The sequence below is a fragment of the Leptospira koniambonensis genome, assembly GCF_004769555.1.
Classification (GTDB): domain Bacteria; phylum Spirochaetota; class Leptospiria; order Leptospirales; family Leptospiraceae; genus Leptospira_B; species Leptospira_B koniambonensis.
In genome coordinates, this window is sequence record NZ_RQFY01000004.1 from 1,268,485 (window position 1) to 1,499,170 (window position 230,686).

230 protein-coding genes and 4 tRNA genes (2 of these 234 running past the window's edge) are annotated in these 230,686 nt (G+C 39.5%); 143 read left to right on the forward strand and 91 right to left on the reverse strand.

Going from position 1 to position 230,686, the window contains the following annotated elements:
• From glmM to EHQ52_RS09955, 8 genes are all read left to right on the forward strand, one after another.
• On the forward strand, window positions 1–12 hold the 3' end of the coding sequence (gene glmM, locus EHQ52_RS09920) for a phosphoglucosamine mutase (protein WP_135615031.1). Its footprint begins 1,380 nt before the window's first position; 12 of the gene's 1,392 nt are visible here — the last part of the coding sequence; its start codon lies beyond the left edge, outside the window; the stop codon is at window positions 10–12.
• Between the two features lie 3 nt (window positions 13–15).
• Window positions 16–1,848, forward strand: coding sequence for a glutamine--fructose-6-phosphate transaminase (isomerizing) (gene glmS / locus EHQ52_RS09925; RefSeq protein ID WP_135615032.1), 1,833 nt, complete (start codon window positions 16–18; stop codon window positions 1,846–1,848).
• Window positions 1,849–1,853: 5 nt separating this feature from the next.
• Window positions 1,854–2,897 carry a GlmU family protein gene (locus EHQ52_RS09930; RefSeq protein ID WP_135615033.1) on the forward strand — a complete coding sequence of 348 codons (1,044 nt, stop codon included), beginning with the start codon at window positions 1,854–1,856 and terminating at the stop codon, window positions 2,895–2,897.
• A gap of 18 nt (window positions 2,898–2,915) precedes the next feature.
• The gene (locus tag EHQ52_RS09935; RefSeq protein ID WP_135615034.1) at window positions 2,916–4,523 is read left to right on the forward strand and encodes a carboxyl transferase domain-containing protein; all 1,608 of its coding nucleotides are present in this window, start codon (window positions 2,916–2,918) and stop codon (window positions 4,521–4,523) included.
• 306 nt (window positions 4,524–4,829) lie between these two features.
• On the forward strand, window positions 4,830–6,131 hold the full coding sequence (locus tag EHQ52_RS09940; RefSeq protein ID WP_135615035.1) for an ammonium transporter: 1,302 nt from the start codon (window positions 4,830–4,832) through the stop codon (window positions 6,129–6,131).
• 35 nt (window positions 6,132–6,166) lie between these two features.
• Entirely contained in the window at window positions 6,167–6,511 is a 345-nt protein-coding gene (locus EHQ52_RS09945; RefSeq protein WP_008595143.1) for a P-II family nitrogen regulator, read from the forward strand.
• Window positions 6,512–6,646: 135 nt separating this feature from the next.
• Window positions 6,647–7,438: an SH3 domain-containing protein gene (locus tag EHQ52_RS09950; protein ID WP_135615036.1), complete on the forward strand. Its 792-nt coding sequence runs from the start codon at window positions 6,647–6,649 to the stop codon at window positions 7,436–7,438.
• 758 nt (window positions 7,439–8,196) lie between these two features.
• Window positions 8,197–8,670, forward strand: coding sequence for a hypothetical protein (locus EHQ52_RS09955; protein WP_135615037.1), 474 nt, complete (start codon window positions 8,197–8,199; stop codon window positions 8,668–8,670).
• A 79-nt stretch (window positions 8,671–8,749) separates the two neighbouring features.
• Here EHQ52_RS09955 and prmC read toward each other — a convergent pair whose 3' ends face one another.
• From prmC to fusA, 7 genes are all read right to left on the reverse strand, one after another.
• Window positions 8,750–9,613 (reverse strand): peptide chain release factor N(5)-glutamine methyltransferase, encoded by an 864-nt coding sequence (gene prmC, locus EHQ52_RS09960; protein WP_135615038.1) that lies wholly within the window; start codon window positions 9,611–9,613, stop codon window positions 8,750–8,752.
• A gap of 7 nt (window positions 9,614–9,620) precedes the next feature.
• A tRNA-Arg gene (locus tag EHQ52_RS09965) sits at window positions 9,621–9,697 on the reverse strand.
• Between the two features lie 22 nt (window positions 9,698–9,719).
• Complete coding sequence (locus tag EHQ52_RS09970) at window positions 9,720–10,361, reverse strand: Crp/Fnr family transcriptional regulator (RefSeq protein WP_008594423.1); 642 nt, start codon at window positions 10,359–10,361, stop codon at window positions 9,720–9,722.
• Complete coding sequence (locus EHQ52_RS09975; protein WP_135615039.1) at window positions 10,362–11,423, reverse strand: tetratricopeptide repeat protein; 1,062 nt, start codon at window positions 11,421–11,423, stop codon at window positions 10,362–10,364. It lies immediately after the preceding gene.
• 24 nt (window positions 11,424–11,447) lie between these two features.
• On the reverse strand, window positions 11,448–12,677 hold the full coding sequence (locus tag EHQ52_RS09980) for an amidohydrolase family protein (RefSeq protein ID WP_135615040.1): 1,230 nt from the start codon (window positions 12,675–12,677) through the stop codon (window positions 11,448–11,450).
• Window positions 12,678–12,712: 35 nt separating this feature from the next.
• Window positions 12,713–13,366, reverse strand: a complete 654-nt coding sequence (locus tag EHQ52_RS09985) for an LIC_10271 family cell wall hydrolase (RefSeq protein WP_425269386.1) — start codon at window positions 13,364–13,366, stop codon at window positions 12,713–12,715.
• 92 nt (window positions 13,367–13,458) lie between these two features.
• Complete coding sequence (gene fusA, locus EHQ52_RS09990; protein WP_135615041.1) at window positions 13,459–15,579, reverse strand: elongation factor G; 2,121 nt, start codon at window positions 15,577–15,579, stop codon at window positions 13,459–13,461.
• 331 nt (window positions 15,580–15,910) lie between these two features.
• On the opposite strand from fusA, the gene EHQ52_RS09995 reads away from it, so the two are divergent.
• Window positions 15,911–17,479 carry a TrkH family potassium uptake protein gene (locus EHQ52_RS09995; RefSeq protein WP_135615706.1) on the forward strand — a complete coding sequence of 523 codons (1,569 nt, stop codon included), beginning with the start codon at window positions 15,911–15,913 and terminating at the stop codon, window positions 17,477–17,479.
• 7 nt (window positions 17,480–17,486) lie between these two features.
• On the opposite strand, the gene EHQ52_RS20075 is transcribed toward EHQ52_RS09995, so the two are convergent.
• Window positions 17,487–17,660 (reverse strand): hypothetical protein, encoded by a 174-nt coding sequence (locus tag EHQ52_RS20075; RefSeq protein ID WP_167492200.1) that lies wholly within the window; start codon window positions 17,658–17,660, stop codon window positions 17,487–17,489.
• A gap of 224 nt (window positions 17,661–17,884) precedes the next feature.
• Here EHQ52_RS20075 and EHQ52_RS10000 point away from each other — a divergent pair, with 224 nt between their 5' ends.
• The 3 genes from EHQ52_RS10000 (at window position 17,885) to EHQ52_RS10010 (ending at window position 20,169) form a co-directional block, all read left to right on the forward strand.
• The gene (locus tag EHQ52_RS10000; RefSeq protein WP_135615042.1) at window positions 17,885–18,784 is read left to right on the forward strand and encodes a decaprenyl-phosphate phosphoribosyltransferase; all 900 of its coding nucleotides are present in this window, start codon (window positions 17,885–17,887) and stop codon (window positions 18,782–18,784) included.
• Between the two features lie 18 nt (window positions 18,785–18,802).
• Complete coding sequence (locus tag EHQ52_RS10005) at window positions 18,803–19,318, forward strand: TlpA family protein disulfide reductase (RefSeq protein WP_135615043.1); 516 nt, start codon at window positions 18,803–18,805, stop codon at window positions 19,316–19,318.
• A 71-nt stretch (window positions 19,319–19,389) separates the two neighbouring features.
• A complete protein-coding gene (locus EHQ52_RS10010; RefSeq protein WP_135615044.1) occupies window positions 19,390–20,169 on the forward strand; it encodes a hypothetical protein in 780 nt (259 codons plus the stop codon).
• Here EHQ52_RS10010 and EHQ52_RS10015 read toward each other — a convergent pair.
• Window positions 20,166–21,422: an SH3 domain-containing protein gene (locus EHQ52_RS10015; RefSeq protein WP_135615045.1), complete on the reverse strand. Its 1,257-nt coding sequence runs from the start codon at window positions 21,420–21,422 to the stop codon at window positions 20,166–20,168. The two genes, EHQ52_RS10010 and EHQ52_RS10015, sit on opposite strands and share 4 nt — an antisense overlap.
• A gap of 175 nt (window positions 21,423–21,597) precedes the next feature.
• On the opposite strand from EHQ52_RS10015, the gene EHQ52_RS10020 reads away from it, so the two are divergent.
• The gene (locus tag EHQ52_RS10020) at window positions 21,598–22,251 is read left to right on the forward strand and encodes a DsbA family oxidoreductase (protein ID WP_135615046.1); all 654 of its coding nucleotides are present in this window, start codon (window positions 21,598–21,600) and stop codon (window positions 22,249–22,251) included.
• On the opposite strand, the gene EHQ52_RS10025 is transcribed toward EHQ52_RS10020, so the two are convergent.
• Window positions 22,248–23,135: a hypothetical protein gene (locus EHQ52_RS10025; protein WP_135615047.1), complete on the reverse strand. Its 888-nt coding sequence runs from the start codon at window positions 23,133–23,135 to the stop codon at window positions 22,248–22,250. The genes EHQ52_RS10020 and EHQ52_RS10025 overlap by 4 nt on opposite strands.
• A 158-nt stretch (window positions 23,136–23,293) precedes the next feature.
• On the opposite strand from EHQ52_RS10025, the gene EHQ52_RS10030 reads away from it, so the two are divergent.
• The gene (locus EHQ52_RS10030; RefSeq protein ID WP_135615048.1) at window positions 23,294–23,857 is read left to right on the forward strand and encodes a polyhydroxyalkanoate synthesis regulator DNA-binding domain-containing protein; all 564 of its coding nucleotides are present in this window, start codon (window positions 23,294–23,296) and stop codon (window positions 23,855–23,857) included.
• 67 nt (window positions 23,858–23,924) lie between these two features.
• The gene (locus EHQ52_RS10035; protein WP_135615049.1) at window positions 23,925–24,803 is read left to right on the forward strand and encodes a HEAT repeat domain-containing protein; all 879 of its coding nucleotides are present in this window, start codon (window positions 23,925–23,927) and stop codon (window positions 24,801–24,803) included.
• Window positions 24,804–24,896: 93 nt separating this feature from the next.
• Here EHQ52_RS10035 and EHQ52_RS10040 read toward each other — a convergent pair.
• A tRNA-Val gene (locus EHQ52_RS10040) sits at window positions 24,897–24,970 on the reverse strand.
• Between the two features lie 325 nt (window positions 24,971–25,295).
• Between EHQ52_RS10040 and EHQ52_RS10045 the strand changes: the two genes are divergently transcribed.
• Both EHQ52_RS10045 and EHQ52_RS10050 read left to right on the forward strand, forming a co-directional pair.
• Window positions 25,296–26,147 carry a metal-dependent hydrolase gene (locus EHQ52_RS10045; RefSeq protein WP_135615050.1) on the forward strand — a complete coding sequence of 284 codons (852 nt, stop codon included), beginning with the start codon at window positions 25,296–25,298 and terminating at the stop codon, window positions 26,145–26,147.
• A 12-nt stretch (window positions 26,148–26,159) separates the two neighbouring features.
• On the forward strand, window positions 26,160–27,005 hold the full coding sequence (locus EHQ52_RS10050) for a metal-dependent hydrolase (protein WP_135615051.1): 846 nt from the start codon (window positions 26,160–26,162) through the stop codon (window positions 27,003–27,005).
• 67 nt (window positions 27,006–27,072) lie between these two features.
• Here the strand turns inward: EHQ52_RS10050 and EHQ52_RS10055 are convergent, their stop codons facing one another.
• From EHQ52_RS10055 to EHQ52_RS10070, 4 genes are all read right to left on the reverse strand, one after another.
• Entirely contained in the window at window positions 27,073–27,369 is a 297-nt protein-coding gene (locus tag EHQ52_RS10055) for a YciI family protein (RefSeq protein ID WP_135615052.1), read from the reverse strand.
• A 64-nt stretch (window positions 27,370–27,433) separates the two neighbouring features.
• Window positions 27,434–28,516 (reverse strand): fatty acid desaturase, encoded by a 1,083-nt coding sequence (locus EHQ52_RS10060; RefSeq protein WP_135615053.1) that lies wholly within the window; start codon window positions 28,514–28,516, stop codon window positions 27,434–27,436.
• A 112-nt stretch (window positions 28,517–28,628) separates the two neighbouring features.
• The gene (locus tag EHQ52_RS10065; RefSeq protein ID WP_135615054.1) at window positions 28,629–29,912 is read right to left on the reverse strand and encodes a UvrD-helicase domain-containing protein; all 1,284 of its coding nucleotides are present in this window, start codon (window positions 29,910–29,912) and stop codon (window positions 28,629–28,631) included.
• A 61-nt stretch (window positions 29,913–29,973) separates the two neighbouring features.
• Complete coding sequence (locus EHQ52_RS10070) at window positions 29,974–30,876, reverse strand: prohibitin family protein (protein ID WP_135615055.1); 903 nt, start codon at window positions 30,874–30,876, stop codon at window positions 29,974–29,976.
• 145 nt (window positions 30,877–31,021) lie between these two features.
• Here EHQ52_RS10070 and EHQ52_RS10075 point away from each other — a divergent pair, with 145 nt between their 5' ends.
• Window positions 31,022–31,366: a hypothetical protein gene (locus EHQ52_RS10075; RefSeq protein ID WP_135615056.1), complete on the forward strand. Its 345-nt coding sequence runs from the start codon at window positions 31,022–31,024 to the stop codon at window positions 31,364–31,366.
• Between the two features lie 41 nt (window positions 31,367–31,407).
• Entirely contained in the window at window positions 31,408–32,061 is a 654-nt protein-coding gene (locus EHQ52_RS10080) for a DedA family protein (protein WP_135615057.1), read from the forward strand.
• 6 nt (window positions 32,062–32,067) lie between these two features.
• Here EHQ52_RS10080 and EHQ52_RS10085 read toward each other — a convergent pair whose 3' ends face one another.
• Together EHQ52_RS10085 and EHQ52_RS10090 are read right to left on the reverse strand one after the other, a co-directional pair.
• Window positions 32,068–32,961: a hypothetical protein gene (locus EHQ52_RS10085; RefSeq protein ID WP_135615058.1), complete on the reverse strand. Its 894-nt coding sequence runs from the start codon at window positions 32,959–32,961 to the stop codon at window positions 32,068–32,070.
• Window positions 32,962–33,005: 44 nt separating this feature from the next.
• A complete protein-coding gene (locus tag EHQ52_RS10090; RefSeq protein WP_135615059.1) occupies window positions 33,006–33,824 on the reverse strand; it encodes a hypothetical protein in 819 nt (272 codons plus the stop codon).
• A gap of 419 nt (window positions 33,825–34,243) precedes the next feature.
• On the opposite strand from EHQ52_RS10090, the gene EHQ52_RS10095 reads away from it, so the two are divergent.
• The 4 genes from EHQ52_RS10095 to EHQ52_RS10110 all read left to right on the forward strand — a co-directional run bounded on the left by EHQ52_RS10095 (window position 34,244) and on the right by EHQ52_RS10110 (window position 37,127).
• Window positions 34,244–35,452, forward strand: a complete 1,209-nt coding sequence (locus EHQ52_RS10095; RefSeq protein ID WP_135615060.1) for a hypothetical protein — start codon at window positions 34,244–34,246, stop codon at window positions 35,450–35,452.
• Window positions 35,453–35,464: 12 nt separating this feature from the next.
• The gene (locus EHQ52_RS10100; protein ID WP_135615061.1) at window positions 35,465–36,034 is read left to right on the forward strand and encodes a dihydrofolate reductase family protein; all 570 of its coding nucleotides are present in this window, start codon (window positions 35,465–35,467) and stop codon (window positions 36,032–36,034) included.
• 240 nt (window positions 36,035–36,274) lie between these two features.
• Window positions 36,275–36,613 carry an ArsR/SmtB family transcription factor gene (locus EHQ52_RS10105; protein WP_135615707.1) on the forward strand — a complete coding sequence of 113 codons (339 nt, stop codon included), beginning with the start codon at window positions 36,275–36,277 and terminating at the stop codon, window positions 36,611–36,613.
• 1 nt (window position 36,614) lies between these two features.
• On the forward strand, window positions 36,615–37,127 hold the full coding sequence (locus tag EHQ52_RS10110) for an SRPBCC domain-containing protein (RefSeq protein ID WP_135615062.1): 513 nt from the start codon (window positions 36,615–36,617) through the stop codon (window positions 37,125–37,127).
• Between the two features lie 79 nt (window positions 37,128–37,206).
• On the opposite strand, the gene EHQ52_RS10115 is transcribed toward EHQ52_RS10110, so the two are convergent.
• Window positions 37,207–37,563 (reverse strand): DUF2200 domain-containing protein, encoded by a 357-nt coding sequence (locus EHQ52_RS10115; RefSeq protein ID WP_135615063.1) that lies wholly within the window; start codon window positions 37,561–37,563, stop codon window positions 37,207–37,209.
• Between the two features lie 51 nt (window positions 37,564–37,614).
• Complete coding sequence (locus EHQ52_RS10120) at window positions 37,615–38,055, reverse strand: VOC family protein (RefSeq protein ID WP_135615064.1); 441 nt, start codon at window positions 38,053–38,055, stop codon at window positions 37,615–37,617.
• A gap of 148 nt (window positions 38,056–38,203) precedes the next feature.
• On the opposite strand from EHQ52_RS10120, the gene EHQ52_RS10125 reads away from it, so the two are divergent.
• The 3 genes from EHQ52_RS10125 to EHQ52_RS10135 are packed head-to-tail and all read left to right on the forward strand — an operon-like array spanning window position 38,204 to window position 39,412.
• The gene (locus EHQ52_RS10125; RefSeq protein WP_135615065.1) at window positions 38,204–38,527 is read left to right on the forward strand and encodes an ArsR/SmtB family transcription factor; all 324 of its coding nucleotides are present in this window, start codon (window positions 38,204–38,206) and stop codon (window positions 38,525–38,527) included.
• Window positions 38,520–38,999: an SRPBCC family protein gene (locus EHQ52_RS10130; protein WP_135615066.1), complete on the forward strand. Its 480-nt coding sequence runs from the start codon at window positions 38,520–38,522 to the stop codon at window positions 38,997–38,999. The genes EHQ52_RS10125 and EHQ52_RS10130 overlap by 8 nt, the downstream gene beginning before the upstream one ends.
• Window positions 38,996–39,412 (forward strand): GFA family protein, encoded by a 417-nt coding sequence (locus EHQ52_RS10135; RefSeq protein WP_135615067.1) that lies wholly within the window; start codon window positions 38,996–38,998, stop codon window positions 39,410–39,412. Before EHQ52_RS10130 ends, EHQ52_RS10135 begins: the two co-directional genes overlap by 4 nt.
• Before the next feature lie 70 nt (window positions 39,413–39,482).
• Here the strand turns inward: EHQ52_RS10135 and EHQ52_RS10140 are convergent, their stop codons facing one another.
• The 8 genes from EHQ52_RS10140 to EHQ52_RS10175 all read right to left on the reverse strand — a co-directional run bounded on the left by EHQ52_RS10140 (window position 39,483) and on the right by EHQ52_RS10175 (window position 48,972).
• Window positions 39,483–39,884: a hypothetical protein gene (locus tag EHQ52_RS10140; protein WP_135615068.1), complete on the reverse strand. Its 402-nt coding sequence runs from the start codon at window positions 39,882–39,884 to the stop codon at window positions 39,483–39,485.
• 162 nt (window positions 39,885–40,046) lie between these two features.
• Window positions 40,047–40,955: an ADP-ribosylglycohydrolase family protein gene (locus tag EHQ52_RS10145; protein WP_135615069.1), complete on the reverse strand. Its 909-nt coding sequence runs from the start codon at window positions 40,953–40,955 to the stop codon at window positions 40,047–40,049.
• 75 nt (window positions 40,956–41,030) lie between these two features.
• A complete protein-coding gene (locus EHQ52_RS10150; RefSeq protein ID WP_135615070.1) occupies window positions 41,031–42,398 on the reverse strand; it encodes an ApeA N-terminal domain 1-containing protein in 1,368 nt (455 codons plus the stop codon).
• Between the two features lie 148 nt (window positions 42,399–42,546).
• Entirely contained in the window at window positions 42,547–44,244 is a 1,698-nt protein-coding gene (locus EHQ52_RS10155; protein WP_135615071.1) for a GmrSD restriction endonuclease domain-containing protein, read from the reverse strand.
• Window positions 44,245–44,353: 109 nt separating this feature from the next.
• On the reverse strand, window positions 44,354–45,133 hold the full coding sequence (locus EHQ52_RS10160) for an aminoglycoside 6-adenylyltransferase (protein WP_135615072.1): 780 nt from the start codon (window positions 45,131–45,133) through the stop codon (window positions 44,354–44,356).
• Between the two features lie 32 nt (window positions 45,134–45,165).
• Window positions 45,166–46,512 (reverse strand): hypothetical protein, encoded by a 1,347-nt coding sequence (locus tag EHQ52_RS10165; RefSeq protein WP_135615073.1) that lies wholly within the window; start codon window positions 46,510–46,512, stop codon window positions 45,166–45,168.
• Window positions 46,513–46,681: 169 nt separating this feature from the next.
• Window positions 46,682–47,548, reverse strand: coding sequence for an alpha/beta hydrolase (locus EHQ52_RS10170; RefSeq protein WP_135615074.1), 867 nt, complete (start codon window positions 47,546–47,548; stop codon window positions 46,682–46,684).
• A 347-nt stretch (window positions 47,549–47,895) separates the two neighbouring features.
• Window positions 47,896–48,972: a PA0069 family radical SAM protein gene (locus EHQ52_RS10175; protein WP_135615075.1), complete on the reverse strand. Its 1,077-nt coding sequence runs from the start codon at window positions 48,970–48,972 to the stop codon at window positions 47,896–47,898.
• A 637-nt stretch (window positions 48,973–49,609) separates the two neighbouring features.
• On the opposite strand from EHQ52_RS10175, the gene EHQ52_RS10180 reads away from it, so the two are divergent.
• On the forward strand, window positions 49,610–50,368 hold the full coding sequence (locus tag EHQ52_RS10180) for an MBOAT family O-acyltransferase (protein ID WP_135615076.1): 759 nt from the start codon (window positions 49,610–49,612) through the stop codon (window positions 50,366–50,368).
• On the opposite strand, the gene EHQ52_RS10185 is transcribed toward EHQ52_RS10180, so the two are convergent.
• Entirely contained in the window at window positions 50,365–50,994 is a 630-nt protein-coding gene (locus EHQ52_RS10185; protein WP_208653472.1) for a glutathione S-transferase family protein, read from the reverse strand. The two genes, EHQ52_RS10180 and EHQ52_RS10185, sit on opposite strands and share 4 nt — an antisense overlap.
• Window positions 50,995–51,300: 306 nt before the next feature.
• Between EHQ52_RS10185 and EHQ52_RS10190 the strand changes: the two genes are divergently transcribed.
• Window positions 51,301–52,362, forward strand: a complete 1,062-nt coding sequence (locus tag EHQ52_RS10190) for a PAS domain-containing protein (RefSeq protein WP_244244833.1) — start codon at window positions 51,301–51,303, stop codon at window positions 52,360–52,362.
• Between the two features lies 1 nt (window position 52,363).
• On the opposite strand, the gene msrA is transcribed toward EHQ52_RS10190, so the two are convergent.
• Window positions 52,364–52,993, reverse strand: a complete 630-nt coding sequence (gene msrA, locus EHQ52_RS10195; protein WP_135615078.1) for a peptide-methionine (S)-S-oxide reductase MsrA — start codon at window positions 52,991–52,993, stop codon at window positions 52,364–52,366.
• A gap of 232 nt (window positions 52,994–53,225) precedes the next feature.
• Here msrA and EHQ52_RS10200 point away from each other — a divergent pair, with 232 nt between their 5' ends.
• Entirely contained in the window at window positions 53,226–55,457 is a 2,232-nt protein-coding gene (locus EHQ52_RS10200; protein WP_135615079.1) for a SulP family inorganic anion transporter, read from the forward strand.
• Here EHQ52_RS10200 and EHQ52_RS10205 read toward each other — a convergent pair.
• Window positions 55,450–55,857, reverse strand: a complete 408-nt coding sequence (locus EHQ52_RS10205) for a GreA/GreB family elongation factor (protein ID WP_135615080.1) — start codon at window positions 55,855–55,857, stop codon at window positions 55,450–55,452. The genes EHQ52_RS10200 and EHQ52_RS10205 overlap by 8 nt on opposite strands.
• Before the next feature lie 179 nt (window positions 55,858–56,036).
• On the opposite strand from EHQ52_RS10205, the gene EHQ52_RS10210 reads away from it, so the two are divergent.
• On the forward strand, window positions 56,037–56,618 hold the full coding sequence (locus EHQ52_RS10210; RefSeq protein WP_135615081.1) for a hypothetical protein: 582 nt from the start codon (window positions 56,037–56,039) through the stop codon (window positions 56,616–56,618).
• Between the two features lie 158 nt (window positions 56,619–56,776).
• The gene (locus EHQ52_RS10215; protein WP_100709096.1) at window positions 56,777–57,307 is read left to right on the forward strand and encodes an SET domain-containing protein; all 531 of its coding nucleotides are present in this window, start codon (window positions 56,777–56,779) and stop codon (window positions 57,305–57,307) included.
• A 27-nt stretch (window positions 57,308–57,334) separates the two neighbouring features.
• Here EHQ52_RS10215 and EHQ52_RS10220 read toward each other — a convergent pair whose 3' ends face one another.
• From EHQ52_RS10220 to EHQ52_RS10280, 13 genes are all read right to left on the reverse strand, one after another.
• On the reverse strand, window positions 57,335–57,925 hold the full coding sequence (locus EHQ52_RS10220) for a DUF2179 domain-containing protein (RefSeq protein ID WP_135615082.1): 591 nt from the start codon (window positions 57,923–57,925) through the stop codon (window positions 57,335–57,337).
• 39 nt (window positions 57,926–57,964) lie between these two features.
• Window positions 57,965–58,279 (reverse strand): LIC_10461 domain-containing protein, encoded by a 315-nt coding sequence (locus EHQ52_RS10225; protein WP_135615083.1) that lies wholly within the window; start codon window positions 58,277–58,279, stop codon window positions 57,965–57,967.
• Window positions 58,267–58,647, reverse strand: coding sequence for a Bor/Iss family lipoprotein (locus EHQ52_RS10230; RefSeq protein ID WP_135615084.1), 381 nt, complete (start codon window positions 58,645–58,647; stop codon window positions 58,267–58,269). Before EHQ52_RS10230 ends, EHQ52_RS10225 begins: the two co-directional genes overlap by 13 nt.
• On the reverse strand, window positions 58,634–59,119 hold the full coding sequence (locus EHQ52_RS10235) for an LIC_10463 family lipoprotein (RefSeq protein ID WP_135615085.1): 486 nt from the start codon (window positions 59,117–59,119) through the stop codon (window positions 58,634–58,636). The genes EHQ52_RS10230 and EHQ52_RS10235 overlap by 14 nt, the downstream gene beginning before the upstream one ends.
• Window positions 59,116–64,911 (reverse strand): beta strand repeat-containing protein, encoded by a 5,796-nt coding sequence (locus EHQ52_RS10240; RefSeq protein WP_135615086.1) that lies wholly within the window; start codon window positions 64,909–64,911, stop codon window positions 59,116–59,118. The genes EHQ52_RS10235 and EHQ52_RS10240 overlap by 4 nt, the downstream gene beginning before the upstream one ends.
• 511 nt (window positions 64,912–65,422) lie before the next feature.
• On the reverse strand, window positions 65,423–65,776 hold the full coding sequence (locus EHQ52_RS10245; protein ID WP_135615087.1) for an LIC_10461 domain-containing protein: 354 nt from the start codon (window positions 65,774–65,776) through the stop codon (window positions 65,423–65,425).
• A complete protein-coding gene (locus EHQ52_RS10250) occupies window positions 65,761–66,135 on the reverse strand; it encodes a Bor/Iss family lipoprotein (protein ID WP_135615088.1) in 375 nt (124 codons plus the stop codon). The genes EHQ52_RS10245 and EHQ52_RS10250 overlap by 16 nt, the downstream gene beginning before the upstream one ends.
• Complete coding sequence (locus EHQ52_RS10255) at window positions 66,122–66,595, reverse strand: LIC_10463 family lipoprotein (RefSeq protein ID WP_135615089.1); 474 nt, start codon at window positions 66,593–66,595, stop codon at window positions 66,122–66,124. The genes EHQ52_RS10250 and EHQ52_RS10255 overlap by 14 nt, the downstream gene beginning before the upstream one ends.
• Window positions 66,595–74,058: a beta strand repeat-containing protein gene (locus tag EHQ52_RS10260; protein ID WP_135615090.1), complete on the reverse strand. Its 7,464-nt coding sequence runs from the start codon at window positions 74,056–74,058 to the stop codon at window positions 66,595–66,597. The genes EHQ52_RS10255 and EHQ52_RS10260 overlap by 1 nt, the downstream gene beginning before the upstream one ends.
• Window positions 74,059–74,453: 395 nt before the next feature.
• Window positions 74,454–75,938 carry an HTTM domain-containing protein gene (locus tag EHQ52_RS10265; protein WP_425269391.1) on the reverse strand — a complete coding sequence of 495 codons (1,485 nt, stop codon included), beginning with the start codon at window positions 75,936–75,938 and terminating at the stop codon, window positions 74,454–74,456.
• A gap of 25 nt (window positions 75,939–75,963) precedes the next feature.
• Window positions 75,964–76,920 carry a DNA-processing protein DprA gene (locus EHQ52_RS10270; protein WP_135615092.1) on the reverse strand — a complete coding sequence of 319 codons (957 nt, stop codon included), beginning with the start codon at window positions 76,918–76,920 and terminating at the stop codon, window positions 75,964–75,966.
• 13 nt (window positions 76,921–76,933) lie between these two features.
• Window positions 76,934–77,788 carry a tetratricopeptide repeat protein gene (locus EHQ52_RS10275; protein WP_135615093.1) on the reverse strand — a complete coding sequence of 285 codons (855 nt, stop codon included), beginning with the start codon at window positions 77,786–77,788 and terminating at the stop codon, window positions 76,934–76,936.
• Between the two features lie 158 nt (window positions 77,789–77,946).
• On the reverse strand, window positions 77,947–78,294 hold the full coding sequence (locus EHQ52_RS10280) for a DoxX family protein (protein ID WP_135615094.1): 348 nt from the start codon (window positions 78,292–78,294) through the stop codon (window positions 77,947–77,949).
• A 94-nt stretch (window positions 78,295–78,388) separates the two neighbouring features.
• On the opposite strand from EHQ52_RS10280, the gene EHQ52_RS10285 reads away from it, so the two are divergent.
• Complete coding sequence (locus EHQ52_RS10285) at window positions 78,389–78,820, forward strand: GNAT family protein (RefSeq protein WP_135615095.1); 432 nt, start codon at window positions 78,389–78,391, stop codon at window positions 78,818–78,820.
• On the opposite strand, the gene EHQ52_RS10290 is transcribed toward EHQ52_RS10285, so the two are convergent.
• Genes EHQ52_RS10290 through nadA form a run of 3 tightly spaced genes read right to left on the reverse strand, consistent with a single transcriptional unit; the run spans window position 78,817 to window position 80,740 of the window.
• A complete protein-coding gene (locus EHQ52_RS10290) occupies window positions 78,817–79,308 on the reverse strand; it encodes a hypothetical protein (protein WP_135615096.1) in 492 nt (163 codons plus the stop codon). The two genes, EHQ52_RS10285 and EHQ52_RS10290, sit on opposite strands and share 4 nt — an antisense overlap.
• On the reverse strand, window positions 79,281–79,763 hold the full coding sequence (gene ispF / locus EHQ52_RS10295) for a 2-C-methyl-D-erythritol 2,4-cyclodiphosphate synthase (RefSeq protein ID WP_135615097.1): 483 nt from the start codon (window positions 79,761–79,763) through the stop codon (window positions 79,281–79,283). Before ispF ends, EHQ52_RS10290 begins: the two co-directional genes overlap by 28 nt.
• 5 nt (window positions 79,764–79,768) lie before the next feature.
• Window positions 79,769–80,740: a quinolinate synthase NadA gene (gene nadA, locus EHQ52_RS10300; RefSeq protein WP_135615098.1), complete on the reverse strand. Its 972-nt coding sequence runs from the start codon at window positions 80,738–80,740 to the stop codon at window positions 79,769–79,771.
• 353 nt (window positions 80,741–81,093) lie between these two features.
• Here nadA and EHQ52_RS10305 point away from each other — a divergent pair, with 353 nt between their 5' ends.
• From EHQ52_RS10305 to EHQ52_RS10315, 3 genes are all read left to right on the forward strand, one after another.
• Complete coding sequence (locus EHQ52_RS10305) at window positions 81,094–82,158, forward strand: lipoprotein LipL41 (RefSeq protein WP_135615099.1); 1,065 nt, start codon at window positions 81,094–81,096, stop codon at window positions 82,156–82,158.
• The gene (gene lep / locus EHQ52_RS10310) at window positions 82,142–82,513 is read left to right on the forward strand and encodes a LipL41-expression chaperone Lep (RefSeq protein WP_135615100.1); all 372 of its coding nucleotides are present in this window, start codon (window positions 82,142–82,144) and stop codon (window positions 82,511–82,513) included. The genes EHQ52_RS10305 and lep overlap by 17 nt, the downstream gene beginning before the upstream one ends.
• 77 nt (window positions 82,514–82,590) lie before the next feature.
• Window positions 82,591–83,205, forward strand: coding sequence for a hypothetical protein (locus EHQ52_RS10315; protein WP_135615101.1), 615 nt, complete (start codon window positions 82,591–82,593; stop codon window positions 83,203–83,205).
• Between the two features lie 110 nt (window positions 83,206–83,315).
• Here the strand turns inward: EHQ52_RS10315 and EHQ52_RS10320 are convergent, their stop codons facing one another.
• On the reverse strand, window positions 83,316–84,944 hold the full coding sequence (locus EHQ52_RS10320; RefSeq protein WP_135615102.1) for a hypothetical protein: 1,629 nt from the start codon (window positions 84,942–84,944) through the stop codon (window positions 83,316–83,318).
• Window positions 84,945–85,226: 282 nt separating this feature from the next.
• On the opposite strand from EHQ52_RS10320, the gene EHQ52_RS10325 reads away from it, so the two are divergent.
• From EHQ52_RS10325 to EHQ52_RS10340, 4 genes are all read left to right on the forward strand, one after another.
• Window positions 85,227–87,140 carry a B12-binding domain-containing radical SAM protein gene (locus EHQ52_RS10325; protein WP_135615103.1) on the forward strand — a complete coding sequence of 638 codons (1,914 nt, stop codon included), beginning with the start codon at window positions 85,227–85,229 and terminating at the stop codon, window positions 87,138–87,140.
• A 112-nt stretch (window positions 87,141–87,252) separates the two neighbouring features.
• Entirely contained in the window at window positions 87,253–87,828 is a 576-nt protein-coding gene (locus tag EHQ52_RS10330) for a hemerythrin domain-containing protein (protein ID WP_135615104.1), read from the forward strand.
• A gap of 72 nt (window positions 87,829–87,900) precedes the next feature.
• On the forward strand, window positions 87,901–88,182 hold the full coding sequence (locus EHQ52_RS10335; protein ID WP_135615105.1) for a helix-hairpin-helix domain-containing protein: 282 nt from the start codon (window positions 87,901–87,903) through the stop codon (window positions 88,180–88,182).
• Complete coding sequence (locus tag EHQ52_RS10340; RefSeq protein ID WP_135615106.1) at window positions 88,175–88,933, forward strand: helix-turn-helix domain-containing protein; 759 nt, start codon at window positions 88,175–88,177, stop codon at window positions 88,931–88,933. Before EHQ52_RS10335 ends, EHQ52_RS10340 begins: the two co-directional genes overlap by 8 nt.
• Here EHQ52_RS10340 and EHQ52_RS10345 read toward each other — a convergent pair.
• The 3 genes from EHQ52_RS10345 to galK all read right to left on the reverse strand — a co-directional run bounded on the left by EHQ52_RS10345 (window position 88,923) and on the right by galK (window position 91,223).
• Window positions 88,923–89,543 (reverse strand): uracil-DNA glycosylase family protein, encoded by a 621-nt coding sequence (locus tag EHQ52_RS10345; RefSeq protein WP_135615107.1) that lies wholly within the window; start codon window positions 89,541–89,543, stop codon window positions 88,923–88,925. The genes EHQ52_RS10340 and EHQ52_RS10345 overlap by 11 nt on opposite strands.
• A gap of 10 nt (window positions 89,544–89,553) precedes the next feature.
• Entirely contained in the window at window positions 89,554–89,973 is a 420-nt protein-coding gene (locus EHQ52_RS10350) for an STAS domain-containing protein (RefSeq protein ID WP_135615108.1), read from the reverse strand.
• Window positions 89,974–90,059: 86 nt separating this feature from the next.
• Window positions 90,060–91,223: a galactokinase gene (galK, locus tag EHQ52_RS10355; protein WP_135615109.1), complete on the reverse strand. Its 1,164-nt coding sequence runs from the start codon at window positions 91,221–91,223 to the stop codon at window positions 90,060–90,062.
• Between the two features lie 136 nt (window positions 91,224–91,359).
• Between galK and EHQ52_RS10360 the strand changes: the two genes are divergently transcribed.
• From EHQ52_RS10360 to EHQ52_RS10375, 3 genes are all read left to right on the forward strand, one after another.
• Window positions 91,360–92,700 (forward strand): glucose-6-phosphate isomerase, encoded by a 1,341-nt coding sequence (locus EHQ52_RS10360; RefSeq protein WP_135615110.1) that lies wholly within the window; start codon window positions 91,360–91,362, stop codon window positions 92,698–92,700.
• Window positions 92,701–93,411: 711 nt separating this feature from the next.
• Window positions 93,412–94,311, forward strand: coding sequence for a hypothetical protein (locus EHQ52_RS10370; RefSeq protein WP_135615111.1), 900 nt, complete (start codon window positions 93,412–93,414; stop codon window positions 94,309–94,311).
• Window positions 94,312–94,345: 34 nt separating this feature from the next.
• Window positions 94,346–94,957, forward strand: a complete 612-nt coding sequence (locus tag EHQ52_RS10375; RefSeq protein ID WP_135615112.1) for a GNAT family N-acetyltransferase — start codon at window positions 94,346–94,348, stop codon at window positions 94,955–94,957.
• A gap of 12 nt (window positions 94,958–94,969) precedes the next feature.
• On the opposite strand, the gene EHQ52_RS10380 is transcribed toward EHQ52_RS10375, so the two are convergent.
• Entirely contained in the window at window positions 94,970–95,548 is a 579-nt protein-coding gene (locus EHQ52_RS10380; RefSeq protein WP_135615113.1) for an ATP-dependent Clp protease proteolytic subunit, read from the reverse strand.
• A gap of 12 nt (window positions 95,549–95,560) precedes the next feature.
• A complete protein-coding gene (locus EHQ52_RS10385) occupies window positions 95,561–96,127 on the reverse strand; it encodes an RNA polymerase sigma factor (RefSeq protein WP_135615114.1) in 567 nt (188 codons plus the stop codon).
• Between the two features lie 222 nt (window positions 96,128–96,349).
• Here EHQ52_RS10385 and EHQ52_RS10390 point away from each other — a divergent pair, with 222 nt between their 5' ends.
• Entirely contained in the window at window positions 96,350–97,078 is a 729-nt protein-coding gene (locus EHQ52_RS10390) for a YqjF family protein (RefSeq protein ID WP_167492201.1), read from the forward strand.
• Here the strand turns inward: EHQ52_RS10390 and EHQ52_RS10395 are convergent.
• From EHQ52_RS10395 to EHQ52_RS10410, 4 genes are read right to left on the reverse strand one after another with little or no spacing between them, the layout of a single operon-like run.
• Complete coding sequence (locus tag EHQ52_RS10395) at window positions 97,075–97,800, reverse strand: NTP transferase domain-containing protein (protein ID WP_135615115.1); 726 nt, start codon at window positions 97,798–97,800, stop codon at window positions 97,075–97,077. The two genes, EHQ52_RS10390 and EHQ52_RS10395, sit on opposite strands and share 4 nt — an antisense overlap.
• Before the next feature lies 1 nt (window position 97,801).
• Window positions 97,802–98,791 carry a phosphotransferase gene (locus EHQ52_RS10400; protein WP_135615116.1) on the reverse strand — a complete coding sequence of 330 codons (990 nt, stop codon included), beginning with the start codon at window positions 98,789–98,791 and terminating at the stop codon, window positions 97,802–97,804.
• Between the two features lie 18 nt (window positions 98,792–98,809).
• A complete protein-coding gene (locus EHQ52_RS10405) occupies window positions 98,810–100,321 on the reverse strand; it encodes a hybrid sensor histidine kinase/response regulator (protein WP_135615117.1) in 1,512 nt (503 codons plus the stop codon).
• Between the two features lie 22 nt (window positions 100,322–100,343).
• Window positions 100,344–102,686: an ATP-binding protein gene (locus EHQ52_RS10410; protein WP_135615118.1), complete on the reverse strand. Its 2,343-nt coding sequence runs from the start codon at window positions 102,684–102,686 to the stop codon at window positions 100,344–100,346.
• A 90-nt stretch (window positions 102,687–102,776) separates the two neighbouring features.
• Here EHQ52_RS10410 and EHQ52_RS10415 point away from each other — a divergent pair, with 90 nt between their 5' ends.
• The 3 genes from EHQ52_RS10415 to EHQ52_RS10425 all read left to right on the forward strand — a co-directional run bounded on the left by EHQ52_RS10415 (window position 102,777) and on the right by EHQ52_RS10425 (window position 105,413).
• Entirely contained in the window at window positions 102,777–103,649 is an 873-nt protein-coding gene (locus EHQ52_RS10415; protein ID WP_135615119.1) for an alpha/beta fold hydrolase, read from the forward strand.
• 350 nt (window positions 103,650–103,999) lie between these two features.
• A complete protein-coding gene (locus tag EHQ52_RS10420; protein WP_135615120.1) occupies window positions 104,000–104,617 on the forward strand; it encodes a response regulator in 618 nt (205 codons plus the stop codon).
• 163 nt (window positions 104,618–104,780) lie between these two features.
• Window positions 104,781–105,413 (forward strand): hypothetical protein, encoded by a 633-nt coding sequence (locus EHQ52_RS10425; RefSeq protein ID WP_135615121.1) that lies wholly within the window; start codon window positions 104,781–104,783, stop codon window positions 105,411–105,413.
• Between the two features lie 16 nt (window positions 105,414–105,429).
• Here EHQ52_RS10425 and EHQ52_RS10430 read toward each other — a convergent pair whose 3' ends face one another.
• The 6 genes from EHQ52_RS10430 to EHQ52_RS10455 form a co-directional block, all read right to left on the reverse strand.
• A complete protein-coding gene (locus EHQ52_RS10430) occupies window positions 105,430–106,140 on the reverse strand; it encodes a lysophospholipid acyltransferase family protein (protein WP_135615122.1) in 711 nt (236 codons plus the stop codon).
• Window positions 106,137–106,493 (reverse strand): hypothetical protein, encoded by a 357-nt coding sequence (locus EHQ52_RS10435; protein ID WP_135615123.1) that lies wholly within the window; start codon window positions 106,491–106,493, stop codon window positions 106,137–106,139. The genes EHQ52_RS10430 and EHQ52_RS10435 overlap by 4 nt, the downstream gene beginning before the upstream one ends.
• A gap of 4 nt (window positions 106,494–106,497) precedes the next feature.
• The gene (locus tag EHQ52_RS10440) at window positions 106,498–107,916 is read right to left on the reverse strand and encodes an FAD-binding oxidoreductase (RefSeq protein WP_135615124.1); all 1,419 of its coding nucleotides are present in this window, start codon (window positions 107,914–107,916) and stop codon (window positions 106,498–106,500) included.
• Window positions 107,917–107,918: 2 nt separating this feature from the next.
• Window positions 107,919–110,036, reverse strand: coding sequence for a polyphosphate kinase 1 (ppk1, locus tag EHQ52_RS10445; protein ID WP_244244885.1), 2,118 nt, complete (start codon window positions 110,034–110,036; stop codon window positions 107,919–107,921).
• A gap of 125 nt (window positions 110,037–110,161) precedes the next feature.
• Window positions 110,162–110,599, reverse strand: a complete 438-nt coding sequence (locus tag EHQ52_RS10450) for an LIC13259/LIC11441 family protein (protein WP_135615126.1) — start codon at window positions 110,597–110,599, stop codon at window positions 110,162–110,164.
• 45 nt (window positions 110,600–110,644) lie between these two features.
• Window positions 110,645–110,965 carry a hypothetical protein gene (locus EHQ52_RS10455; RefSeq protein WP_135615127.1) on the reverse strand — a complete coding sequence of 107 codons (321 nt, stop codon included), beginning with the start codon at window positions 110,963–110,965 and terminating at the stop codon, window positions 110,645–110,647.
• 115 nt (window positions 110,966–111,080) lie between these two features.
• On the opposite strand from EHQ52_RS10455, the gene EHQ52_RS10460 reads away from it, so the two are divergent.
• The 8 genes from EHQ52_RS10460 (at window position 111,081) to EHQ52_RS10495 (ending at window position 121,775) form a co-directional block, all read left to right on the forward strand.
• Window positions 111,081–111,590 carry a DinB family protein gene (locus EHQ52_RS10460; RefSeq protein WP_135615128.1) on the forward strand — a complete coding sequence of 170 codons (510 nt, stop codon included), beginning with the start codon at window positions 111,081–111,083 and terminating at the stop codon, window positions 111,588–111,590.
• A gap of 17 nt (window positions 111,591–111,607) precedes the next feature.
• Window positions 111,608–111,928, forward strand: a complete 321-nt coding sequence (locus EHQ52_RS10465) for an SH3 domain-containing protein (RefSeq protein WP_135615129.1) — start codon at window positions 111,608–111,610, stop codon at window positions 111,926–111,928.
• Window positions 111,929–111,969: 41 nt separating this feature from the next.
• Window positions 111,970–112,767 carry a hypothetical protein gene (locus tag EHQ52_RS10470; protein WP_135615130.1) on the forward strand — a complete coding sequence of 266 codons (798 nt, stop codon included), beginning with the start codon at window positions 111,970–111,972 and terminating at the stop codon, window positions 112,765–112,767.
• Between the two features lie 166 nt (window positions 112,768–112,933).
• On the forward strand, window positions 112,934–116,443 hold the full coding sequence (locus tag EHQ52_RS10475) for a PAS domain-containing protein (RefSeq protein WP_135615131.1): 3,510 nt from the start codon (window positions 112,934–112,936) through the stop codon (window positions 116,441–116,443).
• Window positions 116,433–116,840 (forward strand): response regulator, encoded by a 408-nt coding sequence (locus EHQ52_RS10480; RefSeq protein ID WP_135615132.1) that lies wholly within the window; start codon window positions 116,433–116,435, stop codon window positions 116,838–116,840. Before EHQ52_RS10475 ends, EHQ52_RS10480 begins: the two co-directional genes overlap by 11 nt.
• 161 nt (window positions 116,841–117,001) lie before the next feature.
• On the forward strand, window positions 117,002–118,762 hold the full coding sequence (locus EHQ52_RS10485) for an acyl-CoA dehydrogenase family protein (RefSeq protein ID WP_135615133.1): 1,761 nt from the start codon (window positions 117,002–117,004) through the stop codon (window positions 118,760–118,762).
• Between the two features lie 70 nt (window positions 118,763–118,832).
• Window positions 118,833–120,776, forward strand: coding sequence for a flagellar filament capping protein FliD (fliD, locus tag EHQ52_RS10490; protein WP_135615134.1), 1,944 nt, complete (start codon window positions 118,833–118,835; stop codon window positions 120,774–120,776).
• Window positions 120,777–120,806: 30 nt separating this feature from the next.
• Entirely contained in the window at window positions 120,807–121,775 is a 969-nt protein-coding gene (locus EHQ52_RS10495; protein WP_135615135.1) for a hypothetical protein, read from the forward strand.
• Here the strand turns inward: EHQ52_RS10495 and EHQ52_RS10500 are convergent.
• Both EHQ52_RS10500 and EHQ52_RS10505 read right to left on the reverse strand, forming a co-directional pair.
• Window positions 121,772–123,562 (reverse strand): SpoIIE family protein phosphatase, encoded by a 1,791-nt coding sequence (locus tag EHQ52_RS10500; RefSeq protein WP_135615136.1) that lies wholly within the window; start codon window positions 123,560–123,562, stop codon window positions 121,772–121,774. The two genes, EHQ52_RS10495 and EHQ52_RS10500, sit on opposite strands and share 4 nt — an antisense overlap.
• Window positions 123,559–125,304, reverse strand: coding sequence for a SpoIIE family protein phosphatase (locus tag EHQ52_RS10505; RefSeq protein ID WP_135615137.1), 1,746 nt, complete (start codon window positions 125,302–125,304; stop codon window positions 123,559–123,561). The genes EHQ52_RS10500 and EHQ52_RS10505 overlap by 4 nt, the downstream gene beginning before the upstream one ends.
• A 218-nt stretch (window positions 125,305–125,522) precedes the next feature.
• Here EHQ52_RS10505 and EHQ52_RS10510 point away from each other — a divergent pair, with 218 nt between their 5' ends.
• Window positions 125,523–126,080 carry a hypothetical protein gene (locus tag EHQ52_RS10510; protein WP_135615138.1) on the forward strand — a complete coding sequence of 186 codons (558 nt, stop codon included), beginning with the start codon at window positions 125,523–125,525 and terminating at the stop codon, window positions 126,078–126,080.
• Between the two features lie 90 nt (window positions 126,081–126,170).
• On the opposite strand, the gene EHQ52_RS10515 is transcribed toward EHQ52_RS10510, so the two are convergent.
• Window positions 126,171–127,103, reverse strand: a complete 933-nt coding sequence (locus EHQ52_RS10515) for a bifunctional riboflavin kinase/FAD synthetase (protein WP_135615139.1) — start codon at window positions 127,101–127,103, stop codon at window positions 126,171–126,173.
• 35 nt (window positions 127,104–127,138) lie between these two features.
• Here EHQ52_RS10515 and EHQ52_RS10520 point away from each other — a divergent pair, with 35 nt between their 5' ends.
• The gene (locus EHQ52_RS10520) at window positions 127,139–127,762 is read left to right on the forward strand and encodes an LIC10729 family protein (RefSeq protein WP_135615140.1); all 624 of its coding nucleotides are present in this window, start codon (window positions 127,139–127,141) and stop codon (window positions 127,760–127,762) included.
• Window positions 127,763–127,765: 3 nt separating this feature from the next.
• Here EHQ52_RS10520 and EHQ52_RS10525 read toward each other — a convergent pair whose 3' ends face one another.
• Window positions 127,766–128,098 carry an STAS domain-containing protein gene (locus tag EHQ52_RS10525; RefSeq protein ID WP_135615141.1) on the reverse strand — a complete coding sequence of 111 codons (333 nt, stop codon included), beginning with the start codon at window positions 128,096–128,098 and terminating at the stop codon, window positions 127,766–127,768.
• Window positions 128,099–128,216: 118 nt separating this feature from the next.
• Here EHQ52_RS10525 and EHQ52_RS10530 point away from each other — a divergent pair, with 118 nt between their 5' ends.
• Genes EHQ52_RS10530 through EHQ52_RS10545 form a run of 4 tightly spaced genes read left to right on the forward strand, consistent with a single transcriptional unit; the run spans window position 128,217 to window position 130,891 of the window.
• Window positions 128,217–128,909, forward strand: coding sequence for an LIC_12936 family protein (locus EHQ52_RS10530; RefSeq protein WP_135615142.1), 693 nt, complete (start codon window positions 128,217–128,219; stop codon window positions 128,907–128,909).
• Between the two features lie 27 nt (window positions 128,910–128,936).
• Window positions 128,937–129,605 carry a J domain-containing protein gene (locus EHQ52_RS10535; RefSeq protein ID WP_135615143.1) on the forward strand — a complete coding sequence of 223 codons (669 nt, stop codon included), beginning with the start codon at window positions 128,937–128,939 and terminating at the stop codon, window positions 129,603–129,605.
• A 6-nt stretch (window positions 129,606–129,611) separates the two neighbouring features.
• A complete protein-coding gene (locus tag EHQ52_RS10540) occupies window positions 129,612–130,598 on the forward strand; it encodes a type I phosphomannose isomerase catalytic subunit (protein WP_135615144.1) in 987 nt (328 codons plus the stop codon).
• Window positions 130,599–130,600: 2 nt separating this feature from the next.
• Window positions 130,601–130,891: an HNH endonuclease gene (locus EHQ52_RS10545; RefSeq protein ID WP_100721849.1), complete on the forward strand. Its 291-nt coding sequence runs from the start codon at window positions 130,601–130,603 to the stop codon at window positions 130,889–130,891.
• Window positions 130,892–131,123: 232 nt separating this feature from the next.
• Here EHQ52_RS10545 and EHQ52_RS10550 read toward each other — a convergent pair whose 3' ends face one another.
• Complete coding sequence (locus tag EHQ52_RS10550; RefSeq protein WP_135615145.1) at window positions 131,124–133,613, reverse strand: ATP-binding protein; 2,490 nt, start codon at window positions 133,611–133,613, stop codon at window positions 131,124–131,126.
• A 108-nt stretch (window positions 133,614–133,721) separates the two neighbouring features.
• Here EHQ52_RS10550 and EHQ52_RS10555 point away from each other — a divergent pair, with 108 nt between their 5' ends.
• The 3 genes from EHQ52_RS10555 to EHQ52_RS10565 all read left to right on the forward strand — a co-directional run bounded on the left by EHQ52_RS10555 (window position 133,722) and on the right by EHQ52_RS10565 (window position 137,282).
• Window positions 133,722–134,060 (forward strand): DUF1292 domain-containing protein, encoded by a 339-nt coding sequence (locus EHQ52_RS10555; protein ID WP_100705628.1) that lies wholly within the window; start codon window positions 133,722–133,724, stop codon window positions 134,058–134,060.
• 93 nt (window positions 134,061–134,153) lie between these two features.
• Entirely contained in the window at window positions 134,154–135,641 is a 1,488-nt protein-coding gene (locus EHQ52_RS10560) for a potassium/proton antiporter (protein ID WP_244244834.1), read from the forward strand.
• Between the two features lie 15 nt (window positions 135,642–135,656).
• Window positions 135,657–137,282 (forward strand): hypothetical protein, encoded by a 1,626-nt coding sequence (locus EHQ52_RS10565; RefSeq protein ID WP_135615147.1) that lies wholly within the window; start codon window positions 135,657–135,659, stop codon window positions 137,280–137,282.
• A 32-nt stretch (window positions 137,283–137,314) separates the two neighbouring features.
• Here the strand turns inward: EHQ52_RS10565 and EHQ52_RS10570 are convergent, their stop codons facing one another.
• Complete coding sequence (locus EHQ52_RS10570; protein ID WP_100721844.1) at window positions 137,315–138,046, reverse strand: motility protein A; 732 nt, start codon at window positions 138,044–138,046, stop codon at window positions 137,315–137,317.
• Window positions 138,047–138,338: 292 nt separating this feature from the next.
• Here EHQ52_RS10570 and EHQ52_RS10575 point away from each other — a divergent pair, with 292 nt between their 5' ends.
• From EHQ52_RS10575 to EHQ52_RS10615, 9 genes are all read left to right on the forward strand, one after another.
• Window positions 138,339–139,883 carry a cellulose synthase family protein gene (locus EHQ52_RS10575; protein ID WP_135615710.1) on the forward strand — a complete coding sequence of 515 codons (1,545 nt, stop codon included), beginning with the start codon at window positions 138,339–138,341 and terminating at the stop codon, window positions 139,881–139,883.
• Window positions 139,884–139,974: 91 nt separating this feature from the next.
• Window positions 139,975–140,256, forward strand: coding sequence for a hypothetical protein (locus EHQ52_RS10580; protein WP_100705623.1), 282 nt, complete (start codon window positions 139,975–139,977; stop codon window positions 140,254–140,256).
• Window positions 140,257–140,264: 8 nt separating this feature from the next.
• Complete coding sequence (locus EHQ52_RS10585) at window positions 140,265–141,416, forward strand: 4Fe-4S dicluster domain-containing protein (RefSeq protein WP_135615148.1); 1,152 nt, start codon at window positions 140,265–140,267, stop codon at window positions 141,414–141,416.
• Entirely contained in the window at window positions 141,406–142,314 is a 909-nt protein-coding gene (locus tag EHQ52_RS10590) for a hypothetical protein (RefSeq protein ID WP_135615149.1), read from the forward strand. The genes EHQ52_RS10585 and EHQ52_RS10590 overlap by 11 nt, the downstream gene beginning before the upstream one ends.
• Entirely contained in the window at window positions 142,289–142,744 is a 456-nt protein-coding gene (locus EHQ52_RS10595; protein ID WP_100769568.1) for a PTS sugar transporter subunit IIA, read from the forward strand. Before EHQ52_RS10590 ends, EHQ52_RS10595 begins: the two co-directional genes overlap by 26 nt.
• Window positions 142,745–142,756: 12 nt before the next feature.
• On the forward strand, window positions 142,757–143,659 hold the full coding sequence (locus EHQ52_RS10600) for an ABC transporter permease subunit (protein ID WP_135615150.1): 903 nt from the start codon (window positions 142,757–142,759) through the stop codon (window positions 143,657–143,659).
• Window positions 143,656–144,426 carry an ABC transporter permease gene (locus EHQ52_RS10605; protein WP_135615151.1) on the forward strand — a complete coding sequence of 257 codons (771 nt, stop codon included), beginning with the start codon at window positions 143,656–143,658 and terminating at the stop codon, window positions 144,424–144,426. The genes EHQ52_RS10600 and EHQ52_RS10605 overlap by 4 nt, the downstream gene beginning before the upstream one ends.
• Window positions 144,423–146,051 carry a PEGA domain-containing protein gene (locus tag EHQ52_RS10610; RefSeq protein WP_135615152.1) on the forward strand — a complete coding sequence of 543 codons (1,629 nt, stop codon included), beginning with the start codon at window positions 144,423–144,425 and terminating at the stop codon, window positions 146,049–146,051. The genes EHQ52_RS10605 and EHQ52_RS10610 overlap by 4 nt, the downstream gene beginning before the upstream one ends.
• A 94-nt stretch (window positions 146,052–146,145) precedes the next feature.
• Window positions 146,146–146,517, forward strand: coding sequence for a VOC family protein (locus EHQ52_RS10615; RefSeq protein WP_135615153.1), 372 nt, complete (start codon window positions 146,146–146,148; stop codon window positions 146,515–146,517).
• Between the two features lie 166 nt (window positions 146,518–146,683).
• Here the strand turns inward: EHQ52_RS10615 and EHQ52_RS10620 are convergent, their stop codons facing one another.
• Both EHQ52_RS10620 and aroE read right to left on the reverse strand, forming a co-directional pair.
• Window positions 146,684–147,889 (reverse strand): bifunctional folylpolyglutamate synthase/dihydrofolate synthase, encoded by a 1,206-nt coding sequence (locus EHQ52_RS10620; RefSeq protein ID WP_135615154.1) that lies wholly within the window; start codon window positions 147,887–147,889, stop codon window positions 146,684–146,686.
• Window positions 147,890–147,911: 22 nt separating this feature from the next.
• Window positions 147,912–148,778: a shikimate dehydrogenase gene (gene aroE / locus EHQ52_RS10625; protein ID WP_135615155.1), complete on the reverse strand. Its 867-nt coding sequence runs from the start codon at window positions 148,776–148,778 to the stop codon at window positions 147,912–147,914.
• Window positions 148,779–148,845: 67 nt separating this feature from the next.
• On the opposite strand from aroE, the gene EHQ52_RS10630 reads away from it, so the two are divergent.
• Window positions 148,846–149,238: a hypothetical protein gene (locus EHQ52_RS10630; protein WP_036090145.1), complete on the forward strand. Its 393-nt coding sequence runs from the start codon at window positions 148,846–148,848 to the stop codon at window positions 149,236–149,238.
• 127 nt (window positions 149,239–149,365) lie between these two features.
• Here EHQ52_RS10630 and EHQ52_RS10635 read toward each other — a convergent pair whose 3' ends face one another.
• Window positions 149,366–150,139: a glycosyltransferase family 2 protein gene (locus EHQ52_RS10635; protein ID WP_167492202.1), complete on the reverse strand. Its 774-nt coding sequence runs from the start codon at window positions 150,137–150,139 to the stop codon at window positions 149,366–149,368.
• The gene (locus EHQ52_RS10640; RefSeq protein ID WP_135615157.1) at window positions 150,136–150,828 is read right to left on the reverse strand and encodes an ATP-binding protein; all 693 of its coding nucleotides are present in this window, start codon (window positions 150,826–150,828) and stop codon (window positions 150,136–150,138) included. Before EHQ52_RS10640 ends, EHQ52_RS10635 begins: the two co-directional genes overlap by 4 nt.
• A 26-nt stretch (window positions 150,829–150,854) precedes the next feature.
• On the opposite strand from EHQ52_RS10640, the gene EHQ52_RS10645 reads away from it, so the two are divergent.
• The 6 genes from EHQ52_RS10645 to EHQ52_RS10670 all read left to right on the forward strand — a co-directional run bounded on the left by EHQ52_RS10645 (window position 150,855) and on the right by EHQ52_RS10670 (window position 157,221).
• Window positions 150,855–152,210 carry an amidohydrolase family protein gene (locus tag EHQ52_RS10645; protein WP_135615158.1) on the forward strand — a complete coding sequence of 452 codons (1,356 nt, stop codon included), beginning with the start codon at window positions 150,855–150,857 and terminating at the stop codon, window positions 152,208–152,210.
• On the forward strand, window positions 152,207–153,358 hold the full coding sequence (locus tag EHQ52_RS10650; protein ID WP_135615159.1) for a S1 RNA-binding domain-containing protein: 1,152 nt from the start codon (window positions 152,207–152,209) through the stop codon (window positions 153,356–153,358). The genes EHQ52_RS10645 and EHQ52_RS10650 overlap by 4 nt, the downstream gene beginning before the upstream one ends.
• Window positions 153,359–153,820: a tRNA (cytidine(34)-2'-O)-methyltransferase gene (locus EHQ52_RS10655; RefSeq protein ID WP_135615160.1), complete on the forward strand. Its 462-nt coding sequence runs from the start codon at window positions 153,359–153,361 to the stop codon at window positions 153,818–153,820.
• A 74-nt stretch (window positions 153,821–153,894) separates the two neighbouring features.
• Window positions 153,895–154,560 carry an ATP-binding protein gene (locus EHQ52_RS10660; protein WP_135615161.1) on the forward strand — a complete coding sequence of 222 codons (666 nt, stop codon included), beginning with the start codon at window positions 153,895–153,897 and terminating at the stop codon, window positions 154,558–154,560.
• 58 nt (window positions 154,561–154,618) lie between these two features.
• A complete protein-coding gene (uvrB, locus tag EHQ52_RS10665) occupies window positions 154,619–156,616 on the forward strand; it encodes an excinuclease ABC subunit UvrB (RefSeq protein ID WP_135615162.1) in 1,998 nt (665 codons plus the stop codon).
• Window positions 156,613–157,221 carry a rhomboid family intramembrane serine protease gene (locus EHQ52_RS10670; protein ID WP_135615163.1) on the forward strand — a complete coding sequence of 203 codons (609 nt, stop codon included), beginning with the start codon at window positions 156,613–156,615 and terminating at the stop codon, window positions 157,219–157,221. Before uvrB ends, EHQ52_RS10670 begins: the two co-directional genes overlap by 4 nt.
• 15 nt (window positions 157,222–157,236) lie before the next feature.
• On the opposite strand, the gene cutA is transcribed toward EHQ52_RS10670, so the two are convergent.
• The gene (gene cutA / locus EHQ52_RS10675) at window positions 157,237–157,569 is read right to left on the reverse strand and encodes a divalent-cation tolerance protein CutA (protein WP_008593982.1); all 333 of its coding nucleotides are present in this window, start codon (window positions 157,567–157,569) and stop codon (window positions 157,237–157,239) included.
• A 69-nt stretch (window positions 157,570–157,638) separates the two neighbouring features.
• On the reverse strand, window positions 157,639–158,115 hold the full coding sequence (locus EHQ52_RS10680; protein WP_135615164.1) for an LIC_10730 family protein: 477 nt from the start codon (window positions 158,113–158,115) through the stop codon (window positions 157,639–157,641).
• A gap of 199 nt (window positions 158,116–158,314) precedes the next feature.
• Between EHQ52_RS10680 and EHQ52_RS10685 the strand changes: the two genes are divergently transcribed.
• From EHQ52_RS10685 to EHQ52_RS10725, 9 genes are all read left to right on the forward strand, one after another.
• Window positions 158,315–159,586, forward strand: coding sequence for a serine hydrolase domain-containing protein (locus tag EHQ52_RS10685; RefSeq protein ID WP_135615165.1), 1,272 nt, complete (start codon window positions 158,315–158,317; stop codon window positions 159,584–159,586).
• Complete coding sequence (locus EHQ52_RS10690) at window positions 159,587–160,336, forward strand: type 1 glutamine amidotransferase domain-containing protein (RefSeq protein ID WP_135615166.1); 750 nt, start codon at window positions 159,587–159,589, stop codon at window positions 160,334–160,336.
• 84 nt (window positions 160,337–160,420) lie between these two features.
• Entirely contained in the window at window positions 160,421–161,122 is a 702-nt protein-coding gene (locus EHQ52_RS10695) for an HAD-IA family hydrolase (protein WP_135615167.1), read from the forward strand.
• A 76-nt stretch (window positions 161,123–161,198) separates the two neighbouring features.
• Window positions 161,199–161,738 carry an NADPH-dependent FMN reductase gene (locus EHQ52_RS10700; protein ID WP_135615168.1) on the forward strand — a complete coding sequence of 180 codons (540 nt, stop codon included), beginning with the start codon at window positions 161,199–161,201 and terminating at the stop codon, window positions 161,736–161,738.
• Window positions 161,739–161,801: 63 nt separating this feature from the next.
• Window positions 161,802–163,205, forward strand: coding sequence for a discoidin domain-containing protein (locus EHQ52_RS10705; RefSeq protein ID WP_135615169.1), 1,404 nt, complete (start codon window positions 161,802–161,804; stop codon window positions 163,203–163,205).
• A gap of 25 nt (window positions 163,206–163,230) precedes the next feature.
• Window positions 163,231–164,637 (forward strand): hypothetical protein, encoded by a 1,407-nt coding sequence (locus tag EHQ52_RS10710; protein ID WP_135615170.1) that lies wholly within the window; start codon window positions 163,231–163,233, stop codon window positions 164,635–164,637.
• On the forward strand, window positions 164,634–165,452 hold the full coding sequence (locus tag EHQ52_RS10715; protein WP_135615171.1) for a VanW family protein: 819 nt from the start codon (window positions 164,634–164,636) through the stop codon (window positions 165,450–165,452). Before EHQ52_RS10710 ends, EHQ52_RS10715 begins: the two co-directional genes overlap by 4 nt.
• Before the next feature lie 178 nt (window positions 165,453–165,630).
• A complete protein-coding gene (locus EHQ52_RS10720; protein ID WP_135615172.1) occupies window positions 165,631–166,266 on the forward strand; it encodes a peroxiredoxin in 636 nt (211 codons plus the stop codon).
• A gap of 197 nt (window positions 166,267–166,463) precedes the next feature.
• Window positions 166,464–166,772, forward strand: a complete 309-nt coding sequence (locus EHQ52_RS10725) for an LA_3696 family protein (RefSeq protein ID WP_135615173.1) — start codon at window positions 166,464–166,466, stop codon at window positions 166,770–166,772.
• A gap of 15 nt (window positions 166,773–166,787) precedes the next feature.
• Here EHQ52_RS10725 and EHQ52_RS10730 read toward each other — a convergent pair whose 3' ends face one another.
• Window positions 166,788–167,483 (reverse strand): DJ-1/PfpI family protein, encoded by a 696-nt coding sequence (locus tag EHQ52_RS10730; RefSeq protein WP_135615174.1) that lies wholly within the window; start codon window positions 167,481–167,483, stop codon window positions 166,788–166,790.
• Window positions 167,484–167,685: 202 nt separating this feature from the next.
• On the opposite strand from EHQ52_RS10730, the gene EHQ52_RS10735 reads away from it, so the two are divergent.
• The 8 genes from EHQ52_RS10735 (at window position 167,686) to EHQ52_RS10770 (ending at window position 172,377) form a co-directional block, all read left to right on the forward strand.
• Window positions 167,686–167,982: a helix-turn-helix domain-containing protein gene (locus EHQ52_RS10735; protein ID WP_135615175.1), complete on the forward strand. Its 297-nt coding sequence runs from the start codon at window positions 167,686–167,688 to the stop codon at window positions 167,980–167,982.
• A 114-nt stretch (window positions 167,983–168,096) separates the two neighbouring features.
• Window positions 168,097–169,101 carry a hypothetical protein gene (locus EHQ52_RS10740; protein ID WP_135615176.1) on the forward strand — a complete coding sequence of 335 codons (1,005 nt, stop codon included), beginning with the start codon at window positions 168,097–168,099 and terminating at the stop codon, window positions 169,099–169,101.
• A 96-nt stretch (window positions 169,102–169,197) separates the two neighbouring features.
• The gene (locus EHQ52_RS10745) at window positions 169,198–169,704 is read left to right on the forward strand and encodes an ankyrin repeat domain-containing protein (RefSeq protein WP_135615178.1); all 507 of its coding nucleotides are present in this window, start codon (window positions 169,198–169,200) and stop codon (window positions 169,702–169,704) included.
• Window positions 169,701–170,036 carry a hypothetical protein gene (locus tag EHQ52_RS20175; protein ID WP_244244835.1) on the forward strand — a complete coding sequence of 112 codons (336 nt, stop codon included), beginning with the start codon at window positions 169,701–169,703 and terminating at the stop codon, window positions 170,034–170,036. Before EHQ52_RS10745 ends, EHQ52_RS20175 begins: the two co-directional genes overlap by 4 nt.
• Before the next feature lie 75 nt (window positions 170,037–170,111).
• Window positions 170,112–170,492, forward strand: coding sequence for a DoxX-like family protein (locus EHQ52_RS10755; RefSeq protein ID WP_135615179.1), 381 nt, complete (start codon window positions 170,112–170,114; stop codon window positions 170,490–170,492).
• A 7-nt stretch (window positions 170,493–170,499) separates the two neighbouring features.
• Window positions 170,500–171,240, forward strand: a complete 741-nt coding sequence (locus EHQ52_RS10760; protein WP_135615180.1) for a DUF2071 domain-containing protein — start codon at window positions 170,500–170,502, stop codon at window positions 171,238–171,240.
• Complete coding sequence (locus EHQ52_RS10765) at window positions 171,204–171,989, forward strand: class I SAM-dependent methyltransferase (protein ID WP_208653474.1); 786 nt, start codon at window positions 171,204–171,206, stop codon at window positions 171,987–171,989. The genes EHQ52_RS10760 and EHQ52_RS10765 overlap by 37 nt, the downstream gene beginning before the upstream one ends.
• Complete coding sequence (locus EHQ52_RS10770; RefSeq protein WP_135615182.1) at window positions 171,973–172,377, forward strand: hypothetical protein; 405 nt, start codon at window positions 171,973–171,975, stop codon at window positions 172,375–172,377. The genes EHQ52_RS10765 and EHQ52_RS10770 overlap by 17 nt, the downstream gene beginning before the upstream one ends.
• Window positions 172,378–172,458: 81 nt before the next feature.
• Here the strand turns inward: EHQ52_RS10770 and EHQ52_RS10775 are convergent, their stop codons facing one another.
• The 4 genes from EHQ52_RS10775 to EHQ52_RS10790 form a co-directional block, all read right to left on the reverse strand.
• Window positions 172,459–173,298 (reverse strand): sterol desaturase family protein, encoded by an 840-nt coding sequence (locus tag EHQ52_RS10775; RefSeq protein ID WP_135615183.1) that lies wholly within the window; start codon window positions 173,296–173,298, stop codon window positions 172,459–172,461.
• A gap of 102 nt (window positions 173,299–173,400) precedes the next feature.
• A complete protein-coding gene (locus EHQ52_RS10780) occupies window positions 173,401–174,516 on the reverse strand; it encodes a helix-turn-helix domain-containing protein (protein WP_135615184.1) in 1,116 nt (371 codons plus the stop codon).
• Window positions 174,513–174,884 carry a twitching motility protein PilT gene (locus EHQ52_RS10785; RefSeq protein WP_135615186.1) on the reverse strand — a complete coding sequence of 124 codons (372 nt, stop codon included), beginning with the start codon at window positions 174,882–174,884 and terminating at the stop codon, window positions 174,513–174,515. Before EHQ52_RS10785 ends, EHQ52_RS10780 begins: the two co-directional genes overlap by 4 nt.
• The gene (locus tag EHQ52_RS10790; protein WP_100705593.1) at window positions 174,881–175,084 is read right to left on the reverse strand and encodes a type II toxin-antitoxin system VapB family antitoxin; all 204 of its coding nucleotides are present in this window, start codon (window positions 175,082–175,084) and stop codon (window positions 174,881–174,883) included. The genes EHQ52_RS10785 and EHQ52_RS10790 overlap by 4 nt, the downstream gene beginning before the upstream one ends.
• Window positions 175,085–175,417: 333 nt before the next feature.
• On the opposite strand from EHQ52_RS10790, the gene EHQ52_RS10795 reads away from it, so the two are divergent.
• From EHQ52_RS10795 to EHQ52_RS10855, 13 genes are all read left to right on the forward strand, one after another.
• A tRNA-Thr gene (locus EHQ52_RS10795) sits at window positions 175,418–175,489 on the forward strand.
• 10 nt (window positions 175,490–175,499) lie between these two features.
• Window positions 175,500–175,570, forward strand: a tRNA-Trp gene (locus EHQ52_RS10800).
• A gap of 44 nt (window positions 175,571–175,614) precedes the next feature.
• Window positions 175,615–175,797: a preprotein translocase subunit SecE gene (gene secE / locus EHQ52_RS10805; RefSeq protein WP_086448612.1), complete on the forward strand. Its 183-nt coding sequence runs from the start codon at window positions 175,615–175,617 to the stop codon at window positions 175,795–175,797.
• 25 nt (window positions 175,798–175,822) lie between these two features.
• The gene (nusG, locus tag EHQ52_RS10810) at window positions 175,823–176,368 is read left to right on the forward strand and encodes a transcription termination/antitermination protein NusG (protein ID WP_020770487.1); all 546 of its coding nucleotides are present in this window, start codon (window positions 175,823–175,825) and stop codon (window positions 176,366–176,368) included.
• Between the two features lie 41 nt (window positions 176,369–176,409).
• Window positions 176,410–176,838 (forward strand): 50S ribosomal protein L11, encoded by a 429-nt coding sequence (rplK, locus tag EHQ52_RS10815; RefSeq protein ID WP_100709196.1) that lies wholly within the window; start codon window positions 176,410–176,412, stop codon window positions 176,836–176,838.
• A gap of 3 nt (window positions 176,839–176,841) precedes the next feature.
• On the forward strand, window positions 176,842–177,534 hold the full coding sequence (gene rplA / locus EHQ52_RS10820) for a 50S ribosomal protein L1 (RefSeq protein WP_086448167.1): 693 nt from the start codon (window positions 176,842–176,844) through the stop codon (window positions 177,532–177,534).
• 26 nt (window positions 177,535–177,560) lie between these two features.
• Window positions 177,561–178,094, forward strand: coding sequence for a 50S ribosomal protein L10 (rplJ, locus tag EHQ52_RS10825; RefSeq protein ID WP_135615188.1), 534 nt, complete (start codon window positions 177,561–177,563; stop codon window positions 178,092–178,094).
• Between the two features lie 54 nt (window positions 178,095–178,148).
• Entirely contained in the window at window positions 178,149–178,532 is a 384-nt protein-coding gene (gene rplL, locus EHQ52_RS10830) for a 50S ribosomal protein L7/L12 (protein ID WP_086448169.1), read from the forward strand.
• A gap of 135 nt (window positions 178,533–178,667) precedes the next feature.
• Entirely contained in the window at window positions 178,668–182,348 is a 3,681-nt protein-coding gene (gene rpoB / locus EHQ52_RS10835) for a DNA-directed RNA polymerase subunit beta (RefSeq protein ID WP_135615189.1), read from the forward strand.
• A 15-nt stretch (window positions 182,349–182,363) separates the two neighbouring features.
• Entirely contained in the window at window positions 182,364–186,569 is a 4,206-nt protein-coding gene (rpoC, locus tag EHQ52_RS10840) for a DNA-directed RNA polymerase subunit beta' (protein WP_135615190.1), read from the forward strand.
• Window positions 186,570–186,644: 75 nt separating this feature from the next.
• Window positions 186,645–187,019, forward strand: a complete 375-nt coding sequence (gene rpsL / locus EHQ52_RS10845) for a 30S ribosomal protein S12 (protein ID WP_008596375.1) — start codon at window positions 186,645–186,647, stop codon at window positions 187,017–187,019.
• An 11-nt stretch (window positions 187,020–187,030) separates the two neighbouring features.
• Entirely contained in the window at window positions 187,031–187,504 is a 474-nt protein-coding gene (rpsG, locus tag EHQ52_RS10850; protein WP_008594381.1) for a 30S ribosomal protein S7, read from the forward strand.
• Window positions 187,505–187,657: 153 nt separating this feature from the next.
• Complete coding sequence (locus EHQ52_RS10855; RefSeq protein ID WP_135615191.1) at window positions 187,658–188,785, forward strand: catalase family protein; 1,128 nt, start codon at window positions 187,658–187,660, stop codon at window positions 188,783–188,785.
• 92 nt (window positions 188,786–188,877) lie between these two features.
• On the opposite strand, the gene EHQ52_RS10860 is transcribed toward EHQ52_RS10855, so the two are convergent.
• A complete protein-coding gene (locus EHQ52_RS10860; RefSeq protein WP_135615192.1) occupies window positions 188,878–189,498 on the reverse strand; it encodes an adenylate/guanylate cyclase domain-containing protein in 621 nt (206 codons plus the stop codon).
• A 98-nt stretch (window positions 189,499–189,596) separates the two neighbouring features.
• Between EHQ52_RS10860 and EHQ52_RS10865 the strand changes: the two genes are divergently transcribed.
• Window positions 189,597–190,436 carry a sterol desaturase family protein gene (locus tag EHQ52_RS10865; protein ID WP_135615193.1) on the forward strand — a complete coding sequence of 280 codons (840 nt, stop codon included), beginning with the start codon at window positions 189,597–189,599 and terminating at the stop codon, window positions 190,434–190,436.
• 1 nt (window position 190,437) lies between these two features.
• Here the strand turns inward: EHQ52_RS10865 and EHQ52_RS10870 are convergent, their stop codons facing one another.
• Window positions 190,438–191,967 carry a metallophosphoesterase gene (locus EHQ52_RS10870; RefSeq protein WP_135615194.1) on the reverse strand — a complete coding sequence of 510 codons (1,530 nt, stop codon included), beginning with the start codon at window positions 191,965–191,967 and terminating at the stop codon, window positions 190,438–190,440.
• Between the two features lie 104 nt (window positions 191,968–192,071).
• Here EHQ52_RS10870 and EHQ52_RS10875 point away from each other — a divergent pair, with 104 nt between their 5' ends.
• Genes EHQ52_RS10875 through EHQ52_RS10885 form a run of 3 tightly spaced genes read left to right on the forward strand, consistent with a single transcriptional unit; the run spans window position 192,072 to window position 196,468 of the window.
• The gene (locus EHQ52_RS10875) at window positions 192,072–193,799 is read left to right on the forward strand and encodes a GMC oxidoreductase (protein WP_135615195.1); all 1,728 of its coding nucleotides are present in this window, start codon (window positions 192,072–192,074) and stop codon (window positions 193,797–193,799) included.
• Between the two features lie 9 nt (window positions 193,800–193,808).
• A complete protein-coding gene (locus EHQ52_RS10880) occupies window positions 193,809–195,641 on the forward strand; it encodes an alpha/beta hydrolase (RefSeq protein WP_135615196.1) in 1,833 nt (610 codons plus the stop codon).
• Window positions 195,642–195,643: 2 nt separating this feature from the next.
• Window positions 195,644–196,468 carry an SDR family NAD(P)-dependent oxidoreductase gene (locus EHQ52_RS10885; protein ID WP_135615197.1) on the forward strand — a complete coding sequence of 275 codons (825 nt, stop codon included), beginning with the start codon at window positions 195,644–195,646 and terminating at the stop codon, window positions 196,466–196,468.
• Between the two features lie 7 nt (window positions 196,469–196,475).
• Here EHQ52_RS10885 and EHQ52_RS10890 read toward each other — a convergent pair whose 3' ends face one another.
• A complete protein-coding gene (locus EHQ52_RS10890) occupies window positions 196,476–196,925 on the reverse strand; it encodes an SRPBCC domain-containing protein (protein ID WP_135615198.1) in 450 nt (149 codons plus the stop codon).
• A 66-nt stretch (window positions 196,926–196,991) separates the two neighbouring features.
• On the opposite strand from EHQ52_RS10890, the gene EHQ52_RS10895 reads away from it, so the two are divergent.
• The 4 genes from EHQ52_RS10895 (at window position 196,992) to EHQ52_RS10910 (ending at window position 204,024) form a co-directional block, all read left to right on the forward strand.
• Entirely contained in the window at window positions 196,992–199,076 is a 2,085-nt protein-coding gene (locus tag EHQ52_RS10895; protein WP_135615199.1) for a 7TM diverse intracellular signaling domain-containing protein, read from the forward strand.
• Between the two features lie 49 nt (window positions 199,077–199,125).
• Complete coding sequence (locus tag EHQ52_RS10900) at window positions 199,126–201,264, forward strand: 7TM diverse intracellular signaling domain-containing protein (RefSeq protein ID WP_135615200.1); 2,139 nt, start codon at window positions 199,126–199,128, stop codon at window positions 201,262–201,264.
• A gap of 153 nt (window positions 201,265–201,417) precedes the next feature.
• A complete protein-coding gene (locus EHQ52_RS10905) occupies window positions 201,418–201,858 on the forward strand; it encodes a DUF1761 domain-containing protein (RefSeq protein WP_135615201.1) in 441 nt (146 codons plus the stop codon).
• Window positions 201,859–201,969: 111 nt separating this feature from the next.
• Window positions 201,970–204,024 carry a sensor histidine kinase gene (locus EHQ52_RS10910; protein ID WP_135615202.1) on the forward strand — a complete coding sequence of 685 codons (2,055 nt, stop codon included), beginning with the start codon at window positions 201,970–201,972 and terminating at the stop codon, window positions 204,022–204,024.
• Here EHQ52_RS10910 and EHQ52_RS10915 read toward each other — a convergent pair.
• The 3 genes from EHQ52_RS10915 to EHQ52_RS10925 all read right to left on the reverse strand — a co-directional run bounded on the left by EHQ52_RS10915 (window position 204,016) and on the right by EHQ52_RS10925 (window position 207,686).
• On the reverse strand, window positions 204,016–205,266 hold the full coding sequence (locus EHQ52_RS10915) for a di-heme oxidoreductase family protein (protein WP_425269392.1): 1,251 nt from the start codon (window positions 205,264–205,266) through the stop codon (window positions 204,016–204,018). The genes EHQ52_RS10910 and EHQ52_RS10915 overlap by 9 nt on opposite strands.
• A 218-nt stretch (window positions 205,267–205,484) precedes the next feature.
• Window positions 205,485–206,975 carry an RCC1 domain-containing protein gene (locus EHQ52_RS10920; protein WP_135615204.1) on the reverse strand — a complete coding sequence of 497 codons (1,491 nt, stop codon included), beginning with the start codon at window positions 206,973–206,975 and terminating at the stop codon, window positions 205,485–205,487.
• Window positions 206,976–207,098: 123 nt separating this feature from the next.
• On the reverse strand, window positions 207,099–207,686 hold the full coding sequence (locus EHQ52_RS10925) for a YdeI/OmpD-associated family protein (protein ID WP_135615205.1): 588 nt from the start codon (window positions 207,684–207,686) through the stop codon (window positions 207,099–207,101).
• Window positions 207,687–207,754: 68 nt separating this feature from the next.
• Here EHQ52_RS10925 and EHQ52_RS10930 point away from each other — a divergent pair, with 68 nt between their 5' ends.
• Genes EHQ52_RS10930 through EHQ52_RS10940 form a run of 3 tightly spaced genes read left to right on the forward strand, consistent with a single transcriptional unit; the run spans window position 207,755 to window position 210,324 of the window.
• The gene (locus tag EHQ52_RS10930; protein ID WP_135615206.1) at window positions 207,755–208,774 is read left to right on the forward strand and encodes an MBL fold metallo-hydrolase; all 1,020 of its coding nucleotides are present in this window, start codon (window positions 207,755–207,757) and stop codon (window positions 208,772–208,774) included.
• Entirely contained in the window at window positions 208,752–209,855 is a 1,104-nt protein-coding gene (locus EHQ52_RS10935) for a questin oxidase family protein (protein ID WP_244244837.1), read from the forward strand. Before EHQ52_RS10930 ends, EHQ52_RS10935 begins: the two co-directional genes overlap by 23 nt.
• A 37-nt stretch (window positions 209,856–209,892) precedes the next feature.
• Entirely contained in the window at window positions 209,893–210,324 is a 432-nt protein-coding gene (locus tag EHQ52_RS10940; protein WP_135615207.1) for a DoxX family protein, read from the forward strand.
• Between the two features lie 30 nt (window positions 210,325–210,354).
• Here EHQ52_RS10940 and EHQ52_RS10945 read toward each other — a convergent pair whose 3' ends face one another.
• The 6 genes from EHQ52_RS10945 to EHQ52_RS10970 all read right to left on the reverse strand — a co-directional run bounded on the left by EHQ52_RS10945 (window position 210,355) and on the right by EHQ52_RS10970 (window position 216,838).
• Window positions 210,355–210,954, reverse strand: coding sequence for an alpha-ketoglutarate-dependent dioxygenase AlkB family protein (locus EHQ52_RS10945; RefSeq protein WP_135615208.1), 600 nt, complete (start codon window positions 210,952–210,954; stop codon window positions 210,355–210,357).
• Window positions 210,941–211,144 carry an Ada metal-binding domain-containing protein gene (locus tag EHQ52_RS10950; RefSeq protein ID WP_208653475.1) on the reverse strand — a complete coding sequence of 68 codons (204 nt, stop codon included), beginning with the start codon at window positions 211,142–211,144 and terminating at the stop codon, window positions 210,941–210,943. The genes EHQ52_RS10945 and EHQ52_RS10950 overlap by 14 nt, the downstream gene beginning before the upstream one ends.
• 41 nt (window positions 211,145–211,185) lie before the next feature.
• On the reverse strand, window positions 211,186–211,890 hold the full coding sequence (locus EHQ52_RS10955) for a 2OG-Fe(II) oxygenase (protein ID WP_135615210.1): 705 nt from the start codon (window positions 211,888–211,890) through the stop codon (window positions 211,186–211,188).
• The gene (locus tag EHQ52_RS10960; protein ID WP_135615211.1) at window positions 211,887–212,747 is read right to left on the reverse strand and encodes a bifunctional helix-turn-helix domain-containing protein/methylated-DNA--[protein]-cysteine S-methyltransferase; all 861 of its coding nucleotides are present in this window, start codon (window positions 212,745–212,747) and stop codon (window positions 211,887–211,889) included. Before EHQ52_RS10960 ends, EHQ52_RS10955 begins: the two co-directional genes overlap by 4 nt.
• A gap of 82 nt (window positions 212,748–212,829) precedes the next feature.
• Window positions 212,830–214,617 (reverse strand): glycoside hydrolase family 15 protein, encoded by a 1,788-nt coding sequence (locus tag EHQ52_RS10965; RefSeq protein WP_135615212.1) that lies wholly within the window; start codon window positions 214,615–214,617, stop codon window positions 212,830–212,832.
• Window positions 214,610–216,838, reverse strand: a complete 2,229-nt coding sequence (locus EHQ52_RS10970) for a bifunctional alpha,alpha-trehalose-phosphate synthase (UDP-forming)/trehalose-phosphatase (protein WP_135615213.1) — start codon at window positions 216,836–216,838, stop codon at window positions 214,610–214,612. The genes EHQ52_RS10965 and EHQ52_RS10970 overlap by 8 nt, the downstream gene beginning before the upstream one ends.
• A gap of 313 nt (window positions 216,839–217,151) precedes the next feature.
• Here EHQ52_RS10970 and EHQ52_RS10975 point away from each other — a divergent pair, with 313 nt between their 5' ends.
• From EHQ52_RS10975 to rpsE, 23 genes are all read left to right on the forward strand, one after another.
• Window positions 217,152–217,817: a TetR/AcrR family transcriptional regulator gene (locus tag EHQ52_RS10975; RefSeq protein ID WP_135615214.1), complete on the forward strand. Its 666-nt coding sequence runs from the start codon at window positions 217,152–217,154 to the stop codon at window positions 217,815–217,817.
• A gap of 1 nt (window position 217,818) precedes the next feature.
• Complete coding sequence (locus tag EHQ52_RS10980) at window positions 217,819–219,114, forward strand: glycoside hydrolase family 1 protein (RefSeq protein ID WP_135615215.1); 1,296 nt, start codon at window positions 217,819–217,821, stop codon at window positions 219,112–219,114.
• Between the two features lie 267 nt (window positions 219,115–219,381).
• Entirely contained in the window at window positions 219,382–221,256 is a 1,875-nt protein-coding gene (locus tag EHQ52_RS10985; protein ID WP_135615216.1) for an elongation factor G-like protein, read from the forward strand.
• A gap of 51 nt (window positions 221,257–221,307) precedes the next feature.
• Entirely contained in the window at window positions 221,308–222,513 is a 1,206-nt protein-coding gene (gene tuf, locus EHQ52_RS10990) for an elongation factor Tu (protein WP_100710919.1), read from the forward strand.
• Between the two features lie 10 nt (window positions 222,514–222,523).
• Window positions 222,524–222,832, forward strand: coding sequence for a 30S ribosomal protein S10 (rpsJ, locus tag EHQ52_RS10995; RefSeq protein WP_008593919.1), 309 nt, complete (start codon window positions 222,524–222,526; stop codon window positions 222,830–222,832).
• An 11-nt stretch (window positions 222,833–222,843) separates the two neighbouring features.
• Window positions 222,844–223,464 (forward strand): 50S ribosomal protein L3, encoded by a 621-nt coding sequence (gene rplC / locus EHQ52_RS11000; RefSeq protein WP_135615217.1) that lies wholly within the window; start codon window positions 222,844–222,846, stop codon window positions 223,462–223,464.
• A 15-nt stretch (window positions 223,465–223,479) separates the two neighbouring features.
• Entirely contained in the window at window positions 223,480–224,115 is a 636-nt protein-coding gene (rplD, locus tag EHQ52_RS11005; protein WP_100705559.1) for a 50S ribosomal protein L4, read from the forward strand.
• A complete protein-coding gene (locus tag EHQ52_RS11010) occupies window positions 224,112–224,420 on the forward strand; it encodes a 50S ribosomal protein L23 (protein ID WP_086448201.1) in 309 nt (102 codons plus the stop codon). Before rplD ends, EHQ52_RS11010 begins: the two co-directional genes overlap by 4 nt.
• Window positions 224,421–224,423: 3 nt before the next feature.
• The gene (gene rplB, locus EHQ52_RS11015; protein ID WP_100724357.1) at window positions 224,424–225,263 is read left to right on the forward strand and encodes a 50S ribosomal protein L2; all 840 of its coding nucleotides are present in this window, start codon (window positions 224,424–224,426) and stop codon (window positions 225,261–225,263) included.
• Window positions 225,264–225,265: 2 nt separating this feature from the next.
• Window positions 225,266–225,547 (forward strand): 30S ribosomal protein S19, encoded by a 282-nt coding sequence (gene rpsS / locus EHQ52_RS11020; RefSeq protein WP_024863921.1) that lies wholly within the window; start codon window positions 225,266–225,268, stop codon window positions 225,545–225,547.
• A complete protein-coding gene (rplV, locus tag EHQ52_RS11025; protein WP_086448203.1) occupies window positions 225,547–225,879 on the forward strand; it encodes a 50S ribosomal protein L22 in 333 nt (110 codons plus the stop codon). The genes rpsS and rplV overlap by 1 nt, the downstream gene beginning before the upstream one ends.
• A gap of 11 nt (window positions 225,880–225,890) precedes the next feature.
• Window positions 225,891–226,568, forward strand: a complete 678-nt coding sequence (gene rpsC, locus EHQ52_RS11030; RefSeq protein ID WP_086448204.1) for a 30S ribosomal protein S3 — start codon at window positions 225,891–225,893, stop codon at window positions 226,566–226,568.
• Window positions 226,569–226,598: 30 nt separating this feature from the next.
• Complete coding sequence (gene rplP, locus EHQ52_RS11035; RefSeq protein WP_135615218.1) at window positions 226,599–227,012, forward strand: 50S ribosomal protein L16; 414 nt, start codon at window positions 226,599–226,601, stop codon at window positions 227,010–227,012.
• Entirely contained in the window at window positions 227,009–227,311 is a 303-nt protein-coding gene (gene rpmC, locus EHQ52_RS11040; protein ID WP_135615219.1) for a 50S ribosomal protein L29, read from the forward strand. The genes rplP and rpmC overlap by 4 nt, the downstream gene beginning before the upstream one ends.
• A gap of 2 nt (window positions 227,312–227,313) precedes the next feature.
• Complete coding sequence (gene rpsQ / locus EHQ52_RS11045; protein WP_100710925.1) at window positions 227,314–227,583, forward strand: 30S ribosomal protein S17; 270 nt, start codon at window positions 227,314–227,316, stop codon at window positions 227,581–227,583.
• Window position 227,584: 1 nt separating this feature from the next.
• Window positions 227,585–227,977 (forward strand): 50S ribosomal protein L14, encoded by a 393-nt coding sequence (gene rplN, locus EHQ52_RS11050; protein ID WP_008596038.1) that lies wholly within the window; start codon window positions 227,585–227,587, stop codon window positions 227,975–227,977.
• The gene (rplX, locus tag EHQ52_RS11055) at window positions 227,977–228,330 is read left to right on the forward strand and encodes a 50S ribosomal protein L24 (RefSeq protein ID WP_100710926.1); all 354 of its coding nucleotides are present in this window, start codon (window positions 227,977–227,979) and stop codon (window positions 228,328–228,330) included. Before rplN ends, rplX begins: the two co-directional genes overlap by 1 nt.
• 3 nt (window positions 228,331–228,333) lie before the next feature.
• Window positions 228,334–228,885 carry a 50S ribosomal protein L5 gene (gene rplE, locus EHQ52_RS11060; RefSeq protein WP_100705553.1) on the forward strand — a complete coding sequence of 184 codons (552 nt, stop codon included), beginning with the start codon at window positions 228,334–228,336 and terminating at the stop codon, window positions 228,883–228,885.
• Between the two features lie 13 nt (window positions 228,886–228,898).
• A complete protein-coding gene (locus tag EHQ52_RS11065; protein ID WP_010513640.1) occupies window positions 228,899–229,084 on the forward strand; it encodes a type Z 30S ribosomal protein S14 in 186 nt (61 codons plus the stop codon).
• Between the two features lie 18 nt (window positions 229,085–229,102).
• Window positions 229,103–229,501, forward strand: coding sequence for a 30S ribosomal protein S8 (gene rpsH / locus EHQ52_RS11070; RefSeq protein ID WP_008594088.1), 399 nt, complete (start codon window positions 229,103–229,105; stop codon window positions 229,499–229,501).
• 26 nt (window positions 229,502–229,527) lie between these two features.
• Complete coding sequence (gene rplF / locus EHQ52_RS11075) at window positions 229,528–230,067, forward strand: 50S ribosomal protein L6 (protein ID WP_135615220.1); 540 nt, start codon at window positions 229,528–229,530, stop codon at window positions 230,065–230,067.
• 4 nt (window positions 230,068–230,071) lie between these two features.
• Entirely contained in the window at window positions 230,072–230,434 is a 363-nt protein-coding gene (rplR, locus tag EHQ52_RS11080) for a 50S ribosomal protein L18 (protein ID WP_135615221.1), read from the forward strand.
• A gap of 2 nt (window positions 230,435–230,436) precedes the next feature.
• On the forward strand, window positions 230,437–230,686 hold the 5' end (the start) of the coding sequence (rpsE, locus tag EHQ52_RS11085; protein WP_020770439.1) for a 30S ribosomal protein S5. Its footprint extends 266 nt past the window's final position; the window shows 250 of its 516 coding nt (coding positions 1–250); the start codon lies at window positions 230,437–230,439; the stop codon falls past the right edge of the window.

Genomic DNA, 230,686 nt, shown 5'->3' on the forward strand with positions numbered 1-230,686 from the left:
GAGAATTCATAATATATGTGTGGAATCGTAGGATACGCTGGCGATAAGAACGTAGAATCCGTACTCATAGTAGGGCTCATCGGTTTGGAGTATCGTGGATACGATTCAGCCGGGATTGCAGTTTTGGATAGAGGAGAGATCCAAGTCCGTAAACAAAAAGGCAAAATTAAGGATCTGGAGAATTACCTAAAGGAACATCCAATCCGAGGTAATGTTGGAATTGGTCATACTCGTTGGGCGACCCACGGTGAACCAAATCAGATCAATGCTCACCCTCATACAGATTCCAAAGCTACTGTTGCAGTAGTTCATAACGGAATTATAGAAAATTATTCAGAACTCAGACAAGAACTCAAACAAAAAGGTTTCGTATTCCATAGTATGACGGATACGGAAGTTCTTCCCAATCTTTTGGCAGAGAGCAGAAAAAGAGGCTTATCCAATAAGGATGCTTTTTTAGAATTATTTAATAGAGTTCATGGGAAATGGGCCATCGCAGTTGTATTCGATAACGAGCCGGGCAGAGTGTATTTTGCACAAGACGGCGCACCTTTACTTTTAGGAAGAGGAAAAGAAGAATACTATCTTGCTTCTGATATTTCTCCTCTAACTAGGAACTGTAGAGAAGTTTATTATATTAACTCAAAAGAATGGGGATACTTTTCAAAAACCGAATGTAAAATTTTCGGATTCGATGGTTCCGAGAAGGAATTTGAATTTAAAGCACAAGATATTAAATTCGAAGACGTAGATAAGGGCGGTTATCCGCATTATATGATCAAGGAGATCCACGAACAACCTGGGATCTTCCGCAGGATCATCCAGTCTCGTATCGGAGAAAGTGGAGAGATCGAATTTCCTGAAAGTACAATTTCCAGAGAGATGATGTCCAAGGTAAACCGTATCATCATCCAAGCAGCAGGAACTAGCTACTATGCAGGAATGCTCGGAAAACATTATCTGGAAAATTTTGCAAAGATCCAAACTGATACCGAAACTTCTTCGGAGTTCCGTTATAGAAACCCTGTGGTAGAAGGTGATACTCTTATCGTAGGAATTTCTCAGTCAGGAGAAACTGCAGATACTCTTGCTTCTCTTTTAGAAGCAAAAGCAAAGTTTATCAAAGTTCTTTCTTTGGTGAATAATGTGAACTCCACAATCGCAAGAGAATCAGATTCATTCATTAGAACTGACGCTGGTCCTGAGATCGGGGTCGCGAGTACAAAGGCATTTACTGCACAGGTAATCAACCTTCTTCTTTTTTCATTATACGTTGCTCGCTTAAAATGGATCGTTTCCGACGAAGAGCTTAAAACTTTAATAGAAGAGATCAGACTTCTTCCAGGCAAAATGGAAAGAATTTTGTCTCAGGCACATATTCTAGAAAGATGGGCCGCAGATTTTACTAAGACCAAAGATTTTGTATTCTTAGGCAGGACTTACAACCATCCAGTCGCTTTGGAAGGCGCTCTGAAATTAAAAGAGGTCTCTTATATTCACGCTTCTGGTTATGCAGGCGGGGAATTCAAACATGGACCGATCGCACTTATCACAAACGAAGTGCCGGTTGTATGTATCGCGACCAAATCCGAAATTTACACCAAAATGCTTTCCAATATCCAGGAAATTAAGGCCAGAAATGGGATCATGATCTCCATCGTAACCGAAGGGGATAAAGAGGCAAAAGAGCTTTCAGACTACTGTTTTGAAGTTCCGGACTGTCCGGAAATTTTAAGTCCGATACTGAATGTTCTTCCTCTCCAACTTCTGGCCTATTATTCTGCCGTGGCTAGGGGTTGTCCTCCGGACCAACCTAGAAACCTAGCAAAGTCCGTCACAGTGGAGTAGTGAGCGTGGGCAGAATTCAGAGAATTTGGATCGATGAGAGGGAAACTCCTCCCGGTTTGGGAGCCTTAACCAGAATTCGGTCTTTCTCAGAGATTCGAGACGGGGTTTTAACTCCACTCCAACGTTTAAAAGAGCAGTATCCTGATTCTAAGATATTGTATTCTCATTCAAACCCTGCATTCGAGAAAACATTCTTCGAAAGAAATCCTAAGATAACTGAGTATGATGATAAGGATGTAGATCTAATCATCCGTCCTGAGGAATTCCTACCTTGGAAATCCTTGGAGTCTGTGGGTAAAAACATAGACCAAGATCTGGAAAATCATAAGGATCTTCGCAAATGGGCCCGCAAACTTAAAGTAAAGTCCGGTGATTTCCAAGTAGTCGGAAAATCCAAACACGTTCATATCCATCCTTCTGCTAAAATATATCCTGGCGTGGTTATAGATGTAACTTCTGGGCCTGTGATCATAGATAAGGATGCAAAAGTAACTTCTTTCAGCTTTTTAGAAGGTCCCTTATATATAGGCCAAGGTACTCATGTAGATAATGCTCGCATTACCGGAAACACTTCCATAGGGAATGTGTGCAGAATAGGCGGAGAAGTGGGTGATAGTATTATATTAGATTTTACGAATAAACACCACGAAGGGTTTTTAGGACATTCTTTGGTGGGAAGTTGGGTCAATCTAGGCGCATTATCTACTACCTCCGATCTAAAAAATAATTATGGTGTGGTCAAGATCAGAGAAGAACATACCGAAATCACGACAGGTTCCATCAAATTCGGTTCTATCATTGGAGATTTTTCTAAGATAGGTATCGGAGTGATGTTGAACACAGGAACAGTGATAGACTTTGGATGTAACGTGGTTTCTTCCAAGGCGAGCGGTTATCTTCCTCCTTTTATTTGGGCAGATGGGCAACCTTATATCTTAGATCTATTCCTTCGCGATTCACGCAAGATCATGGCAAGAAGGAACAGAGAACTTTCTCATTCCGAATCAGAACTTATTAGAATTTTATACGAAACCAAGGTCCGGAAATAAAAAAGGACCGGAGGCTCCATGGAAGTTTTGGAATCGCGTATTAGTACGTCTTCCCCTGAATATAAAGAGAATTTCAAAGACCTTTCAGAGAAGGTCGCGGATTTACGTAAACTTCTCCAAAAAGCCGGACAAGGCGGAGGAGAAAAATCCATCCAGAAACATAAGAGCAGAGGAAAGCTCACTGCAAGAGAAAGGATACAGGGATTAATAGATCCAAATACTCCTTTTTTAGAATTCTCCGCATTGGCTGGGGAGAAGGTTTATGCAGACGACGTTCCTTCTGCCGGTATCGTAACTGGGATCGGTAAAATTTCAGGAACTCCTTGTGTGATCGTTGCAAACGACGCAACAGTGAAAGGTGGAACTTATTATCCACTCACTGTCAAAAAACATATTCGTGCGCAAGAGATTGCACTCGAGAATCGTCTTCCTTGTGTTTATCTTGTGGATTCAGGTGGAGCATTCCTTCCGATGCAGGATGATGTATTCCCTGATAAATGGCATTTTGGTAGGATCTTTTATAACCAAGCAAATCTTTCTAGGATGGGAATCCCTCAGATCTCCGTCGTAATGGGAAGTTGTACTGCAGGTGGTGCATATATTCCTGCGATGTCAGATGAGTCTGTGATCGTAAAAGGAAATGGTACGATCTTCCTCGGTGGACCTCCTCTTGTAAAAGCAGCAACAGGAGAGATCGTTACTCCAGAAGAACTAGGTGGCGCTGATGTTCACTGTAGGATCTCGGGAGTTACAGACCATTATGCAGAGAATGATCCGCATGCACTCGAGATTGCTAGGCATATCGTTTCTAGTTTGGGAGCGAGAGCCAAAAAATTAGAAGAGCAGATCTCTTACGAAGAACCTCTTTATCCCTCTGAAGAGATTTATGGGATCATCCAAAAAGATATCCGTAAACCTTATGATGTGAGAGAAGTTATCGCGAGAGTGGTAGATGGCTCCAGATTCCAAGAATTCAAAAAATATTATGGAACAACGATCGTCACAGGTTTTGCGAATATTTATGGAAAGACTGTAGGCATTATCGCTAATAACGGAGTTCTGTTTTCTGAAAGTTCCTTGAAGGCGGCTCATTTTATCCAACTTTGCAACCAAAGAGAGATCCCTTTACTCTTCTTACAAAACATCACAGGTTTTATGGTAGGGAAGAAGTATGAGAACTCGGGTATCGCAAAAGACGGTGCGAAGATGGTAAACGCAGTCTCTACTTCTGTAGTTCCAAAATATACTGTGGTGATTGGCGGTTCCTACGGTGCTGGAAATTATGGAATGTGCGGCCGTGCATTCGGGCCTAGATTTCTTTGGATGTGGCCAAATGCTAAAATTTCTGTGATGGGAGGAGAACAAGCCGCAAATGTTCTACTCACGGTGAAGCAGGAACAATTGGAGAAGGAAGGAAAATCACTCTCCGAAGCAGAGCAGGCAGAATTCAAAAGACCTATATTAGAAGATTATGATAATCGTTCTTCTTGTATCTATTCTACTGCAAGACTTTGGGATGATGGTGTTCTGGATCCAGCTCGTACTCGAGAAGCTTTAGGTTTGGCGCTGTATTCTGACCTTTCTCCTAAGGGTATAGAACCTTCTTACGCAATCTTCCGGATGTAATTTCCTTCGGAAGAATGATACCTAAGTATAGTTTTTCACTTCTAAAATTTTATTTTTCCGGCAGGTCTCAAAAATCTGCCTAATAAGTACGCAAACTGCTAGGCTGAATCTGGAAACCTTCTCCCTAAACTAAGGAAAAATCTGCCTTATCTATAAATTTGGGTAATTTTTCCTAGATAAAACCTCGTTTCAGGCCTCTATGATTCCTAATCCGATTTTTTAATCTTTTTTTGAACTAATTTTTCACTCAGGTACTCTTCTTGCATTATTTGGATTAAACATATTTTCGAGATGAGATTTGAGAAAATGAAAATTGCCCAAAAACTTATCGCGCTCTTGATCTTAATCGCTCCAGTACTGATCTGGGGTCAAGACGCTACACCAGCACCAGAAGCCGCACCAGCTGCTCCTACTTTGGATAAAGGGGATACCGCATGGATGATCGTGGCTTCCACTTTCGTGTTCTTCATGATCCCAGGACTCGCGCTGTTCTACGGCGGTATCGTAAGATCTAAGAACGTTCTTTCAACAATGATGCACAGCTTTGTTGCGATTCTTGTCCTCACAATCCAGTGGACATTATTCGGATACAGCTTAGCTTTCTCCGGAGATAGTCCATTTTTCGGCGATTTTCAACTCTTCCTGTTGAATGGAATTAACGACGAATCATTGGCAGGAACTATTCCGAAATACATTCACTTCCTATTCCAAGGAATGTTTGCGCTAATCACTCCGGCTCTAATTTCCGGCGCGATCGCAGAAAGAGTGAAACTTTCCGGTTATATTGTATTCATTCTCGCATGGTCTACATTGGTTTATGATCCAGTCGCGCACTGGGTATGGTCTGATAACGGTTGGCTTTTTAAAAAGACTGCATTGGATTTCGCGGGTGGAACAGTGGTTCACTTGATTTCCGGTATCGCTGGTCTTGCTGCAGCAATCGTACTCGGAAAACGTAAAGGAGAAGGTCCTGCACTTATCGCTCCGAACAACTTGACTTACACCTTAATCGGTGCGGGATTCCTATGGTTCGGATGGTTTGGATTTAACGCAGGTTCCGGTCTTGCTGCTAATGGTCAGGCTGCGAGAGCTTTCGTTGTAACTTTAGTTGCTCCGGCAACTGCAGGTGCTGTTTGGTTATTGATCGAATATCTTCACACTAAAAAAGCTACCGCTCTTGGAGCAGCTTCCGGGATCGTTGCAGGTCTGGTTGTGATCACTCCTGCTGCAGGTTTTGTAGACGCTACAGGCGCATTGATCATGGGAGCAATTGTATCTCCTATCTGTTACGGTGCGATCCTTCTAAAAGGTAAACTTGGTTACGATGACTCTTTGGACGCTTTCGGAATTCACGGAGTTGGTGGAGCTATCGGAGCGATCCTTACGGGTGTATTCGCACTTTCGAATTATATTCCTGAGGGAGTTACTCGCGGAGACCAGATTATCGTTCAGATTATCAGCGTTGTAGCAACCGGTGCTTACTCTATCGTAGTATCCTTGATCTTAGTGTTTATCATCGAGAAAACAATCGGATTCAGGATTTCCGAAGAGAAAGAGATTGCCGGACTCGATTCCGAGATTCACGGAGAAAAAGGTTATATTATATAACCTTTTGAATTTATACATTAAGTAAAGGAGAGCATATGAAATTAATCGTAGCAATTATCCAGCCCCATAAACTGGAAGAGGTTAAAGCGGAGCTTACTAAGAATGAAATTTATAGACTTACCGTAAGTGACGTGCAAGGCTACGGGCAGCAAAAAGGAAAAACTGAAGTATTTCGTGGACACGAATACCAAGTAAACCTTCTTAGAAAAGTAAGATTGGAGATCGCGGTAAACGACGAGTTCGTAAAACCTACCGTAGATGCGATCTTAAAAGCTGCCAAAACTGGCGACGGAAAGATCGGAGACGGAAAAATTCTAATTCTTCCTCTCGAAGATGTAATCCGTATTCGCACAGGAGAAAGAGGAAGCTCAGCGATTTAATTCTTCCCCAATACGAGTCGAAACTAGCTTCGGGGTCGGTGATTTACCGGCCCCATTTTTATGTACGAGCTTACTATCGTTTGTTTTTTGTTAGACGATATTATTCTAAAAGTATATATCTAATCCGTGTTTCTTATGATTAGATTTCTAAAATACATCGCTGTAGCATTTTACACGACATTCCTGTTAGGATGTTTTTCTAATTATCAATCTGCATATGTAAGCAATGGAGCAGGGATTAAGATAAGATCTGCTCCTAAACTTTCTTCTGAAAAGATGGGAACGATCCCGTATAAGGGAGAAGTGAAAATTTTGGAGAAGGACCAAAGATTAGCGCATATAGAAGGGTTCGAAAATTATTGGTACAAGATTAAAAGTGAAGAAGGAGAAGGTTGGGTTTTCGGAGGTTACCTAAGTTTTAAACATCCAGATTTTTTGCCTCCAGGTTCTAATTCCTATACTGGACTAGTTTATCATCATCCTATCCGATCTATAAAATTAATTCGCACTCATATTATAAATGAGGGCTTATATCTAAATATTTATCAGGCAGATCCAAAACATATTTTTGCGTTTTTAGAAAGTAAGAACCAAATCTCCCAAAATATAACCGAATGGAGGATCTTACATGCTATCACATTGGATATTCCTCAAAAAGACGAAGAGATATTAAACAGAGTTACTGCTCAATGTTTTACTCCCGGTTTAGATGGAAAAGAAGTCATACTCGCAATCTTAAAAATACAAATGCGTAAGACTGGAGTAACTATCGGAAACCATTATGAGGTGGCTCTAGATAAATTAAAGATTCGCAAAGCATGGACCCTAAGCGAGGACGAATTGTTTTTACAACCTATTCTGAAAACCAAAGGTATTGAATGTACGATCTTCGATCCTGGAAATCAGTTAAAGGCGATTTCGGAGTGAAGGGATTAGATCTACGAAATGGGATAAGTTATAGAAAAAAATAGAATTTGAGTTCGCGTTAATACATCTGAAGGATGCCTTGGAGGTATCCTTTGAAACGAAAGTTCATCTTTTTTCTTGGGCTCATTTTTATAATATCTGGGACAATTTTCCTCATTCGATCAGGTCATCTTAATTATTCCCCAACTAACCTAAAGAGCAAAAAGACAGTTTCTCAAGTTCTGGAACTCACGGAAGAATACGTAGATCTTAAATACAAGAAACAATTCTTGGATAAAGGAATTGCTTATTAAAGGTGTAAGGTCTTCTATTGAAAGTTCAAAGGTCCCTCCGTTTCCGGGAAATCTATAAATTATAAAACAGAGATAGTGATGGTTGAACATTGGGACAATATCCCATTTGAGATAAGAGCGAAAATCCATACAAAATTTTTCACCCTCAATTTCTAATTCGCACTCATATCATAAGAGAGGCCTTGTATTTATAGAAAGATGACCAAGGTCGTATCTAAATCCCCTGAGGCATTCCAGTATTTAAAACGTATTTTAGAATATTATTTTATCAAGAATTTCTTAATTAAAATACCTTGACATATACTTTCATATCTCTAAAAGAAATAAACCTATTCAATAATGGATAGAAGAAGGTCAGTCTTGAAATTTCTAATTATTATATTTTTTGCAATTATTACATTCGGTTGCGTCTCGAGGCCGGGAGGGCAAAATTCCCAGACTATAAATTACGAAAGCAAAGGAAATTTGCAATCTTTCGAGCCTGTTGGATGTGTAAGTATTTCTGATCTTAAGAACACGAATACTCCTGCAGATCTATTACCGGGAACTCGTTTATGTTTGGAGAAGGATGATTTTGAACATGCTGTGGAACTTTTTGCCGTTGCCGGGATTTATGGCAGATTTGATATTCTAAGAGTTAATGATAAAACAGCTCATCAGGCAATTACAGTACTACTGATGAATAATCTAACAACCCTGGATGCAGACCGTAAAAAAGCATTCCAGGACTATATGAAAAATAAGCTACAACCCGGGTCGAATGAACTTTTATCTCTTTGCAATCGTGTCAAACTACTCGGACCTCCGAAGTATAATCCTGTTTATATGTTACAACATGGGATTAGCGCTTTCTCGGGCATAGGTGGTGGTTTGAAAACGGATTTTGATCCGACGTTTGCTTGGAATTCTTCCCTTAGTAGTTATCTACATTGCCCATAAAGAAACTTTTAAAGAATGAATAATAAAACTCTATTATAGGGATTGGTCTTCGCGTCTACAGAGCGGCGGTCCCTATATTTTAAACTTTCAATCTGACAAAACTATCTCTGCCGGACAGATCCTTTTTCAGATCTGCTTCGGAATATCCTAGAGAAAGTGCAGTTTCCTTCAGCCAGCCTGAATAACGCGGATGAGTTTCTAAATACAATCTGCCTTCTGGTTTTAATTTTGTCTTTGCTTCTGTTAGGATCTTAGTATGAAATCCTTGGAAATCAGAAACGAATAATGCAAGATGAGGTTCGTAATCTATTACATCCGGCATGATTGTAGACTTATCTGCTTCAGGTATATAAGGAGGATTAGAAACGATCAGATCAAATTTGGTCTCGTTTGGAATAGGGGAGAATAGATCTCCTTGATAAATTTCAAAACTTTTTTCTGTATTTAAGATTTCTTGAATATTCTTACGATTGATCTCTAATGCAGATTCAGAAGCATCTGTGAAGGATACTTTCCATTCTTTTCTGGCCTTGGCTAGGCTGATCCCGATACATCCACTTCCGGAACATAGGTCCAGAACTTCTAAATTGTTTTCTTTATTGGGATATTCTTCTAATACCCAGGCGACTAATTCTTCTGTTTCTGGTCTCGGGATAAGGACTGATTCATTTACGTGGAATTCTGAATCGAAAAATGCCTTCTTCCCTATGATATAAGCTGTAGGTCTGAATTTGGATCTTTGGACGATCCTTTCTCTATATTCGTCTTTTTCTGTCGGAGAGAGTGGTCTTTCAAAATCAATATAGAGTTTAACTCTTTGGATCTTGAGTAGGTCTGCGAGTAATATCTCCGCGTCCAATCTTGCAGAAGGTATGTTTTTCTTTTTTAGAAATTCTTCCGATTTCTTGAGTAGGTTCAGAACGTTGTCTTGGGAATCTGCCATGATTTGATGGTGGCCCCGAGAGGATTCGAACCTCCGACCAAAAGTTTAGGAAACTTCTGCTCTGTCCACCTGAGCTACGGGACCATTTTAGAACGCTGGTTTTCTTTTAAGAAGGTTTGCGCTTCTGGGAGACTATTCTCTGGAAGTCGTTAATATTGTGAATTACGATTTTGTCGGAGTATATCTCGATTTTACCGCTTTTAGCAAATTGGTTCACAACCTTCTGGACTTCTCCCACCGGTTGGGCGCACCAATCTGCGACGTCTTCTACAGTTACGTTGAGCACGACCTCTTTGAATTCAGTATGTGTATGCATTTTTTCATACAACATTAAGAATACGTCGGCTACTTTACCGATGATATCATCCAGTAATAGGATAAGTAATCTTCGTTTTGCATCGTAAATCCTTACGGAGAATATTGTTAGGATCTTAAGTGCAAGTGTAGGGTTCTTGGTCATCAATAGTTCGAAGTTTGCTCTATTGAAGTTAAGAACTTTCACTTCTGAAATTGCGATTGCAGTCGCACTTCTAGGTTGTTCTTCTAAGATCGCCATTTCTCCGAAGATATCTCCTTGTTCTAAGATATCTAAGGTTTTGATGGAATTCCCCACAGTTTTAGTGATCTTTACCTTTCCGGCCTGGATCAAAAAGAAATCGTTTCCTGGTTCGTTTTCACAGAATATGATCTGGTTTGGTTCGAAAGTTTTTCCGAACTTTGAGAACATTGACTCGAGCATTAAATCCATTTAGGTGCTGAGCTCCTTGGCTTTTTGGCGAGCCTTTTGGGAGAGACTGTCTCTTTCCGGAGGAAGTAATGCTACCTTGCCGAATAACATTCCTGCTCTCTGACGATCTCCTTGTTGTTCCGCGATCTCTGCCAAATGAAATAAAGACTCTTTTACTGATTCTCCGGATGGATGCTTTTTAATATAAGCGGAGAAGGTATTGCTCGCAGTATCTAAATTGTTCAGCTTTAGGAAACAAACTCCCATTTGGAAAAGTGCATTGTCCACGAGCTTCTTCTCGCTATCATATTTGAAGTCAGTGCGGACCATCAGATCTTTGAAGATAGCAGCTGCTTCTTCAAATTTTCCTACGTTCAAGAATGTATGAGCACGGTTATAGAGAGAAGTAATTGTATTGTCTGTGCCGGCTCCCAGATTCGTTTTCTCAGTAGCAGGCTTCATAATATTCTGCAGATTTTCCTGGGACATAGGCGCTCTGGTAGAAGCTGCATCGTAAACTAAAGGAGGCATATTGATAGGGTAAGGAGTTCCCTTTCTTGCTAGGTCTTGTAGCTCGGTTGCTCTTCCTGCATAAGGCCCGCTAGGATAATGTTCCAGATATTTTCCGAATCCGTAAGCTGCGTGTTCGAAGTTATTGTTTTTATAAAATACTTCGGCAACGTTCATTAGCTCGAATGCAGGGTTTCTAGCTTCTGCCTGACCCAAGATCTCTCTCAATTTTTTGTGAACGAGTCGCAATTGGCTAGAGAATACCTTCATCATCTTTAAGATGAGATGGGTTTTTTCTGCTACGAATGTTTCGAAGTCTGAAAGTTTGAAAACTAGGACGGTTGCTCCGCCTACAACCTGAGCGGTCTCTTCCCTAGGATACTTTCCGAGTGCGGATTTGACTCCGAAAAATTCTCCCAGTCTTACATCTTCTTTTACTTCGTAACCGGAATCGATCGCGGTGTACGTGAGAACGACTCGACCTTGTCTGAGGACATAGATATCCTCCGATCGATCTTTCTCGAAGTAAATAATAGAACCGCCTTTATAAGTTCGGATTATGGGCCCAGCCAAGACCGTTACCTTCCACTCTAAATCTCACCCGACAGGAAAAAATGCCAAATCCTTTTTGTAACCAAGGGCCCGGGTGACCGATTCTAGCAACCCTAGGGGGTCTCCTGCAAGGTATTTATCGGTTCCGGCGATCTTAATTTCGCGCCCTGTCACACCAGTTTCGTCAAAAAAATCTTTCAAAGAAAGGTCGCCGTAGGAAGGTCTCCCATCCTTTACCACCAAGCGTACGGACTTAAGATCCGCGCTGCAAAGTGTTTGGTAAGCGTCTTCTTTTTCGGAAGAAAGAACTAAAAGATCCGCCTTTTTTCCGATTTCCAATTTGCCCAGATCGTTCTCTACCCGAAGAGCCTTTGCAGGATTTTCAGTGACCATCTTAAAAACAATTTTAGGATCCAATTCTTTTCCATATTCTTTGGCAAAAAATTCTCTGGCCACTTTGATCTCTTGGAAAATATTTATGGACCCTGACATTGGAGAATCCGTGCCCAAACTCACGTTGATCCCTGCTTCCAGGATTTCCTGGATTGGAGCAGTTTTACCAAACATAAACAAATTGGACTCAGGACACCAGACCAAGTTTGCCTTTGTTTTCGAAACTGTTTTGATATCTTCTGGATCGAAAGCTATCCCATGGACGAGTACAGTATTTTCTCCCAAACAACCAATAGAGTTTAATTCTCTTAGGGCGTTTTTGGATTCTTCGTCGAATCCTTCAGAGATATGAGTTACGAAAGGAAGATTCCCTTCTTTTGCTCTTGCGTATTCTATCTGTGGGCCATCTCCCCAGCCAAGAGAATAAGAACAAATACTATGAGAAAGAGTAAAACGTTCTAAGATACGAACTGGAGATTTATCTAAAAAAGGTTTTTGGACGAAGTGGGGGATATGATCCAAAACGGAAGTCACACCACTGATCAGATTTTTATAAGAACCTAATAGATAAAGCTGCTCAGGCTCGAGTTGTTGTCTTTCTGCATAAACTACAGAAGATTTGAGATCGTTGTCCCAAGGAAGCCAATTCAGATAAGGACGGTTTGTTCCAACTTTGGGAAGATATGTGCCAAGTAAATGATCATGAGCATTAATCAGTCCTGGATAAACGAAATTCCCTCTTAGATTGATACGGATAGGCAGAACATCTTTAGGTATCCCGGAGGAGATAGAAGAGATCCTTCCGTCCTTAATACGGATAGTTGCATTCTCCATTACTCCTTGAGGAGTTACGGCCTTAGAATTTACAATTTCCCATTCCATTCAGTGCAAAAACCTAATATACTTAATAGCCGCGATCAGTATTTCAAAAGTGGGATCGGATCCACAGCCTTGGTGCCTTGGTTGATCTGGAAATAAAGCCCTTTGCCTTCTTCCAATTCACCTAAGGAATCTCCCGTTTTTACCGTCTCGCCTTCTTTGACAGAAACGGATCTGAGATTTGCATACACGCTGGAGTATCCACCTTTATGCTCTAAAATAATATATTTCCGGTAACCGTCCATTTGGTCCAGTACAACTACTTTGCCGGACCGGATCGGATGTACATCCTTATGTCTGCTTGCCTTAAACAGAACTCCCTTGTTCGGGTAAAAAGATAAATTAGAGTAAGGAAGCGAAACAGGAGGAAGTACTTTTAAAGGAGAATGGAACTTAGGTGCTCCGGAAGAAGGCAGGTCTTCAGGGAGATTTTTTTCGATCTTAGAAGAGTAGGATAGGTTTTGGGGAATTTTCAGTTTTTCTCCCACCTTCAAACCTTCGTTTTCTTTTTTGCCGTTCCATTCTAGAAGCATTCTCCAATCCAATTTGTACTTTTGGGAGATAGAAAATGCAGTCTCCTTGGGTTGGACAGTATGGATCTTTAATTGAGTTCCTGCGGAAGTTATTTGAGAAGGAAAAGAAATGAGCAACATTGCGAAACATATCAGACGAATGAAATGGAACTCCCGCATACTCTAAAATATCGGCAAATTTCGCTCTCCACCAAAAAGAAAAGGGAGCCGGATTGGCTCCCTTTTTTCCAAAAAGAAGAATGTTCTTAAGATCAATCTTCGTCTTTGGAGTTCGGTTTGTACTTTTTCATCAATTCTTCTGCTACGTTTCTTGGAACAGGAGCGTAACGAGAGAATTCCATGGAGAACTCCGCTTTTCCTTGGGTAGAAGAACGGATCACAGTAGAATATCCGAACATGTCAGAAAGAGGAACTTCAGCTTCCACTTTGCAATATCCATCTTGCTCAGTGGTGTTTAGGATCATTCCTCGTCTTTGGTTCAGGGAAGCAAGGATTGGACCTTGGAATTCCGCAGGACCGTCAACTTCTACTCTCATGATAGGCTCAAGGATCTGAGGATTTGCTTTGCTGAAACCTTGGCGGAATGCATAACGTCCTGCGATCTGGAATGCCATATCGGAAGAGTCCACGTCGTGGTAAGAACCGTCGTTGATGGTCAGTTTTACCCCGATGATAGGGAATCCGATCATACTTCCACGATCCAAACAGCTCTTGAATCCTTTATCTACAGAAGAGATAAATTCGCGAGGGATTGCTCCTCCCACTACGCTGTTTACGAATTCGTAATTCTTATCTTCTTCCAATGGGATTGGCTCGATGAATCCAGCAACACGACCGAACTGACCTTGACCACCCGTTTGTTTTTTGTGCGTATAGTCGAAGTCTGCGCGAGCAGTGATAGTTTCACGATACGCAACCTGAGGAGCGCCAGTGATCAGCTCTACTCCGTATTCCCTTCTCATCCTTTCGATATAAACTTCGAGGTGAAGTTCTCCCATTCCTTTGATGATGGTTTGTCCGGATTCTTGGTCTACGTGAGTTTGGAACGTAGGATCTTCCTTGGTAAAGCGGTTAAGAGCTTTTGCAAGGTTGTTCAAGTGTTTAGATTCTTTAGCTTCGATTGTAAGAGAGATTACCGGAGCAGGAACGAACATGGATTCCATGGAAACGTTCATTTTTCCGTCAGTAAAAGTATCCCCGGAAGCACAATCGATACCGAATAATGCGATGATATCACCAGCTTCTGCGTAGTCGATATCTTCCATCTCGTCTGAGTGCATACGACATAGACGACCAACGTTATGTTTCTTGTTGTTCGACATGTTGTAGATGGTCATACCTTTTTGGATCTTTCCTTGGTAGACACGGACATAGGTCAACTGACCATAACGTCCGTCCTCAAGTTTGAACGCGAGGCAAACGAGTGGTTTGTCTTTATCAGAAGGTAATACAACTTTTTCGGATTCGTTTTTAACGTCCAAAGCGGAGTTAACTACGTCCACAGGAGAAGCAAGGTAATCCAAAACTCCATCCAGAAGTTTTTGAACTCCTTTGTTCTTGAAAGCGGAACCCATGAAAACTGGGGTCAGTTTCAAAGCGATCGCTCCATTGCGGATCCCAGTTTTGATTTGCTCTACAGTAGGTTCCCCTTCCAGCATAGCTTCAGTCAATTCGTCTGAGAACATAGAAGCTGCGTCTAAGAGTTCTTCTCTCTTCTTCTTAGCAAGTTCTTGTAATTCAGCAGGAATCTCTTTTTCAGTGATTTCCATTCCGTCTTTTCCTTCGAAATAAACGGCTTTCATCGTAACTAAGTCTACGATCCCTACTAAGTCTCCTTCGAGACCGATTGGAATTTGAACTGGAACAGCATTATGTTTTAACTTCTCGCGTAATTGGTCGATCACACGGAAAGGGTTTGCTCCAGTACGGTCTAACTTATTAATAAAAGCTACACGAGGAACATTATAACGGCGCATCTGTCTGTCCACAGTGATGGACTGAGATTGAACTCCAGAAACTCCGCAAAGAACTAAGATAGCGGAATCCAGAACCCGTAAGGAACGCTCTACCTCAACGGTAAAGTCCACGTGGCCCGGAGTATCAATGATGTTGATAGTATAATCTTTCCACTGGCAGTAGGTAGCTGCGGATTGGATGGTAATTCCTCTCTCGCGCTCTAATTCCATACTGTCCATTTTTGCTCCGACCCCATCTTTACCGCGAACTTCGTGGATCGCATGGATACGGTTAGTATAGAATAGAATCCTCTCGGTCAGAGTGGTTTTCCCTGAATCGATATGGGCGGAAATTCCGATGTTCCTAGTTTTTAGGAGTTTTTCGGTAGGTTTGAAGTCCGCAACTGCAGTGCTCATTGAGTCCTCTTTAAAAGTTCACACGGAAAATCCAATTATACTCTTTAACGGAGCAGAATAGAAACTTTACGTGGATACTAATCTGACTGGGTTCCCTAGGTAAAGGAACCCTAATTCTTACCAATTTTCGGAAAGGGCCGCGTTTGTAAAGATCGTTTCCAAGAATGGATTGCCGATCCTGGCTTGTATAACCTGTTCTTAGATAAAATATAGATTACAGTTTCATTCTGATTTAGGAACCAATTCACGTTTGCTTCCAATACTAGGAAATTCATTGCCCCGGTTTGCCAGGGTCAAAATAGTTTCTGAAAGGGTAGTTTTGCCCTTATACATGGGCTCATTTAAGTTCTTCAAAAGAAACGTAAACCGAATCGCCAGGGCATTTTTGCTATTATCAGTAGCAAGGATCCTTTGTCTAGCATTTGCAGGAGCGATCTTGGTTGGGTCCTTTATGATCTATGCTTCGGAAGAAGGTAGGATCTCCTACGCAGATTCATTCTATCTGTCCGCTTCAGCCATTTGTGTAACTGGTCTTACTACTGTTACTATCAGCGAGCTCGCATTCTCCACCCAAGTCATTATCATGTTCTTATTCCAGATCGGTGGATTAGGAATTATCACATTTACAGTTCTAGTTGGGATCTTAGTGGTTCGAGGACTTTCCAGAAGTACTCGTATCGCTTCATTTGTATTCGAGGCAATTGATTCACATGAATCGGCAGATGGAAAAAGTACAAACGCTCCTTATGTTCGAAGGATCTTATTATCTATTCTGAATATATCGGTTTCGATAGAATTGGTCGGTGCATTTTTACTATATTGGGCAATGCCGGAAGATCTAAGCGGATTGCCTGGCGATCCAAACAGAGTTTTTTTAAGTTTATTCACTTCTGTTTCTGCATTCAATAACGCAGGATTTTCGATTGTAGATGATCTCTCATTCTTATCCAAAGAACCACTCTCTCTTTTGGTGGTAGAAAGTTTGGTAGTAATGGGAGGTATAGGCTTCCCAGTTATTTTATTCTTTGAAAAAACATTACTCGAAGCATTCAGAAATGTAATGCATAGGGTAGAAGTAGTCATGGAAACTTATCTAATGTCCCGAGCGTTAGAAGAAGGTAAAGAACCTTCTTGGATCTATCTTGTATTGATCCGTATGTCTTTTTGGGCTGAGGAAAGACTCGCTCTTTATAGAAAGGCATTAAAGGGAGAAGCCAACAGGATCCAAATGAAACTTCTACTTTATGGAACTATAATATTGGTCCATGTGGGTGGGATCGGAGTATTATTATCAGAATGGGACAATCCTGAAACAATCGGAAAACTGGACTTCGTAGATAAACTATTCAACTCCTTCTTCCTTTCCGTATCTTCTAGAACTGCTGGATTTAATACATTCGATCTTTCTGAAATGAGAAGCCCAACTTACGTTCTTCTTTGTTCTTTGATGTTTGTAGGAGGTGGTCCTCAAGGTGCCGCCGGTGGAATTAAGATCACAACGTTTGTAATTCTATTAATGTATTTGCGAAATGTGATCAGTCCTCAGGCAAGAGTGACCATCATGGGAGAAGAAGTTTCTAAAAATTCGATCGCGATCTCCACTCGGATCTACTTTTTAGCAACGATCTCCATCGTATTCTTTATGTTGGTGATCACGATCGCAAACGGACATAGACATGGAATAGAGGAAATCTTTTTCGAAGTCATGTCTGCATTCGGAACAGTTGGATTAACGAAAGGATTAACTCCTTATATCACTGGAGTAGAAAAGTTTTTATATCCTTGTATTATGTATGTGGGAAGAGTAGGAGTGTTCACTCTTCTGATCGCATTTACTGGCCATTCTGGATTAGGAACCTTAGGCGCCCAGGACGATGGAGTCAAGATCCAAGTAGGATAAACAATCTCTAAGATAATTGGTGAGCTTCTGCCAATTTAAAATAATAGATATAACGATCCATTTTTAGATCATGAACTACTGAAATGAGTTCGAAACCTATTGCTCCTAACGGATCGAACGCATCTTGCGTTAATGGATCCTTACTTTCTACGATCTTATATGTGATTTTCCTGCTGTTCATAGTGTGAATTTGATAAGCTAACAATGAGTAATCGTAAAGCTTAAAATTAAAATGTGAAGATTCTGATTTTAATCCTTTCAGACTAGTTTTTTGTTTTTGTCTCTTGTGGAATCCTCCACCCAAAACCTGAGAAATCTCCTCCCATTTTAGAGCCAAAATTCCCTTGCAAGCCTTCTATTTCAGATCAATCTGGCCCCTAAAGCGAACTGATTTCTGGAGAGAGAATGTTATTTTCCTATATAAAACTTTTAAGACCCCATCAATGGATTAAAAATATCATCCTATTTGCTGGGATCATATTCGGTAAAAAATTAGGAGACCTGGAATCGGTAGAAAGAGCGATTTACGCATTTTTTCTATTTTCACTCACCGCAAGCTGCCAATATGTTCTAAACGATTTTCTGGATAGAAAAGAAGACGCACTTCATCCTGAAAAAAAGCATAGGCCTCTCGCTTCCGGAGCAATCTCCCCTACTATAGCACTTCTACTGACAGCAATTTTACTTTCTATCACCCTGGTGTTTTCCTTCAGACTACAGGCTGAGTTCTTCTATTGGGTTGTTGGCTATTTGATCTTTAATATAGTTTATAGCCGCTTCTTAAAACATATGGTCATCTTAGATGTGATGAGCATTTCTTTCGGATTCGTAGTGAGAGCGATCGCAGGTTCTATCGTAGTTGGAGTGAGTTTCTCTTCTTGGCTTCTTCTTTGTACATTCATGTTGGCCCTTTATTGGGGTTTCGGAAAAAGAAGAGGAGAGCTTATCATCTTGGAAGAAGGAGCCAAAGGCCACAGAAAGATCCTGGAAGAATATTCTGTGAACTTCTTAGACTTGATGATGGGAATTGTTGCCACAATGACTTTGGTTACCTACGTTATGTACGTTACTAGTCCGAGTACGATCGAAAATTTAGGCACAGATAAAATGGTGTATACGATCCCGATCGTAGTTTATGCGATCTTTAGATCTTTGTATATTATCTATATCAAGAACATGGGCCATAATCCTACTAAGGCGATTTTGACCGACTGGGGTGTCCTTGTGGCGGGATTTTTATGGCTTTTACTAGTTGTTTGGATAATGTATTCAGGTTCCGGACAAAGTCTTCCTTTTCAGTTATAGTCTAGGTCTAACTAAGGCATGAACAAAAATGTAAAAGCGGGATTTCAATATGGAGGAGCATTGGCTCTTCTTCTTTCCGCGACTTTTTTTCTAGCCTGGTTTAGAGCCTTGGATACAGAACCTGTAGTGAGTCTGGATGGAAAAGAATTCAGGACTCCTATCGGAGAAAAAGCGAATATAAAAGGTAAGACCACAGTAGTATATTTTTGGGCAACCTGGTGTGGAGTTTGTAATACAAATCTTCCTCTAGTTAAGTGGTATGCATCCACACTCAAAGACGAAAATCATTTTGCATTCATAAGTGTAGAAGAAGGAGAAAATTCCTCCGCTCTCAAAGACTATCTCGAAAAACAAGCTGTCGATTTTCCTGTGATTGTAGGAAATCCAATGTTACTTAGAGATTGGGGGATCAGGGGTTATCCTAGTTTTTATATTTTGGACGGAGAAGGAAAGGTAAGATTCGCAGAGTCCGGAATTATGAGTCCTTTGGGCATGTTCCTAAGGCTAATCTGGGCAAGAATTTTATGGTCCTGATCGTCCTAAAAGATGTCCTTCTTTCTTCTCACCTTTGAATTTTAGACCTCTCCTTTCCGATAATCAATCCGATGGACTCGTACAAACCGAAACCACTTTTAAATAAGTCGGAACTGAAACAGATCAAACGTTCCAGGACTCGGGTTCACGGCCAAAAAGTAATCACAGACGACGTCAAAAAGTTAAAATCGCTTAGTGTCACTCCTGATCTACCTGAAGAAGAATTAGTAAATTATTATAAAGAACCTATCTGGATAGAATATTATATTCCAAGAGAATCCAGATTTGCCTACGAGATAAAATATCTTTACGTTTATCTTGTAAATTCGGAAGCAAGACCTTCTCCCATGGATTCTATTCTACGAGAAGCTCTGAAGAATGATCAGTTTGTGGATCTGGTAGAAGTCGCCAGGCTTCATCCTGAAAAAGAAAAACTGATCCGAACTTCTTATACAAATTCTTGGCCGTTTTTCGAATCTATTTCTAACGGATTCAAGCAGTACCAGCAGACTAAGGACCCTTATTATTTAAGAATTCCTCTGTATCATACTGAAAATCTAATGAAAAGAGAACCTTCTCTTTCTACGTTAGAGTTCACAGGAAATTTTTTTATCCACAATCTGAATTGGCTAATCCGCAGAATGAACAGAGGTGGAAAAGAATTCTCTTTAGAAGACGAGACAATTTCAGTTCTGATCAAAAGAAGGAACGAATACTGGGAGAAAAAAAATCTACCGGCAGACGAGGACTTCGATCTATTCGCAGCACTATTTTATGAGCAGGCATTCCCTAATCGTGGTCTGGAAGAAATCGAAGCAGCGGAACTTCTGGACGAAGATACGTATCTTTAATCACTTTGGAAAGTGCTTCCATTAAATTTGTATACTGTTTCGGTTTTAACTCCTGACGGTCCTTCTCCTTCCGGTGGTGAGATCCTTTCTATGTTGATTGTTAGATCACCTTCATAAAAAAATATATGATCTCCATCGCTTGTAAATATTTCTTCTAAATTATTGCCGACTTTAGAAAAAGCAAAAACAGTATCATATTCACCACAGCCGAATCCGTTACAGCTGCTATAACCGCTAAGATATCTTAGGATCGCCACAAAATAGGTTTTGTTCTTATGTTTAAAAGTGTTAACCTGCACACTTTCCACATCAATATCGTCTCCTCCATTTTGATCGATCTTTTCGATGATCTTTTTCTTTATTGGGTCCTGAGGGTAAATTGATATATAAAGAGAAGAGTATCTTTTAGCTGTCTTTACTAAATTTGAAGAAAGATAGCCATTTGCCATAACAGTAACCTTGACATCATCCTCGAATCCTGGTCTGCTTGCATCGGCTTTATATACTTTGAAATAAACTTTACCGTCTGATCGGACGAGTCTTCCCGTAATCGGAAGAAGTTCTTCAGAACGAATATCTGGAGATTCACTCTGTGCTTTCAATTTTCCATTTTTAAAATCGTACAATTTATCCGGGGTTTCTCGAATGTAGGCCCAACCTTCTTCCTTCATTTCCATATCTTTTTGGGCTAAAAGAATATTGGGATCTTCTCCCCTCATGATATAGGGAGCGAAAACGAAACCTATTTTGCCATCATTGGATTTTACCTTTGCCCAAGTCCCGGAGTTTCCATCGATTAAAACTTTGTTCTGACCTTCCGCTAAGATCTCTAAAGTTTCTCTAGTCTTTAATTTTCCTAAAACTTTTCCTTCACTGCCGGGATAATCCCTCAATAGTAATTGTGTAGCGGTAACGATCCCAAATTTTTCTCGGATCGCCGGTAGGAAGATCTGTATCCCGTATTTAGAACTTTTATTTTCCTCTTGGATAAATCCTGTTTTATCTTTTTGTCTGATCTTTAGCCAAGGAGTTCCGTTTGTAGAATCCATGTCCTTAACATTAGTGATAAGTACGTCGTAAGAACTTGCTTTATCGACGGAAAATACGATCTCACTTTTTGCAGAAGGGCTACGAAACACCTTTAAGTCATTGCGAGATACATGTCCGAAACCTTTTGGGACCGTAGCGCAGAATGATGAAAGAAGAAATACGATCAGAAAAAATGGAAGAATATTATAATGTTTAGGTTTCAAGAATTTCGGTCTCCGCAGGATGAAAGATCGTTAAATGTTTAAAAATGTCGACAGAGAAAATTTTTAAGAGAATTACAAGAAACATTTATTTCTTCCAAATCGAAACCAAAATTGGACTAAAAAAAGAATGCGATTTTCGCGGGCCTTGTAAGTCTAAGAATTACAGGAGAAGGCATTGGAAACTAGTATCTCAATTTATTCGGACGTAGTTTGTCCTTGGTGTTATATAGGTAAAAAAAGATTAGAGAAGGCGATTGAATCTTGGGAATCTAATCATCCTGAAGACAAGATCATCGTGGAGTGGAAACCATTCCAATTAAATCCTGACCTTCCTGAACAGGGAGAAGATAGAGAAGCTCATATGGTCCGAAAATTCGGCTCTTTAGATAGAGTGCAAATGATGACCCAAAGAGTTTCTGATATCGCAAAAGAAGACGGATTAGAATTTGCTAATATTCTCCAAGGTCACCAACCGAATACTTTCCTTCTGCACGCTCTCATTCGTAAGGCCAGAAATTATGGAAAAGAAGGGGAACTCGCAGAAGTATTCTTCCAAAAGTTTTTCTCAGAAGGTAAAAATCTTTCTGATGATTCAATTATCCAAGAAAGCCTGACTCAGGTTGGAGTTCCAATATCTGAATTAGAAGAAGTTCGCAAAGATCCTTCTTTACTTACCCAAATAGAAACAGAAGAAAATGAGGGTAAGATGCTCGGAGTAACCGGTGTGCCTTTTTATATTTTTAATGAAAAATACGCGGTTTCAGGCGCACAACCAGTAGATCTATTCTTGCAGGTGTTTGATAAATTAGAATCAGAGACAAACGCTTAAGCAGAGATCTCAGTTCCTCTATTGGCTCCTTCTCCCAGCCATAAAAATAAACGGCGGATCCTGTACAAATAGGCAGCTTCCGCTCTTTCTAACATTCCGTCTGGAACATTTGGAAATTCATATTCTCTGATGTTTCTAGGACTTCCGGACCAATCAATTGCTTGGAAAAATGAATCCTTAGGAGGAGAAGCAAGTGCCAGCCTATCTCTTAAAAAAAGAAGAAGGTCCTTAGGTTCAAAAAATGCCTTTGCAATATCTTTCAAACCTGTGGCCAAATTTTGGTACACATTTTCTTTATTAAAATCTATCAAACAAAAGCTAAGAGGAAAATAAGGAGTTCCTAAAAGTCCTTTCATCTTAGGAACAAGTTCTCTGATAGAAAATGATTCGGAATCCAGCACCAAAACTCCAGGTTTGGTTTCTTTTAACATATTAGGAAGTCCTAATATATCCTTACACCAATGTGCATTTGATCCGCATGCTCTAAGAAGAGATCTATATTTAGCGAACAGATCTGGACTTTGGGTGAGTACCACCATCTCAGGATGAAGTGGTTTTGAAAATTTAAAAAATGGAAATTCTTCCAACGCGAATGAATTCAGATCGTAGATCCGAGTCGCTCCGGCTCTTACGAAAGAATTTTTTTCTTCTGCATCAAATCTTCCGATCAAAGAAACTTCTCTGGACCAATCATGAGCGGAGCGGATATCCTCAGGACTCGCATCCTTCTTCCAAACTAAAACTTCTTTAGTGGAAGAGGGGAACCCGGAACTTCTTACCCATTCTAGATGATCTATTCCTTTCCACTTTAACAAAGCGACTAGGAAGTCTTGTTCATCCGAGCTGAGTCGGTGCAGAAGTAAGGCATCGGATAGTAAGTTCATCTCTTTGCAAAGGAAGGGTTTTTTCCTTGACCTTGGGGATTTTCATCCGATCCTAGAATTGGTGCATTGCGGAAAACCCGCAACTAGAAAGGGGAATCGGAAAGAAAAACAAGTTTGCAGGCTTGTCCTGAAAGCGTTGATTACGAGCAAAACCAAGAATGAAAGTTCTGAAAAGATACGCAAACAGAAGGTTGTACGATCCCGAAACCAGCAAAACGATTACTCTAGAAGATGTCGCCGAGATGATCATCGCGGGCGAAGAGATCAAAGTGATCGATAATATGAGCGGTCAGGACATCACTCCTAAAATCCTAGGCCAGACCTTTCTTAAAGTAAGTTTGGGTCAAAGAAACGAAGAATTTTCAAATTACATGCTTTCCGCCCTGATCCGAGAAACGGGCAAAGATATCAGCGCATTATTTGGCCGTTTGGTCCTGGGAGGGATAGGCCTCGCCTACCTAACCAAGGAAAAAATGGACAAGATCCTACAGAGTATGGTGGCCTTAGGCGAGCTTCGATTGGAAGAAGTGAAAAGTTACCGTGAGGACCTACTCACTCATTTGGCCCAAAGAGCCAGCGAAAACAGCGAACAGATCCAGGAAGACCTCAAAAAAGTGGGTCGAGAATTGGAAGAAGGCGGCGAAAAGGAATTGGCTGTCGAGGATCTATCGGAGAAAATTCGCAAGATTGCGGAAAGAGTCAAGGAAACCGAGCCCCTTTAAGGGATTTGCGGCCTCCTAAAGTTAAGATCGACCTTACCAAATCCGATAAACAACATAGGGGGAACCCATGTCGACCTTAAGAATCCTAGTCCTCGGAATCATATTATCACTAACTGCTCAGATTTCCGCAAAGGAACAAATCTATGAGAAGTTGGACCAATTGTTTTATGACCAAGTCAAAAAATTGGAAAGCGGCAACCTAGAAGAAAGGATCCAAGCTGCGGATTATCTAAAATTCGTAAGCAGCAAACTGGCTGTTCGCCCTCTTCTGAAAGCGTTAAAGGGAAATCCGAATGTTCCTAAATCGGAAGAAAATTCTCCTACTTTAAAATTCACTATTGCTCAAGCATTAGGAGCAATGGAGTCCGATATCGCCGGACCAGGAATGTTGGAAGAATTTAAAAAGATTTCCGCGATCGTTCAAGAAGGAGATTACCCTGCATTCAGTTCTCCTGAAGGTTATAATCTGGTGATCGCAGCTGGAGAATTGATCCGAAATGTAGGACTTCTTCCTTATACAAAGGAAAACCAAGAAGCGATCGTAAACGCTCTAAACCATCCGAATTTTTATGTAAGAGCTTCTGCGGCGGACGGATTGAAAAATCTAAATCGTAAGGAAACACTTTCCCAATTGAACTCTGCGATTGATAAGGAAAAAAATCCTTTTTCAAAAGTTGCGATCCTAAATGCGATTGTATTCATCAATCGTATCGCAAACCAAAAGTTCTATGACCTATGTGCGTTCTTAAAAGATGAATCTCCAATGGTTCGTTATAGAGCTTCTATCGCAGTGGGAGAAGTGGATCTAAAAGCTGGAGAATATTCTCTCAGAGAAGCATTACTCATTGAGCATGACCAAATGGTAAGAGAGCAGATCAAAAAGGACCTGGCAAGTGTGACAGGATTCAAGATGCCTGCGAATCTTCCTCTTTTCTTGAAAGACTGATCTTTTCTTAAAGTGTTAAGATAAAAAAGCCTCCGAGTTCGGGGGCTTTTTTGTTTTTACGGGTTATGGGAAGAAGGGTAATGAAGTAAACCCTGGGAGATACTGGGATCGAACCAGTGACCTCTACCATGTCAAGGTAGCGCTCTAACCAGCTGAGCTAATCCCCCGGTAATAGTCAGTATTTAGGTCCAAAGCTGAGCGTAAAGTCTTTGTTGTTTCCAAGGCCTCAAGGAAGAAGTTTCCATCTTCTCCAAAATAATACTCTTCTCTGCATTTTTAAAAAAAGAAGAAGGTCCGCTGATTCTAAAATTTACTGTTTCGATTGCCGATTTTTCATAAAACGAATGTTATAAAAAGTGCTTTCTGGAAGAAATTTCCTTCTTTTTCTGGCCGATTTCGAAATCGGCAAGGGTTTTCCGGGATCGGCGGGCGGACCCGTTTGGAAAGGTTTATAGTAAGCCTCACGAAACCCGAAAAAAAGGGGAGATAGAAATGTCAGTGAAGGCAGAAAAAAAAGAACGGACTATTAAACCAATTAACGGTGATTCTCCAAGTGTTCGTAAGATGGACTTCGAAGGGTTGGACCAATTATCAGACTATTACGTTGCTGGAAATTCTTTCCTAACACATACGGTTAACGCTTACCATGTGATCTTTCCAGAAGGAGAAAGATTTTTTATTAAAAGTGTAAAAGCGTTCGCGGATCAAGTGAAAGATCCTGCATTACAAAATAATATTAAAGGTTTTATCGGACAAGAAGTACAACACGGGAAAGAGCATGAAAAAGCTCTGGAGATGTTGGTAAAACAAGGACGTCCAGTTTCTAAGATCCTGAATTTTTATAATAAGACTGCTTACGGATTCTTCTGGCCTGTTTTAGAATTTATATTTGGTAAAAAGTTGAAACTTGCAGTGACTGCAGGTTTAGAACATTATACCGCTTCTTTGGGAGAGGTTACTCTAAGATTTGGACTTCATGAACAAGCAGAAGGTGAGATGAGAAATCTACTCCTTTGGCATGCATGCGAAGAGATAGAACATAAGTCTGTTGCTTATGATGTTCTTCAAACAGTTTCTAAAAGTTATATTTTAAGAACATTCGGGTTTATCGTAGCTTCGATTATGTTCTGGGGATATGCATTCACTCTTCAGCATATGTTTATATTTGCTGATCCTAAGATTGGATTCAAAAGATATTTTTCAGATCTTTTTTCTGCTCGTTCTTACGCTAAAGTGGTTCTTGTAGAAGTTGGAAAATTAGCTTTCTTATATTTCAAACCTGGTTTCCATCCGAATCAAACCGGTGGATACGATCTCGCTAACGAAGCATTAGCAACTATTTAAGAGGAGAACACAATGAATACCCAAACTAAGAATAAAAATCTAAAATCAATAGATGCAAATTCTCCTACAGTTCGTAAGATGAATTTCGAAGGTCTGGAAAATTTACCTGACCATTATATCGCAAATAACTCATTCATGACCCACACTGTGAATGCGTATCATATCCTTTTTCCGGAAGGAGAAAGATTTTTTATCAAGAGTGTAAAAGCTTTTGCGGACCAAGTAAAAGATCCAGGTCTTTCTTCCAGAGTGAAAGCTTTTATAGGACAAGAAGTCCAACACGGAAAAGAACACGAAAAGATCCTAGAGATCTTAAAAGGCCAAGGAAGACCTATCACTCTTATGGAGAAGGTTTATAAATGGACTGCTTTCAGTTTTTTCTTGCCTGTGTTTGAATTTTTCTTCGGTAAAAAACTAAAACTCGCGGTGACTGCAGGCCTAGAACATTATACTGCTAGTATGGCTGAAATTTCTATCCGCAATAATTTCCATGATGATGCATATGGAGAGATGAGAAGCCTACTTCTTTGGCATGCTTGCGAAGAGATAGAGCATAAATCTGTTGCGTATGACGTTCTTCAAACAGTTTCTAAAAGTCATTTCCTAAGAATTATGGGATTTATCGTAGCATCCTTCATGTTCTGGGGATATGCTTTAAGTCTGCAACATTGGTTCTTACTCACTGATAAGAAAGTGGGATTCCGTAAATATTTCCAAGATATGAAGTCTGCACGCAAGATCGGAAAGATTCTGTATCCTCAGCTTTTCAGCGCGGCACTTTTATATTTCAAAAAAGATTTTCATCCAGACCAAACTGGCGGATACGAGCTTGCGAACGCGGCTCTGATAACTATCTAGCACCCATCCAATCACTTTGCTCCCCGCTTCCCGTGCTCCGAAAGGAGTCGGGAGGCGGTTTTTTTCTTTAGCCTTCGATCCAACTTTTTAGGAATGTCTGGTGTTTCACCGGATGGAATTCTGTGAATTTATAATTTGCGTAACCTAATTTCGCAAATGGATCGTCTTTCATTAACTCGCTTATCTTTTCTAATGAGATAGATTTTGCGATGATCATTCCGCCGTTCCTTGGCTCTTTAGGTCCGGAAAGAAGAAGGGTCCCAACATCATACAAGGTTTGTAAAAACTCTCTATGAGCAGGGACCGCTTGGTCTAATTTTTCGAGGGGTACTAAATATTCTAATTCGATCAGGAAAAATTTCATTCTGGAAATCAGACTTGCTGGCTTCCTTTAAAAATCAATTCCCAATCGTTTAAAATTGAAATTTTTAGGTAGCTGCTTCTAATTCAGGCTCCGACTCATCTTCATCGTTGAATGCTTCCGAGTAGGTCATCCATCTTTTAGTATCAGGATTCATAAGTTTACATTTAGAAGTGGACTCAATATAATCCTTCCAAACGGACTTTCTTTCTACCACATAAGCTCCGTAATGTACTTTGATCTCTTCCAAAGCCTGGCCCAATTTATAGAAAGGAATTTTCATATGAACATGATGTGGAGAGTGGATGAAAATATTATGCATGAAGAAGTTCAGAAACTTAGGCACATGATAATTTACGGTTCCTCTCATTTGTCCGTAAAAAGGAGTCCAGTCGTCTGCTTCTTTCCAAGGAACTTCTGGGCGAATATGATGCACATATACGGTGACTCCGATAAAATAATTCCAAGAAATAAAAGGAAGAAGCCACACTTTTAGGAAAAACCAACCTCCTAATCCAAGATCAAAACCGGTCGGAGTATTTCCCCCGAAATAGAAAACCGCTCCCGCAGAACCGAATGCGAATGTGAGCATAAGCAATTTGTCCCTGAGAGCTTCTTTCATTGGAGCCGTGAAAAGGACCATTCCTTTTAGCCAGATCTCTACCAGATAATAGATCCCTCCACCTAATGCGGACCAGGAAAGTCTATGAAATGCCTTTCTGAATATTCCAAAATTTTTATATTGTTCCGGAGTGACTGGATGCCATACGAAATCACCTTTTATTTTGATCGTATGACCATGGTGGACCCGATTATGTCCATATCCCCACTGGTTATAAGCATGAAGAGAAGGAAGCATTGCGATCTGTCCGATCCAATACGCAAGTCTTTCGTTTTTGAATAATGCGCCGTGACATGCATCATGGCCAATAATAAATAGAGAAGCGATGCTTAGGCCCGCAAATGCCCAAAGAAAAGGAAGATAATACCAAGTTTCTACATTCCAAAGTAAAAACATAGTAACCGAGAAGAAGAATAGGTCCCGGATAAAATAAGCGATCCCTAAATAAGCGGGATTATCGAAGCTGCTATCGGAGATAATCTCCCTTACGCTTCCAAGAGTTTCTTTCAGTTCTGTATTCTTTTTCATCTTTTATCCTATGTTTCCCTAATAGGAGGTTTTATTTACGGATTGTTAGATGAGAGCGGATCGTTTTCGCTTTGTTGCAGAAAAAAATCAGGATTTAAAATAATTCTCCAATTCAAGATTTTAAGATCGGGACATCTTTCTTAAAATAAGAGAAAAATAAGTCTTCAGCGGTTTCTCTCCCCGAACCTGTTCTTTTGCCCAGGATAATGAGACAATCCTTAGCTCTGGATAACCCTACATATAGAACTCTATGCTCTTCTTCCCTGATTTGTTCTGGAGAATCTTTTCTGAGGTTCCAACCATCAGCTAAGTCCACGATCACAGTATGAAATTCTAAACCTTTTGAAGAATGGATCGTAAGTAATAGTTCAGGTGGAACTCCCACACGCAAATATTCTCTGATCCTATGATTGGAGCGGCATAATATTTTTAATTCTCCTCCACTTCGTTTATACAATTCTCCCAAATGAGTAAATAGTTCCGGGATCTTATCTATTTTGATCCTGGAGACAATTGCTTTTCCTTTTCTATGAGCGATTACCTGTTTCTCAATTTTGTTCTTATTTTTGGAGATAGGAATGGAAGAAGTATCTACGATCTTTGGTAGAGATCTATAATTCGTGTTTAGGAATTTTCTGCTGCAAGGTTGGAACATCTCTGGAAAATTTAAAAAGATCCTGATGTCTGCATTTCGAAAAGAATAGATTCCCTGACTATCATCTCCAACAACCAAAATCCTGGATTGTTCCGATAGTAATTTTAAAAATCTAAGTTGTTCCGGATCAGTGTCTTGGAATTCGTCTACTAAGATCCTTTTTAAACTTCTCTTTGGAATTTCAGTCCAGGCATCTCCATTTTCTAAAGAATCTAAAAACATTGTGACCAAATCGTCCAGATCCAGTTTTCCTTCTTTTCGTTTGAAGTTTTTATAATCTTCTAATAGAGGGCTTTTCCAAGTTTGCGGAAAGTTACTAGGCAATGCAGAACCTCCGATCAATAATTCGTATGGAATTCCGCCGATGATATCTGATTCTTTACGGAACCATTCTCTAAAGAATAGGTTCTTTTCAGAAGTGGTTAGGATAGAAGGTCTTTTATTTTTGAAATCCGGATGCCAGGTGATCAATGCTCTCAGGCAAAATGCATGAAAAGTGTGAACTCTTACTGAATCTATATTAGTTTTCTTTTTAATTCTTTCTCTGATCTCACCTGCGGCTTTTCGGGTGAAACTTAGGATCAGTATTTCTTCTCCGCTTGTACCTTGAGAGAGCTCGTTTTGGACTATTCCTACTAAGGTGCTGGTCTTTCCGGAACCTGCTGCGGCGATTACTTGTAAAAATCTGGCTTGATCTTGTATTATCTCTTGCTGGGCTTCGCTGAATTGGGAAAGGTTCATGCAGAACCGTTTCCCAAATTTTATTCAGCGCGCGTAATTTTTGAAGAACGGACCTTCTTCTTTATTTATCTCCTGCAGGAGGAAGATCTATAGCCTTAGGACCGTCCGTAGGAGTATTTATGATCATAGGAAGAGAATCTTTTCCAGTAGGCACAAACAGAAGTTTTGTATTAGGATTTTCGAAAGCTTTTAGCTGGATATATTGTTTTGTCAACTGGGCCGCGATCATTTTCTGAGCTTTGGCTCTTGCTTGTGCTTCGATCACAGTTGCTTGTGCAGTTCCTTCTGCTTCGATCACTGTGGATTTTGCTTTAGCTTCTGCGTGGATCACTGTGATTTCCGCGTCCTTCTTCGCTATATTTATCTCGAACTTCATTTGTTCCTGTTCTTGCTCTTTGGTAAGTTTACCTTCGATCGCAGTCAGGATGGGGCGGCTATATTCAATATCATCTATGATCACATCATCTATTTCTACATGTTTTCCTCTTAATTTTTCTCCCAATGCTTGGCGAATATCCTGAGATACCTTAGGTGTTTCTTTAGAAATTTTGATCATACTATAAGAGGATAACGCGTTACGAACAGATGTCCTGAACTGAGGGCGTACCACTTTTTCATAATAATCTGGACCGATCTCTATTTGAAGATTATAAATTTCTCCCGGGACTGGTCTCAGAATGACTGCAGCAACAACGTTAATGGTCAAATCATCTCTGGTAAGAACATCTACTTTCTCTTTGTACGAGGTCCATTGGGTTTGGTACAATACTACATCATTCCATGGAGCGTAGAAATAAATTGCATTCGTCAATAGATCCTTTTGTAACCCATTTGTTAAAGGGTGATATCTGAGTCCTGCCTCTCCCGGGCGAATATTCGTATAACAACCCGTTCCCGCGAGCAAGCTCAGGGAAAGAAGGGCAAACAAACTCAAACTTTTTCTTAATAATTGAAACCTGGTCATATATATCTCCGTAGGACCTACCAATAGTTGGACCGCGTTCGGATTCAGAACGTTTCCAGATCATCCGAAATCGGAATGGGCGACAATGAAAAACGAATGTACGAAACTATTCTTTTGGTTTGAATTGGTCTAACGGATGAAAGTCATGGAAGAAGATCTCCAAAACTTGCCTAAAATCAGGACCAGATTTAGAGGAACTGTGGAATCTATTTCAATAGATCCTAATCCGGAAAAAGCAAGGATCTTGATCAAAGACATAAAACTGTTGGTTTCAGGCAGAAAAGTTATCTATGCTCAGGACTTTTATTATTCTTTTCGTTTCAGAAAACAAAATCTGAAACAGGGTGATCCCGTAGAATTTGATGCCAGGATCAGACCCGACAAAAGAGGAGTTTCCTCCGAAAAAATCCGTTTAAATTATCCTACAAAAATTTATAAACAAGGTCCAGACCAAGCAGGTCTATTTCCGGAAGTACGCTCTAACATTTGACTTTCCCGCTGGACCCTTGAATCTGACTTTCGGAGCTTAAATTGGAAACTATCAAATATCTTTTAGACTTCTTCCTGCATCTTGAAAATCATTTGGATGCATTGATCGTTGCTTATGGCACGTGGATCTATCTAATCCTATTCTTGATCATTTTTTGTGAAACCGGTCTCGTTGTAACTCCTATACTTCCAGGAGATAGTTTGTTATTTGCTTTGGGTGCATTTGCGGCCAGAGGAAGTTTAGATCTTAGTATCTTACTTATACTTCTCATTATTGCTGCGATCTTAGGTGATACAGTTAATTACGCGATTGGTCATTTGGCAGGAGATAAGATCCTCGCAAAGGAGAAGGTCCCCTTCTTAAATAAAAAGCACCTGGAAAAGGCTCACAAGTTCTACGAAGAATACGGTGGAAAAACTATCATCATCGCGAGATTCATCCCTATCGTTCGGACATTTGCTCCTTTTGTAGCAGGGATCGGAAGTATGACTTATACTAAATTCATTTTGTATAATATAGTCGGCGGAGTGGTTTGGATCGCTATTTTCTTATTCGGCGGTTATAAATTCGGAAATCTGGAGTTCGTTCAAAGAAACTTCAAGATCGTTATTCTTGCGATCATTGTAATTTCTGTAATGCCTGCGGTGATAGAGTATATTAGAGAAATGAGAAAATCAAAGGCTGCAGAAAAATAATCTAAACTACTGGCTACAATCCTTGGTCTGGTTTAAACTTTTGACCAAGGGTTTATCCTTATAACGTTTATACGGAGGAGGTTCCATATCCCTTGCGATATCAGAATCTCCGCCTCTTCCTCCTGGACTGATCCCCACAGGTCCGAAACTAGAAGCAGGATAAAAACAAACCGGAAATTCTTTTGCTTCTTCTAATTTTTTAGATTTTTCATTCGTTTTAAAAACTTGGTCTTGTACTCGAATATATAGAAGATTCGAATTCTCCGACCAACGTATCCTGAATTCGGGAGTTTCTTCCCATTTTGTTAATTGGAATTCAAAATAAGATCTATCATAAGAGGAAGATTGTCCGTTTACATCTGCTATAATCAGAGTAGGGGTTTCTATTCCCAGATCTGATTTCAATTTTCCTAATATAATTGCTGCCTTGCCTCCATCTGGAGAAGGTACAAATTGGAAGATAGTTTGGTCTTCTTTTTGGAAATTTTTAGGTTCGAAGGAATGAAATCCTTTTGGGGACCATATTGCAGGAAAACGAATAGATCCACCGTATTCATCATTTGTCCCTTGGATCCAAAACAAACGATTGGTTGCAGAATGAAAATAGACTGATCCAGGTAATGTCCAAGATCCTATTTCGTAAGAATAAATGGGAGGATCTCCGGAATCGTTACCGGGTCCTGATATTTCATAAATTCTGAATTTAGTTCTGTAATTCTTTTTGTGAGTGGTTCCGTTCAAAGGATTCCATGCATCCTTCTCATCATAGATCACTTCTGTTTGAACTATATTTTTGCCGGTTTCAGACCAGCCTCTTTCGACTGCAAGACTTGCAGGTCTCCATTGTATTTGTGAGCAGTGGAATATTAATAAGGGGAGTAAAATGAGTAAAATTTTCATAAACGATAGCGCGCCGGTTTTTCGACGCGCTACTTTGGATTGGATTATCTCCAGCCTTCGTTTTTCAATTCACTGTGGTTCAAGTATAATCCGGAAGATCCTACAGAAGGAGCTCTCGTGTGACCTTGGAACTGAGTATAAGTTACGTTCGAGTTGAACGGCCAAATACCTTCGCTCTGAGTCAACGATGATTGGCAAACGCTAACTCCGCCCGACTTGTTATAAGCACAGGAAGAATGGAAAGCGACTGCGTAATCGTCCTCGCCTGGAAGAATCAGGGATGCACCAGCCATACCTTTATAACCTGGTACTTGGTATACAGTGATACCTGCAGTGTTGTTGTGGTTGTAAGCTCCACGAGCAGTTCCAACGATTAGGGATTTATCCATTGCGTTACCGCCGAATCCGAATGTAACACCATTCAGAGCAGAAGCAAGCTCGGATCCACCGGATGCAGAAGCTAAAGCAGTAACTTTAGTTAAGTTATAACCTTTGCTAGATGCAGTTCCACCTAAGTTTGATAACCAATACTCAATCGCATAACAACCAGCGCTATGACATACGATCTTGCAGGAGTTTGATCCCTTGCAATATGTATTCAAGCCTGTAGTGACATTGGTCTGCGCTCTTGCCGATCCATAAGTTCTTGGGTCAGTAGTTCCGTCGTATCCAACGAAAATTTTAGCGCCGGACACAGAGTTCGGTGCGCTTCCCCAATAATTATTCACGTCAGTAGTTCCCACTCCGTTGTGGTTGCTGCCAGACTTTCCGTGAATGAAAACCGTATAGGTTTGCGCAGAAAGCGAGCCAACAAATAACGATGCGAAAACACATCCCAATACCATACTTTTCCAATTTTTCATCTTCTCTATTCTCCGATCTTTCGGGAAAACCAAAACCTTAGCTTTTGATTTTCCCGGTCTACAAGTATGGGGTAAGTGGTCTCTTACGTCAAGTGATTGGACTTTTTTTAACATAACAGGTAGAATGTAAAAAATTACATAAATCAAAAATCATATTATGAAATTATGATGTATAACAATCGCTACAATAGCATGCAGTGTTAGTTACAATTTATTTCCAAACATTTATTACAAGAGTTTGTAAGTGAAAAATAAGAAGATTGGCAAACCAAACAAAAGGACCTAAAAGAATTCGTTCTAATAAAATTAGTCCAAAAGGGTTAGCAAATTCTTCCTTTAAAGATTCTTAAAATAAAGGTTGAGAAAGGCCTCGCATTTCATATATAGGTGAGCCTGTACTGGGCACTGAAAAATTAGAGATGAGTCAAAAAAAAATTTTTATCTACCTTGGCCTTGCGATTGCAGCCGCCTTGGTTTTCTATCTATTAAGGGATGAAGCAGAAGAGAACGGTTGGTTCTTATCGGAAGAAGAGAAAAAAGCAAAAGCAGAATGGATGGCGAAAGGAAGTCCTCCTGGTGGTGGTTCCGCATCGGACAATCCCGACTTTTTAGAAAGTTTGGATGAGTCCCTCCCTCCCGAGAAAATTTTAAAAGATTATTTAGAATGGTCTGAGTATCCACCTAACTCAAGACCTTTGACAAAGTATAATGAAGATCTAACAAATCCATATTTTATCCAACTTTCCCCGATTCCGATGGTGGATAAGCCTGATGACAAAAAGCCAAATGGTTATTCCTGCAAATTACAACCTTTACAATGGGCTGCAATTGGCGTGAAGGAACCTATTCATATCACCTTAGAATGTTTTAATACGAGCAATTTTGAAAAAGTTCCATTAAATATCCGTAACGTAAAACTTTGGAAAGAATTCGACGGCAACAAGTTTGTGGCCCTCCCTCCCGACGGAAACGATAAGGGGATAGATGGAGATGCTTACGCTAAGGATAATGTTTTCACCTTCGAATGGAGACCCACCTACAAGGATTGGGGAGACATGTTCATGGAAGTGGAATTTGAATACGCAAAGGAGAAGAAGCAGGGTAAAGTCCTGTCCTCCTTCTTCTCTTCTCCTTACCAACCTGCAGAATGGAGCGGATACTTTTTGGATATTCCAAGAGACGGCTCTTTGAGCATAAAGGGAGGAGTAAACGTATTCAAGGCTGGAACCTATCATTTAGAAGCCAATCTTGTGAACGCAGGAAATGGGGATCCGATTGCATGGGCGAGCTTTGACGGCAAATTAAACGCTGGGAGACAAGAGGTCGAGTTTCTGTTTTTCGGCAAATTGATCCGAGAAAGTGGATACGAGGGCCCTTATGCTTTAACCCAATTGAGAGGTCATCGGGTAAATCTTGCAGTTGATCCGGATTGGTTCGGGCAGGGAGAAGAAGGAATGAGAAGGATCCTTGCTGCGAAAACAACTGAGCCTGATAAAGAATTGGTCGGTCCTTATAAAGAAAACAACTACACTACCAAGGAATATAATCTGAATACTTTCTCCTTAAAAGCTTACGAGTCTCCGGAGAAGGACCAAAAAGTTAAACAATTGCAAGATCTTGCACGTTAGAGGTAGAACTATATGAGAAAAATAATTTCATTTATGCATATATCGCTTGATGGCTTTGTAGCAGGGCCAAACGGAGAAATGGATTGGATTAAAGTTGATGAAGAAATTTTTGATTATGTAGGCATTAGAATAGGCAAAGGCGATACAGCATTGTATGGAAGAGTAACTTATGAGATGATGGAAGGTTATTGGCCTACTGCAGGAGACGAGCCTACAGCGAGCAAGCATGACATTGAACACTCAAAATGGTATAAAAAAGTTCACAAAGTTGTTATATCAAAAACAATGAAAGGAGTGAGTTCGACTAATGCAGAAATTATCAGCGATAACCTTTCGGACAAAATTAATGAAATAAAACAACAGTCAGGTGAAGACATCTTGCTTTTTGGTAGTCCAAGAGCGACACATTCACTGATCCAACTGAATTTAATTGATGGTTATTGGCTATTTGTTAATCCAATTATTCTTGGGCGAGGAATACCACTGTTTGAAGACATCAAAGATAAAATAAAACTGAAATTACTGACTACTCGACAATTTACATGTGGGGTAACTGAACTAAATTACATAGTGGATAAATAATAACAACAGATACAAATGGATAGCTGCGGTTCTCCGCCGCAGAACTTCTTAACCCTCAAATCATATCCTTTCGGGCTCTCAGCCTCCAAATACCATCAAATCCAGAATCCTACTCTTTATAAGCGGCAAGGAATTTCGAATTCTTCCGAGAAAGGCCTGTTACAAGCTCGTTTTGAAAAATTACAAAAAGGCTTGACATTATTTCTTTATATATCTAAATCCTTATATAACAAACTTGCTATGCAAAATCTCGACTCTACCTTTGCTGCACTTGCTGACCCAACTCGTCGTGCGATTCTTATGCGTCTCGCGAAAGGCGATTCAACGGTCATGGAGCTTGCTAAACCCTTTAAAATGAGCCAGCCGGCAATTTCAAGGCATCTCAAAGTTTTGGAGGAAGCAGGCCTTATCTCGACCATGATCAGAGCGCAGGAACGTCCGCGTAGGCTTGAGACTGCACCTCTCAAGAAAGCCACTGATTGGATTGAGAAGTACCGCCAGATGTGGGAGAAGAACTATCAATCACTTGATGGGCTACTTGAAGAATTGAAGACGATGCAAACAACAGGAGATGAATAATATGAAAGCAGATTTAAAAGAATTGAAGGTAGAGCTTAGAGGTGAGACAGAAATTGTTGGCACACGTTACTTCGCGGCACCACGTAAATTGGTATTCGATTGTTTCACTAAACCAGAGTTAGTGCTTCGTTGGCTTACCGGTCCTGAAGGCTGGAAACTTGTGACTTGTGAAAACGATCTTAAGGTTGGTGGTAAATACCTGTATGTATTTGCGGATGCAAACGGAACTAAAATGGGTATTTATGGAAAATTTACAGAGGTAATTATATCCGAGAAGTTTGCAAATAATGAGAATTATGCGACTGACATGGCTACGTTTGATCCGGATGGCCCGGAAAATCCGGATGCAACCGTTGAGTCGCGTACTTTCACAACGGAAGGGGATCTAACTCTTATGACTCACGTGATCAAATATGCTTCTGCAGAAATACGCGAGATGGAAAGAGGAGCAATGGATGGTTGGGGACCATTATGTGAATCGCTTGATAAACTATTGGCAGAGCTTGCGGGATAAATCTAAACGTTTAAGCAAAGATATATTCTAATTGGTAGTTGTATGGGCGTATGTTCGCCCATGCAGCACAAAAGGATCTCTAAACAGATCCTCGCAATATTTTTTCCATGGCCTTTCCTTTGGCCAATTCATCTATTAACTTATCTAGATAACGGATCTTCTGCATAAGTTTATCTTCTATATCTTCTACACGAATGCCGCAGACCACTCCTTTGATCAGTGAGACATTATCGTTGAGATGAGGCGCCTGATCAAAAAATTCTTTGAAATTCACTTCATTCTTAAGTTGTTTTTGAAAACTTTTAGAATCATATCCAGTGAGCCAATAAATGATTTTATCTACTTCTGCTTTTGTTCGTCCTTTTCTTTCTGCCTTTTGGATGTATAAAGGATAAACTTTTGAAAAAGACATAGCAAAAACTTTCGAATTTTCCATTTGATCTTATTACCTTATTTATTACTCGGCACTCGTTTCATTACTAAGACTTTATTTAAGTTCTTCAGCTAGTGCGACGATGAATCCTTCGGGAGTTCGCAAATAACATAGAAGATAAGTATCTTCATACTGTTCCAATTTACCTACGAGTGTAACTCCATGTTTTTCAAGTCGAGCGACAGTATCTTTGATATCTGTAACTGCAAACATCACGCGAAGATAACCTGTAGTGTTGGACGGAGCGTTTTTTGGTTCCCTGCTTATCGCTTTCGGTCTGATAAATTTAGATAGTTCTAATCTGCTATGCCCATCAGGTGTTTTCATCATTGCCATATCGACTTGCATTCCTTCAAGTCCTACAACATGGTCCGCCCAGGATCCTTCGACTCTCATTTGTCCTTCGAGCTCTAAACCAATTTCGGTGAATAGAGCAATCGTAGCCTCAAGATCTTCGACAACAATACCAACATTGTCCATTCGTTTCACTGCCATTTTCTCTAATCCTCCATTTGGCTAGTATAGGCCCCATATTTGCCTGGTTGGTCGATCCATTTATGGGCCTATTTGTTGGTAATTTTTTAGGAATTCTAGTTGACATGCAGGTTTTTACCTGCATATTATTTTCTTACAAACGCAACGAATGGACGCTGATAATGTTTTCAAGGCGCTGGGAGATCCAACACGAAGAAAGTTGTTGGATCTTCTATATGAGAAGAATGGCCAAACTTTGGGCCAACTTTGCGAGCATCTGGACATGACTCGTCAATCGGCTACACAACATATCGGGATACTTGAGGCAGCAAATCTGATAAGCACGGTTTGGCGCGGTCGGGAGAAGTTACATTTCATCAATCCTGTGCCGTTGCATGAAGTGTATGAACGTTGGGTACGAAAATTCGAACACCAGCGTCTTAGCCTACTGCATGACCTGAAGAAGGAACTCGAAGGAGAGAATAATGAGTAAAGAGAAAACAAGCTTTGTCTACGTGACTTATATCCGCTCGACGCCAGAGAAGGTGTTTGAGGCAATCATGAAGCCTGAGATCACACGACTCTACTGGGGACACGAAAATATTTCCGATTGGAAGCCCGGCGCAACCTGGGAACATGTGCGCTTCAATGATCGTACAGTCAATATTGTAGGTAAGGTGGTCGAGGTAGTACCTCCCACACGATTGGTTATCTCTTGGGCGAGTCCTGCACAAGCAGATGATCCTGAAAGTTATAGCCGAGTGACATTTACTATAGAAGCTTATGATGATATGGTGAAGCTAACAGTTCTTCATGATGAACTCGAAGCAGGTAGTGGAATGGCTAAGGGAATCCAACAAGGTTGGCCGATCGTTCTTTCTAGTCTTAAGTCCTTGTTGGAAACAGGGAAGGGTATTGATGTTTTTGCGAAGCCTAAGTCTGCTTCCAATGGGAGTCTCTCATGAACCAAACATTTACTGGCGGATGTGCTTGTGGCAAAATCCGCTATTCAACCAATCATGCTCCTATCTTTCAAAACCATTGTCAGTGTCGGGACTGCCAGCTTAGGAGCGGCACAGGACATGGTTCTTACTTAACTTTTCCTGCGCGGCATGAGATGACAATCACTGGTGAGGCTACTCATTGGGAAGTTGCTGGTGATAGTGGCAATATGAAAATCCACTCCTTCTGTCCAACATGCGGGACTCCTGTTTATTTACGCTTTGCAGCAATGCCCGAACTGATCGCAGTCCATGCGGGAAGTTTAGATGAGCCGAGTCGATTTGTACCTCATGTGCTTACTTATAAAATTCGAGGATTAGCTTGGGATGCAATTGATCCTGGGTTGAAGGCGTTTGAGAAGATGCCGATTGGTTGAGGGGCAGCGGTGAGGCGAAAGTTATACGCAGTACGGCGAGCATTACTGAGTGAATACTGATTAACCGCTTTCAGCGATTTCTATAAACTAAGCTAGTTAAAACACCTGCAACACATGAATGAATTGTGCCTAATAACCCCTGAATGAGAATCCATTTTTCAGTACTTGGTATTGCAAAGCGACCCGGCAAATCAAATGCAACAAATGGAACTATGATAAGAGCAGTAAGAAGTCCGTATTTTAGTCCTTTAAGTATCCATGAACCAGCAAAATTTGTAATTGGAAAAAGGGCAGCGAAGCCAAACCCACTCAGTAAAGTAGAACCCATACTCAAATAAAAAATCGGTTCTGTCCTGAATACTGGGATATTGTTAAAATAATCTGAAGCAATTACAGCAGCGAGAATTCCCTGTATTAGAAAACTCGAAATAAAATAGGCGAACGCCCCCAATAGAATTTTTACAGGCTGCATTTTAAATCTCCACCTTATGAATTACATAGAATTAGATGAATAATGATAAAGAGTCAAGTCCTTCGCAGCCGCATTGCGAATAACGACCAAGGTGTTCCGACGTTTGCGAAGCGAGCATAGCGATCTTCAAAGCACCGATAGTTAGGCGCTATTTTAAATTGTTTAGTTATTTTTTAAAACCAGTTGATTAGCGATTTCCTCGATTTCTGATCTCATTGTTAACTTTTCCAACCAAGAAATCGGTATACTACTTTTGGAATAGTATGCTCCGGCCAACTGACCACAGATAGCCCCTGTTGTGTCCGCATCTCCCCCAAAATTTACGGTCATTAAAATTGCGTCTTTAAATGAACTAGTATGATAAAAACTCCACAAGGCAGTTTCTAAAGAATGCACTACATATCCAGAGGGATTGATATCTTGTTCAGACTTCATTGCGAATGAGCCTTTAGAAATTGATTGAATCTTCGGTGTCGCTGGAGAATATATTGTTTGCTGAAAGATTTCATTTTTATTTAATCCCTTTATAGCTAAACCAATATAAACTGATAAAAGCTTGCAAGCATCAATGCACTCATCGGCGGCATGTGTGGTTCGTGAACTTTCTCCTGCAAAATAGCTGATTCGATCGAAGTCGGGGAAAAAATATAAAGGAATTGGGCATATTCTCATTAAGGAACCATTCCCTGCAGTATTAACGTCATCAGAACCGGAATATGGATCTTTCGTTTTTAAATATGATCCTAAAGCATTAGCAGTCGTTGATCCAATATCGAAACATTCGCCAGTGCTACTTAAATAACCATATTCCATCCAGTTGCAGTATCTATTCATTTGATCTACAGGATTAAATCCATTGCAGTGAATCAGGCTTTTAGCCAAGCATAGAGCCATTGAAGTATCATCAGTCCATTGTCCTGGTTTTAAATTGAAAATTCCTCCACCAAGCATATCTGTTACTAATGGAAATGAACCCTTATGCAAAAATTCTACGGACGCTCCAATTGCATCTCCACATGCTAGCCCTAATAAGCTGCCGGAAAAACGATCTATATCTGTTTGATTTTTCAAAATTTTAACTACTGATTATTGATTTGAAATGTCGCCTAACGATCCGCGAGCGGAGGCGCCGACAGTTAGACGCTTTTAGCTACGATTAAAATATTCCTCATATGAAAGTCGGTCCCGATGAGAAAGCATAACCTTGTGAATTCGATCTTCACGAACTCCCATTGAGAGCATTAAACAGTATTTTAGAAGATAAAAGAGTATTTTTGTAGCTTTGGCAAATTCAAATCCTTGGATATAATGCAGATTTCCTGCTTGGGGATCCAAATGAGTAATAAAATTTCTTTTATCAACGACAGTTTTAACAAATCTGTCATGATCTGGTATGAATAGAACTTTGAAATTCCAGTGTTCTTTCAACAATTGTTTGAGTCTGTTCCTTAGGCTTATTTCGTTTCCGTATTTTAATCTCGCCTTCAAACTATCTCTTAGATTACTATCAATTTGAATTTTCGACAATTCTTCAGCAATCTTACTATAGACTTTACTTTGATAAATTTGAGGATTCATATATAATCCTTCATAGTTTATTCGGTGAAATGTTTCTAACGCTTGAATGATGTTAATAAACTGATTCTCAATGTGACCGCTTAAAGATTTAAAAGAAATTCGTGCATACAAGTCATAAAGGAATTTGTAAGTTTCTAAGTTTAAATACCAATTAGTAAATTGCGTTTTAAAATCCTCTACAAAGTTATCAACATAAAACAAAATATTATAATCTATATCCGAGATATCTTGCTTTTTAATTTCTTTATATGGTGGAATAACAATTTCAACCGCCCTGTCATTGGAAAGCCCAGAAATTTCCTGCGAAACAAAATCTAAATTACAGGCAATTGCAAAGAATAAGTTTACATTTTCGATAATTAGAAGGCATTCATCAAAATTCAATTCACCTTTTTTAGGAGAAAATGTATAATATCCAATTTGTTTCAAAGTAAACTCATCTTGGACAGGTTTATAAGTAGAACTGCCAAATGTAGTCCCGACTTCCAATTCGAAATCGTTTACTTCTAAGTTAAAAGAATTTGCAGGTTGAAGTTCTATTGTTTTTAAGGGGTTTCTTTCGTTAAATTTAATTCTAGATTTTTTAAACCACGGAAATATTTCGGGAATAGTTACTGATATGCTTGAAAACTTTATGTCCTCTTTTTTATGATAATGAATATTCAATAAGACTGAAGAAGCTGATAAGAGAACCCTTTGATTGAAAGGAAAATTTCCTCGTTCTACGATTACATTAATCAAAGTGATTTTTTGGGAAGCAAAACTCTCGCCTAGCAATACTGAGATTCTTGGATTTCCCGGCTCATCAAGTCTTTCTACAAGAGAAAGAAATACACCCTGTCTAGGGCTATACGACAATGTCCCATAAGATTTATTATTAGGCTCATTTGGTAACCACCAGTTACCTTCTATTTCAAATTCCTGTTTTAAATCCATTGTTGCTAATTGCAGCTAACGACCAAGGTGTTCCGACGTTTCGCGATGGCACGAGTTTGCTCTGCAAACGAAGTGACAGAAGCAAATGTGGCAAAGCCCGAGCGAGAGTCGCGTTAGCGATCTATAAGCGCAGCGGAAGCACCGACAGTTATACGCCGTTTTTTTCTTCTGCAAATTGCGTAACTTTTGCAAATAGAGCTTTTCGTTGATTCAAAAAATCTAAATATTCTGATACGTTCCAGCTACCTTCAGGTATGAGGTGTGTCTTCCTATCTTCATAACTTTGCGTAGTAATCCATTCCAAAAAGGGCTTATTTGATTTAGATTGATTAGTAGCACGCCCTACATAGCGAATATTATATATTGAATTTATTTTATCTTCCGAGAAACCTGCTAACGATAACTCATCTTTTGAAAAGATATGGTCTTGTTGTGGGATGCTCGATTCAGAAACAGGTGTAAAATTTAAACTATGCGAATAGACTAAAGATAAAACAAGATAACTATATTTATCATTGTAATATATGTTATCAAGATTTTCTACTGTTAAATCAATATTCCTTCTAGTTTCAGAGTTTATTAAACTTCGAATTGCTTCAACAGGAAATTCACCTTTCTTTGTCCCGATGGCAGTTCGACACTTGTATAAAATTGTATCTGACTGTCCGCCAAACACATTACTCAACATCGCCTGAGTAATCCATTTTCTGATTTTCGTAATTTCTAATTCACCGACAGAACCAGATGCTCCAAGCAAACTTGTTTTTTCGTTATAATAAATCCAATAGACTATTGGAATAATTGCGTTTTTACTTGGAATCAATTTCTTATGGGTTAAAAAAATGTGATCGTGAAGAAGATCTCTTGTTAATTTAATTGCTTCCGTAAACCTATTCCAACCATTATTTCCTACTAAGTCTGCCATCAACGATGGAGTAAAATTCTTTGTTCGATATTTTATAGCCTCAAGTGAGGATCCGTAGCCAACAAGTATGTTCTTGAGTATAAAGTCCTGATCAAAATCATAAGTAGCACCATTAATCGATTCGAGTAAGTCTTGAAACTTAACACGAGCTTCAGGCCATTTAGATTTTATTGTTGAGAATAATAAATCTGAATAAGTAAGAGGAGTTCCTCCAGAGTTTATTCTAACAAATATATCTAAAACTTTATCATAGTCTTTTTCTTTCTCTGGATAATAATGCAATATTTTTTCATACTGAAGCAACCTAAAACATTTTGTCAAAGATTTCCGTTGTTCTTTTGTTAATTCGAGGTCGTAATTTTCTTTTATTTCATCGCGAACAGAATCAGCTATTTCATCAATCTCCTTGAATGAACTAAGCACTTTCACTTTATACCATATTTTCATAGAATCACTTTTATCATCTTTAAAATGTGGACCTTTATCTTGATTGAAGAATTGAAATTCATATAAGATTCCATCCACCTCTTCTTCTCCTGAAAGTATGTTAAAATAGAGATCGTATGGTTTATTTCTAATAATATAATTTCCTTTTAACACTAAGTAGAATGCAGTAAGCCGCTGTTGACCATCTAACACCAGCAGGAAATCTTTATTTGGTTCATAAGAAGAATCGATTTGATTTATTTCATTGCTACGTTCTACAAATTTTAAACGTTTAATTTTATTTTCTTCTAAGAATTCTCCTGAAATCGACCATAACAACAAAGTTCCAATAGGATAATCGCGCATCAATGAGTCGAATAAATTAGTTACTTGAGAAGGATGCCAAACAAAATCTCTCTGAATATCGGGCAAAAAGCAAATTCGATTAATATCATCCATTAGATCTCCGATCGAAACTCTTGTGTAATCTTGCATATTTTCTCCTTTTAAGTTTATTTTTAAAAATAGCGCATAACGATCGAATATACGTATATCCGCCTACATGCCCCGGAAACGGCGTGTAGCCGCTACCTCCCACGTAACGTTATTTGCTCATATGTCTTAAATAATCTAAAGCATAATTTTCAGCCTCAGATAAGTTTTTAATATCAGAATTATAAAGTTCTAATCTTAATTCCTGGTATAACTTAACTGAAATTAATATACTATCTTTAATCGATTTGAAATCATAATATGGAACTGTAGATTTCAGTTTTTCGAGATCGATTGGATCAATAATGAATTCTAATTTTCTCACTCCGCGAGGCAGGGATTTATTCTTAAGATGGAGAAGAGGACCTAAAACTGTATTTCTTATGAATGATAAGAAATCAATTGTCTCAAAATACTCCCCTCTTCCTAATTTAGTTCCGGCATAATGCACCCAAACCCAAAATCTATCTTCTATCCATTGGAAATCCGGATTTGGCCATTGTGCCTTCGCAGATTCAAGGATCAACGGGATCTGTTTATTATTCTCATAGATAAAGACAGGATTTTCGATTCGGTCGTTTAATTCTGAAAGTTGAATAAACTTAAAATCGACATGAAGAAATGGATCCTCGTATAGACAAATTAATAGTCTTCTTTCTCCAACATGTTCTCCTGTAAATGCAGATAGCAGAGGTCCGAAATTTTTTGCGAAATCGACCATTTCTTTTTTCTGATATTGAATTCCATCTTTTAAGACAATTACAAAATCAATATCAGAGTATTCATCCATTTCTTTGGAGATGAATGAACCTGCTATTGCAACGCCTTCGATTGCATTGTTGTTAGAAGCAAACTCATTCACTTTGTTTATGAATAGATCTATTTTTTCCATATTGTTTGGGTGGGTGCTGCCAGGGGCGATAGTTAGACGACGTCAGAGTCTGATTGAATTTTCTTTATATAACCCTTGGATTCTTTAATTTCATCTTGAAATTTAGCAGGATTAGCTTCTATAAACTGATTAAAGTATTCTATAGATAAGATGTAATCCTTTTTGTAATGGTAATTTATAAATCCTAAAACGAATAATAATTCAACTTTTCCATCTTCATCATAAATCTCTTGAATAAATTCTTCAGACTCAATGAAAACCCCTTGTGAATCAGAACTCGAGAAAGCCGAAAAATAATAACTTTTAGAATTTCTTAAATCACCTTCATAAGCAAGCAGGAAGGCCATGCTCATTTTCCATGTGGGCCCAGGAAATCCCTTCAATTTTTTAATTAACCTTTTTGCTCCTTGAGTGTCTCTATCTCGAAGGAACTTTACTATTGCGGTAAGATTATTTCCCGTAAAATCATTCTTGTCTAATTGTAAGATTCTTTTGCATAATTGTTCAGTAGTATCCAACAGAGGCTTCTTTTTCGTCTTTTTATAATCTGCATAACAAGTAATTGCAGAGAAAGAAAGAGCTTCTCGCAATCTTCTGGAGCTCAGTATTCTTAATTTATTTAAATAGACATCATTTATGTGTGGAATTCTTGAATAGAGATCTTCGAGAAAACTTTGCGCTCGAACTATTTTTTTGTTTATTAATAAAGTAACTCCAACCATGTAACGAGCAGACAAGTTGGTATATATAGATAGATCTTGGAGCGTCCGAAAATCTTTGATTGGAATTTCAAGCTGTGTTGGGTAAATTCCTGAAATGTCGTTTGCAAGTTTTTGGCTTATTAATTTTGGAATGGGCTTATGAGTTATAACACTATTAAGTTCTAATATATGGAAATCCTTACCGTCAATTGGTCTAATTCTTCCGCGACCATATATAGATACTACGCAATTTATGCGATTCATCATAATGGAAACATCATTGATCGTAAGAAGCTTCTTTGCTTGCCAACTTGATATTTTCTTTACAACTAGATCCTCAGTTTCGCCTCCTTCTCGCAATAGTTTCTCAAAAGTAGTAAGAAAATCTTCTCCAATTATTTTTTCCTGATCTTCATTCTCTAAAGCCAAGGCCATTAAAATACCAATCTTATCAGATCTGACCGGCCAAATTCTGACAGTCAAAAACCAAATTGCGATGATTATCGCAACTGAAAAGCCAATCAGGTAAATTTCAATTAGTTCTATATTTTTTACATCAACACCAGCAAAGTACCATCCCAATAATAGGACCGAAAAAACAATTGAGATTAAGAGTGTTGATGGTCTATGCCAAGCTTTAGATAGTAATTCATAGAAATCTTTAAATTTTATATCCATACGCTAATTTATCTGATGTCGCATAACGTGTTGTTTTGTGAACGTTCGCCTATCCGACGTAAATGGAGCATTGGCGTCGATTCGCATATCCACCCAAGAAGCAATGCATGGCCGAACATTCGCCCATACCCCATCGATTCAAAAAAAGGGGAGAATCCTCCCCTCACATTCAATGAGTCTGTAACCAGTTCACTAAATCTCCCAACACCTTTGCCTTGTCCGCCGGAAGTTCATTCATTGTCTCATGATACAACCCGTCATAAATTTTCATGGATTTGTCTGAAGAAGGAATAACTTTAAATGCTTCTTCTGTTCCGACAGAAAGTGCGATCGAATCTTCTTTTCCATGGAATAGATAAACTGGGAAATTGATCCGTGCTGCTTTCTCTAAAGCTTTTTCTTTTGAGTTCAAAAGGAAATCTCCTAAATATGCTCCGACTGAACCGTGAACTAAAGGATCTTTTTTATAAGCCTCTACAACTGACTTGTCTCTGGATAATGCATTTACATCTAATCCAGTTGGAACAGTAAGCGTGGGGAATGCTCCTGCGAGTAAACTTCCCGCACCTTTTTTGATATTCATTACTAAGTCTGTTTTTACTGCGATAGGCAATCCACTCAGAACAAGTCTGTCTAAACTTGCTTGGTGGGAAGGTTCTCCTGCGTAGAACAATGAGATCAATGCTCCCATGGAGTGTCCCATTAGAGTGACTTGTTTCACTCCTTCTTTTTGTTTTGCGATGCTGATCAGTCTGTCAAGGTCCGCTAAAAATTGGTTAAAATGAGTGACTACTCCTTTGCTTCCGCCTGATTTTCCGTGGCCGCGGGCATCTATTAGATAAACATTATATCCTTTTCCGGAAAGAGCTTCGAGTAAATTGTCGTATCTTTTTCCGTGTTCTCCTATCCCGTGATGGACCACTAAGGTTCTAGGATTGTTTGCGTCTTTTGCGCGATAAGCTCTATAATAGATGGATACGTCGCCGGCTCCTACAAAGGTTCCGTCTTCCAGATGGTAGTTTTGTTCCCAATTCATTCGGTAAATATCCGATCTGTCTGAAAAATGGGGAAGGAAATTTCTATCCAATCCGCTTCTTTCTTCGTTCTATTTTGAACAAGCGTAATGATTCCCGCTGCGATCACTGCCGCTTTAGTAGTTCTATGTTCTCCGTTTATTTAAAAAACCTCTCTATTTTTTCTCACACGAAGCCGCAAAGATGAAAAGAACTTTTGGTTTAATATCCGGAAGAATCTTCTTTTCTTAGCGCCTTAGCGTGAATTAAAGACGCTTGCAAGTTTCGCCCAGAGTTCACGGGACACATAGAGTTTTAAACGTCGGAATTCCAACAAATATCGCATATAAATTTAGGGAGACACCTTAATTTAGAATAAACCAGGCAGTAAATCCTCATCCTTCTTTTTTCGGATCAGATATTTAGTAGGAACCGCAAATAAATCGGTTCTCAATTCTCTTCTTTTTGTAAGCCCGAACCTTTTGATACAGATCGAAAATCTTTTTTGGAGAAGTTCAGCATAATTCCCTGCTCCTCTCATTCTTTCTCCCCAGTTGGCTTCGTATAATTTTCCACCTCTTGCTTCTGAGATGACTTTTAGGACTTTTTCTTTTTTGAGCGGGAAATATCTGGTAAGCCAGTCTTCAAATAAAGATGCTACTTCGAATGGAAGTCTTATAAATACCATTCCTGCTGCTTCTGCTCCTGATAAAGATGCCTGTTCCAATAGATGTTCCATTTCGAAATCGTTTATAAATGGAATTACTGGAGCGAATAATACCCCTGTTGGAATTCCAACATCTGTAAGTTTTCGAAGAGTTTCCATTCTTCTTACGGGAGCAGGGGCGCGTGGTTCTAATTTGGACCAAAGTTCCTTATCCAAAGTGGTGATAGAAAGAAATACTTTCAAAATTCCTAATTTTCCCATTTCGGAAAGAATATCTATATCTCTTTGTATTAGAGAAGACTTAGTGATGATTGCTATTGGCTGTTTGAATTCCAACATTACTTCTAATAGTGATCTTGTATTTTTATAGATCCTTTCTCCCGGTTGGTATGGATCTGTTGCAGTGCCTATTGTGATTGGTGCAAGTGCCTGCTTCTTCTTTCTTAATTCTTCCGCTAAAAGTTTGGCTGGCTCCTTCTTCACGAATATTTTTGTTTCGAAGTCAAGACCTGGTGAGAGATCCACATAAGAATGATTTGGTCTTGCGAAACAATAAATACATCCATGCTCACAACCTCTATAAGGATTGATACTCGCATCGAATGGAATGTCAGGTGATTTATTTCGAGTGAGAACTGATTTGGAATCTTCCCAAAAGAATTGGGTAGAAGGAGAGGATTCCTCTCCTAGATCATATCGATCTTCTCGCCAAATTTCTCTTTTGGTTTTGTCAAATCTACTTGGAGGAAGTTCTTCAGTTCCTCTTTTCTTAGAATTCATATGTTTGAATTCTAAGAAATACTAAACAAAAAACAAGCAAAATTGTGTTTGCGTTTTGTTGGAGGTCCTACAAAATGACTGAACTCTTTTAGGATTGATCAATTACACTCTAAGAAAATTCTCTTTCGCAATGTTATTCGTAACGATAGCTTACCTGAAGTTTTTGACAATAATCATCGCAGTATATTGGATATTATCCTTATTTAAGAATTCGAATTTAAGAAAGTGTTGGTTATTAGTCGGAGGAATCTATTTTTGGGGCCAAGATTACATAACTGATCATAGATTTCCTTTTTTGTTATGTGTGTCTCTTTTCGGAAATTATTCTATCTACCTTCTATTCACTAGAAAGAAGAAACAATTTGGGACTTGGGTTGCAGTATTATTTAATCTTGGAGTTCTCCTATTTAATTTTCGCGATTTTTATTTATTAATATTTCAACTTTTCGATTTAAAGGATTCGTTTTCATATTATAGAACTCTTGGGATCAGTTTTTATTCGATCGCTTTCATTCAGTTTCATTTTGATCTGTATAAGAATGAAAAAATCGAAAAGGTTTCTATGCTAGACTTTTTCCTTTTCGGATCCTTTTTCCCCATTTCCAATGCCGGCCCAATACCTAGGTGGAGAAAATTTATGCAGGAATTTCAGCCTACTCTGAGTATTTTTTATTCCTGCATGCGGAAGGGACTATTTTGGATTTTATACGGATTCTTAAAGAAAATTTTATTGGCAGATCCTGCTGGGCAATATGCCGATATGGTGTTCTTTAGACCATCCGAGGCAAAATCTAGTTCAGACCTGATATTGGGATTTTATCTAAATACATTTGTGATCTATTTAGATTTTTCAAGTTATGCTGATATAGCCAGAGGTTCTGCAAAACTTTTCGGATACGATTTACCCATGAACTTTAGGGCTCCATTTTTGGCAGATTCAGTATTTGCCTATTTATTGAGATGGAATCGGACGTTAGGTATTTTTTTGAAAGAGAGATTTTATTCTTTAATTCGTTATTCTAAGATGCCAGTCGCTCTGATACTCGGAATTTTCTGTTCCTTCTATTTTCTTTGGTTAAGAATTTCTTGGGTGAATTTGATTTTTGGCGGTGTGTTGTTTGTAGCTCTTGTCTTAGAATATAAGTTTCCATTTCATAATTTTAATACAAAATTTTCGAAACCAATTCGCATTTTAATAAGTTTTCATATTTGGGTGTTTTTATGGATGGTAGTTCGTTTTAATGATTGGAGAAGGATAGAAAGTTACTTTTATAAAATACGAGAGTCCGGCCCCGACATATTCGAGTCCGGATCTATAATCCATATTTTTATCATTTTTGGAATTGTTCTTCTGTCTCAGTTTTTGGAGAAGAGGTATAGAAAGGTCTTTCTTTAAGATACTTCTAATTTGGCTCCTTCTCCCCAGGATTTGTAAGAAGGTAAATTAGAGATGGTTTGCACATACTCGCTTGCTTTAGGCCCAAGTTTTACTCCGTACGTTATAAATCTAGAAACCACTGGAGCGTAGAACGCATCAGCTATGGAGAAGTTTTGGCCGAACAAGAACGGTCCCCCGTAGGAGCTCAAACATTCTTCCCAAAGGTTTTGGATCCGATCGATATCCTTCTTTGCGTCTTCCGGTACGGAGAAGTCGGACTTTCTGCCATGAAAATTCATGCTTAGATTAGATCTTAGGCCTGTGAATCCTGAATGCATTTCTGCAGTTATGGATCTTGCCTTGGCTCTCACGATTTGATCCTTGGGCCAGAGTGCCTTCTCCGCATATTTTTCTGCCAAATATTCCGCGATACTAAGACTGTCCCAAACTCTTAGGTCTCCATCATTTAAGACAGGGACCTTTTTAGAAGGGGAATACTTATCGATTATGGCTGCATATTCAGGTGTGAATAGTTTTAAGGAGATCTCTTCGAAAGGGATCCCGAATTGAGTGAGTAGGATCCATGGGCGGAAAGACCAGGAAGAGATGTTTTTATTTCCGATTACAAGTTTCAGATCGCTCATAACTTTAAGATCTCTCAAGGCGGGATGATTCTGCAAGAAAGTAATCCTTTCGAGTTAGTAAGTTTTTGTAGAGATTGATACAGAAGCTTTCAATTAGTTTGCCTTTCTTTTGCTACAATTAGCTTCGAGAATTTAGATGATCAAGTGCACATAATCCAGTGAAGGTTGGATGTATTCATTTAACAGTGAGACTTCTTCTTAGTATTCTAGGAATGGTTTGTAGGATTTTTTTAAAAATCCATGTCTTAAGTTATTAATAAGAGAGAAATCTTTTCGAAAAGAATCGAGCGGTTTCTTAGATACAAAATGAATCGGATGGATCTAAGCTTGGAAAACGTTAAAGAAATTATTCAAACACAAGAAAGTATGCCCGATATTTTGTTAATTTGTGATTCGAGCGGAAGGATCCTTCATATTAACGAGAATGGAAGGAAGATGCTTAGCATTGCTTCTGTTGAATCTGCTAAGAGTATGAGTATTACTGATCTTCTTTCAGAGACGGATCAAAAATATTTCGAAACAGTTATACTACCTAATGTAAGCAAATCGGGAGAGTTTGAAGGAAGAGGACTTCATCTAATGAAGAAGGACGGAAGTTTCCTACAAACAAAACAACATGCTTATCTAATGCCGGAGAAATCTTATCTATTCGTATTCACGGAAGATAAAGAATCAGAAGCAGGAAAGAAGGAAGCTTTGTACAAAGCATTCCAACAATCTCAAAACGGAATGTTCTTAACCGATAAAGAAGGTGTTATCCTTGCGGTGAATAAACAGTTCGAAAAAATTTCCGGCTTAAAAGAGAATGAACTTATAGGAAAAACTCCAAAAGCATTCCAGTCCGGAGCGGGAGCATCTAAAACTTTTTATGATGAGTTTTGGGAATCAGTTCTGCAAGGTTCAGTTTCTATCTCTAATTCGAATCTCAAAAATAGTTTCGTAAAAGATTGGAAACAAAATGTTCTTCCTATCAAAGATCGTAATGGAGAAGTTTCCAGCTTCTTAAGCACTATTCTTGCGAATCCTGAGCTTTCTGAGTCTGGAGAAGCAAAGAATAATTTAGATTTTGCAAAATCTCCATCTGATACTTTCAGAAAATATGAAGGTATGGATAGAGAAGCTCTGATCGGAATTTTAAGAGATAAAACAAAACTCACTAAAAAAGAAACAGAGATCTGTGCGGGAATTGCTTCCGGCAAGGATAAGAGTCGGATCAGCGAAGACCTAGGTATCCATCCTGGGACTATGAAAAACCATCTTAAATCGATTTATAGAAAGACTATCGATCTAGAAAAAGAGATCCCAGGTCCAGAACGCGACAAGCTTCAGAGACTTACAATTTACCTCTTCCGTTTACTCGGTGAGTGAGTTAGTCTGGTTTAGCTCCCCAGACTTCTTTCACGTAATCCTCTCTTCCAGAACCCTTTCTGTATTGTTTATAATGCGTAGGGTTCTTTTTATAATAATCCTGATGATATTCTTCTGCGGGATAAAATTCTGATGCTTGCAATATCTCCACAGCAATCGGAGAGGAGAATTTTTTAGAAGCTCCTATTTTATCCTTAAACTCTTGGGCTAATTTTCTCTGAGCCTCATTCTTAAAATAGATAGCTGCTCTATACTGATTACCTCTATCTGCGAATTGCCCTCCTGAATCTGTTGGATCTATTTGCCTCCAATATGTGTCCAAAAGTTTTGCATAATCTATCTTTTTGGGATCGTATGTGATCAATACTGATTCTCTGTGTCCAGTTCTCCCGTAACCTACGTCTTCGTATGTGGGGTTTATCTCCTTTCCACCTGTATATCCTGAGATTACGGATATGACACCAGGTAGTTTTTCGAAAGGTCCTTCCATACACCAAAAACATCCACCTGCAAAAATGGCTGTTTCTGTTTTGGGATTTTCTTTGGAGTGAAGTATATTCGAAAAACCAAATATTATGAATATTATAAGTATGGATTCTAATCTTATAAGTTTGAACAAATTTTCTATCATACGGTTCCTCGTGGTTCCATTTTTTTATGAATTTTTAATCTAACTATTCTTACTGATCACTTGTTCGTATTTTGATTTTTTACAAAAAATCCTGGTAAGCACAAGCTGGATCAATTTCAGTAGTTATGGATACTTTCGACTGACGTCGGAAAAAGTTACGGACTTATCAAACCGTTTCCAATTCTGGGTTTTTATTCTTTATATAGAATATGCCCGCCCGTGCCGAGTATCGATGAATTTAAAATCAAAACAATTTCTTTCCAATCTTCCTTACGATCTTTCCTCAAGTATCGCAGTATTTTTAGTAGCTATTCCACTTTGTTTGGGGATTGCTCATGCGTCCGGTGCACCCTTATTTTCTGGGATTATCTCCGGTTTTATAGGTGGGATCGTAGTAGGAACCTTTAGTAAATCTGCCTTAAGTGTTTCAGGGCCCACTGCAAGTTTGACTGCGATTGTTCTTTCAGGTATCAAAGATCTGGGGAACTTCGAAGCTTTTCTTCTCGCACTTTTAATTGCGGGAATGATCCAAACTTTTCTTGGGATCTTGAGAACTGGTGCATTATCCGCTTATCTTCCTTCTGCAACAGTAGTCGGAATGTCCGTCGCGATAGGCCTACTTTTAGTTGTTAAACAATTGCCTCACTTAATCGGTTACGACGTCGAGGAATTCGGGGTAGAAGAGTTCGATATCACCAAAGAAGACGTGAACGAATCCTATCATGATCCTCATGAAGCAAAAGAGACAAACTCTCTAATGTTGCTTGTGCACGCGTTCCGGAATTTACAAAGTAATGTTTTAGTGATCGGGATCATTTCCCTTTTATCCTTCTGGATTTGGGATAGATACTTTGCTAAAAAATTCAAATATGTTCCAGCGTCTTTAGTGGCGATCATACTCGGAACTGGTTCGAATTTACTTTTAGGTCATCTTCTTCCTGGAGGGGCTTTAACTCAGGACCACTTAGTTACTCTTCCGATTTTTAAAAATCCTTCCGAACTATTTGCTCATTTGGATTTTCCTAACTTCTCCTATTGGGACCAGGGCCCTGTATGGACATTGGCATTGACGATCGCGTTTGCTTCTTCTTTGGAATCTTTACTCTCTGTAGAAGTAGTGGATAAACTGGACGAAGAGAATCGCAAAACTCCAATGTCTCAGGAATTGATCGCACAAGGTTTGGGGAATATGGCCTGCGGACTTGCGGGTGGGATACCGATCACAAGTGTGGTGGTAAGAGGTTCAGTAAACGTTTCTTCTGGTGCGAAGACCAAATTTTCCGCGATCTTTCACGGGGCATGGATCGGGATCACTGTATTACTTTTTCCTAAATTTATGAATACCATTCCTTTGGCGTCTCTTGCTGCGATCTTGACTTTTACAGGTCTCAAACTCGCAAAACCTGCGATGTTCAAACTGATGTTCCAAAAAGGATATTCTCAGTTCCTTCCATTCTTGGCTACTGTGATAGTTACATTCTTCTCCAATGTTCTGATCGGGACATTCTGCGGTATCTTGGTGTCTTTGGTTTTTGTTTTATACGAAGATCATAGGACTGCGATCTACAGAGAAGATCGACATGGTAAGTTTAGAAGGATCATTTTAGGGGAAAACTTAGGCTTCTTCCATAAGGCAAAGATCAAGGCGGTTTTAGAAAGCCAACCTTCTGGGATCACCTTGGAGATAGACGGAACTAGAACACTTCATATGGATCAGGATATTCGAGAGTTGATCCACGAATTTAGAAAAAATGCCCACCGTAAAGGGATTACGGTGATCCTAGGAGGGATACCGAATATGGAAAATGATATCGAATCCTTGAAAAAAGAAATGAGCGAATCTTATCAAAAATTACTGAAGAATAACCAAGAATGGGTGGAAGAAAGAACTGCAGAAGATCCTGAGTTTTTCTCTCGCCATGCAGAGGGCCAAGCACCCCAAACATTATTCATTGGATGTAGCGACTCCAGAGTTCCTGTGAACGTGATCACTAAAACAAATCCCGGGGAAATTTTCGTAACCAGAAATATTGCTAATGTGGTCTCTGTGGACGATATGTCTCTGTTTAGTGTGGTTCAATATGCGATCGATGCATTAAACGTAAAACATATCATTGTTTGCGGCCATATTGGTTGTGGGGGAGTTCGAGCTGCTCTACAAGGAAAGGCCACAGGTCTTATCGACAATTGGATCACTCATATTAAGGATGTGTATCTAAAACATAGAGAAGAATTAGATGCTCTTCCCGAAGACAAAAGAGAAGAAAGACTGATCCATCTGAATGTTGCAGAACAAGTCGTGAACTTATATAAGACCGGAATGATACAGAATGCTTTGGCGAAGTATGGATTTCCGGAGATACACGGTTGGGTTTACGATATCCGAAACGGACAGATCAGCGAAGTAGATTATAAGGACATTCTCTCCAAGGAACTTGGAGGATTATACGGTTATCCTAAATAGCAGCCGGTTGGTAGAGTAGTTCTTGGACTCTTAGGTATTTGTCCATTCCGTTGATCTCCCAACGGACAACTTCTCCCACCCTGGCGCCTAATACTGCAGAACCATGAGCGGAGAATAAGGAAAGTTTACCGTTAGCAGGAGCGTTTTCAGCATAATCATCAGGATATACTAAGGTGAATTGAAATGCTTCTGCGTTGCCCAGATCTTTGAGCACGAATTTAGAATTCATAGTGATCAGATCTTGGGGAACTTGGTTTTGATCTATCTTTTTAGCCTTAGATAGCGTCTTACGTATAATTTCTAAGATACTTGGTTGAACTACTGCTGCTTGGGCGGAAACCTCAAGGGTGGAAAGAATCCTTTGATGATCATTCTTTGAAAGAAATCTTTTACCACTCATAACGCAGTACCTCCCTTAGAAAACAAATCCGAAACTTACATATCCGCATAATGTACTCAAGCGTTTTTCCTTTTCTTGAATTTTACGAAAATTGCATTCGTTTATGCGACATAGAATTTCATCTTTCTTCTAAATTATACTAAACGAAAGATAAGTTTCGTTCGACATAAGAAGAAGACATGTTCCTGACTTTGTTCCAGCCAACTAGAAATAAATCCTTCGCTTTAGTTAAATACCTGTTTCGTTTGGTTCGTAAAGACGTTCGCCCTATACTCATCCTCCCTAAAGGAAGTTTAGGTCTAGAAGATGGGCTCAGTTTCGGAAGAATGATCTCCAGAATTTCTGATCATCGCTCTTCAGCAGTGTTGGGCTTCGCAGAAAATTTTTCCCAAGCAGTTCACTTCTGCAAAGAGATCAGGTCCGGTACTCTCGGTCATGCGGGAAGAGAACTTCCTATCTTTGTGGATGTCACAAGACTTGGTCTCGGCTCTAAGTCGGAAGATTTAGAAGAGGCCATCCTAGGTTTGGGGGAAAATTGGAGCAGGATTTTTCCTCTGACTTGTTTTCTAGAAATAGGAAGGGACAGTTCTAGACTCGAAGAGGCAAGCGGCCGTACTTCTCTATTCAAAATTTCTTCTTTAGTCATGGAAAGAAAGGGAAAGGACTGGAGGTCTCTCAAGAGTGAGAAGAAGGATGAGGATCCGTACGAGGACTGGACCTACGAACTCATCTCTGATCTTCTTCCTGATCGAGGCGCTTGAAATTTTTTTCCAATTATGAATAAGACCCGACTGGACCGGTCTTTCTTTTTTAGGGGCCAAGCTAGGGGGTATTTCATATTTTTAATTGAAGTTTTTTCGATCTCGGTCTTGACTGATAAAAATTTTGCCCCTAATGGGGAAGAGCAGGTTGATCTTGCATGATCGAAAGACGCACGAACAAGTTCGGGGAAAACGGAATCTTCGCCTCTCAACCAATCGCTAAGGGAACTTTATTGTTCAGCTATAGCGAATGGATCGAAGATGAGGAATTCGGATGGAAAGTACTCTCCGTCTCGGAAGCCGATGAACTTCCGGAAGAGGAGAAGGAAATCTTCATGAAATACGGCTATGACGTAGACTTCGGCCTAGTCACTGGACCTTCCGGACCTGAATTTGTTATCAATCATTCCAACTTTATGAACCATTCCTGCGATCCGAACATGTGGTACGATCAAATGGACAATATTATAGCCAAAAGGGATATAGAAGTTGGAGAAGAGCTGAATATTGACTACGGTAACTTCGTAGTGAACTTCGACCAGACTTTTGAATGCGCTTGCGGGTCTCCTAACTGCCGCAAATACATCCGCAAAGACGATTGGAAAGTTTTACTGCCTCAGTACAATCTTAACTTTCCGACCTTCATGCATAAGGAAATTAAGAAGATCCTAGTAAAAGTCCCTGCTTAAAGGGGCTTCTTCTTTATAGATCCAGGATCATTTCCTGATCCTGGATTGCCTTCTCCATAGGATGCGGGCAAAACTTTCTCCTTCCTGTCCGGAAGTCTTCCACAGTTCCGGGTCGCTTGTCTTACGGGCATTCTCAATCGTATAAAAGGCACCAGGCGCAGTATTCTTTAGTATTCCAAGCACAATGGGTATATCCTTTCTTCTTAATAAGGATAGAATGACTTTAACGGGTCCTCTGGCTCCTTGTGCTTCTAGTGTAGTGGTGCGGTAGCCTGCTTGTGCCAGGTTCTGGACGATCTCTTCTCCTTTTTCAGGAACGATGATACGGATGAGTGAATGTCCTAAAGCGAGTTTTTCTTCTACCACCATTCCTAGAAAAGTGCCTGTAGCAAATCCGCCTGCGTATGCTATATAGCAGAATACATTGCTTAGGTTTCTCATGATCTGAGTGATTACGATTAACCAGAGAAGTACTTCTACAAAACCAAGCATTGCTGCCAGGATCTTTCTTTCTCTGGAGATTAGAATGATACGGACTGTGCCTATGCTTACGTCCGTCATTCTGGCTAAATAAATTCCGAGGGGTAAAACTAGATAATCGAAGGCCCAGTTAGGCATTCGATTATTCTGGAGGATACTTGGCGCTTGGCCAGCAATTTACGGTTTGCAGTAAACTTCTACGGTTTTGGTAGTATAGAAGGGGCCGATCAGCGCATGAATGACTAGGTCTACAAAGCTAGTTTTCATGATCACTTCAGGATGGTTTCTATCACAGCTTGCTTCCATGGGAGCTCCAGTGGGATAGATCCCGAAAACTGTACTTCCTTGTTTTGCTTTTTTATCGGGGCCTGGAGTTTCCTTTGCCAATGCATAAGGAGTATCTCCACCTTTATGGACCACAGTGGTTGTATGGCAGTTCGCGAAAAAACCTAGAACCAAAACTAAGATTAGAATTCTGACTACTTGTAACATTCTATCTCCACTGTTTGAGGGGAATAAATTGCGAGAGTTATCTGTTCCCAAAATCCATTCCAAAAACTTGTGTATTGATGAACCGATTTCGGTCCATCTGCGCAGTACTTAGAAGTGTCCAATACAAGATTTCCAGGATAAAGTCCGAAGAAGTAATAGGTATGTTGGACCTTATGAACTTCTCCCCCTTGTTCCGCTTGAGCTGATCTTAGATCTAAAGCACGTTTACATTCTTTGGAAGTAGGATAGATCCTACATGCTTCCGGAGGACTTTGAGGATAACGTACCATTGCATGTCTGCAAGATTCTCCGAATCCTAAACTTAAGAATGAGATGGCGAGTATGGTTAAAATTTTATCTGCGCGCAACTTCTTCCTCCCAAATTACCGAAGCATAACCAGGGCCATGCACTGCGGCGAATATTCTGTAAGAAAGAACTTCCGACGGATCGGAAGATAGATGGTTTAATACCAAGGAATAATCTCCTTTTTCAGGATTGTTGATCTCAAGTTTGCAAGGAGAAAGCTGATTGATCTTGTCTCCACATTTGATCTTAGAATCGAATAAGATCCCTTTTCGTAATAAAGACACTCCCAAGTCGGGTTTGTCTGTTAGAACTTCTATAATAAGAGTAACTCTATCTGCCTGTTTGATCCTAAATCTATATTCCCAAGAACCTTCTAGGATTGTTCCGTCAACTTGGGCTTGGAAAGCAGAGGCTTCTGCTTTGGTAACTTTTTCGAAACGTAATGGCTCATATCTCTGGTCTTCTCTACAATTATAGAGAAGGACCAGAGAGAATAAGCTGAATAGGAAACAGAGGCTTAAGTTCTTTTTCATAAGTTCTGCTGTCTGTATACTCTCACAGGAGTATTGTTTTTTCCAACACTCACATAGAGATAATAAACATTGCCAGTGTTTACGGAAACAGCGGAGAAAATCTGCTGAACGTTGCCAGAATCTGTAAGTCCGTTACCCGCAATCTGGGTCCATGAACTCGATGCAGATCCAGGATCCGCAGTATTGGTGCGATAGATCCGGATACCAGCTGGATTATCGAATCCCACATAGAGATATGTTCCGTTCTTAGCTACCATGGTAATGGTTCTATTTGTGGAATCTCCGAAATTGGTGATACCAGTTCCATCGTCTCCCACTACAGTCCAATCTCCTGCATCACATTCGCTCGAGTTTCCGGTTGTAGCAGGACTACATTTCCAAAGCTGAGCTCTACGGTTTGTATCTGTTCCATCGGTACATCCAGTCACTGTTCCTGCCGCGGTGCGGATTCCAGTTGCTTGAGTTGCTTGGACGCAGATGGTTCTGGTCACATACAGTTTATCGTTAAATTCTGCAAACTGAGCGAATGCTCTATCCGCTGGGATCAGGTCATAGAATTTCGCAAGTTCCAAAGAGAACCAGTTGTTCGTGGTACTGTTATGCCATTTAGTATTGGTTCTTGGTCCTATCTCTGTCCAATTCGTACAAGTGTCTTTCGAAGAACATGCAGTAGTAGGATTCGAAGAAGTAGAACGAATGATTGATCCGTTATGCCCAACAGCATGCAGACCACCGTTTGCAGCATAGATCCTATTCTTGAATGCGATGGAAGAATCTACTCCGATATAATATCCCCAGTTTGGACTTGCATTTACGACGCCGTTTCCACCAGCGGAAGGTCCACCGAAGTAAGACATATAATCGATACGTATCCTTCTACCATTGCTACCGTCGTAAGCATCACAGTTGGAGCCCGCAGTACAGAAGCCTGTTGTGCCGGATCCAGTGTCTGAAGTATTGAATGAAATAAATCCGAAGTCAGGAGCATTCAATCCGCCGCCTGTTCCAGTTCCATCATTACTTGGTTTTGCAAATCCAGGGAATACTCTATCATTCAGAACTGTGATAGAAGAAGTTCCTGCAGTTACAGTTCCGGTAATGGAACCCATATCGATATATTTATAGTTCAGGTTGGTAGAAGTGTCGTTCGAATAGTAGATATAATCGAAATTATAGTTCGATCCACTCGGAACAGTTCTTGCTGCCGCGATGAAGATATATGGATTACTAACCAAAGAACCTGTTGTGAAAATTCCCCGTCCACTTTCATTATCGGGACCACAACCATTTGCAAGAGTTGCATCATTTTGTGTACAACCTGAGTGTCCTAAGGTCACGTAAGGTGGAACTGCAATACTATTCTCTCGAGTGGTCGCGGAGTTGGAACTAACATTAGTAGCATCAGAGTTCTGACCTGTAGTATCTTTTACGAAGGAGAATTGAACTGATTCAGGGTTAGATCCATCATAAGCGAAACGTAATGCTCCATTACCTGCGTTGTTTGGTCCTGTATAGATCTTGCTATTAAAGTCAGCAAGGTATCCGAAAGTAGAACCGTTCGGGTCAATTGAAATAGGCCCGTCTCCAAAGTTTACAGGAGAAGTTCCACAGCCCAAGAAGGAAGCTCTATCCCTTGGAGAGGATTGGATATTTTCAGAATCTCCTGAATCACGGATGGATCCCCAAGAAGTATTATCGAATCCGTCTCCGTTTACGTTATTCGCTGCCATGATGGTATATTGAGCGCCGGTTTGTAATAAACTATGGGTCACACAAACTTTTGCGGAATCTGCAGTTGCTCCGCCGCAAACCACACCATCCAGAATTTTAGCAGAACTAACTGTTCCTAGATCTGTGGTTCCCACGAATGCGTAACGGTTTCCACATTCTGCAACGCTGCTACATTCTGCGGAGCCGCTTACGTTATTACCGGATTTGATCGGTTTGGAGAAGTTGATGATCACAGTGCCAGTGCTTGCGCAAGAAGCAGAACTTACTTTTAACTGCTCTTGTCCTACGAAGTCTCCATAGTTCGCACAACCTAAATTGTTTGGAACTCCGGAAAGATCTTGGATCCCACTCTTATTCACAAGTATAGTGTAGTTGGTTCCGGAAGTTTGAGAAGAAGCCAAGGTGAGAGTATAGATTGCTCCACTTCCGCTTACCGAAGAAACAGAGATATTAGAAGTAGAAGAGAAGTTACTATTATCCGAACAAGAACCGCTTACTGCAGATGTCAGAGCCAATTTATAATTAGCAGCAGTGGTCGCCTGAGTTGTATTCACAGATTCGGAGAATGTTACCCTTACAGTAGTCGGGCTTAAAGAAACCACGTTAGATACAGTCGGAGGAGTAGTATCCAAGAATACCACAGTCAACTGAGTGTTTCCGCTCACTGAACCACTTGTCGCAGAGATGGTAATAGTTCCAGCAGCAACACCTGTTGCTCTACCATTTGTTCCAGCAGCATTGCTGATAGTGGCCTTGCTTGTATCAGAAGAAGCCCAGGTAACACTTGTTGTCAAGTTCTGAGTACTTGCATCTGAATAAGTTCCGGTAGCTGTGAAGTCCTTGGTCTGAGTTGTGTACACGTTACTATTTGTAGGAGATACCGCAATTGAAACCAGAACCGCAGCTGTTACAGTAAAGTTAGTAGAAGAAGATACTGAACCTAAGGTCGCAGAGATGCTGCTTGTTCCAACCGCAACCGCAGTTGCCACACCTTCATTTCCACTCGAATTACTGATCGTAGAGGAAGAAGTATTGGAAGAAGCCCAGGTCACTTGAGCTGTGATATCCAATGTAGTCGCATCAGAATATACACCGTTTGCGGTGAATGGGGTAGTATATCCTTTTGCCAAACTGGAGTTGGTTGGAGTAATGGAGATACTATCCAGGACCGCAGCAGTTACAGTAACCGCAGTATCGGTGCTAGTTATTGAGTTATAACTTGCAGAGATTTGAGTGCTTCCTTCTTGAAGAGCAGTCAATTTACCGTTTGTTCCAGAAGTATTGCTAACAGTTGCCTTAGTCTGATCGAATGAACTCCAAGTTACCTGAGTTGTTAGATCTGAAGTAGAACTATCAGTATAATGTCCAGTCGCAGTGAAGTTTTGAGTACGTCCCTTCGCGATACTTAAAGTAGAAGAAGGAGCGATCGTAATACTTGTAAGTGCTGCTGCAGTCACAGTCAATACACTTGCAGGAGAAGTTACTGATCCCAACTTTGCAGTGATATTTGTGGTTCCAGTTGCAAGAGTAGTCGCAAGACCCTTACTTCCTGCAGCATTGCTGATAGTAGCCTTGCTTGTACTGGAAGAAGTCCAGGTAACTGAAGTAGTTAAATCCTGAGTGCTTGCATCTGTATAAGTTCCAGTCGCAGTAAAGTTCTGAGTAAGACCTTTTGCAACACTTGGATTTGTAGGATCTACTTGAATAGAAACTAAAGTCGCAGCAGTTACAGTGACGTTCGCGCTTCCGCTAACAGTCCCTAAGGTAGCAGTGATAATGGATGTTCCCAAAGAACCACTATTAGGAGATGTTAATGTCTTTTTAGGCGCAGCAGTCAATACTCCCAATTGGATGATAGAAGTTTGAGAACTATCCCAAACCACTTGGTCAGTGATATCTTGAGTGCTTCCATCAGAATAAGTTCCTGTAGCTTCTGCTAGAGTAGAAGTTCCCTTAGCGATAGAAGAATCCGTGAAGCTTACCTCAATTGAATCAAGCACCGCAGAAGTCACTGTAAATGTGATCGAGTTAGATACAGAGCCTGAAGTGGCAGTGATTGTTGCAGTTCCCACAGCCACACCTGTGGCTTTTCCTTTGGTTCCGTTTGCGTTACTTACGCCCACTGTGGAATTGCTGGAGCTTGACCATGTAACTAAGGTTGTCAGATCCTGAGTGGAATTATCAGAATAAGTTCCAGTTGCACTTAAGTTTTCGGATCTTCCTTTTGCAACACTTGGATTAGAAGGAGTGATGGTGATCGATTGTAAAACCGCTGCGGTCACAGTAAGTGTGGTAGAAGGAGAAGTAATTGTTCCTAAAGTTGCAGTGATGTTTGTAGTTCCAACTGCAACAGCCGTCGCCTTACCTTCTGTTCCAGCAGCATTGCTAATAGTAGCCTTACTTGTATCGGAAGAAGCCCAAGTAACTGAGGTAGTCAAGTTCTGAGTAGAACTATCTGTATAAGTTCCAGTTGCTATAAAGTCTTTGGTTAAACCTTTTGCAACACTTGGATTTGTAGGAGTTACCGCAATAGAAACTAATTTTGCCGCAGTAACAGTAACATCAACAGTGCCACTGATACTTCCGGATATTGCAGTGATGGTAGAAGTTCCGAGTGATCCGCTGTTCGGAGAGTTCACTAATTTTTTAGGAGTAGCAGTTAATGTTCCCAATTGAAGAATAGAAGTAGAAGAGCTGCTCCAAGAAACAGAACCAGTGATATTTTGAGAAGTTCCGTCTGAGTAAACTCCTGTTGCTAAGATGGTGGTGCTTGTTCCTTTTGCGATAGAGGAATCGTCCGCAGTTAATTGAATGGACTCTAATACAGCAGCAGTTACAGAGAAGGATATGGTTTCTTCTATCCCTCCTATTTCCGCAGTGATATCTACTGTTCCTACAGCGATCCCTGAGGCTCTACCTTCAAATCCAGTACCGTTATCCACGGTTGCAATAGAATTATTATCGCTGGACCAAGTTACTTGGTCGGTAATAGTTTCATTATGACCATCTGAGAAAATACCTGTAGCAACCAAGTTTAATGTTCTTCCCTTAGGAGTGCTTGGGCTAGAAGGAGTGATAGAAATACTTTCTAATACAGCAGCAGTAACTGTGACATCAGTGTTTCCTCCGATTGAACTCAGAGTAGCAGTAATGGTAGAAGTCCCCATATCTTCAGTGGATAAAAACCCCTTAGATCCTGAAGTATTGCTGATAGTAGCCACTGCAGTGTCGGAAGAATTCCATGTTACGGAGTTTGTAATATCTTGATTAGAATTGTCTGAATAAGTTCCTGTAGCAGTGTACTGCTGATTTTTTCCTAATGCTAGAGACTTGTTAGTAGGAGTTACTGCGATAGAAACCAAAGCAGCAGAACTAACAGTTAAGGATAAATTAGTGGCATTGAATGAATTATAAGAAGCTTGGATAGAAGTAGTTCCAGCATTTACTGCAGTCACAAGTCCTGCAGAATCTATAGAAGCAATAGCTGAACTTCCAGTTCCCCATGTAGTATTTGGATCGTTTGTTAGATCTTGGTTTGAACCATCTGCAAAGTTACCTGTTAGAGTACATTGTCTTGTGATCCCTTTAGGTAAATTGTCCGTTTGGTTTACACAGGAAATGGAAATTGTGCTTAAAGGAGCCGATGTTACTGAAAGAGCAATTTGTGCAGTTTTGTTTTCGTAAGTGATGCCGATATTCGCAGCTCCCACTCCTGTTCCTGTTGCCTGCCCACCCGCAGCCATAGAAATAATATTAGTATCGCTGGTGCTCCATACAGCATCCGCAGTAATATCTTTATGAGTTCCGTTAGAATACGCAGCAGTCGCCACCAAAGACATGCTGGTTGTTTTTGCGAAACTTGAATTTGGAGAAGAGATCTCTACTCTGCTTAATGTAGGAGTTCCTCCGCCCGGAAGGAACATCATTCCGCCCCCTTTTTTTCCTGCCGCGAGCCCAACAGCTCCCGTTAGTAAAGGCCAGGCAACACATCCTTGGAAAAGAAGGAAGGAACACGCCAACGCGGCGTAGAATTTTTTGGTGGGGTTGATTCCGGAGCTCATATATATCTCTTTAATTCGACTGTCGCTGTAGATTCTACTATCGACCTAATTCTATCGGACGATACATATCTAACGACTATTTCAAGAAAAAATAAATAATATGGATTAGTTTTGTAAGTAAATACTTACTTCGTCCCAAAGATCGGGCGTCGGAGTTCGGCCAATTGCAGAACCTGTTTTATATTACAAAAACATCACTTAAGTGGTGAGATTTTTATCAGGAGCTAGATACTGCTATTTGCTTCTAAGAACGTTTACTCTCAAAAATTAAAAAATTCGACTAGAGACTCTAAAATATAAATTAAAAATAAGTAAGTAAATGTACGATTACATTTGGAGATGTAAGATGAAGCATATCTATATCTTTTCCAAGTTAATTTACTAAATTCTTTGACTCAAATTTTACACAGATACAAATCTCGCTTCTTCGTTCTGTAATGTAGAACAAATTCGAGATTAGAACTGATTTCGACTAACGTAAGAAAATCGTCAATATCAGTTTATTATGTCTCTATTGGCCGAAATTATTTCCGTCTAGGATGCGCAAAGGCCTGCAATAAACGATTACAGTCTTGGTATTGTAGAATGGGCCAATAAAAAAATGTATCAAAGAATCTCCGGTGGTGGTGACTAATTTCACTTCCGCAGGAATATTATTCTTACAAATGGCTTCTTCTCTGTTAGAAAGGAAGTAAGTGCCGAATAACGTACTACTTTGTTTCAGGTTTTTTTCAGGAAGGGGTGGCTTTTCCTGTTGGGTTAGGGGCAATACATCTGATTTATGCATCAAAACGGTAGAATGGCAATAGATCCCGAATAATATCAGGTAGAAAGAGAAACATATTTTTCTTATACAGGATAACATTCTATCTCCAGAGTCCTAGGGGAATAGATAAGAAGTGTGATTTGTTCCCAAAAAGCATCCGAAAACGACTGGAATTGGTGGGCTGATTTGGGCCCGCTCGGGCAGTATTTTTCCAAATTTACTACTATTTCAGAAGGGTAGAGTCCGAATAAATAATAGCTCTGATTTACAGAATGGATCGGCCCAGTTTGACCGGTATGATTTGCTCTTTCTTCCAAAGCTAATTTGCATTCTTTAGAGCCTTGGTACAATCTACAAGGTTCTGGAACCTTTTGAGGATAACTCACCCATGCATGCCTACAGCCGATGGAGAAACAGAAGGTTAATAAAATAATAATATATGTTTTAACGGCGTACAATTTCTTCCTCCCAAGCGACAGAAGCAAATCCAGGTCCGTGAATTGCCCCAAAAATCCTATAAGCTACTGGACCAGAGTTTTCTTTTCCGGTTAGATCCAATACCAGAGAATATTCACCTTCTTCTGGATTAGAGATCTCTAATTTACAAAACTTTTTCTTTTCATAAGAACGAGGGCAGTGATAAATTTTTGGAAATAGAAAACGGTCTCGTACTAGTTTGATAGAAAGTCCTTCTTTTGCAGAGTGAATATCCAATACTAAATTGACTCGATCCACTTGTTTGAGCCTAAACTTGTATTCCCAACTTCCCGAGACTAAAGTGCTGTCAACTTGTGCTTGAAAAACAGAAGAGCCATCCTTCTGGACTCTTTCGAATCTTAAGGGTTCCGATCTTCCTATATTGGTGCAGGATGTTAGGAGGATCAGAAAGTATATGAGAAAAATTAGATACTTCTTCATTAGTTTTGCTGCCTATACACTCTTACTGGAACGTTATTTTTACCAACACTTACATACAGATAGTTAATACTTCCTGATGGGACCGAGATCGCAGAGAATATCTGCTGCACATTACTTGAATCAGTTAATCCTGCACCACTTACTTGGGTCCAAACATTAGATGCTGATCCAGGATCCGCAGTGTTTGTTCTGTAGATACGAATGCCGCTTGGATGATCAAAACCTACATATAGATAAGTTCCATTCTTCACGATCATAGACATTGTTCTGTTTGTAGAATCTCCGAAGTTTGTTATGCCAGAGTTATCATCACCAACAACTGTCCAATCTCCTGCATCACAATCTCCAGAGCCTCCTGTCAGAGTAGGATCACATTTCCAAAGTTGTGCTCTTCTATTCGTATCACTACCATTCGTACAACCCGTGACTGTTCCTGCGGCTGTTCTTATTGTAGTTGCTTGAGTTCCTTGGATACAGATGGTCCGAGTTACATAAAGTTTTCCGTTAAACTCAGCGAATTGAGAGAATGCCTTATCTCCAGGAGTTAAGTCATACAGTTTTGATAATTCCAGGGAGAAGTAGTTATTCGTAGGACTATTATACCATTTTTGATTAGCTCTAGGTCCTACTTCTACCCAGTCTGCACAAGTATTTGGAGCACTACATGCAGTTGTTGGATTCAAAGTATTGGTCCTGATGATAGAACCATTATGATCTACAGCATGTAGTCCGCCGTTAGCAGCATAGATCCTATTATTGAATACGAACATAGAATCTACGCCTATATAATAAGCCCAGTTAGGAGAAGAGTTATTATTAATTAATCCGCCTGAAGTTGGTCCTCCGAAGTAAGGCATATGATTGATCAGGAACCTTCTTCCATTACTTCCATCATAAGCATCACAATTAGAACCTGGAGTACAGTTGCCTGTAGTGCCAGAATCGGAACTATTGAATGTGATAAATCCAAGATCAGGTGCATTCAAACCACCTAACAGCCCTCCGACGATAGGTCCTCCCTGGTTACTTGCTTTTGCAAATCCAGGATAGATCCTATTATTCTGCACTACCATAGAAGAAGCAGCAGCTGTTACTGTTCCTGTGATTGTAGACATATCGATGTATTTGTAGTTCAAGTTCGTAGAAGTATCTGCAGAATAATACAGATAGTCGAACAGATAGTTTCCAGATCCGTCAGGAGTAGTTCTGGCTCCGCCAATAAATACATATGGAGTTGTGCCTAATAGACCTGTAACAAATATACCTCTACTATTCTCGTTATCTGGTCCACAACCACTTGCTAAAGTTGCATTGTTTGTAGTACAGGAAGTATGTCCTAAAGTCACGTAAGGAGGAACCGCTATCGAAGTTTCCCTTGTGGTTGCAGTGTTGGAACTGACATTAGTTGCATCACTATTCTGTGCAGTAGTGTCCTTGGTAAAACTGAACTGAACGTTTTCAGGAATATTTCCATCATAACCGAAACGTAATGCTCCACTTCCTGCGTTATTTGGACCATTATAGATCTTTCCATTAAAGTCTATTAGATACCCGAAAGTAGAACCGTTTGGATCAATAGATATTGGGCCGTCTGAGAAGTTTACAGGAGAAGTTCCACAACCTATAAACGAAGCTCTGTCTCGAGGAGAAGATTGGACATTCTCTGTAGAACCAGAATCTCTGATTGATCCCCAAGATGTATTATCGAATCCGTCATTGTCTGCATTATTCGCAGTTATAGCTGTATACTGTGCTCCAGTTTGTATCAAGTTATGGGTTACGCAAACCTTGGAAGAATTCGCAGGAGCACCGCCGCAAACAATACCATCGAGTATCTTGGCGGAGTTTACTGTTCCCAAACTATTTGTTCCGATGAACGAATAACGTTTTCCACATTCTGTAGTCGTACTGCATTCTGCCGAACCTGTGGTATTGTTTCCGGATTTGATAGGTTTGGAGAAGCTTACAATCACGGAAGTCACAGTTGAGCAAGTTGCCGAAGTGACTTTGAGTTGTTCTTGTCCTAAAAAATCTGCATAGTTTGGACAAGTTAACGCATTCGAAACCGGAGATAGATCTACGATTGCAGATTTATTCGCAACCAATGTATATCCAGCCCCGCTTGTTTGAGAAGATCCTAAAGTTAGAATATATACCGCTCCATTGCCCGATACAGAAGAAACAGTAAGTGCGGAACTACTTGCTGTGAAATTAGAATTATCCGAACAACTTCCTGCCAATGCAGATGTGGAAACAATTTTATAATTTGCAGCAGTTGTTGCAGGACCACTCGCTACAGATTCTGAATAAGTGACTTGGATGGTAGTAGGCGTAAGTGATACAACGTTCGTGACTGTAGGAGGAATTAAGTCTACAGCTTCTACAGTAAGAACAGTGTTTCCACTTAATATTCCGCTAGTCGCTGTGATAGTGCTTGTTCCCGCAGCTACACCAGTTGCTTTACCTTCTGTTCCGGAAGAATTACTGATCGTAGCCTTACTTGTATCAGAAGAACTCCATACTACTGATGTAGTGATATTTTGAGTGCTCGCATCTGTATAAGTTCCAGTAGCAGTAAAGTTTTGTGTTTGTGTCTGATAGATCGTAGGAGTTGTAGGAGATACAGAGATTGAAACAAGTTGTGCTGCAGTAACTGTAAGACTTGAAGAACCAGTAACAGATCCCAATGTTGCAGAGATAGTACTCGATCCATTATTCACAGCAGTTAATAGACCATTATTGCCAGAAGCATTACTGATCACAGCTTTACTAGTATTAGATGATGCCCAGGTCACTTGAGCAGTTAAATCTAATGTAGTTCCATCAGAATAAGTTCCGTTCGCTGTATAATTTACTGTGTTTCCTTTTGGAAGACTATAATTCACAGGTGCAATCTGAATAGAATTCAGAACGGCAGATGTGACAGTTACATCCGTAGGAATACTTTGGATGCCGCCGTAAGTCGCAATTATCTGAGCGCTTCCTATATTCACACCAGTAATAAGCCCGCTGCTTCCACCAGAATTTCCTACAGTTACCTTACTCGTATCAGTGCTAGTCCAAGTAGCCTGTATTGTTAGGTCTTGAGTAGTTCCATCAGTATAAATTCCTGTAGCGGTAAAGTTTTGTGTTCTACCTTTTGCAATACTGAGACTAGGAGCCGGAGCAATCGTAATAGAAGACAATGTAGGAGAAGTGATAGTTAACGTGCTCGAAGGAGATGTTACTCCACTATAAGAAGCAGTAATATTTGTAGTTCCTGTCGCAACAGTAGTCGCCTTTCCTTGAGAACCATTTGCATTGCTGATCGTAGCCTTACTTATATCTGAAGAAGTCCAAGTGACTAAATTTGTAAGATTTAATGTAGATCCATCAGTATAAGTTCCTGTAGCACTAAAGTTTTGAGGAAGTCCCAATGCCACATTCGGATTTGTAGGATCTATTTGGATAGATACTAGAGTTGCTGCGGTCACAGTTAGGGTTGAGGATCCAGTTTCTGATCCAAGAGTTGCAGAGATTATGGAAGATCCTTGGCTTCCTCCTGATGGAGAATTCATTATTTTAGAAGGACCTGCAACTAAGTTGCCTACTTGAATGACAGTTGCTTGGGAACTGTTCCAAGAGACTTGATCACTAATATTTAATGTAGTGTCGTCGGAATAAGTTCCGATTGCTTGCGCTTTTGTAGAAGTTCCGAGCGCTATTGTAGATTGATTTAAGAAAACTTCTATCGAAGTTAAGACTGCATTAGTGACCTTGAATGTTGCTACTCCGGAAATTGCTCCTAAGGTCGCGGTGACATTTGTTTGCCCCACGTTTATGCCTGTAGCCTTTCCTTGTTTACCCATCACATTATCGACCGTTGTTACAGATGTATTATTGCTAGCCCAAGTGACTTGAGTAGTAAGATCCATCCAACTTCCATCTGAATATGTTCCGGTGGCGATCAGATCCAAACTTCTTCCTTTAGGAACAGAAGGAAGAGAAGGAGTGATCGTAATCGTTTCTAAAATTGCTGCAGTCACAGTGAAGGTAGTGGATGCACTAGGCCCACCACTATAAGTTGCTGTTATGTTAGAAGTCCCGGTGGAGAATGTAGATGCAAGACCCTTGGTCCCTGCAGAGTTGCTAATAGTTGCAACGCTCGTATTGGAAGAGCTCCAAACTACTTGTGCAGTGAGATCTTGAGTTGTTCCATCTGTATAAGTTCCAGTCGCCATAAAACTTTGAGTAAGTCCAGAAGCAACGCTAGGATTTGTAGGTGTCACTTGGATGGAAACTAACGCAGCAGCAATAACAGTAATATCAGAAGAGCCTGTTACTGCTCCCAATGTTGCACTTACTGTAGAAGTGCCTAGGCTTCCCCCGGTTGCCATAATATTCTTTTTAGGTATTGAATTTACTGTTCCGAGTTGGATTACAGTAGGATCGGAAGTGTTCCAAGTCACCTGATCACTTATATTTAAAGTGCTTCCATCAGAATATACACCAGTTGCTAAAACAAAAGTGGATGTTCCTTGATGAAGTGGATTTTCATCCGAAGTCACTTGGATAGAAGAAAGAATTGCATTCGTAACTTTGAAGGGAGAAGTTCCGGTAACAGATCCCAGTGTAGCAGATACAGTAGTGTTTCCAGTATTCACACCGGTTGCTCTACCTTCCGATCCCTGCCAATTTTCAATACTTACTATCGAATTAGAATTACTTTCCCAGGTAACCTGAGTAGTGATGTCTTGAGAAGAACCATCAGTAAAGATACCTGTAGCAACAAGATTTAATGTTCTACCCTTAGGAGTGCTTGGATTACCGGGAGTGATCGTGATCGATTGCAGAGCAGCATTGCTAACAGTCAATACACTCGCTGGTGAATCGGTAACCCCGAGGGTTGCAATAATATTCGTATTTCCTAATGAAAGACTGGTTGCATTTCCAATTGTTCCCGAACTATTGCTTATCGTCGCTACGCTCGTATTAGAAGAACTCCAAGTGACCTGAGTGGTTAGGTCCTTAGTAGTATCATCTGTATAAGTTCCTACGGCGGTAAAGTTTTGTCCTATGCCTAATGCGACGCTCGGATTGGTCGGATTAACCTGGATAGATAAGAGGATCGCGTTAGTCACTTCTACATTTGCAGTAGCATTTGTTCCATTAATAGAAGCGGTAATTGTAGACGTCCCGATATTTCCAGAATTCTGGGAGATCAGTTTCATTTTTGGATCTGTATTCAAGGTTCCGATTTGCAAAATACTCGAATCAGAACTATTCCAAATTACTTGATCACTGATATTCTGAGATGTGCCATCCGAATAAATACCCTTGGCTTCCACATAAGTAAATGTTCCTTTCGGAATGGATGTATTATCCGGGATTACTTGCATAGATACAAGAGTTGCAGAGGTTACCTTAAAGGAAACAGTCGCTGTTTTTCCAGCGAGAAGTGCAGACACATTTGTGGTTCCGGTATTTACACCTGATGCCTTACCTTCTTGTCCAACTGTATTATCTACACTAGCTATAGAAGGACTTGAACTACTCCAAGTAACCTGAGTGGTAATATTTGAACTTGTCCCATCCGTATAAATTCCTGTCGCAGTTAAACTTAAGGAAGTCCCTTTTGGAACACTTGGATTTCCCGGTGTGATCGTAATCGAATCCAATACAGCATTCGTAACTGTTAATGTACTATCAGGAGAAACTATACCGCTTAAGGTTGCACTGATATTCGTACTACCTGTATTTATGGTCGTTGCCTGTCCGTTTGTTCCGGTCGCATTACTGATCGTTGCGATATTCGTATCGAAAGAATTCCAAGTAACAGAAGTCGTAAGATCTTGGGTAGAATTATCGGAGAATGTACCAACTGCTGCGAATGCCTGCATCAATCCTTTTGCAACTGTAGGGTTTGTTGGATTTACCTGTATGGACATCAAGCTAGCGGAGGTAACTGTGATATCTACAGTTCCATTAACCGCTCCCAAGGTGGCTGTTATTGTTGTGGTTCCAGTGTTTCCATTATCGGGAGATTGTACTTTTTGTTTCGGAATTGAATTCAAATTACCTGATTGTAATATATTAGGATCAGAGATGGACCAAGAAACCTGGTCACTTATGTTTCTAGAAGATCCATCTGAATAAATCCCTGTTGCTAAAAGGTAAGTGACTGTTCCTTTATGGATCGAAAATTGATCCGGAACCACTTGGATAGAAGTTAATGTCGCAGCAGTTACTTCGAAAGAAATTGATTGGCTGACTCCTCCGATTGCCGCAGTAATATTCGTAGTGCCTACATTTTTACCGGTGACTCTACCTTGTAGGCCTGCTCCGTTAGACACTGTCGCTATAGCTGTATCTTGGCTGGACCAAGTTGTTTGTGCGGAAATATCAGAAGAAGTTCCATCCGAAAAAATCCCGGTGGCAGTCATGTTCAGGTAATCACCATTCGCTACCTTAGGATTCGCCGGAGTGATGATGATCTTGGTAAGAACTGCGGAAGTTACTGTCGCTTGTGTATTCGCGCTGGTCGCTCCCAAGCTAGCGGTAATTGTTGTAGTTCCAACGGACTCCGTATCTAAAAGACCTTTATTTGTACTATTGTCTATAATTGCAACTGACGTATCGGAAGAAGACCAAGCTACCTGAGTAGTAATATCGTGAGTTGTATTGTCGCTGTAAGTTCCGACTGCAGAGTATTGTTGAGTACTTCCTAAAGCGTAAGAACTATTGCTAGGAGTGACTGAAATAGAGACTAAAGTCGCGTTGCTTACAGAAATTGAAATATCCGTGGTGAAGGATTCAAAAGCTGCATTGATATCCGTATCTCCTACAGAAGCACCGTACACTAAACCATTGCTGTCGACCGATGCGATGGAACTGTCGTCGGAGTCCCATAAAACATCCGGATCATTTGTAAGGTCTTGATGTGTGCCGTCCGCAAAATTTCCCATCAATTTACATTGCCTAGTTGTTCCTTGGGGAAGACTAGTATGAGAATTATCGCATACGATAGTAATACCGGTTAACGGAGAAGTAGTTACGGTTAAAACAATTTGATCCGTTTTGCCCAAATAATCTATAGAAACATCAGTTGTTCCATCGTTCACTCCTTTTGCCTGTCCGGTAATCAAAGCGGTCATTTGGATAATGGAAGAATCCATTGTGGACCAACTCGCATCGTTGGTAATATCCACGGTCGTATTATTGGAATAGATAGCTGTTGCTTTTAATTGGATGCTAGTAGCTTTTGCGAAACTATTAGTAGGGGCAGAAATTTCGATCCGATCTAAAACGGCGGGCCCACTAGGCGAAGAAAGATTAGGGAAGAACAAAAAGCCGGAACTCTTTTTACGAGCAGCCAAACCAGCCGCGCCAATAAGCACTGGCCAAGCAGAACAGGCTCCAAAAGAAAATAAAAGTGCTAAAGATATGACTGCCCGGAGAATATATCTTTTAATCAAAATTCCCATGAACCCGCGACCTAACTTAAAAATCTCGTAAACTCGGACCTTGGTTGATTAAAGTGATCTAACAAATCAGAATTATGTAATATTCCGTAGAGCATTCTAAATTCAAAAAATCTAATCCTTTAAGATTTCATCCAATTCGATCGTATAAGCACAAATATCTATGTAGAGAAGGGTGTATAACGTATGTGTGTCAGATCTGCAACAATAAAAAGTATTTTCAGGGTCATTTGCCGGAAAAAATTTATTTATAACATGTATGAAATAAAACAGACGTTCGTTTGAAAAAGAAAGATGCCGAATTGGAAGGTTATACGCTAAATTTGGTCAGTATTATGTCTCATTAGAAGAGATCATAAATACCTAAATAAAGGATTCAGAATATTAGAAAAAGAATATTATTTAAAGTCTGGAAGGATCCAGTCTTTGTGAAAAAAATCATCCTTCACCTTCATTAGATCCCGATTTGGATCAATGAATGGAAGGCTTTTTTTGCCATTTAGAGAAACTCTTACTTCTGCATAAACGGCAGTATCGTCACCGGTCCTTTTCTTTTCTCTATCCCCTAAGAAATGGGCGAACTGTAAGATCAGATCTGGCTGGGTGCTCATCATGGTTTTTTGGACTTCGTTCAAATAAGACTCAGGTAATACATATTGGATCTCTCCGGACCGCAAATTAACGACTTGGAAACTTGCGATCCCATTCTTTTGGATGAGCATGATATGCCAGGCAAATCTGAAACCTTGTTCGGTCCATAGATGATTCCCTGGATATAAAAAATGCCTGAGAGGAAATAAGACCTGGATCAAAATATATAAGGAAGCCGCCCAAATCCCAAACCTGGAAGAAAAATTAGAAGCAAATTCTCTTAGTTTGGTTTCTATTCTTCTTCCCCATATATTCGGTTTTTCTAAAGCGCGTAAAAGTGTTAGCAAAAATTTTGCAGAAAGAAACCGGACTGTGACTGGAAGTTTATTCCAAACCGTTTTGAATAAGTTTCTCAATTCTCCGTAAGGAAAAATCCCTCTTCTTTTTAAAAATCCTCTGGCTTTAATTGGCCAGTTTGGTGGAAAAAATAATAAAGCGGAGAAGATCATGATCCAAGGGAACATCCCGATCGGAAAAAGTCTCCAAGTAAGGATATGAAAGAGTAGAACAAAACTATAAGCCCAAGGTCTTAAATTTTTTTTCAATAGACAGAATGGAACGAGCAGATCGAAAAATAATCCTGCATAACTGAAAACATATCCTGCGATTGGATAAGAAAAAAATCCTCCGATCACTGGGAAGTCTGTATTTCGAACTAACCAAATCCTAAGAGGTTGCGCAGAGAACAGCCAGTCTGGAACTAATTTTGCTAAACCTCCAAAAAAATACACACACCCAATTTGGAATCGTAAGATCCATAAAGACCAATTTGGAATTTTAGGAATGTTCCATCTTCCGTTTCTGTAGGCTTCTAAAAAATGGGATAAAGAAAAACAACGATCTGCAGGGATCCAAAACAAAAGGATGAGTAAAAGAAAGACTAAATAATAATGATTTAAGTAAGTGGAAACATCTATAAGATTAAAATAAAAAAATCCTAACCAATAAACTAAGATTGAAGTCCTGTATAAAATCCCAAGAGAAATAAAAAGTGCGGCGATACATATTATTATAAAAACAAAATATAGAAAAGGTCCTGGAATTACTCCTACCCAAGAGAATCCAAAATGTTTAAAATGAAAACTAGGTTCTAAAAAATATTTTTGCACCCAACCATACTGAAGATAACGAGCTGAGATAAAAAATAGGATAATACCGAACCCAAATCTGAAAAATCCTAAGGACCAAGCCGGAGATTGTTCGAATAGTTCGGACTTGTACCGATTCCAAATAGACAAGATTGATTCCTTTTTCTATTTATTGAATAGATCGAATAAAACCGTTTCCTAAATCGATCCAATTACCATTCAATTTGTTTTTTCCCAATTGAGCAAGCATTCCGGGAACTTCTTCGAAATTAGAAGGAATAATTTCTTCCAAATGAAAAATTTTCTCTCCTTCTTTTTGACAATTATCAAATGAAACAGGATTTGCACCTTCGGAGAGTAAATGTTTTCCACCTTTGTTCTGAGTTTGCAGCGGATGATCAAAAACAAAAACATCTCTATCTTGAGAGATGGCATTGGATGCAGAAGATAATGCTCCACTTTTAGAAGGAGCTTCCATGACCAATAGAGAAGGAGAGATCCCGGTAATGATCCTATTTCTTTTTGGGAATGCATATTTTCTGACCTCAAAACCTGGAGGACATTCAGTAATCACTAACCCATTGACAGAAGATTTCATTCTTTTATACAAATTCCTGTTTTCGTAAGGGTATTCTTTTTCCGGGCCTGTGCCCATCACTCCTATCACAGGAATTTCTTGGTCCAATGCTTGCAACATTGCTGCTTTATCCACTCCTAAGGCTAAACCGGAAATAATGCCATCTAATCCAAGAGAATTTGCAAAATTTGGAATTAGTTTAGAATAATGTAATGTGATTGAAGAAATTTTTCGTGTACCGACTACAGCCAGATAAGAAAGTTTTAAGAGATCAATATTGCCAAAGCAGAATAAATTTGGCGGAGGATCATAAATTTCTTTTAAAAGAGGAGGATATTCCGGATCAAAATAAGAAACGATCTCTACTCCTAATTTTTTTAAGGAAGAAGAATAATTTTTAGAATCAGACTCGGCTTTTTTTTTAATATCTCTTGGAAGTATTTCTTTTAATTTTTCCAGAACCTCTGATTTAGAGAGGCTCTGGGATAAAAATCTGGATCTGCTTAGGATTTTATATAAACTTGGAGAAGAAAGAGAAAGAAAATCCATACCGGATTATGTATTAATTCTCAGGAGATTCCATTTTATTCAGATTATTAATTACGTTTTTATAAGATTCATTTTCGTTTAGATCTTCTTTAATGAATCCGTCTTTTTTAAGACCTTCTATCGTATTTTTTAAATGTAGATAGATATCTTTTGCTTCTTGTGCCTTTCCGAATCTATACAAAAAATTCCCTTTAGCAAATAATACAGGAACATTGCGAGGTTCTTTTTTTAAAATAGAATCCAGAAGAGTAAATGCTTTCTCTTGGTCTTGGAAGCCGGCATTGGTCCCTTCCCAAGAAGAATCTGCCATGGAGGAATCAAAATAGATGAGAGCCAATTGGTATGGAAATCTGGAATCTCTCGTATCCTGCCTTGAAAGTGATTGGAAGATCTCGATTGCGATCTGTCTTCTTTTAGGTTCCCAACCTCTGTCTTTAGAAGCATTTGCATAAGATAACGCAGTTTCAAAAAGAAGCTGTTGGTCCACTGGCATCAAAAGTTGCGCCTTATCAAAATAAGGAAGAGAAGATTCAAAAAAATGAACATCGGCGCCGATCACTTCTGTTTTTCCGGAACCTTCTTCTTGGATTGCTTTGTTATAATATTTGGATGCTAGATCGTAATCACCGATCTTCATATATCCTTGTGCGATCTTCCAGCTAAGGGCGCCTGCGGATCTGGTCTTAGAAGTCATTTCCCGGATCTTCTTCTCTAATTCAATGATCTCGGATTCGTCCATGTTTAAACGGCGTTTCCAAGATTCAAGATCCTCAACAGTTGGAGGTTTTGTATTCTTTCCTGAAAATTTACTTAGGTTCTTACAATCGGAAATTAGAAATACAAAAAGAAGAAGGAGTATAATCCTCATTTGATTCCACCTCGGGAAGAAATCGTATTTGAAATACCATGTCCGAGAACTGTACGGATGGTCCACGGAAAATCCTGAAATAGGAATTTTTTTGAAAGGAAAAAGAAAGATTTAAGAAGGGAAAGGGGAGAAGGCATAAATCCTTCTCCCTTTATTAATTAAGCGTTGTCTCTGGAAATTCCAGCGATAACTAAAGCTCCACCTAAAAGACCCAGATCTTTCAAGGTATTGATAGTGGAGGACATGTCTCCTTTGATTGCTCCCGGCAAGTGTAGAAGAACAATATAAATTCCTAAAAGTACAGCTAGTAGGGTCATAGCGAGTTTGGTTTTTTTATTTATAAAAATGCTGACCGCAGCTGCAACCATTGCGGCTCCAGTTACATAAATCCAAATAACTCCGCCTGGAACAGGAACCATTCCTGCCATTTGGCTTCCGGCTACAAAATGGTTCAGTCCAAAAAGTAGGAACGGGACAGCATACACATATTTCCCGATTGTTTGCATAAAAATTTTCTCCTCGAGTTTGATCGAAAATTGCTTTCGCAAAGCGACCGTTAATTAGTATGGAAGATCCCGCCTCACGCAAGGAGAAAATGGATTGGATCTGGGAAAAAAAAATGATCTGCCCCAAGGTTGGAGAATGGTCCGGCCTGAAGATTTACAAATTCTGATCCAAATGGAGAAAGCGGTTTTTGGAAGTTCTTCTTGGTCCAATTATTCTATCCAAAGTCATATCGAAAATCATCCGGCTTGGATCAAAGAAGATACAGGTTTCGTATTTTATATGGATCTAATTGATTTTTCAGAATTATTACGGATCGGAATTCTTCCAGAAAAACGAAAAAAGGGAGAGGCAGGATCTATTCTGAAAAAACTATGCGATCTATTTCCCAAAACTATTTTAGAAGTTTCTAATTTAAATTCTTCTGCTATTTTGTTATATACTAAATTAGGTTTTATAGAATCAGGAAGAAGGAAATCTTATTATGGACCGGGAGAGGACGCGATCTTAATGGAGAAGGTTCGCTAAAAAGGGAACGATTTCTTGATCACTCGGATCTGCACTAATTGTTGATTTGAAAATAAAAAGTATAATCTTACTCTCAATGGAAAAGGTTTTTTCCAAAATCTGAATTCTTTCATATTGATATACATTCCCAAATTTACTTCGATATAACTACTCTCGGTAGGGATCCAATGGAATGCGTTGGATTGGACTGTTCCTTTTTTGGTGAATACCATTATATCGGAAACATATTCCGGATCGTCTTGAAATTGTCCTTGATGAAAACCAACCAAGTCCAGATTTTTTCTTTTGATATAATCCATTACTTTTCGTTTAGAACTACCGAGAGGTAATTCTTCCATTACTTCCCTTCTTAATAGATAAGCAGAAGTTTCTAAATATGGATCTTTTAGAATATATAAGAATATTGTAATGAATATGGATAAAATAGCGGTCCATTTGATCGCGATTTTATGAGAAGGTTTTAATTTTTCTGCAAAAGTACCACGCAACTTGCGCCCAATCCTTCGGTTCTGCCCAAGGCTCCCATTTTTTCGGTAGTAGTCGCTTTTACTGAAACACAATCTTCTGGAAGTCCTAATAAATCAGAAAGTGAGGATTGTATCTTAATTCTGTGAGGAGAAATTTTAGGTCTTTCTCCAATTAAAGTACAGTCAATATTTACTAAACTGAAATTTTTCTCTTTAGCAAGATCCAAAGTTTTTTGCAGAATCAATTTAGAATCCATGTTTTTGAGAGAAGGGTCAGTATCTGGGAAATACTGTCCAATATCTCCCAGTCCCATTGCCCCTAGAATTGCATCAGCTAACGCGTGTATTACGATATCTGCATCCGAATGTCCGATAAGAGCATATTCTGAATCAATTACGGCCCCGCCCAAGATCAATGGGCGAGAATCGTTAGTTTCCAGTCTATGGAAGTCTAGTCCTTGTCCTATTCTGAACATTTAAGTTACTTATAACTCACTTCCAGCATTCTTTGGACTGCCATTCTTCCTTTTTCTACGATTTCAGGATCTAATTTGATCTCGAATTGTTCGTACAGAAGTGCATCTTTAATTTTTTCTAATGTGATTTGTTTCATATGAGGACAGGTCCTGCAAGAAGAAACAAATTGTCTATCCGGGAATTCAGATCTGAGATTGTCTCCCATAGAACATTCAGTGACTAAGAATACATCCTTAGCTCCTGAATCGCGAATATATTTAGACATTTGAGAGGTGGATCCAGCGAAGTCGGAAACTTCTACCACGTCAGTGTTACATTCAGGGTGGGAGATGACTGTGACTCCAGGCCATTGTCTTCTGACAGAAAGAATGTCCTCTGCAGTGTACATCTCATGCACCATACAACGTCCAGGAAAAGAGATGATCTTTTTATTAGTTTGTTTCTGTACATTCCCAGCAAGGTATTCGTCAGGAAGAAATATAACTGTGTCGCTATCCAAAGAATTTACGATTTGGACAGCGTTTGCAGAAGTGCAGCAAATATCAGTTTCAGCTTTCACTTCTGCAGTGCAGTTAACGTAAGTCACTACTGGAACTCCAGGATGCTGGCTTTTTAGTTTTTTAACATCTTCTCTAGTGATACTTTCTGCGAGGGAACAGCCAGCTTTTAGATCAGCGATCAGTACCTTCTTCTCCGGAGACATAAGCTTTGCAGTCTCCGCCATAAAATGGACCCCGTTAAAAAGGATAATATCAGCATCTGTTTCCGCAGCAGCCTTACTCAGGTAAAGTGAATCTCCAAGTATATCCGAAACCCCGTGAAAAACATCCGGGGTCATATAATTATGTCCTAAAAGTACTGCGTTTTTTTCTTTTTTGAGACGGTTGATCTCCTGGATGAGAGGAAGTTTTTCCTCTATCTCATGTTCCATGTAAGTGGATTTCAGGGATTTTCGAATGTCCTCTATGGTTTTCATGGGCCCCCTGCCAAGTTTAGGCGGTTCTATCTCTTTTTTAATTTCGACTCTTAGATTTAGGAGTCTGGCAACCTAAATGTAAAATTGCCGAAGGAACTAGGTTTTGCAAGTGTTTATAATCTGTTCGGCTCCCAAAACCTGTCATCCATTCCAGCGACCCCAAGTTTTTTGCCTCTGACCGACCCTATCTTATAGTCCGTAACAAAACAAAGGTTATTAGAAAATTTGAGTTTTGGGCTTCAAGAACCCGGCCCTTGGGACGGGTTCTTAAAATAAATTGACAGAAAAAGAAATACCGGAACAAATACGAAGTTATTCCTAAAAATCATCCATAAAGGATTGGTATTAACCCAATGAAAAAAATCTCTGCTCTGCTCCTCGCAGGAGCTATTGCATTTTCGGTTTCCAACTGCGGCGAAAAAGTTGAAGTCGAATACCCTGTTTTTCCTAAATCAAAAGAGGGACGCCAGCTTCAAAAATTCCTAGGCTCTATCCGCAATGTTGGATTAGCAGTCGAAAAACCCCAAAAAAGTCTTTGGGAAACCGTTTTCGGAGCAGGTTCCAGCTTTATCGACCAAATGCCTTCTAAAGTTTTTGAAGCTTTTGACAAGGAAACTTATTACAAACTGATCGACCTGAGCAAAAGAGCTGACTCTATCAATGAGGCTTCTTTAACTCTTACCGGAATTACTAAAAGTCGTGTTAAACTCGGAAACCAATTAGGTGCAGAGGCAATTCTACATATCGGTTATCAAAAACCATACACTGAGTGCGGAAGCGAGATGATGTTTGATACTGGCGCTGCTGCTTTGAAAGGAGTAGGAGTAATCGCTTCTATTGCGACTGGAAAACAAGTTGATACTGGAAGTGGTTCTGTTAGCAAACAAACTGGTATCCGTTATATGCTTATTCCTCTAGATGCTACTTTAATCAAAGTAGAAACTGGAGAAGTTAAAAAAGCTGTAGTTTCTAACCCTGCAAAAGTTGATGCAGGAGTTGGTAACTTAGATTGCCCTTCTGTTCTTGACTCTTTCGGAAAAGCTTTAGACGAAGCTGCTCTTTATATCAAAGACAGACTTTCTCCAAAAGTTAAAACTGAGTATATCAAAGTATTCAAAGACGACGAAGATCCTGAAGTTGCAGGATACCTTGACGACGGATACCAAGAGATCACTGGAGAAACTCCTAGCTTCAAAAAAGCAAAAGAGAACTGGGAAAAAGCAGATAAAAAAGCTGGTGGAAAGTCTTGGGGAGCAAAAACAAACCTAGGAACTTACTACTTCCAAGCTGGCGACTTTGAAAAAGCAATCAAACTTTACGAAGAAGCAATGAAACTTACTGGAGCTGACAAGAACTACGTAAGAGAACTTCGTAAACGTGTAGAAGCGGCTGCTGCCGTTGATGACACTGAAAAATAAGAAAGTAAAACTTTCTTTCGGTTTCGAGAAAAGCGGGCGGATGACGTCCGCTTTTCTTTTATGTAGTGCGCTCTTCTTGTCAGATTGCAGCAGAACGAAACCAAATTTGGAAGAATGTTCAGATGCTCAGATCCATATTTCTAAACTGATCGCGAACGATGAAACTATGGAAAAAGGTGTACAAGCATTGATGTTAAGATCTGTGTTAAAACCTGAAACCAGCGAAGCGATTATCAGAAGTTGTGTGGAGAATAAAAGTTTACTCCAAGTGCAATGCGAGCTATCCAAGGAGAAGTTTAGAGATCTTCAGGAATGTAAACAACACGCTCCTAAAAGAGCAGAGACTGAGGGATAAATCCTGCGCAGATCGTTAAACTTTCAGTATATTCGTTATTCATAATGAACTTTGGACTAATTATGATCGGGGGATGAATGGGGTTTCTCCGTAATTTGATCAGAACGATCCTGATTATTGGTTTCTTTAATTGTTCTTTGAATCAGTTTGTTTACCATGATGAGAAGATATTAGAGCGAAATAATCTAGGTACTATCTCGTTTAAATTCGAAAATGATACGTATATTCCGATCAACTACATCGAACTCTCCAGAGTATGTCTTTCGCAAAGAAAATACTTCTTAGAATTTGGATCGAATGTTTGCGAGACCTTACATTCCGATGGAACCGTTACTATAGAAAGGGGCAAGTCGATTGAATTGAAGGTCCCAGAGGGAATATACTCAGGGATACTTTCAGGCAATGGGTCTGATTTTCCTCATTCGTTCCAATTAGAAGCGATCTTTATCAAGGGCCAAGCAGCAAAAGATGTGACAAAGAGATGCTCTGTAAAAACGGATCTTATCGAAAAATACGATTGCGAGAATGTTATAGTCAAGCAAGGAAAGAAAACTGAAATTAAAATTGTTCTTACGAACGAAATTGAAAGCCAGGTAGGAGTAAGTATCTTTCTTGCCATTATTTCACTTGGAAATTTAATTCTGCCACCTAGCATTATTCGGACTCGAATGGAGATTTTGGATCCGATGTAAAAGATCTTCTTTTTTCTGAACACAAATCCTTAGTTATGGATCCGTTCTATATTCTCATGTGATATACTGAATAAAATTTGGCCCCGAGAAGTTCGGGGCCAAATCAGATCCTAGAATATAGGAATTAAATTCACAGAAGGTTTTTGGAAAACTCCACCTGAAGGGGCAGTGTACGTAGTAGATTGTAATTCGGTCCCGTTTTGTAAATTATACCGTTTCAAATATGCAGTGCTTTGTGAACCGGAATCGATATATGTAAGAAATACATCTGAGCTGGTTCCTGTACTTACAATATCAATTTCCCTAAAGACATTTGAGCTCGGACTGTTTGGAAATATGTTTGAGGTATAATTCGGAAAAGTTCCGGATACAGATGTCACATATTGTAATGGAACACTTCCGACACCTCCTCGCATAAATGCTAGGATTGTTTCTCCATTCGATAATGCGGCAAGCTGAGCAGAAGATGCATCTCCGCCATTATTATCGTAATAGTAATAACTAGAATTCCAATTAGAACCGTCAGTACTTGTTCGAATCCTAACTCCATTTAATCCAGGGCCCGCAAAAGTAGCCCAGATTTTTTCAGCCGCTGAACCGGCACCTGTTACTACTGCCGATAAAGTATAATTATAAGCACCCGCTCCACTATACGAGGTTAAGTAAGTCCAACTGATACAATCGCTACTTCGATAAATAGCCTGATTTCCTTGCGTATCTGAGTAGTTTAGATAAAAATTCCCTTTAAAATAAACGAATCCGAAAGAAGATAATGTAGAGAAGGTAAAATTACTTGCTGGCAAATCTGTTTTAGGAAAATTCCCAGGAGTAATTTGATTCCGTTGAGCAGAAGCAAAACGAATTATATTTCCTTTCGAATACGCAATATAGCTAAGCCCTCGATCAGGCGCATTTGCGATTTTTATACCTTGGACACCTAAGTTTTGAGGATAATAAGGTATTGGATTCGTCGGCGCAGGGTAAATGGATTGTGCTAAAATTTGTCCTGCGGCAGAGAACCCTCCCGTATAACCTCCACTACTTGTTTCGACAGAAAGAGCCAACTCCATTTGATTCATTGTGATCATTTGATTGGGTTGGAAATCGACGTAATAATTTCCACTTCCAGAGGTACTATGATTTCCGTGAGTCGCAGGACACATACTCTGAGAAACATAAGGTCCGTAATGAAGAGCTCCACATTGGTTACACCATCTCCATCCATCTTGTTGGGAGTTTGGAGAAGTAGAAGTCAAACCTAGAACGTAAGAAGCGCTTCCTGTAGCATTATGCGTTCCTCCGTTTGGGCAAACGTTAGGCGCTCCTGGAGAATCATACCAAATAGCTTGGCAATTTCTACACCAATGCCAATGGTCTTGGTATCCGGATGGAGTTGGCTGTCCGTTACTCAGATAAGGAATTACATAGTTTCCACTTAGTATTGCTTCATGTGGTTTATTATCTCTGGGACAGATACTATTCGGCTGATCCGCTCCACGATAAAAAAGTCCGTTACATTTATGGCACCAAGCCCAATTTGATTGTGCCGACATTCCTGATATCACATCTTGCGCACTTACGGAATGTGTATGAGTAGAACTCAAATTTTTAGCTGAGGATAAAAGACCTGAAAGAAAGGAAACTTCCTTCTCACTCTCGTGTTCGTGGGGATTACAGTTCTCTATAATTGGTAAAAGAATTAGCACCAATAAAGCTGCGCTAATAATACGTGAACGCATAAATGCTCCTTAAATTCAAACGGATTTGAATAATCGTTAGGAAATAAATTGTTAATTCCTTGGAAATGACAAATCGGGGACACATATAATCATAGATTGGAAGCTTTGTATATCGCTCGAATAAGTAGTTTTATTCATTTTTTCTAAAATATAATCCGAGCGTTTAAGATAGATTTAGCGATAACGGGAATAGGTGAAAATGCCTTAAAAGCAGGTAAAATTTACCGATTTCCAGATTGTAGAAACCGGAGAAGTCTAAAGTTTTGTACTCAAAGACTTCTTATGGCAAAGTTAAAGCTAGTACAATTGCCTGTTCCGCCCCCTACGGCCTTTGCAGCTACTGGAAATGTTCCTTTGGCCGCGGGATGTTTAGCTGTATCTGCTCGGGAGAATGGCCTGGAAAAAAAAGGTCTGGAGCTAGAAGTTCTGGATCCTGATATCACTGATAAAGAAGGTGATAGCCAGCTTGCGGATAGGATTGCAAAAGATGAGCCTGAGTTTTTGGGCTTCTCACTTTATCTTTGGAATACTGAAAGAAGCCTTCATCTCGCAAAAGAAGTAAAACGTAGATCTCCATCCACTAAGATCTTAATTGGTGGACCTGAAGTAAATCCAGACAATCCGTTTGTTCTTTCTGAAACAGGTTATGATATAGCAGTCTCCGGAGAAGCAGAGCATACATTCTTTGCTCTTATGGATACACTTCTTAAAAAAGAAGATCCAAGAAAATTACCGAATATCGCAGTCAGAGAACAAGATGGAAAGATGGGAATGTTTTCCAGAGAGGAGAATGCTTCCTTTCCACTGACGAGTTATCCTTCTCCATATCTTCAGGGATTTGTGCCTGTGGATCCGGCAAGATCTACTTACTTGGAGACCGTAAGAGGCTGTAGATCTCAATGTACGTATTGTTTTTATCCTAAGAGTAGTAATGTATTAAGAACTTTAGATATTCCTGAGACGATCAAACTTCTTGCTAATTTAAAAGATAAAGGCGCCAAAGAATTAGTATTCTTAGATCCAACATTCAATCATAGACCTGGTTTCGAAGAATTTTTAGATGCAATCATAGATGTAAACTCAGACAGATCCATGACTATGTTCGGAGAATTAAGATCTGAAGGAATTACTGAGAAGATCGCAGACAAACTTGCATTAGCAGGTTTCAATCGGATCGAATTAGGAATGCAATCCATCAATAAGGAAACCTTAAAGCGTGTGAAACGTTTTGGAAGTCCGGAGAAGGTTGCTGAAGCAGCGAGAATGTTGGCTGATAGAGGAATTGAACTTTTATTAGATCTGATCATCGGGCTCCCTGGAGATACTCCAGACGATGTGATGGAAGGGATCGAATTCTTTTATGGACATGGACTAGGAGAATGGGTCCAAGTATTTCCGTTATCTATTTTGCCTGGAACTGCAATGAGAAAAGATGCAGAGTCAGAAGGTCTGGTTTATCTTCCTAAACCTCCTTATAGAGTGATCCGAACTCCTAATTTCAGTGCAGAAGCTCTTAGTTCTACTTTATTCCGTTCAGAAGATAGATTGGATAGAAGGTTGGATGAAACTCCTCGAAGTCTCTTGTCTGATCCTGATCCCTCAGTTGCAGATATATTTTCCTTTTCTCCAGGACTCGCAGAAAAATTCGGATTAGAAGATTTTTCCATCTCAGGTGCAAGACATGTTTCTATTTGGTGGAGAGGAGATAATTTAGAAAAATCTAAAAAAGAATTCTTTGATAGATTAAATTATCGATTTGCCAAAGATCCTTTTGCAGTCACTGATCTGGTTTTGTATCCTAAAACTTCTTTTGATCCTGAATTAATTACAGAGATTATGGAAGAATTTTCCAAGGTCCCTGCATCTTATCTTTCTCGCACACTCGCTCATCGTGGTGAAAATATGCTTCATAGGATCGTTCTTGTTCTTCCTCATGGAGTTTCTTTCCCATTAGAATGGGTTTCTGAAATTAGAGAATATATTCCTGTTTTTCAAGAAATGGAATGGGAAGAAGCAGTCCAAAAATCAGCAGAGCTTGGGGGAGAATTTCCAGGAGCAAGGATCATTTCTAAAAACGAGAACTCGGCCGCATGGAAAGTCCTAAAAGAAAATGCAGATCCTGAATCTGTAACATTTGCAGATAGAGTTTTAGAAAAACGCTGGTGTTGGGAAATTTTAGGTTATTCTGAGAAGTGATCAACTAAACTAAAACGCCGCAGCAATTTTTTCAAAAAATTAACTTCTGACGATTTTATACAATTTTTCTGCCTAGTTTACTGTTAGGATTTTTCCATTATTGGAGAATAGAATGTTGAACAACCGCAAAAAAGTATACGATTTCCCTCATAAAGCAATTCGTTATGGGATCTCAAAATTTGTGCAAGAATCAGGACGAACTGATTATTCCGATCCAAAAGATATACTCCAACTTTTAGAATTAGGAAAAGAGATCTTTCTAATGTTAAAAATTCACGCGAGAGACGAAGAAGGAGTGAGCCTTAAACATTTGGAAGAAAAAGACCCGCAAGCTTCTCAGAAAGACAAAGAAGAACATAAATATCTGGAAGAAAAAATAAAAGAATTAGAATCACTTTTAGATAGGATCAAAGAAGAAGGTGAGCAGGCGCAGGTTTTATCCGAAGATTTTTACACAAAGTTAATTCGTTTCCAAACAGATTATTTTTCTCATATGACAAGAGAAGAAGAGGAAACCCAAACTAGATTACATGTGTACTTTTCAGATGCTGAATTGGATGATCACCAAAAAGAGATCATGAGTTCTTTGGGTGGAGATGAACTTAAAATTTGGGCCAAATATTTGATTCCAAATGTTCCTACTCCGATCAAAAATAGATTCGAGGAAATGTTAAAAACTTTCTCCTGAACTTCGGTATTGGTTTATTATAAACCATATAACTCACTTGATTTTTGGACTGATATCCTATAAGATCTTTGTATGAAGTCGGATAAATCCGAGGTATTAAAAGAATTTCGCACTCTTCCTGGAGTGGGAAAGGTAATCGCAGAAGATCTTTGGAATTTGGGAGTTCGCAGTAAAGCAGAACTTGCTAAACTAGACCCTGAAAAATTATACCAAGAAATTTGTGAATACCAAGGTGGTCATGTTGATCTATGTATGCTGTACGTATTTCGTTGTGCAGTATATGTTTCTGGGACTTCCGATCCTGAACCAGAAAAAATGAAATGGTGGTTCTGGAAGGACAAACAGCTTGTCTGATTTGATCCGAATTTCCTGGACCCATAAAGAATCTCCCGAAACTTACACAGTTCTTCCGGGAGAAGAATGCGTAATTGGAGTCCAAACCAAGGGAAAAATTTCTTTAGCTTCGGGCAAACAGTCCAAGGCTCTTGCCAAGGCAGGGATCACTGGTATCTTAAGAGGACCAAGAACATTCATCTCTGAAAAAAATACAAAATCACTTTTGGTTTATATTTCTCCCTTAGTTCTTTCCAGAATGATCTCTGTGCCGATGGACCAGATCAGCGATTCAAGTTTATCTTTAGAAGATCTGTTTTCTAAAGAAATGATCTCTGGATTAATAGCAGATTGTGAAGAAGCGGATTGGAAAGGACAGGAGGCATCTCAGGGGCTGGAGAAATTTCGGAACCTTCTTCCCATAAAAGAAGAAAAGGAAAAATTTTTACCAGAAGCAGTGCTTAGGATCAAATCATCGCTCGGAGAAATTGGGATCAAGAGTTTAGCGGAAGATCTGGGTGTGAGCCAAAGCAGTTTAGAAAGAGGTTTCAGATCCAGAGTAGGATTAAGTCCGAAAGAATACGCAGGACTTGTCCGGTTTAGGAATATATTCAGATTTTATAATTCTTCTTCCAATCTTACTGAACTCGCCTTAGAGGCGGGTTATTATGACCAGGCACATTTTATTCGTGAATTTAAGAAGAAAACTGGCTTTAGTCCAAAACAGTGGTTTCGGGAGAATGCGAGCGTAGGATTAAATCCTAATTTTTAGAAAAGAATTCTCTTTTGACTGCAGGATGTTTTTTGATTAAATCCAAGGATTTTGCGATCAATATCTTAGCTTCAGGAGAATGATTCCAAACATTTAAGCCGGATGGATGAGGTAAAGGGATCCAATCCAATTCCACTCCATAATAGTTTTTCTTAAACTTCTTACCTATAACCTCATCCAATTTGTATTTTTTATCTTCTACCAATTGATCGATCGCGAGTTTTCCTATCGGAATGATGAGTTTAGGTTTATTGAATTCAACTTCGAAACGTATATATCTGGAACAATTTTCTACTTCGGAAGGATTTGGTTTTCTATCTCCACTTTTTGCTTTGCCTGGGAAACATCTGCAAACCGCGGCCATATTTACCTTAGATCTATAAACTTCTTCTTCTATCCCTATGGATAAAAACCATTTGAATAAAGTTTTACCCGCGGTGTATGCGAATGGTTTTCCGAATTTTTCTTCATGGATGCCGGGAGCCTGGCCTATGCTCATAATTTTTGCGCCAGGAATTCCACCTTGCACAGGATTGCCCACCATGTCAGGACAAAGTCTGCAATGAAGTAATGTCTCTATATGTTTTTTGAATTTTTGAGAATCGTTCATCCGAAACGGATCAAGGTGATAAAAGTTTCCAAGCCTCTTTGGAAGTGCTACCTACTCGGATCAGACTTTTTAATTTAGTAAGTTCTAAAATTTTATTCACTTGAGAAGAAGGGGAGAAGACTGCGATTCCACCCTTGCCGCTCTTTACTAGTCTGGAATGTGTCGCCATAAAAACTCCCAGTCCGGAAGAATCTATATATTTCACATTTTCCATATTCACTAGAAGATAAATAAATCCTCGATCGAGTAGATGAAAGAATCTTTCTTTCATGATCTGGGCTGAGTATAAATTGATCTCACCAGAAATTTTTACAACGACTGCTTCCTTAGGAAGACCTTCCGGAATATTGTCCTGATCTAGAAATACACCTAACTCGGGTGCATCATGATCAAAATCTTTACTGTCCAGGTTCCAAGGAGTATCTGCCATAATGTTGTTCGCTTATTTTTACCGAATGCGAAGACTATCGAATTACTAGCCGTTTCTGCAAGGATTTTATCCCATTTTTCAACGATCTAAATATCTTCTCTTACACCTTCTGAGATAGAGAATTTATAGATCTTTGCATTTAGTCCGAATTTTTGGAAATATTCCTTTTCGAATTTGGAGAATAAGGAAGAAGATCTGCCTTCTTTGTCTAGAACTAGGACACAACCTCCAAATCCTCCTCCAATCATTCTAGCCCCTAATGCATATTCAGAGCGGAACCATTCTACTATAAAATCTGTTTCTTCACAGGAGACTTGGAAGTTTTTAGAGAGAGATTCATGGCAAGAGTAAAGTTCTTCTCCTACCTTCTCTGCATTTTTATCCTTTAAGGAGCGGATAACGTTTTGGGCTCTGGATCTTTCTCCTAAAATATGAGTGGCTCTTTTAAATTCGGCCGGAGTTAATCCTGCTTTTTCGATTAGAGAGAAGTCTGCTTGGCTTAAGGTTTGAACCTCTGGAGAAATTTTATTACATTTTGAAGTCGCAGATTCTACTTCTTTTCTTCTGTCGTTGTATGCGCTTTCTTTTAGACTATGTGGAACATTCGAATCTATGAGATAAAATTCATAACCAGGAAGATCTATATTGTGATAAGAATATTCTAAACTTTCTGTATTCAGGGAAATACAAGAAGAAGGTTTTGCTACTGCGATCACGAATTGGTCCATGATCCCACAGTTAACACCTACAAAATGATTTTCCGCGGCCTGAGCGAGTACTGCAATCTTCTCCTTTGTAATTTCCCAGTCGAAAATTTTAGACAGAGAAAATGCTACCCCAACTTCTACAGCTGCAGAAGAAGAAAGTCCAGCGCCTTGGGGAATGTTTCCTGTAAAAGCGAGATCGAAACCTTCTATCTTTAAGCCTAATTTAAGAGCTTCTGAGATGACTCCTAAGATATAATTCGCCCAAGGTTTTTCTTCTGAGTAGGTAAGTTCTTTTGTTACAAATTCGGATTTGAAATCCAAGGAATACAATCTGAAAGTCCCGAGTCCGTTTGTCCGAATAGCAAAGTGCGTTCTGAAATCGATTGCTGCAGGAAATACCAGACCACCTGCGTAATCCACATGTTCACCTATAATATTCACTCTCCCTGGCGCGGAGAAAAAACGAATTGGACCTAGGCCAGGAGCTTCTGGAAAAGTATGGGAAAGAGAAGAGGAAAGATTCTCTCGGATAGAAAGAGACATTCTGGAAAATAAAATCTAAGACTTAAATACTTACAAGGGATTTTGGAAAATTAGAACATTGAATTGTTTCGTTTTTCCTTGCTATTCCAATTAACATAAGTAATTTGTCTCGGATGTCCGATTTTGAGGAAGACCGATGGCCTTTTCTTTAGAAATAAACGATAGATTTGCCTCGGAGTTTGCAGATCGTCAAACCTATGATCTCTTATTAAAAGAGTCAGGCATTGCTTTACAAAATCTTCTCTCCGGAAAATCCCCTGGCTCCGAATTTTTAGGATGGGTTCGACTTCCCCAAGAGATCCAAAGAGCAGAATTAGATAAAATTCATTCTGAAGCACAAAGACTTAGAGAACAATCCGAGACTATCGTAGTGATAGGGATCGGAGGTTCCTATTTAGGAGCTAAGGCGGTCATCGAGGCTTCTAAACCTTATTTCAAAACTCCAAGTTTAGGATCACCCGAGATCGTTTATGCGGGACATCATTTAGATGCACGTTATCATTCAGAACTTTTAGAATATTTAGAGAATAAAGAATTTTCTATCAATGTGGTTTCTAAGTCTGGAACTACTACTGAACCCGCTTTGGCATTTCGTTTACTTTGGGATCTTGCCAAAAAAAAATACGGTGCAAAAGCAAAAGATAGAATAGTCGCCACTACAGATAGTTCTAAAGGTGCTTTAAGAAAAATGTCGGAAGAGTTGGGATTTACAACCTTCTCGATTCCGGATAACGTAGGTGGAAGATATTCAGTTCTAACGCCAGTTGGTCTCTTTCCAATTGCTGCTTCTGGAGTGGATATATTTTCTTTCTGGGAAGGGTTTTCTGAGGCTGCAGACTTTCTGATCTCGGAAACTTCTCCTCATAAAAATACTGCATGTATTTATTCAGCTTACAGAAATCTATTTTATAGATCTGGAAAGAAGATAGAAGTGATCGCAAATTATAATCCTTCTATCCGTACTTTGACCGAATGGTGGAAACAATTATTCGGAGAAAGTGAAGGCAAACAAGGTAAGGGAATTTTTCCTGCTTCTGTAGAACTGACAACTGATCTACATTCTCTTGGGCAATATTTGCAGGAAGGGGAACGTAATATTTTCGAGACTGTTCTTTATTCCAAAAGTACTGGTGGAAAGGTATTGGTTCCTAAGGATTCAGATGATTTGGATGGTCTGAATTTTTTAGCTTCTAAGAACTTGGAAGAAGTAAACTTACAGGCATTTCTTGGCACTTTAGTAGCACACTCGGAAGGCGGGATACCATGTTTGGAGATTTTGTTTCCGGACACCGGACCTAAAAGCCTAGGCCAAATGATGTATTTTTTTGAATTAGCCTGCGGAGTTTCGGGGAATGTGCTAGGTGTAAACCCGTTCGATCAGCCTGGAGTAGAGGCTTATAAAAAAAATATGTTCGCATTACTGGGAAAACCAGGTTTTGAAAATTTAAGAGAATCCCTTCGTCAAAAAGGAGTCTAAGCAAAAAGAAACATTTTGGAATTGATCGGTTTTTCACTTATCATTTCGGAAAGATTTTTCTAAAAGCTTGACAGAGATTCGTTCAGGTTTCGGATTAGATTCAGTATGGTCCTAAGAGGAAAAAAACTAAGGTTCGTTTCGGCTTCCTTAGCCCTATTTACTCTATTATTCTTTCTCCATTCCGGACCATCCAACAGCCCTTATCCCGGGAAGAAGTCCGACCAATCACAAACAATCATCGGACAAGAGACTGATATAGAAGAATTAAGCGATCTCGCCGAAACCTCCGATCCTTCGGAAACGGTTTGGGGAGATTTTTTAACTTCTAAGATAAATACTCCAGGTCTCTCTAACTCAAATCCTTCCCGCCAGGATAGGTTTCAATTTCTACACAATAAATTATTATCTCAGCATCTGCTGAATATTCCTCCACCATCTATCTCCTAATCTAAAGTTCGAAAGCCAAGATCGACCCTAGTCGTACTCCGCTTTCAGCCAAGCGTTGCCTTGTTTTGCGCTCAAAATAGAATTTTCGGAGATCACATCGTAATATTTTCCCATCCAATATAGCACCAATTTAGCCGGTCCCAGGTTTTGGGCTTAGGCCTTCCCCGGGACCGGTTTCTTTTTCAATCTCACATCTATAAAAAAAGGCAGACAGAGACTTTAATCTTCCGATACTTTTGCGGGGAGCCAGAACTCCGTAAGCGGATGGAAATAGAATTAGCCAAAAAGGAACGTTTGATCCGAGGGATGGAACTCGGAAAAAAGATCGTTCTTCATGGAGTGGTACTTTCCCAATATTATAAATCCAACGTGGAGAATTATCTCCGATTCTGTTTGGAATATTACCAAAAGACTGATATTCTTCCTCCTTCTCTTTCCCTCATTTATTCCCTGCTCGAAATGGCCTTCAAAGAAAATTGTAGGAATTCCTACTATATGGAGAAGGGCTGGGATCCTCTTAGTTCCGAATCATTCACCGAAAGAGAAGCTGAATTTGAGACAAATTGGGACTTCTCCGATCCATTAAAATTACGAAACAGATTAAAAGAGGAAGGTTCCATACTTAGGACCACGATCCATCACTCCGGCTCAGGAGTTTCTTTAGAGATCGCAAATTTAGCTCCAATTACTTCTGAAGCAGAAGAAGCGTTAACAGAATATCTTTCCAGAGCAAAATCCTACCAAGATCTTTCAGAATATTACGAAGATTACCCTTTCGACGAAGAAGGCAGAGAGATAGGGATTGCATTAGCTATATTACAATTTAAGGAAATAGGATTGGATCCGAACCTTCTTAGATTTGATACAATGGAAGGAGAACATGTCTTCCGCTTAGAGATTGGTTTTGATGGAGAAATTCTTTCTCTCAGGACCAAGCTGGAAAATGACGAAGATGTTCGGCCTTTCCGATTCCATTCTCAAGCGGAGAAAGACGGAGAAACCATTTCTCCTTGGAAAATTTCAGTTTGTAAGATTTGCGGAAGGACAGTGGATGATAGGATCTTCTTTCATACTGTTCCTGCTGATGTCGTCGCAAAAGCAAAAGATCTACCTTTCACGGAAGAAGTTTGTGCTTGGTGTTTGTCTGGCTATTTGAAATTATAGATCAGACAGGTAATATCTTCTATATTATGTAATTATGATACAATCTACTTATTATCCTCCTAAACCTATACGTCTTTCTGGAGATCGTGTAGAACTTGTGCCTCTAGGTTTAGAACATATAGATGGACTGACAGAAGCCCTACATGATGGAGAACTTTGGAAACTTTGGTATACAAATATTCCTGAACCGGAAAGAATGAGTGCCTGGATCCAAAAAGCACTAGAAGAACAAGAAGCAGGACTTTCTCTTCCATTTGCTGTGATCCGAAAAGAAGATTCAAAACTTTTAGGAACTACCAGATATTTGAATATAGAAAAGGATGCTCGGAGATTAGAGATAGGAGCGACATGGTATCCTAGATCAGTCCAAAAAACATTTGTGAATACAGAATGTAAACTTTTGCTATTGGAACATGCATTTGATACTTTAGGTTGTATCGCAGTAGAATTCAGGACACATATTATGAATTTATCATCCAGAAAAGCGATCGAGAGATTAGGCGCAAAACAAGACGGGATACTCAGAAATCATCGAATTAGTAAAAACGGCACCTTAAGAGATACCGTTGTTTATAGCATTACGAAAGAAGAATGGCCCACAGTAAGAGGAAATCTTTTGTTTAAACTGGGAAAGCCACAGGTTTAAACAAATTTAATATTATTTCCAGTTTTCCGAAACTCCGTCGATCACACCATAAATTTGTGCTTCTGAAGGAGTGAGCCAAAGATCTCTATCTGTATCTCTTTCCACAACTTCTAAGGGCTGGCCTGTTCTTTCGGAAACGATACGATTGATCTCCTTCTTATCTCTTTCGATCATAGAAGCAAAAATTCCGATATCAGTTGCCTTTGCTTGGTAAGTTCCTGGAACATGAGGTTGGTGTAACATGATCCTGCTATGAGGGAATGCGAATCTTTTACCTTTTGTCCCGGAAAGAAGAAGTAATGCGCCAAAACTTGCAGCGAGTCCCATACAAACAGTGCTCACATCATTTGGGATCAGGTCCATGGTATCCAAAATAGACATACCAGAAGTGTTTGCACCTCCAGGACTATTGATCACAAGTGTGATATCCTTTTCCGGATCTTGATTAGAAAGATATAATAAACGCTCCACAACATATTTTGCGGAAGAATCATCCACCTGACCCCAAAGAAAAATTTTCCTTTCTTTGAGTTGGTTGTCCTCCATGCGGAGTCCCGGAAATTGGATTGGTTCTACTAAAGTATCAGTCATTCTATTCTCCGATCAGGAAGCGATTGCCATAGGTCCATGTAGGACCTCCAACCAATCTTTTCTGTCTGATTTATTCAAAAGTTGTCTACGTAATAATTCTCTACTTCTTCTCAAACGGTTTTTTAAATTACCGATTGGGATCCCTGTTTTTTCAGTGATCTCTTCGTAGCTCATCTCACCGAAATATCTTAGATTTAACAGTTGTTTCTCTTCGTTTGGAAGTTCGTCTAACGCTTCTAAAACTTCTGTTCTCCAAGTATCTCCAGAACGAGGAGCAGCCTTGGTGATCTCAGGATTTAATTCAGTCCCAAGAAGATCTTTTTTTCTTAAGATACGATCTGAATGTTTCAGTACTAACCTTCTGAGTAAGAACGGAAACGCCTCCGGCTGCCTGAGAGATGGAAGAACTTTCCAAGCTTCTAAAAATACCTCTTGGCTTAGATCTTCTGCCTTGGATTGGTCTCGGATCCTTTTGATAGCCTGACTACTGACGTATTTTTCGAAACGGGTCATTAACTCCGTCCAAGCCGGTTCTTCTCCCTTGGAAGCTTCTGTGACTAGTACTTTAAAATCGCGCATATCTGTTAGAGGGTCCCAGTTTGCATTTTGGGGTGTACGGATCTAAACTATTTTTGCATTTTCGGGACTACTGACCTTGGTCTAGATTCAGGAAATTCTACTCTGGACCTAGATGTAGGAGCTCCTACAGGAGGTTTTTAGTATTCTATCTCTGTGTGCTCCGTGGTCTCTGTGTGAAAGTATTGAATAGACCGAATTGGAAAGGAAGGAAAAATTTAAGAAATGAGAATCAGCTCTGAACATAGACCTTGGCCAGTTCCTAAAGCAGGTTGGAGAATGAAACAGATTTGGCATGATCTATTATTCGTTCATTGGCCTTTGCCAGTTTCTATGATCCGACCTTTTGTTCCTAAACGTTTAGAAATTGATACCTTTGAAAACCAAACTTGGATTGGAGTAGTGCCATTTCATATGAGTGGGATTAGAATGAGAGGTTTACCAGTAATGCCGATCGCTTCTCGTTTTCCTGAAATTAACGTTAGAGTGTATGTTACTATAGATGGAAAACCAGGAGTATATTTTTTCAGTTTAGATGCAGAGAGTTGGCTTGCAGTGAAAGTTGCGAGGGCATTCTATCATCTTCCTTATTATCTGGCGAATTTCAAAGTTATTGAAAAAGAAAATAGGATTTACTATCAATCCCAAAGAACTTCTTCCAAGAATAGATTTTGTTTCCAGGCAGAATACGGACCGACTTCAGATGTCTTTTTAGCAAAGAAGGGGAGTTTGGATTATTGGTTAACTGAAAGATATTGTTTGTATGCTAATAATAAAAATTCTTTATATAGATGTGAAATCTTGCATGAGCCTTGGCCTCTACAAAAAGCGGAAGCTAACATTTTGCAGAATACAATGGCTGACCTAGAAGGGATCCGACTTCCGGATATAAAACCACTCTATCACTTTTCCAAGAAGATAGAAGTATTGACTTGGGGTTTAGAAAAAGTTTAAGATAGAATTTTGTTTTTAAATTCTATCCAATCTTTCACGAGACGATCTGAAAAATCAGTATCTTTATATTTCTCATAAAACTGCTTTTCTCCTAGATCCAAAAAGTTGCCTTCGAAAATTTTTCCGCCTAGACGATTTTTGGCGGAAAGTTTACGAAATGTATCTGCAAGATCATAAGATTTATTTGGTTCCAGATCGGAAAGGCATTCTGCTTTCATCCAAGAAAGTCCCAGATAAAAATATCCCCCCGGTGTAAATTTGACCATGTCGTCATGTAAACTAAGTCCAGTATAGGTCGCGTTTTCAGGGATTTTAGATAAGTATAATATACAATCGAATTTATTTTGTTCTTCTTGGCTCGGCCAAGGATTAAAACCTGATTCCGGAAAAAGAATAAAATCAGGATTTAAAACTAAGAATTTATCTTTCGAATTCCAAAATCTTTCGATTCCCGTACGAATTCCTCCACCAGTTCCTAAAATTTCAGGAGTTTCTGTGGAGAAGTTTAACTGAAAGTCTTTAAAACCTTTAAGTTCTTCTTGTATCTTTTCTCCTAGATAATGTAGGTTTAGGAGCCCATCTTTTACTCCCCAGGATTTAGCATGAAATAGAGAGTAATAGATGAGAGGAATATTATTTATTTTTAAAAGAGGTTTAGGAAGAACTTTTGTCCATTCTCCCATTCTGGTCCCGAAACCTGCGCATGGAAAGAATGCTTTCATTCTAAAGTTTTTCCAAGAATAGAGTATTATGTGATAATTCTTTTTTTAGTAGATGAAAGAATAAAAACAATTGGTCCGGGAAAAGTCCTACTTGTACGATCTCTAATAGATTATCTAAACAGTTTAATACACTTTGTCTGTATTTGTCCTGCTTCTTCTCTGCAACTAACATAAAATAAGATCCAAGTGCCTTGTAAGATCTTTGCAGACATTGTAGATAATAACATTCTCTTGGTTTTTTAAATCTGTTATCGCTTAGTTTTAAGAAGAGCAAAAAGAGTCCCTGTCTCATTGCAAATGGGATCGGTCTATAGGCGTCGTATAACAAGCTGGAAATATCATAAAATGGCGTTCCCATTCTTGCATCCTGGAAATCGATCAGAGTCAATTCTCCAGTAGGGGAGAGCATAATATTTCGAGCATGAAAGTCCCGGTGGCAGAATACCTTTTCCTTATATTCTGCTAAAAACCCAGAAGACTCTTCTAAGAAAAAAACTACCTCTGGTCTGAGTTTTGTCCTAAGTTTAAACATCTCAGAAAATTTAATATATGAAGAAAACGTAAACTTATTCTCGAAATTTAACTTCTCATAGTCGAATTCACGAGTAGAAACTGGAGGTTCTGGTCTGGTCTTTTGAAGAGAAACTAATAATTCTATAGATTTTACTAAGAAGGTTCTGTACTCTGCATCTTCTTGGATGGAGCTTAGGTCAGAATCTCCTTCGTCTGAAAGAAGCATTAGCTTATTGAATACATCTGTTTTATATATTTTAGGGACCTTGAAACCGTGGTGTTCTAAAAAATGTCCCACTTCCTGAAAGTCATGTTGGAAGACTTGGTCCTTACATAAGATCTTTGTGGCTCCATCAGGATATATTGCACGATAGTATCTGCGTGCAGAAGCTTCTGGATTGAGTGAGTCAATTTTTTCTGGAAACTTTCCATCTATCGCGAGGAAGCGAAAATCTATCTCACTTAAAACTTCGTTCATAGCCACGTATGGCTAGTTCTACAATTTGTCCGGAAAGACCAAGCGGAATTCGGTACCTTTTTCCGGCTCTGAATCGATTTCTATTCGGATACCAAATACGTCAGCAATCTCTTTCGCTACGAACATTCCAAGCCCTGTACCTTGGCCGGTTTTTTTAGTAGTGAAATAAGGTTGGAAAATCTTATTCAAAATATCTTTGCTCATCCCGACCCCGTTATCCCTGATCTTGACCATAGGATGATGGTTCTTCTCTCCAACGGAGATCTCTATTCTTCCTTTATTCTCTGTCGCGTCAGCAGAATTCAAAAAGATATTAGAGAATAAAAGACTCAATTGGTCTGCGTTGGAATGTACAGGCGTTTTATCAGGACTTCTATCAAATACTATTTCACAATATTTTAAACGAGTAGTCTTTCTAAAAACTTCGATCACAGATTCTACAACTTCGTTTAGATCCAAATCTTCTTTGTCTCTACCTGAATCTCCTGGTTTACCCAATTGGAGTAAATTAAAAGTCAGGTTCTTTAATTTAGTGATCTGATTCCAGGTGACTGAGATTGCCTTATCTTTGATAGGTTCATCCGCATCGGGAAGTCTCGCTACTTCTATAAAACCTTGTATAGCAGTCAGTGCGTTATTGATCTCATGACCAATGCTAGATGCGATCGTAGTTAAGAACGCTCTTCTTTCCGCATCGATCAGTTTTTCAGATATGATATTTTTCTGCGTAATATCTCTTGCGATACCAGTATAATATGTTTTTCCATTCAATTCATATCTACAAACAGAAATATCAAAATTAAATTTTTCTCCACTTCTACTTACTAATTCTGCGTTATGTAATCTGGCGATATTATGATCGGATTTGCGGCTCATCAGATGAGTGATCCTTTCCATATACGCATCTATATTCTCATCAGAGATAAGAAGTGTGATCTTTTGTCCTACGATTTCGTTCTCGTCATATCCGAAATTTCGGATGGTAGCTTCGTTAGCTCCATGAATAAGAAGATCCTCGTCTAAAGTGATCACACAGTCTCCGGTAGTTTCTAAAATTAGACTATTACGATAATTTAGATCTTTGGATTGTTGTGCAAAATGGGTCTTCTCTCGGACTGCTTTTATGATCTTTTTGGATTTTCTATCTCTATCTTCTTTTTCTTTGCGGGCATTCTCTAACGCAGCTAAAATATTTTGTCTGCTTACAGGTTTAGAAATATAATCAAATACTCTGTTTCTAAGAGCTTCTTCTGCAGTATGAAGTTGAGGGTTGCCAGTGATGAGTATGACTGGAATATTAGAATTGTATTTTTTGATCTCTCGAGCGACTTCGATCCCGTCTTTTCCGCCCATTAGAATATCAGAAATTACTATATCGACTGCGTGATCTCTCACGATCGTCATTGCAGATTCAAAATCTTCTGCAAGAAAAACGTGATATCCTTCTCTGGAGATTACACGTTCTAAAGCGGTTCTGATTTCCGCTTCGTCGTCAATGATCAGGACGTTGGGATTTCTTTCCCTTGTCATCGTTTTTTAAAGAATAAGTTCATCATACCTTTCCAACAGGCACTCGGACAGTGACCTTGGTACCTTGTCCCGGATTGGATTCCAAATGAATTGTCCCGCCGTGATCAGTTATGATCCGTTGAGAGATCGTCAATCCGAGTCCCGTTCCCTGTTTAGTTCTTCTAGTCGTGTATAAAGGTAGAAAAGCTTTCTCTGCGACTTCGGCGTTCATTCCGGGACCGTTATCTTGAATGGTAAAACTCACCATCTCTCCGTTCAAATATAATTCTTTTCGTGCGGAAACTTGTATCAATGGAATAGCCGGTTTATGTTCCATTTCGGAAATTGCGTTAACTGCATTTACTAGACAGTTGATCAATACCTGTTCGATTTCCTGCCAAGCAACATGGATCTGAGGAAGTTCTGGATTAGTAACTCGTTTCAATTCGATTCCATTCTTTTTACAACTCACCTCGATGAGTTCGCAGGCTCTTAAAAGAATAAAATATGGAGAAACTAGTTCCTTCTTTCTCGGGGCCCTTCTTCCCAAATCCAAAAGACCTTTGATCAAATCTCTGATCCGTAATGCAGCACCTTCTACTCTTTTATAAACTTTTTTTCTTTCGATTGGATCTGGATCTTCATGTTCTAAAAGATCTTCTAAATATAATAAACTGGATTGAAGAGGGTTATTCACTTCGTGAGCGATACCTGCTGCGATCTCTCCTATAGATGCAAATTTTGCGGTCTCGTACAATTGTCTATCCAAGATCTTTGTTTGGGTCACATCGGAGAATATTAACATCGCAGCAACAGGCATATCCTGGTATTTTTTGAGCGGAAGGAACTTTATAGAAAAATAATTTTCCTCTTCTCCCAATAATACCATGGAAAAATCTAAATAGGCCGCTCTCTGTGTGCGGATACATTCTTCTAATTTGACTAGGATACCTTTTTGTGCTTCTTCTGGGAAAAGAGAAGGGAATTCATCATCCACATCTACATTTAGGAATTGGAATAAATAAAATTTTAAAATCGGGGCAACTTCTAAAACTTTTCCCTGAGGATCCAGGATTACGATCCCATTATTCATGGAAGCGAATAAGTTCCTAAGTTTCATCTCGGAAGCACGGATCAACTCTTCATTCTTCTTCTGTTCTGAAATATCTAAAAGAAGTAAGATTGTCCCGATCCTATTTCCATAATCATCTTTAAGGGAAGAAGAAGCGAGTAAGAACGGAACCTCATGTCTGCCTCGGATCGTGATCCTTGTTTCCGCTCTGGACCCCAAAAGGATCATATCCATTGCTTCCGGTTCTAATTTGAGAAGTTCCCTTACTTGGACTCCGATAATCTCTTCTTTAGAAATTCCTAATAGAGCACTGATATTATTATTAACGTAGGTAATAAATCCTTCATCATCAGTAGATAGAAGAGGTACTTCCAGGGAATTTAAGAGTGCTCCTTGGAATTGTAGGATTTTTGCAGTTTCCCTTCTTTGTTTTTCTATCCTTAAATATTGAAGAGAAGAAAGAAGATCTTCTACTATCTCGAAATATAGATAATTTTCCCCGGAATCGAATGCCATATTCTCGCGGGAAATGATCTGTATTCCACCTATAATTTTACCTTCTTCTTTAATGATCAAGCTTAGGGATCTTCTGAAATCTTTTGCAACTAATGCTTCTTCCCATTCAGGATATTTATTAGAACCGAATTCATAAATATGGAATTGTTCCTTTCCTTCTAATAGAGTTTCAAAAGGAGATTTAGTTTTCTTTTCTTCCCAAGCGGTTTCTAAATTTTTTCTCCATTTAGAATCTAGGTCTGATTGTATCAGTATTTGATCTGTCCCATCTTCTCTTCTATAAAACCCCCAGACTAAACTATAATGAGGATTTTCTTTGAGAGTATCACAGATCTTTTGAAAGAGTGTACTCTCAGAACTCAAACGAAGAGATCTAAGATTTAATTTTAAAAGTCGAAGAGTTCTTAAGATACTTTGTAAATAATATAATCTGAGTTCTATCTCTCTGATCTCAGATCTTTGATAAATATGAAAAATTAAAGGTGAGTTTGGAGTTTCCGAGAATGCATTGATCGTAAAGTCAGCGAGTAGAAGTGACCCATTTTTCATTCTCAAATTCCAGAGAAGGGAGATGCCTAATTCTTCTGCTCCGCTCCCGTAATTTCCGATGCTGTCTGGGCGCGCTAGTAAATTACTGAGGCTAAGGTTCTTTAGTTCTTCTGAATCATAGCCTAAGATTGAACATGCTTTAGGATTTGAGCCGAGTATATTATAACTTCCTGGCTCTAAGATTAGAATTCCTTCCTGGGCGGGAAAGAAGGCCTTTTCTAAGAGTAGAACTAATTCCCGGTTCTTCATGAATTGTATATAATATCGGAATTCCAGATCATAAAATTGATTTGGATTCCTTGCTAGATTCAGCTAGAGAGGGAATCATTGACCCAATCTATGGATTTTGTATACGAACTTTTTCTTCGAAATTATACCAGGCAAAAAATTCGATTTATGGAGGAGGAGCTGGGATTTCAGCGCCTGCAAGTTGACCTTGGTGGACACAAAATTTTCTTTTTGAAGAGACCTTCTGCCCAAGGATCAAACAAAACTCTTTTTTTCATCCACGGACTTCTGGATTCTGCCACAGGTTTCAGGAGGTTGGCTCCTTTTTTACGAAATGACTTCAATCTTTTAGTCCCGGATATCCCTGGTTTCGGGTTAAGTCCTCTACCTAAAGTGAAATATTTGTATCAAGTAGATGTATTTGCGGACCTTCTTTACAATTCGATCCGCAAACTCGCGTTAAACGATGTGGTTTTGGCCGGACACTCCATGGGATCTTTGATCGCGATGATGATCGCAATCCGCGACTCTGAAAAAGAAAAAAGGATCCAAAAACTTGTGCTACTTGCTCCTGGTGGAATTCCGCATCCGCAAAGAGACGAAATGAGGAAGTTACTTTTTCCTTCTAAAACTGAAGAGATTGAAAGACTTCTTACGGCATTGTATCAGGAGAATGTTCCGGAATTGGGTGGTCTCGCGAAAAAGGCTCTGCTCAGTCAGTGGAATAATTTAGCACATCAATTCTTAACTGAGAATACTCTGGACAGAGAGAAGGAAATTTTTCTGGGTAAAAAACTTTCTGCGGTTTCCCAAAAAACTTTGATCATTTCTGGGACAGAAGATCCGATCACTGATCCTCCAATGGTAAAAAAATTACATTCTTATTTAAAGAAGAGCAAACTGGTCTGGATCCCAAACGTGAAACACGCTCTTCACATGGAAAGACCAAAAGAAGTAGCCGAAAAAATCAATTCTTGGCTTTGAAGATGGATATTAGATGAGTTCTACCCCTTAAATTGGGGAGAAGAATGATAATCATCAGACGTTATGCCATTGGAAATAAATTATTTATTAACAAAACATAATGCAGCTTATTTCTATTTTCTCTTCTTAAGTTCTATCTGTGAAATATAAAAGACAGACAACTAAAATTAAAAAAATCGCGAAAAAATTTTATATTCTATTGTTACGCGGAATCTTAATTCCGCCTGACCTATATCAGATTTTATAAAAATAAAAAAAATCCTCCTGCCATCGTCTGAGTTTTTTGAAAAACGAATATAGAAATTAGAATCAAAAAACCGTAATACAAGGGGCCGGTTGGCGGATAAAAAATGGAAAAAGTAAAAATCGCTATAGTTGAAGATAATTCCGAGTTTGCACAGAACTGTGCAAACACTCTCTCTGTGATGGAAGAAGTAGATCAGGTAGAAGTTTTTTCTTCTACTGAAGATCTATCACAGAATCATGAGAACAAATACGATCTTGTATTTATGGATATCGTACTTCCAGGTAAATCTGGGATCGATTACATCAAAGAAAGATCGGAATTTGACAATGATCCTAAGTATATTATGCTTTCTACGTTAGACACTGACGATGCTTTGATACAAGCTATGAAGGCAGGTGCAGTTGGATTCGTTCTTAAAAAAGATCTGAAAGATATAAAAGAAGTAGCGAGGATGGTAATGAAAGAAGGAGGAATACTTTCTCCTGGTGCAGCCGCCAAGGTAATTTCTTTTTTCAGAAAATCTCCAACCAAGGAAACTCATTCTTTAACTCCTAGAGAAAAAGAAATTTTGAATCATATCATCAATGGTTATAGAACAAAGGAGATAGCGCGCAACTTCGGAACGAAAGAAGGTACTGTTCGTATACAGATCAAAAGTATTTTCAAAAAATTACAAGTGAACTCTCGAGTTGATCTAGTTCGTAAGTATTCTCGTTTCTAAAATTTTACTAATCCAAAGTATCTAATTTTACTGTGACAGTACACATTAGTTTTTGCGACATGGAAAGATTAGTTTTATAGGAGTTTGTAATAAAAACTTAGTTAATTTAAAATAATAAGGAAACTTGCTTTCATCGAATTGTTACTAGTGTATGGTATACGACATGATGGAGATCCGAGAAACGGAATGGTCCGAAGCTCTGGCTCGTCTCGCTGTTGTAGTATCTACTTACAAACATGTTGGAAGTACTACAGATCAAGTCTTCCTGGCTTGCGAGTCATTATGGGCGGATTGGGACGACTTCGAACCTACTGGGCCTGATTGGTTACAAGGTTTTGAGGAATCCATGGACGAAGGAGAGATGAAATATGCTTCAAACTCCTTTTCTCAAGTAAGGTCCTTATTGAGAGAAAAATTAGACGAGGTCAATCATACATTCGAGAATGGAGAAGATTCCGCAATTGGTGGTTTGATCTTAGAATTGTCTGACGGAATATATTCTTTATTAAACGGGCCTGAAGAGCCTGATAAAACTGTCGAATCCATACTCATAGAGGCAGAAAAACTTTTAGAAATACTTTTGGAATCTAATGATCTCAAATTTCCTGAGGACGAAAATTTGTCTTCTATTGATCTGGAATTGATTTCTGACTTAGGAGAAAGAGAAATTTTAAGAGAATTGATCTCTGCTTTTGAATCCGCAGTCGAATCTAAACAAAATGGAAAGGCATTATATCTTTTGATGTCCAGGATCTTTATAGTTCACTGGAGTTTTTACAGATTGAAAGTAGCTTAATTATAAATTTTTAATTTTACTTTTGTTTTCTTTTGGCTTCTTGGCCAAGTTTCACTTCTTCCCTTAAATTTTCCGCTTCTTGCTGAGATATTCCTGCCTGCTCTAACATGAATGTTTCGAGTTTTTTTCTCCAAAGCTCTAATTCATTTTCTCCATTTAGTTTTGGAACGTAAAAAGGTTCTGATATAAAGAACTCTGCTTTAGAGAATAGTTTTGGAACAGGTGTTCTGTCCCAACTTTGTACAATCGTATAGTGATCGTATTTGGCATAATAGGATAATATAGGGAACCCTGTCATAGATGCTAATTGTATGATCCCAGGTTTAAGAGTATAAACAGGACCAGTGGGGCCGTCTGGAGTGATTAAACTGATGCTTCCTTTTTTGGCGTCGTGGACCAACGCTCTTAATGCAGAGGCTCCTCCTCTTTTACTGGAACCTCTTTCTGGTTTCATTCCAAAATGAGAGATCACTCTAGTGACCAGTTCTCCATCCTTAGATTGAGATGCCATAGGGATCACTTCTAAACCGTAACGTTTTACATAAAATTTATATGTAAAATCTATAACGAATGGGATCTGATTATGCCATAACGCTAAGACGAATCCTTTTTTTTGGAGAAGTAACTCTTCTGCTTTTTGGGGGAGGTGTATTTCAGTCCAACGGACTGTCATATAAATAATTTTTAATATTATATTAGCGATAAAGGAGGAAATTGCGATCTTCATGATCGATTTCTCCCTTGGAAAAAAGGTAATAAGAAAAGCCAGATGGAAGATAATGCAAGTCCTATACTATCTTTGAAAACTTCGGAATCAAGATCAGGTTTAGGATTATCTAAAAAATTATAAAAGCCCCAAACAAAGTAGCCCATACCGATAGATTTTCCTAAACCTGCGATTAAGATCCTTCTGCCCGGATCATGAAAGAAAGAAGACCATTCAGTGGAATATAAAATACTTACAGTTAGGTAAGTCGGGATCCAAACTTCCGGTTCCGCTTTTATATAACTTAAGCCCGCAAATACGATCCAGGTAATTACGGTTAGAAACCTAAAAAAACCGGACAGTTTCTTTTTCATGGCTTTAAGGGAGAATTTTCCCCGGATTCAAAAGATTTTTAGGGTCCAAAGCTTTTTTGATCATTCTCATCACTTCTATCTCAGCAGAAGATCTAGAAAAATGTAAAAAGTCTTTTTTCAAGAGGCCGATCCCATGTTCTGCGCTGATAGATCCATGATGTTTTTGTAATAGTTCAAACATAGAAGGATCAACTTTTTTACATTGAGTGAAAAACTCTGAATCAGAAAGATCCTTAGGTTTTACTATATTTAGGTGTAGATTTCCATCACCTATATGGCCAAAAAGTGCGATCTCAAAGCCAGGATATTTAGAAGAAAGTAAAGATTGCATATCTTCCAAGAAAGGATTCATATTCCGAAGCGGGAGAGAAATATCATTTTTATGGACAGTGTAATCAATGGAGATGGATTCACTGATCCCTTCTCTATATTTCCAGAAGGTCTCTGCTTGTCTGGAATTCTGAGCTAGGCTTCCGTCGGAAACATAACCTTTTTCCATAATGGTTTCTAAGAAGGAGAATAATTTCTCATCATCAGATTCCTCAGTGATCTCGAATTCCATCAAAACATAATATGGACTCACTTCAGAAAATGGATCAGGAACATGCAGGTGGTCCATTACCTTGTCCAAACAATATTTGGTCAAAAACTCGAATGCCAAAATAGGTAAGGACATATTATGAGTTTCTTTAAATAATTCTAATATAGAAGGAAAGTCAGGAACTGCTGTAAAAAGAATACGATTGTCTGCAGGCTTTTTAGTAAGTTTTAATGTACATTCGGTGATAATCCCTAATGTCCCTTCGGAACCTATGAATAGATGTTTAAGATCATAGCCTGTATTGTTTTTTAGGATCTCGCCGTTAAATTCCAGGACTTCTCCAGTACCTGTAACTACTTTTAGTCCTAAAACCCATTGGCGAATCAGTCCGTAATGGACTACTCTTACTCCGCCTGCGTTAGTCGCAATATTTCCACCAATATGGGAAGAGCCCGTGGCTGCAAAATCAACAGGGAAATAGAAACCTCTTTCTTCAGCTTCTTTATGCAGATTTTTAGTGATCATTCCTGCTTGCACAGTTAAGGAGCCGAAGAACGGATCAAAATCCAAAACCTGATCCATTTTAGTAAGAGAGATAACTATTTCTCCAGACTTAGCTACTGCTCCGCCTGCATAACCTGTTCTTCCTCCGGATGGAACGATCTTGATATCATTCTCAAAGGCGAATTTTACGATTTCTGAAACTTCTTGGGTGTTTTTAGGGAATGTTAGAATTTCATAATCTGGAACATATACTTTTGTTCTGTCAGTTCCAAAAGAAAGGAATGTTGCCTGATCCATCTGGGTTTCATCTTTGAAAAAAACCCTTTCTTCTCCCAATAGGGATTTGAGTTTGCTTTTGTTTTCCTGGCTAATACTCATATTTATTCCGTGAAATTCATTCTTTCGATCTGGCTATCAACAGGCTTCTCGCCTTCCACTCTTTCTCTTTTGCGATAGATCCCGTCGGAAGAAAGTAGTCTTGCTTTTACATTGTCCCTGATCTGAACATCTAAGATCTTTTTGATCCTATCTTTATTCTTTGTATCTAGTATAGGAAATAGGACTTCGATCCTTCTTTCAAAGTTTCTAGGCATACAGTCTGCGGAAGCGAGGAAAGTATTTTCTTCCCCGCCTGAAAGGAAATAATAGATACGTGTATGTTCTAAAAATCTACCTACGATGGAGATCACTGTGATGTTTTCTGAAATTCCAGGGAGTCCAGGTTTTAAACAACAGATCCCGCGGATGATCAGTTCTATGATCACTCCAGCGCGACTCGCATTATACATTGCTAATATAATGTGAGGATCCACTAAGCTGTTCATTTTGAAGATGATACGCGCAGGTTTTCCTGCTTTTGCATTTTCTGTCTCTTTTTCTATCAGATTAAGAAATACTGTTTTTAGGTTATGTGGAGAAGCCGCTAACTTATTCAGGAAAGGCATTTTTGCATAGCTAGTGATTGTATTGAAGATAGTAGAAACATCTTCAGTGATCTCTTTATTTACCGTGAAAAAGCTTAGGTCTGTATAATATTTACTGGTTGTGGAGTTGTAATTTCCGGTTCCAAGATGCACATAACGAACTAGATGTTCTTCTTCTCTTCTTACGATCAGAAGCATCTTGCTGTGAATCTTAAGTCCTACCACTCCATATACTACGTGAACCCCTCTTTCTTCCAGTTTTTGGGCCCACTTGATATTTCGCTCTTCGTCGAATCTTGCTTTTAACTCTACAAGTACTGTGACTTGTTTTCCGTTTTCAGCTGCTTGCCCCAAATATTGGATAATAGGAGAATCCCCGCTCGTACGATACAGGGTCATCTTGATCCCTAAAACTTTTGGGTCCTCACTGGAAATTCTAAGCAGATCTTCGATTGCACCGAAAGATTGATAAGGATGATGCAATAATCTATCTTTCTTTTTGATTGCTTCGAAAATTTTCTCAGGAGATTCGAACTTTAAAGTAGTTTTTTGTTGGAAGAAGGTATACTTGAACTTGGAAGTATGTTCCAGTCCGTAAAAATACATTGTATCACTAATATTTAATATAGAAGATACATCAAAAATTTCATGGTCCTGCAACTCCATGAGATCTTTTAAAGTGTTTCGTACGAAAGTAGAAGTTCCTTCATAAATATCCATCCTTACCGCGTCTCCCCAGATACGGTTCCGGATCTCTTTTTTCATAGTGATGAGTAAGTCTTTTACAGAAGCTTCTTCGTCTATGGAGATGTCTGCATCTCTTAAGATGCGGAAAGGATAAACTTCTTTTACTGTCATTCCGTAGAATAAGTCATCCACATGAAGTTTGATGATCTCTTCCAGAGGGAAAAATCTTCTGGTCTTACCTTCTCCCTTGAGTTGTAAGAACCTTGGTAATACGGAAGGCACTTGCACTACCGCAAACAGATCTTTTTTGAGTCCTGTTTTTTCGTCGTCAGCTGTGAGAACGATCGCTAAGTTTAAGGATTTATTAAGTATATGAGGAAATGGATGAGAAGGATCTATAGAAAGTGGAGTTAAGATCGGAGAAACATCTTCTTTATAGTAATGTTTAATATCTTCTATTTCATTTTTATTTAATTCGTCCGGATTCAAGATGAGATGGATCCCATTCTCTTTCATTTGATCTAGAGTTTGGTTTAATGTTTCGTATTGAACATTTACGAAACTTCTAACCTTATTGGATAGATCTGTTAAAATTTCGGAAGCCCTTTGGCCGTTCAGACTTTTTTCGTCGTTACCTTCTGCTAATATGTTTCTCAAACCTGCGACACGGACCATATAAAACTCGTCCAAGTTTGATTCAGTGATACATAAAAATTTAAGACGTTCCAGAAGAGGATTTTCAGGATCGTTTGCTTCTTCTAAAACCCGTTTGTTAAAATCCACCCAAGAAAGTTCCCGATCAAAAAAGATATCGGAATTCCCGATATGGATCGGTCCCTTGTTTCCATTGCCTCCACTTCCTAAGGTTTGGGTTTCGGGCGATTTGATCTTTTGGGCCACTGATTTAGTCCTACTTTCTTCTGGTTTAAAATGGACGGGCCGAGAGTCAAGTCTGCTTTTCAGGGCCAAAGAAGCGGAAGATCCTTTAGATAAACCGCTTCTTTTTGATTTTGTTAACCTATCAGTTTTCCTGTTTCTCTTTCATCGATCAAATAAGGATTTCGGACTTCTTTGGTTTTAGAGATCCAAACCTTTCCAGTTTTGGGGCAGAAGAAAGAATAGAATTCAAATCTAGGTGATATTTCTTTTAAGGAAGAACATAACTCTGAATATAAAAATTCCTGCTCTTGTCTTGAGCCTGCCTTTTCTAATAATTCTGCAAAGGTTAAGGACTTAGCGTATTTGATCCTTTCTTCTCCAGAACTTTCTTTGGCTCTACGGATCATTCCTGAGAGTCCTTTCGGATTTGTTCTTTTATCGTTACTAGAAAGTAATTGTTCGTGAAATACTGAAAGTCTTTGAAATAATCTCAACTCGGAAGATTCCGCAGCCACTGGGGCGGAAACTGAAACCACGGATGCCGCGGCTATGTACGTGAATACGTTGCGCATAAAATTCTCCTATATTATAAAAATTAAATATATGTGGAGAAGTTTCTAAATGATAAGTCGGATCGTGTATAAATTGGAGTTAAAGGCTGAAATATATAAAGGAGCCTCGGAATCCAAGGAAGAAAGTAATGATTCTGAATGAGAGAATAGACCTAAACTTTTCCAGTATGTAGAACTAGCTTCTGTTTCTATTCTTTCGGATTCTTTTTCTAAAATGACTAAATTAGAAAGAGCGGAATGAGAAAGTTCTAAATGAAAACTTTGTTTAGAATGTTTTGTCCCGGAGAAAGATGTTACTGTTCCGTTAGCAGATATTGCGAACAAAAAACAGAATACAACTAATCCTATGAAAGCCCGGGCAAACATTTAAAATTGGACCGGAAATCCAATCGATGGGTTTCCTTTTTCTTTTGAAGAAGTCTGAATACCTTCAAATTTTAATATGTATTGACCTATTTTGATCATTGCTCAGAATTTCAGCATGATAGATCCAGAATACTGTGTCGCTTTGGCAGAATATAATCGTTGGCAAAACGAATCCTTATTAAATGTTTCTGAAAAATTAAAACCGGGCGAATTGGAAGAAGATAAAAAACTATTTTTTGGTTCTATGGCAAAGACTTGGAATCATATCGTAATGATGGATCTTTCTTGGTTGGACAGGTTCCATTCTAGGCCGATCCAAAAGTTAGATTTCCATGAGATGCAATTTTCTAATCTGTCAGAATTGAAAAAACTTAGGACTGAATTAGATTCGACGATTTCGGAATGGGTAAAAACCATTACCTCAGAGTGGCTCACGCAAGATCTGAAGTTTTACAGTTACATGTACAAAAAGGAGATCACATTGCCGATCTGGCTTTTGATAACTCATTTTTTCAATCACCAAACCCATCATCGAAGCCAGATCTCAACAGCGTTATTACAAAGCGGATTGAACTATGGAGTCACAGATATTCCTTGGAATCCTTTTTACCCAAAATCAAGATAATATATTCAGGAAAACAAATGAAACAGATCCTCACATTCTTTTTAATATTTATTTCTATTCTAGTATGGAACTGCGCCTCTGTGGAAAAAGTAGAACCTCGTAAGATCGAAAAGGTCATGAAAGTACATGCAGGTGGAGGACTTCGTTTGAGGATTGCTCCGAATATAGACGCCAAAAAAATAGATTTAGTTCCAGATGGTGACGTTGTGGAAACTTTTGGCGAGACAGGAGAAGTTGAGATCCAAGACGGCAAACAAGGCCGCTGGGTAAAAGTGAAGTGGAAAAAAAGAGAAGGATATGTATTCGGCGGATTTTTAGAATTTATTAACGTCAAATAATATTATACTTTCTGAATATTCTCCTGATTTAAGGAAATCCATTGAGAAGATTAAAAAACCAATTTATAGATATTATTTCATTCCAAAACGCGGCTGGATATTTTGCCGCGATTACTTTTTTCGTAAGTTTATTCTCCATATTAATCGATCCTAAGATTGGTGTTTTAACTCGTAGCATGCTCGAAGGGGGAAGGTGGTGGAATGCAGGCCTATTTGTTTTTCATTTACTTCCTCCTGCTGAGATCCTTAAAAGTTCAACATGGCCTTGGTTCTTTTTGGCAATATATACCTATTTTGTTTTTGTTATAGGGAAAACATTAGAAGAGGAAATAGGTTCTCTGAAGTTTAACTTGTTTCTATTTTCATTAATCTTATTTAATACGATAGGTGGAGTTCTTTCTTTATATTATCCTTTATTTGTAGATACTAAGACGATAGGTTATTGTATTTTCTTCGCTTTGACATTCAGAACACCAAACCAGGAACTTTCTATCATTCCTATTCGGATGAAATGGGTAGGGATCGGTTTGTTTTTATATCTAGTATTGGAGAAAACAGACAAAGTGAGCAAGTTCAACTCAATCTTACCTTGGGTTGGGTTATTGTTTGGATTCTCCTGTTTACTATTATTTTTCGGAAAGGATATCTTAAGCTCCAAAATCCGTGAACGCAAAACTTCGACTTGGAAAGCCAAACAATCCGAAATATTTACAGTTCATAAATGTTATGTTTGTGGAGCCACAGAAGCGACAGATCCTCAATTGGAATTCCGTTATTGTATAAATTGTAACGACAAAGAATATTGTGAGAAACATCTTCATGATCATTCGCACTCTTAAGAAAACTTAATTTTATCCCTTAAGAATGGATTTTTGCATTCTTCTAAGCTTGCAAATTGTTCAATTTTTTTTAAACCGGATTGACTTTCTTTAGGTAAGATATGAAATTTTCCGGCACTCCGAAATTCCCTCAGGCCGGAAGGGAATTTTGTAGGAAAAACCTTCCGTGAACTCGATCGTCTACTGGTTTGAAGAATTATTCACCTCCCTTCCTTTGTCCTTTTTGGACATTTGGGGCAGATTCGGCTATATAGTCGGGATCTTTTTAATGATCTGCGCCTACGGAGGATTTACTTTTCATCCTGGAGGTAAATTCGGCTTTGGTCGCCAAAAACAAAGTTGGGACACCCAGGCTTTTCTAAGTATTCCGTTCACATTCGTTTTTATTTTTATTACCGGTTATATTGGTTCCTTTATAGTCCTGGTCCCAGGTGCCCAGACATTCGAGTCTCTAAAGGATCTAACAGTTTTTCTTTGTATTCTTTTGTTCGGTTATCCTGCTCTTCTTGCGGTACCCTTTGCTTATGGACTTTCGGATCTGATAGAAGGTGTGCCTCCTGATTTTCTATTCGATTGGCTTTTAGGTTATTTTATAAATCCAGCCTGCTTCTGGGTTGCTTATCAGTTATTCGGAAGGGATCCAGATTTCAAAAAGCTGAAAACCTGGGGATTATATTCGATTTTCGTAATTATCTTCATGAGTATAGAACCTCAGCTTTGGGGATATATTTGTTCAGAACAATTTACTCGAGAGATCTCTTATCATAATATTACTCCTGCTTTATTTTTTACGACTGGAGTTACTTGGGTAGTTGCTCCTTTTGCAATGTTACTTGTACTGCCTATTGCCAAAAAGTATGGATTATTTTGGGCAGAAATTCCAGGCCACACAAGAGAACTAGTCTTAAGTTATAGAGAATGGTACTGGCAGGAAGAAAAATTCGGAAAAGACGGGATTCCTTTAGGCCAAGGACTTCCAATCCGAATGTTCCTAGTGACTCCATTCATTCTTTTGGTTTTGATCATGGTAGCTGCCACAGCCTATCTGACTTTAAGAAGTTCAGAAGCAGCTTCGGGAAAACTAGCCTCCAGATTACACCAAGAGATCTCGGAGAATATTAATCTCAGATTAGATGATTACCTTGCTCGTTCTGTTCAGAAAAAGCCGGAAGAGATCTCTCTTTTATTAAAGAATACGAATATAGCTAGGCATGGCAGGGCTTTTATAGTAGATAGAGAGTCAAGGGTCATCGCTTCTTCTGATTTGCGTTTTAGTAATTTAGAGTCCGCCTCGGAGAGTGGAGATCCAGTAATTCGAAATTCTATCCTATCTGTGTTCAAGGATTACGGAGATCTATCTTCTGTCAGGGCAGTATTTCAGTTTAGATTTGATATTGTAACTGCAAAACCTGTTTCCAGAGAGACCTGGCTTACTCAGGTAACTCCTTATAGGGACAATGCAGGAAAATACGATTGGATTGTAATCACTGCAATGCCGGCTTCTTATTATTTAGAAGGTGTACAAATCGGAAATAGTGAATCCGCAAAAGTATTCGCTATTGCCTTGACTCTGTCTCTTTTGATAGCGGCATTTCTTGCAGGGATTGTTACATCACCAATCCGTAATATTTCTCAAGCAACTAGGGCGATGGCAGAAGGGGATTTCTCCCAAAGGGTTCCTACTAGTAAATTAGAAGAAATTGGCACTCTTGCATTTTCTTTTAACCATATGGCGGAGCAGCTACAGGAGGCCTTCCGTAGGACAAAAGCCAGCGAGGAGCAATATAGAGATCTAGTAGATACAACTCCGGGTATTGTTTGGGAAGCGGATGCGATCACTTTTGATTTTACGTTTGTGAGTAAACAAGCTGTCAACCTACTCGGATATTCGATAGAAGATTGGAAAACTCCTGGATTCTGGGCGGATCATATTCATCCGGAAGATAAAGATTATGCTGTAAATTATTGTGTAGCTTGTACTGGAAGATTGGAGGCTCACGATTTCGAATATCGATTCTTAAAGAAAGATGGAACTGTCATCTGGCTGAGAGACATGGTGAAGGTGATCGCCGAGGGCAATAAGGAAAAATGGCTTCGTGGAGTGATGGTGGATATCACAGAACGAAAAAATTTCGAAGAGAAGTTCTTAGAAAGAAACAGATTTATCGAATCCATTTTAGATATTAGTCCAGACATATTATATATTTACGATATAGCGGATAAGAAGAATGTATATAGCAATATAGGTGTAGAACGACTACTGGGCTATTCTGTAGAAGAGATACAGCAGCTGGGGAATTCTCTTCTTAAATCCCTTATGCATCCTGATGATTATCAGGCGTATTTGACTAATATTATTCCAAAATATTTGAACGCTCTAGATAAGGATGTAATAGAACATCAATATAGAATGCATCATAAGGATCAGAAATGGCGTTGGTTCGTTTCTAGAGAATTGATCTATAAGAGAGATCCAGAGGGAATTCCAACTCAAATTTTTGGTATTTCTAATGATATTACTAAAAGTAAAGAAGCAGAAGAAACTATTCTGGATCTAAATGCAAATCTGGAAAGAAAGATCGATCAGAGAACAGAAGAATTAAAAAGAACTAATGAAAATCTAAAAGAATCTTTGGAATACCAACAGAAGATGTCCAAGGAACTGAACGAAACACAAAGCCAACTTCTTCTTTCCGAAAAATTAGCCGCGTTAGGTCAGCTTGCTGCGGGGATGACTCATGAGCTAAATACTCCTTTGGGAGCGATTGTTTCTTCGAATCGTGCAATTTTAGATATCTTATACGAAGAGATTAAGGAAATACCTGACCTTCTTCTTTCTTTAAATAAAACAGAAGTGGACCATTTCAAATTTCTCTTGGATGAAAGTTTGAAGGAAATTTCCCAAGCAGAAATCTTGCCGAATCGTTCTTTGAGAAGGGAACTTGTTCGTGTATTCAAAGAGGCTTCGGTTGCGGATCCGGAGAATATTGCAAATATGATCCTTGAATTGGGGATCCATAGATTAGGAGAAAAACTCCCAGACCTATTGAAGACAGAAAATTCTCTAAAAATCCTAAATGCTGTTTCTGCAATCGCTTCTATCGTAAGATTTAGTAATGTAATTTCTATTGCTACTGGCAAAGCTTCTTATGTGGTAGATGCTCTTAAAAATTATCTGAATCCAGGAACGCATAACGGTGATGAAGAGCTTGTCCCAGTCGATATTGAAGTCGAACTCGAAACCATCATCGCTTTATATCATAATAAGATCAAATACGGTGTCGAAGTAATTAAACATTATCGGACTAATGAACTTTGTCTGGGAGATCCGGATAAGCTGAATCAAGTATGGATCAATCTATTAAATAATGGATTGCAGGCCATGAACTATAAAGGTAAGATCGAAATTTCGATAGAGAAAAGAGAATTCTGGATTATAGTTTCTTTCACAGATTCGGGCTCTGGAATTTCGAAAGAGATCCAAGACAAAATTTTCGATCCATTCTTCACTACCAAAAATCCTGGAGAAGGTATCGGTCTTGGTTTGGATATATGTAAAAAGATCATAGAAAAGATGGGCGGAAAAATAGAGTTTGAGAGCGAACCTGGACGCACTAGGTTCGAAGTTTGGCTGAAACCAGCGAACCGTAAAAAAGAGGAATCTGTTGGAAACTGAAACATCACAAAATGCGATCCTTTGCGTGGATGACGAAGCAATCATCTTAATTACCTTGCAAAAGGAATTAAAAAAACAGCTCGGAAATTTATTCCAGTACGAGACTGCCTTAAACGCAGAAGAAGCTATGGAAGTTATAGATGATCTGGTAGGCGCAGGTGTGAACGTGATCTTGATCCTTTCTGATTGGTTGATGCCAGGGATTAAAGGAGATGAGTTTTTAATTTTGGTCCACCAAAAATATCCTAAGATCCGATCCATTTTGATCACTGGGCATGTGGATGCTGCCGCAGTGGACAGGGTTAAGAAAGAGGCAGGTACTTATACAGTGATCCCAAAACCTTGGGACGTGAATAAATTAATGGAAGCTGTTCGAGTTTGTTGTAATTTAAATTAGAGCGAACGTTACGAAAATCACCTTAGGAAACTTTTGATCCATTATAATATTTTGCCCTTCAAACTAACACCGGTTCATTCAGATACTTCTATCTTGAAAACGAATTGACCTTTCCTTTTCTAAGAAGATACTTTATTATCTCCTAAAGGAATCTTCTCATCATGCTGCAAAACAACTATTTTAACGATGTATCCGACCTGAGGTTACATTTCGATCATATAATCAATTGGAAGGAAATTGTAGATTCCTACGAGGGTGGATTTACTGACGCCGCAAAATATAAAGCGGGAGATGAAAGATTCGCTGCTGCTCCTTCTTCTCATGAAGAAGCATTAGAATATTATAAAACTTTACTGGACTCTGTGGGAGAGTTTGCGGGTAAGGAAATCGCTCCTTATGTTGCTGAATTAGACAAAGTTGGGGTAAAATTCGAGAATGGAAAAGTTACATTCCCAGAAAAACTTTTAGAGATCGTGCGAAAAGCAAGAGATGCAGGCTTACAACCCACAGGTTTTTCTAGAAAATACGGCGGCTTAGGAGTTCCTTGGACTGTTCGAGCATTCTTTAGCGAAATTTTATATAGAGTGGATGCATCCGTTTGTATCTCCATAGGTTGTGTGAACTTAGCAGAGATCGTAGAAAAGAATGGAAGCGAAGAATTAAAAGACGAATGGTTGCCTCGTTTGGCCGCGGGGGAATTTGCCTGCGCTATGGGACTAACAGAACCTGATCATGGATCCGATCTACCAGGACTTCGCACCAAAGCCACACATAAAGAAGGAAATACTTACCTATTAAACGGAACCAAAAGATTTATCACACAAGGTTGCGGTACTGGCGAAATTCCAGCGATCCTTCTTCTTTTAGCTAGAACCGGAAATCCAGGAAGTGGAGCAAGAGGACTTTCATTCTTCTTAGTTCAATCCAAAGACGTTCAGGTTGCTGGAATAGAAAAGAAGATGGGATTACATTGTTCTCCCACTTGTGAGATCGTTTTAGAAAATACTCCTGGGATCTTAATCGGAGAAGAAGGTCACGGACTCATCAAACATACGATGGGAATGTTGAATGGAGCTCGTATGGGAATTTCCCAACAAGGAGTGGGGATCGCACAAGCAGCATTAGCTGAAACTAAAAAATATACTTCTGAAAGAATTCAATTTGGAAAACCGATCGGAACCATCCCCGCAGTTCGTAAAATTCTGCGAAGAATGGAAAGAGAAACAATGGCAATGCGCTGCCTAATGTTAGAAGGCGCTCGTGCGATGGACTTGTATTATTTCAGAGGAGATCATCTGAAAGAGAAAGGTGCCACAGAAAGAGATCTAAAATCAGACGTTGTCTTGAAGTATTGGGAAAAGTTAGCCGGAATACTTACGCCAATTTCTAAGTTTTATTGTTCCGAGTCTTGTGTAAAGATCGCTGGTGACGCTGTTCAACTTCATGGAGGAGCGGGCTTCACTGAAGATTATGATGTTTCTAGAATTTATAGAGATGCTCGTATCACAACAATCTATGACGGAACTTCTCAGATCCAAGTCAACGCTAGCATTGGTGGGATCGTCACAGGAATGAGCGGTCATGGTTTCTTAAGAGAATATATAGATAGCGAATGGTCCCATTTCCCAACCGAAGAAACCAAAGTTCTTTCCGAAGTTTGGGACGGTTTCCAAGAGGCTGTTGTTATGTATAAGGATCTTGCGACTTCTGAGGAGAGAGAAGAAACTGCGGATGAGATTGTTTGGGCAAGTGCCAGACTTCTTTCCGGTTTGTTATTCTATCGTTCTACACTTCGTATTCCTGAAGAGTTTAGGGCCGAAAGACTTTCATATGTGGACGAATATAATCTAGATAGTTTAGGCTATATGGAAGGTTTAAAGGCTAAGTTGAAGGTAAAAGTTTCGGCAAGACAGGCCGTTTAAAACGTCAAAAAAACGTTTTTTGCCCTTATACTTTTAGGAATTCGGTCGATGGAATTAGAAGGAGGGGACTATGCCCGCATTCTCTATTCCGGGACTGAGTTCCGGCCAGGATACGAACCAAATCGTAAAAAAACTGGTAGAGCTGGAAGCAAAGCCGATTCGCCGTTTGGAAAGACAAAACGGTTTCAATCAGGCTCAGGTCAAAGCATGGTCCGATCTTAAAACTCTAACTACAGACCTCCAAAACAAAACTAGAGAAATTATATCTTTCACAGCGCCTTTTGCGACTAAATCAATCGTTTCCGATCCAGAAGGTGTGATCACTGGGGATGCTGCACGTTCTGCAAGCAGCGGAAAACGTAAGATAGAAGTGAAGGAACTTGCTACATTCCATCAGATCTCAGGTGATCCTATCGATTCAGAAAGAAAGATACCTGCTGGGACTTTTAAAGTACTTTCAGGAGAGATAGAGAAGGAGATAGAATTCCAAGGCGGAACTATCCGAGATCTATATCTTACAATTCGCACTGCTGCTGCAGGGATTGTTCAACCTACTATTGTAAAAGTAGACCAAGATAAAACAGTTTTAACATTAGCCGCTTCTCAATCTGGTAAAGACAATCAACTGAAATTCGATGATCCGAATGGAGTGCTTAAGGCAGCTTCTCTTGTAGGAGGAATGCTTCCACAAGATCCACCTCAATCTTTTTATCTTCCTTGGGAAGCAAGCCAGACAAATCCATTCCAGCCAGATAAATATGGTATGACTGCGAATGCTAAACCTACATTTATTGCGGCAGATCCCGAGAAAAAAGAACCTTCTAAGATCAAATTGAGTTCTAAACAAGCATTCCAATTCCATATGGATGCTAAAGAAGGGAAGAAGGGAGCAAGGATTGAAGCTACTCTTTCTGAACCTTTGGAAGAAGGTGAAACAATTTCCTTAGGTGTGATCTACGATCAAGATGAGCAGGATAAAGTATTTTTAGAAACTGCTTATCATAAAGAAGGGAAGGTCCGAGTTACTTTCAAATCCAATATGGATGGGAAGAAGATCCATAAGGTAATTGTAATCAACCAAACTGGAAAAGAGAAAGAATTCTCTAATTTCAGATTCGTTCTTCCTGCTGAATTTAACGGAGCTAAACCTGCAAAAACAATTGTAGAAGCTAAGGATGCAGTATTTTTAGTAGACGGTATTGAGATCACTCGGCCTAAAAATGAGGGTCTGACTGATGTTTTGGACGGAGTTCTTCTTAACTTAAACAAAAAGAGCGAAGGTGGTCCTGCTACAGTAGATATCAAAGTGGATTCCGCAAAAGGGATACGAATGATCAAAGAATTTATAGAAGCATATAATAATGTTCTAAAATACTCCAAAGATGCTACTGCAGTCAATAGAGAAGGTGGGGTCAGCGATTCCAAATTAGAAGATCCTGATATTACCAGATCCTTCTGGGAAGGAAAAACTAAAACAGGTATTTTAGCCGGGGAAAACTCAGTAATCCGTTTGGTTGCTGGAATGAAAACAGTAACTACTTCTTCTTTTCCTGCTTATCCAAGTTCCGAGATCAGAACACTTTCAGATGTTGGAATTTCAACAGGCGATGTAGGAAGTAAATGGGCGGATATCCAGGAGGGTTTCCTTGCTTTGGACGAAGCAAAACTAGCAGCTAAACTTGCGGAGAATCCAGATGCAGTTCGTCATTTATTCGCCCAAGATACAAATTCTGACGCCAGAATGGACACTGGAGTAGGTGTAAATCTGGTAGAACATTTGAAACCTTATACTCAGTTCGCTGGCGGACTGGTTACAAGTAAGATTAAGTTATTAGAAGAGCAAGTCTCAGATAATAACAAGAAGATCAAAAATTTCGAATCACACTTGATGAGTTACGAGAAAAAACTCAAAGAAAAGTTCCTGTATATGGAGCAGGGTGTGGGTAGAAATAAAGCCGTCGGTTCCTATCTGAATAATAATCTCAGCAGGGGACAGGGCGGGGACGATAAATAAAAGAATTATAATATAAACGGAGGAATCACCGTGGAAATATTCGTAAACGAGCAAAAATTGGAAAGCGTCATCGAAAATGAAAAGAACCTTGGAGAGGTTTTCGACGCGGTACGTCGTTGGGTGGAAACTAACGGCAAATTTTTATTATCCTGCGTTGTGGATGGGGAAGAATTTACCCAGAACACAATGCGTGATTCTTCCATTTCAAATGCTTCCAAGATGGAATTTTTTGTGGGAGAAGAGCTGGATATCCTGATCAGTTCTCTCCATGAGTTGGATTCTTACGTTGATAAAGTAGGAACCACTTTACTCGGCAGAGATTCTTTGACTGAAAAAGAATCTAAAGAACTAACAGACGGGATCGGATGGATCCGTAGTCTTTTGGAATCTGCAGGTAAACTTTTAAAACTGAAGTACGATCAGATCAAACCAATGGGAACTGGCTCTACAGTGAGTGAGATCCTGGATGAATTGAGCCGTAATTCTTCCAAACTGGATGGGACAACTGCTATCGAAGAATTTTTAGAATATCTAAGAGATCTAAAATTATTCGTGATGGATCTGGTAGCAAGAGCTTCTGTTTTAGACCTGGAACTTCCTACTTTAAGAGAAATTTTAGATACTTTCATCAAGGCTGTTCCTGCTTTGAAAGAAAGTTTTGTAAAAGTAAATGAATATTATCAGGCTGGAAAAGATGAGGTGGCAACACATCTTCTTACACAATCTGTTTCTCAGATCAATGTTCTTCTGACTTCATTTATTACTCTCAGACAAAAACTTCCTGGTATGGACTTCTCTAAGATCCAAATCGCAGAAAGAACTTTTGAAGAAAAGACAAACGACTTAAACGATACACTTGCTTCTGTTGCTTTAGCCTTGGAAGAAAAAGATATTATTCGTGCAGGAGATATTATTGAGTATGAGATCCCTGCTGTTCTAGATGAATTTCTTCCTTTCTTGGAAAAAGTAAAAGAGCAGGCTGATTCTTTAGCAGTTTAATCTGTAATTTCTAAACAGAATAAGGTTAAATCGTCAGTCATTATTCCGTCTCCGAAGGATTCCGAATAGGATACTAAGGAGCGGATCAAACTATCAGAATCCTGGTAAGAAAGTTTTTTTACTGCTTCCACGAGTGTGGAATTGCCCATCGGAATTCCTTTAGATCCTCTTACCTCGAATAAACCATCCGAATATAATAGTACTCTATCTCCGGGTCTTAATTGTACCCTAAAATCCTCCAAGATAGGAGTTCCTACCGCAAGGAGAACTCCTCCTTTCCCTTGCAAATCCAGTGTCTGCCCATCTCTAAGAAGAAGTCCTGCATGGTGACCTGCATAACTATATTCTAATATTTTTGTGTTTGGGTCGTATTTGAGAAAAACAGCAGAGATAAAATGTTGGGTCACCACGGAGGAGAGTAGATCGTTTGTGAATAGCAAACCTTCTTTTGGTTTGCTTCCTTTTCTGGAAAATACATTGAAGGAGATAGACGCCATCGCGGCTACCATTGCAGATGAAATTCCATGTCCTGAAACATCTGCGAATAAGATCTCCAAACTTCCATCTGCACTTTCGGAACAATTGAGAACATCTCCTCCCACTCGATCATAAGGACGGAAATAGGAGAATATCTTAAATTGATCGGAAGAAGGAAAGTCTCTCGTTGTAATTGTATTTTGGACTTCTCTTGCAATATCTAGATCTCGGATGACCCTGGAATAGAGCATATTGATCCTTTCAGATGCTTCTTTCTTTTCAGTGATATCTCGGAGAACATACACTCTTCCTAAATCCCTTCCTGATATTGGGATTTCTGATTTTGAAACTTCTAAATAAACTGAATCGGAAGAAGGAAGTATATCTTCATCCGAAGAGGTCTGCTTTATTTCTGAAAATTTTCTTTTGAAATCCATTCTGGAAAAAGGTCTTCGAGTAAAACCTTCTAAAAATTTTCCTAGATCTAACTTTTCAGGAGTAGCTGCTATTTTAGGAAAACCTAACATTTCTTTTGCGCTTTCATTCCAATATAACAAATCGTCAGAAGTGGATAATAATATCACTCCCTCTCTGAGTTTTGAATATAATTGGAGAGCGATCTTTTCCAATCGGATCTCTAAAAATCCGTATTTTGCGATCGCAATGAACACACATGCGGACTGGATCACAGTTACACTTCCGCTCAAGGGAGGATAGTTTAGATCTCCTTGAGATAATATTCTAGGAAGTACCGTAGTCATAAATCCAAGTATGGAAGATAAAAATGTCCCGAATGCTAAAAGATAACATTGTTTCCTAAATCCTATCTCTTCTTTTCTGGATTCAAAAATCAAAAGAAAGATGGCATATACAGGAGGGGAAACTGTGAGTAGATTGATCCCGTAGACATAAAGGGGACCTTGGATAAGCATATCTCCCCAGTATTTTCTTTCTACACCTGCTATGATCCAATCAGTTGTTAATGTGATTGGAAAGATCGCGAGCGCCAATCCCCTTAATAAATACAAAACTATATTCGGATTTTTTGATAAGAAAGCGAATACGAACTCTAAGAATAAAGGACCAACTAATAACCAAGAAATGGAGCTGATCTTAAATACCCAAGTCATCCAATGAAATGGTAAGAAGGACCAATACAAAACGATAGAGATAATCCAAAGGCTTAAAGCCCCTGAGTATAAAAGATATAAATGAACTACTCTATGCTTTCCCTTTAGAGCTAATACATAGGTGAACAACCATAGATTGATGAATAATGCAAATAATGGAAGGATCAGATACGGGTTCACGGTCCAATCTCCAAGGCTAACATCGCCAAATCATCATTATGTTTTCCGTTCCCGAATTCTAATGCTTTTCTATGGGCCGCTTCTAAGATAGAGCGAGTATCTCTGTCTGCCATTCCTTGGATCCAATCTAAGAATTCTTCGTAACCGAAAATTTCTCCTACATCATTCTTAACTTCATACAAACCATCTGAGTAAAATAATAATCTATCAGAAGTTTGCAGATCGAAATGGTAATCGTTCAAATGTAATTCTTTGACAGCGAGTAAGATCCTACCTTCTCCTTCTAAAGGCAAAATTTTTCCTTCTCTGAAAACGATCATTGGATGATGTCCCGCATAAGAGAATCGAACTCTGTTTTCATTTGGATAAAAACTGGCATACACTGCGGAGATATGGTGATGTAATACCACCTTAGAAAGCATTTCGTGGATCTCTGATAAACTTTCCTTAGGTGAAAGTTTTTTATCTGAAACGATCTGGAATGCAATGGATAACATTCCTCCCACCATTGCAGATGCGATCCCATGCCCTGAAACATCTGCGAATAATATATCTACTCTTTCTCCAGGATGTTCAATTACTCTCAACATATCCCCGCCCACCTTGTCTATGGGTTGGAAAAAAGAATGTATTCGATAAGAACCCTTGTCCGGAAATTTTTGGGTAATGATAGAAGCTTGAGTGACTCGAGCAATTTCCAAATCGTTTACGATTTGTGAATATAGTTGGTGGATCTTTTCTTGGGCTGCTTTCTTTTCGGTGATATCACGCAAAAGGTATAAGGTCCCGGATTCATTCTCTGTAATCCTAATCTCTGAAACTGTGAGTTCTATGAACTGTAAGGCTGAGTTACCTATTAATTGATAATCTCTAGGAATATGATCCTGTTCTTCTCTATAATTTGCAAAATGCCATTCTGGTCTGAATAGACCTTCTCTGGATGGTGAGCCGTCCAAGATCGCGATTGCTGCCTGGTTTGCAAAAAAGAATTCGTGATTTTCTTTTGTGAGAACGATCCCGTCGTGTATGTCTCTGAATAATTCTACTGCGATCCTTTCTAAGCTGATATTTAAAAATCCATAACGTGTGATCGCGATAAAAATGAAGAATGCCTGTATGCTGATTGCTGCGGGACTCAAAGGAACAAATAAAAATCTGCCTTGGTCATCCAGGTTAAATAACTCTGTATAAGCGCTGATCCCGAGGGCGATCGTTGTTCCCCAGATCCAAAAATTCAATTGTTGTCTGATCTTTCTTTGTTTTGTCCTAAACCTTTCTTTTAAAAGAAGATATAGCCCCCATATCGCTGGGCCACTGACTGCGACCGTGCTAAATGGAACGAACAAAATCCCTGGTTCTAATTCGTAACCCCAATCATACAAAATAGAACCTTTGATGATCCAATCTGTAGAAGCGGTCAGAAAGATGGTCGCTACCACTGAAAAGCGAAAGAATGGGAGAAGGATTCTCGAACGAATGTTTAAAAATCTATATACTGTTTCTAAGAATAAGAGGCCAACTGGGATCCAGGTAAAACAAGAAAGTTTGAAAATAGGAGTCATCCATTCCGGAGGAAGCATGCTCCAATACAAAATATAAGAAACCAGCCAAAGATTTAAGAATAGAACGAATCTCAAAAAGTCCCGGATGACTGCGCTTCGGAACCTTCTTGCGAAAACATATGAAATAAGAAGAGTATTTATGATTAGAGCGCTTATTGGCAGAAAAAGGTAATAATTCATAGGCCGACGCTTCGAGGCATCCTAACCGGGTCCTAATTCGGAATCAATCCCGAATGACTTGTCGACGGACCTTTTTTGGGCCAGAAAACCACAGTTTTTAGAGAGTTTAAAATCGAGGGAATTAGGATTTGTTTATTAAGAAAATAGGTTGCGTTAGACGACATTGTATATAGGATTGACGCGACTAACGCTCCGTCGCGGCCTAAGAGGAAAATCGAATGAGTGGACTGGATTCGGTAGGAACGATGGAACCTAGCTCCGATTATTTGATCCAAGAATCAATATCCTATCCTTCTAAAGAGGCTCCGATACTTTCCCTTAAGGGAGTAACACTTACTCCAGTATGTATTTGCCCTGAATGTGGGGTAATAAGTAAAACTCCTTGGTATAAATCTAGAGGAAGGCTCAGAGATTGGGCTGCATTCCTGGAAGAAGTTAGATATATCACCTGTTCCAACGAGTCCTGCCAAACAAAATACCCCCCAAAATACCTTTTGGATTTTTCAAAAGGGATTAGTATTTTAAATAAATCGAATTTACTTAATTCTTTGAAATCTTGGTTTGAGGAATTTGCAGGAAGAGAGATCGTTTGGGTAGAAGAGGAGGAATCTGGCTTCTTATATTGGGACCCATTCTTCCAATCCGTGCCGAATTGGGCGGATCATATCCCCGCTCATCTATTTGCCAATATTCTACGATATACTCCTCCCAAGGACTTGGAAGGGATACTTTTAGGAAGAAAGGGAATTCCTATGTTTGGCGGATTCAAATTTTAAAAAAACCTGATGGAACGGCTATAAGTCAGAAGCACAGGCTTCAGGAGCGAACGACTATAGTCCGCCACACGGGCTTCAGGAGCGAAGCGACTATCTTTCTTGCAGGATTTTTCTGGAAAGAGTCTCGTCCTTCTTCAATTGAGAGACCAGAGCATCTACTCCTGGGAATTTGATCTCCTCTCTGATCTTTTTGGTAAAAATAATATTTACCTTCTTCCCATAGATATCATCAGAAAAATCGAATATATGACTTTCTAATGTGACTGCTTGGTCACCAAATGTAGGATTATTTCCTATATTGATCATAGAAGGATAGGTTTTACCTTCTACCTCGGTTCTTCCCGCATAAACTCCTACTCCAGGAAGGATCAGCTCAGGTAAAGGTTGCACATTAGCAGTAGGAAATCCGATCGTTCTACCTCTTTGGTGACCTTGTACAACTGTTCCTGTGACTGAAAATTCTCTTCCGAGACATTCTTCCGCTTCTTCTACCTTACCTTCTCTTAATAAGGAACGAATATAGGAGCTCGAAAGTTTTGTAGAGCCAAGAAATACAGGATCTAATTTTTCTAGATCGTATCCGTATTCAGAAGAGTATTGTTTGAGAAGTTCATAATCTCCTCTTCTACCTTTTCCGAAACAATGATTGAATCCGATCAGAATCGATTTTGCCCCTAGCTCATTGATTAGTATTTCTTTAAGGAAAGTTTCCGCCTCTATTTGGGCAAATTCAAGAGTGAATGGGACAACGACCAACCAGTCTATTCCATAAGATTCTATTAAATTTTCTTTATCTGCCTGAGTGGTAATCCCTCCCAGGTCCTTATCTTTTCCCAAAACTAGAGCAGGGTTGGGATGATATGTGACTACGCAGGAAGGGAGACCTTTTTCCAGGGAAATTTCCTTGGTTCTTTCTAAAAGAGCCTGGTGGCCCAGATGGATCCCGTCAAAATTCCCTAAAGTTACGACTGTGGAAGTCTTTAGGTTGCTTTTTAAGTTCTCCAGACTTCTAAGAATTTTCAAGTTTCTCTCCAAAGGACGGTCGATATTCTAAAAAGATGGACTGGCGCCGAATTGCAATTCTCTTATTCTTAATTCTTGCCGCTGCCGGACAGGGTCCGATCAGTCAGGAAAATCGGAAAACGAAAAATTTTGAGAATTTCTCCAAACCGATGGGGGGAGAAAACTATATTTCCGAGGATTATAAAACCTTCCCCGAACTTTCCATTTGGGCCTATCATAATGGTCTGAAATTAGCTCCTGACAGAAAAGATCCTGCTCCGGGTGCCGGCACCGGTCGGTTATTTGACAACCAATGTAGAATGGTTCCCGAAACTGGGTTGGATATCCTACTAATTGCAGACTCGAATAGAAAAGACATCATCTACGTTTATTTCGATCTCACACTATTTTCTAAGACGGAAAATGCGGCGATTTTGCCGGAAAGGGAACTTAGAATTTCTGCAAATGGGATCTTGAAAAGAACGATCCGCTTTCCAGATGCAACCTTATACTCTAAGTCTATCTATGCGGGAACTCCTCCTGTATATATCACAGTGGATCCATCTGAGCTAAGAGAAGGTAGACTGAATTTAAATCTTACTCCGCTTGCGGGAGAAAAGGGAAGGTTTTGGGGAGTTTGGGACGTGTTTTTGTCTTATAACGCCCCGGAATATCCTTGAAGATCAGGGAAACTGGCTTGTGAACTCCGACTCTGAAAGAGTTTGGAAATAAGAAGTTAGTCCTGCCACTTTGAAAACTTTTTCGATCGCAGGTTTCATGTTCGCGATGAAAAATTTTCCGCTCAATTCTTGGACATAATTCAGTTGTTTAATCAGCATCCCGATCCCAGAGGAATCGATATAATTTAACTTTTCCAGGTTGATCACAACGCTATTGTTATTTCGATCAATGTTCTGTTCGAAAAAGTTTTTGAGATCTATGGACGTATAGATGTCCAGGCTCCCGGAGAGGCTGATTATATTTGTTTCGCTGGATTTTCTAATGCTGATTTCCATATCCGTCCCTTCCCTTTTCGTAGAATCCGGCCGGAATTCAACGAATTTTTAGGAAAAATACCGGCTTTTTACTGGAATGGACGACACTAAATACAGGAAATCGTCCGGACTCATACGAATGAAGAAACCATTCATCTTACTTCTTTTGATATCCTTATTCAGTTGGGAAATATTTTCCCAGGACTTTGAGAAGGACGGTCAGATCAAAATTCTTCCTTACGAACCTTTGCAGGTCCGTGACATAGAAGGACTGACCAAAGACATCAAGGACTTTCATAAAAGAATAGAAGATATGCTCCCTTTCCTTAGCAGAAGGAAAAAAATTATTGATAATGAGTATTTCCAGTTTGTTCCCGCAATGGAAACTTTCAATTTTCCTGTTCGTGATAGATTTTTAGTAGATAAAAAGTTTTATCTAAAAGTTTCAGGGGGAGAAGGTTCCCTAAAACTGGACGGAGTTCGCTTTATTACCAGAAAATCACTGGTTACCAAACTCAGACCTATTAACGACGAGATCGGGGAATTAAAAAATGAGAAGGTTGCAGCCTCTGATCCTTCAAATATTGTTTTAGTTGTAAAAAGAAAAACGGATGCCGGAACTAAAGAAGAGGTGTATAGTCTCGGAAACATCAGGAGCCCGAACCAAAGGGTCAAGTTTGTTCGCTCTTATAGAGACAATCTTGCGGAAGTGGTTCAAGCTATTGACAAGTATGTGGAAGGAACAATCCGTGCAGACAGGAAGGATGTGGATACCATGCTTGATGGATTGGAAAGCGGTGGTTCCTTCCAAGAATATAATTCGAATCGTTAATCCATTTATAGAGTCTAAAATTTTACCATGAGTTCGGCCTGGACAGATCATTATCGAGTTCTGGGCCTGAGCATCGGTGCCAGCCCGGATTCTATCAAACATAGATATAGAGAACTCGCCAAAATTTTCCATCCTGATAATAGGCTCACTGGTTCTAAGCCTGTGTTCTTAAAAGTTTTGGAATCTTATCAAATACTTTCTAAACCAGAAGAACGTTCTCGTTTCGACCAAGAATTTAAGATCCGTAAAAGACAAGAACATGCAAAAAATGGAATTCATCTGATCCCACCTTCTCGGATCTTATTTGCTACCCAAGCGGTTGAATTTGCAAGAAGGGGCCTTCTTCGCGCCGGAATGAGAAGCAGGGATCGCAAAAAATACACAGGCATTTATCATGATATTCGCATCTGTCTCAAACCGGAAGAATTATTGGGTAGAATATTCGCAGCAATTCCTTTGGTAGTTAGGACCATGTGTCCTGAATGTAGAGGTTCGGATCTGAACTGCGCTTCCTGTGGAGGAAAGGGTAGTTACAAAAGTTATAGATACCTAAAATGGAGTCCCGAGCCAGGTACATTGGTTCCTGGTCGGATCTATACCTTGGACTTATCCGGGTTTCGTCCCGATGTATTTACTCATTTCAAGAAACGGATCTTAAAAGTTAAAATTGAACTCTTCCAGGGTCAAAAAAAATAGGCATATATGCAGAAGGTTTTAAAATTCGAGCCCATCTATAAGGAAAAAGTCTGGGGCGGTAGAAAATTAGAAACTGTATTGGGACGTGATATTCCTTCGGGAGATATTGGAGAGTCCTGGGAAATTTCCGATTATGGTTCTGATCTTTCCAAAATTACGAACGGAGAATGTTCCGGAAAAACATTTAGAGAAGTGTATACTTCCAATTATGAGTCTGTGCTTGGAAAACCTTTTACAGGACAGAACTTTCCTTTATTGATCAAATTGATAGATGCTAAAGAAAAATTATCTGTACAAGTCCATCCTGATGACGCATACGCGGAGAAGTTTGACCCTGAAAGTGCAGGCAAAAAAGAAGCTTGGACTGTTTTACAAGCAGACAAAGGTTCCAAACTGGTTTGTGGATTTTCTAAACAAACAAATAAAGAAGAATTTTCAGAATACGTACAATCAAACCGAGTAGAAGAAATTTTAAACGAAGTAGAAGTGAAAGAATTGGATTCTTTTCTTTTGAATCCGGGAAGAATTCATGCAATCGGCGGTGGTATTCTTTTGATGGAAGTCCAACAATCTTCTGATTCAACTTATAGAGTTTATGATTACGGAAGACCAAGAGAGTTACATCTTAAAAAAGCTTTGGACGTTTTAGATTTTTCTTCTGCAGATCCAAAAGACAGATTGAGCCCTAAACAAATTGATTCTTTTGAATTCTCTCGTTCTGTTTTAACTGCTAATGATAAATTCAGAATGGAAATTTTAGAGATCGATTCTACGAAGAAATTTTCACTTCCTTCTTTTTCTTCCGAGCCTGTATTCCATGTTTTGATGGTTTTAAGTGGAGAATGTAAATTAGAAGATCTGGATCTAAAAACTGGAGATACTGTTTTAGTAACTGCTTCTGGGATCAAAGAAGGAGTAACCTGCCAATCTAAATCTTCTTTCTTACGTTTGGCTTGGTCCGGTCCAGGTTCGGATTGGATCCGATATTCTTAGTCATGAATGGGCCAGGAGAATATTCGGAAGAGCCGCTTCTTTGGGTGAGCGAATCTGAGATCAAAAAACAAAGACAGATCGCAAAAGAATTACGTAAAACTCCTTGGTGGAGAAAGAAGAAGGCAGACGGGATCTGTCATTACTGTGGTAAAAAATTTCCACCTGACGAACTCACAATGGATCATCTAATTCCTTTGGCAAAAGGTGGGAAATCTATCAAAGCAAATTTGGTCCCTGCTTGCAAAGACTGCAATAATTCCAAAAAGAATAAACTTCCTTTCGAAGAATTCTGATCTTCTATCTTACCAGCAATGCGCGTGGTAAACCGCTTCTAATAAATATAGATCGCAGACGTTCTTATTACTTTGGTCGGCTAAACATGCAGTCTGTAATAATTCCGAAGTCTTTTTATCGCTGGGAGTTGCTCTACTACAATCCTGCTTTCCTCCGGAATTACAATTGGAAGATCCGATCAACGAAAGTGATACAAAAACAAATAAAAATATATTACGCATTTTGAATAAATTAATCTGCAGGTTTAGGTCTACTCTGTACATATCTTTCTAAAAATAATATCCAATCTCTTTTGAGGGAGGGTTTTTTGAGATAAGAATCAAATCCCGAACTTTTGAAAAATTCTTCAGAGCCTGGGAGCGCATGAGCTGTCCAAGCCACCAAATAAGGAGGATGAGCAAAAGTTTCTTTGATCCTTTTGGAAACTTCTACTCCACTGATATCAGGAAGATCAATATCTAAAAGTATGATCTCGTAGGTTTCTCTATCCAGTTGAGCAATTGCATCTTTTCCCATTCCTAAGGAATGTACTTTCATTCCTAATTTAGTGAGAATATCGAACGCAACTCTTCTGGAAAATTCTTGGTCTTCCACGAGTAAAATTTTGAGAGGGGGCAGAACGATAGGTGGAGCTGCCTCTTCTTCCAATTCTTGTTTTTCAGGTTCTTCTTGAGGGAATGGAAGTAAGAACGAAAATTTGGATCCTTTTCCTGGAGAACTTGTGATCCGGATACTTCCTCCCATAAGCTCTACCAATTTTTTGGAGATGGTTAGGCCGAGTCCACTTCCACCAAATTTCCTAGCAACGGAAGAGTCTGCTTGTACAAAAGGTTCGAATAGTACTGTTGATTGCTCTTCTGCAATACCTACTCCGTCGTCTTGTACCCAGAATTCTAAAATTCGAGAGAAAAGATCTTCTCCATAAAAACGAACTCCAAGGCAAATTTTCCCGCCTGAGCCTGTAAATTTGATCGCGTTACTCAAAAGATTTAAGAGTACTTGTTGGATCCTTCCTTCGTCTCCTAAAAAGATACCAGGATGATGTTCTGGATAAGAGAAATCTACTAAGACCCTTTTTTCTTCTGCTCTTGCTTTTACTACTCTTGCTGCTCTTTGCAAAACTGCAAATGGATCGAATGGCAGGATCTCCAATACGAAACGATGATTTTCTATTTTAGAAAGATCTAATAATTGGTTCACTAAGTGAAGAAGGTTCTCTCCAGATGCTTGGATAATATCTGCATATTCTTTCTGCTCTTGGCTGAGAGGGGTTTCGGATAGAAGGTTAGAAGTCCCCAAAAGTCCATTCAAAGGTGTGCGGATCTCATGGCTCATAATTGCCAAGAAATCGTATCTGTATTTTGCTTCCCATTCTGCTTTTTCTTTTGCAGCAGTAAGTTGAACAGTTCTGGATTCTACTTTATTTTCTAATTCAGTTTTTAATTCGTTTAGGTTCTGGTTAGCAATCTGCAATCCCTTCTCTGCTTCCATAGAAGTTCGTAAAACCCTGGAGAAAGAGAATGAAAAGCCTAAACTATGAAAGAATATGAATAAAAATATAGCAGGGGCTAATATATAATGGTTATTTAATATATAGTTAGATGATAAAATATCGTTTGCGCCTGCAGTAATTATGAAAGAGATCCCCACTAAGAAAAATCTAGATCCAGGTCTTGCATGGATGACTGCTCTGGCACATCCTAAAAGAGTATAAGCTCCACCTATAATGACTGTAAATTGGAATGGGAAAAGTAATCTTGCGTAATATTCTGCAGGCAATACCAAAGTTGGAATGGAGAAGACCAACATTGTAATGAGAGAGATCCTTTCCGTTTTAGGATGGAAATCTTGTTTGAATGCAGTGGCAGAATAAGATAAAAATCCCGAGCATAGAACATAGGTGCTCAAGTATTCCAATCTATAACTGACCTCCCAGGGAACCTCTGGAAATACATAATTGAATAATCTGTTTCCAGTTAGGAAAAATCTGAATACGGAAGCCAAAGAAAATAGTGCAAAGTATAATTGGCTTTTTTCTTCTCTTGTTCTTAAAAAAGCCATGATCTGATAGATCGCAAGAACCAAAACTGCAGCAGAGCTTGCAATATCTACTGCTTGGCTTGAATGCAGTTTTTTTAATATAAGAGCAGGGGTGCCAATCTCAGGGGTAAACCAAAGTCCTCCATTGATATGAGCAAAATTAGATATTTCAAAATCTAATCTTTTCAAATTTTGAGGAAGAAGTACTATAGAAGTTTGTAAAAATGGAACTGAGGTCTCAGGAGTTTTTCCCACCTTACCGACAGTTTCTAAAAGTTTTCCATCCGCATAGATCGAGTAGGAAGTTCCAAGATCCGGAACCTTTAACATCAACTCAGGAGAATTTTCAGGAAATTGCAGATATAAAGTGTAGGTCCCGAAACCTTTTCCATTTGGAAATAAAAGTTTTCCGTCTTTAGTAAACTCATTCCAGATCTGAGGAATAGGAGCGTAGATTTTCTCTTGGATTTGCTGAGGAAGCTCCGGCTCTGATGCTAAAAATTTTCCAGGAACTAATTCCCAATCTCCCTTAAGAGAGAGGATCGTTTTGTTTGGATCCCAAGTTTTTGTATTTAGTTTACCTTCTCGAATTTCCCCCAGATCATAATCTGTCCTTCCGCAATTCCAGGAGAGTAGAATGCAGAGAATAAAAATTGGGAAAATTACGCGATTCGAATGCATAAATGACGGAATTTCATCCTATAAACGACGTATTTTCGAGTTTGTCCACCTTTTACGGCAAAGCGGAATCCTTTTTTGGGCCGATCTTTAGAGTAAGGAAGCGACTCAATGCTGGAATCTTACGATAAGGAAACCGAATCTACGGAGCATGAGGAGCTAGGCGACGAACTTCTACACTTGCTGGATGAGGATGGAAACCCATATTCTTTTATTGTGGGAGAAGTAGTTGAGTTAGACGAACACCAATATTTTTTACTCATTCCTTCTTCCGAAGACGAAACAGATTTTATCAATCTGGATGTTGGATTTTTAAAGGGAGAAGAAAGTTTCGGATACTTTGCTGTGAAGATAGAAGCAGATGAATTCGGAGAAGATAGATTAGTAGAAGTCACAGACCCCAGAGAGTTAGAAGATTTATTGTACGAATTGAACTCTGACGTAGTCTAATGGGTCCAATGATTTTGATTTTTGTTTTGAAAATAGTTTTTTTCACGTAAAAAAAGAAATCGCATAATTTTCAACGGATTAGAAACTATCATAGTGGAATTGAACTCCCTTAACTTCGAGTTTCAAATTTTAGCTCTCTCGAGTCTCATTATCTTGAGTATAGGCTTATTGCGCGTTTCCACAAAATTTGGAATTCCTTCTCTACTTATATTCTTAACGATCGGGATGCTTGCTGGTTCCGACGGCATTCTAAAGATCTGGTTTAACGACGCGGATCTGACCCGTAAAGTCGGTTCAATTGCATTAGCGTTTATCTTATTTTCCGGTGGTCTGGAGACAGACTGGGTCAAGGTAAAACCTATACTTGGAAAAGGAATTTCTCTCGGTACCTTGGGAGTACTTCTCACCTGTTTGTTCGTTGCGTTATTCGCAATTTTTGTAATGGGTTTTGATCCTATTATTGGATTTCTTTTAGGTGCGATTGTATCTTCCACCGACGCTGCCGCAGTATTCAATGTTCTCAGAACGAGCAATATTGGTATGCGAAAAGGACTCACTTCTCTTTTAGAATTGGAGTCAGGAAGTAACGATCCTCTCGCAGTATTATTAACCACTTCTGTTTTAGGTTTTGTTGGGGCTTCTTCTCCTTCTTGGGACACCTTGGCCTGGACCATCTTTCAACAATTTAGTTTGGGAATTATCTTGGGTCTACTTTTAGGATACTGGATCTACCGAGGTATGAACCGTATCAAACTGGATTACGAAGGTTTATATCCGGTATTACTTTCTGCTTCTGTTTTGTTTGTATATGCAGCAACCGATTTGATCGGTGGAAACCCGTTCTTAGCTGTGTATATTGCAGGGATCATTATAGGAAATAGATCCTTCGTACATAAACGAAGTAATGTTCGTTTTATGGATGGGATTGCATGGTTGATGCAGATCGTGATGTTCCTTACCCTAGGACTTCTAGTATTCCCTTCTAAAATTCCATCTGTTGCAATACTTGGAATTGCATTCTCAGTTTTTCTAACTGTGATTGCTAGACCGGCAGCAGTGTTTTTAGCTCTTACTGGATTTAACGTAGACTGGAGAGAAAAACTTTTGGTCTCTTGGGTAGGATTAAGAGGTGCTGCTCCGATCATTCTGGCAACATTCCCTTTTGCAAAACAACTTCCAGAATCGGAGATGATCTTTCATATCGTCTTCTTTACTGTATTAACTTCTTTATTATTACAAGGATCTACGATCCCATATGCAGTTCGAATTTTAGGACTCGAGGCAGCATTGGAACAAAGAGCTTCTTATCCATTTGAATTCGAGAATAAAGATAAGAGCGATACCCAACTTCTGGAGTATATTGTTCCGTATGGTTCAGCTTCTGTAGGCAAGTTTGTTTACGAATTAGATTTCCCTGAAAACTCTTTGATCACATTGATCTATAGAGGAGATTCACATTTGGTTCCAACTGGTAAGACCAAAATGGAAGATGGTGATGTACTTTTGGTTTTAACTCCTGAAGGTGCAGAAGATAAGATCCGAGAAATCCTTTCCAGAATGGGAGATAGAAAGGAAGCCTAAGCTTCTCAGAATGGAATGGATCGTATTGATTGGAAGAAATTTCTCCGATCTAATTATTTCGAACTGACCCTTATTCTTTTTATCTTCTCTTATATCTCTTACCAAAACGCTTGGTTAAGTGATGATTCATTTATTAGTTTTAGAGTTTTAGATCATTTTGTAAATGGTTTCGGTTTGCGTTGGAATATCGCAGAGCGTGTTCAGGCATTTACAAATCCACTCTTGATCTTGGTGCTTTCTCCTTTTTATTATTTATATCAGAATATAGTATTCTGGTCTTTCTTGAGTTCATTTGTTTGGGGAATCTCTGCATTTTATTTTTTAAAAAAGATCTCTGTTTCTAAAGTTTCATTTTGGTTGGGGTTTGGATTTTTATTATCTTCTAGATCCTTTATCGATTACTCTTATTCAGGTTTAGAAAATTCTTTAAATTATCTAATCGAATCAATCTTCTTCTATTTGTATTTTAGGAAAGAAGAAGGGACCGATTCTAAATTACCTAACCTTGTACTTCTTGCCAGTTTTGGCTTAGTTTCCAGGATCGATTTCATTCTAATCTTCTTAATCCCTCTTCTGGTTGTTTTTATCCAGGATTGGAAGAATAGGAAAATTAATATTTCTTTAAGTTCTAAGATAACTTTATGTAGTCTACCTGCGGTTTTTTGGTTTCTATTCTCTGCTATATATTACGGTTCCCTTTTACCAAATACATATTATTCTAAAACGAATGTAGAAGATTCTTTCATCCAATTACTTTCGCAAGGCCTAAGATATTACGTCTTCGAACTGAAATGGGATCTTATCGTATTTGCATTTCTCCCGATCGTAACAATTGTCCGAGCCGTTTTACGGAAGAATAATAATTCTATTTTGATCTCTTTGATTTTCTCTTTGCCTTATCTTGCGTATATCCTCTTTGTCGGCGGGGATTTTATGGCAGGAAGGTTTTTTACTTATGTGATCTTTCTTTTCGGGATCGCATTGGTCCGTTTGGAGAATATAGAGAAAAAAGAAATCTATATTCTTGGATCTGTTTTGCTTCTTTATAATATTCTTCTATCCACTAGCCCGATACATTCAGTGAAACAACAAGCGAAACATAATCCTTGGGTTTTAGAAAGAGGTGAGATCGCAGATGAGAAACTTTGGTATTATTCAGGAACTGGCCTTGCTTGGCTGAATAAGAAAAATTCTCTCCTTTCCAATTTTGCGAATAAAAAATCTTTTTTTCCTCCGACTGATAAAAAGATATTCATTAAATTTAATACTGGCGCGCTTGGATTTTTTCTACCTGACCAACATGTCATCGATATAATTGCTTTAGGTGATCCTCTACTTTCTAGGATCCAAGGAAAAGGTAGGGTAGGTCATAAGATCAGACGTTTACCTTTTGGTTATTTTGAGTCTATAGAGTCAGGGGAAAATAAGATACACGATCCTAAACTCAAAGAATATTATAATTCTTTGAACATATTAACAAGAGGAGAAGTTTTCGATCCCAGAAGATGGGATTTGTTCTGGAAGTTTCAATTTGGCTCTCTTCGAAAATTCAAAGATCCATATCTAATAGATGAGGTTCGTGAAAATATAATGTGGGAAGAAGAGAATCGTAAAAGGAATGAAGGAATAAATTCGCTCTAAAACAATAATTTTGCTCTGAAATGTAGGAGCTCCTACAAAAACGGAGCCATTCTCTCTACAAGTATCCTTCTATTGTCTCCAGTTTGTAGAGAAATAATTCCTCGGATGATTGCCTGTCTTCTTCTGTCTCTGGAAAATGCCCAAGTCCTGAGTCTGTTTGCCAATGGGAAATAAGCTAAGTTTGCAAATGCGATCCCGTAAAAAGTTGCGATAAATGCTGTAGCGATCCCTTCTCCAAGAGCTCTTGTTCCAGCGCCTAAATTTTCTAGTACACTCACGAGTCCCATCACTGTTCCGATGATCCCGATCGTAGGCGAAAATCCTCCGGCGGTTTCTAGAATTTTTGCGGAACGAGTTTCTTTATTTTCCAGACCTTCTGCTGCTTCGAATAAAATTTCTTCCACCGCTCTTGGATCTGTTCCATCTACGATGAGCTGGATCCCTTTTCTTAAGAATGCGTCAGGCACTCCTGCGAGTTGGTCTTCGAGGGATAATAGTCCGTTCTTTCTGGCCTTCTCCGCAAAATCCAAGAATACGTCTGAAAGTGAAAATTCTCTTTTAGGAAAAAGAGATTCTCTTAAGTGAATGATCAAGTTTGCAAATTCTTCAGGAGTATAACTTGCGAATGTTGCACCAGCAGTTCCGCCTAGGATCAATACAAGTGCGGATAGTTTGAGAAAGGAAAGAAAATGCGCTTCTTCTAATAAGATAGCTAATAGTACGGAAGCAAATGCGGCAATTAAACCTAGGATGGCCGAACGCATGGGAGCAAATTAGGTAGATTATGTCATGGAGACAAGCGTTTTCAAAAAAATAGAGGACGGTTCGTCCCATCCCCTCTACAAGAAAGTGAAAATTCGCAGTGGATTGGCTTTAGCCAGGGAGGCTAAAGGTCCATCCGATTTAGAATATCGGATTTCAAAGTTCTGACCTTAGGGTTTCCGTCCGTTTTTTCCGAGAGAGGAGCAATTTAATTTGTGAGCGAAAAATGTGGCTTTGCATGTTGCGCTGCAAAATCCATTGACTTTTTAGGTATTTCCAAAATTTTTGTCCCAAATGCTCACTGTAGTCACCGTTCTGTTTTTGGGAATTTACGCCCTAGATATTCTAGGATTATTTTTCTTTGGAATTCACACCTATATCATGGTGTATCTTTACAAAAAGTACAACGCCAATTGTGATACAGACCCGAGCAGAAACCTTTCTTTGGACGATCCGAGCCTTCCGGTAGTCACTGTCCAACTTCCTATTTTTAACGAATTTTACGTAGTAGATCGTTTGATCGACTCCACAATTGCATTAAAATATCCTAAAGATAAATTAGAGATCCAAGTCCTGGATGATTCTACTGATGAGACCATCCAAAAAGCTGCTTCCTTAGTAGCAAAATACAAGGCTCAAGGTTTCGATATTCATCACCTTCACAGAACCAATCGTGTTGGTCATAAAGCAGGTGCTTTGGACGAAGGGATGAGAGTTTCTAAAGGGGACTACATCGCTATTTTTGATGCGGACTTCATGCCGGATCCTGAATTCCTTCTTAAAACCATGGCTTACTTTGACGATCCTCAGATCGGAATGGTACAAGCACGTTGGGGTCATATCAACGCAGATTATAATATTCTAACCAAAGCTCAAAGTTTCGGTATCGACGGTCACTTCATGATCGAGCAGGTAGCAAGAAACGGTTCCAAACTTTGGATGAACTTCAACGGTACTGCAGGTACTTGGAGAAAGAAAACTATCGAGGATGCTGGCGGTTGGGAGCATGATACTCTTACCGAAGACTTCGACCTTTCTTACCGTGCAGAGCTAAGAGGCTGGAAGTTCCGTTATTTTAAAGATGTGGTTTGCCCTGCAGAAATCCCTGCGATGATGTCTGCATACAAGTCCCAACAATTCCGTTGGTGCAAAGGTTCTATCCAGACTGCAGTGAAACTTCTTCCTCGTATCTGGAAAGCAGACCTACCTTGGAAAACCAAGGCTGAGGCTGTGACCCACTTGATCAACTATTCTGTTCACCCACTTATGATCGTGAACATTCTATTCAGCGCTCCATTATTATTAATGGAATACTGGTCAGGTTTCAGCTTCTATGATCTTCCATTAGAGGTATTATCTGGAACTGCAGCGATCCTTTCTATCGGATCTGTTGGACCAATGTTCTTCTACGCATACTCTCAAAAGACATTATACAAAGACTGGAAGAAGAGAATGATCTATCTTCCAATCTTGATCATGATTGGAACTGGGATTGCGATCGTAAACACCAGAGCTTGGCTTGAGGCTGTTTTAGGGATCCAATCTTCTTTCAAAAGAACTCCTAAATTGAGAATTGAAAACAACTCTGACTCACTAAAAGAAAGGCTGAAATACACCGTTCCTTTGGATTTCCATGTAGTTCTTGAGTTCCTATTGGGTTGTTATTGTGTGTTTTCCGTTGTGCTATCTTTCTTAGTGGGACGTCCTTATATAGTGGGCTTCCTATTGATCTATGGGATCGGTTTCTTCTTCGTAGCTTTTAAATCTTTCCAAGAATTTACCTGGAAATACAAAGAAGCAAGAAACGCGGCTCAGGAAGAGATCCCTCAGGAAGCCTGACAAAGCTTCCGCCATACAAAAGGCGAGAAACGGGTTGACTCCCTGTGCCCTCGCCTAAATCTGTCAAATACCCCAGGAAACAGGATAACCGATGAGTGAGAAAGTCTATTGCGCCAACTGCCTGCATTGTGTAACCGTCAGACAGTATGAATCCGAGGCGGACAAATACATCCTCCGGGTCAAATGTACCAAGAAAAAATGGTCCAAACGTTCCGGCGAAGAGAAGTTATACAAATACTTCACTGTGGCTCGCCGTATGCAGACTGATTGCGAATTCTACGAGCCGATGGGAGAAATCCTTCCTTATATCAAAAATTTGAAGAAAGAACTTCCCATTAAAGACGAAATCTACATGGTGAAGTCGCTTAGCTAAAAAGGGCATTGTTCTCTAAACCCTTTCTTCTCCAGCCCAGGACCGTAAAAGAAGCGGGAAATCGCAAAACGGTCCTGGATGAACCCTACACCCTCTTCCCGGATAAAGACGCCTTATTACTTAAGGATTTTCCAGTCCGGGTAAGTGTAGGAGATCCTCTTTATAAACAATCCTCAGGTTCAGTTCTCTCCCCTGTAAACGGTATCGCTTCCTTAGAACATAGTGAAGAAGGATCTAAGATCCGTATCGTTCAAGATGGAAACTTCATTGGTTCCAAACCTTGGATCCCTAAAGTTCTCAAAAAAGAAGAAGTGCTCGAACCAATGGACAGACTTGGTTTGGTCAGTCTGGACTTCCCAGAACATTCTCTTTTATCTTATCTCAAATCCAGACAGAAAACATCTCTTATCATATTAGCCCCATTCACAAGAACGCAAGATGTGGATTATCTTCCTGAGTTAAAAAAGAATATAGAATGCCATACTCGTTTTTTAGAAGTTTTAAAAACACTTTTTCCGGAAGCTCAGATCAGAGATTATATTTCCGGCCTGAAACCTCCTGTTAAAAATTATGCGTATCCTTGGGGAATTCCTGAATATTTTGTATCTCAGACCGAAAAATTACCTTTTTCCAAAATTAAAGAAATCTTATATTTAGGTCCGGAAACATTATATAATCTTTATAGAGCTTTATTTGCTGATTTCCCTTTTATAGAAAGAGAGATCGCTCTTTATTTCTTAGGAAAGAATGGCGGGCTCAGAAAAGCGGATTCTACTGTTCGTATCCGCAACGGGCAAAGTTTGAAATTTTTATTTGAAGAATATGGTCCTAAGTATTCTAACTTTACTCTCAATTCCTTTTACGAAAAAAATCCGGTCAGAGATATCAAGAAGGGATTTTATTGGGATATCAGACAGAATTATTCGTTAGTATTTTTGACCAAACATGATCCTCAGAGAAGGGAATTCCCTTGTGTAGAATGCGGAGAATGTTCTTATAATTGTCCTACACAAGCAAATCCTATGGCCTTGGTTTCCAGCTTTGGCAATTTTAATTCTTCACTTTGTATGGAATGCGGGATCTGCACATTTCTTTGTCCTTCTACCATTTCATTAAGAAATCAGATCAGAACTTGGAAGGAGGCGAATCATGGCTTTTAGTTATGTTCTCTCTACCCAAAACGGTTTTTTCAGAAGAAAGGACCTTCTTCTTCCTGATATTCTTTTTTCAATTTTGGCGATTGGACTTTTGGTTTTAGGTTCTGGTGGATCTTATTATCCTATTATTCCTGCTGGTTTCGGGCTTTTATTCGGAGCCGCGGCTTATTTTCTTCTCACTGGTGGGAAGTCCTACCCGCTATATTGGGTGAATCACGCGTTAAGTTTTGCTCTTCTTCTTCCTAGAGATCCAAGATACGCGATACATGCAGTTCTTGCTTTAGGGATCGGACTCGGTCTTTGGTGGGTATTAGAGCAAAGATTTAAGATCCGTTTTCCATTGGCCTTATTGCAATTTTTGCTTTTTCTAATATTCTATTTTCTGCCTGGAATTACTAGCTGGGCTTCAGAACCTTCCTCAGTGTTTAGAGGAACTTCTTATCCTGATATTTATACTCCTGGTTTTTTTACAGAAGGCACCTTACCTGCGTTTAGATACTCTGCTTTGGAAGCATGCGGTGGATTCGGAGTGATTCTTGCAGTACCTTTATTATTAAGAAGTAGTTTGGCTCTTCTCTTACCTCTAGGATTTTCTATCCTTCTTTCGGTTTGGATCCATATTGCTAAAATTCCAGGTTGGGAAACTGTCTCCGGTCCAGTTTGGCTTGGGACTTTTTCCTTCATTTTACTTCTGAATTTGCCGGGAAGAAATACAGGCTCACTATTGCCTCTTTCTTTTTTGAGTTTGGCGCCTCTTGGGTTGGCAATTTTTTTCCTTCCCCCGGTATTTGTTCCTACATTCTTGTGGGTCTCATCGTTTTTTTTCATTGAATCCATCCTGATTCGTATTTTCCTAGGAGATAGGACAGAGAAGCATGAACCAGCTCCTCGCTTTACTTAAGCCAGAGACTGTAATTTTTGAAATAGAAGGTTCCTCTAAGGAAGAAGTTATTAATCAACTTCTCCAGAAGGCCGTCGACTCGACGCTTATTGCTCGAGACGATAGGGAACTCGTGTACGAATCTCTCATGGCGAGAGAAAAATCCATGTCAACGGGTATCGGCAGTGGAGTAGCAATCCCGCATTGTTCGGTCAATTTGGTGGATGAACTCAAATGTGTGATGGGTCTTTCTCGAAAAGGGATCGATTTTGATGCAATCGACCATCTTCCCGTTCATATTTTCATTCTTCTAATCGTTCCCAAATCCAAATTCCAAGAACATATCAAAACCCTGGCTCAAATCGCAAAAACCCTCAACGTAAAAGAGGATCGTGAAAAACTGATCCTTTCCAAAAATTTCGAAGAGATCCGGAAAGCTTTCTCCGCGTGAGAGGGTGAGAGTTTGCTAGAAGAAGCGAAACGCTTTTTGATCTTTGCGGTTTTTCTTTCCGCAATTTCGGTATTTTTCTCCCAGCTTAGATCCCTAAATAAGGAATTTTTAGAGGCGGACTCTGGGATCCAAGTCCAGGATTCAGTGGATAAGCCAGCTAACACTGATTTTGTGAAAAAATATTTTCAGTTTTGGAAAGGTTTGGTCAGTTTTGATATGGGAGAAACTGAATCAGGGGATCCGGTTCTTTCTCATATTCTTTCTAGATTTTGGCCAACTTTGCATTTGGCAGGATTTGCAGTTTTAACCGGTACATTCTTCTCTGTTTTTCTGGCATTGGTCTCTCTCCTTCCTCACTTCAGATTTCTGGGGGAAGTTTTCGGATTTATCAGCCAACTTATCTTATCTACTCCAGTGTTCGTAGTTTCCGTTTTTCTATTAGTGTTTTTTTTTCTGATACTAGGATTACTTCCTCCGGGAGGTTATGAACCCGGAAATACTGCTTATGTGATCCTGCCTGGGATTGCATTGGGGTCTAGAGTGTTTGCCAGACTTTTCATTTTTTCCCATCAATTGGCGGGGACTGAAAAAAAATCTGCTTATACAAATGTTTTGAAAGCAAGAGGATATTCAGAAAATCGAATATTATTTAGGCATATTCTTCTTAAAGTTTCACCTGTACTTCTTATTTTGATCTTATTGGATTTGAGTTCCTTACTTTCAGGCGCCATAGTTGTAGAGGAGATTTTTTTCTTTCCTGGTATTGGAAAATCCATGTATCACGCGATAAGAACCATGGATTCAGCATTACTTTCTGCACTTTTATTTTATAGCGGGATAGTGTTTTATATTCTGACCAGAGTTTCTGAAAGAGTGAGAGATAGTCTTTTGGGTTGGGAGGCAGGTGCTGCTTGAAAACTCTAAACCTAGTTCGTTACGGCACAATCTTTCTATATCTAGTTTTAGTAATATTCGGGATATTATTTAAATCGGCCCCTACTGAATTGAACTTAAAGGAATCATTTCTTCCTCCTTCTTTTGATTTTCCATTTGGTAAGGATCGATTAGGAAGAGATGTATTTTCCATGTTTGCATATGGGAGTCTGGCTACTTTCTTATTTGCATTTCCTGCTAGAGTTCTTACGCTAACGGTTGCTTCTTTGATTGGTTTGGCTTCTTATACTAGTCCATTCTTTAAGAAGAATGTATTTTCTCCTTTGTCTTCAGTATTTGTTTCTTTACCTTCTTTACTTTTAGCTCTACTTGTAGTTCAGGTTTTTGGAGCGGGGCCGGTACCTTTGTTCTTAGCAATTGTACTAGGAGATTGGGCACAAGTTTATGAAACAGTTCGGGCTAAGATAGATGAGGTAAGCACAAGTGGATATGCATTGGCTGCTTCTTGTTTTGGAGCGAGCAAGTCTTATGTTTTTAGGGCACATCTTCTTCCTCAGGCATTTCAAATATTGAGAGTGCTTTTGTTTACAGGACTTCCTGCAGTAGTAATGACTCTTGCAATATTCGGATTTTTAGGAATTTCAGCGGGCGGAGAAGTATTTGGGCCAGGCCTTGGAGAACAAATTGCGTTTTCGAAAGATTATGCACAGAATGCTCCTTGGTCTTTAGTATTTCCCACTCTTGGAATTTTAGGTTTAGTAATGACAGTAGGAGGAAAACGTTCTTGAACTTATTATTCCTTCGAAAGACGTCCGCATTTATTTTACTGATCTGTTTGTCCCCTTTGTTGGTTGGAACTCAAACATATGCAATAGATGAGTATTATCGTTTTCCTGAATATTCTTCTCCTGAAAAGATCCAATTCGAGAAGGAAAGAAAACTTTGTATTTTTCCTCTTAGGAATTTAACCGGAGATACATCTTTAGATTTCTATTCTTCAGGATATGCTTCTGTTCTATATTCTGGTTTAAAATCATTAGTTCAGATCTATGATGAATCTCTTATCCCTAAATCTATCCAACATCCTTTTGGTCCAAATCCTTCTGAAGTTAAACCAAATTTAAGAGAAGGAGAGTGGGATTATACAGGGCTCGAAAAATTAAAGAAAGGAGAACTTTCTTTAAACGTTTCGAAAGATCCTAGATATTTAATATTAAAAGTCCAACCTTACGAAGCAGAAACTGCTCCTGACGAGGGATTTCTCATTCCTATCTCCAGAAAATACGACTGTTTTTATTCAACCTACGGGGAATTTGAGAAGAAGGGAGAAGAGATCCGAATCAATATCCGAATGAGATCCTCTAAAGATGGGTCTAAAAAGGAATTCTCTCATAAAACAAGCGTTAGACGATCATACCAAGAATTGAATCCGGTCATCGAAGAGATACGCAAAACACTTTTAGGAAAACATACCAAAGCTCTTTCTGTAAAAACCGGGAACCAATACGATTCACTTGTATTTATAGATGGGAATTATATAGGTAAAACTCCTTTAAAAAGAAATGATATTCTTTCCGGTATTCATGATATCCGTATCACTAAAAACGGATATTCAGACTGGGTAGGTCAGGTTGATCTAAGAGAATCTCCTAAAGATCTGGATATTGTATTAGAAAAAGATAAAAAAGAAGGCTTTCTTTCTGTAGATTCCGACCCTCCAGGAGCTAAAGTATATTTAGGCTCTGAATATTTGGGAGTCACTCCGCTTGCAAAGATCCCGGCTAAAATTGGCTGGAATAGATTGAGATTTGTTTTAGCTGATCATGTGGACCAATTCAAAGGAGTGGAGATTAAAAAAGGAGAAGTCTCCGAGATTAAGGCGAAACTTAAAGAAGGAGAATCTGTTTCTTATTATAGAAATAAAAAGTATTTATTCTTAGATCATACTTATGACGACTTTGGGATCTATTCGCTTTATGGAAGTTTGTTATTTTACGCTGGATATTATTACTTTAATTTAAGAGCGGATCAGGCCTTGGAAAATGCAAGACCAATGGTCCAGATCACAAATTTTGTGACTCTTCAAGAATTGCAGCAGTCTTCTCCTAATTTTCAAACATTTGCTCTTTCTTATTTTTATCAGGAAAGTATCTATAATGACGCTAAGGATAAGTCCGATTATTTCAGATCTATCTCCGGAAGATTTGCAAAACACCAAGGGGTCCAAGGTGGACTCATGTTATATGGGATTGGGACAATGTTGATCCTATCAGCAACTTTTTATGCTCTTGGCTTGGATTCTGAAACCTTAGAGGTAGGAGTGGCTCCAGTTAAAACCATGCCTACATTTGTTCGAGGAATAGAAGGGCAGTATGAAACAGAATCTTACGCAAAATTTAATATGAGATTTTGATTTAATAATAAAAATATATAAAAAGAAACCGGAAACACCGGCCATGAACTTGGGAATATAATAGGCTTCCTGCATAGGGATAAGCAGGTAATCAATGGATCAAATATCTTTAAAGACGGTGGAGATTAAAGTATTTCTACCCGCAAAAAATTTCGAAATTTCTAAAAGGTTTTACCAAGAGATTGGATTCACTCAAAAATCCGAAGGTGGAGGAGTTGCTTATTTTTGTGTAGATCATTGCAGTTTTCTTCTCCAGGATTTTTATAACCAAGAGTTGGCTGAAAATTTAATGATGCATCTTTTGGTAGAAGACGTTTACGCCTGGCATAAAATTTTAAAAAGCAAAAATATAGAAGAGAAGTTCCAGGTAAAGTTAACAGACCCGGAAGAACAACCTTGGAAGATGATCGATTTTATTCTGAGCGATCCTTCCGGAGTTCTTTGGCGCATAGGCCAGAACGTTTAAAACTTAACCGAGGATTGCTTTCGAATATCTTGGAGCAAATTTTTGCCTTCCCCTTCGCCTGCACATCCTGTGCAGAGCTCCGGGTCGCTCCGCCATCCTGGCTGCGCTCTCAGGCAAATAATTTGTTCCAAGATACTATTTTGTAAAACAATCCAGAAGTTCGATTCTAAGTTTTAATATAAGAATACAATCTAAAACTTCCCAGAACTAAGATCCCATCTTCATTGCGGGAAGGTTTTAGGATTTCTGAAAGTTTTTCCGGAAAGATTGAGTAAGACCCATATCCTTCCGGAAGTTTGAATTCTTTCGAATCTATAAAATACAAATTTGACTTTTGGTTTTTTGTATAATCCAAAAGTTTTTCTGCCATGGATTCTCCTTCTTTGTCTGGCAAAAATCCAGCCAAGACAGAGAATCTTTTACCTGGGAATGCAGATGCCAAAGAGGCAAGAGTAACTCTGATTGCATCTGGATTATGGGCAGGATCAAATACAATAAATGGGGAATTGGATATAATTTCCAATCTACCTGGCGGACGAGGAAGTGGTGCTGTAACTATACTTTCTGTTTTTTCGATCCCAATTTTATTTTTGGAGATGATCTCTTCTAATCTATGTACAATAAACTTTACGTATTCTTGGTTATGATCTAGATAGGATTTTCCTTCTGGTAGGACAGGATAAAGATATAGTTCTAAATTTCTTTCGGAACAAAACTCTCTGAGTATTTTTAAAAGAGAAGGTTCCGGTTCTAATGCGAATATGATCTTAGTTCTTTCGGTTATTATTCCTAATTTTTCCTTCAAAATTGCTTCTTTAGTATTTCCCAAAACTGCCTTATGATCTTCTCCGATAGCGCTAACTACTAGAATATCTGGATCAGCTAATTTCGTGGCATCTAATCTTCCGCCTAAACCTGCTTCATATACTTGGACTGCAATATCCCTTTTTTCGAATAGAACGAATGATCCTAAGGTAAACCATTCAAACCAGGAAAGAAATGAAAGTTCTTCTGAATTACTTTGTGAAAATAGTATATTAGAGATATCTTTTAGATCTTCTTCATTTACCGGGTTAAAATTTGGACTAAGTCTGATCCTTTCTTTTGGATCGAATAGGTGGGGAGAAGTATATAAACCTGTTTTGTATCCAAGATTAGAAAAACTTCCCGCTAAAAAGTGAGAAACGGAACCTTTTCCATTTGTTCCTACTACTGAGATCCTAAGTCTTTCTTTTTTTCGATTTCTCCAACCGTACGAATCTACTAGGTTACGGAATGGATCCAGGGAATAATCCCCAAATACATTAAAATTTCGAGTTTTCTCTAAATTGGTTAATTTGGATCCGAATTCTAAAAAATCTGGGTTAGACATTTAAAATTTTCTAATATTCTTCTCAGGCGTATCCAAGCGCTTTTAGCAGTCTGGATCTTCCTTTTTCTATTAGGTCAGGACTTAAGTTTACGCCAGTGAATAATCTGAATTGTTCTACTGCTTGGTAGAGAAGCATTTCTGTTCCGGGAATGACCTTCGCTCCCTTCTTCTTAGCACCTAAAACCAAAGGAGTTTCCAATGGATTATAAACTATATCGAATACAACCTGTCCTTCTCTAAAACAAGACTCTGGGATTGCTGGTCCTGGATCTTTGCCTTTCATTCCGAGAGGAGTTGTATGAATGATCAGAGAATATTCTGAAAAATTCTTTTGAACTTCATTCAAATCTGAAGATTGTATCTTTGCAGAAGAAATATTGGAAAGTAATCCGATCAATTCTTCAGAAGTTTTAGAATTTCTTGCTGCAATAGTAAGATCTTTCACTCCAGCTTCGTTCAATAATGTGAAAGAAATTCCACGAGCGCTTCCTCCGCTTCCGATCAATAGAACTTTTCCTTTTAAACTTTCGGGAAAAGATTCTTGGATAGATCGGACTGCGCCTATTCCGTCCGTATTATGCGCGCTAATCGATCCGTTCTCGAAAACTAAAGTGTTACTTGCCTTAACTGTTTGAGAAGTCTGGTCTGTCTTATCTGCGAGAAGGAATGCAATTTCCTTATGAGGAATGGTAACTGACAAACCTCTGACTCCGAACTTGGACAAAGAAAGAAGTTCCTTTTTTTCCAAAGTTTCCACTGGAAAAACCAAATAGCCGCAGTCCAGACTCAGGTCTTCGTACCATGAGCTATGCAATAGTGGTGATAATGTATGAGATAGGGGGTGACCGACGATCCCGAAGTATTTTGAGCTGTCTCGAAAGATTTTCAATGGGTTTCGCTTCTTTTTTACTAAAATTCTCGACTTTATCCGAAAACCCGGAAAACCTGTAATGCAGATGGGAATCCTGGCCTCGCTCAACGATTTTCTCCCTTTACTCGGCACTCAACCCTTTTTAGTTTTAGCTTCTTCTTCGGGTTGGTGGACGACATTCACGGATATACTGTTTGTTCTGTCTATTAGTGGCGGTTTAGCTTGGTATTTTTATTATTATAAAAGAAAGGATCTTTTAGGTGGTTACTGGGTAGCGTTTTTAGTCGCTATTCTGGGATCTCTGATCATTCTTTCTATCTTTCAAGACCTGATCCGAGAAGTGGTGTATTGGTTAATCTCACCAAAGATCGGAATTTACCAGGTTGCAAATGTGAATTTGATCGCGGTACTTTTGGGCGGATATTCAATGCTCTATATTATGAACCGTATCAATCATAATAAAGAACGCAGAGATTGATATAAGGGCGACTCACTCGCTTTGCTCGTGATCGCGCTCTACGCTTCAATCCGCTTCGCGGGATTTTCGCTGCGATCGCTGTCGCGTACTTAAGACAAATACACCGCTATAGAGTATAACTCTGGTTTTAGTTTTCGGTCTTTTGTTTTTCCGCCAAAGTCATTTCGAATACTTTGGCGTATTTTAAGAAATTATAATAAAAGCCCATAATTGCGAGGATCAGTCCTCTTCTTCCATCCAAAAATCCTAGTCTTACAAAATACATCCAAAAGGATTTGTATCCTGCTTCTAAAAGAGCTAAGATTAAACCGCTTCGTTTTCCTTTTCCGAATTTTTCAGTGGCAGCAAGTTCCGAGTATCGATTGATAAAGCTCACATGATCGAATAAGTTTTCGTAGGAATAATGGAATACTGGATGTTTTAACTTCTTTCTTTTTCCGGACAATTCTACTGCTTCGTGGACCTTTCCACCTACAAATTTGCCTTGGGATTTTAAGAACAGCCTGGCCCTATAATTTGGATACCAGCCTCCGTGCCGGATCCATTTTCCCATGTACATGGTAAGTCTTGGGATGATGAATCCGTCTTCTTCCGGTTCTCCATTCTTGAATAAGTTTTTGATCTCTTCTTTTAGGCCTGGAGAAAGTTCTTCATCCGCGTCTAGAGTGAGTATCCAAGGACTTTTAGCTAAAGAGATTACATGGTTTTTTTGGGAAACGTAATCATCGAACTTTCGAAGAACTACTTTCGCTCCCTTCTTCTTTGCAATACTTTCGGTTTTATCTTTAGAACCGGAATCGAGTACTATGATCTCATTTACGAAATCTAGAGAAGATAGACATCTTTCGATATTATCTTCTTCGTTTAATGTGATGATACAGGCTGAGATTGGTAACATCAAGCGCGGGAAAAATCCTGGTCTCTTACGGATTTAAAATTAGACGTAAGGGGAACTTCTAATCTGGCGATGGTTACGTCTTTGCGGATGATGATCCTGAAAAAAGAAGGATCGATACCTTCTCCTTTTAGCATGATTAATATAAGTGCGAGTCCCAACCCGGCTCCTTCCGTATTGTCAGCGTTATCTAAATAGAATTGGGCAATGTCTCCGTACTGCATTCCTTTTTCTAATTTTTCACGAAGAGATTTTTCCTCTTCTATAGTAACTGGTGTATTGTTTGTGACTTCGACCCGAATTCCGTCCATGGAATAGTCGAAGGAGATCAGACAGAAATATCCCTTCTTTTTGGATTTGTTTCCGTATTCTTCCGCCATTCTTTCGGAGAATAATTGCTTATATTCGGAGACTCCTTTTTTGTACTGGATCGGATTTTCTATATCGTATCCTTTTTCCTCGAAGAAGATCCTTTTTTGATTTGCCTTGCAGGCGTTGATCGATAATTCTTTTACGATAGTGTAAATCGTTGGAACAAGGGTGGGATAAGTGACCTTATCCAAGATGAGCTCGATCGCTTGTTGGATATGTTCCTCGACCGATCTGGTGATTCGATGGGTCTTTAGAGAGAGGATTCTTCCGTCCTCCACCGTAAGCCGGATATTGTCTGATATATCCCGGATTTCCTGACCCATTAACCTTGAACTTTTCGGAACTCGATTTGTTTGTCAAGAGACTCATTCTAATAGCTTTAAAAAAGGTCCGTTCTAATTCGGTCCGAATTTTGCCAAAATTCTTCCCCTATGTTTTAGGGATCCTTCTATTTTCTTGGAACACCTACGCGGATTCCTGGTCTTGGAGCGGGGCCTATCTCATCCAACCGGAAACTTTGGAATATTCCGGTCCTGTTCAGATCCAAGTGAAGGACGGTTTGGTGGAGAAAATATCTTCTTCTTCCACGTCAAAGGAACCACTGTTCGTTTTGCCTGGATTCTGTGATTCTCATGTAACCTTGGGAGCAAATTCTCTGGGTGGCTGGAAGGAACGTTCCGAGTTGGAATCCGATCTGAAACAATTTCTGCTACATGGGTTCACTCATATCCAGAGTATCGCAGATCCTCCTTGGGCTTCTGAACTTTCTGAGATCAGAAAAAAGAATTCTCAATATCCTCGCATCTCTGTTCTTCCACCTGTTTTGCTCGCTGAATCCAAAGAAATTTCTGCATCCAAAGTTTCAGGTTATAAAATACTAAAATCACCTGAAGAAGCGATGTCGTCTCTTTCTGGTAAAAGAGGAAAGATCCATTTATTCTTAAGGCATAACGAAGGTGAAACTTTCGAAGTAGATGGAAAACTTCTTTATAGAATGAGAAGTGAAGCGGAGAAGAATGGATTAGAATTATCAGTCTCCACTTTCGGCGAAGAATTTGCAAACTGGGAAGCGTTGTCTTCCGAAACGAAGGTGTTGTATCACCCAATTCCGGAAACTTCTTCTATTCGTCCCGTTGCTCATAATTTGGTGAAACAAATTTGGGCTCCACTTTTTGGGATCTATTTTACTAGAAAAGGAATAGGAACTTCTTCCTTTGCGGAAGAATGGGAAAAATGGACCGAATGGAGTCCTACTTTTAAAGAAAGAGCGCTGTCTAAAGAAGTGTTATCTACTTTGCCTGCACTTTCCGGATCGGAAAGAGAAGAAGCAGAGAAAGAATACGAATCCTATCTTGCTTTCTTGAGGGCTCGCAAGAATCTGACCCTAAGGATCTTACTCGGTTCGGGTGCGGGTCACCAACTACAGTTCCCTGGGATTTCCGGCTGGAAGGAACTGAGAATTTTATCTGAAGTTCTGGGACCCAAAGAAGCATTGAGAGCGGCAACTGAAACCACCTGCCAATATTTGGGGGCGGCTCATGAGGGAAAGATCCGAGTAGGTAAACCGGCTCATCTTTTGATTTTTAGAGAAGACCCTCTCCAAAATTGGGATAAACTAAAAACATTAAGAACGGTTGTGACGGAGAGAGTGAAAACCGAGATCTCTTCTCCTGAAAAAAAGAAAACAGAGAGGCGGAGACGATGAACGAAGATCAAAAAGAACTGTTTCAAAAATTACTGGACGAAAGTTTCAGAAAAAAAGCGGCCTTAGAGCCTGGAGCAAAAGTTTCTGCGTTAGTCACTAGTTCTAAATCGGATTACGTTTTCATAAAGATCCAAGGAGCAGGTCTCTCAGGGATTATCGCCGCAGACGAATTTACAGAAGCTCCTCCTAAACAGGGAGAAACTATCGAGGCATATTTTTTACAGGAATCTTCCGGAGACCAATACTTCACCACTTGTTTGAATGGGGACACAATCTCCAAAGATATGGTATCTGTAGCTCATACCGCCGAGATCCCAGTTTTAGGTCATATCACAGGTGAGAATGATGCTGGCGTAGAAGTCAAGTTAGGCGAACAAACAGGGTTCTGTCCGTTTTCTCAATTAGATCCTGAGCTGAAAAAACAAAACAATGGAGTAGGCAAAAGGGTCCGTTTCCTCATTTCAGAAGTGGGGAGCAAAGGAAAGATAATCGTTTCCCAAAAGAAAATCGCAGATAAAGAAAGAGAGGCCAAAATTTCAGTTCTGAAAGGAGAATTGAAACCTGGAATGTTCGTCACCTGTAAGGTCAAATCTGTTCATACTTTCGGATTGATCGTCGAAGCAGACGGACTTACCGCACTTGTACCTGCTTCCGAGGCAACTTTCAAAAAGGGAGCGGATCTTGCTAAAGATTTCCATCCTGGACAAGTTCTAAGAGCAAAAGTTCTAAAATTAGATTGGGAAGAAGGAAAACACAGCTTTACTGTTAAAGATTTTCTTAAAGATCCTTGGGCCCAAAATGTTCCATTCAAAGAAGGTGATTTGGTCACAGGAACTGTAGAAAGTGTAAAACCTTTTGGAGTATTCGTAAAATTGAATGAACAATTTTCCGGATTGGTTCCTAACAGAGAAACTGGATTACAAAATCGTACACCTGCCGCGCAACATTTCAAAATGGGAGATTCAGTTTCTGCGTTTGTAACAGAAGTGAATATAGGCAAAAGACAGATCTCACTTTCTCTTGCGAAAGCAAAAGAAGTTCAGGAAAGATTGGATTATAGCGGATATCTTTCTGAAGAAACTTCTTCTACTGGATCTTTCGGTGCGATCCTTGCAAAATCCTTAAATAAGGGACAGAAAAAAGGATAAATGGCTCTCCGGATCGCATTGTATCGACCGGAGATACCTCCCAATACTGGGAATATCGCCCGACTATGCGTCGCCTTAGGAGCAGAGTTGCATATCGTAGGAGAACCTGCCTTCGAGTTGTCTGAAAAAGCAGCAAGAAGAGCAGGATTAGATTATTGGGATAAACTAAAATTGACTCTCCATTCTAGTTGGGAGGCTTTCTCAAAATCTTTAGACTCTGATTCCAAATTATATTTAATATCCACTAAGGGTAAAGTTTCTTATACAACTCCTCAGTACGGGGAGAATGACGTATTTTTGTTCGGAAATGAAACATCAGGATTGCCTCAGGAAATTTTTCAATCTGAGATCCCAAATGGAATTCTTAGAATTCCAATGGAAGAAGATTGCAGATGTTTAAATTTGAGTAACGCAGTCGCGGTAATCGCATACGAGGCATTGCGCCAAATTCGTCGTTGGTGACTTAGGAAACTGTCTTCCGAAAAAAATCGGATTTACATCCCTCGAAAAAACCAGTCCTATGGAAAAATATGGGAATGTCCTTTTCCCTAGGAGAGATAGAAGCCCGCATTAGGGAACTCCTAGCAAACGGTTTAACAGGTAATTCCCAGGATTTCCATGCGTGGATCCGTATGGACACTCTTCGAAAATTCAGAGAAGAGCCTTCCTTCTCACCTGATTGGGTCCCTACTACTTTAGATGCTCTTGTTACCTCTGGAGAAGCAGCAAAAAGTAAATTAGATCCTAGAGAATATACTCTTTCCGCAGAATCAACACTACGTAAAAAAACTTTAAAGAATGAAGAGTACCTTCTTCTTGGCCGCACAGAATTCCAACCAATGCAATATGTAAGAAGCAGAATGGAATCTTTCCTAAGAGCGAACGGAATCGACGAGGACCTAATTGTGGACCTCACAATAGGTTCCATTGAAGCGGTCGAGAACGCAGTCAAATACGGTGATGGTGGAAATGTAGAAGTTGCCTATACAATCGAAAAAAGTGGAATTTTTAAGATCCGACTGGTGAACAACCTGAGAGAATTGAATATCGAAGAAGATATAGAAAGAGGAAAATTTTCTTCCACAGCCACTCTGATGAGAGGTATGATGGTAATGCAAAAATTATTCGATAAAATGGATCTGGAAATCTTAGAGGATAAAAGACAGGCCTTATTTATGGCCGAAAAAATCCTTCCGAAGTAAATTCCGCAGTTTTTAAGTTTTACACTTCTTCGATTTTCGGGTCTTTCTTTCCAAGAGTATGTCTTCGATATTTAAAATTCATTCCAATTACAAAGCGGCCGGGGACCAAGTCCAAGCCATAGAAAAAATAGGCCAAGCATTTCATAAGGGAGAAGATAAAGTCACCCTAGTGGGTGTGACTGGCTCCGGAAAAACATTCACCATGGCACAGGTGATCGCAAATATGGGACTTCCTACATTAGTCCTATCACATAACAAAACCTTGGCGGCTCAGTTGTTCCGAGAGTTTAAGGAGTTTTTCCCGGAAAATGCTGTGGAATACTTCGTTTCTTATTATGATTACTACCAACCCGAGGCTTACGTACCTTCTTCTGATACTTTTATAGAAAAAGATATGTCGATGAACGAGGAGATAGATAAGCTCAGATTGAGAGCAACTTCTTCTTTGTTAGAAAGAGATGATGTTGTGATCGTAAGTTCTGTTTCTTGTATTTATGGTTTAGGATCTCCAGAAGAATATGTGAACTCTGTAGTCGCCTTACAAAAAGGGGATATCATAGATAGAGATCAGGTCATTCGCAAACTTCTTCATATACAATACAATCGTAATGATACAGACTTCTCCCGCGGGAATTTTAGAGTTAGGGGAGATTCTATCGAAGTTTATCCTGCGTATCATACCGACGGATTCCGGATCGAATTTTTCGGCGACGAGGTGGATTCAATTTCAAGAATTCATCCGGTTACTGCTCAGGTAATCGCTAAACAGGAAAAATGTTTTATCTATCCTGCAAAACACTTCATCATGTCTGCTCCTTTGGTAAAGGACGCAGTTAAAAGAATTAAAGATGAGATGGCTGAACAAGAGATCAAGTTCACAAAAGAGAATAAATTTTTAGAAGCGCAACGTATCGTTTCCAGAACAAATTACGATATGGAAATGCTGCAAGAGATGGGATACTGTAACGGGATCGAAAATTATTCCCGCCATCTTACAGGAAGAAAGGAAGGAGAAAGACCTGCCTGTCTCATCGATTATTTCCGCGGAGATTTTTTACTTATAGTGGATGAGTCTCACGTAACAATTCCTCAGGTTGGAGGAATGTTTGCAGGCGATAAAGCTCGTAAACAAACTCTGGTAGATTTTGGATTCAGATTACCTTCTGCCCTAGATAATAGACCTTTAAACTTTACAGAATTTGAATCTTTAACTCCTAAAACTCTCTATGTATCTGCAACACCAGCGGATTATGAATTAGAGAAGAGTAAAACAAGAGTAGAACAGATCATCCGTCCTACAGGACTTTTAGATCCGAATGTAGAAGTTCGACCTACTAAAAACCAGGTAGAAGATCTTTTAGTAGAGATACGGAAAAGAATCGATCTGGGAGAAAGGGTTCTTGTCACCACATTGACCAAAAAAATGTCGGAAGACCTCTCCGATTATTATAAAGAATTAGGACTTAAAGTTTCTTATCTGCATTCAGAGATAGAGACCTTAGAAAGGATAGAGATTATCCGAGATCTTAGAAAGGGGATTTATGATGTCCTAATAGGGATTAACCTTTTGCGAGAAGGTTTGGATATCCCAGAGGTTTCCCTTGTTGCCATTTTAGATGCCGATAAAGAAGGTTTTTTAAGAAATTATAAATCTTTAATACAGACAATCGGTAGAGCCGCGAGGAATATCAACGGAACTGCGGTATTATACGCGGATAAGATGACAGATTCTATGACCAGAGCCATAGAAGAGACCAAAAGAAGAAGAACGATCCAAGAAGAACATAACCTGAAATACAGGATCTCTCCTCAAACGATCAAAAAGGAAATTGCCGATATGATCGAAAGGACCGAAAAAGAACTGGCTCCTGAAGAATACGCGGCAGAAGAGATCAATAAGAAGTTCAGAGAGAAAAACTTCTCTTCTAAAGAAGAAATGAAAGAGAAGATCAGAGAAGAAATGTTAAAAGCAGCAAAGGAACTCGATTTCGAAAGAGCGGCCTTACTCAGAGACAAAATGCTTACTATCAAAGTCAATCCTACAGAGGGAAAATGAGATTAGACATCACAATTATTACCATACTCATCACAGCGGCCATAAGCCTTTATACATTATATGGAGATCAGAATCTTTTAGATAAACTGATCCTCAGGCCATTTAGAGACTCTAAAGAAGGGAACTATTATACATTAGCTACGAGTGGATTCGTTCACGCGGATTTTTCTCATTTATTCTTTAATATGCTGACCCTTTACTTTTTTGGAAGGCATGTGGATCTGGTGCTTGGACCTGTGGGATTTATGGGTCTGTACTTAGCAAGTATACTGATTGCAAATTTGGTATGTTTTCAGAAAAATAAAGGGGATGTAAATTATGCAAGTCTAGGTGCTTCAGGTGGAACTTCTGGGATCGTATTTGCTTCTATCCTATTCTATCCGTATTCTAAAATTTTCTTTTTCTTTATACCGATCCCAATACCAGGACCACTCTATGCAGTCTTGTATGTAGCCTATTCTTATTATGCTTCTAAGAATAGACAAGATGGGATCAATCACGATGCACATCTTTATGGAGCATTAACTGGACTTGCGGTTGCAATCTTAGTACAACCGAGTTCCTTGACTTCTTTCGTGCAATACGTGTTTGGCGGATTGATATAATAAAATACGAAAGGATTAACCTCCTTTCGCGATTTTGTCCTTTATAAAAGCCTTAAATTTATCCGAACCAAAACTAACATCCATTTTGATAATCTCTGGAGCGAGATAAGGATGTTTTTTCATAATATATTCTTCAATCGCTGCATACTTGTCTGCTTTTGCTTTTAGAAGGATTTTGTTTTCAGAATCGATTGTGAGCTTTCCTTCCCATTGGTACAAAAGAGCTACTTCCGGAAAAATGGTGCCGCTTACTATGATACCAAGCTGGAGCATTTCTGCGATATACTCTTCCGCTAGATCGCGATCTGCCAGAGTAGTGAAGACTAAAATTTCTTGAGATGAAGACATGGTTCCTCCGAGAAAAAGGAGGATAAGAAGTATTCATTCTTTGTCCAGTCTTTCTTTGTAAAGAACGGATCAGTATCTAGGAGCATTCGGATCGGAATAATTTCCTTTGCCCGAATTTGGCATAGAGCCTCTGGATGAAGAAGGAGTGTAATCATCACAAAGATTACTGCATCTTCCGATACAATCTTCTCTCTTGCGATCCACAGTTACTGCGGTAAAAACAGTCTCTACCTTAGGGATTGGATATTGGGCCCAACATTGGCTCTTACAGTTTCCGTATTTAGCAGCGCAGTTCCGAGCAGTGTTTTGATCGGAACCTGCGGAAATCATCATATCAAAAAGTTCCTGTTCTTCTCTGGTTTTGAACTCGCCTTTTTTACCTTTTTTGGATAATTCCTGTTTGCTTAGGTTGGCATTTTCAGCTTCTGGAAAATCGTCTACGGAACCTTTTCCTTTTATTTTGCCGGATTCGTTGGAACTCCAATCCACTGCGAAGAAGCAGTTTAGAATAAAGAAGAATAGTAATATTCCGAATTTAATTTTCATCAGATTTCTAAAAACTAAACCTTTGGGATTAGGATTTGCTAAATATTTTCGTCGTTTAACAAATAAATACATAATTTTTGCGCTCTTTTACTTAGAAATCGACTGGAAAAAAATTTCCAAACCAGGTCTCAATAGTATTGAATGTAGGATAACCTACAATAGAGTCTGTCTAAGCAGTACTTAAGACCTAAGAAATTGAATGGGGGGTCTTTTAGTGAGTAGTTTTTTTACAAGTATATCAGTAAAACGTTTCTTTCTCTTCTCTTTAGTTATCCTTTTTATTTCTAATTGTAGTGCACTAGACTGGGGCTGGGTCAAACTCCCTTCTGGACTCGCCTGGGACCAAAACGAAACCTTAGATAGAAACCCTGTAGAAGGTTTTCGGGTAGAATTTCCGGAAGAATTGGGACTGGATTCCAGGCCCTTGGTGGAACTTTCCAAAAAACTCAGAAAAGAAAAAACCGAGGTCCGTTCTCTTCTCATCTTAAAGGAAGGGAATCTGGTATTTGAAAGATATGCCGGAGGGATCTCCAGAAATCATAATCATAATATGTATTCTGTGACCAAATCTGTGGTCTCCATGTTACTCGGGATTTGTTATACAAATGATTGTGGAGTAGATTTAGAAGATAGTCTTTCCTCTGCTGAGTCCAGTTTGCCTGGCCTTCTTCCTTCTGAATTAAAAGGAAAAGAATCTATCCGGCTCAAAGACGCATTACGCATGAGTTCCGGAATGGGCTGGGATTCATTTCCTAAAAAGGAAGATATTAGAACGGACGCAGATCCGCTTGCGATTGCTTGGATCCCTACTGTATCTTCCGCACCTGGAACTAAATTCGAATATTCTAATGGAGATACTCAATTAGTCGCGGGTTATCTGGAAGCCAAGACAGGTAAGACATTATATGAATATTCCAAAAACACTGCATTCTCTTGGTTAGGTTTTAAGGGAGAAGAATGGAATACATCCAAATCAGGAAGACAGACCGCGGGATTTGGACTTCGTTTGAGACCGATCGATATGGCGAAACTCGGACAGCTTTATCTGGACGGTGGAAAATGGAATGGTCGTCAGGTATTAAAGCCTGAATGGATCGCTATGACCTTAGAGCCAGGCATTGAAAAAAGATACGGGCTGCAATTCTGGATCCATGAATTTGAAGGTAAACCTAGCTTCATGGCAAACGGAAAAGGTGGCCAATTCATCTATGTGATCCCTCATCGTAAAATTGTTTTAGTAATGACAAGCGCTATCTGGGATAAAGCACCTGATTTAGTTTTAACTTCTGTATTGGATGCGATCAAGGCATCTTTAATATCTACAGATAAAATCCCTTCTCCCGATAGGGAAGAATTACTGCTTCGAGAATTAAAAATATCTGCCAGAACTTCTTTAGACCCTAAGCTTAAAGAAGGGGCAGACGAAACAAGGATTGCAGCGGAACCAGGGATGAAACAAAATCATCCATAAATGAAGACAGTTCTAATCCCAATCCCTCAAATCGATTTCGATCCCACAGAAGTATCCGTACCTTGGAAGGTTTTAAAAGAGAACGGATATAAGATCATATTTGCAACTCCAAGCGGCACCTCAGGCGAAGCTGATTTTAGAATGGTAACCGGAAAAGGTTTAGGAATTCTTTCTCCAGTTTTAAGAGCGAAGAATGATGATGTTCTTCTTTATAGAGAATTAGAAAAATCGAATGAGTTTTTAAATCCTAAAAAGTATGAGTCTGTAAAATTAGATTCTTTTGATGTGCTACTTCTTCCTGGAGGACATGCAAAAGGAATGAGAGTTTATCTGGAATCCGAACCGTTGCAGAAATTGGTAGGAAATACATTCGCAGAGAGAAAACCTGTAGCTGCGATTTGTCATGGAGTACTTCTTGCTGCAAGATCCAAAAATCCTAAAACAAAAAAGTCCAGCTTATACGGACTGAAAACCACAGGGCTTTTGAAATCCCAGGAACTTTTGGCATGGAATTTAACCAGGGCTTGGCTTGGAGATTATTATAGAACTTATCCTACACCATTGCAGGACGAAGTAATTTCATTTCTGGAATCCAGCACTGATTTCCAAGAAGGGCCAATGCCTATAGCGAGAGATAGTTTTTCTAATATTAAACCGGGGTTCAGTATTATAGATAAGTCTTATCTTTCTGCAAGATGGCCTGGAGACGCGCATAAGTTTGCCCGTGAACTTCCTGAATTCTTCGGATAGTTCTGGTTTTTGATTTTCCTTTAGCATACCGTATGCATATTGACTATAGAGGGTATGGATCATCTGCTCTCTATTAAGAACAAAATGAGCTCCAAAGAACATTATATTTTTCTGGATGTGGGAGACACTCTCCTAACAATGAAAAAGCCAGCAGGCGAAGTGTATTTTGAAGTTCTAAAAGAATTCGGCCTGGATGGTTCTAAACATCCAAACGGTTATATGGAGCGAGCCTTTCGTAAGGCATATGCACACATGACGCGTCATCCACTTCCTGACTTTAGAGATAAGTTTCACGCACATGAAGATGGAAGCGAAGGCTGGTGGAGAGAATTACTTGGCTTCTTCTTAAAAGAAATTGGATCAGATCTGGAACCAGATCCTATCTTCCAATCTATATTCAAACGTTTTGATGAACCTTCCGTCTGGGAAATTGATCCTGGTTTTTATGAGTTAGTTGAATTTGCAAAACAAAGAGGTTCTGGTCTAGGGATCATTTCTAATTGGGATCATAGACTCAAACAATTATTAGCGAGTGTAGGTGTTCTTGATCATTTTTATCCTGTAATTGTCTCTGCAGAATTTGGATATGAAAAACCTTCTCCTTTGATCTTTCAAGAAGCGGAGAAGATTGTGGGACTTTCTCCTGACAAATTGGTTTATTGTGGAGATAAGGTGGAGTTGGATATTGTTCCTACAAGATCAAGAGGATGGAGTGCATTTCATAAACATGCAGAAGGAGATATCCGAGATTTGGGCGAGCTGACCGCTATACTAAAAAAAGGGTAGTTTATTCCCTTTCGAATTCTTTTCTTCTTCCAAACAAGTCTAACCGAATACAAAAAAGAATCGAGTTAGAACAAAAATGAAAGTACTCGCCGTCTCCGGAAGTTTAAGAAAAGGTTCTTCCAACACAGCCTTATTACTCGCAGCCCAAAGGATCTCAAATGATTCTTTGCAAATTACTCTCGCAGATCCATTAGATCGGATCCCACATTTTAATCCAGACTTAGATACAGACACTCCTCCTAAAGAAATTACGAAATGGAGAAGGGAACTGAAAGAAGCAGATGCAATTCTTTTCTCTAGTCCAGAGTATGCGTTTGCGATCCCAGGTGTTTTAAAGAATGCTTTGGATTGGATAGTGTCAAGTGCCGAACTTTATGGAAAGCCTGTTGGACTCATCAATGCATCTCCTGGTTATGGAGGAGCCTCAAAAGCACAAGAAGCACTTATTCAATTATTGAATGTTCTTACAGTTAAGATTAACGATGGTTGTGTCTTAAGTATTTCCGGCGTAAACAAAAAGATAGATTCTGAAGGATACATAACGGATGCTCAGACAGAAGAAGAACTTCGAAATTGTTTGCAGAATATAGAAAATTTAATCAGGGAATCAGGTTAAAATACTTTTCTTAAATGGCTTGATCGTCTACTTTTGTCGGAATCTTCTTCTGGGAGCATTTCGGTGAGATTTAAAGCCATCATAGTCGTATTCTTTCTATCACAAATTTTTTGCGTAAACTGCGGCAAAAAATTCGATCGTGAAAATGGAGTATTGATAGAAACTATACAAGCTACTTCTTATAAAGAAGGGTATCGTCCGGAAAACGTTTTTATTTCTGGAAAGTCTTGGAAACCTTTCGTTTCAAAAACACCTAAGGAAGGAATTACATTTTTCTTTGCCAGTGAATCCAAGATGGATCGGCCAGGAGTTACAGCTGGTTATACTCAAATAGATTCCATCGTATTTGTATGTCCTGGCGCTAGCGTTCAAGAATATAGAACATATGTAAACGCGGGCTATCAAGGAAGAGCAAAATGTGGAGAAAAATTTAAAATAGGTTCTCTTGTACATTCTTTATATGTGGAACCTGTTCTTTCTGACGCGTCGCAATCAATCGAGTTAGATGAGATCGAGTTTTATAAAAATGATAAAAAAGCCACAGTGTTATTCCCAATAGGAATTGATGGAAAAGTGACTGCGAGTTCCGTAACTGAACCTAAAGAAGGATATCCTGCGTATAATCTTTTCGACGGAGCGAAAGAGTTCGGATGGGTAGAAGGAAAACCTGATGATGGGCTCGGAGAATATGTACAAATTGATCTAGAAAAAGAGATAACTCTATCCGGATTAGAAATCTATAACGGATACCAAAGATCAGATGAGCATTTTAGAAAGAATGGTAGAGTGGAAAAACTTTCAGTCTCCAATGGAAAAGAATCTAGTTCGGTAACCCTTTTAGATAGAGCAGGAGCCCAAAGAGTTCTTTTATCTAAGCCATTATCAGGCAAACAGTTTAAATTTACTATTGAAGCAGCTTGGTCCGGAGAAAAATGGAAGGATACTGCTCTAAGTGAAATGATACTTTTAGGTCCGAATTTAGAACGTTATACCGTGAACGATCCTCAGTTTTTGGCTAAAGAAAGATCTATTATAGAAAAATCCAAAGGAACTCCAATCGGAGAAATTTTGGGAGATCGATTGGCAAATGTAGAATGTATGGTTGATGATAGTATTACATTACGTCCTAACGGTAGCTTCGTATATTGGAGATCTTCTTCTGGAAGTGTAGGTACAGATGTTGTCATGGACGGGAATTGGATTTTAGAAAAAAATTCGAAAGAAGAAAGCCAAATCTATATTTTTGGAAGATTATACAGCGTGTATAAAACTATCACGAATACTGGGACAGGTCCTTATGATTCTGAGGATATTTCAGAAGAATCTAAAACCGAAATTTTTTCTGACAGATTAAAATTAACAAAAGTTGATTCTCATCCAGATAGCAATTGCGACGGCAATACAATCTCTTCTGGTACTATAATACTCGATATAAAGGGGACAAAAATCTACGGTAGTTACTACTAAATCTTTTATAAAAAGTATCTTACAGATGCTGGGACTGTTTTTACTACCTGGCATCTTCTTACTTTTATTTTCTGCGGAAAATCTTCCCGGAAAGGATATCTATTGGTATGGGGTCCAGGCAAAATCTCTAATCAGTACAGGCCAATTACATTCTCCTGATCTATCTTTCGTATTTCGTATAGTTGAATTAATTTTTCGGATTTTCGGAGAGTCTGAAAGATCTCTTTTCATTTTCGGATTTCTTACTTATTTCTTTTTGATCTCTTGTGGGTTTTTAACGATCCGATTTTCCAAAACAATTTTATCGGATGAAGAGATTGATAGAGGCAATTTTCCTTTTTTCCTTTTTTTATCCGGAATTTGGATCTCGTTTTTGTATCCGAAACAGGCTTGGGGTTTAGGTTTTTTCAGTATTGGGATCTCTTTCTATCTGAGATTCTTAATGGATCATAAGAATATTTATAAAAAATCTAAATATTTAATCCTTTCACTGTTTCTTATTGGGATTTCCGTTTTGGCACATTCAGTTTTTCTAATTTTTGGAATTGTATTTGGGCTTGGGTTCTTTCTGGATAAGATTGTTCAGAAAAATTCCTGGAAAATCTTAAATATAACCTCAATCACATTCGTTTTGGTTATATTATTCTATATTGCTCGTATATATATTTTCAATTTTACTTTCGGGGGAAGGATAGAAGCTGCAAATAATTTCGACGTCCCATTATTAGATGCCCATAGGATTTATGGAATTGCATTCGTTTTGGAATGGGTACTGATTTTTCTTTTCTTAATTTTAGAAAGAAAGTCCGTCTTTCTTATATGTATTTTAGGCGCTTTGCTTTTGCCTTGGGCATCCTTTGCAGATCTACAATTTAGAATTCTTTTGTCTATACTTTGGATTTCGGAACTATTTTTAAGAGGCTCCCAAAAAGCCTATATTTCAGGAATACTGATTTGTTTTATTTGGTTTTTGGGTATAAAATCAGACTCTAACAAATTTAGCCACGATTATCCAGGCTTTAGAAAGGCTGTCGAAGGTTTCCCGAAAAAATTTGAACCTGGGCTTTTAATCGCTCATCATGGGTTTTGCGAATTTATTAAATTTTATAAAGAGTATGATTGTCTATCCTGGAAACCAGATGATAAGGCGATAAATGAACTTCCTAAAAATTCAGAAGTATATAGGATCGTAAAAGATTTTTCGTATAGGGAATTGGATTCAGCCTTTGATCCCAAAGGGAAAAGGATTTTTAAGGCTCCTATAATTTCTTTGGATAATTATCTTTTGGTAAACGAAACTGATTGGGATTATTTTCATTCTATAAAAAAACAAGAAAGAGATGAAGAAAGTTTATCAAGGATTGAAAGTTGGGTTAATCCTTTCAGAGAGAGACCAAAATTCATATTAAAAAAATATGAAGGTTCCAAATGAATTCTGATCCATTTGATTTTAAAAAAAGAGTCATTCGCTCTTCTGCCAGAATGTTTTTTGGGACCCTGTATTTTAGAATAAAGAGAAGAATATTATGGATATTGCAAAGATCTAATTTTGCAAAAAATAGATCTTCAGAAAATTTTCCCTTCTTGATTTTCGAACATGAGTCTCCTCTTCTTCGAAAATTAAAAGATGTAGAGATGATCTTACAATATAACAAAATCAAAAATTTGGAAATTGCCTCTAATTGTTTGAATGGCTTGATTATAGAACCTGGCAAGGTGTTTTCATTTTGGCGTTTAGTAGGTAAACCAACTTCAAACAGAGGATTTTTACCTGGCATGCAACTTCGTAATGGAGGGTTCTACGCAAAGACAGGTGGAGGTCTATGCCAAATGACTAACTTGATCTATTGGCTGACTCTCCATTCTCCTTTAACTGTAATTGAAAGATGGAGGCATAGTTTCGATGTATTTCCTGATTCAAAACGCACCTTACCATTCGGGTCAGGAGCAACATGTGCTTATAATTATATAGATCTACAGATCCGGAACGATACAAAGGCTGAATACCAGCTTAAGGTATGGTTAGAAGGTGATTTTCTAAAAGGAGAATGGAGATCTAATCTACCAGGGGCTTTCTCCTATGAGGTTTATGAATCTAAACATCAATTTAGAGGAGAGCCATGGGGAGGTTATACTCGTCGAAACGAGATCCGTAGGAAAATATTCGAAGATGGAAGTTTAGTGGAAGATCAATTTATAACTGAGAATACAGCATGGGTAATGTATGACCCTCTTTTACCTGAATGAAGGCCGAGATATGAAAGTCTTAAAACCAGCCGAAAATTCCTATAAACATACAAAAAATGCAGAAAAATCTGCTTTAATGGCAATAATCTTATATTTTAAATAAATAATCCGTTATAGCGAATAATATTCTTGCAATATTCTGAGATATTGATCATAACTGAAATCAGGAGTATCGATTATGGCACTTAGATTAGGTGATGTGGCCCCGGATTTCCAGGCAGAAACTTCCGAAGGACCGATAGATTTTCATAAATATTTGGGAGAAGGTTGGGGGATCTTATTTTCGCACCCGAAAGATTATACTCCCGTTTGTACTACAGAACTTGGTTATGTTGCGAAGATTAAACCGGAATTCGAAAAGAGAAATGTTAAGGTTCTCGCGTTATCTGTGGATCCAGTAGATTCTCATAAGGGTTGGATCGGAGATATCAACGAAACCCAAAACACTACTGTAAACTATCCAATCATTGCAGACGCGGATAAAAAAGTTTCAGGTCTTTATGATATGATCCATCCGAATGCGAGCGAAACCACTACTGTTCGTTCTGTGTTCGTGATTGGTCCGGATAAAAAAGTGAAGCTAACCTTGACTTATCCTGCATCTACTGGAAGGAACTTCGATGAACTTTTACGAGTGATCGATTCTTTACAACTGACTGCGAATTACAGCGTTGCTACACCTGCAAACTGGAAACACGGAGAGGATGTGATCATAGTTCCTTCTGTTTCTGATGAAGATGCTGAGAAAAAATTCCCAAAAGGTTTTAAGAAGATTAAACCTTACTTGAGATACACTCCTCAGCCGAACAAATAATAAAGAAACATATTTGAGTTTCAGAAAGGAGCCTTCGGGCTCCTTTTTTTATATTCTATTTTTATAAAGTTTTCGGTGGAATATAAATTCCGGAACGAAATTTTCTAATAAAAAGTACACGCGGAAATCAATATTCCGGACCTGAACCTCATATCGGGGAGTTTTGTATTGCAAGCTTCTCTATAAGGAGTATAACAATGGCAACGCCTATGTTTCGCAGAATGCCGCGAAAATTAGAAGAAGTTTTGGGTGATAATGGAACGGATGAATTTGTGGACTTTATCAACGATTCTTTTGCAGCTAATAAGGAGAATGTAATGGAACTTGTTTTCGAAAGATTTGAAAAGAGACTCTCGGAAGAATTAAACGCATTTCGAGCCGAATATAAAGCGGATATTGCGGAATTACGATTAGAAATTCACAAACTTTTATCGATTCAGACTAGATGGATGTTGGGTGCAATTGTAGCTTTGACCGGAATTTTTTCCATTATAACAAAAATGTAAATTCATGAAAGGGTTTCAAGGTTTGGAAAGTCTTTGGATAGACCTGGCGGCGATCTCTTTTCTAAGATCTTGGGCCTTTTTCTTAGAATTTATAGTTTCTGACACAAGGTCTGGATTTGCTATACTAGGATGTCCACTTAGGAATGGAGGTTTAGGATTGTATTCTATCATAAGTTGGATTTCTTCCGCGGCTTTTTGCCCTTGGATCTCTGCCACAACCTGGAGGGCAAAATCAATCCCAGCAGTGACTCCACCTCCGGTAATTCGGTCTCGGTCTATGATTACTCTATCTTCTTTCACATCAATTTCTGGAAAAAGTTTTAGCACATCCAGAGAGAGCCAATGTGTGGTTGCTTTGTATCCGTTTAATAAACCTGCGGCCGCTAAAACTAAAGAGCCGGTGCATACAGAACTAACGTATTTCGAGGATTTTGATTTTTCTCTCAGCCAGTTCAGGATCTTCTCATTTTCCATGAGTCGATTCACTCCGAGTCCACCCGGAATTAAGATCAAATCCAAATCTATATTTTCATCTAAACTTTTATCTGGAAGAATGAAAAGCCCTCTTTCAGATGGAATTGGTTCCTTCGTTTCGGCGATTACATAAACTTTGGAATCTTTCATTCTGGAAAATACTTCATAAGGACCTACAAAATCCAGTGGGGTCAGATCCGGAAAGATAAGTAATCCTATATTGAACGGTTCTTGCATACATATATGGGATACGGTTAGAAAAAGTCTTCAAGTCGAATTCGAAGTAAAAAATTTAAGGAGTGAGATGGAAACCTTTCTCAGGAAATTCAAATGAATAGAAGAAGGTGAACTAATTGATAAATATCTGGGAGATTTTAAGGGGGCCTTCTTAATATCCTGATTTGGTATATTCTGAATTGGGAAGTAGAATTAAGACAGCTTGGCTAAAACAATCTACACCGAAGAATATAAGATTTTCCAAAAATTGCTAAAAAAAGCTCGGGAAGAGGCAGGCCTTACCCAAGTGGATGTTGCCGAGGCACTTAAAGCACCCCAATCTTTCATTTCAAAAATTGAGGCCGGAGACAGAAGGATAGACGTTATCGAATTCTGGAATCTGGCAAAACTTTATAAAAAGCCAGTAGACTTCTTTTTCAAGTTTGATGATAAAGCAGAACTCAGATCCAAGAAGAAGTCCCTAAAAGCTGCAAGTTCTACCAAGAAAAAATCTAAGTAATTTTTCTTTTCGATCTGTTGGACCTCCAACGATCTATCTTTCTTATATAGAAAAGAATAGCCAAGAACAACAGTCCTTCTAAAAAATTCCAATTGCCTTCAGGCAAAAAGCTAAATGAAACCGAATCGAACTTTGCTCCCTTGGACTTACTGGGTCGCCCTGATCATAACCGCATTTCTTTCCTTTTGGATCGGAAGGCTTGGTTTAAAGAATATGGATATACCTTTTTCTGATACTGGTCCGGAACAAGAAAACATCTCAGATTCTCATTATTTTGCCAGACCTCGACTTATTCTAAAAAACGTTCGGTTTTATTGGCAGAAGGATATTTTCGTAGAAGCGGATCGTCTTTCTTTGGAAGCAATTCCAAAATATGGAGAAATTCTACCTTTTGATCGACCTGATCATTTTACTCTCAAGATCTTAAACGGAAATATCAAGATCTCTTTTGAGAGTCTGGAAAAACTGATTAACGGAAGATTATTCTCTTTTCCGGAATCTACCCTTCGTAAAATAAAACTTCGCCCTATTTTTCATAACGGTATATGGAAACTTAAGATTTCGGGAGAGGTCAAATTAGTAGTTTGGGTATCCTTCGACGGGATTGCTACTGTAAAGATTGATCCGGAATCCGGTAAGATTTTGGTTGAGAATGAATCTGTCAGAGCATTATTAAATCCTTATACAAAAGAACTTTTAAATACAGTTGGTGTGTCTATCGAGGATTTGGTCCGTTTTCCTAAAGGAAAAGGTTTGGTCTTTTATGGAAACAAGGTATTCTTTGAGCCGTTTTCGGTTTTTCCAGACCCAGGGGTAGAGGGTAAGATCAAAGAACTCAAATTGGATGAGAACGCGTTAGATATCGAGTTTATTGCGGAACAAGAGGTTCCATCTCCTAAAACAAATTCCAAAAATTATATTTATGTAACCGGCGGAAAATTACTCTTCGGAGGGATTCAAGTTCATCAGGGTAGGGTCTTACTCCAAGACAGAGAAGAATCTTCCCTGTTTGAATTCTGCTTTTCAGAATATAAAAAAGCTTTGTCTCTCTCTAATGTAAAGATGGAGGAAGACGGACGTATCCTCATCTTCATGCCTGATTCTCCTCCTCTTGAATGATTCTCTTTATAAATAAAATATTTCCAATCTAACAAAAACTTATAAAATCCGGAACGTTCTTATTCGAACTCGGTCCTCTTATTGAAGAGGATGTTTATGAATATTTTCACTTCCAAATTTACATCTGTTTCTTTTTACGTTAGGAGCGGCTTGCTTCTTTTCGTGATTTTTTTAGCGAGTTGTATTTCTCCTCAGTACACAGTTGGAGGAGGAAATCCTTATCCTTCTGACTTTGTTTATAAAGGAGATCTTTTTGGATTACAAACTTGTTTGAGGTCAGGTTATTCTGTAGATACTAGAGATCCATTTACTAGAAATTTTACTCCTTTGATGATCGCGGCAAGAGAAGGAGAAGTGGAGATCGCAGAATTTTTAGTTAGAAGCGGTGCAGATATCAATGCCAAAACTAGGGACGGTCATACTGCTCTAATGATGGCCGTTTATAATCGGAACTTGGATATAGTAAAACTTCTTCTGAAGAATGGAGCGAATGTACATATCAAAAGTAAACAAGGGCATACTGCATTTTCGGAAGCAAGTTTAGAAGAAGCGATCCAGATCAAAGAGTTACTTCTTCCTTATGAGATCGGTCCAAAAAGATGAAATCGGCATTTCTGATCGTTCTTGTTTTTCTTTTTTTGGGATCTTGTATGAATGATGATCGTTGTGTAGGAGACTGCGATAAAAACTTTTCCATATGCCTACTGGTCGCGGGCAATGAAAATTCTCTAGGGATAGGATTCATTTGCAAAGTAATCTGCGATGATTGCAAATCAGACTGTCATCGGGTAACTTCTTCAGGAAGAACAACAAGCACTTCGAGAGGCGGCTCTTCTGGAGGAGGAGGTGGCGGCGGTGGTAGTTCAGGAGGTGATGGTGGGGGAGGCGGAGGCCACGGTGGAGGTGGTCATGGAGGAAGCGGAATTATATTCTAAATTTCCAATCAAAAAGAAATGTCCGGATCCGGATAAGAATGAGATATTAGGATCGAAAAGGATTTTACTCAAAGAATGAAACGATCCGCTTCCGGAAATATTTTTCAAATTGTCACGAATCTTTTAATTGTTTCGGTTTGGTTTGTGAATGGGCTCGTTTGTAAGGTTTTGGATTTGGTTCCTAGGCATCGTGAAATCGTAGCGAGAATTTTAGGAGCCGAATTTTCTTGGATCTTAACCAAACTAATTGGAGTTTCGGAAATTCTAATGGCGATTTGGATATTAAGCGGGATTCGACCTGTATTTAATGTTTGGGCACAAATCACAATCGTAATGGTCATGAATGTTTTAGAATTCTTTTTAGTTCCCGATCTACTTTTATGGGGAAGGGCGAATATACTGTTCGCTTCTACATTCTGTATTTTTGTCTTATATTCGCATAAGAATAAACCCTAAGGTTTTTATGTTTTCCTTTCTGAAAAAACATCCCTTTGCTGTTCAGGCATTTTTCGAAAGTTCGACCGTCCTGACTTTTGCATTACCTAAAGAAAAACTTGCCTCTATGATCCCAGAATGTTTAGAGTTAGATACATTCGAAGATCGTTATGCGTTTATTGCAGTAGCTTTGGTGAAGACAAAAAAGTTAAGACCTAAAGGATTTCCTGAATTCATGGGTAGTGATTTTTTTCTAATCGGATATCGTATTTTTGTAAAATATCTTACGAATACCAATCGGAGACTTAGGGGGTTGTATATTCTGAAATCCGAAACGGATAAAAGGAGAATGCAATTCTTTGGAAGTATATTCACGAGTTATAATTATTCATTGGCTAATATTACCCAAAAATATCAGGAAGACAGAGTGGAAATCAGATCCGATCTTTCCGGTTTTCGAATCATTACTTCTGATTCTGGCGAGAATATTCCTCTCCCGGAAACTTCTCCTTTTAAAGATTGGAAAGAAGCTCGAAAATTTGCCGGTCCCATGCCGTTTACTTTTACTTATGATCCCCAAAAACGTCAGGTCTTATTGATAGAAGGAGTCAGACAAAATTGGACTCCGGAACCTATTCGAATTTTAGAATATAATATCCCTTTTTTAAAGGAGAAAGGTTTAGAAGAGGCTATTCTTGCGAATTCGTTTATTATCAGGAATGTTCCATATTATTGGAAAAAAGGAAAGGTGGAATTTTGGAAACCTTAAGAGGTACTTACCAAGGAGTCTGGAATGTTGTCAGATTCAATTGGCATTACTATGCAATTTCCTTCTTTATACTTTTTGGGTCCGTTTCGATATCCGCTTTATTACCTAAGCTTCAGTACTTCTTTTATTCTTTCGGATTTTGCGGATTCATATTAATTTTCATTACGTTAGCAGTTACTCATCATATTTATGACAGATCCAATTTGTATGAATTAAATTGGTTAAACGATTGGATCGACGGCTCAGAAAAAACGATCCTGAATGTGCATGCTGGTTTTGACGAAACTAGTCATTTATTAAAGAATAAGTTTCCAAATTCGGAACTTATAGTCTTTGATTTTTACGATCCTAAACTACATACCGAAGTTTCTATAAAAAGAGCGAGAAAAGTTTATCCTCCATTTCCTGGTACGAAAAAAATTTCTACTTCTTACTTTCCGTTGGAAGATGGATCCCTTGATTGTATTTTTATAATTTTGAGTGCTCATGAGATCAGGAATGATCGTGAAAGAGGGATCTTTTTTTTGGAACTAAAACGAGTCTTAAAACCTAATGGAAAAATTGTAGTAACAGAACATTTGCGGGATACGGCGAATTTCCTGGTTTATTTCATTGGCTTTTTTCATTTTTTTTCCAAAACTTCTTGGTTAGAGACATTTGCGAACGCAGGTTTGATACAAATTGGAGAAAAAAAGATTACCCGATTTATCCGGACTTTTATACTTCAGAAGAATGGAATTACATTATAAAATCATAGGTTCTATCTTGATCTCTTTAGCCTCAGTGCATGTCATTTTTCCTAGATACTTTCAATGGAAAAAAGAACTTTCATCCCTAAGCTTAATCAATAGGCAGATGTTCTACGTTCATACATTCTTTATCGTGCTAACAGTCTTTTTGATGGGATTACTTTGTGTGACATCTTCTTCAGAATTAATACACACAGAGCTCGGTAGAAAAATTTCTTTCGGATTATTTATCTTTTGGGGGATTCGCGCCTTAATCCAATTTTTCGGATATTCTTCCGAGTTATGGAAAGGTAAAAAGTTGGAAACTACGGTGCATATAGTATTCAGCTTTCTTTGGATTTATTTTAGCGTTATCTTCTTCTTATCTTGTTTTGCGATTGGGATTTAAAACAAAAAAGGAAACCGAGTCTCCTCGGTTTCCAGTTTGAGCTATTATGAAAATTTTAAATTCTGATTCTTAAAGAAAAAACTACTTCGCAAATCCGATCTCAGCACCAACTGAATTTTTCTCGTAACCTTCCTTCTTCTCTGCTACTTCATCAAAATAGGTTTCGTAATTCGGGAAATTTGTTCCCATAATCCTATCCCAGAAATTAAAATAGAGACTGTAATTCCCGTGAAACTTTTGGTGATGAAGGTTATGATGGGTAGAAGTATTGATCCATTTTGTGATTGGATGACTTGCCCAACCTTTTGGGAAAAATTCATATCCTAAATGCCACCAAACATTCATTATCATCGCATAGAATGTATGGAATATAAATACTCCGAAATGGATCGGAACCAGGCTAATGAATGGCACTACATAGATTGCTTCTAGAAAAGCTTCTGCCCAATGAAAATTATAAGCGGCTAAAGGAGAAGGGTTTACAGATTTATGATGGATTGCATGCACAAAGGTATAAACTTTTTTGTGATGCATTAACCTATGAGCCCAATAGAACCAAGTCTCGTGCCAGATTGTGATCAAGATATAACTTAGGACCGCGTAAGCCCAACCTCTTTCGGAGATATCGAAGTAAAGTGCTCTCGGAAGATATCCTAATTTTTGAAGGCTGAAAGAGATTACTGCAACCAAACTGAACATTACCATTGTAACTGCAGATTGTTTGATCTCGTATACTACCTTCTCCCATTTTGGGAAATTTTTCTGGATCCTATATTTCTCGAAGTATCCTTTTTTCCAAACCCAGAATATAAAGAATGCAAGTCCTGCTAAAGGATAGTATCTAATAAAGTTCATTGAAAGTTGGAATAGTCCGAAATTCCGAACACATTCCCAACCGAAATCACAAGCGTTGATTGCCATTTTTCCTCCGATCTCTGTATTCAGTTTACGGTGGATTCAAAAAGAAATCGTCCTCCCCGATCGGAGTGGAATAAAATATACGTCCAGACGGATCGAAACGGACTATTTGGACTTATTTTTGCGGATCTTATTTCTGTATTCGGATGGCGTAAACCCGGTTTCCTTTCGAAAAACCTCATTAAAAGAGGATTTGGAGCCAAATCCTGAAGAGTAGGCTATGGACAATAACACTTCAGCAGGATCAGATTCGATTTTCTTTTTTGCCTCTTCTACCCTGTATTCATTCAATAATTGAAAGAAATTTTTTCCAATTTCATTGTTCAGATATTCTGAAAGTTGGTGGGTGCTTATCTCTAATTTTCCTGCCAAAAATCCGAGGGTAAGATCTTCCCTTAAGAATACCTTCTCCTTTTGAAATAAGTTTTCTAAGTTTTGTTTTATATCTTCTAGGTCTAGACCAACAAGTTGTGAGGCTCTGTATTTTTTTTCTTCTTCTACTACTCTTTGAACTTCTAAGAAAAATTCAGGAAATCCTTGGCGAAGAATATACAAAGAGCATAAGAAGACCCCGACTAAAGAACCAACTCCTTCTAAACCTCTGATAGATCCTAAAATTACGGATATGGATCCATATAATAATATGATCAAAATACAGACGCTTACTCCGAAGATCGTAAGCATTCTCGCATCCTTGTATATAACCGAGAATCGGAAACCCCAAAACAAACGGAAGAATGTGGATAACAAGAAGGCAAACATCACTCCCATTGTGCTTAGCACTGGGATTTTTAAAAATAATGGAAGGCCAGTTTCCTGAAGGCTTTTAAGTAATTCGATCTTTTCCGGGCCTCCTGAAAAATAAAAAGGAGACATCCATAGAAATATAACAAGAGCAGGGATCATCTTTAGATAAAATATTTTTTTGGACTCCGGCGTGCTTCCCATGGCAAGCAGAAGATAACGTTCTATAAAAGGCCCCATGAGTCCAGACACAGGAAGATGTGTTAGATACAGACTCGGGAAGAAGATGATCATCTTGCAAGTTAGCAAGAACGCGTGAGTGAGAAAGATCCCTACTAAGAAGAAGATAAAGGCTAATAAGTTTTGTTTTTCTCCTCTTGGAGAAGAAAAAATTTCTCCCAAGGAAAACAAAAACGCGAGTCCGATCGAAAAGACTAAAAAAAGAGAAGTGTAAGATTGGATCCCAAACTGATTCATGCTGTAATTTCCGCGATGCCAACCTTCTCCGCAGCCTTAACTAAAGATAGATCTGCAGAATATAATTTTGCACTTCCTAATACGCAACTTGCAAGCAAATGTGCGTCTATCCAGCCGATTCCGAGCCCAGCCAATGAATTTCTTTCCGAAAATATCATGGTCTCTTTATGGTTTGCGATCGGAACTTCTTTCAATTGGGCATATTCGGTTAGAAAAGAATTCTTATTTTTAAAATTTCCCAAACTGAGTTCTCCCTCAACCATAGGATGACGTCGAACTAAGCCAAGGCCCAGTAATTCTACCAGTTTGGGATCTGATTTTCTGAGATGATTGATCCAAACAGAAGTATCTACGAGCACTGCACTCATTTAGAGATTTTTTTGCGGGTAGGGCCTTCTGCTTTTGGATCGCTTCCACCTAGGAGAGCCATTCTTTCTGCGGATTTTTCTCGAATAAGTGCGCGCAATCCTTCTTGGACGAGACGTGTCTTTTCTAGGATCCCGGTATAGTCTTGTGCACTGGAGATCAGCTCGTCTGGAATATATAATGTGGTTTTGACAGCTATCATGACTGGTAATATATGGTGTTAAATGCCATATGTCAAGACTTTGGAGAAGGAATATTGATTCTGAGGCGGAAATGTTGTTCCACATTGCCGCTAACAGCGAAAATTTAGAAAGTACGGTTCCTTCTCCCCGAATGATTTTCATACTTATGTCGCATAAAGTCGCAACATCATGGGAAAGTCGAGCAGCGCTTCGCGCAGAAGATTCAAAAATCCTTCCCCCTTGCATAAATAATGCCATCAGGCTGGGAATCTTGGCTAAAACCTTGACCAGGGACCCTGGGTAAAAATACTGTGTATTTCTAGCTCCTCTCTGGGGGGCGGGTAGATAGACATGCCCTCTTAGCTCAGTGGTAGAGCACTTCCATGGTAAGGAAGGGGTCACCAGTTCAAGCCTGGTAGAGGGCTAAGTTCGAATAGGTCTGTAGTTTAATGGTAGAACAAGGATCTCCAAAGTCCTTGGTGGGAGTTCGATTCTCTCCAGACCTGGAGTTTTTTCCGCAGGTTCTTAGAGTTTAGGAAGGATTTATATAGTGAAGTTTGGCGCATTTGTACAAGAATGTAGAGAAGAACTTAAAAAAGTTCAATGGCCGAATAGACAAGAGGTGATGCAGTCCACCATCGTTGTTCTAGTCACGGTGTTATTTTTCTCTGCCTTTCTATTCTTTTCGGATACTGCGATTGTAAAGTTGCTTACCGGATTCTGGAATCTGTAAGAACTTAGGATAAAATGTGATTATGATGGCTGATTTGAAATGGTATGCGTTACAGACTTATTCCGGTCACGAGAATAAGGTCCAGAAAAATCTGGAAAAGCTGATCCAACAGCGTAAGCTGGAGGAGAAGATTTCTCAAGTGCGTATTCCTACCATGGAAGTCGCCGAGATGAAGAACGGCAAAAAGAAGGTCACTAAGAAGAAACTTATGCCGGGCTATGTTCTTGTTGAAATGGATATGGACGAAGACCTTCGATTCATGATCCAAAGTCTTCCTTCTGTTTCTACTTTTGTAGGATCAAAAGATGGAGGACCTGAACCTCTTTCCGTAGACGAAGTGAAAAATCTTTTCGCGGAAACCGGAGAGTTCCAATCTGAGGAGCCAGTTACTCCTAGATTGTTGTTTAAAGTGGGAGATAGCCTGAAGATTATCGATGGCCCTTTCGCGAATTTTACTGGAGTCGTAGACGAGATCTTCCCAGACAAAGGGAGACTCAGAGTGAAGGTGGAGATTTTCGGACGCTCTACCCCTGTGGAATTAGATTATCTACAGGTCAAAACCGAACCCTGACCGGTGGGAGAACCGGGAGAAACAAATAAGGTGTTTCGCCAATGGCAGCAAAAAAAGTAGTAAAGCAGATTAAGCTCCAGGTTGAAGCCGGTAAGGCCAACCCTGCTCCTCCAGTCGGACCGGCTCTCGGTCAGGCAGGATTGAACATCATGGAGTTCTGCAAGCAGTTCAACGAAAGAAGTAAGTCCCAAATCGGGTACAAACTTCCGGTTGTAATCACAGTATTCTCCGACAGGAGTTTTACATTCATTACCAAGTCTCCTCCGGCAGCTCTTCTTGTTAAGAAAGCGATCGGATTAGAATCTGGTTCCGCAACTCCTCATACCACTAAGGTTGGGAAGATTTCTCGTAAGCAATTAGAAGAAATTGCTAAAACCAAAATGGAAGACTTAAACGCGAATGATCTGGACGCAGCTGTTCAAATTATCGCTGGGACTTGTCGTTCTATGGGCGTTACGGTAGAGGGTTAATTCATGAAACGCGGAAAAAAATATCGCGCGGCTAAAGAGAAAGTCGACGCAACTAAAGTTTATCCGATCGATAAAGCTGTAGAATTAGCTCAGGCTACTTCTTATTCTAAGTTCGACGGAACGATCGAAATCTCTACGAAAGTAAATTATAAATCTCTCCAAAACGTGAGGGGAACTATTTCTCTTCCTCACGGAACCGGTAAACTGGTTCGGGTTCTTGTTTTCTGTAAAGGAGACAAACAAAACGACGCGAAAAACGCAGGTGCGGAATTCGTGGGCGATATGGACCTGATCGAGAAAGTTGCTGGCGGTTGGACTGACTTTGATGCTTGCGTTGCTACTCCTGATATGATGAAGGAAGTAGGTAAGCTGGGACCGATCTTAGGACGTAAGGGTTTAATGCCTAAGCCTAAGGCTGGAACAGTTACTAACGATGTAGCTAAAGCAGTTGGCGAACTAAAATCAGGACGTATTGAATATCGTCCAGATAAAGGCGGAGTCGTTCACCTAGGTGTTGGTAAAGTCAGTTTTGATCATACCAAACTAGTAGAAAACATTCGTACAGTAGTTCAAACTCTTCTCCGAGACAAACCTTCGGATGCAAAGGGTGATTATCTGAAAACTTTCTCCGTTTCCCCAACTATGGGTGCCGGTGTGAAAGTAGACGTTAAGGAACTGGTCAACACGTCCCTCTAAGGGCCGGATAGACGGGAGTAGGAACAATGCCCAGCCAGGAAAAAATTGAAGCAGTTGCCGAATTAAAAGGCAGATTAGAAAAACGTAGCGACTTTATCCTAGCCAGCTACAGCGGACTCACAGTAGAAGAGATCACAAATCTTCGCGCGAAACTTCGTAAAGAAGGATCCGAGATGAAAGTGATCAAGAACAATCTCTTCTTACTCGCACTTAAAGAATCCGAGAAGCATAAGGATAAGAACATCGCCTTTGGATCCGAATACCAAGGACCTCTAGCGGCGATTTTCTCTGACGCGAATCTTCCAAACGCAGCGAAGATCCTAAAAGAATACGCTAAGACGAATAAAAATCTTATTCTGAAAGCGGGATACTTAGATGGATCCGTTCTGAATTCAGAAGATGTGGAAGCAATCGCAGGTCTTCCGTCAAGAGAGCAACTCTTGGCTCAGATCGCAGGCGGTATCAATGGTCCGGCAAGAAGTATCGCTTCTGGTCTAAACCAAATTATCGCAGGACTTGCAAGAGCTATCCAAGCAGTCGCAGAGAAGAACAATCAGTAAGAACCAATTTTAGTAAGTAGTTTAAAGGACCAAACGGAATCAAAGGAGCACCAAATGTCTACCACTGAAGCGTTATTAGAGCAACTCGGCAAACTTACCCTTGTGGAAGCAGCCGATCTAGTTAAAAAAATGGAGGAGAAGTTCGGAATTTCCGCAGCGGCTCCAGTAGCAGTAGCAGCTGCGGCACCAGCAGGTGGCGGAGCAGCGGCAGCAGATGAGCCTGCTTCTTTCAACGTTGTATTGAAAGGTTTCGGCGATAAAAAAATCGAAGTTATCAAGGTTGTTCGCGAGATCACTGGTCTTGGCTTGAAAGAAGCAAAAGATCTAGTAGAAGCTGGCGGAAAGTCTGTTAAAGACGGCGTTGCGAAAGCAGAAGCTGACGACATCAAAAAGAAATTAGAAGCTGTCGGAGCTCAAATCGAACTTAAGGCTGTCTAATCAGGGAGCCGAGGCTTTGTCTCCTCGATATCTGATTACAATCCTTTCACTCAGGCAAGGAGGCCAGCGTACTTCCTTGCCTTATTGCATTTTTTCGCGCAGTTATAATTTTCCATCATCCCAGGGAGCACACGAATGTACGGTCAAGTAGAAAGAAAACGGGTAAACTTCGGTAAGATCACCAATTTGGATTACCTTCCTAACTTGATTCAGATTCAGAAGAAGTCTTTCGATTGGTTTCTTCAATCAGAAGTTAAGGATCCCACTAAAAGAAAAAATCAGGGACTAGAAGCGGTTTTTAGAGAAACCTTCCCTATCGAAAGTCCGAATAACGACATGGTGATGGAATACAGTCACTATGTTTTAGGAGACGCTAAAAAATCTCCTCAAGAATGTAAGGACACAGATGCTACTTTTGCTCTTCCTTTAAAAGCAGTTATTCGACTCATTATCAAAGAGACCGGAGAGATCCGTGAGCAGGTCGTCTATATGGGCGATCTTCCTGTAATGACAGAGCAGGGAACTTTTATCATCAATGGAGCTGAGCGTGTTGTAGTATCTCAGCTTCACCGTTCCCCAGGTATCTTCTTCTCTTATGATGAAGAAAGAGATACTTACTCCGCCAGAGTGATCCCTTATCGCGGATCCTGGTTGGAATTCGAAATGGACAATAAGGGAATCTTGGTCGCTAAAATTGACCGTAAGAAAAAATTCCCTGCAACTCTTCTTGTTAAGTCTTTAGGACATGGAACAAACGAAGAGATCTTGCGTCTTTTTTACAAATCCTCCAAAGCAAAAATCGGAGGAGCTTCTACTAAAGAACTCAAACGTCTGATAGGACGTAGAGTGATCGCGGATGTGATCAACATGGAAACCGGAGAGGTAATGCTCGACGCTGGTTCCAAGATCAACGAAGATAATATCTCCATCTTAAAAGAGATGAAGGTGAAGGAAGTTGAGCTAGTAGAATATCCTAAAGACAAGGATAATCCTGTTTTAGTTAACTGCTTGGAAAAAGACGGAGTCAACGATTACGAAGACGCTGTTCTTAAATTCCACGGCATTATGAGACAAGGAGAGCCTTCTACCATCGAAAATGCAGAAGCAGAATTGAATCGTCTATTCTTCTCTCCTAAATCTTTTGATTTGGGTGATGTTGGTCGTTATAAGATCAATAGCAAATTTGAATTCAATAATCCTAAAGAATTCACAAGCGCGATCGAAAGAGTTCTTCGTCCTGCAGATATCATCGAGACAGTACGTTACCTTCTCAACTTGATCTCTGAAACAGAGAACTACTATCCGGACGATATTGACCACTTAGGGAACCGTCGTATTCGTTCTGTTGGTGAGTTGATCGCTAACCAATTGAAAGTTGGTTTCACTCGTGTAGAAAGAGTGATCAAAGAAAGAATGACTGTTCAAGAAGTTGGAACTCAAACACCACAACTTCTGATCTCCATTAAACCGATCACTGCAGTTATCAATGAGTTCTTCGGATCCAGCCAATTGTCCCAGTTTATGGATCAGACAAACCCTCTGGCAGAGCTCACTCACAAACGTCGTTTGAACGCATTAGGACCTGGAGGTCTTTCCAGAGATAGAGCAGGATTCGAAGTGCGTGACGTTCACTATAGCCACTACGGCCGTATGTGTCCGATTGAAACTCCTGAAGGTCCAAACATCGGACTCATTCTCTCCATGTCTTCATATGCGAGAGTGAACGATTACGGATTCTTGGAAACTCCTTACAGAGTAGTCAAAAACAGCAAAGTATCCAATAACATAGAATACCTAACCGCAGATAAGGAAGAATATCATTCTATCGCGGTATCTTCTTCTCCTGTAGATGAAAAGGGAGAGTTTAAAAATAAACTTATCTCTACTCGTCACAGATCGGATTACCCTTTCCGCAACCCGAACGAGATCCAATACATGGACTTAGCTCCAATGCAGGTGGTATCCGTTTCTACAGCGCTGATCCCATTCTTAGAGCATGATGACGCGAACCGTGCGCTCATGGGTTCTAACATGCAACGTCAGGCGGTTCCTCTTCTTCGCCAAGAGGCTCCTTTCGTTGGAACTGGAATGGAAACTCGTGCCGCTTACGATTCTCGTATTTGTATCATCTCTAAACATGAAGGTGTGGTTACATACGTAGATGCGGAGAAGGTGGTAATCGAGCGCAAGGGCGGAAAAGAATCCGACACTTACGATCTTACTAAATTTAAGAAAACCAACCAAGGTACTTGTTTCAACCAAACTCCAGTTGTTGGAGTGGTTCACTCAGAGATCGACGGTAAAGTTACTAAAGTCAGCAAAGAGAAAATCGAGGTGACTGCGGATAACGGAAACGTTCGCGAATACAATCTGATCTCTGGTAATAAACAATACCAACCAATCGTTTCTAATGGCGAAGAAGTTCGCAGAGGAACTACTATCGCAGGACAAATCGTTTCTGGCGAGAGAATGGATGAGAATGGTACCATTCTACAAAAGGGAACTGTTCTTGCGGACGGTCCTGCGGTAGACAATGGAACTCTTGCACTTGGACGTAACGTTCTTGTGGCATTCATGCCTTGGGAAGGTTACAACTTTGAGGATGCGATCCTAATTTCCGAAAAAGTTGTAAAAGACGATATTTTCTCTTCTATCCACATTGAAGAGTTCGAGATCCAAGCGAGAGAGACCAAACTTGGACAAGAACAGATCACAAGAGATATTCCGAATCTTTCGGACAAAGCTTTCCGTGATCTAGATGAAACTGGTGTGATCCGTGTTGGTGCAGAAGTGAAACCAGGAGATATCTTGGTAGGTATGGTGACTCCTAAAGGAGAAACTGATCTAACTCCTGAATACAAACTTCTTCACTCTATCTTCGGAGAAAAAGCGAAGGAAGTAAGAGATTCTTCTCTTCGTATGCCGAACGGTTTCGAAGGAACTGTAATTGATATCAAACGTTTCTCACGCGAGAAGGGAGATGAACTTCCTGCTGGTGTAGAAGAAATGGTGAAAGTTTTCGTAGCTCGTAAACGTAAACTTCTGGTCGGAGATAAAATGGCAGGACGCCACGGTAACAAAGGTGTCGTTGCACGTATCATGGCAGAAGAAGACATGCCTTACATGGAAGACGGTACTCCAATGGATATCGTTCTGAATCCGTTAGGTGTTCCTTCTCGTATGAACCTCGGACAGATTTTCGAAACTCAACTCGGACTTGCTGCAAGCAAACTAGGGATCAATTTCGAAACTCCAGTTTTCGACGGAGCTACTGAAGCAGATGTAGAGAAGTATTGCAAAGAAGCAAATCTTCCTCTCAGCTCTAAATTCAAATTATACGACGGACGTACCGGATTACCTTTCATGAACGAGGTATTCTGTGGTTACATCTACATGTTGAAACTCGCTCACTTGGTGGACGACAAGATCCACGCTCGTTCTACCGGACCTTACTCTTTGGTTACTCAACAACCACTTGGAGGAAAGGCTCAGTTCGGTGGTCAGCGTTTGGGAGAGATGGAAGTTTGGGCTCTCGAAGCCTATGGCGCATCTCATACTCTTCAGGAACTTCTTACCATCAAGTCTGACGACATGCTCGGAAGAGCAAGAATCTACGAAGCTATCGTTAAAGGAATCCATTCCATTAAACCTGGAATTCCGGAATCCTTCAACGTACTAGTGCAGGAACTCAGGGGACTTGCATTGGATATCGTTATCACTGACTCGGAAGGTAACAGCGTTGATATCTCCGACTACGAAGACGAATATTCCAAGAGCAAGAAGAAGATTAAGTTCGAAACGATCGAGAACGCCTAAGGGAAGTAAGGTAGCATGAGATCCAATAACGATTTTGAATCAATAACAATCAGATTAGCGTCTCCAGAAAGGATCAAAGAATGGTCTTACGGAGAAGTAAAGAAGCCTGAGACAATCAACTACCGTACTTTAAAGCCGGAGAGAGACGGTCTTTTCTGCGAGAAAATTTTCGGAACTACTAAGGACTGGGAATGTTACTGCGGAAAATTCAAATCCATCCGTTATAAGGGTGTGGTTTGCGACAAATGTGGTGTTGAGGTAACTCACTCTAAAGTTCGTCGTGAGCGTATGGGGCATATTGAACTCGCGGCTCCAGTTTCTCATATCTGGTACTATCGTTCCGTTCCTTCCAGAATGGGACTTCTCTTGGACATGACCATCAATCAGCTCAAGAGTGTTCTTTATTTCGAAAAATATGTGATCATCGATCCGGCTGATACCGGAAGAAATCGCGGTGAATTAATCGACGAAGAAGAATATCACGCATACCTAGACGAATACGGCGACAAGTTTGTTGCTGGTATCGGTGCGGACGCGATCAAAGAACTTCTTTCTCGTATTGATGTTGATGCAGAAGCACGTATCATCCGCCAAAAGATCCAAGAAAAAGAAAAGATCTCCGATAAAAGAATCCTGAAACGTCTGGAAGTTCTCGAAGCTTTCCGCGATTCTGGAAACCGTCCTGAGTGGATGGTTCTTGATGTTGTTCCGGTCATTCCACCTGAACTTCGTCCAATGGTTCAGTTAGAAGGTGGACGTTTTGCTACTTCTGACTTGAACGATCTATATCGTCGTGTTATCAACAGAAACAACCGTCTAAAACGCCTTCTCGCGTTAAAAGCTCCTGAGATCATCGTTCGTAACGAAAAACGTATGCTCCAAGAAGCGGTAGACGCGTTATTCGATAATAGCCGCCGCAAACGTACCGTAAAAGGTAAAGGTAACAGACCTCTTAAATCCATTTCAGACATGCTGAAAGGAAAACAAGGACGTTTCCGCCAAAACCTACTTGGTAAGCGTGTGGACTACTCTGGTCGTTCCGTGATCGTAGTTGGTCCTGAACTGAAATACCATGAGATGGGTCTTCCTAAAAAGATGGCTCTTGAGCTATTTAAACCTTTCATAATGAAACGTTTGGTGGATCTGGACCTAGCTCCTAACATCAAATCTGCTAAGAAAAAAGTAGAAGCAGAAGAAAAAGAAGTTTTTGACGTTCTTGAAACAGTAGTGAAAGAGCACCCGGTTATGTTAAACCGTGCTCCTACTCTTCACCGTTTAGGGATCCAAGCTTTCTTACCTATTCTTGTAGAAGGAAAAGCAATCAAACTTCACCCACTTGTATGTCATGCGTTCAACGCTGACTTCGACGGTGACCAGATGGCGATCCACGTTCCACTGACTCCAAAAGCTCAGTTGGAAGTATGGATGCTCATGCTTTCTCCTCATAATATTTTGAATCCTGCAAACGGACACCCGATCTGCGGACCAACTCAAGATATCGTACTTGGAATTTATTATCTTACTTCAGAAGTTCCTTCTGAGGCGGGAGTTCCTCTTAAATCTTTCGCGAACCTCGACGAGGTAACTTACGCGATCGATAGAGGAGTGATCGAATACAGAACTAAAATTTCAGTTCTACACCAAGGTAAAATTCTGGAGACTACTCCGGGCCGTTTGATCTTTAACACAGTTCTTCCTGAAGGATATCCGTACGTAAACCGTGCGCTTTCCGATAAAGAGACAAACAGAATTATCGCAGAAGTGTATGAGAAATACGGACCGGCTCAAACCGTTCTGATGCTGGACGATATTAAGAAATTAGGATATCGTTATGCTACTATCTTCAGCCCGACTATCTCTATCGAAGACATTCGTGTGTCCCCAGGTAAAGTGACTCTTGTTGGCGATGCTAACAAAGAAGTCGAAAAAGCCGACGGAGAATATCGTAAAGGTATTATCACAAACGAAGAACGTAAGAAAAAAGTGATCGAGATCTGGACTAAAACCAACGACCTCATCACTGACTCTATGTTCAAGGAATTGGAAAAAGACAAGGGTGGATATAACCCTGTCTTCATCATGGCTGCATCCGGTGCTCGTGGATCTAAACAACAGATCCGTCAGTTGGCTGGTATGCGTGGTCTGATGGCGAAACCTTCCGGTGAAATCATCGAACTTGCGATTCGTTCCAACTTCCGCGAGGGATTAAGCGTTCTTGAATTTTTCATTTCAACTCACGGTGCTCGTAAGGGTCTTGCGGATACAGCTTTGAAAACTGCGGACGCGGGTTATCTAACTCGTCGTTTGGTGGATATTTCTCAAGACGTTATCGTTGCAGAAGATGATTGCGAAACAGAAGAATGTATCACTCTCGGAACCGTAAAAGAAGGCGAGAACGTTATCGTTTCCTTGAGCGACCGTGTATTCGGACGTTATACTGCAGAAGACATCGTCGACCCTGTTACTGAAAGTGTAGTTTATCCTAAAGGCTCTTTGATCAACAGAGAAGTAGGACAGAAACTCGAGAACCTAGGTTATGAAAAAATCAAGGTTCGTTCTCCTCTAACTTGTGAAGCTCGTTGGGGAATCTGTATTAAATGTTACGGAATGGATATGGCTCGTCTGACTCCTGCGGAAATCGGAGAAGCAGTCGGAACCATCGCGGCTCAGTCCATCGGACAACCTGGAACTCAGTTGACGATGAGAACATTCCACATTGGTGGTGCCGCTTCTGCAAAAGTACAAGAGAAGGAACACAAAGTTGGATATCGCGCAGTCGTTAATGCGATCAACGGTAGAACTTTACAAACTAATGATAGAGGTTTGATCTTCTCTCGTCGTGGATCCATCGTAGTTCAAAGATTGATCCAACAGTTCAATTCTTCTGACCTGACCAACCTTAGAGTTGAGAACGGACAGAAAGTGGATAAGGGAGAGTTGGTTGCAACTCTTGCTTCTGGAGAGAACGTAACTTCTGACGCTCCAGGAACTATTAAAATCGCAGACGGAATCTTTAGAATTCTGGGAGAAGAAGCGGTTGTTCCTGTAAAAACTTCTACCACTCTGAACGTAAAAGTAGCACAGATTACCGAGCCTAACCAAGCATTAGGAGAATTCGACCCGTTCAACGAGATCGGAGTTACTGAGATCGAAGGAACCGCCGCGTGGGTGGATCTGGAAGTTGGTAAGAACGTTCGTAGGGACGAGGACGTTAAGACATCTAACGTTAATTATAAAGTAATCGAACAACGTAGGGAAAAATTGATCCCAAGAATTGTGGTATCTTCTGGCGGAAGCAAAGAAGAATATCTGGTTCCTGTGGATGCGATCATCTCCGTTCAAAACGGAGACAAAGTGAAAGCGGGAGATATTCTCTTCAAAATCCCAACCGTTGCAGAAAAAACCCGGGATATTACCGGTGGTCTTCCAAGGGTAGACGAACTTTTCGAAGCTCGTCGTCCTAAAGACGCAACCACTCTTGCAGAAACTGATGGAAAGATAGAAGATAACGGAGAGATCGTAAAAGAAAAACGAGTTCTCTATATCGTTCCTGATAACGAAGAGCTGGATAAAGTAAAAGTAACCATTCCAATCGGAAAACAATTACGTGTTCGTCACGGAGACTTCGTAAAACGCGGAGATCAAATGGACGATGGAAACTTGGATCCACATGATATCTTGAGAGTAAAAGGTGTTACTGCACTTCAAGTATATCTTGTTCAAGAGGTTCAAGAGGTTTATAGACTACAAGGGGTGCATATCAACGATAAGCACATCGAAGTAGTTGTTCGCCAAATGATGCGTAAGGTTTTAATTACCGATTCCGGAGACACATCTTTTGTTAACCAACAACAAGTAGATCGTTTCGCTTTCTTGGAAGAAAACAAGAGAGTGGTAGCTGAAGGAGGATCTCCTGCTCAGTGTGTTCCGATCTTATTAGGTTTAACGAAAGCATCTTTGAATACTGAGTCGTTCTTCTCTGCTGCTTCCTTCCAGGAAACAACTAAGGTGTTAACTGACGCTGCAATCAAAGGTAAAACTGATAACTTAGCGGGACTTAAAGAAAACGTTATTATCGGTCACATGATCCCTGCGGGAACCGGAATGAGAAAATATCGCGATGTCGCGGTGTTCAAAGAAACTTACGGGGATCTAGATCGTCCTCTGGAAGTGGAAGAGGAAGAAATTCCGATGGCCATACCGGAAGACAACGAGAATTAAAGGAAAGCTTTACAATAGAGCAGGGTCGGTAGAACTGGTAAAATAGGTCACCGGCCTGCTAAAAAGAAGAAACTCATGCCTACAATTAGCCAACTTATACGTCACGGCAGGAAGAAACAGGTTAACAAATCTAAATCTCCTGCATTAAAAAGTAGCCCGCAACGTCGGGGAGTGTGCACGAAGGTGACTACCTTCACACCAAAAAAACCGAACTCAGCTTTGAGAAAAGTTGCAAGGGTTCGTTTAACAACCGGTATTGAAGTGACCGCTTATATTCCCGGTGAGGGACATAACCTGCAAGAGCACAACGTTGTTCTGATCCGCGGGGGAAGGGTAAAAGACCTTCCAGGGGTTCGTTATCATATTATCCGTGGTACCTTGGATACTCTCGGTATCGATAAACGTCGTAAGAGTCGTTCTAAGTATGGAACGAAAAAACCTAAGGCGTAAGGGAGTTAGGAATGTCTAGAAGAAGAGGAAAAGTAGAACCACGCAAAATCCAACCGGATTCGGTTTATGGAGATGCAAACATCGCGAAGTTTATCAACTGCTTGATGTTGGACGGAAAAAAATCCGTAGCAGAATCTTTATTTTACGATGCTCTGGATCTGATCCAAAAGAAGACAGGAAATGATCCTTACGTTACTTTTAAAGAAGCATTAGAAAACGTTAAACCACAAGTGGAAGTAAAATCCCGCCGCGTGGGTGGTGTGACTTACCAAGTTCCGATCGAAGTTCGTCCGGAAAGACGTTTAGCTCTTGGGATCAGATGGTTGATCCGTTATTCCAGGGACAGAAACGAAAAAGGTATGGCTAACAAGCTTGCTGCAGAATTTATCGAGGCTCAAAAAGGCACCGGAGCTGCAATCAAGAAGAAAGAAGATATCCGTAAAATGGCAGATGCTAACAAAGCATTCAGTCACTATCGCTGGTAAGAATCTTTTAACATATAGTTCGCGGTTGCATGAGACCGCGGGCAAGTTTAATGAAGGGACTCTAAAAGAGTCCCTTTTTTATTTCTCCATACCTACTAAGATTTCCTCCTTCTTTTAAATGGACAAAAGAATTTCTCGGGCAAGAATCAGGTCATGGGACAAAAACTTTCTATCTTATACCTATTCTTCATAATACTTTCACTTTCCTGCGGAGGGCCGTACGTAAAAATTCCGGATTCCGTAGAATTAGGGAAAGAATACACCTTTCCTGAGGAAGAATCTATTGCTAAACGAACTTTGGAACTGACTCTTACTTCGCTTAAGGAATCTTATAAAGATGGGGTCGTTGTAAGAAGGGACGCACATCCAAAACATCACGGTTGTGTAGCTGCTACTTTTACTGTAAAAAAAGAACTAGATCCGCAGTTTGTATTAGGAGTTTTCCAGCCTGGAAAATCTTATCAAAGTTTAATCCGTTTCTCGAATGGATCCCAAAAACCGAAAGCAGATCTGGAAGGGGATATTCGAGGAGTCGGGATCAAACTTTTCGACATTCAAGGAAAAAAGATCTTAAGCGAAGAAGCGAAAGAAACAACTCAGGATTTTTTGCTGATTAATCATCCTGTTCTTCCTGTAGGTGCACCGGATGAATACTTGGCTTTATTTGAAGCTGCATTTGCAGGTAAACCCGGCTCATATTTTTTCGGTTGGAATCCCTTCGCTTGGAAATTGGGCGGCCTTTCTAAAGTAAGAGCCATTAGAGGTAAAAAAATTACCAGTCCATTAGAAATTCGTTATTGGTCTACAACCCCTTACGCTTTCGGAGAAGGAAAGGCAGTTAAATATTCTGTAAAACCTTGCTCTGAAACTAAATCAGAAATCCCTGATAGTCCTGCCGAAAATTATTTGAGAGAAACAATGAGTAAACAATTGAAGGAATCTTCTGCTTGTTTTACTTTTATGGTTCAAGTCCAAAAAGATCCTAAGTCTATGCCTATAGAAGATCCAGCCATTGTTTGGGACGAAGAGGTTTCTCCATTTTATCCGGTAGGGGAGATATTGATCCCTAAGCAGGAATTCACGAATGAAAAGATGGATTCTCTTTGTGAAAACGTGTCATACACTCCTTGGCATTCTCTTCAAGAGCATAAACCTCTAGGCGGGATTAATCGAGTTAGAAAATCTGTTTATCAAGCTATTTCAGAATATAGACACGGACAGAATAAGACTAAGAGAAAGGAGATCGATAAGAAGGATATACCGACTAAGTTAATTCCTTAATATTGAACGTTTAATAATTATTAGGCCTGGACGTTTAAGCCAGGCTTAATAAATGTATTTGTGATGAAAAAGATCTGTTTTGTGTTATATTTTTAATACAAAACCCTATATGCTCCATGAGTTCCAGCAGGAACATCCTTGATCGACTCAAATTTTAAACCTGTGTCTTGCGCATTATCAAAAACTGTTTGAGTGATCAGGATCTCTCCCGCTTCTGCAGTATCTTCTCCCAGTTTACTTGCTGTGTTTACTTCTGAACCGAAAACGTCTGAGTCTCCGATCTTTAAAACTTTTCCGTAACCTAGTCCAACACAAAGAAGTATCTTTTCTTCAGGGATTTTATCCTTATTGTATTCTAATAATTCTTTCTGCATTCTGATCGCTGCTTGTAGTCCTTTGCCTACATTTCTGAAAATAACTAAAAAACTGTCTCCTTCTGACTTGAGAAGTATTCCGTCATGATCTTCTATGATTGGAACTAATACTCTTTCGGATTCGTGGATGGTTTGTAGAAAATGAATGATCCCGAATTTTTCGACTCCTCGTGAAAATCCAGAAAGATCTGTAAACATAATACACCAAACTTCTCCGAATAGATCCCAGATGCGGGCGTCTATTTTTTCCTTGTCGGCCCCAGTTTTTAATCTTTCTAAAACCAGGTTTTCCAATCTGTCTTCGGATGCGCTTGCGAATATACTTCTCTTGAATGCCATAAGAATCGATTAGTGGACCGCTTTTGTCCGGATCCGTCGACCCATTTTTTGAAAGACTAAATCTTTAAAATCGGTTATTCTAAACAAGGAAGGTTAGAATGAGATTCGTTTGTGAATTAAGTTGGGAATATTGCGTTTCCGGTTTTGCTCTATATCAATTAAAAATGAATTTTCTGCGTTATTACCCAATTGCGGGTATTGCATTTCTGATCTTCTGGGTTTGGAAAAAGGACTTTTTTCAAAAATTTAGGATCCAAAAAGATTTTCCCCAGAAAGAAAGGATCATCTTTGAATTAAAACAATCCGCAATCACTCTAATCATGTTTAGCACGATTGCAGTTACTGTTTATGTTCTTGGGAAATTGAAAATACTACATATCAAAACATATAAAGATTTTGCAGAATACGGGCTTGGTTACGCGATATTCAGTTTTATATTACTTACGATCTGGCATGAGACTTGGTTTTATTGGGCTCATAGGATCATGCATCATCGCAAAATTTATCCCTATGTGCATTCTGTTCATCATAGATCTGTAAATCCTTCTCCTATGGCCGCTTATAATTTTCATTGGGTAGAGGCTTTTCTGGAAGGAGTATATGTAGTTCCTGCTCTTTGTATACTTCCTCTTCACTTTTATGTTTTTCTGATCCATACATTTTATGCGATGATCATGAATATCTGGTGGCATTTGGGATATGAGTTCTTTCCCAAAGGTTGGACCACCCATCCGATATTGAAATGGATCAACACGTCTACCCATCATAATCTTCATCATCAGAAGTTTCATGGGAATTATAGTCTCTATTTTAATTTTTGGGATAGAATAATGGGGACGAATTTTAAGAATTATTCAGAAGTTTTTGAGAATGCTACAAGAGCGGAGAAGAAGGAAGAGATTGCAATTATCTCCTCCACCTACTTGCAGAAATCTTAATTTATTCTTTAATCCTGACTTTTAGTAATCTTCTTCTGAGGCGTATTTCCTCTTCTAAAGATTTGGATAATGCTCCAAACTTTTTATTTTGAAGATCAATATTCTCTACCAATGTTTCATACATCGGATTTGTCTTTCCATCAGGAACTAAGAAACTTGGTTTTATCTCTCCTTCTGTATAAACCTTAAAAGAAGCAACGTTTGCATCTTCGTCTATAAATAGAACTGCTCCTCCGTGTGAGGACATTGGTTGGATTGTATCTACTACCCAGCCGCCTGTATTGAATACTTCTTTGCCTGAGATTTTTAAACCTAAGTCTTGGGTTTCTACTGCAAATGGTTTATGTGTATGTCCAAAGATCAATGTATAGTCGTTCGGGAATTCTCTTTTGGTCTTTTGGGTTTCTGCCTTCCATTGCGCCGGAAGAGTTTCTCCCAAATAAGAATCCATATTATGAACTACTTCGTCACTTAAGACTGCATCAGACATTCCTCTTTCTGCTTGTCCTACTTTTACTACAATCTTAGTAAGAATAGACTTAAGCACCCATGCAAAGATTGTTTTGAGAAATAGAGCCACTTTTAAATTTCGAACTGCGTAATCCGCTACATTCTTCGCTAATCTACTCACTGCTTTTTCATCTTGCAGCATATCATAAATGAGCCCAATGCCTGTTCCTACTTTGCCGGACCTTCCAAGTGTGGACCAGAAGAAGTCGATCCACGCAAAGTTTTCTCTTTCTAATACGTAGATGGACGTAGGGTTTGGGACTTCTTTTTGTTTTCTGAAAGGGATATAATCTCCCATCTTTGCCCAAACGGATTGAGTGACCTTTGGTTTATCCTTATCATCATCTATTTCAGGTAATAGAACTCTTTGGACAGTACTCATCAAAGAATAAATGTTTTCTAAAAAATGTCCGTGAGTTAGGAACACTGAACGTTTTTTGTTCTTGGAAGAAATTTCCAAATTCGGGTAAGCAATCACTGCTTCTGCTCTTTTTAATTTTTTGTTCCTTCTTAAAATCCCAGTAAGTAGATCAGATTGAATGAAGTCCGGATTAACCATCTTTGTAGTATGCCAAGTTTGGTTAATATACTGATTAGGCTTTAGGTTCGCGATATAATCCATGTATTGCTTTTCTCTCGCGGTTTCCCAAAGGTGATGATCATGATTTCCCGGAATATATAGAATACTTTCTGAGAAATGATGTTTCGTTTCCTTATATGCGATCTCCAAAAATCTTTCAAAGGTCATGGAAGCTTCGTTGATATCGCCTAATGCTAATTCAAGCACGTCTCCTAATAATATGAATTGAGGAGGTTTAGATGAACCGTTGACCGAGTGAACGATATGTTTTAAACAATTTAGAAGTTCAGCAAGTGCGGGTGATGTTTTCTGAGGATTTACTTTGAATCTATCTGAATCTTTTACTGGATCAGGAAACTCTTCTATGTATGTAAGTAAACTGTTATATGCTCCAAGGTGAATGTCGGAGATAACGATATATTTTATTTTACTCTTTGGCATTTGAGAAGTGAATCATTCAAAAAACGTTAATAAAATCAATTAATTATTGCTATTTTTAGGTAAATGCGGCAAATAAGTAGATTTTTCGGCGTTAGGAGGTCTACTTGAAACTTTACGAGGCTATAATAATCGGAACCGGATTCGGCGGTTCGATCAATGCCTGTCGTTTATCAAAAAAATGGCCAGGCAAAGTTTTAGTACTCGAACGAGGGAAAGAATATCCTAAAGGTTCTTTTCCAAGATCTCCAGAAGGAATGTCCAAAAATTTCTGGAACATCCCAGAAGAAGGTCACATTCCTAGATCTTCTAAGTTTAAAAGAGCAGGTAGACAAACTGGATTATTCGATATTCGTAATTATCCAAAACTAGATGTAGTTCTTTCCGCGGGTTTAGGTGGAGGTTCTTTGATCTATGCAAACGTATTCTTGGAACCGCCTGATCATATTTTCGATCATCGTTGGCCTGAAACTATTAAAAAGAAACATTTAAAACCTTATTATAAAATAGTAAAAGATATCTTAGGCTCAAGACCTATTCCGGATACTGCAGAAGATAGACGTAAAGTAGTTCGTACTGAATTATACGAAAATTTTGCTAAACATGAATCCAGAGTTTCTAAAAGAGCAGACATCAATGTATTTTTTGGGAACGATTTTAAGAAGCCGACTCCAATAGGAGTTCAGGAAAAGAATCGTTTTGGAGCAGTCCAAACTTCCTGTACATATTGTGCGGAATGCGATGTAGGATGTAATACCCATTCTAAAAACACTCTAGACCTAAACTATCTTTTTGTAGCTAGGAACTCCAACAAGGCTGAGATCAAAACAGAACATCTGGCTACCAAAATTGTTCCTCTAAATAGCAAAGGACAAGAAGATATCTCTCAGTCAGGTGAATACGGCTTTAGAGTTCATTATCTGAATTTGCAAAATGGAAAAACTTCTGAATCATTTGCGGATACGAAACGTATCGTAGTATCTGCGGGAACTTTGGGGTCTACGGAACTTCTACTTAAATGTAAAACAAAGTTTAAAACTTTGCCTAAGATCTCGGACAAATTAGGAACACAATTCTCTGGGAACGGTGACTTTCTTTCTTTTGCTGCTAAAGGGAATAAGCCAGCGGATCCTAATTACGGCCCAGTAATCACTCAGTATACGGACTATAATTTATTTTCCAGCTTTGATTCTAAAAAGGCATTTTTATTACAAGATGCGAGTTATCCAGTATTTGCTTCTTATTTCGTTTCAGGGGCGATCCCAATCATATTCAAATTGAAGTATGTTTTCCATTTTATAGGAGAGCTCTTTAAGAGTATCATGAGCGGAAAAATTTTCGGTCGAGTTGGATTTCTTTTGAGCGAAGCTCTGAAAGGAGACCTTTCTTATACTTCTGCGGTTCTTCTTTGTATGGGGATCGATACTTCCGATGGAAAGATGTATCTGGATAAAAATGGAAATCTTCAGATACAATGGCCTCAGAAGGAAAACATAACACTTTATAATACTATAATGGATGTGAACAAAAGGTTCGCGAAATTCACTGATGCAAAGACGAGATTCCCGATGCCAACTTATTCTTGGCCGGTCCGCAATAACGTTACTGTTCACCCTTTGGGCGGTTGTGTATTAGGGCCTTCTGCAAATCAGGGAGTTTGTTCTTCTGACCTTAAAACTTTCGGTAAGGTTTTCGGTTACGAAGGTTTGTATGTTGCGGATGGCAGCTTATTGCCTACCGCAGTGGGTGCTAACCCTTCTATGACTATCTCTGCTCTATCGGAAATGGTGGCAGAAGGAATTACAGGCAAGAAGCCGAGTGCAAGTTTAAGGTAGGATATTCGATTGGCCACAGCGACGAAAAATAAATCAAAAAAGAGTGCCGGTAAATCTAAGTTAGGCAAAACGGGAGTCAATTCTCATCCAGTAAGTTTAGAATTTACTGAGGAAATGAAGGGTTTCGTTTCCATGCCTGGCTCTTTTAATTATCAGGAAGATTATGCTGCGGGGAAGAAGGCCGGAAATTATCTGATGTTTCACCTAACAATCCGTGTAAATGATACTCAGTTTTTTGTTTATGACCCTAATGAAACGGGCGAAGCAATCGGTTGGGTAGAATGCCAGCCTTTAGGCGGAAGATTCGAAGTAGAAAAAGGCGTCTTCAATTGTTTCGTGGATTATGGAAAACCTTCTGCCAACGAAAAACATATGAAATACCGTTTGTTCTTAAAGAACAAAGCAGGTAAAAAGATTACCTTAAACGGATTTAAGAAGGTAGTAGACGACGGCATTTTAAATATCTGGAGAGATACTTCTACACTTTATACAACTGTATACGAAGGATATATAGATGAAAAAGCGGAACCTAAAGCGAATGTTCTTGCAAAAGGTATACTTCATATATTAGAAAAAGATTTTATTAAGCAGATGACGACCTTTAAGTCTAACGGCCGTACTTTTTCAGAAAGAAAAGATGCTCTGTTTAGATTTGGCGAATTATTCATGGGAAATCTTTGGGAAATCTACGGAGCCCAATTCAGAAAAGCTGAACCAGAATTATGGAGAGAAAGAGATATTCCTGTGTTCACTTTGGATGGAGTTAAAAACTCCAAAGTTACTTTTCATCCATTCACCACAGAGGATAAAATTTCACTTAATCTAGTACGTTTTCAGAAGAAGGAGAGTAAGGATGTTGTAATCCTTATGCATGGACTTACCACTTCTACAGATATGTTTGTTATGCCTGAGCATAAAAATCTTGTAACGTATCTGCACGAGAATGGATTTACTGATGTTTGGAGTTTTGATTGGAGAGGAAGTTTACGTTTTAATTATAATCTTTTCCCACATAGATATACTTTAGATGATATCGCACTTTATGATGTGCCTGCGGCCTTAAAGGTGGTGAAAGATGCAGTGGGTGCCGGAAAAAGGATCCACTTCGTTGTACATTGTGTTGGATCTATATCCTTCTTCATGAGTTTGTTCGGAGGAAAGATAGATGGAGTGACAAGTGTTGTTTCTAATAGTGTATCCCTCACTCCTAATGTTCCTACTTGGTCTAAGATCAAATTGGCATTTTCTCCTTTTTTGATGGAGTCTGTTTTCAGATTCCCGAATGTGAATCCTCGCTGGCATTATCTTCCTGGGTTTGCTTCGGGTAAGGTTCTCGCAAAGTTTGTGAGTTTATTTCATCATGAATGTGACGAGCCGGCATGTCATATGTTGAGTTTGATGTGGGGAACAGGATGGCCTGCTTGTTATGAACATGCGAATCTTCCTGATATTACTCATAGAAGGGTTGGGGATCTATTTGGGGCGACTTCTATGAACTATTATAGACATATCAGAAAAGCCGTTGGCCGTAAAGCTATGATCAAGTATACGCCTACGGATACTCGTTATGATTCTCTGCCAAATAATTATCTAGATAATGCATCTGATATTAAAACTCCGGTTTTATTTATGACCGGTGACCAAAATAAAGTATTCAAAGATTCTAATATTATAGCTTACGAAACATTAAATCGTTTGAATCCGGGAAATAAAAATGAACTGTTCATCGCCGAGGGTTATGGCCATCAAGATACTCTGATGGGTAAAAAGAGCGATCAGGACGTGTTCCCTAGGATAGTGGAGTTTCTACGTAAGAATTCCAACGGAGTGAAAAAAGGATAAATATGTCTAAGGAAAATCGCCCAGTCGTTTTTCTAACAGGAGCTGCAGGAGGAATTGGCAGAGAAACTGCAGCCCTTCTTTCCAAAAAAGGGTATCTTCTCTTTTTAACCGATTTGCAAAAAAAATCTTCGGATTTGAAAAAGTTCGCTGAAACATTAGGGAAAGATCATGTCACTTTTACTTGTGATATATCTAAGGCCGCAGATTCAGAAAAAGCGATCAACGAATGTATTAAACAATTCGGAAAGATCGATGTTCTTGTGAATAATGCGGGGATTATGAGACCTTCAAAATTTGAAAATCTTTCCCAAGAGGAAATTGATGAACAAATCGGGATCAATGTTATTGGTACTATTCGTTTAACTAAACTAGGAATGCCTCATCTTAAGAACTCTAAAGGTAAACTGGTAATTTTATCTTCTTTGGCTGGAATTGTTCCCGCACCTCATCATTCTATTTATAGCGCGACTAAATTTGCGCTAAGAGGTTTTGCTTTAAGTTTATATTTAGAATGGAAGGAAATCGGAATACGAGTTAGTTCCATTCTTCCTGGAACTATACAATCGCCTATGACAAAGTACATGGCATCTAGAGATAGTTCTCCTATGGCTTATATAAATCCACCTTTGCCACCTTCTGCAGTCGCAAAATCAATTTGGAAAGCGATCCAAACAGATAAGGCTGAAATTTACGTTCCGTATTCTCAAGGGTTATTAGCTAGAGTTGCGTTATTATTCCCTTCTTTATTATCTTTGATCTATCCGATCATGGCCAAAAAAGGAATTCGAAATTTCGAATCATGGAAAAGAAAAGGAGTTTTTGACTGATAATGAATTAGAAATTATCTTCGCTTAACTCTTTTAATTTTTGATTCATTTCTATATGTGAATTACGTACAGCGGTTTGGATATGCGAACTAAATACAGTAGGCATAATTCCGTTTAAGATCGCAGTATGGCTGAATTTAGTGCGACCTGGAGTGACTTTTTCTAAAGTGAAACGATGATCTCCAGCAAACATGTATTTGAAAAAGAGTGGAAAGGCACCTTTCCAAGATATGGATTTAGAATTGGTGAGCTCGTATATCAACGCCTTGGTGGGCAGATACACTCCCGTAAAATAATAATCGAAAACAATAATTGTTCCGTCTTGCACCGGTTTGCCGAGAATCCTTTTTAAGAAAGGGTTCCATGAAGGAAACTTGGAGAAGTCGGTAAAAATACTCCAAATTTTTTCAGGGGATGCCTGGATTTCTATCGAGGTGGCGATTGTTTGAGGATTCATTCGTCACATATCTGATGTTCTATCTGAAAAATGTCTATCTATTAAATGTTTAAAATTTGGTAATTTATGAATTGTAAAAGTTTTATTCTCTATATTTTCTTCGCTGCGTTATTCGCGAGTTCTTCATTATCTGCCGAAGATAAAATTCACGTTAGTAGGGATATTGAACGATTGCCTTTGGGTAAATTAGTATATTATCTTGAAGATCCAGATAGGAAATTAACATTCGATGACATTTCCAAGCCAGATGCAATATCAAAATTTATTAAATCTGATAAAGATTCATTAGATTTTGGACAATTAAATTATAATTATTGGTTTAGATTAACATTTGAAAATGATACTCCTGAATCCGTTTCTAAACTTGTAGAGATCAATTATAGCAATATAGATACAGTACAATTTTATAAACCGAATTCTGACGGCACTTATTCTAAAGAAGAGAGCGGAATGCTTTTCCCTTTTTCCGCTAGAAGTTTTAAAAATAGAAACTTCGTTTATCAGATCCAATTAGAGCCCGGACAACAAAAAACTTATTATTTAATGACTTGGACCAGTGGGGGTTTGAATGTTCCCCTCACTCTTTGGGATAAAGAAACCTTTTCGCAATACAACGCTGACATGCAACATGGTTTAGGTTTATATTATGGAGTAATGATCGTAATGATCCTCTATAATATTTTCATCTTCTTCTCCGTAAGGGATGTAAGTTATTTTTATTATGTATGTTATATCCTTGGATTTTTAGGAATACAGTTGGTTCTTACTGGACATGGGTTCCAATATCTATGGCCAGCATTTCCTTTTTTACAAAGGAATTTTTATGTGATCTTTACTGGCATCTGCATGGCCTCTGTGCTTCTATTTACTAAAAGGTTTTTGAATACAAAGGAGAATGTTCCGAAGTGGCTGGATAAGTCCATGAAGGTGATGATTGTCGCTCATGGATTCATTCTATTTACGCCATTAGTTTTACCTCCAGAGATTACGGTAAAATTAGCATTGGTTTTGACTCTTCCGGTTCTGATCTTTATTCCTACGGCGACGGTGATCAGCTTCTTAAAAAAATTTCGTCCTGCACGTTATTTCCTTTTGGCATTTACAGTTCTTACTGTTTCAGGAACGGTTGTAGTTCTTCGTTTTATAAATGTTTTGGGCTCTACCTTCTTAACTGAATACGGATTGTATTTAGGATCTACTATGGAGGTAATTCTTCTTTCCATAGCTTTGGCAGATCGTATCAACATTATGAAGAAGGAGAAAGAAGAGGCTCAAGCAAAAACATTAGAAATGCAAAAGATTCTCACTGAGTCTTATGCTCGATTCGTTCCAAAAGACTTCTTAGCAAGTTTAGGAAAAGATTCTATTCTAGATGTAAGGCTTGGGGATCAGATCCAAAAGGAAATGGCTGTTCTATTCAGCGATATTCGTTCCTTTACTACTTTATCCGAGCAAATGACTCCTGCGGAGAATTTTAATTTTATTAATTCTTACTTAAGTAGGATGAGTCCTATTATCCAAAGGCATAATGGATTCATAGATAAATTTATTGGTGATGCAATCATGGCTCTATTTCAAAGAAACGTGATAGATGCAGTATCGGCAGGCGTGGAAATGCAAAGATATTTGAAAGAATATAATGAGCATCGAAATCGCCAAGGTTATATTCCTATCCAAATTGGAGTGGGGATCCATTCTGGATCTTTAATGTTGGGAACGATCGGAGCAGAAGAAAGGTTAGAAGGTACAGTAATTTCTGATACAGTCAACCTTGCTTCTAGAATCGAAAGTCTCACCAAAGTATATGGCTCCAGAATTGCAGTCAGTGAAAGTACGATCGAAGAAGTTAAAAAAGACGGCAAATTCCATTTTAGGTTTCTGGATAGAGTAAAAGTAAAGGGTAAACAAAGACCTGTTTCCGTTTATGAAGTGTTCGATGGAGATGAGCCTCAGCACCAGGATCTAAAATTAAAGACCAAAGAATCCTATGAAAAAGGTGTGAAGGCATTCTATTCTAGTTCATTCGAAGAAGCAAAACATCAGTTTGAGAATGTAATCTCAATCTTTCCCGATGATAAAGCTACTCAACTCTACTTAAAACGTTTGTACCCTGTGACCCACGATCGTAAGTTAGAAGAAGTCGAAGAATAACCGGCACCGAACGGCATCTGGCACTGATAAATCATCCGTTATTGGGAACGTGAAAAGGCTATTTTATTCTTTCCTAAAGAAGGGAGGAGTAAAATATTCCTACAAACGTAATCCAATGTACCTATTCAGGGCCTTCATTCTAATTTTATGTTTTTCGACCTCGCCTTTACTTTCGCAGGAGGTCATTCCTTTATCTTCTCAAATAGAACGTAAAAGAATTAGTACTGAGGTCTATTTTTTAGAAGATTCTAATAAGAGTCTTGGAATAGAAAAGGTCTCTTCAGGAGAATATTCCGGAAAATTCAAAAAGTCGAATATGGACCCTTTGAATTTCGGGCAGACTAACTTCGATTATTGGATCAGGATTACCCTTAAAAACCCAGAAAAGACACAGATCCGAAGAATTTTAGAAATAGATTATACGAATATAGATCGAGTAGATTTTTTTGCGGAGAATATCTCCGGCAAACAAGAGTTAGTCAACTCAAGCGGGATGGCTTTTCCTTATCCAGTTCGAAAAGTAAATCATAGAAATTTTATCTATACCTTAGATTTTCAACCCGAACAAACCCGCACTTTTTATCTCAAGTTGAACACGAGTGGCGGCTTGGTCTTTCCTCTCATCTTATGGAATCCAGAGACATTCTATCATCATAACGCAGATATTCATTTAGGTCTTGGATTGTATTACGGGATCATGTGTGTGATGATCCTTTATCATTTATTGATATTCTTATCTACTCGAGATATCAGTTATCTGTTTTTTGTGACCAATATTTTCGGATTTTTCGGGATACAATTAGTTCTTACTGGTCATGGATTCCAATATATTTGGTCGGAACATCCGGATTTACAAAGGAATTTGTACGTAGTCTTTACTGGAATATGTATGTCTTCCTTGGTTTTGTTTGCCCAAAAGTTTTTGAATACTGAAGAGAATATAAATCGTTATCTGAATTATTCTCTAAATTTCACTTGGGCACTTCATACACTTCTAATATTTACCCCTTTGTTTTTACCTCCTGAGTTTACTGTAAAAGTAAGTTTGGCTTTAAGTATTCTTGCACCTTCTTTGGTTTTGATCGCTGCATCTATTTGCTTTTTCAAAAATTATAGGCCAGCTAGATACTTTTTATTAGCATTCAGCTTCTTGTGCATTTCCGGAATGTTCGTGGTTTTAAAATTTGCGAATCTTGTGGGGGTTTCGAATTGGGCAGACGATGGATTGTATATCGGTTCCTCTATGTCCGCATTGATATTTTCGTTTGCGTTAGCAGATAAGATCAATATTCTCAAAAAAGAAAAAGAAGATGCACAACGTAAGATTTTCGAAGCTCAAAAAGAAAATCTGGAAATGCAGAAAACTCTGAATGATTCTTTGGAAACTTTGGTAATCGAAAGAACCAAGACGATTGAAGAACAAAAATTGGATATAGAAGCCAAGGCAAAATTGATAGAGAAGGACCTAGCTATCGCTGGGAAAATACAATTTTCTCTTCTCCCTTCTGTTTTACCAAAAACGCATAATGTAAGGATCGCTTATCGATGTATCCCAATGTTACATGTGGGCGGGGACTTCGTAGATCTGATCTCTGATAGAACAGGTAGAGCTCTTGGGATTTTTATCTGCGACGTAACTGGACATGGAACAGGTGCAGCGATGGTTGCCGCAATGGTAAAAATGGCTCTTGCAGATTGGTCCGACTATCTAAGTGATCCAGGATACATGCTTGCAAAAATGAGAGCGCAGCTAATGGGAAAACTGAACGGAAATTTTGTGACTGCTACCATGATCACATTCTATCCAGAATCGGGAAGAATACTGATCGCAAACGCAGGGCATCCAGAAGCTATATTGATCCGCAAAGCGAATGGAAAACATGAGACTTATCGTCCTTCTGGAATTGCGATCAATGAATTCTTATCTACTCCGAATTACCAAACCTTAAAGACTGAATTGAGCAAAGGGGATAAGCTTATCCTTTATACCGATGGTCTGCCAGAGGCCAGATCTAAAGAAGGGGACTTTTACGGAGATGATCGATTTTTAGATCTTCTTAAAAACTTTTCCGAACTAGAACCTGAACTTTTCTGTAATTCAGTGATTGGAAAGATCCAACATTTCACTGATGAAGAGCAAAGTTCTCATGATGACATGGCAATGGTCGTTTTGGAATATCTAGGATAATTCTTCTTTAATTTTTCAAGCAGAAGGCTGTAGAAACGCCTTTGTACAATCTGAAAAAATCGTAACAGCAATTCTTCCCTTTATAATAATGTCGAAATTACTTGACCGACTCTTAAATTCTGCTAAAAAGCACGGGCTGAAATAGGAGATTTTATGTTACCGGTAATACCGATAAGTTATTTAGCAATTTTGGTTGGAGTTCTTGCAAACGTAGTGATTGGATTTCTTTGGTTCGGTCCAATCTTCGGTAAAGTTTGGGCAAAAGAAATGGGTTATGAAAATATGGAACCCGATACCAAGGCTATGATAAAATCAATGGTCATCATGATCATCGGTTCTTTTTTAACAGCTTTTGTTTTAACTCATTGCTTATTTGTATGGAAACCTTCTTCTTGGAATCTTCCTGGAGATGGCCCTGCTTGGAAGTATGGAGCTTATGCCGCATTTTATACTTGGCTTGGTTTTTATATACCAATGCTTTTAGGTTCTGTGGCCTGGGAATCAAAATCATGGAAATTGTTTTTTATCAATGCCGGATATAATTTGGTTTCTTTAGCAGCGATTGGCCAGATCCTCGCTGTTTGGCCAGCTTAATATAACGATCCACATTTTTAATATTTAAAAAAGAGATTCCAAATCGGGATCTCTTTGAATATCCTAAGCTAAAATCAGAAATTTCTTTCCGAAGGATATCCGGAAGTTCTCTTGAAAAGTAAGCATAACGTACTAATTTTTATTCCACCTTTAATCGGAGCTTTGGTTCTGCTCGGATGGTTATTGGATATTGAGATCTTAAAACGGCCTAGAGCTTCGATGGTCGCAATGAATCCGATGTCTGCAGTTTCTTTCGTTTTTATCGGGATTGCACTTTATTTAAATTTAAATCGTTCTGATTCAAATACGTACCGAAGTATTGTTCGTTTAATTGGGTTATTCGTTCTTTTAGTGGGTCTTACTAAATTATATTCCCTCATTAGTGGATTCGATCTTGGAATGGATAAAATCCTTTTTTCGGATAAGATCGCAAAAGATATTATAAAAGGTATTCCGAACAGAATGGCTCCAAATACTGCATTTGATTTTGTAATACTTGGCTCTGCTGTTTTTTTAAGTTCTTATCGAAAGGAAATTTTAAGTTCTATTTCTAATTATCTATGTATTTTGGTACTTTTGATCGGACTTTTTTCGATCATTGGATATGTGTATCAAGTCCAGGAGTTTTACGGAATTCTTTCCTATATTCCTATGGCAATCCACACAGCTATTAGTTTTATTTTCTGTTCTTTTGCTCTCCTTTTGATCAACGGACATTCAGGATTTATGAAAGTGTTTATGAGCAAAAGTTCAGGAGGGATCTTAGCTCGGGTTTTAATTCCATTCTTAATTATTGTTCCCGTTTTATTTGGGTATCTCCGTATCTATTTAAACAGATTAAATCCAGTTAGTTTAGAGCTTGGAGTCGGATTCTTAATGACAGGGATCATACTCACCTTTTTTGTTCTGGTTTGGTTCGTAGCTACCCAATTAGAAAAATCTGATATAGCAAGAACAGATGCTGAAAAGAAACTTTCAGAGTTGAACCATGAATTAGAAAAATTGGTCAGCTCAAAAACCATGGATCTATTTAAGAGTGAGAATAGATTTAGGACTATTCTGGAACAATTTCCTTATCCTGTATTGACCTACGATCCCCAAGGGATTTGTACGGGAGCTAATTTCGCCTGGGAAGAGATGTGGAATACCAGACGGGATGTATTAGTCGATTATAATATATTAAAAGACCCTCAAATAAAAGAAGCCGGATTCTTCCCATTTGTGGAGAAGGCGTTCAGCGGAGAAGCAGCAATGTCTGAGCCTTTTCCTTACGATCCTAAGTTGATCGGAAGTTCGGGAAGAGATCGTTGGCTGCAGATGGTACTTTATCCTGTTAAAAATACTGCTGGGAATATTTTAGAAGTGATCGTTGTACACCAAGATATCACAGCAAGTAAGGAAGCTGAGAATGAGATCCGCTTATTGAATAATGACTTAGAAGAAAGAGTAAAGGTTCGTACGGAACAATTGGTTTTTGCGAACAAGGAATTGGAATCTTTCTCTTATTCTATCTCTCATGACTTAAGAGCGCCCATCAGAGGGATCAGTGGTTTCACTCAGATCTTGATGGAAGATTATGGTGTGAATTTTGACGCAGAAGGAAAAAGGATCATAGGAAAAATTATAGAGAACGCAAAGCAGATGGGACAGTTGGTGGATGATCTTTTGGAGTTTTCCAGGTTAGGAAGAACTGAACTTGCCGAAAGAGAAATTTCAATGAAAGAATTGGCTAATACAGTATATAAAGAATTGATAAACCTGGAGTCTGGCAGAGAGGTCGTTTTTGAAATACAGGATATTCCGAACGTAAGAGCAGACCAGCCTGCGGTGCGACAACTCTGGGTGAATTTGATCTCTAATGCTATCAAATACACTAAAAAAGCAAAATCACCTAACATTCAAATTGGTTCAATGGGATCCGAAGAAGGGACCGTTTTCTATATCAAAGATAACGGTGCTGGCTTTAATATGCAGTACTATAATAAACTATTTGGTGTATTCCAAAGATTACATTCCAATTCTGAATTTGAAGGTACAGGAGTAGGTCTTGCAATTGTGAAAAGGATCGCCTCCCGCCACGGAGGAAAAGTTTGGGCCGAATCCAAAGAAGGAGAAGGTGCGACCTTCTTCTTTACTTTGCCTGGGCAAGATCCAAAATTAAAGTGATTCCAGAAATTTAACTAGTTGGTCTCTTTGGGAAGAAGAAAGTTTTAATACATATTGTTTACTTCTTTCTGCTTCTCCTCCATGCCATAGGACTGCTTCTATAAAACTTTCTGCTCTTCCATCATGCAGTAATTGTAATGTTCCATTTACCTTAGAAACTAAACCGATTCCCCAAAGAGGAGCAGTTCTCCATTCTCTTCCGGAGGCCAAATGATCAGTTCTTCCGTCCGTAAGGCCTTCTCCCATATCATGTAATAAAAGATCGGTATAAGGCCGGATTGTTTGTCCTGATATTTCAGGAGCACCAGGAATATTGCCAGTTACTAATTTAGAAATATGGCAAGAATTACATCCTGCCTGGAAAAAGATACGTTTACCAGCAATTGTTTCGGAAGAAGAAGGAGATCTTCTCGCAGGAACGGCGATTAGCCTCATATATTTTACCATCATATCTATTTTAGTGGGATTCAGCTCAGGTAAGGTTCCATGCGGAGAAGAATCACATGCGGTTTGAGCAGAAGTGCAGTTCTTAAAAGGAAATAAAGGACTGGTCACCCCAATATCTTCTAAAAATGCGCGTGAGCCTTGTTGTTTCAAATTTGGTTCATTTGCTTTCCAACCAAATCTTCCTATCTTGTTTGTTCCAGTTTCAATATCCAGGATTAAATTGATCCTTCCAGAAATCCCATCTGAATTGGAATCATATTCATCTTGTAGAGAAAGTAATGTTTCATCTTGGATTGCTTCTAATAACCCCATTCCGATCACCTTAGAAGTATTTCTGAGAGAATATATTTCTCCGTCAGATGCCAAAGGCCCGTAGTTCAGATTGGAAAATTCTACTTTAGGCTTTCTTAATGTGTAAGAAGTGCCATCTCTGAAAACTCCATCTATTTGAGAATAAGAAACAGATGCCTTACCTTCTGCCGGAACACCGTTTAAAGAGAATGGCTGTAATTGACCTCCGTAATTTTCATCGTTACTTAGTCTGACCAACGCAGTTAGCATAGTTTCTGTAGGTCCAGAAGGGACTTTTCCTATTCCATTTCCTATATGACAGGCCAGGCAAGAGTTTGCATTGAATAGAGGCCCAAGTCCTCTTCTATCTATTTGGCCAGAACTTGAATTTTCCCAAGGAACTTCAAAGACGGATTGTCCTACTGTAAAATCTGAAATTTTATCCAAAGGAAGACCAGGAGGAAATTGTAAATATGCCCTGGAAGTAAAATCATAAGAGGTCATATCCTTACCTCCTGACAATTCTTCTCCTTCTTCGTATTCCCAGGATCCTATTTGATCTCCAGAAACAGAGACCAATGGATAGATCTCTGATAATCCGCAAGACAAATCTTGAGAGCTGCAATTCCCATTTCCAAAAATTTGTTTTCCAAGTTCGGAACATCCTATTAGAAAAACAGAAAGTACTATTAGGTATTTTTTTATAGGAAGTGTCACTATTCTTATGGAAATGTTAAAGCAACTGGGGTTTTAGCAGCCCAGGCATCCTGCAAGTCAGGTCTTCCTAGAGATCCTCTAAAATTCCAACCCCAACCATATACGGAATTATCCGGTAGTAACACGAAACCGTGGAGAGCTCCTATTCCTAAGCTGGATCCTTTTGAAATTCCAACCACGCTTAAGTTTGGCTCAGTAACTTTAGTAGCTGCATCTGGGTTTCCCAAATTACCTTGTCCATTTTCTCCCCAACCTTGGATACTTCCGTCGGCAAGAAGGGCAAAACTTTGTGTACCGCCTGCGAATACTCGGATCGCATTTATTATATTACTTACTTGTAATGGAGAATTTTTAGGACTATCTTGGTTTCCAATTCCTAACTGACCGCTCGCATTTAAGCCCCAAGCAAAAACTGTTCCGTCACTTTTTAATGCTAGAATATGATCTCTTCCATTCGCGATATGTTTTATACCTGTAAGTCCAGGGACCTTTGCCGGGGTTGAAAAAATTGCAGTAGAGGTTGAAGTGCTTCCATTTCCTAAATTTCCATACTGATTTCTTCCCCAAACGTAAACATCACCGTTTGAATCTAAGGCCGCAGAATGTTGTGAACCCGCAATTACTTGGATGATATTTGTAAGCCCAACTACTGCTACAGGGTTGGAAGAAACTGTTGTAGTTGTAATGGCTGGATCTGCATTTCCTAATTGACCCACATTATTCTGCCCGAATGCAACTACTGTTCCATCAGACTTTAAAATGACTGCATGATTGAAACCGAATGCTCCCATAACTGCGTCGGTGATCCCTGGAACTTCTGTAGGAGGAGTTTGTGCAGCGGGATTTCCTGCAGTTCCAACTGCGGGTTCAGTTGTGTTTCCTAGTCCTAATTGCCCTTGTGCGTTTGCTCCCCAGGTATAAACTTTTCCGTCATCTTTGATCGCTAATGAATTGTTTTGGTTAAATGAAATACTTACGATCCCGGAGATAGAAGTAAGTTTTACTATATTAGGATTGCTTGTATCTCCTTCTGAAAATCCTGTCCCGAGTTGGCCTTTGTTATTTCTACCGCAGGAATAGATAAAACCATCTATTATAAATCCTGAATGTGATCCTCCCGCTGTTAGTTTGTTCCCGAAATAGAAGGAGACAGATTTTTCTAGTACGTTACCTTCTTCATTTGTTAAAACTACTTTGAGTGTGTTTTGGCCTCTTTTTGGTTTGAGGCTTGGCACTTGAAATTCGGCGGTTTCTCCTTCTAATTCTGTTTGTTTAGTTTCGTTTAGGAAAACTTCGTAGGTTCCGGAACTTGCACCTGAGACGCCTAAGTCGAATTGGTAAACGGATAAAACCTCTCCTTCGGTGGGGGAGGAGATCTCAAAATTGGAACTTGCGCTCGTGGAGTTAGTTCCGCCTAAAAGCCCCATTGGGGTTTTGGAAGAAGAATTGGAACAGGTCCATAGGAATAGAAGAACTAGGGGTAATAGGCGTTTCATGGCATTCTCTCTAGATAATGAATCTAAGTCTCAATATCAAAATAACCAAAATCGAAAGAATCCACTTTTGGTCAATCGATTAAAAACTGGAATTTTTGAATAGAAAGGGGGGAAGATCGAAGATTAGGTTTGGGGCTCTTTCTTTTTCCATGAGAGTGCATCTATCCTTTTTTGGGACCCGGAGTCTGAGATTAGGATATCCAACCTTTTCAGTCTGGTTTCTTCCCTTTTGGGACTGATCGCCCACCAAATGGCAGTTCGCTGATAAGAGGGAGCTTGGCTAGTAAAGAACTCCCAGGCCTTTTTATTTTTCTGGAATTGTTTTTTATAAGCAGAAGGTAGTTCTATCTTCTCCTGCTCGAAAGAATATTGCGCGGTCTTCTTCTTTTCAGAATGGAAAGCTTGTAAGCCAGACTCTTGGACCAAACCTTCCTGGATCAACTCTTGGATACGTTTTATATTAACCTTACTCCAAATACTTCCTATCTTTCTGGGAGTAAAACGGGCAGAATAACTCTCTTCATCTATATTCTTTCTGATCCCATCTATCCAACCGAAACATAAGGCTTGGTCTACTGCCTCTCCATATAAAATTCCTTTTTTAGAGGACTTTACCTTATAAAAGCCTAGAAGAAGTTCTGTTTCTTTTTTATAATTTTTGGAAAGCCAGGAGCGGAATTCCTTTCCGGTCTTAAAGAACTTTGGTATCATTAGGAATTTCTACTTGGCAGAAGTTTGAAGTGTATATAACTTTATGAAAGTTATTTTCGGTAGGTAGCATGAATATAAGAGGTTCCAGGTCTGGTTTTTTTAGTCTTTTGACTACGGTCTTATTATTGCAGAACTGTCTGACTTCTTCCGCAAATATCCAGGACTATAAGCAACATTTTATAGGAAATGATCCTAGAGATCTTTCTTCTGAGATCCCAAAAGGAAAGGTCCGAGCAGTATTTTTAGGGACAAGCTCGATTCTGTTGGATGATGGAGAGACTCAGATCCTGACAGATGGATTTTTTTCTAGACCTTCTCTTTTCAAAACTATGTTCACCAAAATTTCCTCCGACGAGCAGGAGATTAAATACGTTATGCTTCTTGCAGGCATTAAACGTTTAAAAGGGATCTTCGTATGTCATTCACACTACGATCATTCTATGGATTCTCCTTTTATTGCTAGGGAGACTGGAGCTAAATTATACGGTTCTCTTTCTACGATCCAGATAGGAAAAGGGGGAGGATTGCCTGAAGAACAATTGGCATTATTCCAACCTGGCAAAAAGATACAGATCGGTAAGTTTAAGATCACTGTACTAAATTCAAAACATACTCCTCCATTTAAAATTTTGGGAAAAACGAATGCTGCAGATCCGAATAGACCGGATTTAACGGAAGCATTGTCTCAACCTGCTAAGGCAGAAGATTATATAGAAGGCGGGACCTATGACTTTTTAGTGGAGCATGGAAAAAATTCCATCCTGATCAAAGGTAGCACGAATTATATCGAGAATGCTTGGGATGGTTTGAAGGCAGATGTTTTGTTCTTAGGGATTGCTATGCTCGGCAAACAAGAAGAAGAATTTAAGTCAAAGTATTACGAAGAAACCGTAACTAAAATTTCTCCTAAGATGGTGATCCCAATACATTGGGATAATTTTTTCAAACCATTGACTGAGCCGTTGGAACCCAACTTAAGTTTGGGAGACGATGTAAAAACAGGGATGGAATTTATGATACAAAAAACCTCTCATGATGGGATCCAATTTAAGATCCTAAGAGGATTTGAAAGCATTCTGTTATTTTAATGTACTGGTTCGTAAGGATCGAGGCGGCTATATGGAAGAAGAGGATACAATGGAAAAAGTTTTAGAATATTTGGAACCCTTTGGTCCGGATCTTAAAAACGGACTAAGTAATCATGCTCCTATGGCCTGTGAGGCGCTACTTACAATGGGAAAAAGAGAAAGTGTTTTTCCTTGGTTAGAAAGATACGGAAACCAATTTTTAGAAAAAAAGAAACCCAGGAACAAAATTTATAGCGGTGATTGGAAAGACTTCCTAGGAGTTCCTGATACATATCCTGAATGGGAAAACTTTTTTAATACAGAATTGGAAGAAGGCCCCTGGCAGAAAACTGTCTCCGAGTGGGCCGTCAAACTTGCTCCAGGAATTTGCGCAGATGCTACTCATGGAGTGATCCGCACTGGGCATGCTGTCAGAAGTTTAACTAGAAAAGAATCGAGACGTAGGAAGAGAGAACTTGCTTCCGGCTTAGCTGTTTGGGCTTCTACTTATTTGGAATTACCTACTTCTTTCGATTCTTTGTTAGGTCTAGGGCCGGAAGATGCCATACAAAAAGTGGATTTTGTCCCGGAAGAATCTAAAAACTTTTCGGGCACAATTGTTTCTTCTCTACAAGGACTGGGAGACTATGATAATTTTTCTCCCGTGATCGGATATCTAAACGTTTCTAATCAACCTGAAGAAATTATTTCGGGTTTGTCGGAAGGATTTTCCAGGGTGGTCCTGAATAATGTAGAAGATAATCTTTCTGCGATCGTATTTATACATTCTGTGACTAGCGTTTCCGCTCTCAGGAGTATATTGCCTTTTCTGAATGAATATGAAAAGAAGTCTCTATTAAGATATTCCTGGCAGTCAGGAGCAGCTTTATTTTCTGCATTTGGTAAAAAACTAAGTATCGAACTTCCTGAAAGGTTAGAAAACGAATCCAGAGAAGAAATGATAGATAGGGCAATCGAGCATGGAGACGAACATGCGATCAAATTTACAGAAGTATGTTTGAAAGAATTTGAATTCAATCCTTCTCCTGCGTATTATGCGGCCGCTCGTTTAGCTAGAAAGTTTTTGGAACCGTTATCTTAATAAATGTAAATAGTAGGAAATACAAAAGGAGATTACGATGAGTATTATAGGATTGGCTCCGGTCACAACGACTCGAGCGCAAAATATATTTCGATTTATCTTGGGCGCTTTTCTATTCACGGCAGGAATCGGTCATTTGACTTGGCAGAGGACAGAGTTCTTAGCTCAGGTCCCGAATTGGTTGCCAATGGATGGAGACTTAGTGGTTGTTCTTTCCGGGATCGTGGAAATTGTTCTCGGTCTTTCTTTAATTTTCTTATATAAGTTCAAAGCGGAAGTGGGCTGGATCGTTGCTTTATTCTTCGTTTTGATATTTCCAGGAAATATTTCCCAATATGTGAACGGGATCAATGCATTTCACCTGAACTCAGATATGTCTAGAGGGATTCGCTTACTTTTCCAACCGATCCTGATTGCTTGGGCTTTGTGGTCTACGGGTGCGTGGACGGCATGGAAAAACCGTTCTTAACAGAAATCAGGAACGGGATCGTTTTTTATCTTAATAACGCATCGTTCTGAAAGTCAGATTGATCCTCGGTTGTTTAATTGATTTTGTTTTAGGAAGACTATGCAACCAAGATTCTTGGGCTCCTTGCATGACCAATAAACTTCCGTGTTCTAATATTAAAGAAATCTGTTCTTTTGTGGATTTATGTTTGAAGCAAAATTTTCTTTCTGCTCCAAATGATAAAGAAGCAATAGTGGAATTTTTCCCTAATGATTTTTCATCATCGCTATGCCAGGCCATTCCTTCTTCTCCATTATTATATAAATTGAGTAAGCAGGAATTAAATTTGGTTCCGGTGATTTCTTCTGTTAGAATTTTGAGTTCAGAAAGTTCTTTTGTCCAAGGTAGCGCTCTTTTGGTAGTGTTTGAATAAGTATATTCATAATCTGAATCTCCAAACCAGGCTACTTTTCTTCTGGTGATTATATGTTTCCCGTAAATAATCGCCTCGTCGTTCTTCCAAGGGATATCTTGGAGTAAAATTTTGAGAAGACTATCTGAAAGATCCCGAGCGACGATCATTCCGTAATAAGTAACAGTACCGTCATAGGGAAGTAAGTTTCTCAGTCTTTCTGATTCAAACAGTTCCATGTTTCCAAACTTTATATTTTTCTTTTAAACAATGTCCACAAGGTCGAAATCCTAAATTAATCGCTTCTTTTTCAGAAGAAAAGAAGATACGATTTTGTTTATTCATTCTTTTGCCTGAATTACAAAAAAGAGTTCCGTAAATTTTTAGTTTTAAATTACCGGCTAAGGCTAAATTCTTTTTTCGGATCAAAGATCTTATTTCTTGTGGTTGAAATTCAGAATGGAGAAACATCAAGAAACCGCATAATGAAAGATTATACCTAGAGTATGTCGATTACCGCTATGAATTTCACTGACTCCATGTTTTACCTGGGATCTATAATATCCTTTTGCACCTTTTATAGGAAAGAAATCAGTAGTGAATAGGATCATATCCCCTCTTTCGGGACGGAAGACGATAGGTTTAGATTGGGCTCTCGGCCTGGATTGAGTTAATACGAATTCTCCTCCTTCATAATCCTTACCTGGTTCGTTTAGGAAGAATGCTAATTGGATCGGAAAATAAACATCTCCGTATAGATCTTGGTGAAGAGTATTAAATCCTCCTTTCCCATATTTGAGTAAAAGACTTGTAGGTTGGGTTTGTCCCTTCTCTTTGCATAAATTCTGGAAAGTTATTAGATCTACAGGAAAACGTTTATCTATCTTCAAATTTTCCATCCATTGGTTTGCTAATGGAGAAAGTTTAGGATAGATCTCTTTTTTGATTTTTGCAATTTGTGGGGGCTCCGGATTTTTGAAATATTTATATTCTCCGGAACCGAAACGATATTTTTCCATGACTACAGTTTTGCGAAACAGATCGGATTGATCGTATAAAGAGATCCATTTCGAGCAATATTCCTCATCCAAAATATTCTTTTGTAGGACAGCCCCAGTAGAATTCAAATTTTCTAATAGACTGTCCCAATTTAAATTTGAAAAATCAGGATTCACAGATCATTCCTATTGACCAGATCCGTTTTGGCAGCTTCCCAACCGATCATTGCAACCTTACGAGAATCTCCCCAATGGTATTCGCCAAACTCTCCAGAAGAACGGATCACTCTATGACAAGGAATTAGAAAAGCCACTGGATTATTTCCGATCGCAGTTCCTATTGCTCTTGTTGCCTTAGGATTCCCCATTTGTTCTCCGATCTGTCCGTATGTGGAAAGTTTTCCCATAGGGACTTTCAAAAGTGTTTCCCATACCTTGAGTTGGAAGTCTGTACCTTTGAGATGTAATTTTATTTTACCTAACTGGCTCCAGTCATGAGTGAATATGAACAAAGCATTTTGTTGGATCATATCTACCGTTTGGTTATAAGCCGCGTTCGGAAAGATTGACTTTAACTCTTGGAATACCTTCTTCTCATTTTCAAAAAATGAAATATAACAAATTCCTTTTGGAGTAGAGGCCACAAGTAATTTGCCAAAAGGACTCTCCGCATAACTATAGTTAATTGAAAGATCCTTTCCTCCATTTTTGTATTCTCCTGGGGTCATTCCTTCTATGTTCACAAACAGATCGTGTAATCTACCTGTTCCAGAAAGTCCTGAGTCCAAGGCTGTGTCTAATAAAGAGGAGCCATTCTCTTTTAATAAACTTTTTGCATATTCCAAAGTAGTGTATTGCAAAAACTTTTTTGGGCTTACTCCTGCCCAGTCGGTGAACATTCTTTGGAAATGATGAGGGCTAAGTTTTAATTTACCTGCCACATCTTCCAAGCTTGGTTGAGTTTTGAAATTTTTACGAAGATAGAAGATCGCGTCTGCAATCCTATCAAAGTCTGTGTTTTGTTGTCCTTTCATGGTTTTGAAGTATAGATAAGAAAGAGATAACTCGAAACCCGATACTTGCTATTTTTAGAGTAAAAAAGTTTCAATCCGGATCTTAAGGGCATAAAAACAAAGGTATGTCCATTTTTCTGGAGATCCTGAATGCGGAATTCATCAGCCCTACATGACTGTAGGCTTGGGGAAAGTTTCCCCATTGTGACCCGTTTGCCGGATCCACGTCTTCCGAAAAAAGTCCCAGATGATTGGTATATGTCAGAAGATTTAGAAAATACTTTTTAGCTTCTTCCAGTCTTCCCACACAGGCTAATGCGTCCACATACCAGAAGGCGCAAACAAGAAAGGCTGTTTTAGGAGCTCCGAAGTCGTCATTATGCTTATAACGAAAAAATAATCCTTCTTTTGTTTTTAATTCCGATTCGAGTACGGTTAAATGCCTTTTTGCTTTTTCGGGCTCTTCTTTCAGATAGCCCAGGCTGATCAATTGTAATAGGCTGGCATCCAAATGTTCAGTACCTTCCGCTTGCGTATATACCCCTCTTTTTTTATCGTAACAAGCTTCTATATTTAGAGCAGATCTTTCCTTTAAGGAAGCTGCCAAGTCACAAATCTCTCGATCGTTTAATTTTTGTCCGATCTTTTCCGCAGCCGCACTTCCTGCCCAATGGAATAAAAAAGTATAACAATGTTTCTGTTGAAGGTTCCTGAATTCCCATAAACCCGCGTCAGGTTCGTTCATAGTTCTTTCGATATGTTTAAGAAGATTTAATATGGATTGTCCGGAAGAGGATTTACTTTTTTTATGGAACCTTGTATCCAGATAAAGAGGCATGATCGAAAGTAAAATTTGTCCATAAACGTCGTTTTGGATATGGGTGAATGCCTGATTGCCTATACGAACCGGTTTATTTCCCAGATACCCGTCCAGATCTAAGATCTTCTCCTCCAAGATTTCTTCTCCCAAAATGGAAAATAATGGCTGTATCCTTTCTCTTTTAGTGGAGGCGATATTCTCCAAGAAATGAGAGTAATGTTCCATTTCCTCGAAATGCCCAATTCCATTCAAAGCACTGAGTGTATAATAAGCATCCCTGATCCAACAATATCTATAGTCCCAGTTTCTACCGCTGGATGGAGATTCTGGAAGACTTGTAGTTCCCGCGGCGATGATCGCTCCCGTATCCTGGAACTGGTGGAGTTTGAGAGCTAAAGCGGAACGAACCACTGCCTCCTGTTGGAATTCTCCTATGGAGCAATGTTTTACCCAATTTCTCCAATATTCTCTGGTTCGATCCAATAAGTCTTGGATCTTTCTTTCAGATGGATTTTCGAGATGGTCTCCGTAACTTAGCACTAGGTATTTTGTTTCGTTTAAAACAAAGGACGTATTTTGAAGAATATAATGAAGAGAAATATTCGTAGTTAGGCGAAGGTCCGATCCCATACCGGAAAATACGATATGATTGCTTGCAAGACTTGCCTTAGGCAGAAAACTTCCGTAAGAATCTCTAGGGTCGCAAACTATATTGATTTTCGGTGAATTTTCAATCGGCTCGATTTTACGAACTAATATTAAAGGTTTATAATGTGTTTCTCCTTCGAAAAATCTCGGAGCGAAATCCGTTACTAAAAAAGTTCCGTCATTACAGGCCACTTTAGTCCGAATGATATTCGTATTTTCCTCGTATTTTTGTTCGAATTTAGCGTTTTGATCCTCCGGAACGATGCGAAAGGAGCCTCCTTTATCCCGATCTAAAAGTGATCCGAAAATAAAGGAAGAATCGAACTTTGGCCAGCATAACCATTCTACTTCAGTATTCTTAGAGATATAAGCTAAGAAGGAACAATTTCCGATAATCCCCGAGGAATAAGTATGTTTATCCAAAATTTTCGTCTCCCGGAATAGGTTTAAGTAATGATTCGATTAAGTCTAATACCTGCTCCGAGGACCTGAGATAGTAACGCGCTTCCGTAGGACTAATCCCGACCTTTATAGAATACGCGTATTTGGGGAGTTCGCGGAACATGTCCTCGTCCGTCCAATCGTCTCCAACTGTTAGGATAAAATCTGCGGAAATTTCCGCAGCGATCTGTTTAGAAGAAATTCCTTTATTAACTCCGGAACATTTTACCTCGATCACCTTATTTCCCTTTAGGACTTGTACATCTAAATTTCCGGTATAATTGACCAGATCATTCAGAAGCTCCCTAGTCATGGAATCTGCAGCATCGTTTTCTGCTCCACGATAATGCCAAGCTAGTGAGAATTCTTTCTCTTCGATAAATGTTCCGGGAAGGCGTCTACAGTATTCTTCCAATATTGGATAAAGATCCGATTTCCAGGCGGCTGAAAGTTCTCTGAATAATTTCCAATCCCCGTTTGCTTTGTACCATACACCATGTTCTGCGATAAAGCATAAGCCAAGGCCGGAAAGAGTTTTATCCAGCCAATGCCTATCTCTTCCGCTAACGATGTAGACCGTATTTCTCTGATCTGAGGTAAGTCGAAGCAATAAATGTCTAAGTCTGAATTCCGGGATCGCTTCTGATGGGCTATTCGCAAAAGGAACTAATGTGCCATCATAGTCTAAGAACAGGACCCTTTTGAATGAATTCTTGAATCTAGTTATGATCTCACCTTGGATCCTGCCTTCGATTATTTTTGCGGAAAGATCTTTGGTATTCTTCTTCGTTTCTTCTAAGCGGGTTAGAAAATCTGAGGCCCATTTTATCACGTCATATTTACGGATACGTTCTACCATTGGAAGGTTCCGTGCTATTTGTTCTTCCAAAGAACTTGTGAGTGCTTCCTGGATTGCGTCGCTTACATCTTGAGGATTATTCGGATTGATTAAGATTGCTTCTCCTAATTCTTTTGCTGCCCCAGTCATTTCGGATAAAACTAGTACGCCGGAAAGATCTGGTCTGGAAGCTAGAAATTCCTTTGCGACCAAATTCATTCCGTCTCGAAGAGGTGTGACTAACGCCACATCCGAAATACCGTAAAATGCGACCAACTCTTCAAAAGAAAAATACTTATAACGATAAATGATCGGAGACCATTCCATAGTGGCGTAAAGACCGTTGATCATCCCCACCATTCTCTCGATCGATTCTCTCATTTTACCGTATTCTTCCACCTCAGAGCGAGAAGGAACGATGATCATTAAGAGGACTACTTTTTCTTTCCACTCTGGATGTTCTTCCAAAAATAATTGGAATGCTTCTAGTCGTTTTGCTATCCCTTTGGAGTAATCCAATCTATCCACAGTCAGCAAGAGTCTTTTATTTTTGGTTCCTCTTTCTAATTCTTGTCTTAGGATTTCACAGGAATCTGTAAGCGAGAATTGCCTGAACTTTTCGAAATCAATCCCCATCGGAAAAGTTTCCACTTTAATGAATCTATCTCCGTGGTTAATCAGTCCGAAATGATTATCTAATCCTAATATTCTGAGAACGGATCTTAAAAAATACTGTGTGTAATCGTGCGTATGGAATCCGACCAGGTCACTGCCTAAAATTCCCAAAAGAATTTCCTTTCTCCAGGACATCGGTAATAGTCTATAAACTTCGAAATGAGGAAAAGGGATATGTAGAAAAAAACCGATCTTAATATCCGGAATCATCGCTCTCAGCAAGGAAGGCAAAAGAAAGAGATGATAATCGTGTATCCAAACAGTATCTCCTGGTTCGTAGATCTGAATTACTCTTTCGGCGAATCTTTGATTGATCTCTTTGTATGATTTCCATTCTTCCTGGGAATAAGTCGTATAACTCGGAAAGTAATGGAATAAAGGCCAGATAGTGCGATTACAAAAACCTGAATAGAACTGTTTGATCTCTGGTTCGGAAAGATAAATTGGAAAATATCCAAATCCATCTTCGAGAGTTTTGTTTACCTCATCTATCCTCGCTTCGGCAACAATACTACCCGGCCAACCGACCCAAACAAATTTATTATCCGGACCAAGTTTGTCTAAAAAAGAAGAGACACCTGTTGCGAGACCTCCTGCACTTTTTCGATAAGAGTATTTACCTTTACGGAGTGTAAGATTTACGGGGAGTCGATTTGATACGATGATTAGTTTGTTCTTTTGAAGTTTCATAGCTTCATTTGGAACTGATTCCCTCCTTGAAGAGCTATGAAGAACAAATTAATATTTCATAATATACTCAAGGTCCGTTTATTCGATTCAGGAATTACGATACAGAATATGGATTTGTCTGGAGCTTAACAGTACTTTTTTAAAAGTGATCCGAAAATGGAACTAATCATTTGTCTACATGAAAAGTACGAATTACTTTCCGAGATTCATTGAGAGAGACGGAATTGCGGGAAAAATCGCACAAATGACTTGACTCCTCACATTTACTGTTTAGAAAAATGTCACATATTGTGACATTTGTGAAAGAGGGGATGTGGGAACAAGGGAGCAAACCAGAGAGCTTGTATTAGAAGCCGCAGAATCCCTGTTTTTGGCCAAAGGACTCCTGGAAGTTTCCATGGAGGATATTGCCGCAAAAGCATCTTGCACTCGGCGAAATCTATATCGTTACTTTGATACAAAGGAAGCGCTCAGTATTGAAGTTCTTAGAAAACTTCTCGCACCTTGGAATGATTTCCAACTCCAAACATTTGAGAATCTTAGAAGTTCTAATCTTTCCGGAAAGGAAGAGCTTGTTTCCTTTCTCAAAACTCTGGCGAAATATTTAGAAACTCATAAACCTTTACTTCGTTTTACCGCTGAGTTCGATTTTGTATTCAGAGAACGCAGTTCCTTTCAATTGGATGCTTCTTCAGAAGAGTCTTTGTTTGCAGAGTTTCTATTCACAGAAAAACTTATCATACAAATTTTAGAAAAGGGAGAAGGAGATGGAAGTCTCAGTGTCCCTTCTTCCTTAGCAATACTTGTTCCTACAATTACAACAGTCCTATGGAGTCTTGGGCAAAGAGTTGCTCTCAGAGAAACTTTGATCCCAAGAGAATTCGGTGTGAATGGTATGGAGCTCGTACAAACACAAATAGATCTATTGGTGCTCGCTTTAGAAACAAAACAAGGTCCCGGAGAAAAGAAGGAGAATTAACATGTCTAAAAATTTCGAACTTCCTAAAAATTTTTTATTAGGTTCTGCAACTGCAGCAACTCAGATAGAAGGTGGAGATATTTATAATAATTGGTATGCTTGGTCTCTTATCGGAAAAGTTGGAAATGGAGAATCTTCTATCACTGGAGCAGATCATTATCGTAGATATGTAGAAGATATAGAACTTCTTTCTCAACTTCACCAAGAATGTTATAGAATGAGTATTGAGTGGAGTCGTATAGAACCTAAACAAGGAGAATGGTCTACGGAAGGAGTAGAACATTATCGTGACGAATTCCAAAGGCTGATCAAGGCTGGGATCAAACCACTTGTAACTCTTCATCATTTTTCTTGCCCTCAATGGTATCAGGAAAAAGGAGGATGGCTTTCCAAGGATGCAGTAGGGGACTTCATGAGATTCGTGGACTTCTCCATTCGGAATTTTGGAGATCTGGTTTCAGAATGGTGTACTATCAATGAACCGAATGTATTCGCAAACGATAGTTATATGGATGGAAAATATCCTCCAGGAAGTCATGGTGATATTGCTGCCTATATGAAGGTTACTAAAAATTTAATCCTCGTTCATTTGAAATCATATAAACTCATTCACAAGATCCGCAAAGAACTTGGCTTTGCAGGGGAAACAAAAGTAGGATTTGCACATCATCTTGCTATATTCGAACCTTTCAATTCTCATCCTCTTGCAAAGCTTGGTTGTTTCTTAAGCGATTATCTATTCCACGAAATCCATATGAAAGGATTTGTAGAAGGTAAACTTTGTTTTCCTGTAGGTTTCGGTTATCCGGAAGGGAAGGGGATTTTCTGCGATTTTATAGGGATCAATTATTATTCCAGGCATCTATTCAAAGCCAGCTATAATCCAGGCAACTTATTCGCTACTCCTCTCGTAGATCCTAAGGTTTCTGAATCAGAAAAGAATGATCTGGGTTGGGAAATTTATCCAGAAGGTATGCACAAAGTTTGTCATCGAGCTTGGGACAAATATAAACTTCCGATCTATATCACAGAGAATGGAATCCCAGACGAGAAAGATGAGAAAAGAGAAAAATATATCGTAGATCATCTTTATCAGATCAAACTGCTTATAGACGAAGGTGTTAAAGTAGAGCGCTATTATCATTGGTCCTTTCTGGACAACTTAGAATGGAATGACGGTTACGGTCCTCGTTTCGGATTAGTAGAAGTCGATTACACTACGATGAAAAGAAAACCAAGACTGAGCGCACTTCGTTATGCAGAGATGTGTCGTACTAAAAAAATACAGAGCCGCTGAGCCGCAGGGTGTAGGAGAGAGGGTTGGGAATAGAAAATAAAAGCCTTCTTTTCTTTGCGCCTTTGCGTGAGCCAAAATGACTAGTGTAGAATTCTCACGCGAAGCCTCGAAGAGAAAAAGAGCTTTTACTTAACTAATCCAAGATCTTCTTTTCTCTGCCTGTTAGTCCTCTATGTTCTCCGCGATCTCTGTGAGAACCCGAACCTTTGAGAATTGACTTGTGTAGTCCAAAACGCGCGAATGGATTTTCGCGGCGGCTTTTGCATCATGTCAGTACCATTCTTAAATCCAGGAATATTCGCACATATTGATGCGGGCAAAACCACACTCTTAGAAAGGATCTTATTCGAGACCGGCAAAATTTCTTCGCCGGGCAGAATTGAAGAAGGTACTACAGAGTCTGATTATCTCCCCGAAGAAATCGAAAGGGGAATTTCTATCCAGTCCACTGTGGCCCGGATCCCTTACCCAAATCCTGAAAAGCCTCGTGTCATTCTGCAGTTCGTGGACAATCCAGGGCATTTGGATTTTCAATCCCAAGCAAATGCTTCTTTACTCGTTTCCGATTTTGGACTCGTACTTATTGATTCTTTCGAAGGCTTAAAATCACAGACCTTCCAAAATGTGGAGGCTTTAAGAAAGTCAGGAAAACCAATATTATTTTTTCTAAATAAACTAGATCGCCCAGGCGCAGACATTCTCTCTCCTTTGGTGGATCTGGAAGTAGCATTAGGAAAAGAACCAATCCTGCTATTCAAAGATGATGGAACTATCCCGGTATTAAAGGGAGAAGGAGAAGAGTCGGAACTCCTGCCATTGATAGAATGGGATCACGGACTTTCAGAAGAATATCTCAAGGATCATAACCTTCTTCCTAAGCTTGCTATCAAAGGTTTGGTAAAAGGATTCTGGGAAGGTATAATTTTTCCAGTGCTTGGAGGATCCGCGCTCCAGGGGCTCGGAGTAAATGAATTACTTTCTCTCTTAGAGGTCCTTGCGCAAGGAAAGCCTTCTTCTCCTTCTGCTAAAGAGCAAGCGGGTGTGGCGTTTAAGAGAGAAATTCATCCCGAACTTGGAAAACTTCTTCATTTCCAAACATTGGCTTCCATCAAAGTCGGGGACTTCTTCCTACATGGAGAAACAAAACATAAGATAGAGAACTTATATCAAATTTCCGCAAGAGACTATGAAGAAGTTTCATCAGGTAAAGCGGGAGAACTTCTCGCAACCACATCTCTTTTGGATTGGATCCCAGGGGAAATTCTTTCGAGACATAATATAGAAAACAAAACTCTACTTTCTCCGATCAGAAAACAATTTCAGATCTTAATAGAACCGGAAAAGGAAGAAGATAGACAGGAGCTTTGGGATCGTTTGCAAGATCTGGCCTGGCTGGATGAAGCAGTAAGCGTAGATATTCTCTCAGAGACTGGGCAATTTCGCTTATCAGGCACAGGTGAGTTACATTTAGAGATCTCTCTTTCTCGTTTGAAAGAGTCTTTTTTAAAAAGCTTTCAAACGAGTGGAATCAAGGTTGCAAGATTTGCTCTATGGAAAAATTTGGTTCAAAAGGTCGCATTTCAGCATACCGCGTTCGATCAAAAGATCTCGAGCGGTCCGGTGCTCGCGTCCTTGGAAAGTTCTAACAACTTTTCTAAGGGAGTGCGGTTTAATGTTCAGCTAGCTGATCCAATCAAAGAGGCGATAACATCCGCATTTACGGAAGTCACCGCCCGCGGGATAGACGGAGAAGAAGTTCTCGGTCTACAAATGATTGTCGAGGGTTACGAGTCTCCGAGTGAGACAAAGTCTTTCGATCTTTCTTCCCTGATCAAAGTAGCTGTCATCAAAGGTTTAAAGGACATAATTCCGAATCATTCGGATTTCATTGGTCCCCTTTCTGAGTTAGAGATTCTTACACCGAATCAATATCTCGGAGATATATTGGCCAGTTTGGCCAAGAGGGACGCGAAGATTCGTAAGGTCACTGAGTTGACCGAAGGGCGTCATTTGATCCAGGCAAGTGCTTCTACGCAAAACTTGCTTGGCTTTAGCGGTGTCCTTAGAAATATGGCACAGGGAAGGGGCGTCCTATCTTTGGACACCCTTTTCGACTTTGATAACCATTCTGTATTGTTTTAACAAACAAGTCTGAATTCAGATTTGTTAATAAAGTAAGGAGTTAAAAACGCTATGGCTAAGGAGAAATTCGACAGGTCCAAACCACACTTAAACGTTGGTACAATTGGACACGTTGACCATGGAAAAACCACGCTAACGGCAGCAATCACCACTACGCTTGCAAAAGTATTGGGTGGAAAAAACAAAGCCGTAGCGTACGACCAAATCGATAACGCACCTGAGGAAAAAGCTCGTGGTATCACCATCGCTACTTCTCACCAAGAGTACGAGACTGCTAACCGCCACTATGCACACGTAGACTGCCCAGGTCACGCTGACTATGTTAAAAACATGATCACCGGTGCTGCTCAGATGGACGCTGCGATCCTAGTTGTATCTGCAACTGACGGACCAATGCCTCAAACGAAAGAGCATATCCTGCTCGCTCGTCAGGTAGGTGTTCCTTACATCATCGTATTCATCAATAAAGCGGACATGCTTGCTGCTGATGAGCGTGAAGAGATGATCCAAATGGTTGAGATGGATGTTCGTGACTTGTTAAACAAGTACAGCTTCCCTGGTGATGACACCCCAATCATTTACGGATCCGCTCTTAAAGCTCTTGAAGGCGACGAGTCTGAGTTAGGAGCTCCATCTGTAGTTAAACTAATGGAAGCTCTGGACACTTACGTTCCGAATCCAAAACGTATCGTTGACAAACCTTTCCTAATGCCAGTAGAGGACGTATTCTCTATCACTGGTCGTGGAACTGTTGCAACTGGAAGAGTAGAGCAAGGAACTTTGAAAATCAACGATGAAGTTGAAATCGTTGGTGTTCGCCCTACTACTAAAACAGTTGTTACCGGTATCGAGATGTTCCGTAAACTTTTAGATTCTGCAGAAGCTGGAGACAATATCGGTGCTCTTCTTCGTGGAACTAAAAAAGAAGACATCGAAAGAGGACAGGTTCTTGCTAAGCCAGGATCAATCACTCCTCACAAAAAATTCAACGCGGAAGTTTACGTTCTTACTAAGGACGAAGGTGGACGTCACACTCCATTCTTCAATAACTACCGTCCACAGTTCTATTTCAGAACTACCGACATCACTGGCGTTTGTAACCTACCTAACGGTATGGAAATGGTAATGCCTGGTGACAACGTTACAATGAGCATCGAGTTGATTCACCCGATCGCTATGGACAAAGGTCTTAAATTCGCGATTCGCGAAGGTGGAAAGACTATCGGTTCTGGCGTAGTGGCTGAGATCACCGAGTAAGAGAAAGGGAATGGCTGGCCAAAAGATCAGAGTAAAGCTTAAAGCTTTCGATCATAAGTTGATCGACCAATCAACTTACGAGATCGTTGCGACTGCCAAAAGGACCGGAGCTACTGTCTCCGGTCCGATTCCTCTTCCAACGAAGAAGGAAATATACACAGTCCTCCGTTCTCCACACGTAAACAAAAAATCAAGAGAGCAGTTTGAGATGAAAACTCACAAAAGGCTCATAGACATTCTGGACACCAATGAAGACACAGTTGAGGCTTTAATGAAGCTGCAACTCCCTGCAGGTGTTTCAGTGGATATTAAATCCTAAGGGAAGAAGAAATGGCAAAGGGATTAATCGGTAAAAAGATAGGGATGTCCCAAATCTTCGACGAGCAAGGAAACATTATTCCTGTAACCGTCTTAGAGGTAGGTCCCTGCGCAGTTTCCCAAGTCAAGTCCGCAGCTACGGACGGTTACGACGCGATACAATTAGCTTATCAGGATGATAAAGAAAAACACCTGACCAAAGGCGAGATAAAGCATTTGGCAAAAGCAGGCCTTGCTCCTAAGAGAGTGTTGAAGGAATTCCGGAATTTCGGCGAAGAGCCGGCAGCGGGAGCTGAATTAAAAGCACAAGACGTGTTTGCAGTTTCGGATATTGTAAAAGTTACAGGAACCAGCAAAGGTAAAGGTTTCCAAGGTGTTATCAAAAGATACGGACACCATGGTGGACCAGGAGCTCACGGTTCTCGTTTTCATAGACATCCAGGATCCATGGGATCCAACACCACTCCAGGTAGAGTATTCAAAGGTCGTAAATTACCGGGCCGTATGGGTTTTGATACAAAGACTGTATTGAACCTGAAAGTGGTTCGTATTCACGAAGCAGAAAATTTGGTTTTTGTAAGCGGATCCGTTCCGGGTCGTGCAAACTCCATCATCACTATTGAGAAGATATAAAGACCGCGGTTAGTCATGAAAGCACAGAAGTATTCAAAAGAAGGAAAACTGCTCTCGGAAATCGAACTTCCTGCATCGTTGTTCGAATCCAAATATAGCAGTGGCGCGATTTACGACGCCATCAAAGCGGAGAATGCTAACCTTCGCTCCGGGAATCATCATACCAAAACTCGCTCGGAAGTTTCCGGGGGTGGTAAAAAGCCTTGGTCCCAAAAAGGAACTGGTAGAGCTCGTCAAGGTTCTATCCGTGCTCCTCAGTGGGTGGGCGGTGGTACTGTTCACGGACCTCGCAAGAGAGATTATTCATATAACGTTTCTCCAAAAGTGAAACGCAGAGCGGTTCTTTCCGTTTTGAATAAGAAAGCTCAAGACGCGGTCATTAAAGTAATAGAAGATCTGGATCCAAAAGAATTCAGCACAAAAGCATTCTCTACTTTATTCAGCAATATCGGACTAAAGAACACCGGAGTGATCGGATTCTTAGTAGATGGAGAGAACGATTTCCTTAAAAAGTCAGTTCGTAATATCCCTACTGTAAAATACATCAACTCTAAACGTATCGCAGTTCGTGACATTCTATATAATAGAAATCTTGTGATCACTGAAGCGGCTTTGGGAGAAATTCTCAAACATTACGGAGAAGGAAAATGAATCTTAACGAAGTAATTTTATCTCCGATCATCACAGAGAAGTCTCAAGATCTTGAGACTATCGGTGAAAAAGCCGGTAAAAGAACCGTAAAATACACAGTGGAGATCCATCCTAGAGCAAACAAAACTCTAGTAAAGGAAGCTTTCCGCAAAATTTACAATGTAGTACCTTCTTCCGTAAACATCCAAGTGTATCGCGGAAAGATAAAAAGATTCCGTCATCTACCTGCTCCTAAAGCTCATTGGAAAAAAGCAATCGTGACTTTCCAAGACGGCGCGAGCATCGACTTCGGAAAGGAAGCATAAGAAATGGGAATTAAAAAGTTTAAACCCGTTACTGCCGCCAGCCGTTTTAAATCGGTATTAACCTTCGAGGAAATCACCGAGACAGAACCGTACCGCCCTTTAACGATCAGCTTAAATTACAAAGCAGGTCGCGGAGAAGGTGGTAAAATTGCGGTTCGCAGAAAAGGCGGAAGAGTAAAACGCAAATATCGTATCATCGACTTCAAACGTCGCAAAGTAGGAATTACTGCTACAGTTAAAACTGTTGAGTATGATCCATACCGCTCGGCGTTTATTTCTCTCGTTAGTTACTCTGACGGAGAATACGCTTATATCCTAAATGCTGAAGGCATGAAAGTTGGAGACAAAGTTTCCAATGGAGAAGGCGCTGAAATCAAAGTTGGAAACGCACTTCCACTTGGAAAAATTCCTCCAGGCACTAATGTGCATAACGTGGAATTGAAAATTGGAAGAGGCGGACAAATCGCAAGAACTGCAGGATCCTTCGCTACTATTGCAGGTAGAGACGGAGAATATGTTCTTCTTAAACTTCCAAGCTCCGAAGTTCGTAAAGTTCACCAAAACTGCTACGCTACTATCGGAATTTGCAGCAATAGAGATCATAACCTTGTTTCGATCGGTAAAGCTGGTAGAAACAGATGGTTGGGAAAACGTCCTAAGGTCAGAGGGGTTGTAATGAACCCAGTTGATCACCCACATGGTGGTGGTGAAGGACGTACTTCTGGAGGACGTCACCCGGTGACTCCTTGGGGTATTCCAACTAAAGGATACAAAACTCGTCGTAGGGCTAAACCTTCTGACAAGTTCATTATCCAGAAGAGAAAGGGAAATAGGAGCAGGTAATCATCATGAGATCTTCTAAAAAAGGTCCGTTCATCGACAGTCACCTCATGAGCAAGGTGATCAAGCTGAACTCTGAAAACCAAAAGAAACCGTTTAAAACCTGGTCTCGTAGAAGTACGATTTTCCCAGACATGATCGGTCACACCATCATGGTTCATAACGGAAACAAATTTATCCCTGTTTTCATCAATGATAACATGGTAGGTCACAAGTTAGGAGAATTTGCTCCAACTCGTACTTATCGTGGTCATGGAAACACCGATAAAAAGGCGGCTAAGAAATAATGGAAGCCGTAGCAATCGCAAGATTTATTAGAATGTCCCCTCGCAAACTTCGTCTTGTTGCGGATGAGATCCGTGGATACGAAGTTGCTGAAGCTTTGGATATTCTTAAATATACTAACAAAAGAGCGATCGAGCCTATCTTCAAACTTATCAAATCCGCTTCTGCAAACGCAGTTGTGAAAAGTGATAACGCTGATCCAGGCAAGATGTTCATTAAAAAGATCCTAGTGGACGAAGGCCCAATTCTTAAACGCTTCCGTCCTCGCGCTCGTGGTAGAGCTGCAAGGATCCGTAAGAGAACCAGCCACGTTACTGTGGTAATCTCGGATTAATAGGGGAAATCATGGGACAGAAAGTTAACCCAATCGGACTTCGTATCGGAATTACCCGCGGATGGGATTCCATCTGGTTCTCGCAAGCAGACTACAAAAAGAACCTGCACGAAGATATTAGAATTCGTAGATTTATCCAAGGCCGTTTCAAAGAAGCAGGCGTTGTAAAAGTAGTAGTGGAGCGTTTCCCTGAGAAGATCAACGTTAACCTGCACACTGCTAAACCAGGTGTGGTGATCGGTAAAAACGGAGCGAATATCGAAGCCGTTAAAAAAGTTCTTAAGACTATGACCGAAAAACCTCTTAATCTTAACATTATCGAAGTTAAGAAGCCTGAGACTATTGCACAATGTATCGCTGAGTCTATCGCGATCCAAATCCAAGAGCGTCAACCGTTCCGCCGCGTGATGAAACAAGAACTTCGTCGTGCGATGAGAGGTGGAGTAGAAGGAATTAAGATCCTTATCTCTGGACGTTTGAACGGAGCAGATATGGCTCGTCGCGAAGGTTATCGTGAAGGAAGAATTCCTCTTCATACCCTTAGAGCGAAAATCGATCTAGGATTCCGTGAAGCAAGCACCACTTTCGGACAAATCGGAGTGAAAGTTTGGACTTACACTGGAGACTTCATCAACAGTAAAGAAGAGTCCGAAGAAGATAAATACGCCGTTAAAAGAAGGACCAACTGATCGTCTTTGATGATCCAAAGGTAAAAAACGATGTTATCACCTAAAAGAGTTAAGTTCAGAAAAAGACAAAGAGGCCGCTTAAAGGGAACCGATGAACGTGGTTCTAAAGTGTCCTTCGGAGAGTTCGGTCTTAAAGCCGTTACTTCCGGACGTTTGACTGCAAGACAGATCGAAGCGGCGAGGATCACTATTAACCGTCAGGTAAAAAGAGGCGGGAAACTTTGGATTAGGATTTTCCCTCATCTACCTATTACTAAAAAACCAGCGGAAACTCGTATGGGTAAAGGTAAAGGTAACCCTGAATTCTGGATCGCAGAGATCAGACCTGGTAGAGTTTTATTCGAAATGAGCGGAATCGATGAAGCGACCGCTAAAAAAGCTTTGGACCTGGCTGCTTATAAACTGCCTGTTCAAACTGAATTCGTGAAGAGGTCTACGCTGTGAAAAAGATCAAACTCGCAGAGTTGAAAGACGCAGAAATTTTAGCACAATTGGAAGATGCTTACAAAATCATTCGTACAGCACGTTTCCAATACGGAGTTGCTCGTTCTTTGGAGAACCCGAAGGTGATTACTAACGCGAAGAAAAAAATCGCACGCCTTCTAACTATCCAAAAGACCAGAGAGTTAGCTGCGAAGTCTGGCACTACTAAAGCTAGACGTTATTCAAGAGCTACTCGTAAGACGCAAGCTTTAGCAAAGTCAAATGCTTCTGCTAAGAAAGCTGCTAAAGGAACGAACTGATTATGGAAACTGCAAAGAAGCATATAAAAAAATCACTTCTTAGCGAAGGTAAAGTAGTAAGCACTGCTATGGACAAAACCCTAGTGATGCTTGTAGAGGCTCGTAAGACTCACCCTAAGTTTAAGAAGATCGTTCGTAGAACCGTTAAAATGAAGGTTCATGACGAAAGAAATGAGTGCCAAGTAGGAGATAGAATCCTGGCGATTGAAACCAGACCTCTATCCCGTGAAAAGCGTCACCGTCTATTTAAGATCGTAGAAAAGGCAAAGTAAGATGATCCAACAGGAAACCATCCTCCAAGTCGCCGATAACTCCGGAATCAAAAGAGTTATGTGTATTAAAGTCTTAGGAGGCTCTAAAAAACGTTACGCCTCCGTAGGAGACGAGATCATCGTCGCCGTTAAAGATGCACAACCTGCTTATGGGTTAAAAGATTCCACGGGGAAAAAGGTCCATAACAAGGCCGTTCAGCGTGCAGTAGTCGTCAGAACTAAAAAAGAGATTCGTCGTCCAGATGGTTCTTATATTCGTTTCGATGATAATGCAGTCGCAATTATCGACGACAAAGGAAACCCGAAAGGGACCCGTATTTTCGGGCCAGTAGCTCGCGAACTTCGCGATAAAAAATACGCTAAGATCATCTCCCTAGCGCCGGAGGTTTTATAATGTCTAAGCTGACGTATCGGGGATCCGAATATACAAAATTCAAATCCGTTCGCCTTCACAAAGATGACGAAGTAGTTGTCATCGCAGGAAAAGAGAAGGGAAAAAAAGGCAAGATCCTAGTAATCGATAAGAAAAGGGATCGTGTAGTAGTAGAAGGACTGAACAAACGTAAACGTTTCTTAAGACCTACCCAAGAGAACCCTCAAGGTGGTGTTGTTGAAGTGGAAGCTCCAATGCACATCTCCAATGTAATGTTCTACGACTCCAAGAAGAAGAAAGGAGTTCGTTTGGGCTACCAAGAGAACAAAGGTAAAAAAGTCCGCGTTTCTAAGCCGGAAGGGAAAGAGATCTAAGTCATGGCAGCAGCTAGATTAAGAGATAAATACGGGAAAGAAATCGTTCCCGCTCTTCAGAAACAATTTAACTTCAAGTCCATTATGCAAGTTCCTCGTTTGGAAAAAATCGTTCTAAACGTGGGAATGGGTGAGGCTCATACCAACCCTAAAGCATTGGAAGCGGCTGTAGAAGAACTCGCATTGATCACCGGACAACGCCCGGTTAAAACCAAGGCTAAAAAATCCATCGCAGGATTCAAACTCCGCGAAGGTATGAGCCTCGGCACCACAGTTACCCTACGTGGAAACTATATGTATGAGTTTCTAGATCGTTTGGTGAACGTGGCTCTACCAAGGGTGCGTGACTTTAAAGGAGTTTCCGAGAAAGGTTTTGACGGACGAGGAAACTACAACTTCAGCATCAAAGAACAAATCATCTTCCCAGAGATCAAAGTGGATAAGATCAACACTCTCTATGGAATGAACCTGACCTTCGTAACGAACACCAAGGTAGACGCAGAAGCTTATAGCCTTCTCACTGCTTTCGGTATGCCGTTCCGGAACCTGAGATAAGGAGCCCGCAATCATGGCTAAGACCTCTTTAATCGAAAGACATAAGAAAAAAAAGAAATTCAAAGTAAGGGTTCACAATCGTTGCCCACTTTGCGGACGCCCTCGCGGTTACCTAAGAAGATTCGACATGTGCAGAATTTGCTTCCGGAAGCTTGCTAGCCAAGCTCAAATCCCGGGAGTAGTTAAGGCATCTTGGTAAGGACTGGAGGACATTATAATGAGTTTATCTGATCCAATTGGTGATATGCTGACCCGCATTCGTAATGCTGGTCGTGCGAAACATGAAAGTTGTGTGATTCCAGGAAGTAAGATCAAACGTTCTATTCTGGAATTATTGAAAGAAGAAGGATTTATCAACGGCTATGAGCCGGTGACTAACGGAAGTTTCGAAGATTTCAAAGTTGCTTTGAAATACGATGTAACCAAAAGACCAGTGATCCGCGAGTTAGTTCGTGTATCTAAACCAGGTCGTAGAGTTTACATGAAAAGCGAAGAGATCCGCCCGTATAAAAACAATATGGGAACTATGATTCTCTCCACTTCCAAGGGAGTTATGACCGGCAAAAAAGCTCGGAAATTACGCGTAGGAGGAGAGGTTATCTGTAAACTCTCTTAAGAGTGACGGAAAACTTATAAAGACCTATGTCCAGGATTGGAAAAGCAGAAATCAAACTTCCGGATAAAGTGGAAGTAAAACAGGACAGCACCGTAATTAAAGTGAAAGGTCCTCTAGGCGAGTTACAAACTCCTATTTTTGCAGGACTCTCTTTGAAAAGCGAGGGTGGAATTGTAAAATTAGAAAGATCCAGCGAAGAGCAAAACGTAGTAGCTCTTCACGGATTAACCCGAGCTCTTCTTATGAATAGTGTAAAGGGTGTGACCGCTGGTTGGGAAAAAAACCTGGAAATCACAGGGGTTGGTTATCGTGCTGCTAAGCGCGGTGAAGATCTGGTGATGAACCTTGGATATTCCCACGAGGTTGTTTACAAAGCTCCTAAAGGAATTAAGATCGAAGTCATTGAACAAGTGAAGATCAAAATTTCTGGGATCGACAAACAACTAGTCGGACAAGTTGCGGCAGATATCCGTTCTAAGAGACCTCCTGAGCCTTACAAAGGTAAAGGGATCAAGTATAACGACGAATTTATCAAGAGAAAGGCCGGAAAAACCGGTAAGAAGTAAGGCCATGATTAATAAACTGAAAAAAATCGCAGCCAAACGCAGAAGAGCAGAGCGTTCCAGATTCAAACTGAGACAATCAAGCTCTCGCCCTAGATTGGTATTTAACAAATCCAATCGTTATCTTTCCTGCCAGATCGTGGATGATGCCCAGGGAACAACTTTGGTAGCTGCTTCTACTTTAGAAGCAACCTTTGCTGGTAAAAGCCGCAAAGATAAAGAAGCTGCTAAGGCTTTGGGAAAAGCGATCGGAGAGAGAGCCGCTTCTAAAGGTGTTAAGGTAGTTATGCTGGATCGTTCCGGAATGATCTACCACGGAAGAATCGCGGCTTTCGCGGACTCGGCTAGAGAAGCCGGATTGGAGTTCTAATAATGGCGTACGAACAAGATCAAGAACAGAAAGAGTTTAACGAGAAGGTCGTAAAGATCGATCGCGTTGCTAAAGTTGTAAAAGGTGGACGTCGTTTCTCCTTTAACGCTCTAACAGTAGTTGGAGATGCAAAAGGTAAAGTAGGGATTGGATTCGGTAAAGCGAACGAGGTTCCAGATGCGATCCGTAAATCCATCGAATCCGCTAAGAAAAATTTGGTGAAAATCCAATTCCGAGGACATACCATTCCTC

Excerpts from the sequence above, each read along its gene's own strand:
- glmS (WP_135615032.1), top strand. The coding sequence starts at position 16 with ATGTGTGGAATCGTAGGATACGCTGGCGATAAGAACGTAGAATCCGTA.
- EHQ52_RS09935 (WP_135615034.1), top strand. The coding sequence starts at position 2,916 with ATGGAAGTTTTGGAATCGCGTATTAGTACGTCTTCCCCTGAATATAAA.
- EHQ52_RS09940 (WP_135615035.1), top strand. The coding sequence starts at position 4,830 with ATGAAAATTGCCCAAAAACTTATCGCGCTCTTGATCTTAATCGCTCCA.
- EHQ52_RS09945 (WP_008595143.1), top strand. The coding sequence starts at position 6,167 with ATGAAATTAATCGTAGCAATTATCCAGCCCCATAAACTGGAAGAGGTT.
- EHQ52_RS09950 (WP_135615036.1), top strand. The coding sequence starts at position 6,647 with ATGATTAGATTTCTAAAATACATCGCTGTAGCATTTTACACGACATTC.
- prmC (WP_135615038.1), bottom strand. The coding sequence starts at position 9,613 with ATGGCAGATTCCCAAGACAACGTTCTGAACCTACTCAAGAAATCGGAA.
- EHQ52_RS09970 (WP_008594423.1), bottom strand. The coding sequence starts at position 10,361 with ATGGATTTAATGCTCGAGTCAATGTTCTCAAAGTTCGGAAAAACTTTC.
- EHQ52_RS09980 (WP_135615040.1), bottom strand. The coding sequence starts at position 12,677 with ATGGAATGGGAAATTGTAAATTCTAAGGCCGTAACTCCTCAAGGAGTA.
- EHQ52_RS09985 (WP_425269386.1), bottom strand. The coding sequence starts at position 13,366 with ATGCGGGAGTTCCATTTCATTCGTCTGATATGTTTCGCAATGTTGCTC.
- fusA (WP_135615041.1), bottom strand. The coding sequence starts at position 15,579 with ATGAGCACTGCAGTTGCGGACTTCAAACCTACCGAAAAACTCCTAAAA.
- EHQ52_RS09995 (WP_135615706.1), top strand. The coding sequence starts at position 15,911 with ATGGGCTCATTTAAGTTCTTCAAAAGAAACGTAAACCGAATCGCCAGG.
- EHQ52_RS20075 (WP_167492200.1), bottom strand. The coding sequence starts at position 17,660 with ATGAACAGCAGGAAAATCACATATAAGATCGTAGAAAGTAAGGATCCA.
- EHQ52_RS10000 (WP_135615042.1), top strand. The coding sequence starts at position 17,885 with ATGTTATTTTCCTATATAAAACTTTTAAGACCCCATCAATGGATTAAA.
- EHQ52_RS10005 (WP_135615043.1), top strand. The coding sequence starts at position 18,803 with ATGAACAAAAATGTAAAAGCGGGATTTCAATATGGAGGAGCATTGGCT.
- EHQ52_RS10010 (WP_135615044.1), top strand. The coding sequence starts at position 19,390 with ATGGACTCGTACAAACCGAAACCACTTTTAAATAAGTCGGAACTGAAA.
- EHQ52_RS10025 (WP_135615047.1), bottom strand. The coding sequence starts at position 23,135 with ATGAACTTACTATCCGATGCCTTACTTCTGCACCGACTCAGCTCGGAT.
- EHQ52_RS10030 (WP_135615048.1), top strand. The coding sequence starts at position 23,294 with ATGAAAGTTCTGAAAAGATACGCAAACAGAAGGTTGTACGATCCCGAA.
- EHQ52_RS10035 (WP_135615049.1), top strand. The coding sequence starts at position 23,925 with ATGTCGACCTTAAGAATCCTAGTCCTCGGAATCATATTATCACTAACT.
- EHQ52_RS10045 (WP_135615050.1), top strand. The coding sequence starts at position 25,296 with ATGTCAGTGAAGGCAGAAAAAAAAGAACGGACTATTAAACCAATTAAC.
- EHQ52_RS10050 (WP_135615051.1), top strand. The coding sequence starts at position 26,160 with ATGAATACCCAAACTAAGAATAAAAATCTAAAATCAATAGATGCAAAT.
- EHQ52_RS10055 (WP_135615052.1), bottom strand. The coding sequence starts at position 27,369 with ATGAAATTTTTCCTGATCGAATTAGAATATTTAGTACCCCTCGAAAAA.
- EHQ52_RS10060 (WP_135615053.1), bottom strand. The coding sequence starts at position 28,516 with ATGAAAAAGAATACAGAACTGAAAGAAACTCTTGGAAGCGTAAGGGAG.
- EHQ52_RS10065 (WP_135615054.1), bottom strand. The coding sequence starts at position 29,912 with ATGAACCTTTCCCAATTCAGCGAAGCCCAGCAAGAGATAATACAAGAT.
- EHQ52_RS10070 (WP_135615055.1), bottom strand. The coding sequence starts at position 30,876 with ATGACCAGGTTTCAATTATTAAGAAAAAGTTTGAGTTTGTTTGCCCTT.
- EHQ52_RS10075 (WP_135615056.1), top strand. The coding sequence starts at position 31,022 with ATGGAAGAAGATCTCCAAAACTTGCCTAAAATCAGGACCAGATTTAGA.
- EHQ52_RS10085 (WP_135615058.1), bottom strand. The coding sequence starts at position 32,961 with ATGAAAATTTTACTCATTTTACTCCCCTTATTAATATTCCACTGCTCA.
- EHQ52_RS10090 (WP_135615059.1), bottom strand. The coding sequence starts at position 33,824 with ATGAAAAATTGGAAAAGTATGGTATTGGGATGTGTTTTCGCATCGTTA.
- EHQ52_RS10095 (WP_135615060.1), top strand. The coding sequence starts at position 34,244 with ATGAGTCAAAAAAAAATTTTTATCTACCTTGGCCTTGCGATTGCAGCC.
- EHQ52_RS10100 (WP_135615061.1), top strand. The coding sequence starts at position 35,465 with ATGAGAAAAATAATTTCATTTATGCATATATCGCTTGATGGCTTTGTA.
- EHQ52_RS10105 (WP_135615707.1), top strand. The coding sequence starts at position 36,275 with ATGCAAAATCTCGACTCTACCTTTGCTGCACTTGCTGACCCAACTCGT.
- EHQ52_RS10110 (WP_135615062.1), top strand. The coding sequence starts at position 36,615 with ATGAAAGCAGATTTAAAAGAATTGAAGGTAGAGCTTAGAGGTGAGACA.
- EHQ52_RS10115 (WP_135615063.1), bottom strand. The coding sequence starts at position 37,563 with ATGGAAAATTCGAAAGTTTTTGCTATGTCTTTTTCAAAAGTTTATCCT.
- EHQ52_RS10120 (WP_135615064.1), bottom strand. The coding sequence starts at position 38,055 with ATGGCAGTGAAACGAATGGACAATGTTGGTATTGTTGTCGAAGATCTT.
- EHQ52_RS10125 (WP_135615065.1), top strand. The coding sequence starts at position 38,204 with ATGGACGCTGATAATGTTTTCAAGGCGCTGGGAGATCCAACACGAAGA.
- EHQ52_RS10130 (WP_135615066.1), top strand. The coding sequence starts at position 38,520 with ATGAGTAAAGAGAAAACAAGCTTTGTCTACGTGACTTATATCCGCTCG.
- EHQ52_RS10135 (WP_135615067.1), top strand. The coding sequence starts at position 38,996 with ATGAACCAAACATTTACTGGCGGATGTGCTTGTGGCAAAATCCGCTAT.
- EHQ52_RS10140 (WP_135615068.1), bottom strand. The coding sequence starts at position 39,884 with ATGCAGCCTGTAAAAATTCTATTGGGGGCGTTCGCCTATTTTATTTCG.
- EHQ52_RS10150 (WP_135615070.1), bottom strand. The coding sequence starts at position 42,398 with ATGGATTTAAAACAGGAATTTGAAATAGAAGGTAACTGGTGGTTACCA.
- EHQ52_RS10155 (WP_135615071.1), bottom strand. The coding sequence starts at position 44,244 with ATGCAAGATTACACAAGAGTTTCGATCGGAGATCTAATGGATGATATT.
- EHQ52_RS10160 (WP_135615072.1), bottom strand. The coding sequence starts at position 45,133 with ATGGAAAAAATAGATCTATTCATAAACAAAGTGAATGAGTTTGCTTCT.
- EHQ52_RS10165 (WP_135615073.1), bottom strand. The coding sequence starts at position 46,512 with ATGGATATAAAATTTAAAGATTTCTATGAATTACTATCTAAAGCTTGG.
- EHQ52_RS10170 (WP_135615074.1), bottom strand. The coding sequence starts at position 47,548 with ATGAATTGGGAACAAAACTACCATCTGGAAGACGGAACCTTTGTAGGA.
- EHQ52_RS10175 (WP_135615075.1), bottom strand. The coding sequence starts at position 48,972 with ATGAATTCTAAGAAAAGAGGAACTGAAGAACTTCCTCCAAGTAGATTT.
- EHQ52_RS10180 (WP_135615076.1), top strand. The coding sequence starts at position 49,610 with ATGCAGGAATTTCAGCCTACTCTGAGTATTTTTTATTCCTGCATGCGG.
- EHQ52_RS10185 (WP_208653472.1), bottom strand. The coding sequence starts at position 50,994 with ATGAGCGATCTGAAACTTGTAATCGGAAATAAAAACATCTCTTCCTGG.
- EHQ52_RS10190 (WP_244244833.1), top strand. The coding sequence starts at position 51,301 with ATGAATCGGATGGATCTAAGCTTGGAAAACGTTAAAGAAATTATTCAA.
- msrA (WP_135615078.1), bottom strand. The coding sequence starts at position 52,993 with ATGATAGAAAATTTGTTCAAACTTATAAGATTAGAATCCATACTTATA.
- EHQ52_RS10200 (WP_135615079.1), top strand. The coding sequence starts at position 53,226 with ATGAATTTAAAATCAAAACAATTTCTTTCCAATCTTCCTTACGATCTT.
- EHQ52_RS10205 (WP_135615080.1), bottom strand. The coding sequence starts at position 55,857 with ATGAGTGGTAAAAGATTTCTTTCAAAGAATGATCATCAAAGGATTCTT.
- EHQ52_RS10210 (WP_135615081.1), top strand. The coding sequence starts at position 56,037 with ATGTTCCTGACTTTGTTCCAGCCAACTAGAAATAAATCCTTCGCTTTA.
- EHQ52_RS10215 (WP_100709096.1), top strand. The coding sequence starts at position 56,777 with ATGATCGAAAGACGCACGAACAAGTTCGGGGAAAACGGAATCTTCGCC.
- EHQ52_RS10220 (WP_135615082.1), bottom strand. The coding sequence starts at position 57,925 with ATGCCTAACTGGGCCTTCGATTATCTAGTTTTACCCCTCGGAATTTAT.
- EHQ52_RS10225 (WP_135615083.1), bottom strand. The coding sequence starts at position 58,279 with ATGTTACAAGTAGTCAGAATTCTAATCTTAGTTTTGGTTCTAGGTTTT.
- EHQ52_RS10235 (WP_135615085.1), bottom strand. The coding sequence starts at position 59,119 with ATGAAAAAGAACTTAAGCCTCTGTTTCCTATTCAGCTTATTCTCTCTG.
- EHQ52_RS10240 (WP_135615086.1), bottom strand. The coding sequence starts at position 64,911 with ATGAGCTCCGGAATCAACCCCACCAAAAAATTCTACGCCGCGTTGGCG.
- EHQ52_RS10245 (WP_135615087.1), bottom strand. The coding sequence starts at position 65,776 with ATGTTATCCTGTATAAGAAAAATATGTTTCTCTTTCTACCTGATATTA.
- EHQ52_RS10255 (WP_135615089.1), bottom strand. The coding sequence starts at position 66,595 with ATGAAGAAGTATCTAATTTTTCTCATATACTTTCTGATCCTCCTAACA.
- EHQ52_RS10260 (WP_135615090.1), bottom strand. The coding sequence starts at position 74,058 with ATGGGAATTTTGATTAAAAGATATATTCTCCGGGCAGTCATATCTTTA.
- EHQ52_RS10270 (WP_135615092.1), bottom strand. The coding sequence starts at position 76,920 with ATGGATTTTCTTTCTCTTTCTTCTCCAAGTTTATATAAAATCCTAAGC.
- EHQ52_RS10275 (WP_135615093.1), bottom strand. The coding sequence starts at position 77,788 with ATGAGGATTATACTCCTTCTTCTTTTTGTATTTCTAATTTCCGATTGT.
- EHQ52_RS10280 (WP_135615094.1), bottom strand. The coding sequence starts at position 78,294 with ATGCAAACAATCGGGAAATATGTGTATGCTGTCCCGTTCCTACTTTTT.
- ispF (WP_135615097.1), bottom strand. The coding sequence starts at position 79,763 with ATGTTCAGAATAGGACAAGGACTAGACTTCCATAGACTGGAAACTAAC.
- nadA (WP_135615098.1), bottom strand. The coding sequence starts at position 80,740 with ATGAAAACCATAGAGGACATTCGAAAATCCCTGAAATCCACTTACATG.
- EHQ52_RS10305 (WP_135615099.1), top strand. The coding sequence starts at position 81,094 with ATGAAAAAAATCTCTGCTCTGCTCCTCGCAGGAGCTATTGCATTTTCG.
- lep (WP_135615100.1), top strand. The coding sequence starts at position 82,142 with ATGACACTGAAAAATAAGAAAGTAAAACTTTCTTTCGGTTTCGAGAAA.
- EHQ52_RS10315 (WP_135615101.1), top strand. The coding sequence starts at position 82,591 with ATGGGGTTTCTCCGTAATTTGATCAGAACGATCCTGATTATTGGTTTC.
- EHQ52_RS10320 (WP_135615102.1), bottom strand. The coding sequence starts at position 84,944 with ATGCGTTCACGTATTATTAGCGCAGCTTTATTGGTGCTAATTCTTTTA.
- EHQ52_RS10325 (WP_135615103.1), top strand. The coding sequence starts at position 85,227 with ATGGCAAAGTTAAAGCTAGTACAATTGCCTGTTCCGCCCCCTACGGCC.
- EHQ52_RS10330 (WP_135615104.1), top strand. The coding sequence starts at position 87,253 with ATGTTGAACAACCGCAAAAAAGTATACGATTTCCCTCATAAAGCAATT.
- EHQ52_RS10335 (WP_135615105.1), top strand. The coding sequence starts at position 87,901 with ATGAAGTCGGATAAATCCGAGGTATTAAAAGAATTTCGCACTCTTCCT.
- EHQ52_RS10345 (WP_135615107.1), bottom strand. The coding sequence starts at position 89,543 with ATGAACGATTCTCAAAAATTCAAAAAACATATAGAGACATTACTTCAT.
- EHQ52_RS10350 (WP_135615108.1), bottom strand. The coding sequence starts at position 89,973 with ATGGCAGATACTCCTTGGAACCTGGACAGTAAAGATTTTGATCATGAT.
- galK (WP_135615109.1), bottom strand. The coding sequence starts at position 91,223 with ATGTCTCTTTCTATCCGAGAGAATCTTTCCTCTTCTCTTTCCCATACT.
- EHQ52_RS10360 (WP_135615110.1), top strand. The coding sequence starts at position 91,360 with ATGGCCTTTTCTTTAGAAATAAACGATAGATTTGCCTCGGAGTTTGCA.
- EHQ52_RS10370 (WP_135615111.1), top strand. The coding sequence starts at position 93,412 with ATGGAAATAGAATTAGCCAAAAAGGAACGTTTGATCCGAGGGATGGAA.
- EHQ52_RS10375 (WP_135615112.1), top strand. The coding sequence starts at position 94,346 with ATGATACAATCTACTTATTATCCTCCTAAACCTATACGTCTTTCTGGA.
- EHQ52_RS10380 (WP_135615113.1), bottom strand. The coding sequence starts at position 95,548 with ATGACTGATACTTTAGTAGAACCAATCCAATTTCCGGGACTCCGCATG.
- EHQ52_RS10385 (WP_135615114.1), bottom strand. The coding sequence starts at position 96,127 with ATGCGCGATTTTAAAGTACTAGTCACAGAAGCTTCCAAGGGAGAAGAA.
- EHQ52_RS10390 (WP_167492201.1), top strand. The coding sequence starts at position 96,350 with ATGAGAATCAGCTCTGAACATAGACCTTGGCCAGTTCCTAAAGCAGGT.
- EHQ52_RS10395 (WP_135615115.1), bottom strand. The coding sequence starts at position 97,800 with ATGAAAGCATTCTTTCCATGCGCAGGTTTCGGGACCAGAATGGGAGAA.
- EHQ52_RS10400 (WP_135615116.1), bottom strand. The coding sequence starts at position 98,791 with ATGAACGAAGTTTTAAGTGAGATAGATTTTCGCTTCCTCGCGATAGAT.
- EHQ52_RS10405 (WP_135615117.1), bottom strand. The coding sequence starts at position 100,321 with ATGACAAGGGAAAGAAATCCCAACGTCCTGATCATTGACGACGAAGCG.
- EHQ52_RS10410 (WP_135615118.1), bottom strand. The coding sequence starts at position 102,686 with ATGAAGAACCGGGAATTAGTTCTACTCTTAGAAAAGGCCTTCTTTCCC.
- EHQ52_RS10415 (WP_135615119.1), top strand. The coding sequence starts at position 102,777 with ATGGATTTTGTATACGAACTTTTTCTTCGAAATTATACCAGGCAAAAA.
- EHQ52_RS10420 (WP_135615120.1), top strand. The coding sequence starts at position 104,000 with ATGGAAAAAGTAAAAATCGCTATAGTTGAAGATAATTCCGAGTTTGCA.
- EHQ52_RS10425 (WP_135615121.1), top strand. The coding sequence starts at position 104,781 with ATGATGGAGATCCGAGAAACGGAATGGTCCGAAGCTCTGGCTCGTCTC.
- EHQ52_RS10430 (WP_135615122.1), bottom strand. The coding sequence starts at position 106,140 with ATGAAGATCGCAATTTCCTCCTTTATCGCTAATATAATATTAAAAATT.
- EHQ52_RS10435 (WP_135615123.1), bottom strand. The coding sequence starts at position 106,493 with ATGAAAAAGAAACTGTCCGGTTTTTTTAGGTTTCTAACCGTAATTACC.
- EHQ52_RS10440 (WP_135615124.1), bottom strand. The coding sequence starts at position 107,916 with ATGAGTATTAGCCAGGAAAACAAAAGCAAACTCAAATCCCTATTGGGA.
- EHQ52_RS10450 (WP_135615126.1), bottom strand. The coding sequence starts at position 110,599 with ATGCGCAACGTATTCACGTACATAGCCGCGGCATCCGTGGTTTCAGTT.
- EHQ52_RS10455 (WP_135615127.1), bottom strand. The coding sequence starts at position 110,965 with ATGTTTGCCCGGGCTTTCATAGGATTAGTTGTATTCTGTTTTTTGTTC.
- EHQ52_RS10460 (WP_135615128.1), top strand. The coding sequence starts at position 111,081 with ATGATAGATCCAGAATACTGTGTCGCTTTGGCAGAATATAATCGTTGG.
- EHQ52_RS10465 (WP_135615129.1), top strand. The coding sequence starts at position 111,608 with ATGAAACAGATCCTCACATTCTTTTTAATATTTATTTCTATTCTAGTA.
- EHQ52_RS10485 (WP_135615133.1), top strand. The coding sequence starts at position 117,002 with ATGCTGCAAAACAACTATTTTAACGATGTATCCGACCTGAGGTTACAT.
- fliD (WP_135615134.1), top strand. The coding sequence starts at position 118,833 with ATGCCCGCATTCTCTATTCCGGGACTGAGTTCCGGCCAGGATACGAAC.
- EHQ52_RS10505 (WP_135615137.1), bottom strand. The coding sequence starts at position 125,304 with ATGAATTATTACCTTTTTCTGCCAATAAGCGCTCTAATCATAAATACT.
- EHQ52_RS10510 (WP_135615138.1), top strand. The coding sequence starts at position 125,523 with ATGAGTGGACTGGATTCGGTAGGAACGATGGAACCTAGCTCCGATTAT.
- EHQ52_RS10520 (WP_135615140.1), top strand. The coding sequence starts at position 127,139 with ATGGACTGGCGCCGAATTGCAATTCTCTTATTCTTAATTCTTGCCGCT.
- EHQ52_RS10525 (WP_135615141.1), bottom strand. The coding sequence starts at position 128,098 with ATGGAAATCAGCATTAGAAAATCCAGCGAAACAAATATAATCAGCCTC.
- EHQ52_RS10530 (WP_135615142.1), top strand. The coding sequence starts at position 128,217 with ATGAAGAAACCATTCATCTTACTTCTTTTGATATCCTTATTCAGTTGG.
- EHQ52_RS10535 (WP_135615143.1), top strand. The coding sequence starts at position 128,937 with ATGAGTTCGGCCTGGACAGATCATTATCGAGTTCTGGGCCTGAGCATC.
- EHQ52_RS10540 (WP_135615144.1), top strand. The coding sequence starts at position 129,612 with ATGCAGAAGGTTTTAAAATTCGAGCCCATCTATAAGGAAAAAGTCTGG.
- EHQ52_RS10545 (WP_100721849.1), top strand. The coding sequence starts at position 130,601 with ATGAATGGGCCAGGAGAATATTCGGAAGAGCCGCTTCTTTGGGTGAGC.
- EHQ52_RS10550 (WP_135615145.1), bottom strand. The coding sequence starts at position 133,613 with ATGCATTCGAATCGCGTAATTTTCCCAATTTTTATTCTCTGCATTCTA.
- EHQ52_RS10555 (WP_100705628.1), top strand. The coding sequence starts at position 133,722 with ATGCTGGAATCTTACGATAAGGAAACCGAATCTACGGAGCATGAGGAG.
- EHQ52_RS10565 (WP_135615147.1), top strand. The coding sequence starts at position 135,657 with ATGGATCGTATTGATTGGAAGAAATTTCTCCGATCTAATTATTTCGAA.
- EHQ52_RS10570 (WP_100721844.1), bottom strand. The coding sequence starts at position 138,046 with ATGCGTTCGGCCATCCTAGGTTTAATTGCCGCATTTGCTTCCGTACTA.
- EHQ52_RS10575 (WP_135615710.1), top strand. The coding sequence starts at position 138,339 with ATGCTCACTGTAGTCACCGTTCTGTTTTTGGGAATTTACGCCCTAGAT.
- EHQ52_RS10580 (WP_100705623.1), top strand. The coding sequence starts at position 139,975 with ATGAGTGAGAAAGTCTATTGCGCCAACTGCCTGCATTGTGTAACCGTC.
- EHQ52_RS10590 (WP_135615149.1), top strand. The coding sequence starts at position 141,406 with ATGGCTTTTAGTTATGTTCTCTCTACCCAAAACGGTTTTTTCAGAAGA.
- EHQ52_RS10595 (WP_100769568.1), top strand. The coding sequence starts at position 142,289 with ATGAACCAGCTCCTCGCTTTACTTAAGCCAGAGACTGTAATTTTTGAA.
- EHQ52_RS10615 (WP_135615153.1), top strand. The coding sequence starts at position 146,146 with ATGGATCAAATATCTTTAAAGACGGTGGAGATTAAAGTATTTCTACCC.
- EHQ52_RS10620 (WP_135615154.1), bottom strand. The coding sequence starts at position 147,889 with ATGTCTAACCCAGATTTTTTAGAATTCGGATCCAAATTAACCAATTTA.
- EHQ52_RS10630 (WP_036090145.1), top strand. The coding sequence starts at position 148,846 with ATGGGAATCCTGGCCTCGCTCAACGATTTTCTCCCTTTACTCGGCACT.
- EHQ52_RS10640 (WP_135615157.1), bottom strand. The coding sequence starts at position 150,828 with ATGGGTCAGGAAATCCGGGATATATCAGACAATATCCGGCTTACGGTG.
- EHQ52_RS10650 (WP_135615159.1), top strand. The coding sequence starts at position 152,207 with ATGAACGAAGATCAAAAAGAACTGTTTCAAAAATTACTGGACGAAAGT.
- EHQ52_RS10655 (WP_135615160.1), top strand. The coding sequence starts at position 153,359 with ATGGCTCTCCGGATCGCATTGTATCGACCGGAGATACCTCCCAATACT.
- EHQ52_RS10660 (WP_135615161.1), top strand. The coding sequence starts at position 153,895 with ATGTCCTTTTCCCTAGGAGAGATAGAAGCCCGCATTAGGGAACTCCTA.
- uvrB (WP_135615162.1), top strand. The coding sequence starts at position 154,619 with ATGTCTTCGATATTTAAAATTCATTCCAATTACAAAGCGGCCGGGGAC.
- EHQ52_RS10670 (WP_135615163.1), top strand. The coding sequence starts at position 156,613 with ATGAGATTAGACATCACAATTATTACCATACTCATCACAGCGGCCATA.
- cutA (WP_008593982.1), bottom strand. The coding sequence starts at position 157,569 with ATGTCTTCATCTCAAGAAATTTTAGTCTTCACTACTCTGGCAGATCGC.
- EHQ52_RS10680 (WP_135615164.1), bottom strand. The coding sequence starts at position 158,115 with ATGAAAATTAAATTCGGAATATTACTATTCTTCTTTATTCTAAACTGC.
- EHQ52_RS10685 (WP_135615165.1), top strand. The coding sequence starts at position 158,315 with ATGGGGGGTCTTTTAGTGAGTAGTTTTTTTACAAGTATATCAGTAAAA.
- EHQ52_RS10690 (WP_135615166.1), top strand. The coding sequence starts at position 159,587 with ATGAAGACAGTTCTAATCCCAATCCCTCAAATCGATTTCGATCCCACA.
- EHQ52_RS10695 (WP_135615167.1), top strand. The coding sequence starts at position 160,421 with ATGAGCTCCAAAGAACATTATATTTTTCTGGATGTGGGAGACACTCTC.
- EHQ52_RS10700 (WP_135615168.1), top strand. The coding sequence starts at position 161,199 with ATGAAAGTACTCGCCGTCTCCGGAAGTTTAAGAAAAGGTTCTTCCAAC.
- EHQ52_RS10710 (WP_135615170.1), top strand. The coding sequence starts at position 163,231 with ATGCTGGGACTGTTTTTACTACCTGGCATCTTCTTACTTTTATTTTCT.
- EHQ52_RS10715 (WP_135615171.1), top strand. The coding sequence starts at position 164,634 with ATGAATTCTGATCCATTTGATTTTAAAAAAAGAGTCATTCGCTCTTCT.
- EHQ52_RS10720 (WP_135615172.1), top strand. The coding sequence starts at position 165,631 with ATGGCACTTAGATTAGGTGATGTGGCCCCGGATTTCCAGGCAGAAACT.
- EHQ52_RS10725 (WP_135615173.1), top strand. The coding sequence starts at position 166,464 with ATGGCAACGCCTATGTTTCGCAGAATGCCGCGAAAATTAGAAGAAGTT.
- EHQ52_RS10730 (WP_135615174.1), bottom strand. The coding sequence starts at position 167,483 with ATGCAAGAACCGTTCAATATAGGATTACTTATCTTTCCGGATCTGACC.
- EHQ52_RS10740 (WP_135615176.1), top strand. The coding sequence starts at position 168,097 with ATGAAACCGAATCGAACTTTGCTCCCTTGGACTTACTGGGTCGCCCTG.
- EHQ52_RS10745 (WP_135615178.1), top strand. The coding sequence starts at position 169,198 with ATGAATATTTTCACTTCCAAATTTACATCTGTTTCTTTTTACGTTAGG.
- EHQ52_RS20175 (WP_244244835.1), top strand. The coding sequence starts at position 169,701 with ATGAAATCGGCATTTCTGATCGTTCTTGTTTTTCTTTTTTTGGGATCT.
- EHQ52_RS10755 (WP_135615179.1), top strand. The coding sequence starts at position 170,112 with ATGAAACGATCCGCTTCCGGAAATATTTTTCAAATTGTCACGAATCTT.
- EHQ52_RS10760 (WP_135615180.1), top strand. The coding sequence starts at position 170,500 with ATGTTTTCCTTTCTGAAAAAACATCCCTTTGCTGTTCAGGCATTTTTC.
- EHQ52_RS10770 (WP_135615182.1), top strand. The coding sequence starts at position 171,973 with ATGGAATTACATTATAAAATCATAGGTTCTATCTTGATCTCTTTAGCC.
- EHQ52_RS10775 (WP_135615183.1), bottom strand. The coding sequence starts at position 173,298 with ATGGCAATCAACGCTTGTGATTTCGGTTGGGAATGTGTTCGGAATTTC.
- EHQ52_RS10780 (WP_135615184.1), bottom strand. The coding sequence starts at position 174,516 with ATGAATCAGTTTGGGATCCAATCTTACACTTCTCTTTTTTTAGTCTTT.
- EHQ52_RS10785 (WP_135615186.1), bottom strand. The coding sequence starts at position 174,884 with ATGAGTGCAGTGCTCGTAGATACTTCTGTTTGGATCAATCATCTCAGA.
- EHQ52_RS10790 (WP_100705593.1), bottom strand. The coding sequence starts at position 175,084 with ATGATAGCTGTCAAAACCACATTATATATTCCAGACGAGCTGATCTCC.
- nusG (WP_020770487.1), top strand. The coding sequence starts at position 175,823 with ATGGCTGATTTGAAATGGTATGCGTTACAGACTTATTCCGGTCACGAG.
- rplK (WP_100709196.1), top strand. The coding sequence starts at position 176,410 with ATGGCAGCAAAAAAAGTAGTAAAGCAGATTAAGCTCCAGGTTGAAGCC.
- rplA (WP_086448167.1), top strand. The coding sequence starts at position 176,842 with ATGAAACGCGGAAAAAAATATCGCGCGGCTAAAGAGAAAGTCGACGCA.
- rplJ (WP_135615188.1), top strand. The coding sequence starts at position 177,561 with ATGCCCAGCCAGGAAAAAATTGAAGCAGTTGCCGAATTAAAAGGCAGA.
- rplL (WP_086448169.1), top strand. The coding sequence starts at position 178,149 with ATGTCTACCACTGAAGCGTTATTAGAGCAACTCGGCAAACTTACCCTT.
- rpoB (WP_135615189.1), top strand. The coding sequence starts at position 178,668 with ATGTACGGTCAAGTAGAAAGAAAACGGGTAAACTTCGGTAAGATCACC.
- rpoC (WP_135615190.1), top strand. The coding sequence starts at position 182,364 with ATGAGATCCAATAACGATTTTGAATCAATAACAATCAGATTAGCGTCT.
- rpsL (WP_008596375.1), top strand. The coding sequence starts at position 186,645 with ATGCCTACAATTAGCCAACTTATACGTCACGGCAGGAAGAAACAGGTT.
- rpsG (WP_008594381.1), top strand. The coding sequence starts at position 187,031 with ATGTCTAGAAGAAGAGGAAAAGTAGAACCACGCAAAATCCAACCGGAT.
- EHQ52_RS10855 (WP_135615191.1), top strand. The coding sequence starts at position 187,658 with ATGGGACAAAAACTTTCTATCTTATACCTATTCTTCATAATACTTTCA.
- EHQ52_RS10860 (WP_135615192.1), bottom strand. The coding sequence starts at position 189,498 with ATGGCATTCAAGAGAAGTATATTCGCAAGCGCATCCGAAGACAGATTG.
- EHQ52_RS10865 (WP_135615193.1), top strand. The coding sequence starts at position 189,597 with ATGAGATTCGTTTGTGAATTAAGTTGGGAATATTGCGTTTCCGGTTTT.
- EHQ52_RS10870 (WP_135615194.1), bottom strand. The coding sequence starts at position 191,967 with ATGCCAAAGAGTAAAATAAAATATATCGTTATCTCCGACATTCACCTT.
- EHQ52_RS10885 (WP_135615197.1), top strand. The coding sequence starts at position 195,644 with ATGTCTAAGGAAAATCGCCCAGTCGTTTTTCTAACAGGAGCTGCAGGA.
- EHQ52_RS10890 (WP_135615198.1), bottom strand. The coding sequence starts at position 196,925 with ATGAATCCTCAAACAATCGCCACCTCGATAGAAATCCAGGCATCCCCT.
- EHQ52_RS10895 (WP_135615199.1), top strand. The coding sequence starts at position 196,992 with ATGAATTGTAAAAGTTTTATTCTCTATATTTTCTTCGCTGCGTTATTC.
- EHQ52_RS10905 (WP_135615201.1), top strand. The coding sequence starts at position 201,418 with ATGTTACCGGTAATACCGATAAGTTATTTAGCAATTTTGGTTGGAGTT.
- EHQ52_RS10915 (WP_425269392.1), bottom strand. The coding sequence starts at position 205,266 with ATGACCTCTTATGATTTTACTTCCAGGGCATATTTACAATTTCCTCCT.
- EHQ52_RS10920 (WP_135615204.1), bottom strand. The coding sequence starts at position 206,975 with ATGAAACGCCTATTACCCCTAGTTCTTCTATTCCTATGGACCTGTTCC.
- EHQ52_RS10925 (WP_135615205.1), bottom strand. The coding sequence starts at position 207,686 with ATGATACCAAAGTTCTTTAAGACCGGAAAGGAATTCCGCTCCTGGCTT.
- EHQ52_RS10930 (WP_135615206.1), top strand. The coding sequence starts at position 207,755 with ATGAATATAAGAGGTTCCAGGTCTGGTTTTTTTAGTCTTTTGACTACG.
- EHQ52_RS10940 (WP_135615207.1), top strand. The coding sequence starts at position 209,893 with ATGAGTATTATAGGATTGGCTCCGGTCACAACGACTCGAGCGCAAAAT.
- EHQ52_RS10945 (WP_135615208.1), bottom strand. The coding sequence starts at position 210,954 with ATGGAACTGTTTGAATCAGAAAGACTGAGAAACTTACTTCCCTATGAC.
- EHQ52_RS10960 (WP_135615211.1), bottom strand. The coding sequence starts at position 212,747 with ATGAAAGGACAACAAAACACAGACTTTGATAGGATTGCAGACGCGATC.
- EHQ52_RS10970 (WP_135615213.1), bottom strand. The coding sequence starts at position 216,838 with ATGAAACTTCAAAAGAACAAACTAATCATCGTATCAAATCGACTCCCC.
- EHQ52_RS10980 (WP_135615215.1), top strand. The coding sequence starts at position 217,819 with ATGTCTAAAAATTTCGAACTTCCTAAAAATTTTTTATTAGGTTCTGCA.
- EHQ52_RS10985 (WP_135615216.1), top strand. The coding sequence starts at position 219,382 with ATGTCAGTACCATTCTTAAATCCAGGAATATTCGCACATATTGATGCG.
- tuf (WP_100710919.1), top strand. The coding sequence starts at position 221,308 with ATGGCTAAGGAGAAATTCGACAGGTCCAAACCACACTTAAACGTTGGT.
- rpsJ (WP_008593919.1), top strand. The coding sequence starts at position 222,524 with ATGGCTGGCCAAAAGATCAGAGTAAAGCTTAAAGCTTTCGATCATAAG.
- rplC (WP_135615217.1), top strand. The coding sequence starts at position 222,844 with ATGGCAAAGGGATTAATCGGTAAAAAGATAGGGATGTCCCAAATCTTC.
- rplD (WP_100705559.1), top strand. The coding sequence starts at position 223,480 with ATGAAAGCACAGAAGTATTCAAAAGAAGGAAAACTGCTCTCGGAAATC.
- EHQ52_RS11010 (WP_086448201.1), top strand. The coding sequence starts at position 224,112 with ATGAATCTTAACGAAGTAATTTTATCTCCGATCATCACAGAGAAGTCT.
- rplB (WP_100724357.1), top strand. The coding sequence starts at position 224,424 with ATGGGAATTAAAAAGTTTAAACCCGTTACTGCCGCCAGCCGTTTTAAA.
- rplV (WP_086448203.1), top strand. The coding sequence starts at position 225,547 with ATGGAAGCCGTAGCAATCGCAAGATTTATTAGAATGTCCCCTCGCAAA.
- rpsC (WP_086448204.1), top strand. The coding sequence starts at position 225,891 with ATGGGACAGAAAGTTAACCCAATCGGACTTCGTATCGGAATTACCCGC.
- rplP (WP_135615218.1), top strand. The coding sequence starts at position 226,599 with ATGTTATCACCTAAAAGAGTTAAGTTCAGAAAAAGACAAAGAGGCCGC.
- rpsQ (WP_100710925.1), top strand. The coding sequence starts at position 227,314 with ATGGAAACTGCAAAGAAGCATATAAAAAAATCACTTCTTAGCGAAGGT.
- rplN (WP_008596038.1), top strand. The coding sequence starts at position 227,585 with ATGATCCAACAGGAAACCATCCTCCAAGTCGCCGATAACTCCGGAATC.
- rplX (WP_100710926.1), top strand. The coding sequence starts at position 227,977 with ATGTCTAAGCTGACGTATCGGGGATCCGAATATACAAAATTCAAATCC.
- rplE (WP_100705553.1), top strand. The coding sequence starts at position 228,334 with ATGGCAGCAGCTAGATTAAGAGATAAATACGGGAAAGAAATCGTTCCC.
- EHQ52_RS11065 (WP_010513640.1), top strand. The coding sequence starts at position 228,899 with ATGGCTAAGACCTCTTTAATCGAAAGACATAAGAAAAAAAAGAAATTC.
- rpsH (WP_008594088.1), top strand. The coding sequence starts at position 229,103 with ATGAGTTTATCTGATCCAATTGGTGATATGCTGACCCGCATTCGTAAT.
- rplF (WP_135615220.1), top strand. The coding sequence starts at position 229,528 with ATGTCCAGGATTGGAAAAGCAGAAATCAAACTTCCGGATAAAGTGGAA.
- rplR (WP_135615221.1), top strand. The coding sequence starts at position 230,072 with ATGATTAATAAACTGAAAAAAATCGCAGCCAAACGCAGAAGAGCAGAG.